Origin of the sequence: uncultured Brevundimonas sp. (assembly GCF_963977465.1) — a bacterium.
Lineage (GTDB): Bacteria > Pseudomonadota > Alphaproteobacteria > Caulobacterales > Caulobacteraceae > Brevundimonas.
Window position 1 is genome coordinate 339,400 of sequence record NZ_CAXBOQ010000002.1, and the last position, 221,224, is coordinate 560,623.

The 221,224-nt window shown below is 66.6% G+C and carries 230 protein-coding genes, 1 tRNA gene, 1 pseudogene and 1 riboswitch (2 of these 233 running past the window's edge); of the genes and pseudogenes, 149 read left to right on the forward strand and 83 right to left on the reverse strand.

Annotated features, from left to right (window positions below; all coding sequences use genetic code 11):
* Window positions 1-671, reverse strand: the 5' portion of a protein-coding gene (locus tag AAC067_RS05580) for a L,D-transpeptidase (protein ID WP_339930389.1). The gene continues 457 nt to the left of window position 1, outside the view; only the first 671 of its 1,128 coding nucleotides appear in the window; its start codon is at window positions 669-671; the stop codon falls past the left edge of the window.
* 508 nt (window positions 672-1,179) lie between these two features.
* On the opposite strand from AAC067_RS05580, the gene AAC067_RS05585 reads away from it, so the two are divergent.
* The 3 genes from AAC067_RS05585 (at window position 1,180) to AAC067_RS05595 (ending at window position 2,578) form a co-directional block, all read left to right on the forward strand.
* Window positions 1,180-1,602 carry a GreA/GreB family elongation factor gene (locus AAC067_RS05585; protein WP_339930391.1) on the forward strand — a complete coding sequence of 141 codons (423 nt, stop codon included), beginning with the start codon at window positions 1,180-1,182 and terminating at the stop codon, window positions 1,600-1,602.
* A complete protein-coding gene (locus AAC067_RS05590) occupies window positions 1,583-2,182 on the forward strand; it encodes a hypothetical protein (RefSeq protein WP_339930393.1) in 600 nt (199 codons plus the stop codon). The genes AAC067_RS05585 and AAC067_RS05590 overlap by 20 nt, the downstream gene beginning before the upstream one ends.
* 174 nt (window positions 2,183-2,356) lie before the next feature.
* The gene (locus tag AAC067_RS05595; protein ID WP_339930395.1) at window positions 2,357-2,578 is read left to right on the forward strand and encodes a hypothetical protein; all 222 of its coding nucleotides are present in this window, start codon (window positions 2,357-2,359) and stop codon (window positions 2,576-2,578) included.
* Here AAC067_RS05595 and AAC067_RS05600 read toward each other — a convergent pair.
* Window positions 2,575-2,742, reverse strand: coding sequence for a hypothetical protein (locus tag AAC067_RS05600; protein WP_339930397.1), 168 nt, complete (start codon window positions 2,740-2,742; stop codon window positions 2,575-2,577). The two genes, AAC067_RS05595 and AAC067_RS05600, sit on opposite strands and share 4 nt — an antisense overlap.
* A 150-nt stretch (window positions 2,743-2,892) precedes the next feature.
* Here AAC067_RS05600 and AAC067_RS05605 point away from each other — a divergent pair, with 150 nt between their 5' ends.
* From AAC067_RS05605 to AAC067_RS05770, 34 genes and pseudogenes are all read left to right on the forward strand, one after another.
* Window positions 2,893-4,026 carry a GNAT family N-acetyltransferase gene (locus AAC067_RS05605; RefSeq protein WP_339930399.1) on the forward strand — a complete coding sequence of 378 codons (1,134 nt, stop codon included), beginning with the start codon at window positions 2,893-2,895 and terminating at the stop codon, window positions 4,024-4,026.
* Window positions 4,027-4,036: 10 nt separating this feature from the next.
* Window positions 4,037-4,942, forward strand: a complete 906-nt coding sequence (locus tag AAC067_RS05610) for a transcriptional regulator (protein ID WP_339930401.1) — start codon at window positions 4,037-4,039, stop codon at window positions 4,940-4,942.
* 98 nt (window positions 4,943-5,040) lie between these two features.
* Window positions 5,041-5,943 carry a DUF2807 domain-containing protein gene (locus AAC067_RS05615; protein ID WP_339930403.1) on the forward strand — a complete coding sequence of 301 codons (903 nt, stop codon included), beginning with the start codon at window positions 5,041-5,043 and terminating at the stop codon, window positions 5,941-5,943.
* A 461-nt stretch (window positions 5,944-6,404) separates the two neighbouring features.
* Window positions 6,405-6,710, forward strand: a complete 306-nt coding sequence (gene rpsJ, locus AAC067_RS05620) for a 30S ribosomal protein S10 (protein ID WP_105563630.1) — start codon at window positions 6,405-6,407, stop codon at window positions 6,708-6,710.
* A 22-nt stretch (window positions 6,711-6,732) separates the two neighbouring features.
* Window positions 6,733-7,491 carry a 50S ribosomal protein L3 gene (gene rplC / locus AAC067_RS05625; RefSeq protein ID WP_339930405.1) on the forward strand — a complete coding sequence of 253 codons (759 nt, stop codon included), beginning with the start codon at window positions 6,733-6,735 and terminating at the stop codon, window positions 7,489-7,491.
* Window positions 7,491-8,168, forward strand: coding sequence for a 50S ribosomal protein L4 (gene rplD / locus AAC067_RS05630; protein ID WP_339930407.1), 678 nt, complete (start codon window positions 7,491-7,493; stop codon window positions 8,166-8,168). Before rplC ends, rplD begins: the two co-directional genes overlap by 1 nt.
* Window positions 8,168-8,473, forward strand: a complete 306-nt coding sequence (locus tag AAC067_RS05635; protein WP_298097836.1) for a 50S ribosomal protein L23 — start codon at window positions 8,168-8,170, stop codon at window positions 8,471-8,473. Before rplD ends, AAC067_RS05635 begins: the two co-directional genes overlap by 1 nt.
* Before the next feature lie 4 nt (window positions 8,474-8,477).
* Entirely contained in the window at window positions 8,478-9,311 is an 834-nt protein-coding gene (gene rplB, locus AAC067_RS05640; protein WP_339930409.1) for a 50S ribosomal protein L2, read from the forward strand.
* A 2-nt stretch (window positions 9,312-9,313) separates the two neighbouring features.
* Window positions 9,314-9,592 carry a 30S ribosomal protein S19 gene (rpsS, locus tag AAC067_RS05645; RefSeq protein ID WP_300446338.1) on the forward strand — a complete coding sequence of 93 codons (279 nt, stop codon included), beginning with the start codon at window positions 9,314-9,316 and terminating at the stop codon, window positions 9,590-9,592.
* 3 nt (window positions 9,593-9,595) lie between these two features.
* The gene (gene rplV / locus AAC067_RS05650) at window positions 9,596-9,976 is read left to right on the forward strand and encodes a 50S ribosomal protein L22 (RefSeq protein ID WP_339930411.1); all 381 of its coding nucleotides are present in this window, start codon (window positions 9,596-9,598) and stop codon (window positions 9,974-9,976) included.
* Window positions 9,976-10,728, forward strand: coding sequence for a 30S ribosomal protein S3 (gene rpsC / locus AAC067_RS05655; protein ID WP_339930413.1), 753 nt, complete (start codon window positions 9,976-9,978; stop codon window positions 10,726-10,728). The genes rplV and rpsC overlap by 1 nt, the downstream gene beginning before the upstream one ends.
* 3 nt (window positions 10,729-10,731) lie before the next feature.
* Window positions 10,732-11,175 (forward strand): 50S ribosomal protein L16, encoded by a 444-nt coding sequence (rplP, locus tag AAC067_RS05660; protein WP_339930416.1) that lies wholly within the window; start codon window positions 10,732-10,734, stop codon window positions 11,173-11,175.
* Window positions 11,172-11,369, forward strand: a complete 198-nt coding sequence (gene rpmC / locus AAC067_RS05665) for a 50S ribosomal protein L29 (RefSeq protein ID WP_300446332.1) — start codon at window positions 11,172-11,174, stop codon at window positions 11,367-11,369. The genes rplP and rpmC overlap by 4 nt, the downstream gene beginning before the upstream one ends.
* Window positions 11,370-11,379: 10 nt before the next feature.
* Window positions 11,380-11,631 carry a 30S ribosomal protein S17 gene (gene rpsQ / locus AAC067_RS05670; RefSeq protein WP_300446330.1) on the forward strand — a complete coding sequence of 84 codons (252 nt, stop codon included), beginning with the start codon at window positions 11,380-11,382 and terminating at the stop codon, window positions 11,629-11,631.
* Window positions 11,632-11,650: 19 nt separating this feature from the next.
* Entirely contained in the window at window positions 11,651-12,019 is a 369-nt protein-coding gene (gene rplN, locus AAC067_RS05675) for a 50S ribosomal protein L14 (RefSeq protein ID WP_021698481.1), read from the forward strand.
* A 2-nt stretch (window positions 12,020-12,021) separates the two neighbouring features.
* Window positions 12,022-12,330, forward strand: a complete 309-nt coding sequence (gene rplX, locus AAC067_RS05680) for a 50S ribosomal protein L24 (RefSeq protein WP_339930418.1) — start codon at window positions 12,022-12,024, stop codon at window positions 12,328-12,330.
* Window positions 12,330-12,887, forward strand: a complete 558-nt coding sequence (rplE, locus tag AAC067_RS05685) for a 50S ribosomal protein L5 (protein WP_339930420.1) — start codon at window positions 12,330-12,332, stop codon at window positions 12,885-12,887. The genes rplX and rplE overlap by 1 nt, the downstream gene beginning before the upstream one ends.
* A gap of 19 nt (window positions 12,888-12,906) precedes the next feature.
* Window positions 12,907-13,212, forward strand: a complete 306-nt coding sequence (gene rpsN / locus AAC067_RS05690) for a 30S ribosomal protein S14 (RefSeq protein ID WP_339930422.1) — start codon at window positions 12,907-12,909, stop codon at window positions 13,210-13,212.
* Window positions 13,213-13,227: 15 nt separating this feature from the next.
* Window positions 13,228-13,626: a 30S ribosomal protein S8 gene (rpsH, locus tag AAC067_RS05695; RefSeq protein WP_339872658.1), complete on the forward strand. Its 399-nt coding sequence runs from the start codon at window positions 13,228-13,230 to the stop codon at window positions 13,624-13,626.
* A 1-nt stretch (window position 13,627) separates the two neighbouring features.
* Entirely contained in the window at window positions 13,628-14,161 is a 534-nt protein-coding gene (gene rplF, locus AAC067_RS05700) for a 50S ribosomal protein L6 (RefSeq protein WP_339930424.1), read from the forward strand.
* Between the two features lie 3 nt (window positions 14,162-14,164).
* On the forward strand, window positions 14,165-14,527 hold the full coding sequence (gene rplR / locus AAC067_RS05705) for a 50S ribosomal protein L18 (protein ID WP_339930426.1): 363 nt from the start codon (window positions 14,165-14,167) through the stop codon (window positions 14,525-14,527).
* Window positions 14,528-14,539: 12 nt separating this feature from the next.
* Window positions 14,540-15,139, forward strand: a complete 600-nt coding sequence (rpsE, locus tag AAC067_RS05710; RefSeq protein ID WP_339930428.1) for a 30S ribosomal protein S5 — start codon at window positions 14,540-14,542, stop codon at window positions 15,137-15,139.
* Window positions 15,140-15,141: 2 nt separating this feature from the next.
* On the forward strand, window positions 15,142-15,336 hold the full coding sequence (gene rpmD, locus AAC067_RS05715; protein WP_339930430.1) for a 50S ribosomal protein L30: 195 nt from the start codon (window positions 15,142-15,144) through the stop codon (window positions 15,334-15,336).
* 141 nt (window positions 15,337-15,477) lie between these two features.
* A pseudogene (gene rplO, locus AAC067_RS05720) lies at window positions 15,478-15,924 on the forward strand (50S ribosomal protein L15); the annotation flags it as partial.
* A gap of 251 nt (window positions 15,925-16,175) precedes the next feature.
* A complete protein-coding gene (gene secY, locus AAC067_RS05725) occupies window positions 16,176-17,570 on the forward strand; it encodes a preprotein translocase subunit SecY (RefSeq protein WP_339930432.1) in 1,395 nt (464 codons plus the stop codon).
* 22 nt (window positions 17,571-17,592) lie between these two features.
* A complete protein-coding gene (locus AAC067_RS05730) occupies window positions 17,593-18,165 on the forward strand; it encodes an adenylate kinase (protein ID WP_339930434.1) in 573 nt (190 codons plus the stop codon).
* A 58-nt stretch (window positions 18,166-18,223) separates the two neighbouring features.
* Window positions 18,224-18,946, forward strand: coding sequence for a TonB family protein (locus tag AAC067_RS05735; RefSeq protein ID WP_339930436.1), 723 nt, complete (start codon window positions 18,224-18,226; stop codon window positions 18,944-18,946).
* A 69-nt stretch (window positions 18,947-19,015) separates the two neighbouring features.
* Window positions 19,016-21,484: a zinc-dependent metalloprotease gene (locus tag AAC067_RS05740; protein ID WP_339930438.1), complete on the forward strand. Its 2,469-nt coding sequence runs from the start codon at window positions 19,016-19,018 to the stop codon at window positions 21,482-21,484.
* 142 nt (window positions 21,485-21,626) lie between these two features.
* Window positions 21,627-21,995 (forward strand): 30S ribosomal protein S13, encoded by a 369-nt coding sequence (gene rpsM, locus AAC067_RS05745; protein WP_339930440.1) that lies wholly within the window; start codon window positions 21,627-21,629, stop codon window positions 21,993-21,995.
* 15 nt (window positions 21,996-22,010) lie between these two features.
* Window positions 22,011-22,400, forward strand: a complete 390-nt coding sequence (gene rpsK / locus AAC067_RS05750) for a 30S ribosomal protein S11 (RefSeq protein ID WP_013268944.1) — start codon at window positions 22,011-22,013, stop codon at window positions 22,398-22,400.
* A gap of 87 nt (window positions 22,401-22,487) precedes the next feature.
* Window positions 22,488-23,507, forward strand: coding sequence for a DNA-directed RNA polymerase subunit alpha (locus AAC067_RS05755; RefSeq protein ID WP_339930442.1), 1,020 nt, complete (start codon window positions 22,488-22,490; stop codon window positions 23,505-23,507).
* 102 nt (window positions 23,508-23,609) lie between these two features.
* Window positions 23,610-24,029: a 50S ribosomal protein L17 gene (gene rplQ, locus AAC067_RS05760; protein WP_339930444.1), complete on the forward strand. Its 420-nt coding sequence runs from the start codon at window positions 23,610-23,612 to the stop codon at window positions 24,027-24,029.
* A 105-nt stretch (window positions 24,030-24,134) separates the two neighbouring features.
* The gene (locus AAC067_RS05765; RefSeq protein ID WP_339930446.1) at window positions 24,135-25,328 is read left to right on the forward strand and encodes a hypothetical protein; all 1,194 of its coding nucleotides are present in this window, start codon (window positions 24,135-24,137) and stop codon (window positions 25,326-25,328) included.
* 6 nt (window positions 25,329-25,334) lie between these two features.
* Window positions 25,335-25,793: a GNAT family N-acetyltransferase gene (locus AAC067_RS05770; protein WP_339930447.1), complete on the forward strand. Its 459-nt coding sequence runs from the start codon at window positions 25,335-25,337 to the stop codon at window positions 25,791-25,793.
* Window positions 25,794-25,796: 3 nt separating this feature from the next.
* On the opposite strand, the gene AAC067_RS05775 is transcribed toward AAC067_RS05770, so the two are convergent.
* Window positions 25,797-26,669: a hypothetical protein gene (locus AAC067_RS05775; protein ID WP_339930449.1), complete on the reverse strand. Its 873-nt coding sequence runs from the start codon at window positions 26,667-26,669 to the stop codon at window positions 25,797-25,799.
* Window positions 26,659-27,579, reverse strand: a complete 921-nt coding sequence (locus tag AAC067_RS05780; protein WP_339930451.1) for an ABC transporter ATP-binding protein — start codon at window positions 27,577-27,579, stop codon at window positions 26,659-26,661. The genes AAC067_RS05775 and AAC067_RS05780 overlap by 11 nt, the downstream gene beginning before the upstream one ends.
* 139 nt (window positions 27,580-27,718) lie before the next feature.
* Between AAC067_RS05780 and AAC067_RS05785 the strand changes: the two genes are divergently transcribed.
* Window positions 27,719-29,110 carry a trypsin-like peptidase domain-containing protein gene (locus tag AAC067_RS05785; protein ID WP_339930453.1) on the forward strand — a complete coding sequence of 464 codons (1,392 nt, stop codon included), beginning with the start codon at window positions 27,719-27,721 and terminating at the stop codon, window positions 29,108-29,110.
* Between the two features lie 2 nt (window positions 29,111-29,112).
* On the opposite strand, the gene AAC067_RS05790 is transcribed toward AAC067_RS05785, so the two are convergent.
* Complete coding sequence (locus AAC067_RS05790) at window positions 29,113-29,532, reverse strand: VOC family protein (RefSeq protein WP_339930455.1); 420 nt, start codon at window positions 29,530-29,532, stop codon at window positions 29,113-29,115.
* 70 nt (window positions 29,533-29,602) lie between these two features.
* Here AAC067_RS05790 and AAC067_RS05795 point away from each other — a divergent pair, with 70 nt between their 5' ends.
* The 9 genes from AAC067_RS05795 to AAC067_RS05835 all read left to right on the forward strand — a co-directional run bounded on the left by AAC067_RS05795 (window position 29,603) and on the right by AAC067_RS05835 (window position 35,498).
* The gene (locus tag AAC067_RS05795; RefSeq protein WP_339930457.1) at window positions 29,603-30,919 is read left to right on the forward strand and encodes a replication-associated recombination protein A; all 1,317 of its coding nucleotides are present in this window, start codon (window positions 29,603-29,605) and stop codon (window positions 30,917-30,919) included.
* Window positions 30,916-31,713 (forward strand): hypothetical protein, encoded by a 798-nt coding sequence (locus AAC067_RS05800; protein WP_339930459.1) that lies wholly within the window; start codon window positions 30,916-30,918, stop codon window positions 31,711-31,713. Before AAC067_RS05795 ends, AAC067_RS05800 begins: the two co-directional genes overlap by 4 nt.
* Window positions 31,710-32,096, forward strand: coding sequence for a VOC family protein (locus AAC067_RS05805; protein ID WP_339930461.1), 387 nt, complete (start codon window positions 31,710-31,712; stop codon window positions 32,094-32,096). Before AAC067_RS05800 ends, AAC067_RS05805 begins: the two co-directional genes overlap by 4 nt.
* Window positions 32,097-32,165: 69 nt before the next feature.
* Complete coding sequence (locus tag AAC067_RS05810; protein ID WP_339930463.1) at window positions 32,166-32,696, forward strand: DUF302 domain-containing protein; 531 nt, start codon at window positions 32,166-32,168, stop codon at window positions 32,694-32,696.
* A 43-nt stretch (window positions 32,697-32,739) separates the two neighbouring features.
* Complete coding sequence (locus tag AAC067_RS05815; protein WP_339930465.1) at window positions 32,740-33,135, forward strand: DUF1622 domain-containing protein; 396 nt, start codon at window positions 32,740-32,742, stop codon at window positions 33,133-33,135.
* Window positions 33,136-33,182: 47 nt separating this feature from the next.
* Window positions 33,183-33,626, forward strand: coding sequence for a hypothetical protein (locus AAC067_RS05820; protein WP_339930466.1), 444 nt, complete (start codon window positions 33,183-33,185; stop codon window positions 33,624-33,626).
* Window positions 33,623-34,054, forward strand: coding sequence for a hypothetical protein (locus AAC067_RS05825; protein WP_339930468.1), 432 nt, complete (start codon window positions 33,623-33,625; stop codon window positions 34,052-34,054). Before AAC067_RS05820 ends, AAC067_RS05825 begins: the two co-directional genes overlap by 4 nt.
* A gap of 39 nt (window positions 34,055-34,093) precedes the next feature.
* Complete coding sequence (locus tag AAC067_RS05830) at window positions 34,094-34,819, forward strand: RluA family pseudouridine synthase (protein ID WP_339930470.1); 726 nt, start codon at window positions 34,094-34,096, stop codon at window positions 34,817-34,819.
* Between the two features lie 184 nt (window positions 34,820-35,003).
* Window positions 35,004-35,498 carry a hypothetical protein gene (locus AAC067_RS05835; protein ID WP_339930472.1) on the forward strand — a complete coding sequence of 165 codons (495 nt, stop codon included), beginning with the start codon at window positions 35,004-35,006 and terminating at the stop codon, window positions 35,496-35,498.
* Between the two features lie 117 nt (window positions 35,499-35,615).
* On the opposite strand, the gene AAC067_RS05840 is transcribed toward AAC067_RS05835, so the two are convergent.
* Window positions 35,616-35,795: a hypothetical protein gene (locus AAC067_RS05840; RefSeq protein WP_339930474.1), complete on the reverse strand. Its 180-nt coding sequence runs from the start codon at window positions 35,793-35,795 to the stop codon at window positions 35,616-35,618.
* Between the two features lie 377 nt (window positions 35,796-36,172).
* Window positions 36,173-37,336, reverse strand: a complete 1,164-nt coding sequence (locus AAC067_RS05845) for a hypothetical protein (protein WP_339930476.1) — start codon at window positions 37,334-37,336, stop codon at window positions 36,173-36,175.
* Between the two features lie 202 nt (window positions 37,337-37,538).
* On the opposite strand from AAC067_RS05845, the gene crcB reads away from it, so the two are divergent.
* Genes crcB through AAC067_RS05865 form a run of 4 tightly spaced genes read left to right on the forward strand, consistent with a single transcriptional unit; the run spans window position 37,539 to window position 41,141 of the window.
* Window positions 37,539-37,937: a fluoride efflux transporter CrcB gene (crcB, locus tag AAC067_RS05850; protein WP_339930478.1), complete on the forward strand. Its 399-nt coding sequence runs from the start codon at window positions 37,539-37,541 to the stop codon at window positions 37,935-37,937.
* 23 nt (window positions 37,938-37,960) lie between these two features.
* On the forward strand, window positions 37,961-38,977 hold the full coding sequence (locus tag AAC067_RS05855) for an RluA family pseudouridine synthase (protein WP_339930901.1): 1,017 nt from the start codon (window positions 37,961-37,963) through the stop codon (window positions 38,975-38,977).
* Entirely contained in the window at window positions 38,974-40,467 is a 1,494-nt protein-coding gene (locus AAC067_RS05860) for a putative 2OG-Fe(II) oxygenase (RefSeq protein WP_339930479.1), read from the forward strand. The genes AAC067_RS05855 and AAC067_RS05860 overlap by 4 nt, the downstream gene beginning before the upstream one ends.
* Window positions 40,464-41,141: an HAD-IA family hydrolase gene (locus AAC067_RS05865; protein WP_339930480.1), complete on the forward strand. Its 678-nt coding sequence runs from the start codon at window positions 40,464-40,466 to the stop codon at window positions 41,139-41,141. Before AAC067_RS05860 ends, AAC067_RS05865 begins: the two co-directional genes overlap by 4 nt.
* Before the next feature lie 6 nt (window positions 41,142-41,147).
* On the opposite strand, the gene AAC067_RS05870 is transcribed toward AAC067_RS05865, so the two are convergent.
* Window positions 41,148-41,525, reverse strand: a complete 378-nt coding sequence (locus tag AAC067_RS05870; protein ID WP_339930481.1) for a DUF202 domain-containing protein — start codon at window positions 41,523-41,525, stop codon at window positions 41,148-41,150.
* Window positions 41,526-41,607: 82 nt separating this feature from the next.
* Between AAC067_RS05870 and AAC067_RS05875 the strand changes: the two genes are divergently transcribed.
* From AAC067_RS05875 to AAC067_RS05885, 3 genes are all read left to right on the forward strand, one after another.
* Window positions 41,608-42,369, forward strand: a complete 762-nt coding sequence (locus AAC067_RS05875; RefSeq protein ID WP_339930483.1) for an ATP12 family protein — start codon at window positions 41,608-41,610, stop codon at window positions 42,367-42,369.
* 51 nt (window positions 42,370-42,420) lie between these two features.
* Window positions 42,421-43,200, forward strand: a complete 780-nt coding sequence (locus AAC067_RS05880; RefSeq protein WP_339930485.1) for a PHB depolymerase family esterase — start codon at window positions 42,421-42,423, stop codon at window positions 43,198-43,200.
* A 77-nt stretch (window positions 43,201-43,277) separates the two neighbouring features.
* Entirely contained in the window at window positions 43,278-44,810 is a 1,533-nt protein-coding gene (locus tag AAC067_RS05885; protein ID WP_339930487.1) for an acyl-CoA carboxylase subunit beta, read from the forward strand.
* An 8-nt stretch (window positions 44,811-44,818) separates the two neighbouring features.
* Here AAC067_RS05885 and AAC067_RS05890 read toward each other — a convergent pair whose 3' ends face one another.
* Complete coding sequence (locus AAC067_RS05890; protein ID WP_339930489.1) at window positions 44,819-45,601, reverse strand: HNH endonuclease signature motif containing protein; 783 nt, start codon at window positions 45,599-45,601, stop codon at window positions 44,819-44,821.
* Between the two features lie 924 nt (window positions 45,602-46,525).
* On the opposite strand from AAC067_RS05890, the gene AAC067_RS05895 reads away from it, so the two are divergent.
* The gene (locus AAC067_RS05895) at window positions 46,526-46,858 is read left to right on the forward strand and encodes a GIY-YIG nuclease family protein (RefSeq protein ID WP_339930491.1); all 333 of its coding nucleotides are present in this window, start codon (window positions 46,526-46,528) and stop codon (window positions 46,856-46,858) included.
* A gap of 29 nt (window positions 46,859-46,887) precedes the next feature.
* Here the strand turns inward: AAC067_RS05895 and AAC067_RS05900 are convergent, their stop codons facing one another.
* Window positions 46,888-47,274 carry a DUF302 domain-containing protein gene (locus AAC067_RS05900; protein ID WP_339930493.1) on the reverse strand — a complete coding sequence of 129 codons (387 nt, stop codon included), beginning with the start codon at window positions 47,272-47,274 and terminating at the stop codon, window positions 46,888-46,890.
* Between the two features lie 967 nt (window positions 47,275-48,241).
* Window positions 48,242-49,015 (reverse strand): pseudouridine synthase, encoded by a 774-nt coding sequence (locus AAC067_RS05905; RefSeq protein WP_339930495.1) that lies wholly within the window; start codon window positions 49,013-49,015, stop codon window positions 48,242-48,244.
* A 318-nt stretch (window positions 49,016-49,333) separates the two neighbouring features.
* Here AAC067_RS05905 and AAC067_RS05910 point away from each other — a divergent pair, with 318 nt between their 5' ends.
* Entirely contained in the window at window positions 49,334-49,837 is a 504-nt protein-coding gene (locus tag AAC067_RS05910) for a hypothetical protein (protein ID WP_339930497.1), read from the forward strand.
* A 4-nt stretch (window positions 49,838-49,841) separates the two neighbouring features.
* On the opposite strand, the gene AAC067_RS05915 is transcribed toward AAC067_RS05910, so the two are convergent.
* A complete protein-coding gene (locus AAC067_RS05915; protein ID WP_339930499.1) occupies window positions 49,842-50,495 on the reverse strand; it encodes a DUF938 domain-containing protein in 654 nt (217 codons plus the stop codon).
* A gap of 205 nt (window positions 50,496-50,700) precedes the next feature.
* Between AAC067_RS05915 and AAC067_RS05920 the strand changes: the two genes are divergently transcribed.
* Together AAC067_RS05920 and AAC067_RS05925 are read left to right on the forward strand one after the other, a co-directional pair.
* Window positions 50,701-52,551, forward strand: coding sequence for a phosphoenolpyruvate carboxykinase (GTP) (locus AAC067_RS05920; RefSeq protein ID WP_339930501.1), 1,851 nt, complete (start codon window positions 50,701-50,703; stop codon window positions 52,549-52,551).
* A gap of 45 nt (window positions 52,552-52,596) precedes the next feature.
* Window positions 52,597-53,619, forward strand: coding sequence for an FAD-dependent oxidoreductase (locus AAC067_RS05925; protein ID WP_339930503.1), 1,023 nt, complete (start codon window positions 52,597-52,599; stop codon window positions 53,617-53,619).
* On the opposite strand, the gene AAC067_RS05930 is transcribed toward AAC067_RS05925, so the two are convergent.
* Window positions 53,616-54,353 (reverse strand): TonB family protein, encoded by a 738-nt coding sequence (locus AAC067_RS05930; protein ID WP_339930505.1) that lies wholly within the window; start codon window positions 54,351-54,353, stop codon window positions 53,616-53,618. The two genes, AAC067_RS05925 and AAC067_RS05930, sit on opposite strands and share 4 nt — an antisense overlap.
* Window positions 54,354-54,481: 128 nt before the next feature.
* Here AAC067_RS05930 and AAC067_RS05935 point away from each other — a divergent pair, with 128 nt between their 5' ends.
* Both AAC067_RS05935 and AAC067_RS05940 read left to right on the forward strand, forming a co-directional pair.
* A complete protein-coding gene (locus AAC067_RS05935) occupies window positions 54,482-55,279 on the forward strand; it encodes a transglycosylase SLT domain-containing protein (RefSeq protein ID WP_339930507.1) in 798 nt (265 codons plus the stop codon).
* A gap of 101 nt (window positions 55,280-55,380) precedes the next feature.
* Complete coding sequence (locus tag AAC067_RS05940) at window positions 55,381-56,517, forward strand: DUF2336 domain-containing protein (protein ID WP_339930509.1); 1,137 nt, start codon at window positions 55,381-55,383, stop codon at window positions 56,515-56,517.
* A 66-nt stretch (window positions 56,518-56,583) separates the two neighbouring features.
* On the opposite strand, the gene AAC067_RS05945 is transcribed toward AAC067_RS05940, so the two are convergent.
* The 3 genes from AAC067_RS05945 to AAC067_RS05955 form a co-directional block, all read right to left on the reverse strand.
* The gene (locus tag AAC067_RS05945; protein ID WP_339930511.1) at window positions 56,584-57,060 is read right to left on the reverse strand and encodes an Hpt domain-containing protein; all 477 of its coding nucleotides are present in this window, start codon (window positions 57,058-57,060) and stop codon (window positions 56,584-56,586) included.
* A 62-nt stretch (window positions 57,061-57,122) separates the two neighbouring features.
* Window positions 57,123-57,908, reverse strand: a complete 786-nt coding sequence (locus AAC067_RS05950) for an NAD kinase (protein WP_339930513.1) — start codon at window positions 57,906-57,908, stop codon at window positions 57,123-57,125.
* 31 nt (window positions 57,909-57,939) lie between these two features.
* On the reverse strand, window positions 57,940-59,076 hold the full coding sequence (locus tag AAC067_RS05955) for a DUF2336 domain-containing protein (protein ID WP_339930515.1): 1,137 nt from the start codon (window positions 59,074-59,076) through the stop codon (window positions 57,940-57,942).
* A 173-nt stretch (window positions 59,077-59,249) separates the two neighbouring features.
* On the opposite strand from AAC067_RS05955, the gene AAC067_RS05960 reads away from it, so the two are divergent.
* The 4 genes from AAC067_RS05960 to AAC067_RS05975 all read left to right on the forward strand — a co-directional run bounded on the left by AAC067_RS05960 (window position 59,250) and on the right by AAC067_RS05975 (window position 65,264).
* Window positions 59,250-60,014 (forward strand): class II aldolase/adducin family protein, encoded by a 765-nt coding sequence (locus AAC067_RS05960; RefSeq protein ID WP_339930517.1) that lies wholly within the window; start codon window positions 59,250-59,252, stop codon window positions 60,012-60,014.
* A 116-nt stretch (window positions 60,015-60,130) separates the two neighbouring features.
* On the forward strand, window positions 60,131-60,769 hold the full coding sequence (locus tag AAC067_RS05965) for a hypothetical protein (RefSeq protein ID WP_339930519.1): 639 nt from the start codon (window positions 60,131-60,133) through the stop codon (window positions 60,767-60,769).
* Between the two features lie 128 nt (window positions 60,770-60,897).
* Complete coding sequence (locus tag AAC067_RS05970; protein WP_339930521.1) at window positions 60,898-62,031, forward strand: efflux RND transporter periplasmic adaptor subunit; 1,134 nt, start codon at window positions 60,898-60,900, stop codon at window positions 62,029-62,031.
* A complete protein-coding gene (locus AAC067_RS05975; RefSeq protein ID WP_339930903.1) occupies window positions 62,031-65,264 on the forward strand; it encodes an efflux RND transporter permease subunit in 3,234 nt (1,077 codons plus the stop codon). The genes AAC067_RS05970 and AAC067_RS05975 overlap by 1 nt, the downstream gene beginning before the upstream one ends.
* On the opposite strand, the gene AAC067_RS05980 is transcribed toward AAC067_RS05975, so the two are convergent.
* Window positions 65,248-65,751, reverse strand: coding sequence for a cytochrome c family protein (locus tag AAC067_RS05980; protein ID WP_339930523.1), 504 nt, complete (start codon window positions 65,749-65,751; stop codon window positions 65,248-65,250). The two genes, AAC067_RS05975 and AAC067_RS05980, sit on opposite strands and share 17 nt — an antisense overlap.
* Before the next feature lie 146 nt (window positions 65,752-65,897).
* Between AAC067_RS05980 and AAC067_RS05985 the strand changes: the two genes are divergently transcribed.
* From AAC067_RS05985 to AAC067_RS06010, 6 genes are all read left to right on the forward strand, one after another.
* Window positions 65,898-66,173 (forward strand): FeoA family protein, encoded by a 276-nt coding sequence (locus AAC067_RS05985; protein WP_339930525.1) that lies wholly within the window; start codon window positions 65,898-65,900, stop codon window positions 66,171-66,173.
* A complete protein-coding gene (locus AAC067_RS05990; RefSeq protein ID WP_339930527.1) occupies window positions 66,173-68,044 on the forward strand; it encodes a ferrous iron transporter B in 1,872 nt (623 codons plus the stop codon). The genes AAC067_RS05985 and AAC067_RS05990 overlap by 1 nt, the downstream gene beginning before the upstream one ends.
* A gap of 143 nt (window positions 68,045-68,187) precedes the next feature.
* Window positions 68,188-68,418, forward strand: a complete 231-nt coding sequence (locus tag AAC067_RS05995) for a hypothetical protein (protein ID WP_339930529.1) — start codon at window positions 68,188-68,190, stop codon at window positions 68,416-68,418.
* A 341-nt stretch (window positions 68,419-68,759) separates the two neighbouring features.
* Window positions 68,760-70,097 (forward strand): site-specific integrase, encoded by a 1,338-nt coding sequence (locus tag AAC067_RS06000; protein WP_339930531.1) that lies wholly within the window; start codon window positions 68,760-68,762, stop codon window positions 70,095-70,097.
* Window positions 70,098-70,416: 319 nt separating this feature from the next.
* Window positions 70,417-71,247: a type IV toxin-antitoxin system AbiEi family antitoxin domain-containing protein gene (locus tag AAC067_RS06005; RefSeq protein ID WP_339930533.1), complete on the forward strand. Its 831-nt coding sequence runs from the start codon at window positions 70,417-70,419 to the stop codon at window positions 71,245-71,247.
* 16 nt (window positions 71,248-71,263) lie between these two features.
* Window positions 71,264-72,157 (forward strand): nucleotidyl transferase AbiEii/AbiGii toxin family protein, encoded by an 894-nt coding sequence (locus AAC067_RS06010; protein WP_339930535.1) that lies wholly within the window; start codon window positions 71,264-71,266, stop codon window positions 72,155-72,157.
* Window positions 72,158-72,178: 21 nt separating this feature from the next.
* Here the strand turns inward: AAC067_RS06010 and AAC067_RS06015 are convergent, their stop codons facing one another.
* From AAC067_RS06015 to AAC067_RS06025, 3 genes are all read right to left on the reverse strand, one after another.
* Complete coding sequence (locus AAC067_RS06015; protein ID WP_339930537.1) at window positions 72,179-72,391, reverse strand: hypothetical protein; 213 nt, start codon at window positions 72,389-72,391, stop codon at window positions 72,179-72,181.
* 479 nt (window positions 72,392-72,870) lie between these two features.
* Window positions 72,871-73,869 carry a histidine kinase dimerization/phosphoacceptor domain -containing protein gene (locus tag AAC067_RS06020; protein ID WP_339930539.1) on the reverse strand — a complete coding sequence of 333 codons (999 nt, stop codon included), beginning with the start codon at window positions 73,867-73,869 and terminating at the stop codon, window positions 72,871-72,873.
* A complete protein-coding gene (locus tag AAC067_RS06025; protein WP_339930541.1) occupies window positions 73,866-74,294 on the reverse strand; it encodes a response regulator in 429 nt (142 codons plus the stop codon). Before AAC067_RS06025 ends, AAC067_RS06020 begins: the two co-directional genes overlap by 4 nt.
* A 358-nt stretch (window positions 74,295-74,652) precedes the next feature.
* Here AAC067_RS06025 and AAC067_RS06030 point away from each other — a divergent pair, with 358 nt between their 5' ends.
* From AAC067_RS06030 to arsB, 4 genes are all read left to right on the forward strand, one after another.
* The gene (locus AAC067_RS06030) at window positions 74,653-76,176 is read left to right on the forward strand and encodes an integrase arm-type DNA-binding domain-containing protein (RefSeq protein ID WP_339930543.1); all 1,524 of its coding nucleotides are present in this window, start codon (window positions 74,653-74,655) and stop codon (window positions 76,174-76,176) included.
* Window positions 76,177-76,471: 295 nt separating this feature from the next.
* Complete coding sequence (locus AAC067_RS06035) at window positions 76,472-76,807, forward strand: metalloregulator ArsR/SmtB family transcription factor (protein WP_339930545.1); 336 nt, start codon at window positions 76,472-76,474, stop codon at window positions 76,805-76,807.
* 8 nt (window positions 76,808-76,815) lie between these two features.
* Window positions 76,816-77,241, forward strand: coding sequence for an arsenate reductase (glutaredoxin) (gene arsC, locus AAC067_RS06040; RefSeq protein ID WP_339930547.1), 426 nt, complete (start codon window positions 76,816-76,818; stop codon window positions 77,239-77,241).
* Window positions 77,238-78,329: an ACR3 family arsenite efflux transporter gene (gene arsB, locus AAC067_RS06045; RefSeq protein WP_339930549.1), complete on the forward strand. Its 1,092-nt coding sequence runs from the start codon at window positions 77,238-77,240 to the stop codon at window positions 78,327-78,329. The genes arsC and arsB overlap by 4 nt, the downstream gene beginning before the upstream one ends.
* Window positions 78,330-78,736: 407 nt before the next feature.
* On the opposite strand, the gene AAC067_RS06050 is transcribed toward arsB, so the two are convergent.
* A complete protein-coding gene (locus AAC067_RS06050) occupies window positions 78,737-79,012 on the reverse strand; it encodes a metal/formaldehyde-sensitive transcriptional repressor (protein ID WP_339930551.1) in 276 nt (91 codons plus the stop codon).
* Window positions 79,013-79,117: 105 nt separating this feature from the next.
* Between AAC067_RS06050 and AAC067_RS06055 the strand changes: the two genes are divergently transcribed.
* Complete coding sequence (locus AAC067_RS06055) at window positions 79,118-80,446, forward strand: MFS transporter (protein WP_339930553.1); 1,329 nt, start codon at window positions 79,118-79,120, stop codon at window positions 80,444-80,446.
* Between the two features lie 12 nt (window positions 80,447-80,458).
* Here AAC067_RS06055 and AAC067_RS06060 read toward each other — a convergent pair whose 3' ends face one another.
* From AAC067_RS06060 to lspA, 11 genes are all read right to left on the reverse strand, one after another.
* Window positions 80,459-81,076: a transmembrane anchor protein gene (locus AAC067_RS06060; RefSeq protein WP_339930555.1), complete on the reverse strand. Its 618-nt coding sequence runs from the start codon at window positions 81,074-81,076 to the stop codon at window positions 80,459-80,461.
* Window positions 81,077-81,089: 13 nt separating this feature from the next.
* Window positions 81,090-81,821 (reverse strand): HupE/UreJ family protein, encoded by a 732-nt coding sequence (locus AAC067_RS06065; protein ID WP_339930557.1) that lies wholly within the window; start codon window positions 81,819-81,821, stop codon window positions 81,090-81,092.
* Window positions 81,822-81,865: 44 nt separating this feature from the next.
* The gene (locus AAC067_RS06070; protein WP_339930559.1) at window positions 81,866-85,054 is read right to left on the reverse strand and encodes a CusA/CzcA family heavy metal efflux RND transporter; all 3,189 of its coding nucleotides are present in this window, start codon (window positions 85,052-85,054) and stop codon (window positions 81,866-81,868) included.
* Window positions 85,055-85,068: 14 nt separating this feature from the next.
* Entirely contained in the window at window positions 85,069-86,325 is a 1,257-nt protein-coding gene (locus AAC067_RS06075) for an HlyD family efflux transporter periplasmic adaptor subunit (RefSeq protein ID WP_339930561.1), read from the reverse strand.
* On the reverse strand, window positions 86,322-87,536 hold the full coding sequence (locus AAC067_RS06080; protein ID WP_339930563.1) for a TolC family protein: 1,215 nt from the start codon (window positions 87,534-87,536) through the stop codon (window positions 86,322-86,324). Before AAC067_RS06080 ends, AAC067_RS06075 begins: the two co-directional genes overlap by 4 nt.
* 149 nt (window positions 87,537-87,685) lie before the next feature.
* Window positions 87,686-88,066: a hypothetical protein gene (locus AAC067_RS06085; RefSeq protein WP_339930565.1), complete on the reverse strand. Its 381-nt coding sequence runs from the start codon at window positions 88,064-88,066 to the stop codon at window positions 87,686-87,688.
* Window positions 88,067-88,272: 206 nt separating this feature from the next.
* Complete coding sequence (locus tag AAC067_RS06090; protein ID WP_339930567.1) at window positions 88,273-89,574, reverse strand: HipA domain-containing protein; 1,302 nt, start codon at window positions 89,572-89,574, stop codon at window positions 88,273-88,275.
* The gene (locus tag AAC067_RS06095) at window positions 89,571-89,924 is read right to left on the reverse strand and encodes a helix-turn-helix transcriptional regulator (protein ID WP_339930569.1); all 354 of its coding nucleotides are present in this window, start codon (window positions 89,922-89,924) and stop codon (window positions 89,571-89,573) included. Before AAC067_RS06095 ends, AAC067_RS06090 begins: the two co-directional genes overlap by 4 nt.
* 217 nt (window positions 89,925-90,141) lie before the next feature.
* Window positions 90,142-92,073, reverse strand: coding sequence for an FTR1 family protein (locus AAC067_RS06100; protein ID WP_339930571.1), 1,932 nt, complete (start codon window positions 92,071-92,073; stop codon window positions 90,142-90,144).
* A 56-nt stretch (window positions 92,074-92,129) separates the two neighbouring features.
* Entirely contained in the window at window positions 92,130-92,564 is a 435-nt protein-coding gene (locus tag AAC067_RS06105; RefSeq protein ID WP_339913067.1) for a helix-turn-helix domain-containing protein, read from the reverse strand.
* Window positions 92,561-93,085: a signal peptidase II gene (gene lspA, locus AAC067_RS06110; RefSeq protein ID WP_339930573.1), complete on the reverse strand. Its 525-nt coding sequence runs from the start codon at window positions 93,083-93,085 to the stop codon at window positions 92,561-92,563. The genes AAC067_RS06105 and lspA overlap by 4 nt, the downstream gene beginning before the upstream one ends.
* Window positions 93,086-93,242: 157 nt before the next feature.
* Between lspA and AAC067_RS06115 the strand changes: the two genes are divergently transcribed.
* From AAC067_RS06115 to AAC067_RS06160, 10 genes are all read left to right on the forward strand, one after another.
* Window positions 93,243-93,893, forward strand: a complete 651-nt coding sequence (locus AAC067_RS06115) for a cation transporter (RefSeq protein ID WP_339930575.1) — start codon at window positions 93,243-93,245, stop codon at window positions 93,891-93,893.
* Window positions 93,890-94,390, forward strand: a complete 501-nt coding sequence (locus AAC067_RS06120; RefSeq protein ID WP_339930577.1) for a hypothetical protein — start codon at window positions 93,890-93,892, stop codon at window positions 94,388-94,390. Before AAC067_RS06115 ends, AAC067_RS06120 begins: the two co-directional genes overlap by 4 nt.
* Window positions 94,391-94,416: 26 nt before the next feature.
* Window positions 94,417-94,800: a hypothetical protein gene (locus AAC067_RS06125; protein ID WP_339930579.1), complete on the forward strand. Its 384-nt coding sequence runs from the start codon at window positions 94,417-94,419 to the stop codon at window positions 94,798-94,800.
* A 54-nt stretch (window positions 94,801-94,854) separates the two neighbouring features.
* Window positions 94,855-96,114 carry a TolC family protein gene (locus tag AAC067_RS06130; RefSeq protein WP_339930581.1) on the forward strand — a complete coding sequence of 420 codons (1,260 nt, stop codon included), beginning with the start codon at window positions 94,855-94,857 and terminating at the stop codon, window positions 96,112-96,114.
* The gene (locus tag AAC067_RS06135) at window positions 96,111-97,271 is read left to right on the forward strand and encodes an efflux RND transporter periplasmic adaptor subunit (protein WP_339930583.1); all 1,161 of its coding nucleotides are present in this window, start codon (window positions 96,111-96,113) and stop codon (window positions 97,269-97,271) included. The genes AAC067_RS06130 and AAC067_RS06135 overlap by 4 nt, the downstream gene beginning before the upstream one ends.
* 3 nt (window positions 97,272-97,274) lie before the next feature.
* The gene (locus AAC067_RS06140; RefSeq protein WP_339930585.1) at window positions 97,275-100,520 is read left to right on the forward strand and encodes a CusA/CzcA family heavy metal efflux RND transporter; all 3,246 of its coding nucleotides are present in this window, start codon (window positions 97,275-97,277) and stop codon (window positions 100,518-100,520) included.
* Between the two features lie 55 nt (window positions 100,521-100,575).
* Entirely contained in the window at window positions 100,576-100,929 is a 354-nt protein-coding gene (locus tag AAC067_RS06145) for a DUF190 domain-containing protein (protein WP_339930587.1), read from the forward strand.
* Window positions 100,926-103,013, forward strand: a complete 2,088-nt coding sequence (locus AAC067_RS06150; protein ID WP_339930589.1) for a heavy metal translocating P-type ATPase — start codon at window positions 100,926-100,928, stop codon at window positions 103,011-103,013. Before AAC067_RS06145 ends, AAC067_RS06150 begins: the two co-directional genes overlap by 4 nt.
* Entirely contained in the window at window positions 103,010-103,453 is a 444-nt protein-coding gene (locus tag AAC067_RS06155) for a DUF305 domain-containing protein (protein ID WP_339930591.1), read from the forward strand. Before AAC067_RS06150 ends, AAC067_RS06155 begins: the two co-directional genes overlap by 4 nt.
* A gap of 115 nt (window positions 103,454-103,568) precedes the next feature.
* Entirely contained in the window at window positions 103,569-103,880 is a 312-nt protein-coding gene (locus AAC067_RS06160; protein WP_339930593.1) for a hypothetical protein, read from the forward strand.
* 170 nt (window positions 103,881-104,050) lie between these two features.
* On the opposite strand, the gene dmeF is transcribed toward AAC067_RS06160, so the two are convergent.
* Together dmeF and AAC067_RS06170 are read right to left on the reverse strand one after the other, a co-directional pair.
* The gene (gene dmeF / locus AAC067_RS06165) at window positions 104,051-105,022 is read right to left on the reverse strand and encodes a CDF family Co(II)/Ni(II) efflux transporter DmeF (RefSeq protein WP_339930595.1); all 972 of its coding nucleotides are present in this window, start codon (window positions 105,020-105,022) and stop codon (window positions 104,051-104,053) included.
* 10 nt (window positions 105,023-105,032) lie between these two features.
* Window positions 105,033-105,308, reverse strand: a complete 276-nt coding sequence (locus AAC067_RS06170; protein WP_339913080.1) for a metal/formaldehyde-sensitive transcriptional repressor — start codon at window positions 105,306-105,308, stop codon at window positions 105,033-105,035.
* A gap of 52 nt (window positions 105,309-105,360) precedes the next feature.
* Window positions 105,361-105,529, forward strand: a riboswitch (yybP-ykoY riboswitch).
* Between the two features lies 1 nt (window position 105,530).
* Between AAC067_RS06170 and AAC067_RS06175 the strand changes: the two genes are divergently transcribed.
* Window positions 105,531-106,103 carry a manganese efflux pump MntP family protein gene (locus tag AAC067_RS06175; RefSeq protein ID WP_339930597.1) on the forward strand — a complete coding sequence of 191 codons (573 nt, stop codon included), beginning with the start codon at window positions 105,531-105,533 and terminating at the stop codon, window positions 106,101-106,103.
* 188 nt (window positions 106,104-106,291) lie between these two features.
* On the opposite strand, the gene AAC067_RS06180 is transcribed toward AAC067_RS06175, so the two are convergent.
* Window positions 106,292-107,422 (reverse strand): acyltransferase, encoded by a 1,131-nt coding sequence (locus tag AAC067_RS06180; RefSeq protein WP_339930599.1) that lies wholly within the window; start codon window positions 107,420-107,422, stop codon window positions 106,292-106,294.
* A 238-nt stretch (window positions 107,423-107,660) separates the two neighbouring features.
* Here AAC067_RS06180 and AAC067_RS06185 point away from each other — a divergent pair, with 238 nt between their 5' ends.
* Both AAC067_RS06185 and AAC067_RS06190 read left to right on the forward strand, forming a co-directional pair.
* Complete coding sequence (locus AAC067_RS06185; protein ID WP_339930601.1) at window positions 107,661-108,401, forward strand: helix-turn-helix domain-containing protein; 741 nt, start codon at window positions 107,661-107,663, stop codon at window positions 108,399-108,401.
* A gap of 46 nt (window positions 108,402-108,447) precedes the next feature.
* Window positions 108,448-109,299, forward strand: coding sequence for a sterol desaturase family protein (locus AAC067_RS06190; RefSeq protein ID WP_339930603.1), 852 nt, complete (start codon window positions 108,448-108,450; stop codon window positions 109,297-109,299).
* Window positions 109,300-109,316: 17 nt separating this feature from the next.
* Here AAC067_RS06190 and AAC067_RS06195 read toward each other — a convergent pair whose 3' ends face one another.
* A complete protein-coding gene (locus tag AAC067_RS06195) occupies window positions 109,317-109,592 on the reverse strand; it encodes a metal-sensitive transcriptional regulator (RefSeq protein ID WP_298747054.1) in 276 nt (91 codons plus the stop codon).
* A 99-nt stretch (window positions 109,593-109,691) separates the two neighbouring features.
* Between AAC067_RS06195 and AAC067_RS06200 the strand changes: the two genes are divergently transcribed.
* The 4 genes from AAC067_RS06200 to AAC067_RS06215 all read left to right on the forward strand — a co-directional run bounded on the left by AAC067_RS06200 (window position 109,692) and on the right by AAC067_RS06215 (window position 116,488).
* A complete protein-coding gene (locus AAC067_RS06200; protein ID WP_339930605.1) occupies window positions 109,692-112,052 on the forward strand; it encodes a heavy metal translocating P-type ATPase in 2,361 nt (786 codons plus the stop codon).
* Window positions 112,053-112,362: 310 nt separating this feature from the next.
* Window positions 112,363-114,147, forward strand: a complete 1,785-nt coding sequence (locus AAC067_RS06205; RefSeq protein WP_339930607.1) for a copper resistance system multicopper oxidase — start codon at window positions 112,363-112,365, stop codon at window positions 114,145-114,147.
* Window positions 114,144-115,670, forward strand: coding sequence for a copper resistance protein B (locus tag AAC067_RS06210; protein WP_339930609.1), 1,527 nt, complete (start codon window positions 114,144-114,146; stop codon window positions 115,668-115,670). The genes AAC067_RS06205 and AAC067_RS06210 overlap by 4 nt, the downstream gene beginning before the upstream one ends.
* 44 nt (window positions 115,671-115,714) lie before the next feature.
* Entirely contained in the window at window positions 115,715-116,488 is a 774-nt protein-coding gene (locus AAC067_RS06215) for an HAD family hydrolase (RefSeq protein ID WP_339930611.1), read from the forward strand.
* A 167-nt stretch (window positions 116,489-116,655) separates the two neighbouring features.
* Here the strand turns inward: AAC067_RS06215 and AAC067_RS06220 are convergent, their stop codons facing one another.
* The 5 genes from AAC067_RS06220 to AAC067_RS06240 form a co-directional block, all read right to left on the reverse strand.
* A complete protein-coding gene (locus tag AAC067_RS06220; protein ID WP_339930613.1) occupies window positions 116,656-117,063 on the reverse strand; it encodes a copper resistance CopC family protein in 408 nt (135 codons plus the stop codon).
* 23 nt (window positions 117,064-117,086) lie between these two features.
* Entirely contained in the window at window positions 117,087-117,413 is a 327-nt protein-coding gene (locus AAC067_RS06225; protein ID WP_339930615.1) for a hypothetical protein, read from the reverse strand.
* Between the two features lie 207 nt (window positions 117,414-117,620).
* Window positions 117,621-118,199, reverse strand: a complete 579-nt coding sequence (locus tag AAC067_RS06230) for an RNA polymerase sigma factor (RefSeq protein ID WP_339930617.1) — start codon at window positions 118,197-118,199, stop codon at window positions 117,621-117,623.
* 8 nt (window positions 118,200-118,207) lie between these two features.
* Window positions 118,208-118,648: a periplasmic heavy metal sensor gene (locus tag AAC067_RS06235; protein WP_339930619.1), complete on the reverse strand. Its 441-nt coding sequence runs from the start codon at window positions 118,646-118,648 to the stop codon at window positions 118,208-118,210.
* Window positions 118,645-118,926 carry a hypothetical protein gene (locus AAC067_RS06240; protein WP_339930621.1) on the reverse strand — a complete coding sequence of 94 codons (282 nt, stop codon included), beginning with the start codon at window positions 118,924-118,926 and terminating at the stop codon, window positions 118,645-118,647. Before AAC067_RS06240 ends, AAC067_RS06235 begins: the two co-directional genes overlap by 4 nt.
* A gap of 105 nt (window positions 118,927-119,031) precedes the next feature.
* On the opposite strand from AAC067_RS06240, the gene AAC067_RS06245 reads away from it, so the two are divergent.
* From AAC067_RS06245 to AAC067_RS06355, 23 genes are all read left to right on the forward strand, one after another.
* Entirely contained in the window at window positions 119,032-119,694 is a 663-nt protein-coding gene (locus tag AAC067_RS06245; RefSeq protein ID WP_339930623.1) for a DUF2231 domain-containing protein, read from the forward strand.
* A 125-nt stretch (window positions 119,695-119,819) separates the two neighbouring features.
* On the forward strand, window positions 119,820-120,290 hold the full coding sequence (locus AAC067_RS06250) for a nuclear transport factor 2 family protein (protein WP_298747087.1): 471 nt from the start codon (window positions 119,820-119,822) through the stop codon (window positions 120,288-120,290).
* Between the two features lie 50 nt (window positions 120,291-120,340).
* Window positions 120,341-120,805, forward strand: a complete 465-nt coding sequence (locus tag AAC067_RS06255; RefSeq protein ID WP_339930626.1) for a DUF411 domain-containing protein — start codon at window positions 120,341-120,343, stop codon at window positions 120,803-120,805.
* A 39-nt stretch (window positions 120,806-120,844) separates the two neighbouring features.
* The gene (locus AAC067_RS06260) at window positions 120,845-121,546 is read left to right on the forward strand and encodes a PepSY domain-containing protein (RefSeq protein WP_339930905.1); all 702 of its coding nucleotides are present in this window, start codon (window positions 120,845-120,847) and stop codon (window positions 121,544-121,546) included.
* Between the two features lie 338 nt (window positions 121,547-121,884).
* On the forward strand, window positions 121,885-122,247 hold the full coding sequence (locus AAC067_RS06265; RefSeq protein ID WP_298747092.1) for a hypothetical protein: 363 nt from the start codon (window positions 121,885-121,887) through the stop codon (window positions 122,245-122,247).
* A 220-nt stretch (window positions 122,248-122,467) separates the two neighbouring features.
* On the forward strand, window positions 122,468-123,727 hold the full coding sequence (locus AAC067_RS06270) for a TolC family protein (RefSeq protein WP_339930630.1): 1,260 nt from the start codon (window positions 122,468-122,470) through the stop codon (window positions 123,725-123,727).
* Window positions 123,724-125,208 (forward strand): efflux RND transporter periplasmic adaptor subunit, encoded by a 1,485-nt coding sequence (locus tag AAC067_RS06275; RefSeq protein ID WP_339930632.1) that lies wholly within the window; start codon window positions 123,724-123,726, stop codon window positions 125,206-125,208. Before AAC067_RS06270 ends, AAC067_RS06275 begins: the two co-directional genes overlap by 4 nt.
* Window positions 125,205-128,354, forward strand: a complete 3,150-nt coding sequence (locus AAC067_RS06280) for an efflux RND transporter permease subunit (RefSeq protein ID WP_339930634.1) — start codon at window positions 125,205-125,207, stop codon at window positions 128,352-128,354. Before AAC067_RS06275 ends, AAC067_RS06280 begins: the two co-directional genes overlap by 4 nt.
* A complete protein-coding gene (locus AAC067_RS06285; protein ID WP_339930636.1) occupies window positions 128,351-128,728 on the forward strand; it encodes a copper-binding protein in 378 nt (125 codons plus the stop codon). Before AAC067_RS06280 ends, AAC067_RS06285 begins: the two co-directional genes overlap by 4 nt.
* A 63-nt stretch (window positions 128,729-128,791) precedes the next feature.
* On the forward strand, window positions 128,792-128,914 hold the full coding sequence (locus AAC067_RS06290) for a hypothetical protein (RefSeq protein WP_339930638.1): 123 nt from the start codon (window positions 128,792-128,794) through the stop codon (window positions 128,912-128,914).
* Window positions 128,914-131,463: an NAD-dependent epimerase/dehydratase family protein gene (locus tag AAC067_RS06295; protein ID WP_339930640.1), complete on the forward strand. Its 2,550-nt coding sequence runs from the start codon at window positions 128,914-128,916 to the stop codon at window positions 131,461-131,463. The genes AAC067_RS06290 and AAC067_RS06295 overlap by 1 nt, the downstream gene beginning before the upstream one ends.
* Window positions 131,464-131,727: 264 nt before the next feature.
* Window positions 131,728-132,432 (forward strand): DNA repair protein RadC, encoded by a 705-nt coding sequence (radC, locus tag AAC067_RS06300; protein ID WP_339930642.1) that lies wholly within the window; start codon window positions 131,728-131,730, stop codon window positions 132,430-132,432.
* Between the two features lie 7 nt (window positions 132,433-132,439).
* Window positions 132,440-133,387 carry a toprim domain-containing protein gene (locus tag AAC067_RS06305; RefSeq protein ID WP_339930644.1) on the forward strand — a complete coding sequence of 316 codons (948 nt, stop codon included), beginning with the start codon at window positions 132,440-132,442 and terminating at the stop codon, window positions 133,385-133,387.
* Window positions 133,384-135,426 (forward strand): chromosome partitioning protein ParB, encoded by a 2,043-nt coding sequence (locus AAC067_RS06310; RefSeq protein WP_339930646.1) that lies wholly within the window; start codon window positions 133,384-133,386, stop codon window positions 135,424-135,426. The genes AAC067_RS06305 and AAC067_RS06310 overlap by 4 nt, the downstream gene beginning before the upstream one ends.
* 158 nt (window positions 135,427-135,584) lie before the next feature.
* A complete protein-coding gene (locus AAC067_RS06315; RefSeq protein ID WP_339930648.1) occupies window positions 135,585-139,838 on the forward strand; it encodes a strawberry notch family protein in 4,254 nt (1,417 codons plus the stop codon).
* Between the two features lie 121 nt (window positions 139,839-139,959).
* Window positions 139,960-140,325: a hypothetical protein gene (locus tag AAC067_RS06320; RefSeq protein ID WP_298747114.1), complete on the forward strand. Its 366-nt coding sequence runs from the start codon at window positions 139,960-139,962 to the stop codon at window positions 140,323-140,325.
* Window positions 140,326-140,374: 49 nt separating this feature from the next.
* On the forward strand, window positions 140,375-140,794 hold the full coding sequence (locus AAC067_RS06325) for a single-stranded DNA-binding protein (RefSeq protein ID WP_339930652.1): 420 nt from the start codon (window positions 140,375-140,377) through the stop codon (window positions 140,792-140,794).
* Between the two features lie 145 nt (window positions 140,795-140,939).
* Window positions 140,940-141,401: a GcrA family cell cycle regulator gene (locus tag AAC067_RS06330; protein WP_339930654.1), complete on the forward strand. Its 462-nt coding sequence runs from the start codon at window positions 140,940-140,942 to the stop codon at window positions 141,399-141,401.
* 453 nt (window positions 141,402-141,854) lie between these two features.
* On the forward strand, window positions 141,855-142,787 hold the full coding sequence (locus AAC067_RS06335) for a DUF2493 domain-containing protein (protein WP_339930656.1): 933 nt from the start codon (window positions 141,855-141,857) through the stop codon (window positions 142,785-142,787).
* 333 nt (window positions 142,788-143,120) lie between these two features.
* The gene (locus tag AAC067_RS06340) at window positions 143,121-144,359 is read left to right on the forward strand and encodes a DUF3363 domain-containing protein (RefSeq protein WP_339930658.1); all 1,239 of its coding nucleotides are present in this window, start codon (window positions 143,121-143,123) and stop codon (window positions 144,357-144,359) included.
* Between the two features lie 234 nt (window positions 144,360-144,593).
* On the forward strand, window positions 144,594-145,040 hold the full coding sequence (locus AAC067_RS06345) for a hypothetical protein (RefSeq protein ID WP_339930660.1): 447 nt from the start codon (window positions 144,594-144,596) through the stop codon (window positions 145,038-145,040).
* Window positions 145,041-145,058: 18 nt separating this feature from the next.
* Window positions 145,059-145,490: a hypothetical protein gene (locus AAC067_RS06350; protein WP_339930664.1), complete on the forward strand. Its 432-nt coding sequence runs from the start codon at window positions 145,059-145,061 to the stop codon at window positions 145,488-145,490.
* 134 nt (window positions 145,491-145,624) lie between these two features.
* Window positions 145,625-146,716 carry a DUF4238 domain-containing protein gene (locus AAC067_RS06355; protein ID WP_339930666.1) on the forward strand — a complete coding sequence of 364 codons (1,092 nt, stop codon included), beginning with the start codon at window positions 145,625-145,627 and terminating at the stop codon, window positions 146,714-146,716.
* A gap of 212 nt (window positions 146,717-146,928) precedes the next feature.
* Here the strand turns inward: AAC067_RS06355 and AAC067_RS06360 are convergent, their stop codons facing one another.
* The 9 genes from AAC067_RS06360 to AAC067_RS06400 all read right to left on the reverse strand — a co-directional run bounded on the left by AAC067_RS06360 (window position 146,929) and on the right by AAC067_RS06400 (window position 157,815).
* On the reverse strand, window positions 146,929-147,315 hold the full coding sequence (locus AAC067_RS06360; protein WP_339930668.1) for a hypothetical protein: 387 nt from the start codon (window positions 147,313-147,315) through the stop codon (window positions 146,929-146,931).
* On the reverse strand, window positions 147,312-148,238 hold the full coding sequence (locus AAC067_RS06365) for a TIR domain-containing protein (protein ID WP_339930670.1): 927 nt from the start codon (window positions 148,236-148,238) through the stop codon (window positions 147,312-147,314). Before AAC067_RS06365 ends, AAC067_RS06360 begins: the two co-directional genes overlap by 4 nt.
* A 13-nt stretch (window positions 148,239-148,251) precedes the next feature.
* Window positions 148,252-148,809, reverse strand: coding sequence for a Mov34/MPN/PAD-1 family protein (locus AAC067_RS06370; RefSeq protein ID WP_339930672.1), 558 nt, complete (start codon window positions 148,807-148,809; stop codon window positions 148,252-148,254).
* Window positions 148,796-150,472 carry a ThiF family adenylyltransferase gene (locus AAC067_RS06375; RefSeq protein WP_339930674.1) on the reverse strand — a complete coding sequence of 559 codons (1,677 nt, stop codon included), beginning with the start codon at window positions 150,470-150,472 and terminating at the stop codon, window positions 148,796-148,798. The genes AAC067_RS06370 and AAC067_RS06375 overlap by 14 nt, the downstream gene beginning before the upstream one ends.
* Window positions 150,473-150,501: 29 nt before the next feature.
* Window positions 150,502-152,169, reverse strand: coding sequence for an adenylate/guanylate cyclase domain-containing protein (locus AAC067_RS06380; protein ID WP_339930676.1), 1,668 nt, complete (start codon window positions 152,167-152,169; stop codon window positions 150,502-150,504).
* A gap of 494 nt (window positions 152,170-152,663) precedes the next feature.
* Complete coding sequence (locus AAC067_RS06385) at window positions 152,664-154,016, reverse strand: hypothetical protein (RefSeq protein WP_339930678.1); 1,353 nt, start codon at window positions 154,014-154,016, stop codon at window positions 152,664-152,666.
* A 165-nt stretch (window positions 154,017-154,181) separates the two neighbouring features.
* Window positions 154,182-156,404, reverse strand: coding sequence for a DUF87 domain-containing protein (locus tag AAC067_RS06390; protein ID WP_339930680.1), 2,223 nt, complete (start codon window positions 156,402-156,404; stop codon window positions 154,182-154,184).
* 381 nt (window positions 156,405-156,785) lie between these two features.
* Window positions 156,786-157,001 carry a hypothetical protein gene (locus AAC067_RS06395; protein ID WP_339930682.1) on the reverse strand — a complete coding sequence of 72 codons (216 nt, stop codon included), beginning with the start codon at window positions 156,999-157,001 and terminating at the stop codon, window positions 156,786-156,788.
* Window positions 157,002-157,020: 19 nt separating this feature from the next.
* Window positions 157,021-157,815 (reverse strand): hypothetical protein, encoded by a 795-nt coding sequence (locus AAC067_RS06400; protein WP_339930684.1) that lies wholly within the window; start codon window positions 157,813-157,815, stop codon window positions 157,021-157,023.
* Window positions 157,816-158,030: 215 nt separating this feature from the next.
* Between AAC067_RS06400 and AAC067_RS06405 the strand changes: the two genes are divergently transcribed.
* Genes AAC067_RS06405 through AAC067_RS06420 form a run of 4 tightly spaced genes read left to right on the forward strand, consistent with a single transcriptional unit; the run spans window position 158,031 to window position 160,302 of the window.
* Complete coding sequence (locus tag AAC067_RS06405; RefSeq protein ID WP_339930686.1) at window positions 158,031-158,966, forward strand: CsgG/HfaB family protein; 936 nt, start codon at window positions 158,031-158,033, stop codon at window positions 158,964-158,966.
* Complete coding sequence (locus AAC067_RS06410; RefSeq protein WP_339930688.1) at window positions 158,967-159,263, forward strand: hypothetical protein; 297 nt, start codon at window positions 158,967-158,969, stop codon at window positions 159,261-159,263.
* Window positions 159,260-159,625 (forward strand): DUF4810 domain-containing protein, encoded by a 366-nt coding sequence (locus AAC067_RS06415; protein ID WP_339930690.1) that lies wholly within the window; start codon window positions 159,260-159,262, stop codon window positions 159,623-159,625. The genes AAC067_RS06410 and AAC067_RS06415 overlap by 4 nt, the downstream gene beginning before the upstream one ends.
* Window positions 159,626-159,630: 5 nt before the next feature.
* Window positions 159,631-160,302: a GNA1162 family protein gene (locus AAC067_RS06420; protein ID WP_339930692.1), complete on the forward strand. Its 672-nt coding sequence runs from the start codon at window positions 159,631-159,633 to the stop codon at window positions 160,300-160,302.
* Window positions 160,303-160,389: 87 nt separating this feature from the next.
* Here the strand turns inward: AAC067_RS06420 and AAC067_RS06425 are convergent, their stop codons facing one another.
* The 9 genes from AAC067_RS06425 to AAC067_RS06465 form a co-directional block, all read right to left on the reverse strand.
* Entirely contained in the window at window positions 160,390-161,163 is a 774-nt protein-coding gene (locus AAC067_RS06425; RefSeq protein WP_339930694.1) for an anti-sigma factor, read from the reverse strand.
* On the reverse strand, window positions 161,160-161,669 hold the full coding sequence (locus AAC067_RS06430; protein WP_339930696.1) for a sigma-70 family RNA polymerase sigma factor: 510 nt from the start codon (window positions 161,667-161,669) through the stop codon (window positions 161,160-161,162). The genes AAC067_RS06425 and AAC067_RS06430 overlap by 4 nt, the downstream gene beginning before the upstream one ends.
* A gap of 18 nt (window positions 161,670-161,687) precedes the next feature.
* Complete coding sequence (locus tag AAC067_RS06435) at window positions 161,688-163,115, reverse strand: hypothetical protein (RefSeq protein WP_339930698.1); 1,428 nt, start codon at window positions 163,113-163,115, stop codon at window positions 161,688-161,690.
* Between the two features lie 3 nt (window positions 163,116-163,118).
* Window positions 163,119-163,574 carry a DUF305 domain-containing protein gene (locus AAC067_RS06440; protein ID WP_339930700.1) on the reverse strand — a complete coding sequence of 152 codons (456 nt, stop codon included), beginning with the start codon at window positions 163,572-163,574 and terminating at the stop codon, window positions 163,119-163,121.
* 153 nt (window positions 163,575-163,727) lie between these two features.
* Window positions 163,728-164,261, reverse strand: a complete 534-nt coding sequence (locus AAC067_RS06445; protein ID WP_339930702.1) for a DUF1353 domain-containing protein — start codon at window positions 164,259-164,261, stop codon at window positions 163,728-163,730.
* A gap of 42 nt (window positions 164,262-164,303) precedes the next feature.
* Window positions 164,304-165,116: a DNA/RNA non-specific endonuclease gene (locus AAC067_RS06450; RefSeq protein ID WP_339930704.1), complete on the reverse strand. Its 813-nt coding sequence runs from the start codon at window positions 165,114-165,116 to the stop codon at window positions 164,304-164,306.
* Window positions 165,113-166,516: a DUF2235 domain-containing protein gene (locus AAC067_RS06455; RefSeq protein ID WP_339930706.1), complete on the reverse strand. Its 1,404-nt coding sequence runs from the start codon at window positions 166,514-166,516 to the stop codon at window positions 165,113-165,115. The genes AAC067_RS06450 and AAC067_RS06455 overlap by 4 nt, the downstream gene beginning before the upstream one ends.
* 439 nt (window positions 166,517-166,955) lie before the next feature.
* Complete coding sequence (gene ygiD, locus AAC067_RS06460) at window positions 166,956-167,825, reverse strand: 4,5-DOPA dioxygenase extradiol (RefSeq protein ID WP_339930708.1); 870 nt, start codon at window positions 167,823-167,825, stop codon at window positions 166,956-166,958.
* Between the two features lie 115 nt (window positions 167,826-167,940).
* On the reverse strand, window positions 167,941-168,513 hold the full coding sequence (locus AAC067_RS06465) for an NADPH-dependent FMN reductase (RefSeq protein WP_339930710.1): 573 nt from the start codon (window positions 168,511-168,513) through the stop codon (window positions 167,941-167,943).
* Between the two features lie 229 nt (window positions 168,514-168,742).
* On the opposite strand from AAC067_RS06465, the gene AAC067_RS06470 reads away from it, so the two are divergent.
* The 3 genes from AAC067_RS06470 (at window position 168,743) to AAC067_RS06480 (ending at window position 170,734) form a co-directional block, all read left to right on the forward strand.
* Window positions 168,743-169,066, forward strand: coding sequence for a DNA-binding protein (locus tag AAC067_RS06470; protein WP_339930712.1), 324 nt, complete (start codon window positions 168,743-168,745; stop codon window positions 169,064-169,066).
* 17 nt (window positions 169,067-169,083) lie between these two features.
* Window positions 169,084-169,731 carry a trimeric intracellular cation channel family protein gene (locus AAC067_RS06475; protein ID WP_339930714.1) on the forward strand — a complete coding sequence of 216 codons (648 nt, stop codon included), beginning with the start codon at window positions 169,084-169,086 and terminating at the stop codon, window positions 169,729-169,731.
* 367 nt (window positions 169,732-170,098) lie between these two features.
* A complete protein-coding gene (locus tag AAC067_RS06480; protein ID WP_339930716.1) occupies window positions 170,099-170,734 on the forward strand; it encodes a hypothetical protein in 636 nt (211 codons plus the stop codon).
* Between the two features lie 18 nt (window positions 170,735-170,752).
* Here the strand turns inward: AAC067_RS06480 and AAC067_RS06485 are convergent, their stop codons facing one another.
* Complete coding sequence (locus AAC067_RS06485) at window positions 170,753-171,610, reverse strand: hypothetical protein (RefSeq protein ID WP_292062181.1); 858 nt, start codon at window positions 171,608-171,610, stop codon at window positions 170,753-170,755.
* Window positions 171,611-171,763: 153 nt separating this feature from the next.
* Here AAC067_RS06485 and AAC067_RS06490 point away from each other — a divergent pair, with 153 nt between their 5' ends.
* Window positions 171,764-172,942 (forward strand): hypothetical protein, encoded by a 1,179-nt coding sequence (locus AAC067_RS06490; protein WP_339930719.1) that lies wholly within the window; start codon window positions 171,764-171,766, stop codon window positions 172,940-172,942.
* Between the two features lie 16 nt (window positions 172,943-172,958).
* On the opposite strand, the gene AAC067_RS06495 is transcribed toward AAC067_RS06490, so the two are convergent.
* Genes AAC067_RS06495 through AAC067_RS06505 form a run of 3 tightly spaced genes read right to left on the reverse strand, consistent with a single transcriptional unit; the run spans window position 172,959 to window position 175,934 of the window.
* Entirely contained in the window at window positions 172,959-174,749 is a 1,791-nt protein-coding gene (locus AAC067_RS06495; RefSeq protein ID WP_339930721.1) for a DUF2326 domain-containing protein, read from the reverse strand.
* Window positions 174,746-174,946 carry an ABC-three component system middle component 8 gene (locus AAC067_RS06500; protein ID WP_292062174.1) on the reverse strand — a complete coding sequence of 67 codons (201 nt, stop codon included), beginning with the start codon at window positions 174,944-174,946 and terminating at the stop codon, window positions 174,746-174,748. Before AAC067_RS06500 ends, AAC067_RS06495 begins: the two co-directional genes overlap by 4 nt.
* 31 nt (window positions 174,947-174,977) lie before the next feature.
* The gene (locus AAC067_RS06505; RefSeq protein ID WP_339930724.1) at window positions 174,978-175,934 is read right to left on the reverse strand and encodes an ABC-three component system protein; all 957 of its coding nucleotides are present in this window, start codon (window positions 175,932-175,934) and stop codon (window positions 174,978-174,980) included.
* Window positions 175,935-176,123: 189 nt separating this feature from the next.
* On the opposite strand from AAC067_RS06505, the gene AAC067_RS06510 reads away from it, so the two are divergent.
* Both AAC067_RS06510 and AAC067_RS06515 read left to right on the forward strand, forming a co-directional pair.
* Entirely contained in the window at window positions 176,124-176,918 is a 795-nt protein-coding gene (locus tag AAC067_RS06510; protein WP_292062170.1) for a hypothetical protein, read from the forward strand.
* Between the two features lie 8 nt (window positions 176,919-176,926).
* Window positions 176,927-177,280: a hypothetical protein gene (locus AAC067_RS06515; RefSeq protein WP_292062169.1), complete on the forward strand. Its 354-nt coding sequence runs from the start codon at window positions 176,927-176,929 to the stop codon at window positions 177,278-177,280.
* 239 nt (window positions 177,281-177,519) lie between these two features.
* Here AAC067_RS06515 and AAC067_RS06520 read toward each other — a convergent pair whose 3' ends face one another.
* From AAC067_RS06520 to AAC067_RS06530, 3 genes are all read right to left on the reverse strand, one after another.
* The gene (locus AAC067_RS06520; protein WP_339930726.1) at window positions 177,520-179,151 is read right to left on the reverse strand and encodes an SH3 domain-containing protein; all 1,632 of its coding nucleotides are present in this window, start codon (window positions 179,149-179,151) and stop codon (window positions 177,520-177,522) included.
* A gap of 218 nt (window positions 179,152-179,369) precedes the next feature.
* Window positions 179,370-179,576 carry a helix-turn-helix transcriptional regulator gene (locus AAC067_RS06525; RefSeq protein ID WP_292062164.1) on the reverse strand — a complete coding sequence of 69 codons (207 nt, stop codon included), beginning with the start codon at window positions 179,574-179,576 and terminating at the stop codon, window positions 179,370-179,372.
* A 111-nt stretch (window positions 179,577-179,687) separates the two neighbouring features.
* On the reverse strand, window positions 179,688-179,912 hold the full coding sequence (locus AAC067_RS06530) for a helix-turn-helix transcriptional regulator (RefSeq protein ID WP_339930727.1): 225 nt from the start codon (window positions 179,910-179,912) through the stop codon (window positions 179,688-179,690).
* 118 nt (window positions 179,913-180,030) lie between these two features.
* Between AAC067_RS06530 and AAC067_RS06535 the strand changes: the two genes are divergently transcribed.
* The 4 genes from AAC067_RS06535 (at window position 180,031) to AAC067_RS06550 (ending at window position 187,056) form a co-directional block, all read left to right on the forward strand.
* Window positions 180,031-180,534, forward strand: a complete 504-nt coding sequence (locus tag AAC067_RS06535) for an RNA polymerase sigma factor (RefSeq protein ID WP_339930728.1) — start codon at window positions 180,031-180,033, stop codon at window positions 180,532-180,534.
* A 14-nt stretch (window positions 180,535-180,548) separates the two neighbouring features.
* Complete coding sequence (locus tag AAC067_RS06540; RefSeq protein ID WP_339930729.1) at window positions 180,549-181,529, forward strand: FecR domain-containing protein; 981 nt, start codon at window positions 180,549-180,551, stop codon at window positions 181,527-181,529.
* 76 nt (window positions 181,530-181,605) lie between these two features.
* Complete coding sequence (locus AAC067_RS06545; RefSeq protein ID WP_339930730.1) at window positions 181,606-184,545, forward strand: TonB-dependent receptor; 2,940 nt, start codon at window positions 181,606-181,608, stop codon at window positions 184,543-184,545.
* A 6-nt stretch (window positions 184,546-184,551) separates the two neighbouring features.
* The gene (locus tag AAC067_RS06550) at window positions 184,552-187,056 is read left to right on the forward strand and encodes a prolyl oligopeptidase family serine peptidase (RefSeq protein ID WP_339930731.1); all 2,505 of its coding nucleotides are present in this window, start codon (window positions 184,552-184,554) and stop codon (window positions 187,054-187,056) included.
* Here the strand turns inward: AAC067_RS06550 and AAC067_RS06555 are convergent.
* The 3 genes from AAC067_RS06555 to AAC067_RS06565 form a co-directional block, all read right to left on the reverse strand.
* A complete protein-coding gene (locus AAC067_RS06555) occupies window positions 186,992-188,632 on the reverse strand; it encodes an asparagine synthase C-terminal domain-containing protein (RefSeq protein WP_339930733.1) in 1,641 nt (546 codons plus the stop codon). The genes AAC067_RS06550 and AAC067_RS06555 overlap by 65 nt on opposite strands.
* 91 nt (window positions 188,633-188,723) lie before the next feature.
* Complete coding sequence (locus AAC067_RS06560) at window positions 188,724-189,365, reverse strand: lasso peptide biosynthesis B2 protein (RefSeq protein ID WP_339930735.1); 642 nt, start codon at window positions 189,363-189,365, stop codon at window positions 188,724-188,726.
* 737 nt (window positions 189,366-190,102) lie between these two features.
* Window positions 190,103-190,588 (reverse strand): helix-turn-helix transcriptional regulator, encoded by a 486-nt coding sequence (locus tag AAC067_RS06565; RefSeq protein WP_292062147.1) that lies wholly within the window; start codon window positions 190,586-190,588, stop codon window positions 190,103-190,105.
* Between the two features lie 232 nt (window positions 190,589-190,820).
* Here AAC067_RS06565 and AAC067_RS06570 point away from each other — a divergent pair, with 232 nt between their 5' ends.
* From AAC067_RS06570 to trbB, 4 genes are read left to right on the forward strand one after another with little or no spacing between them, the layout of a single operon-like run.
* A complete protein-coding gene (locus AAC067_RS06570) occupies window positions 190,821-191,450 on the forward strand; it encodes a hypothetical protein (RefSeq protein WP_339930737.1) in 630 nt (209 codons plus the stop codon).
* The gene (locus tag AAC067_RS06575; RefSeq protein ID WP_339930739.1) at window positions 191,451-193,331 is read left to right on the forward strand and encodes a type IV secretory system conjugative DNA transfer family protein; all 1,881 of its coding nucleotides are present in this window, start codon (window positions 191,451-191,453) and stop codon (window positions 193,329-193,331) included. It abuts the gene before it with no gap.
* Window positions 193,318-193,758: a hypothetical protein gene (locus tag AAC067_RS06580; RefSeq protein ID WP_339930741.1), complete on the forward strand. Its 441-nt coding sequence runs from the start codon at window positions 193,318-193,320 to the stop codon at window positions 193,756-193,758. The genes AAC067_RS06575 and AAC067_RS06580 overlap by 14 nt, the downstream gene beginning before the upstream one ends.
* Window positions 193,758-194,714 carry a P-type conjugative transfer ATPase TrbB gene (gene trbB, locus AAC067_RS06585; protein WP_339930743.1) on the forward strand — a complete coding sequence of 319 codons (957 nt, stop codon included), beginning with the start codon at window positions 193,758-193,760 and terminating at the stop codon, window positions 194,712-194,714. Before AAC067_RS06580 ends, trbB begins: the two co-directional genes overlap by 1 nt.
* A 184-nt stretch (window positions 194,715-194,898) precedes the next feature.
* Here trbB and AAC067_RS06590 read toward each other — a convergent pair whose 3' ends face one another.
* Together AAC067_RS06590 and AAC067_RS06595 are read right to left on the reverse strand one after the other, a co-directional pair.
* A complete protein-coding gene (locus AAC067_RS06590) occupies window positions 194,899-195,816 on the reverse strand; it encodes a nucleotidyl transferase AbiEii/AbiGii toxin family protein (RefSeq protein WP_339930745.1) in 918 nt (305 codons plus the stop codon).
* Entirely contained in the window at window positions 195,803-196,627 is an 825-nt protein-coding gene (locus AAC067_RS06595; protein ID WP_339930747.1) for a type IV toxin-antitoxin system AbiEi family antitoxin domain-containing protein, read from the reverse strand. The genes AAC067_RS06590 and AAC067_RS06595 overlap by 14 nt, the downstream gene beginning before the upstream one ends.
* 456 nt (window positions 196,628-197,083) lie before the next feature.
* On the opposite strand from AAC067_RS06595, the gene AAC067_RS06600 reads away from it, so the two are divergent.
* The 12 genes from AAC067_RS06600 (at window position 197,084) to AAC067_RS06655 (ending at window position 207,154) form a co-directional block, all read left to right on the forward strand.
* Window positions 197,084-197,404, forward strand: coding sequence for a TrbC/VirB2 family protein (locus AAC067_RS06600; protein ID WP_300468155.1), 321 nt, complete (start codon window positions 197,084-197,086; stop codon window positions 197,402-197,404).
* On the forward strand, window positions 197,404-197,667 hold the full coding sequence (locus AAC067_RS06605) for a VirB3 family type IV secretion system protein (protein ID WP_339930751.1): 264 nt from the start codon (window positions 197,404-197,406) through the stop codon (window positions 197,665-197,667). The genes AAC067_RS06600 and AAC067_RS06605 overlap by 1 nt, the downstream gene beginning before the upstream one ends.
* A gap of 7 nt (window positions 197,668-197,674) precedes the next feature.
* Complete coding sequence (gene trbE / locus AAC067_RS06610; protein ID WP_339930753.1) at window positions 197,675-200,113, forward strand: conjugal transfer protein TrbE; 2,439 nt, start codon at window positions 197,675-197,677, stop codon at window positions 200,111-200,113.
* Window positions 200,064-200,810 carry a conjugal transfer protein TrbJ gene (locus AAC067_RS06615; RefSeq protein ID WP_339930755.1) on the forward strand — a complete coding sequence of 249 codons (747 nt, stop codon included), beginning with the start codon at window positions 200,064-200,066 and terminating at the stop codon, window positions 200,808-200,810. The genes trbE and AAC067_RS06615 overlap by 50 nt, the downstream gene beginning before the upstream one ends.
* 12 nt (window positions 200,811-200,822) lie before the next feature.
* The gene (trbL, locus tag AAC067_RS06620) at window positions 200,823-202,241 is read left to right on the forward strand and encodes a P-type conjugative transfer protein TrbL (RefSeq protein ID WP_339930757.1); all 1,419 of its coding nucleotides are present in this window, start codon (window positions 200,823-200,825) and stop codon (window positions 202,239-202,241) included.
* A gap of 1 nt (window position 202,242) precedes the next feature.
* Window positions 202,243-202,926: a conjugal transfer protein TrbF gene (gene trbF, locus AAC067_RS06625; protein WP_339930759.1), complete on the forward strand. Its 684-nt coding sequence runs from the start codon at window positions 202,243-202,245 to the stop codon at window positions 202,924-202,926.
* A 107-nt stretch (window positions 202,927-203,033) separates the two neighbouring features.
* Window positions 203,034-203,990 (forward strand): TrbG/VirB9 family P-type conjugative transfer protein, encoded by a 957-nt coding sequence (locus tag AAC067_RS06630; protein WP_339930761.1) that lies wholly within the window; start codon window positions 203,034-203,036, stop codon window positions 203,988-203,990.
* Window positions 203,987-205,147, forward strand: a complete 1,161-nt coding sequence (locus tag AAC067_RS06635) for a TrbI/VirB10 family protein (protein ID WP_339930763.1) — start codon at window positions 203,987-203,989, stop codon at window positions 205,145-205,147. Before AAC067_RS06630 ends, AAC067_RS06635 begins: the two co-directional genes overlap by 4 nt.
* Entirely contained in the window at window positions 205,144-205,656 is a 513-nt protein-coding gene (locus AAC067_RS06640) for a S26 family signal peptidase (RefSeq protein WP_339930765.1), read from the forward strand. The genes AAC067_RS06635 and AAC067_RS06640 overlap by 4 nt, the downstream gene beginning before the upstream one ends.
* Complete coding sequence (locus tag AAC067_RS06645) at window positions 205,650-206,261, forward strand: lytic transglycosylase domain-containing protein (protein WP_339930767.1); 612 nt, start codon at window positions 205,650-205,652, stop codon at window positions 206,259-206,261. Before AAC067_RS06640 ends, AAC067_RS06645 begins: the two co-directional genes overlap by 7 nt.
* Window positions 206,258-206,539, forward strand: coding sequence for a hypothetical protein (locus AAC067_RS06650; protein WP_339930769.1), 282 nt, complete (start codon window positions 206,258-206,260; stop codon window positions 206,537-206,539). The genes AAC067_RS06645 and AAC067_RS06650 overlap by 4 nt, the downstream gene beginning before the upstream one ends.
* A gap of 189 nt (window positions 206,540-206,728) precedes the next feature.
* Window positions 206,729-207,154: an AlpA family phage regulatory protein gene (locus tag AAC067_RS06655; RefSeq protein WP_339930771.1), complete on the forward strand. Its 426-nt coding sequence runs from the start codon at window positions 206,729-206,731 to the stop codon at window positions 207,152-207,154.
* A 58-nt stretch (window positions 207,155-207,212) separates the two neighbouring features.
* On the opposite strand, the gene AAC067_RS06660 is transcribed toward AAC067_RS06655, so the two are convergent.
* The 6 genes from AAC067_RS06660 to AAC067_RS06685 all read right to left on the reverse strand — a co-directional run bounded on the left by AAC067_RS06660 (window position 207,213) and on the right by AAC067_RS06685 (window position 212,986).
* Window positions 207,213-208,706, reverse strand: coding sequence for a Fic family protein (locus AAC067_RS06660; RefSeq protein ID WP_339930773.1), 1,494 nt, complete (start codon window positions 208,704-208,706; stop codon window positions 207,213-207,215).
* 158 nt (window positions 208,707-208,864) lie between these two features.
* Window positions 208,865-210,349 carry a mercury(II) reductase gene (gene merA, locus AAC067_RS06665; protein WP_339930775.1) on the reverse strand — a complete coding sequence of 495 codons (1,485 nt, stop codon included), beginning with the start codon at window positions 210,347-210,349 and terminating at the stop codon, window positions 208,865-208,867.
* 67 nt (window positions 210,350-210,416) lie between these two features.
* Window positions 210,417-211,772, reverse strand: a complete 1,356-nt coding sequence (locus AAC067_RS06670) for an NAD(P)/FAD-dependent oxidoreductase (RefSeq protein ID WP_339930777.1) — start codon at window positions 211,770-211,772, stop codon at window positions 210,417-210,419.
* A 68-nt stretch (window positions 211,773-211,840) separates the two neighbouring features.
* The gene (gene merF / locus AAC067_RS06675) at window positions 211,841-212,083 is read right to left on the reverse strand and encodes a mercury resistance system transport protein MerF (RefSeq protein ID WP_339930779.1); all 243 of its coding nucleotides are present in this window, start codon (window positions 212,081-212,083) and stop codon (window positions 211,841-211,843) included.
* Window positions 212,084-212,248: 165 nt separating this feature from the next.
* Window positions 212,249-212,578 (reverse strand): cation transporter, encoded by a 330-nt coding sequence (locus AAC067_RS06680; RefSeq protein WP_339913183.1) that lies wholly within the window; start codon window positions 212,576-212,578, stop codon window positions 212,249-212,251.
* Between the two features lie 12 nt (window positions 212,579-212,590).
* A complete protein-coding gene (locus tag AAC067_RS06685; RefSeq protein ID WP_339930781.1) occupies window positions 212,591-212,986 on the reverse strand; it encodes a mercuric transporter MerT family protein in 396 nt (131 codons plus the stop codon).
* A gap of 76 nt (window positions 212,987-213,062) precedes the next feature.
* Between AAC067_RS06685 and AAC067_RS06690 the strand changes: the two genes are divergently transcribed.
* The gene (locus AAC067_RS06690) at window positions 213,063-213,470 is read left to right on the forward strand and encodes a helix-turn-helix domain-containing protein (protein WP_339930783.1); all 408 of its coding nucleotides are present in this window, start codon (window positions 213,063-213,065) and stop codon (window positions 213,468-213,470) included.
* A gap of 641 nt (window positions 213,471-214,111) precedes the next feature.
* Here AAC067_RS06690 and AAC067_RS06695 read toward each other — a convergent pair.
* The 5 genes from AAC067_RS06695 to AAC067_RS06715 form a co-directional block, all read right to left on the reverse strand.
* Complete coding sequence (locus tag AAC067_RS06695) at window positions 214,112-214,300, reverse strand: hypothetical protein (RefSeq protein ID WP_339930785.1); 189 nt, start codon at window positions 214,298-214,300, stop codon at window positions 214,112-214,114.
* Window positions 214,300-215,193 (reverse strand): endonuclease/exonuclease/phosphatase family protein, encoded by an 894-nt coding sequence (locus AAC067_RS06700; protein ID WP_339930787.1) that lies wholly within the window; start codon window positions 215,191-215,193, stop codon window positions 214,300-214,302. Before AAC067_RS06700 ends, AAC067_RS06695 begins: the two co-directional genes overlap by 1 nt.
* Window positions 215,194-215,317: 124 nt before the next feature.
* Window positions 215,318-215,545, reverse strand: coding sequence for a hypothetical protein (locus AAC067_RS06705; RefSeq protein WP_339930789.1), 228 nt, complete (start codon window positions 215,543-215,545; stop codon window positions 215,318-215,320).
* Window positions 215,546-215,817: 272 nt separating this feature from the next.
* Window positions 215,818-215,892 (reverse strand) — tRNA-Val (locus AAC067_RS06710).
* 67 nt (window positions 215,893-215,959) lie between these two features.
* A complete protein-coding gene (locus tag AAC067_RS06715; protein WP_339930791.1) occupies window positions 215,960-216,673 on the reverse strand; it encodes an HAD-IA family hydrolase in 714 nt (237 codons plus the stop codon).
* Between the two features lie 67 nt (window positions 216,674-216,740).
* On the opposite strand from AAC067_RS06715, the gene glmU reads away from it, so the two are divergent.
* Entirely contained in the window at window positions 216,741-218,096 is a 1,356-nt protein-coding gene (glmU, locus tag AAC067_RS06720; RefSeq protein ID WP_339930793.1) for a bifunctional UDP-N-acetylglucosamine diphosphorylase/glucosamine-1-phosphate N-acetyltransferase GlmU, read from the forward strand.
* 186 nt (window positions 218,097-218,282) lie between these two features.
* A complete protein-coding gene (gene rpiA / locus AAC067_RS06725) occupies window positions 218,283-218,969 on the forward strand; it encodes a ribose-5-phosphate isomerase RpiA (RefSeq protein ID WP_339930795.1) in 687 nt (228 codons plus the stop codon).
* 13 nt (window positions 218,970-218,982) lie between these two features.
* Here rpiA and AAC067_RS06730 read toward each other — a convergent pair whose 3' ends face one another.
* Window positions 218,983-219,939, reverse strand: coding sequence for a hypothetical protein (locus tag AAC067_RS06730; protein WP_339930797.1), 957 nt, complete (start codon window positions 219,937-219,939; stop codon window positions 218,983-218,985).
* Window positions 219,940-220,099: 160 nt separating this feature from the next.
* Between AAC067_RS06730 and gor the strand changes: the two genes are divergently transcribed.
* Window positions 220,100-221,224, forward strand: the 5' portion of a protein-coding gene (gene gor / locus AAC067_RS06735; protein ID WP_339930799.1) for a glutathione-disulfide reductase. 276 nt of this gene lie beyond the right edge of the window; only the first 1,125 of its 1,401 coding nucleotides appear in the window; the start codon lies at window positions 220,100-220,102; the stop codon falls past the right edge of the window.

Sequence of the window (221,224 nt, forward strand, 5' to 3'; positions counted from 1 at the left end):
GCGCGGGCGAAGTCCGCTCCCGGGTTCAGGGCATCCAGCAGGGCCTCGGTCATGTGGAATTTCTCGGCCAGCGCCTCGCGCGCGTTTGCGTAACCGACCGTCTCCAGCCGTGACATGGCCTCAATGTCCTCGGGAACGGTGCCGATGAAGGGGCCGGCGGCGTCTTCCGCGGTGATCGTATAGTCGGTCAGCACCTTTCGGCTGTCGCCGGCGGCCAGTCGCTGGAACACGGCCGCGTCCAGTTCGCCGTCGACGGCGAGGTCATTGGCTTCCTCGAAGGCGGCTATGGCCTGGCGCGTGTTCTGGCCGCCCAGGCCATCGACGATTCCGGGGGAAAAGCGCGTCCGGTCCAGCAATATCTGCGCCCGCACCATGGCGGGGTCCGGTCGGGAGTCTTCGGGAAGGGCCGCGCCGGCAACCCCGGACGGATTCGCTGGAGTCGGCGTTTCGCCGGTCTCACCACCGGGCGACGGGCTGGTTGGCTGGGGGGCAGCGGCGGGCGGGCTGTAGGTCGCCGTCTCGATCGATTGTCTCAGCTGCGAGGCTGCGGTCGTACCCGGATCGGTCCGCGCGACGGCGCGCGGCTCCCGGGTTCGATCGCCACAGGCGGTCGCAGCGAGCAGGGGCAGGGCAGCGAGAACGGCAAAACGGACAGGACGGCGAACGGTCATGGGCGGGCTCCAGCGGTCAGGACAAGGTCAACACAGCACCGTGCCGACCGTTCCCGCCCGGCAAGCCGTCCCGCACAACGGTGCGGCCTTATGTCCAGAGGCCCCCGGTCTGCCTCCGTCGTGCCAACGGGGCTCAGGCCCGGCGCGTCCCATGGCCTGGGTCGGCGGCGAACATCGGGATTTCGGCGGGTGGAACGACGTTGACATCGACGCAGGCACTGGCCCATCATCTCGCCTGTAATGTGGAAATGCGCCTTCTCTTCGCGGAATACGCTTCACGTCGGACGTTTCGTCGGATGCGACTAGCCCCAAACTCGTAACGAGCGTCAGCTCAGAGTTTGGGGGACAGTTTCCTGCACGCCAAATAGTGATTCCCCCGGTCTGATTATTCGAGGCTGGTGGCGGTCCGTGTGCGTCAGCGCAATTCGATACTTCAATCATTCCATGCGTCGTGCCGTGGCCAACAGTCAGTTGGCCTCCAACGGTGGCGTGTGAGCGGAACTCCGACATGGCGAAGACAGTCAAGAAATCGGCCAGGAGGCCGCGAATTCTCATCACCGGCCAGGATCTGAAAATTCTGGAATCGATGGTCGGGAATGCCAGTTCCGGAGCCGCGGCCGTCATGCTGCTTGAGGCGGAGCTGGAGCGAGCGGTCGTGGTGAAGGACACCTACAGCGCCCAGCCCTTTTGCCGGATCGGCAGCTGGGTGACCTACCAGGACCTGACCACCGGCCAGGTTCGGAACATCCAGATCGTTCTGCCTGCAGAAGCCGATATCGACCAGCAGAAGGTGTCGATCCTCAGCCTGGTCGGGGCGTCCCTGCTCGGGCTTGCGGTGAACGCCGAGTTTGACTGGTCCAACGACAGCGGCCGACCGCACCGACTCAAGGTGCTGAATGTCGGAGATGAGCGTGATGCGCAGCGCGGATAGTTTTGATGACCGGCTGATCAAGGCCGCGGTTGCCGAAGCGGTCTCGGGCGCGCGCTGGGAACGTATCGATCTTGAGACCCGGCGGCCGGATTGTGCCCATTCCGAGCTGATGCTGGCCAAGGCTGCGGAACTGGCAATGTCGCCGGTCGCCCGGGATCAGCTGATGTCGCTCGCGCTTGAGCGGTTCGGACAGGATCAGCAGGCTGACGGCCCGTTGATCAACGATGCGCGCACCGCCGGTGAACGCGACCGGATCGCCGGCCGGGTCTTTGGCCTGGGACCGCACAAGGCGGCGGATACCGAAGCCCTGGTTCTGGCGGTCGAGGCGCGGCACGCGGCCCGTCTGCGTCAGGACGTCTGTTTCAACCTGCTGGCGCAGTGCCTCGAACAGGATGCCGCCCTGCAGGAAGCGCTGTGGGATCACCCGGACATTCCGGCAGGGGATGCCGTGCGCCTGACGATGCTCTGCTCGATCCCGAGACTGCGCGCCCGTGCCGAGGATCTGTCGTCGTCCGGCATGAGCTGGTGGCAGATGATCCGGGGCTGGTTCACCCCCTCTTCGAGACGAGGCTCGCCATGAGAGAGCGCCACAATATTGTCGGCAGCGAAGTCGATCGACCGCGGCCGCCCGTCTATCTGCGTCTGGCGCCCCGGGCCCGACCCAAACGGTTCGCCGCGATCTGGGCCTGGGCCATCCCAGTGTTGACCGCCCTGGTGTTGATTTTCCTTTTTGTGAAATAGAGGCGCTGAAACCATGCCTGGCTATCTCAATTTCCAGTGGGTTATCGCGCTTGCGATGCTGGGAACCGGCTTCACCCTGATCGTGCTGGGGATGTCGATCGCCGGACTGGGGGGCAAGGGTATTCGCGAGGCCGTCGACGAAATCTTCGACGGATCGTTCGGGTTCACCCCGCCCTCGGGCCACAGGCGCGACCGACCCGAGGGGCGGACTCCGCGGCCGGACCCGGATCGCTAGCGGTTCGGCTTGCCGGTGGCGGGGTCGGTCGCGGTTTCTCCGGAGTTGCTGCTGCCTTCCGCACCGCGCGGCTCGGTGGCCGGGCGGGGGGGCTGACCGTCCTGAGCCGGGGGGCGTTGATCTTCGGTCTCGCTCTGGCGCGGCGGGCGGGGGGTGATGGTCATGGGCAGGGCTCCTGTGCCGTCCCTGAACGCACCGCGCTCCCATCGGCTCCTGCAAGGCTTCGTTCACCATGCCGCTAAACCGTCCTGCAACAGGGAGCGACTAGGGTCGGACGTTAACGGGTCGGCTCTCGGCCCCCGCCAGGATGGATTATGCCCGGATTGAAGGTCGAGATCGTCAAGGCCGACTCCCTGTCGATGGGAGACGTTGACCTGTGGCGGGCGATGGTCGCCGCCAATCCGGAGCTGGCCAGTCCCTATTTCGATCCGGCGTTTACCCGGATCGCTGCCACGGTCTGTCCCGATGCCGCGATCGCGGTGCTGCATCGGCGGGGCGAGATCGTCGGCTTCTTTCCGCACCAGCGTCGCGGTGGCGCGATCCAGCCGCTGGCCGCACCGATGAACGACTACCACGGTGTCATCGCCCGTCCGGAGGCGATGCCGGATCTGGAAACGATCGCCGGCCTGCTGGCGGGCGCACGCCTGAGCGTCAACGCCTGGGTCGGCCCGGCGCAGACGGGTCTGGCGCGCGATACGATGATGACGGTGCTGCCGACCGAGGGCTATGACGCCTGGTATGCCGAACGCCGCGCCACCTTCGGCAAATACTACAAGGACAAGGAGCGCGCCCGGCGCAGCATGGAGGCCGAACTGGGCCCCATCCGTGTCGAACGGGGCCTGCGGGATCCGGCGCTGCTGGACCATCTGATCGATCTGAAACGCGATCAATACCGGCGCACCGCCCGGCACGACATCTTCGCCTGCGGCTGGACCGGTGAGCTGCTGCACGCCCTGATGCGCGGCGGCAGTGACGGCTTCGGCGGCAATATGGCCGCGCTGTGGGCCGGCGACCGGCTGTGCGCGATCGAATATTCGCTGACCGGCGGCGACCAGTGCCATTTCTGGTTCCCGGCCTATGAGCCCGGGCTGGCGCGCTGTTCGCCCGGCATCCTGTTGACGCTGGAAACGATGAAACAGGGCGCGGCCGTCGGTCTGCGCAGCTTCGACTTCGGTTTTGGCGGTGAGAGCTACAAGAAATATTTCTGCAACGCCCGGCGCACCGTGCACGAGGCCGTGGTGCTGAAGCCGGGGCTGGCAGCCAGCCTGAGTCAGGCGGCGGTATCGGTCATGAATGCCGGTGGCGGGGATCGCGGCGAGCGTCTGCGCACCAGTGTCCGCCGTCGCTGGAATGCAATCGAGGCCTGTGAGACCCGGCCGGTCGACCGGTTGCTGGGGGCTGTTTCAGCCGCCCGGGCCGCCGCGGGCAAGGCCCTGGCCGCGACCTGAGGAGCCATCGATGACCCGAACCACCCGCTATCCCGGACCGGTCGCCGAAGCCGGAATTCACGATCATGACCTGCTCGATCAGGGCTTCGGCAGCGACGCGGCCCTGGCCGCGGTGCTGGACCACTATCCGGCCGATCTGATCGACATCAACCTGTATGATTTTGACGAGTCCGGACAGGCGTCGCTCCGTACCGGAACGCGCGGGAGCCTGTCGGGGGCCGAGCTGCTGGCGGCGATCCACCAGGGGCGGCTCTGGGTCAATCTGCGCGGTATCGAGACCGGCTGGCCCGAACTGTGGGACGCGGCCCTGGTCGATTTCCGGCGCATCCAGACCGCCTATCCCGGGATGCGCGCGGTCAGCAACGCGGGGCAGTTGATCCTGTCCTCGCCCAAGGCCCGGGTGCCCTATCATTTCGATGCGGCCGGGGTGGTGCTGTTCCATCTGCGCGGGCGCAAGCGGGTGTTCGTCTATCCCGGCGACGAGACCCATCTGCCCGAGCACTGTATGGAACAGGTCGTCGCTCGCCAGACGACCGAGGAACTGCCCTATGACCGCGCCTTCGAGGCCGACGCCCGGATCCTGGACCTGGTGCCGGGACAGGCGCTGACCTGGCCGGTCTATGCGCCGCACCGGGTCGAGAACCTCGACCGCTTCTGCGTCTCCCTGTCGATGGAGTACCAGACCTGGCCCTCCCGTCTTCGGACCGGGGCCCTCTATACCAATGCCGTGCTGCGCGGCCGTGGCGGCACACCGCGTAGCACCGAGGCCATGGGGATGCCCGAACTGGCGGCCCGGTGGGCGGCTTCCCTCGCCCTGCGCCGGACCGGGGCGCTGAAGAGCCGGCTGGGCGATTTCGAGCGGGATTTCGAGCCCGTCGCCGGCGCGCCCGACGGGGCCCGGTTGCTGCACGCCTGAGGCCCCAGGGTTACAAGCGAGTCATGACCTCGATTTAAAATGACTTCGCCGGCCCCCGCGCGCACCCTTTCTGCATAGACAGAGAGGGAGCACTCTTCATGAAATTCGCCATCGTAACCGCCGTCGCCGCTGTAGCCCTGGCCGGGCCGGCCCTGGCCGCGAGTCCCGAGGTCGAGGTTCGCGACGCCGTCGCCCGGGTCGTGGTCATTGTCGAGGATCGTACCGATGTCGGCGTCGAGATCGAACAGGGCAACTCCGGCCTTCCCGAAGTCACGGTGCGCCGTCGTGGCGACCAGGTCCGCATCGAAGGGGGTCTGGGCCGTGGCCGTGTGGCGGGTCTGCGCCTCGGCGGTGACCGGATCGGCAGCTGCCGGTCGGGCCCGGCCGACGCCCGTCAACCCGGGGAGGGGGCCTCGGTCGAGGTCAGCCGTCTGGGTCGGATCAATGTCAACGACGCCCCCCTGATCGTCATTCGCTCACCCCGCAGCGTCGATCTCAGCGTCCGCGGTGCCGTTTATGGCGCGGTCGGCCGTGGCGCGACCGCGGTCGAGCTCGGCAATGGCGGCTGCGGCGACTGGACCGTCGCCAATACCGGTGACCTCAGCATCTCGATGGCCGGGTCGGGCAGTGTCCGCGCCGGCACCTCGTCGAGCCTCGACGTCTCGGTCGCCGGGTCCGGCGAGGTTCGGGCCGGGGCGACGCTCAATCTGGATGTCAGCATCGCCGGATCGGGTGACGTCTGGGTGGCTGAGGCCAACGGTCCGGTCGACGTCAGCATCGCCGGCTCGGGCGACGTCATCGTCGCCGGCGGTCAGGTCGGTGCCGTGGACGTCAGCATCGCCGGTTCGGGCGATGTCGATATCCGCACCACGGTCGCGTCGGTCGATGCCAGCATCATGGGCTCGGGCGACGTCCACGTCGCTGGCGTGACCGGCAGGGTCGAGCGGGCGGTCATGGGCTCAGGCAGCATCACCATCGGCGAACGCACCTACGAGCGCTGAGTCGCAGACGGGGGCGGCGGTCCCCGTTGACAGAAACCGGCCGGGCCCCGAGGGTGTACACCGTCGGGGCCCTGTCGTGTCCGGACCTGTCCATGGCCGCCAGCCGGGCAGGGGACAGCCTCCGGTCCCGCCCGTCGGCCCGTCCCGGCGGACGCAAGCGACCTCGGGTGCGAAAAGCCCGCCCCGACACAGTTTCGCCGCTTGACGCAGACGGAATCGAACGGCATAAGCCCCCCTCTTGCTGGACCGGCTGTGCATCGCGAGATGCAGACGCGGTTCGCGGAACGACCTGAGACCCTGTTCTTTGCAGCGATCCAGGACTTTAACGGCCTTCGCGGTTCGCTGCGTGGGCCGATCGTTTTTGCGGACGTGCGTACTCTGAGGGCGAAAGCCTGAAGACCTTCGGTCTTTGAAATGGTTCACAGGGACGCAGGTTCGCCTGCTTGGGAATAACGACCGATATGGATCAAAGCATCCGCATCAGGCTCAAGGCCTTCGATCACCGCGTCCTCGATTTTTCGACGCGCGAAATCGTCAATACCGCCAAGCGCACCGGCGCGACCGTTCGCGGTCCGATTCCGCTGCCGACCCTGATCGAAAAATTCACCGTGAACCGCTCGCCGCACGTCGACAAGAAGTCGCGCGAGCAGTTTGAAATCCGCACGCACAAGCGTGTTCTCGATATTATCGACCCCACCCCGCAGACCGTGGACGCGCTGATGAAGCTCGACCTGTCCGCCGGTGTGGATGTCGAAATCAAGATTTAAGAAAGAAGAGGCGGGATCCGACATGCGTACGGGCGTGATCGCCAAGAAACTGGGAATGACGCGCATCTTCGCTGAAGATGGCGCTCATGTTCCGGTCACCATCCTGCAGCTTGACGGCTGCCAGGTGGTGGGTCAGCGCACCAAGGAGCGGGACGGCTACGTCGCCCTGCAACTCGGTGCCGGCACCAAAAAGGCAAAAAACACCAACAAGGCTCAACGGACGACCTTCGCGAAAGCGGAAGTCGAGCCCAAGCGCTACGTCACTGAATTCCGGGTTACGGAAGATGCGATGATCGAGGTCGGCTCCGAGCTGATCGCCGACCATTTCGTCCCTGGCCAGAAGGTGGACGTGCAGGGTCTGACCATCGGCAAGGGCTTTGCCGGTGCCATGAAGCGCTGGAACTTCGGCGGCCTGCGGGCGTCGCACGGTGTATCGGTCTCGCACCGTTCGCACGGTTCGACCGGTCAGCGTCAGGATCCGGGCAAGACCTTCAAGGGCAAGAAGATGGCTGGCCACTATGGTCAGGAAACCGTCACCCAGCAGAACCTCACCGTGTTCCGTGTCGATATCGATCGCGGCCTTATCATGATCAAGGGCGCTGTCCCGGGTCACGACGGCACCTGGCTCAAGGTCAGCGACGCGATCAAGAAGACCGCACCTGCAGAAACCCCGTTCCCGGGTTCCTTCCGCAAGGCCGGTCAGGCCGCCGCCGCTGCGCCTGCCGAGACTCCGGCAGCCGAGGCTCCGGCCGCTGAAACCGCTGAGGGTGGTGAAGCCTGATGAAAGTCTCTGTCATCAAACTCGACGGCAAGGCCGCCGGTGACGTCGAACTGTCGGAAGCCGTTTTCGGCATCGCCGACATCCGCGGCGACATCCTGGCCCGTTACGTCAACTGGCAGCTGGCCAAGCGCCGTGCCGGTACCCACAAGGTCCAGACCCGGAACGAGAACTCGCGTACCGGCAAGAAGATGTACAAGCAGAAGGGAACCGGCGGCGCTCGTCACGGTTCGCGTCGCGCCCCGCAGTTCGTCGGTGGTTCGCGCGCCTTCGGCCCGGTCGTTCGCGACCACGGCTTCTCCCTGCCCAAGAAGGTTCGTGCCCTGGCCCTGCGTCACGCTCTGAGCTCCAAGCTCAAGGCCGGTGAACTGGTTCTGGTCGACAACGTCTCGATCAAGGATGCCAAGACCTCCAAGCTGCGCGAAACCTTCGCCAAGCTGGGCTGGAACCGCACCCTGATCATCGCCGGTCCGGAAGTGGATGCGAACTTCGGTCTCGCTGCCCGCAACATCCCGAACGTCAATGTGCTGCCGAACGCCGGTCTGAATGTCTATGACATCCTGCGGGCCGACAAGCTGGTGCTGACCAAGGCGGCGCTGGAAGCCATCGAAGCCACCTATGCCGACTACAAGCCCTCGCGTAGCGAGATGGCCCGGCAAGCTGAGAAGGAAGCCGCATAATGGCCGGCGCTCAACCTACCGCCAAGCATTACGACACGATCCTGGCCCCGATCATCACCGAGAAGGCCACGATCCTGTCCGAGCAGAACAAGGTCGTCTTCCGGGTTGCCGGAACCTCGACCAAGGATGAGATCGCCGCTGCGGTCGAAAGCCTGTTCAAGGTCAACGTCCTGAAGGTCAACACCCTGGTTCAAAAGGGCAAGACCAAGCGTTTCCGCGGCATTATGGGCCGTCGGGTGGACATCAAGAAAGCGATCGTGACGCTGGCCGAAGGCCAGTCCATCGACGTCACCACGGGGCTCTGAACCGATGGCTCTTAAACATTACAATCCGACATCGCCGGGCCGTCGCGCCCTGGTGCTGATCGATCGCTCCGAGCTGCACAAAGGCCGCCCGGAGAAGTCGCTGACCGAAGGCCTGACCAAGTCGGGCGGTCGTGGTGCCGGTGGCCGTATCGCCGTCCGTTTCCGCGGCGGTGGGGCCAAGCGCCTGTACCGCAAGATCGACTTCAAGCGCCGGAAGTTCGCTGTCGCGACCGTCGAACGTCTGGAATACGATCCGAACCGGACCGCCTTCATCGCTCTCGTCTCGTATGAGGACGGCGAAAAGGCCTACATCATCGCGCCGCAACGCCTGAAGGCGGGTGACACGATCGTGGCCGGCGAAAAGACCGACGTGAAGCCGGGCAATGCGATGCCGCTGCGCTCCATCCCCATCGGCACCATCATCCACTGCGTGGAGATGAAGCCGGGCAAGGGTGCCCAGCTGGCCCGTTCGGCCGGCGCCTATGCCCAGCTGGTCGGCCGCGACGCCGGCTACGCCCAGATCCGTCTCGGCTCGGGTGAGCTGCGGATGGTGCTGGACGGCTGCATGGCCACGGTCGGTGCCGTTTCCAACGCCGATCACATGAACCAGAATCTCGGCAAGGCCGGTCGCGTTCGTCACATGGGCTTCCGCCCGCACGTTCGCGGCGTTGCCATGAACCCGATCGACCACCCGCATGGTGGTGGTGAAGGCCGGACCTCTGGTGGTCGTACCCCGGTTACGCCGTGGGGCAAGGACACCAAGGGCACTCGTACCCGCAAGAACAAGGCTACGGACAAATACATTATCCGTACCCGCCACGTGAAGAAGGCTCGCTAAGAATGGCCCGCTCCTCCTGGAAAGGCCCGTTTGTCGACGGGTATCTGCTGAAAAAGGCCGAGACCGCTCAGGGTTCGGGTCGCAAGGATGTGATCAAGACCTGGTCGCGTCGCTCGACCATCCTGCCGCAGTTCGTCGGTCTGACCTTCGGCGTCCACAACGGTCACAAGCATGTGCCGGTGTCGGTCTCCGAAGAAATGGTCGGGATGAAGTTCGGCGAGTTCTCGCCGACCCGCAGCTTCCCTGGCCACGCGGCCGACAAGAAGGCCAAAAGGAAGTAACCGATGGCCAAGACCAACAATCCCCGTCGCGTCGGCGCGACCGAAGCCCGCGCCAAGCTGGTTAACGTACGCATCAGCCCTCAGAAGCTGAACCTGGTTGCCGCCTCGATCCGCGGCCTGCCGGTGCAGCGTGCGCTGAACGAGCTGGAGTTCAGCCGCAAGCGTATCGCGACTGACGTCCGCAAGGTGCTCTATTCGGCCGTCTCGAACGCCGAGAACAACCACAACCTCGACATCGACAACCTCGTCGTCGCCGAGGCCTTCGTGGGCAAGAACCTGGTGATGAAGCGTTTCGCGAGCCGTGCTCGTGGTCGTTCGTCGCGCATCCTGAAACCGTTCAGCGAGATCACTATCGTGGTCCGTGAAGCCGGCGAGGCCGCCTGATGGGTCACAAAATCAATCCGATCGGGCTCCGGCTCGGCATCAACCGCACCTGGGACAGCCGCTGGTTTGCCCGCGGTCCGGAATATGCGCGTCTGCTGCATCAGGACCTGAAGCTGCGCACGTGGCTCAAGGAACGCCTGAACGCCGCCGGCGTATCGCGCATCATCATCGAGCGTCCGCACAAGAAGTGCCGCGTGACGATCTACGCCGCCCGTCCGGGTGTCGTGATCGGCAAGAAGGGCGCTGACATCGAGAAGCTGCGCAAGGACATCGCGGCCCGTACCGAAGGCGAGGTTCACCTGAACATCGTCGAGGTCCGCAAGCCCGAGACCGACGCCCAGCTGATCGCCGAGAACATCGCGCAGCAGCTCGAGCGCCGTATCGCCTTCCGTCGTGCCATGAAGCGCGCGATGCAGTCGGCCATGCGTCTGGGTGCCAAGGGTGTCCGGATCAACGTTTCGGGTCGCCTCGGCGGCGCTGAAATCGCTCGTATGGAATGGTACCGCGAAGGTCGCGTGCCGCTGCATACCCTGCGCGCTGACATCGACCACGGCTTCATCGAAGCCAAGACGACCTACGGCATCATCGGTGTGAAGGTGTGGGTCTTCAAGGGCGAAGTCCTCGAGCACGATCCGATGGCCCAGGACAAGCGCTGGGCTCTGGAAGCCGCCGGTCCTTCGTCGAACGAAGGCCGTGGTGGCGATCGCGGTGGTCGTAATGACCGCGGCCAACGCAGAGGGCGTGAAGGTTAAGTCATGCTGCAACCGAAAAAAACCAAATACCGTAAGGCTTTCAAAGGCCGCATCCACGGTGCTGCCAAGGGTGGCTTCTCGCTGAACTTCGGGTCGTATGGCCTGAAGACCGTCGAGCCGGAACGCATCACTGCGCGTCAGATCGAGGCGGCCCGCCGCGCGATCACCCGCCAGATGAAGCGTCAGGGCCGTGTCTGGATCCGCATCTTCCCGGACGTGCCGGTCTCGGGCAAGCCGGCCGAAGTCCGCATGGGCAAGGGCAAGGGCGCCGTGGATCACTGGGCGGCACGCTGCCACCCGGGCCGGATCCTGTTTGAAATCGACGGCGTTGCCGACGACGTCGCGCGTGAAGCGCTGCGTCTGGGCGCCGCCAAGCTGCCGATCCGTACCAAGGTGGTTACCCGCCTCGACGCCGGCATCGCGCATGTGGAGCACGTAGGCGCATGACCAAGATCGCCGACCTCCGGTCCCAGACCCCCGATCAGCTGGGTGACCAGCTGCTGTCCCTGAAAAAGGAACAGTTCAACCTGCGTTTCCAGGCGGCCACTGGCCAGATGGAAAAGACCCACCGTGTGGGTGAAGTGCGCAAAGACATCGCCCGCATCTCAACGCTTTTGCGTGAGAAGCGGACGGCTTCGTAAGGAAACACCGATGCCGAAACGTATTCTCGAAGGCGTGGTCGTCTCCGACAAGGGCGACAAGACTGTCGTCGTCGTCGTCCAGCGCACCCTGCTGCACCCGGTCATGAAAAAGATCGTGCGCCTGTCCAAGAAGTATCACGCCCACGATGAAGGCAACGCCTTCAAGGAAGGCGACATCGCTCGCATCCGTGAGTGTGCCCCCAAGTCCAAGCTGAAGCGCTGGGAGGTCCTGTCCAAGGACGCCCCGGCCTCGGCTTCGTAATCAGGAAGGATCGGATCCAATGATCCAGATGCAAACTAACCTGGAGGTAGCCGATAATTCGGGTGCTCGCCGGGTCATGTGCATCAAGGTGTTGGGCGGCTCCAAGCGCCGCTACGCCTCGGTGGGTGACACAATCGTCGCCTCCGTGAAGGAAGCCATTCCTCGCGGACGTGTGAAAAAGGGCGACGTCGTGCGCGCCATCGTCGTTCGCACCGCCAAGGACATCCAACGCAAGGACGGCTCTGTCATCCGTTTCGACAAGTCGGCCGCTGTCATCGTCAACAAGCAGAACGAGCCGGTCGGTACGCGGATCTTCGGCCCGGTTCCCCGTGAACTGCGCGCCAAGAACCACATGAAGATCATCTCGCTGGCACCGGAGGTCCTGTAGTCATGGCCGCCAAGATCAAATCGGGCGACACCGTCGTGGTGCTCGCCGGCAAGGACAAGGGCCGGACCGGCAAGGTCACCAAGGTCCTGCCGACCGACAACCGCGTCCTGGTCCAGGGCGTGAATATGGTCCAGCGCCATACCCGTCCCACCCAGGCCGACCCCCAGGGCGGTATCAAGAACAAGGAAGCGTCGCTTCACCTGTCCAACGTCGCGATCGCCGACGCCAACGGCAAGGCAACCCGGGTCGGGTTCCGCGTCGACGGTGACAAGAAGGTGCGTTTCGCCAAGACGACGGGAGACGTCATCTGATGGCTGACACCAAATACACACCTCGTCTCAAGGACGATTTTCAGGCCCGCATCCGCGCGGTGATGACCGAGAAATTCGGTTACACCAACCCGATGCAGATGCCCCGGCTCGACAAGATCGTGCTGAACATGGGCATCGGCGAAGCGGTCGCTGACTCCAAGAAGGCCAATTCGGCCCTCAAGGATCTGGCCGCCATCGCCGGTCAGAAGCCGGTTGCCACCAAGGCCCGTAACTCCATCGCCGGCTTCAAGCTGCGCGAAGGCATGGTCATCGGCGGCAAGGTCACCCTCCGCGGCGACCAGATGTACGAATTCCTTGACCGCCTGATCACGATCGCGCTGCCGCGCGTGAAGGATTTCCGCGGCCTCAAGGGCACGAGCTTCGACGGTCGCGGCAACTATGCCATGGGCCTCAAGGAACACATCGTGTTCCCGGAGATCAACTACGACCAGATCGATCAGATGTGGGGCATGGACATTATCGTCTGCACCACGGCCAAAACCGACGAGGAAGCCAAGGCTCTCCTCGCCGAGTTCAAGTTCCCGTTCGTGAACTGAGCGGGAAGGGAAACAGACAATGGCTAAGAAGAGCGCCGTAAACCGTAACAACATGGTGAAAGCCCTGGTTGCGAAGTACGCCGACAAGCGAGCAGCCCTCAAGGCGATCGCTACCGACGAATCCCTGCCGCTGGAGGAGCGCTTCGAGGCGCGCCTCAAGCTGGCTGAACTGCCGCGGAACTCCGCGCCGAACCGCATTCGCAATCGCTGCGAAGTGACGGGTCGTCCGCGGGCTTTCTACCGGAAGCTCAAGATGAGCCGGATCGCGCTTCGCGAACTCGGTAACAAGGGGCAAATCCCCGGCCTGACCAAGTCGAGCTGGTAAGGGGAGCGAACAGATATGATGATCAACGATCCCCTGAGCGACATGATCGCTCGCATCCGGAACGCCGCCATGCGGAAGCGTTCGAAGGTGCTTACCCCGGCTTCCCGTCTGCGCCAGCGCGTCCTCGACGTGCTGCAGGACGAAGGCTACATCCGCGGCTATTCGCTGGTTCAGAACCCCGGTGAATTCCCGCAGTTCGAGATCGAGCTCAAGTATTTCGACGGCCAGCCGGTCATCGCCGAGATCGCTCGCGTGTCCAAGCCGGGCCGCCGCGTCTACTCTGCGATCTCCGACCTGAAGCCGATCAAGAACGGCCTGGGCATCTCGATCCTTTCGACTTCGAAGGGCGTCATGTCCGACGCCAGCGCCCGCGACAACAACGTCGGCGGCGAAGTCCTCTGCAGGGTCTACTAAGATGTCCCGTATCGGAAAACGCATCATCGCCGTGCCAAAAGGCGTCACCGTCACCCTCGACGGCCAGACTGTCGTCGTCAAAGGTCCCAAGGGCGAACGCTCCTGGACCGTGGCCGACGAGATCGAAATCACCCAGGGTGATGACGGTCTGACCCTGGCCCCGAAGGCTGACACCCAGCGCGCCCGGGCCATGTGGGGTCTTTCCCGCACCCTGGTCGACAACATGGTCGTCGGTGTCACCGAAGGCTTCGAGAAGTCTCTGGACCTGGTCGGCGTGGGTTATCGCGCCGCGCTCAAGGGCCCGAACCTCTCGCTGCAGCTCGGGTTCTCCCACGAAGTCGACATCGCGCCGCCGGCCGGTGTCACCTTCACGGTGCCCAAGCAGACCGAAATCAAGATCTCCGGTGCTGACAAGCAGGCCGTGGGTCAGATCGCCGCCGTCATCCGCAAGTTGCGTCCGCCGGAGCCCTACAAGGGCAAGGGTGTCCGCTACACGGGCGAAAAGGTCCGGCGCAAGGAAGGCAAGAAGAAGTAAGTCATGGCTCTTTCTCTTCAGCAACAAGCCAAGCGCCGCTCGGAGCGCACCCGCCGCCGTCTCAAGGCCGTCGCCAACGGGCGTCTGCGTCTGTCGGTTCATCGGTCGGACAAGAACATCTCGGCCCAGATCATCGACGACCTCAACGGCGTCACGATCGCTTCTGCCTCTTCGCTGGAAGGCGACAAGGGCAAGAAGGCCAAGGGTTCGGACGTCGATGCCGCAACGCGGATCGGCAAGCTGGTCGCGGAACGTGCACTCGAGAAGGGCGTCACCGACGTCGTCTTCGATCGCGGCGGCTACATCTATCACGGACGGGTGAAGGCGCTGGCTGAGGCCGCGCGTTCAGCCGGCCTGAACTTCTAAGGAACGGGACGCATGGCTCCTCAACCCCAACGTGGCGGCGGCGGTAACGACCGCAACCGTCGTGACCGTAACGCTCCCGAAGGTCCGGACAGCGACATCGTCGAAAAACTGGTCCACATCAACCGTGTGGCCGCGACTGTTAAGGGTGGACGTCGTTTCTCGTTCGCCGCCCTGATGGTTGTCGGAGACGGCAAGGGCCGGGTCGGCTTCGGCCATGGCAAGGCGCGTGAAGTGCCGGAAGCCATCCGCAAGGCGACTGAAGAAGCCAAGAAGACGATGATCCGTGTTCCGCTTCGCGAAAACCGCACCCTGCACCACGACGGCAATGGCCGTTGGGGCGCCGGCAAGATCATGATGCGCGCGGCCCCTCCCGGGACCGGCGTCATCGCGGGTGGCCCGATGCGTGCCGTGCTCGAAACCCTCGGCGTCCAGGACGTCGTCGGCAAGTCGACCGGTTCCTCGAACCCCTACAACATGATCCGCGCGACGTTCGAAGCCCTCAAGGTTCAGTCCTCGCCCCGCCAGATCGCGTCCAAGCGCGGCAAGAAGGTCGCGGATCTGATGGGTCGTCGCAACGACGGCGCATCCGCGCCCGAAGCCATGGAGAGCTGATCATGGCCAAGAAAGAGACACCCACCGTCACGGTTCGCCAGACCGGCAGCCCGATCCGCCGCAAGGCCGATCAGCGCGCCACTCTCTCGGGCCTCGGCCTGAACCGGGTCGGCCGTGAGTCGACCCTGGAAGACACGCCCTCGGTTCGCGGGATGATCGCCAAGGTCGCCCATATGCTTGAGATCGTCGAAAAGTAAGTCGTTCCGCCCTCTCCCGATCCGGGGGAGGGCGTTTCGCATCTTGCGATACTGCACGGGGCCGCATAGAAGCGGCCCTTCGTTTTTATCCGCCGAGTCAGGCCTCTGGTCTGGCGCTAGTACCCGAAAGGATCAGGCCCCATGAAACTCAATGAAATCCGCGACAACGAGGGCGCTCACAAGAAGCGCATGCGTGTCGGCCGTGGCCCGGGTTCGGGCAAGGGCAAGACTGCCGGTCGTGGCGTCAAGGGTCAGAAGTCCCGTTCGGGCGTCGCCATCGGCGGCTTCGAAGGCGGGCAGATGCCGCTGTACATGCGGATGCCCAAGCGCGGCTTCAACAATCCCAACGCCCTGAAGCTGGCCGAAGTGAACCTGTGGCGTCTGCAGGACGCCATCGACGCCAAGAAGCTGGACATCAAGGGCGAGATCAAGGGCGACGCCCTGGTCGCCGCCGGCGTGATCCGTCGCGTCAAGGACGGCGTCCGCATCCTCGGCACCGGCGAGATCAAGGCCAAGCTGAACCTGGTCGTCTGGTCGGCCTCGGCCGGCGCGGTCAAGGCCATCGAGGCTGCCGGCGGCAGCGTGGTCCAGGAGCGTATCGCTGCTGAAGCCAAGGCCGCTGCTCGCGTTGAAAAGCGCAATCTTGCCAAGGGCAAGGCGCCGGCTCCCAAGGCACCGCGTGGCGATGCCAACAAGATCTCGGCTCGCACGACGCGCACCGCCGCGAAATAAGCTTTACGGGCGGCCCTCGCTATGGGGCCGCCCATCGCCTATCTGGGTGAAGGCCCCGGGATACGATTCCGGTCGGCCTCATTCTGACCAGTCGGGGTAGTGACACTATGGCTTCGGCCGCCGAACAACTCGCAGCCAATATGAACATGGGCTCGTTCGCCAAGGCGACCGAGCTGCATAAACGTCTCCTGTTCACGATCGGAGCGTTGCTGGTCTACCGTATCGGCACCTATGTGCCGATCCCGGGGATCAATTCCGAAGCCTTCCTGCAGTTCTTCCAGAACCCGGACGGGCAGCGCGGCATCCTCGACATGTTCAACATGTTCTCCGGCGGTGCCGTGGAGCGGATGGCTGTCTTCGCCCTGAACGTGATGCCCTACATTTCGGCATCGATCATCGTCCAGCTGATGGGCGCGGTCTATCCGCCGTGGGAGAAGCTGAAGAAGGAAGGCGGCGAGAGCGGCCGCAAGCAGCTGAACCAGTACACCCGTTATCTGACGGTCATTCTGGCCCTGCTGCAGTCCACCGGCATCGCCCTGGGCCTGAACGCCCAGGCCGGCCTGATCGACGCCCCCGGACTGTTCTTCATCGCCTCCACGGTCACCACCCTGACCGGCGGCACCATGTTCCTGATGTGGCTCGGCGAGCAGGTTACGGCCCGTGGCGTCGGCAACGGTATTTCGCTGATCATCTTCGCCGGCATCGTCGCCGTCTTGCCGGGCTCGATCGCCCGGATGCTGGGCCTGGCCCAGCAGGGCCAGATGTCGGCCTTTGCCCTGCTGTTCATCGCCGTCATGGCCGTGGGCGTGGTGGTCTTCATCGTCTTCATGGAGCGGGCCCAGCGCCGTCTGCTGATCCAGTATCCGAAGCGTCAGGAAGGCAACCGCATGGCCGGGGGCGAACGCTCGTTCCTGCCGCTGAAGGTCAACACCGCGGGCGTGATTCCGCCGATCTTCGCCTCGTCCCTGCTGATGCTGCCGACCACGGTGGCCCAGCTGACGGCGACTGCGAACCTGCCGCCCTGGATGAGCTGGTTGCCGCTGGTGACAGCGCAGATGCAGCACGGTCAGATCCTGTTCACCATCCTGTACGGTGTGCTGGTGGTGTTCTTCTGCTTCTTCTACACCTCGATCACCTTCAATCCCGAGGACACGGCCGAGAACCTGCGCAAATACGGCGGGTTCCTGCCAGGCATCCGTCCGGGCAAGCGCACAGCGGAATATCTCGACTATGTGCTGACCCGGCTGACGACCATCGGTGCGGCCTACATCACCGCCGTGGTGTTGCTGCCCGAGTTCATCGGGGCCCAGTTCGGCTATGGCATTATCTTTGGCGGCACCTCGATCCTCATCGTTGTGTCGGTGACTATGGATACCGTCGCCCAGATCCAGTCGCAGTTGCTCGCCCACCAGTACGAAGGCCTGATCAAGAAGGCCAAGCTGCGTGGACGGGGTGGCAAGGGCTCGGGCGGTCGGGGTGCTCCGGCACCCGTGCGTCGCTAACAGCCGCCGGGGAGGGCGCGTCTTGAATCTGATCCTGTTCGGACCGCCGGCGGCGGGCAAGGGTACCCAGGCCAAGCGCCTGGTCGCCGACCGCGGCATGGTGCAGCTCTCGACCGGTGACATGCTGCGCGAGGCGATCGCGTCCGGATCCGATCTGGGACGTGAGTGCCAGGCCCTGATGTCGCGCGGCGACCTGGTGTCGGACGCCATCGTCATCGCCTTGATCGAGGCCCGATTGAAAGAGGCAGAAGACGCCGGCGGTGCCATCTTCGACGGCTTCCCGCGCACCGTGGCCCAGGCCGAGGCGCTGGACGCCATGCTGGCCAAACTGGGTCAGAAGATCGACCGGGTGGTCCGCCTGAAGGTCAATGATACCGCCCTGCTGGAACGAGTTGCCCGGCGGTTCGCTGAACAGGGACGGCCGGACGACAACCCCGACAGCTTCAAGGTCCGCCTTGAGGCCTATAACCGCAACACCGCTCCGCTGCTGCCCTACTATGCCGACAAGGGTCTGCTGACCGAGGTCGACGGCATGGTCAGTGTCGAGGCGGTCGCCTCGGCCATCGACGCGGCGCTGGACGGTACCGACTCCTGATCGCGGACCGAGGTCGCGCGGTCGCCGCCTGACGGGCGGTCACAGCAGGACCTTCCCCGTGACCGGGCTACCCCACCGAACGCCGTTTCTGGATCCGGCCCGCAGACGCGGGCTGATCGTCGTCGTCCTCGTGGCCGGCGTTCATGTGGCCCTGTTCGCCGCCATGAGCCCGTCACGGTCGGTGCCGCCGTTCACACCGGCCCGGAGCATCGACGTGGTTCTGTTCCGGCCCGAGCCGCCACCCCCGCCACCACCGGCCGCCCCGGCTGTGTCTGCGGGGGGCGGTGCCCCGTCGGCTCCGTCACGCGTCCATGTGCCACCGGTGACGGTGCCCCGGCCGGTCGAGCTGATCGCCCCGCCGGTTCCGGCCCCCGAACCGGCGCTGACCGTCGGTCTGGCTCCTGAGGTTACCCCGGACCCGGGTACCGGACGGGGCGAGGCGGGGACCGGCACCGGTACCGGTTCGGGGTCCGGTGCGGGCCCCGGGTCGGGCGGCACACCGCCCCGGTTCGTGCGCGGACCGACGCGACAGGAACTGGTCCGGGCCTATCCGCCCGCCGCCCTGGCTGCCCGTCAGTCGGGCCGGGTGCTGTTGCGCTGCCGGATCGGTGCCGACAGCCGGCTGCAGAACTGCCGGGTGATCGAGGAGACTCCTGCGGGGGCAGGCTTCGGCGCTGCGGCCCTCAGGGCGTCGACCTATTTCCGCTTTCGCCCGCCGACCGTGGGTGGCCGCCCGCGCGAGGGATTCGAAATGCCGATCGGCATCGAGTTCACGCCCTGAGGCGTAAAGCGTCGCGTTGACACGCCCGGTCCCATCCCGCCCTAATCGCGATCACGCACGGGGGATGGCATGGCGACGATGGTGTTGAAGACGGCGACGGCGATCGCCCTGATGCTGGCCCTGTCGGCTCCGCCTCTGGCCGCTTCTGCCGCCGCCGACCCCCAGCCGGTCTCATGGGCCGCCACCACCGCCTCGCTGGAGCGTCAGGACGGCCTGCTGACGCTGTTCATCGACCGCGCCGGCGGTCGGGTGCTGGTACAATTGCCGGCGGCAGGCGCGGACGGGGTCATGGCCCGGGTTATCCACCACACCACCCTGCGCACCGGCGTCGGTTCGGCCCAGACCGGTCTGGACCGGGCCCAGACCGGGGCCACGCGCATCCTGGTCTTCCGCCGCATGGGCGACCGGGTGCTGGCCGAGTTCGAAAACCCGGGCTATCGCGCCGACGCCGGATCGGTCGAGGAACAGGCCGCCGCCCGCGACGCCTTTCTCGGTTCGACCGTCTGGTCGGGTCCCGCCGTGGCGACGGGCCCGGACGGGGCGGTGCTGGTCGACATCGCCGGCTTCCTGACGCGCGACGCCCACGGCATTGCCGAGACGCTGAAGGCGGCGGGGCAGGGGACCCTTCGCCCGGTCGCCGACCTCAGCCTGGTCGATCCCGCCGCCGCCCGGGCCTTTCCCGAGAATGTCGAACTGGAGGCCCGGCTGACCTTTGCGGTCGACGGACCGGGGCGCGAGGTCTCGCGTATCGCGCCGGACCCGCGACTGATCACCCTGACCGTGCATCACAGCTTCATCCGTCTGCCGGACGCCGGCTTCGTGCCACGACCGTTCGATCCGCGCACCGGGGCCATCAGCACCGTCATCACCGATTTTTCGGCCCCGCTGGATGCGCCGGTCGTGCGTCGGCTGGTGAACCGCTTCCGCCTGGTCAAGACCGACCCGACGGCGGCGCGGTCGACGGTTGTCGATCCCATCGTCTTCTACGTCGACCGGGCGGCCCCGGAACCGCTCCGCTCGGCCCTTGTCGACGGGGCAAGCTGGTGGGCCGAAGCCTTCGACCGTGCCGGCTTCATCAATGCCTTCCGGGTTGATGTCCTGCCCGAGGGCGTCGACCCGCTGGACGCGCGCTACAACGTCATCAACTGGGTCAACCGGGCGACGCGCAGCTGGTCCTACGGCCAGAGCGTGGTCGATCCGCGCACCGGCGAGATCGTCAAGGGCTCCGTGCTGCTCGGCTCGCTGCGGGTGCGTCAGGACATGCTGATCTTTGAAGGGCTGGTCGGGGCCGATCGCACCGGCACCGGGGCCCAGGACGACCCGCAACGCATCGCCCTGGACCGGGTTCGTCAGCTGTCGGCCCACGAAGTCGGCCACGCTATCGGCCTGATGCACAATTTTGCCGCCAGCACCCAGGGCCGCAGCTCGGTGATGGACTATCCGGTGCCGGTGATCGGCATCACCGACGACGGTCTCGATTTCAGCCAGGCCTACGGCATTGGTCTGGGTGACTGGGACCGGTTCGCCGTCGACTGGAGCTATGGTGACGCCGATGCCGCCACCCTGCAGCGCAAGGCCGAGGCCGGCGCGGCACGGATGCGGTTCGTCGCCGATGCCGACGCCCGGGTCGGCGGCGACGCCCAGCCCTGGGGCAGTCTGTGGGACAACGGCTCCGACCCGGTGGCCGAGCTGACGCACATCATGCGGGTGCGCCGGATCGCCCTGGACCGGTTCGGGCTCGGCAATCTGCCGGCCGGGTCGGCGGTCAACGACCTGCGCCGCCGGCTGGTACCCATCTATCTGTACCACCGCTATCAGGTCGACGCTGCGGCCAAGCTGGTCGGCGGCATCGACTATGGCTATCCGGTCGTCGGCGACGGGCAGGAGGCGTCGCAGCCCGTGCCTGCGGCGACACAGCGGGCGGCGCTGGCGGCGCTGGCGGCCACCCTCGATCCGGCCGAGCTGGATCTGCCCGAGCCGCTGCTGGCCCTGCTGGAAGCCCAGCAGTCGGGTGACGACGACCCCCAGAACGACATTGAGGTGTTTCGCGGTGGCGCGGGGCGGGCCTTCGATCCCGGCGCGGCCGTCGACACCGCTGCCGATGTGACCCTGCAGGCCCTGTTCGATCCGCGCCGCATCAATCGCCTGAGCGATGCTGTGCGCCGCGACCCCGCCGCGCTGGGCACAGGGGAGGTGGTGGATCGCATCGTCGCCGCCGCCTTCGCCCCGGCCTCGGGACGACTGGCCGGCCCGGCCCGGCGGGTTCAGGCCCGCACCGTCCTGACCCTGGCTGGCCTGTTGCGCGATGATGGCCTGTCGGCGACCTCGGCGGCCGTGATAGACGACCGGCTGTCCAGTCTGTCCGCGCGGCTGAAGGCGTCGCGGGCCGCCGATCCGGTGCAGCGCGCCCATGACCATTGGCTCGGCGAACTGCTGTCCGACCGGGAGCGGCTGGACCAGCTGCTTGAGGCGGACAGGCACGAGACGCCGCTGCCGCCGGGCAGCCCGATCGGGGCCGAGGCCTGCTGGCACTGCTGATTGGTGGCAGCGAAAGTCCGACTGGCCATTGACGGAAAGTGAATCGGCTATATAAGGACCGACTTCCGCGAAGGACGCACACGCTCCTGGTCTGTTGACCGGAGCGTTTCCTGCGTCTGTCCACGCGTACCTGGAGAACTACGTGGCCCGTATTGCTGGCGTCAACATCCCGACCAACAAGCGCGTTGAAATCGCGCTGCAGTATATTCATGGCATCGGCTCGCACGCTGCCAAGGACATCACCGAGAAGGTGGGTATCGAGGCTTCGCGCCGCGTGAACCAGCTGACCGATGCTGAAGTTCTGCAGATCCGTGAGACGATCGACCGCGACCACACGGTCGAGGGCGATCTGCGCCGCGAGACCTCGATGAACATCAAGCGTCTGATGGACCTGGCCTGCTACCGCGGCCTGCGTCACCGCAAGGGCCTGCCGGTCCGCGGTCAGCGCACCCATACCAATGCACGGACCCGCAAGGGCCCGGCCAAGCCGATCGCCGGCAAGAAGAAATAAGAGAGAGCCGAACTGATGGCCAAGGAACCGGGTCGCGTAAAGAAGCGCGAACGCAAGAACATCACCTCGGGCGTCGCCCATGTGAATGCGTCTTTCAACAACACCATGATCACGATCACCGACGCCCAGGGCAACGCCATTTCCTGGTCCTCGGCCGGTCACATGGGTTTCAAGGGTTCGCGCAAGTCGACCCCGTACGCTGCGCAGATGGCCGCCGAAGACGCGGGCAAGAAGGCGCAGGAGCACGGCGTCAAGACTCTCGAAGTCAACGTCTCGGGCCCCGGTTCGGGTCGTGAGTCGGCGCTTCGGGCCCTGCAGTCTGTCGGCCTGACCATCACCACCATCCGTGACGTCACGCCGATGCCGCACAACGGCTGCCGTCCGCCCAAGCGTCGTCGCGTCTAAGCTGCCGCCTACCCCCTATTCAACGCCGGTTCCGCTGACTCACATTGCTGGGGCGCGGATCCGGCGAAACCCGTTCGAGGGACACCAATGATCGAAAGAAACTGGCAAGAGCTGATCCGTCCCGAGAAGCCGCAGGTCGAAATCGGTTCGGATCCGCAGCGCAAGGCGCGGCTGGTCGCTGAACCGCTCGAGCGTGGCTTCGGTGTGACGCTCGGCAATGCCCTGCGCCGCGTGCTGCTGTCGTCGCTGCAAGGCGCCGCCGTCACCGCCATCCAGATTGACGGCGTCGTTCACGAATTCTCGTCGCTGGAAGGCGTTCGCGAGGACGTGGTCGACATCGTTCTGAACATCAAGCAACTGGCGCTGCGCATGCACGCCGAGGGCCCCAAGCGCATGACGCTGAAGGCCACCGGCCCCGGTGCCGTGACCGCCGCCCAGATCGAGCTGCCGTCCGACATCGAAGTGCTGAACCCGAACCATGTGATCTGCACCCTCGACGACGGGGCTTCGGTGCGCATGGAACTGACGGTCCAGAACGGCAAGGGCTACGTCGCCGCCGAGCTGAACCGTCCGGAAGACGCCCCGATCGGCCTGATCTCGGTCGACGCCCTGTATTCGCCGGTCAAGCGCGTCGCCTATCGCGTCGAGCCGACCCGCCAGGGTCAGTCGCTCGACTATGACAAGCTGGTGCTGGAAGTCGAAACCAACGGTGCGGTCTCGCCGGTTGACGCGGTGGCCTATGCCTCGCGCATCCTGCAGGACCAACTGCAGATCTTCATCACCTTCGATGAGCCCAAGAAGGTGGTCGAGGTTGCCGACGGCAAGCCCGACCTGCCCTTCAACCCGGCGCTTCTGAAGAAGGTCGACGAACTGGAACTTTCGGTCCGTTCGGCCAACTGCCTGAAGAACGACAACATCGTCTACATCGGCGACCTGATCCAGAAGACCGAGGGCGAAATGCTTCGCACCCCGAACTTCGGACGCAAGTCGCTGAACGAGATCAAGGAAGTTCTCGCGACGATGGGCCTCTCGCTCGGCATGGATGTGCCGAACTGGCCGCCCGAGAACATCGAAGATCTGGCCAAGAAGTTCGACGAACAGATCTAGTTTCAACCCTCCGCCCATTTCCCACTCGGGGATGCGGGGCGGTTAGAATTATACGGCCCTAGGTCCTCAAGAGGATACCGGGGTTGAGTAGGAGAGACCCCGATGCGCCACGGCGCCGCCTATCGCAAGCTCGGCCGTACGGCCAGCCACAGGACTGCTTTGTTCGCCAACATGGCGGCATCGCTGATCAAGCACGAGCAGATCACCACGACCCTGCCCAAGGCCAAGGAACTGCGTCCCTTCGTCGAAAAGCTGGTCACGCTCGCCAAGAAGGGTGACCTGCACGCCCGTCGCCAGGCCATCAGTGCCGTGCGCGACGTGCCGCAGGTCGGCAAGCTGTTCGAAACGATCGGCCCGCGTTACGCCGAGCGTAGCGGTGGCTATATCCGCATCATGAAGGCCGGTTACCGTCACGGTGACAACGCCGCCATGGCTGTGATCGAGTTCGTCGACCGTGACGTCGACGCCAAGGGTCTGGACTCGGGTCCGGTCTACACGGCCGAGAACGACGACGAAGGCTAGGCCTTCATCCCACACCATCTGAAGGGGCGGCCGGAGCGATCCGGCCGCCCTTTTTAGTTGTGTGTTTTGGTTGCGCGCTTCATCCTTTTCGAAGGGGGATTTAGCATGGCGAAATTGACCACCCAGTTCACCTTGGCGCTCTGTTCGCCAACTGGACTCGACACTGATCGGGAAGCGGTCCGTCAGGCTGTTTTTGAGGTAAATCGTTTCCTCTCAGTCGAAGGAAAACAGGTTCAAGTTAAGGGGTGGGATACCGATGTGCGTCCGACGGTCGGGACCGATGCCCAAGACGTTGTGAACAGGGAGATGATCGACACTGCGGACATCGGTCTGGTTATCATCGGTGACACTGTCGGTTCGCCAACGCCAAGATCTCCATCGGGTACCGTTGAGGAAGCACGATCTTTCATTCGACGGCGCAAGGCGGGGGCCGCGATCGATCTGATGCTCTACTTCAAGCTCCTCCCCATTCGGTACGATCGAACCGCCTTGGATCGACTTGCAGCGATCGTTGCTTTTCGCGAGGAAATGCAAAGCGAGGGTGTGTTCTGGCGTGAATACGAAACTGATGCGCAACTTGCCGAGTCTGTGCGAACGTTCCTGCCTGCTGCCATTCGGGGCCTTCAAACTGAAACTTCCTCTAGGCTAAATGATGAGGTGCCGCTCGCCGCTCTAACAGTTTCAGAACGGAAGGAGATCGAGGAAGGCGTCCTCGATCAAGAGATCGCTTTCGCTGACGCGATGGCGATCCTAAGCGACGCTGCCGTAGCGATTGGCGGGCATGCCACTCGAGCAACGGATCGGATGTCGCCGATCGTGGAGGAGATTAGGGCGTCCGGATCCAAACCGCGGGACGCTAAAAAGCTCCGTCGAGTCGTGAACGACCTTGGCTCCGTTTTGGACGCATACGCGGATGCGCTGAGTGCGGAGACAGAGAAGTTTGAGGGATCAGTTGACGCCGCAGTCAACGCTACCATCGCCATGGTGGGATTTGTTGGGAGTGGAGAACTTCCGACTGATGCGGCGGAGCTGGCCGGGCTTGAAATTTCAATAAGTGAAGCACGCGCAGGAATGCTTTCTATGGCCAAAGGGACGCGTGAGAGTGCGGAAGTTGTTCAGGCGCTGCCGAATATGACGAAGGAACTCAATGCGGCGAAACGGCGGGTCACATCGGAATCACAGAGACTCGAAACGACCGTAACTCGCTTCTCTGATCGACTTGCGGAGGTCGGACAGGCTGTTCAAGAACGGCTGGTGGCACTCAATGCAAGCAAGCTATTGCCGGGATTGGGCGGGTAGCCATCGGTGCTTGCAATAGTCTCCTACCGCCCCGCCCACCGCGCCGACTGGCAGGCCCTCAACGAGGCCTGGCTGGCGGCCGGGGGCTTCAGCGTTGAGGCTAGGGATCGCAAGGCGATCGACGATCCCGAGGGCGCGATCCTGGCGATCGGCGGCCATATCTTCATCGCCGAGCGGGACGGGCAGGCGGTCGGCTGCTGCGCCATCCTGCCGATGGCCGACGGCGGCTGGGAGGTGGCCAAGATGACGGTGGCCCCGGCAGCGCGCGGACTGGGTCTGGCGCGACGGCTGCTGGAGGCCCGCGAAGCCACGGCCCGGGCCACCGGCGCACCGCGCCTGTATCTGGAGACCAGCAGCACCCTGGCTCCGGCCCGGGCCCTGTATGACCGGTTCGGCTTCACCCCGCTGCCGCCGACGCCCAGCCCCTATGTCCGCTGCGACGTCTGGATGGAAAAGCGGCTCTGAGCCCTATTCCCGCGACAGGTCCTGTCGCTGGAACCAGGTCAGGGCTCCGGCCAGGGGAACGAGGGTCCACAGTCCCAGACTGATCCAGGCCTTCAGCGCCAGACCGGCGGGCAGGGCGGCGGCGGCGGGGCCACCGGCGATCACCGCCTGGAGGGCGTCCGTGGCTCCGGCCGGGTTCAACAGCATGGCCAGCCAGGCGTCGGGCATGACCCCCATCGGCATCAGGATCTGTGGCGTGAAGAACTGGGCCACGCCGACGACCAGCGGGATGAACAGGGCCGCCAGCAACGAGCGGGTGAACACCGCCGCCAGCAGGCTGATCATGGTGAACTGCACTATCCGTAGCCACGACAGGCCGGTCAGGGCGAAGAACTGGCCGACCTGGTCGCCGCTCAGGGTGAAGGCCAGGGTGCGCTCGAACACGGCGGCCTTGATCAGGCCTTCGATCACACTGCCGACCAGCATGAAGGCCATGGCTGCCAGCGCCAGACCGGTCACAATGCCGAGCTTGGCCAAAATCAGGTTCGACCGGCTGTTGCGGGCGCTGATCAGCCGCCAGGTCTCCCAGCGATAGTCGCCGGCATAGATCGTCGCCGCACCGATCAGCACGAACGACAACACCAGCGGATTGGCCAGACTGCCGGCGGCGGAGACCAGGGCCTCGCCCATGTCCAGGGTTCCGCGGGCGAGCATGTCGGTGAGTTCGGCCGGAACCTTGTCATCCCCGAGAAGTTTGGTCTCGCTGCCCTTCAGCACGAAATTGGTCAGCGCCGCGATGGCCACGCTCAGGATCGGCACGAACAGCGCGCTCCAGAACAGGGCGGTGCGGTTCTTCATCAGGCGGAAGCCCTCGGCGCGAATGGCATCAACCAGCATGGGTCTGCTCCCCCCGGCTGGCTTCGGCGGCCCCGGTCTCGGTCATGAAGATGCTTTCCAGATCGGTACCGATCCAGCGCGCCTCGGTGATGTCGACACCCTGTGCAACCAGGGCGCGGATCACGGCCGGGGCCTCGTCGCGGCCAATCACGGCCATGACCCCGTCACCGTCGCGCGACCCGCGCTCACCCAGCACGGCCAGCGCGGCCTCGATCGGGCTCAGGCTCAGATGCAGACGCTCGCCACCGGCGGCGGTCAGTTCGGACACCGCTCCCTCGAGGATCAGCTTGCCGCGGTTGAGGATGGCGACGCGGTCACACACCTTCTGCACCTCCAGCAGCTGGTGGCTGGCCAGGACGACGGTGACCCCGTCGTTGTCGGCCAGGCTGCGGATCAGGGCCCGCATCTCCTGGATGCCGGGGGGATCCATGCCGCTGGTCGGTTCATCGAGGATGATCAGGTCCGGCCGGCTCATCAGGGCGGCGGCGACGCCCAGCCGCTGCAGCATGCCGACGGAAAAGCCCCGCACCCGGCGATCCGCGGCCTCGGTCAGGCCGACCCGGTCCAACCAGGCCGCAATCTCGGCCGTTTTGCCCACGCCGTGCGACAGGGCCAGCCATTCCAGCACCTGCCGGGCGCTCATATAGGGCGGATAGCGGGGGGTCTCGATCATCGATCCCATGCGGCGCATGGCACCGATATCGCCGATAGCCCCGCCCATCACGCTCGCCGACCCGTCACTGGGACGGACCAGGCCCAGCAGGATGCGGAACAGGGTCGATTTCCCGGCCCCGTTGGGCCCCAGAATGCCATAGACGCCGCCGCGCGGGATCGACAGCGTCAGGTCATCCAGCGCGCGGACCGTACCATAGGTCTTGGTCAGGGCGTGGGTTTCAATCACAGCGTTCATGCCTCGACCGTGACCTGAGTTCGCGGTTCCGGCAAGCTGTCACTCATTAAGATTCGGCAATGCCGCCGACACCCCCGCCGCCATTGAATGGCCTGAAATCCGTAGCCGAATGGATCACCCTCTCCGCAAAGACCGGGACATGATGAAGACCTTCAGCCTCGCCCTCACCGCCGCTCTTCTGCTCGCCGCCTGCGGATCCCCCGACGACTCCAAAGCCCAGGACGGCGTTTTCGCCGAAGCCCCGCGCCAGTTGCCCGGCGACGCCGCATCCATGAAGGCCAGCTTCGCCCCCGTGGTGCGCGAGGCTGCCCCGGCCGTGGTCAACATCTCGGCCCGGGGCGTCCAGACGGTGCGCGATCCCTTCTTCGAGATGTTCGGCGGTGGCCCGCAGCAGCGGGTGACCGGGTCGATCGGCTCGGGCGTGATCGTCCGCGACGACGGGGTGGTGGTCACCAACCGTCACGTGATCCAGAACATGCAGCAGATCCGCGTGACCCTGGCCGACCGGCGCGAGTTCGCGGCCAGCGTGGTGCTGGCGGACGAACGCTCCGACATCGCCGTGCTGCAGCTGGAGGGGGTCAGCGACCGCCTGCCGGTGCTGCGCATCGATGACCGTGAGGAACAGCAGATCGGCGATCTCGTGCTGGCCATCGGCAATCCGTTCGGCGTCGGCCAGACCGTGACCAACGGCATCATTTCGGCCCTGAACCGCACCGACACCGGCATTTCCGACAGCGGCTCCTTCATCCAGACCGACGCGGCCATCAATCCCGGCAATTCCGGCGGGGCCCTGGTCGACATGGACGGCGACCTGATCGGCATCAACACCGCCATCTTCTCGCGCACCGGCTCGTCCACGGGGGTCGGCTTTGCCGTGCCCGCCGCCATGGTGCGTCAGGTGGTCGACAGCGCCGTCGGCGGGGCCAGTGCCGTGATCCGTCCGTGGCTGGGGGTGAAGGGTGATCCCGTCACCGCCGAGGTCGCCCGCAGTCTCGGCCTCGACCGCCCGCAGGGGGTGGTCATCACCACCGTCTATCCCGAAGGGCCCGGGGCCCGGGCCGGTCTGCGCGCGGGTGACATCATCAGCGCCGTCGACGGGACGGAGATCAACGACCAGGGCGGGCTGAATTTCCGTGTCGGCACCCATGAGCCGGACGCCACCGTGGCTGTTTCGGTGCTGCGCGACGGCCGGGCCCGCACGCTCAACGCCCGGGTCCAGAAGCTGCCGGGCAATGCCGATGTCAGCGCGGCGACGGCGATCCAGGCCGGGGCCCTGGGCGGCTCCAGGGTCGTGACCTTGAACCCGGCGCTGGCCGACAGTCTGGGCGGCGACCCGTTCACCACCGGCGTTTTGCTGACGCAGGTGGATCGCGGCAGTCTGGCGGCGCGCACTGGTTTCGTTCGCGGCGATGTGGTGGTCTCGATCAACGGACGCGCCGTGACCTCGGCCACACAGCTGGCCAATCTGCCGCGCGGCACCGAGGTGACCATCGAACGTCAGGGCCGCCGGGTCACCGGGACCACCCGCTGACCTCAGCCCTTGATCGGTCCGCCGATCGACCAGCAGTGGCCGAACGGGTCGCGCACCTTGCCATAGCGGTCGCCCCAGAACTGGTCGGCCATCGGCATCACCGGCACGGCGTCGGCCAGCAGGGCGCGGGCCCACCATTCGTCGGCGTCGTCGACCTGCAGATGCAGGGTGACGCCCCTGGGCTCGATGTTCTGCTCGCCGCTGTATTCGGGGAATTCGTCGTTGATCATGACGCTGGAGCCGTTGATCAGCAGGTGGGCGTGCATCAACCGCTCGCCGTCCTCGGCCATATGGCGATGCAACTCTTTCGCCCCGAAGGCGCGGCTGTAGAAGGCGATGGCCGCCTCGCCGCCGCGACCCGGAATGGTCAGGTGCGGCGTGACGCCCGAGCTCGGGCCCTGGGTCGCGGGATCGTCGGACATGTCGGCTCCTCTGGCTGTGTCGATACTAACGCGTGAAAAGGGTCGTGCGAACGCCTATCTGTGTCCGGGCATGACTGATCTGTTCGAAGCCTCCGGCATCCATCCCCCCGACGCGCCCCTGGCCGACCGGCTGCGCCCTGCCACCCTCGATGAGGTGGTCGGTCAGGATCACCTGCTGGGCGAGGGCGGGCCGATCCGGCGCATGGTCGAGGCGGGGCGTCTGGGCTCGATGATCCTGTGGGGCCCGCCGGGCACCGGCAAGACCACCATCGCCCGGCTGCTGGCCACCGCCGCCGGCTATCAGTTCCAGCAGATCAGCGCCGTCTTCTCGGGCGTGGCCGATCTGAAGAAGGCCTTTGAGGCGGCCCGCATGCGCCGCGCCGCCGGCCAGTCGACCCTGCTGTTCGTCGACGAGATTCACCGCTTCAACCGGGCCCAGCAGGACGGCTTCCTGCCCTTCGTCGAGGAGGGGGTTATCACCCTGGTCGGGGCCACGACCGAGAACCCCAGCTTCGAGCTGAACGGGGCCCTGCTGTCGCGCAGCCAGGTCTATGTGCTGAAGCGGCTGGATGATGCGGCGCTCGATCAACTATTGATTCGAGCGGAGGAACAGGAGGGCAGGACCCTGCCGCTGACGTCCGAGGCGCGTCACGCCCTGACGGCCCTGGCCGACGGCGACGGCCGCTATCTGCTGACCATGAGTGAGGTCCTGTTCGACCTCGCCGAGTCGAGCCCCGAGCCGCTCGATGTCCAGGCCCTGGCCGGCATCCTGCAGAAGCGCGCACCCGCTTACGACAAGAGCCGCGAGGAGCACTACAATCTGATCTCGGCCCTGCACAAATCGGTGCGCGGCTCGGACCCGGACGCGGCCCTCTACTGGCTCGCCCGCATGCTGAACGGCGGCGAGGATCCGCTGTATCTGGCCCGCCGGATCGTGCGTATGGCGGTCGAGGATATCGGCGAGGCCGACCCCCTGTCGCTGCTGGTCGCCAATGCCGCCAAGGACACCTACGACTTCCTCGGCAGTCCCGAGGGCGAGCTGGCCCTGGCTCAGGCCGTGGTCCATCTGGCCACCGCGCCCAAGTCGGTCGGGGTGTACGAAGCCTTCAAGGCGGCCAAGAAGGCGGCGGCCGAGACCGGCTCGCTGACGCCGCCGGCCCACATCCGCAACGCCCCGACCCAGCTGATGAAGTCGCTCGGCTACGGCAAGGGCTATGCCTACGACCCCGACACGCCCGAGGGTTTCTCCGGGGCCAATTTCTTCCCCGACGAGATGGACCGCCGCACCTTCTACAAGCCCAAGGGCGAAGGCCACGAAGAGAAGGTCAAGGTCCGGCTGGAACGCTGGGCCGCGCTGCGGGCGGCCAAGGCGGGGCGGGGGGCGTGAGAACGCCCCGGCACCGTGCCATCGCCCTCGCCGGGTTTGGCGTCGCCGTTCTTCTTCTGGCGGCGGGGGTCGGGCTCGTCGGCCTGGCTGCGATCACGCCGTGGCATACGGATTCGGATGCCTATTTCGCCGGACTGGCCGCGATCCAAAGGGGTCTCTCGGAAGTCGAGGGCGCGAGCTACCAAGTGGCCAGTGCGGCTTTTCACGCCTTGCAGGACCAGTACCGCACCCTGAAATGGGTCTATGCCGACTTCGGCTATTCCGCCCTGGCATGGGGCGTTCTGTTTCTGGGTGGGGCCGCCGCCCGGTGGAGTCACAAGGGCCCCATGTCCAGTCGCAGCGGGATTTTGGTGAGTATGGTGACCCTCGCCGGGCTGGGTCTGCTGTTCACCGGCCTGTTGGCATCCAGCCTCCAACTCTACCATCGTGAGCAGCTTCCACCCTGGGCTGATACCCTTGGCATTCCCCTGTTCGGGGCGGTGGCGACAATAGTCGTCCTCGGGCCGGTCATCGCCGTCCTGACGCTTTCGCCGGTCCTGTTCACGCGTCGTCGCCCCGCGCCCCTGTTTTCCGTGCGTGGGCGCGGATGGCTGACCTCGATCATCGTCAGCCTGATCTATCTGCTACCGCTGGCCGGCGCTGTGGTCCTTCTGCTGTCGGTAGCGGAGACCGGCGGATGGGCCGCCTCCATCGCCGGAGTCCTTCTGGGCTGGGCCCTGCTTAATGCCCGGGCGACCTGGCTGGGGCATCGTCCCGCTGCGATGGCCAAGACGCCGGCGGAGTCGGGAGAGTGAACCTCAATCAGATCACCGTCGACGTCGCCGACATCCCCCGGGCGCGGGCCTTCTATCAGCGGCTGGGGCTGGAGCTGATCGTCTCCAGCGACCACTACGCCCGCTTTCTCTGCCCCGGCGGCACCACCCTGTCGATCCATCGGGCCGACCCGCCGCGCCCGGGCGGTACCGGCCTGTATTTCGAATGCGACGATCTGGACGCGCGCGTGGCGCGGCTCAAGGCGGACGGCATCGTGTTCGACAGCGACCCGGTCGACCAGCGCTGGCTGTGGCGCGAGGCGTGGCTGCGCGATCCGGACGGAAACCGCCTGTGCCTGTATTTCGCCGGTGACAACCGGGTCGACCCGCCGTGGCGGGTGGCCGGCTCCAATGGTACAGCTTGAGCCTGCAAGAGCTCCGGAACGGATCAATCGGACTGTTCAGGGGTTCAGGTACGAACAGGAACCTTTGCCATGACCCGTCCCCCGCTGACCCTGCTCCTTGGCGCGCTGCTCGCCGCCTGCACCCCGGCGGCTGCGCCGGAAGCGCCGCCTGAAGCCGCCACAGCATCCACCACGGTCGCCGCGCCCGCCATCCCCGAGGCGGACGCATGGGTTGAGAAGACCAGCCCCGACCCGGTGGCGGATACGGTGGCCCGCCTGACCGCGGCCATCGAGTCGAGCGGAGCCTCGGTCGTCGCGGTCGTCGATCACCGTGCCAATGCCGCCAAGGCGGGTCTCGACCTGCCCGAGACCACTGTGGTGATGTTCGGCAACCCAGCCGTGGGCACGCCCCTGATGCTGGCCAACCGGCGCGCCGCGCTGGATCTGCCGCTGGAGATTCTGGTGTGGCGGGACGGAGAGACCACCCGGATCGGCTATCTGCCGGCACCCGCCCTGGCCGAGCGTCACGGGATCGCGCCCAGCCATCCGTCGATCGCCGCCATGACGGCCGCGCTCAACAAGTTGACCGACGCCGCCGCCGGTACCGCATCACCCACCTGATCCCGCAACAAGACACGGTGGGAAAGCGGAGCCCCGGCCACTCATGGACATCGCCTTCCTCAAGACCCTGACCATCTGGCTGGCGGCCGGTATCGAGCTGGCGGCTGCGATGGTCATCGCCGTCGCCATGGTGGAGGCGGTGGTCCGCATCGTTGGGGCCTTCCGGGCCGAGCTGCGACCCGGCGGAGAGACTCATGCTGCGCTCGACAGGAAGCAGGAGATTCGCCTGCGCCTGGGGCGCTGGCTGGCCATCGCGCTGGAATTTCTGCTGGCGGCCGACATTCTCAAGACTGCCGTGGCCCCGTCCTGGACCGAGATCGGCCAGCTGGCGGCGATCGCCACCCTGCGGACCGCCCTGAACTATTTCCTGCAGCGTGAGATCGACCAGTCCCGTGTCGGGTCCGACCGGAAGCCGGGCCGGGACGAAGCGTTGCCGTAACGGTGTTACGGGCGTAACTTCCCAAGGTTAACTTTGGGACGGGTAGAATGATTGAAGCGAAAAAGGTCCCGTGGCACCTCTGGGTGGTCGGGGTCGTCAGCCTGCTGTGGAACAGCTACGGCGGCTATGACTTCGTGATGAGCCTGACCCAGGGTGAGGCCTATATGCGCGCCGCCGGCATGAACGACGCGATGATTGCCTATTACAACGCCATGCCGACCTGGATGTACGTGCCGTGGGTATTGGGCGTCTGGGGCGCGGTGGCGGGTTCGATCCTGCTTCTGCTGCGGAGCCGCTTCGCCGTCCACGCCTTCGGCCTGTCGCTGCTCGGGGCGGTCGTCAGTCTTCTGTACGGCCAGTTCATCGACAAGGCCCCGCCACCGCCGCCGGAAATGGCGATCATGGCCTCCATGCCGTACATCATCGTGCTGATCGCCGCCTTCCTGGCCTGGTATGCCTGGACCATGGGCAAGAAGGGCGTGCTGCGTTGACCGCCGCCCGAACCCCCTGGCACCTGTGGGTCGTCGGCGTTGTGGCCGTGCTGTGGAACGCCTTCGGCTGTTTCGACTACACCATGACCCAGCTTCAGGGGGACACCTACCTGACCGGTATGGGAATGACCGAGGCCCAGATCGCCTATTTCCACACCACGCCGGCCTGGGCGCACGGGGTCTGGGCCATCGGCGTCTGGGGCGGTCTTGTAGGCGGGATCCTGCTGCTGCTGCGCCGCAAATGGGCGCTGCCGGTCTTCGTCATATCGTTCCTCGGCTGGGTGGCGGGGATCGTCTATGCCTTTGGCCTGTCGAACGGGCTGGAGCTCATGGGACCCATGTGGCCGATGCAGATCGTCATCGGCGCCGCCTGCGTCTTCTTCATCTGGTACGCGTGGATGATGTCGAAGCGGGGCATTCTGCGCTGACGGGCTGACGGACGGTCGGTTCCCGCGTAAGCACGCGCGGTGACCGACCGCATCCCCGTTTCCCTGTCCGACGAAGACATCGCCGCCGTCCGTTCGTGGGTGATCCACGAGGACGCGTCCGTCATCGCCTTCAACAAGCCCTCGGGTCTGTCCAGCCAGGGCGGGCGCATCAAGGCGCATACGCTGGACGATCTGCTGTGGGCCTTCGCCCGCTCGAACGGCAAGCGGCCCGACCTGATCCACCGGCTGGACCGCGACACCTCGGGCGTCATCCTCGCCGCCAAAACCAAGCCCGCCGCCGGCTTCCTCGGCAAGGCGCTGCAGGCGAAGAAACTCAGCAAGACCTATCTGGCCCTGGTCGCCGCCGCGCCCGAGCCGCGCGAGGGGCTGATCGACGCTGCCCTGCTGCGTCAGGAAATCGGCCGCGAAAGCTATATGCGCGTCGTCGCCCCCGACACGCCGGGTGCCCAGCTGTCGCAGAGTCGCTACCGCACCCTGGCCGCGACGGAGGAGGGGGCGTTGATCGAACTGTCGCCCCTGACCGGGCGGATGCACCAGTTGCGCGTGCACATGGCCCATATCGGTCGCCCGTTGGCCGGGGACCAGCGCTATGGCGGGGCCCTGACCCTGGCCGGCCGCGCTGCCCCGCGGCTGATGCTGCACGCCGCCACCCTGACCTTCCCCCATCCCGACGGCGGCCGTGTCACGGTCGAGGCCCCGCTGCCGGCGGATTTTGTGGCGCTGAAGGCGGCGGCGGGGTTGTAGCCACCCCTCCACCGCTTCGCGGTCCCCCTCCCCATCGCTTCGCGACAGGGAGGAGACAAAGCCGCACCGTCTCCTCCCCATTCCATGGGGAGGGGGACCGCGAAGCGGTGGAGGGGGCGAGGGGCCGAGGGGCGGAACCCAAGCCATCGTCCAACGCTTCCCAAGGGAACCCGGAGAACACCCGATGAAGCGCCTGACCCTGTTGACCCTCGCCGCCTCGGCCCTGGCCCTGACCGCCTGCGCCAGCCTGGCCCCCTATGGCCCGCAGATGGGACCGAACGGGCAGGGCTATGCCGAGCAGCGCATTGAATCCAACCGGTTCCGCGTCACCTATCGCGGCGTCGGCGCGCCCGGCCCGGTCGCCGACATGGCCCTGCTGCGCGCCGCCGACCTGACCGTCCAGAACGGCTTCGACTGGTTTGAGGTCACCCAGCGCTGGACCGACGGCCGCCGCGACAGCGCCGGCGGCCTGCGCCCCAGCGTCTCGATCGGGGCCGGCAGCAGCCGCTACGGCCGCTATTCCACATCCGGTGTCGGCGTCGGTGTCGGCCTCGACCTCAGCGGCCCCCAGCCGACCTCGACCGCCCTTGAAGTGGTGATGGGCTCCGGCCTCCGGCCCGACCGGCCCGGGGCCTATGACGCCCGCGACGTTCAGATGAGCCTGCGCGGGCGGTTCTAGGCCTCCCGCCAACCGTCATCCCCGGGTCGGTCTCGAGGGCTCCGTTCTCTGGCTTGCCAGTGGCCGAAGCCGGGTCGACAGCGATATCCACGGATTGACGCCGATATAATGCCGGTATCAGCGACGCTTTAATCCGCGCCGGCGTACGAACCAGAATGCAGCGAATGCGACGGGTATGAGGAGGATCGCTTGCCAGTCGCTGGTCGAAAAAGCACGCATCAAAATCATGGCCCAGAGCGCAATGAGTGCGAGAAATCCAATCCAGAATATCGCAAGGACCGTTTGTTTTCTGGTCATCCGATTTGTCATGGAAAATGGGCGATGCTTGCCGCACGGCCCACACTCGCAAACCTTCCTTAACCGCAGGTTGCGGCCCCTTCGCGCCAAGGGCAGCTCATCACTGTCCCCCCGCCCCCTCGCGCCCTTGTCATCCCGGACGCCGCCAAGCGGCGATCCGGGACGGAGGGCACCCAAGAAACCAGACCTCCCGGAAATCGCGGCGCGATTGTCCGGGAGACGGGTTCCGCCACGCGGGATCCTGACCTGTCTCCCGGATAGCGGCTGGCGCCGCTTCCGGGAGGATGATGTGGCTGTGCTCAAACGTCCCGGATCGCTGCTGGCGCAGCGTCCGGGATGACAAGGCGTCCGGATAACCGACCGCTGGTGCCGCAGTCCTACCGCCCCCCCCGCGTCAGGGCCCGGTATTCGACCAGACGTTCCTTGTCGCGCCGCACCTGGTCGGCGACGGCGTTGTCGACGTCCAGCGAGGCGTAACGGACCCAGTTCTCGATGCCCAGCTTGTCCTGGATGGCCGAGGTCGGGGTCTGCCACCGGAAATAGGACAGGAAGCTCACCGCCACGCCCAGCACCACGGCCAGCAGCTCGAGGCCGCGGAACACCGTCTCGTGTCCCGGCGGCGGGGCCTGGACCAGAAACACGCCCAGCCAGATCAGCAACAGGATCGGCGTCAGGAACCGGTTGAACCAGCGCATCCAGTAGCGTTCGCGGCGAACGCGCCACAGCTCCATCTGGACGTATTTTTCCAGGTACTCCATGCGCGCGCCCAGCCACATGGTCAGCCGGGTCAGATACAGGGCGCGCTGGCCCCAGGCCTTGCCGTCCTGCTGGTACTGGGTTTCCGCCTGGTCGGCCATGGCGCGGCCGCTGGTGAACAGGTTCTGCAGTTCGCGGGTGCGCTGCACGATGCTGCGCGACAGCTGGTAGGAGTCATTTTCCAGCTTGAACCGGTACTGGACGAACAGGATCGCCTGCGCGCCCCAATAGATACCGAAGGCGGCGACCATGGCGACGGCGGCCAGGATCGGGCCAGTCGTATCGGATCCGGTCCACTGGCTGAACCAGGTCGGGCCGATCAGGGCCAGCACGGCGAAGGTGACCATGGCCAGCACCTGGCTCAGCCGCTTGACGATCACATGGATGCGCAGGGCGTCGAAGATGCCGCGGCCATACTGGTAGATGTCACTGCGCAGATCGGCGTCATTGGGAAACCGCTCCTCGATCTGGCGCGCATACAGCACGTGAAAACGGTCCGGCTTGCTGTCGGTCTCCCAGAACGGAAAGATATCCAGCGGCTGGTTGAAATATTCGTCGATGTGGGCCGACACCAGGTCCAGGGCGACCGGGTCGTGCGAGAAATATTCGCTGTCCTGGATCGGCTGCAGGATACCGTCGGGCGAACGCGGCACACTCGCCCTCGGCTGCGGCGTGGCCGAGGGCGCAACCCGGTCAGCCAGATCCGCGGCTCCCGGTGGCGGGGCCATGTGCGGCGGGGCCTCCTGAACGGGGGGCGTCTCCGGATGGTGATCGTGATCGGACATGGTTGTCGCAACACTCCTGGAACTCGGCCTTCATCCTAGGGCAGGCCGGTCCACCGACCGACGATCTTCCCTCAGGACGCGAACGCCAGCTTCAGCTATCGCCGTTAACCGTACCGCTGGGCAAGTGAAGTTTCGGTCAGGCGGTGGTGCCCGAAAGGCCGTGCCACCTTCGCAAGGCCGCGTTGCGCGCTATAAGCGCCGGATGACACGCTTTCTCATTGTCGCCGCGGGGGGCGCGCTCGGAGCCATGGCGCGCTACGGCGTCGGCATCGCCACCCAGCGGCTGGTGGGACCGGGGTCGAGCTGGCCGTGGGCAACCCTGACGGTCAATGTCGTCGGCGGCCTGGTCATGGGCTTGCTGGTCGGCTGGCTGGCCCTGCGCGCCGGGGCCGGGCAGGAGAGCGTGCGCCTGTTCGCGGCTGTCGGCTTATTGGGCGGGTTCACCACCTTCTCGGCCTTTTCGCTGGAGGCGGTGCTGATGATCGAGCGCCGTCAATTCGCCATGGCCGGGGGCTATGTCGCCCTCTCGGTGGTCCTGTCGATCACCGCCCTGTTTATCGGCCTGATGGTCGCCCGCCGCGCCTTCGGAGCCGCTCTTTGACCTCCCCTGAAACCAATGACCCCATCCAGGACGCTGAACCCGCCGCCAAACGCGAGGTCCAGACCATCTACGTCGCCGAGGCCGAGGACGGCATCCGTCTGGACCGCTGGTTCCGCCGGCGCTGGCCCCACCTGTCCAACATCCAGGTGCAGAAGATGGCCCGCAGCGGTCAGATCCGCGTCGACGGCGGCCGCATCAAGCCCGAGGGTCGGCTGACCGCCGGGGCCGCCGTGCGTGTCCCGCCGATCCCCGACGACACCTCGCGTCAGGCCGGCGACGTCCATACCCTGACCCAGCGCGACATCGATTTCGCCAAATCCCTCGTCATCTACGAGGACGACATGGTCATCGCCATCAACAAGCCGCACGGTCTGGCCGTGCAGGGCGGGACCAAGACCAGCCGCCACGTCGACCGGCTGCTGTCGGCCTGGGGCGAGGGCATGGACCGGCCGCGTCTGGTGCACCGTCTGGACCGCGACACCTCCGGCGTCCTGCTGTTAGGCAAGGGGCCCGAGGCGGCCAAGCGTCTGGCCGGGGCCTTCGCCCGGCGTCAGGCGAAAAAGACCTACTGGGCCATCGTCATCGGCAATCCCAAGCCGTCGGCCGGCCAGATCGACATGCCGCTGAAGAAGACCGGCATCAACGATTTCGAGATGATGCGCCCCGCCGACCGCAAGGACCCGCGCGCTGAGTCGGCCGAGACCGCCTTCGCCACCATTTCCCGCGCTGCCCAACGCGCCAGCTGGATGGCGCTGCGCCCCTTCACCGGCCGCACCCATCAGCTGCGCGCCCACATGGCCGGCATCGGTCATCCGATCCTGGGCGACCGCAAATACGGGGACGACAAGTCGCGCGAACTGAGCGGCATCCTCAAGCTGCAGCTGCATGCCCGCCGCATCGAACTGGACCATCCGTCCGGCGGCATCCTCGACATCACCGCCCCGCTGAGTCCCGAGGTCAAGGCCGGCTTCGCCCATTTCGGTTTCGACGAACATGAGGGCGATGACGATCCGTTCGAGGGAGTGCGTCGGCAGAGATGAGCATCGAGCTGAACCGGACCGCGAACCAGCTGATCGGCCAGGGCCGGGCCGCCGAGGCCCTGCGCCTGACCGAACCGGCTGTGGCCGGGGATACGGTGGCGACCACTGCGCTCAATGCCCACGCCGCCGTGCTCAAGGCGCTGGACCGTCACGCGGAGGCGGCGGAGTTCAATCGCCGCGCCGTAAAACAGGACCCGAAGGACCGGATCGGCTGGCACAATCTGGCGGCTACCCTGTGTGATCTGTCCGACTATGCCGGGGCCCGCAAGGCCGCCGAGCGCGCCTTCCGTCTGGGGCTGGACGCGCCCGAGACCTTCCTGGTGTTCGGTCGGGCCCTGCAGGGGCTGGCCATGTTCGACGGGGCCGAGCGCGCCTTCCGCGATGCGCTGAAGCGTCGTCCCGACTATGTCGACGGCCATCGCGACCTGGCCCAGCTGATCTGGATGCGCACCGCCGATCCGGACCTGGCCATGGCCGGGCTGGAGGCCGCCGTGACCGCCCATCCGTCCCCGGCGCTGGCGGCCCTGCAGGCCATGGTGCTGGAGCGGGTCGGACGCCCGCGGGACGGCTATGATGTCCTGCGGCAGGCCCTCGGGCGCTGGCCAAGCGACGCCCGGCTGCAGGTCGCCGCCGCCGAGGCCGCCGCCGATCTGGGCGAGACGGAGGAGGCCGTGCGTCTGGCCGAGGCTGCCTGGGCCCAGGCCCCCGGCCATCCGGCCCTGCTGGAAGTGGCCTGTACCGCCTGGCTGGCCGCCGGCCGTCCGCGCGCCGCCTTCGAGGCCCTTGGGGCGCGGCTGGACATCGCCCCGTACGACCAGATCTTTCTGGCCTTCCGCGCCACCGCGGCCCGGATGCTGGGCCATCCCGACTATGAGCGGCTGTATGACTATGAGACCTTCGTGCGCCCGGCGGTGGTCGAGGCACCCAAGGGCTGGGCCAGTCGCGAGGCCTGGCTGACCGACCTGTCGGCGGCCCTGCACCGACTGCACAAGCTCAAGAGCCATCCGCTGGAGAATTCCCTGCGCCACGGCAGCCAGACGGCCCAGAGCCTGCGCCAGTCTGACGATCCGGCGATCAAGGGCTTCTTTCAGGCCATCGACGCCCCGATCCGCGCCTATATGGACGCGATCGGCACCGGCTCCGACCCGCTGCGGGCGCGCAATACCGGGGCCTATGACATCCGCGGGGCCTGGTCGGTCCGGCTCAAGCCCGGCGGCTGGCACGTCGACCACATCCATCCGCAGGGCTGGCTGTCGTCAGCCTTCTATGTCGAGACCCCGACCGCCGCCCTCGACACGCCACAGCGCGAGGGCTGGATCCGCTTCGGCCAGCCCCGCCACCGCACCACCCCGGCGCTGGAGGCCGGTCGCCACGTCCGTCCCGAGCCGGGGACGCTGGTGCTGTTCCCGTCCTATATGTGGCACGGCACCGTGCCCTTCACCTCCGACGAGTCACGCATGACCATCGCCTTCGATGTGGTGCCCGCATGAGCCGGCCGCTGGCCGTGTTCGACATCGACGGCACCCTGGTCGACAGCCGCGCCTCGATCTTCCGAGCCGCGACCGAGGCGGCCCGTGATCTGGGCCTGCCCGAGCCCGAATACGACCGCGTGCGCCAGATCGTCGGCCTGTCACTGCCCAGGGCCCTGCATGTGCTGGAACCGGCCCTGACCGACGCCGAACTGGCTGATTTCGTCGCCGCCTTCCAGCGCAGCTTTCAGCGCATGCATGCCGAACAGGTGGTCGAGCCGGTCTATGCCGGGGCCATGGACACCCTGCGCCGGCTCAAGCGCGACGGCTGGCGTCTGGCCCTGGCCACCGGCCAGAACCGGCGCGGCGTGACCCGCAACCTGGCCCGTGAGGGCTGGGCCGAGCTGTTCGTGTCCAGCCACTGCGCCGGGGACGGCCCGGGTAAGCCCGATCCGGCCATGCTGTTCGCCGCCATGGCCGCCAGTGGGGCCGATGCCGCCTCGACCACGATGATCGGCGACACCAGCCACGACATCAGCATGGCGCTGGGGGCCGGGGCCCATCCGCTGGGCGTGGCCTGGGGCTTTCACACCCGCGACGAGCAACTGGCCGCCGGGGCGCATCACGTCGCCGACGATTTCACCGATCTGGAAGCCGCTCTGGACCGGTTCGCCCGCGCCAGCACCGCCGCCTGATTCGCCTCAGACCAGCAGCCACAGCCCGGCCAGCAACGCCGCCCCGCCGATGCCGATACCGATGGCGATGATCCGCAGATTCATCTGCGGCAGGGGATTGATAGAATGGGTGTTCAGCCGCTCGGCCATGGCACAGGCCCGGCGCTCGGCCATGATCACCAGAAAGATGCCCAACCCGATGAAGACCGTGGCGATGGCCTTGGCCGCCCAGGTCGGCTCCATCGCCTTGAACAGGGCGTTGAAGGCCAGGCCGATGCCGATCGCCGCCATCGCCGTCCGCGCCCAGCCGGCAAAGGTCCGCTCATTGGCCAGGGCCGTGCGATCCTCGGCCAGATCGGTCCGGTCCTCGGCCAGTTCGGTGCGGTCGGGTCTGTCGGCGTTCATGGCAGGATAATCGGCTCGCAGCCCCGATCGTTCCGCCACCCCGGGGCTGCGAACCCCGCCGGACCGGTCTATAGAGCGCCGCATGAGCCATATTCCGCCCCTCGATCCCAATGTCGCTGCCCGCAAGGGCTTCCGTGAGTCCGAGGAACGGCTCAAGCGGTTCTGGACGGCCGTCGACGTCGCGGCCGAGGGTGACGGCTGGGCGGTGCGGCTGGACGGGCGCGTGCCCAAGACCCCCGCCCATGCCCGCCTGATCCTGCCGACCGAAGCCGCCGCCCACCTGGTCGCCGCCGAATGGGCCGGGCAGGGCGAGTTTCTCGATCCCGGTACCATGCCCGCCACCCGCCTCGCCTCGACTGCCATCGACCGGGTCAGTCAGGTGCGCGAGGCCGTGGCCGACGAGATCGCCGCCTTCGCCGGCTCCGACTGCCTCTGCTACCTGGCCGAGGCCCCGGCCTCGCTGGTCGCCGAACAGGCCCTGGCGTGGGAGCCGTGGCGTGACTGGGCCGCCCGCACCCACGGCATCCGCCTGCAGGTCGCCGAAGGCATCATCCACCGCACCCAGGACCCCGAGGCCATCACCCGCACCCGCGCCTTGGCCCTGGCGCTCGACGATTTCGCCCTGACCGGCCTGGCCACGGCCACGCCCTTGCTGGGTTCGGCCGTGCTGGCCCTGGCCCTGCAGCAGGGCGCGCTGGGCGGCGAGGCGGCGTTCGAACTGTCGCGCATCGACGAGGCCTTCCAGGAACGCCAGTGGGGCATCGATGCCGAGGCCGCCGAACGCACCGCCGCCCGCCGCGCCGAGGCCGTGCTGCTGGAGCAGTGGTTTCGCGCCCTGGGGTGAGGCCCACCGCCGATGGTGCTAGCCTCCTGGTCTGAGCCGAGGAGCGCCGCCATGATCCTGTCCCGCTTCAGCCGCCGCGCCCTGCTGGCGACCGGCCTGTCGGCCATGGCCCTGCCAGCCTTTGCCCAGTCCGCGCTCGGCGAGCCGACCCGCTACGCCGCCGGCCGGCTGCGGGCCCGGATCGATCCCGCCCACATCCCGCCCGAGCCCGCACGCCTGACCCGGCCGCTGGGGCTGGATGCGCGCGACGCCTTTCTGTTCATTCCCGCCGACCTCGACCTGTCACAGCCGGTGCCGCTGGTGCTGGCCCTGCACGGGGCCGGGCAGGCGGCCGCCGACCTGCTGGGCCAGATCGATCGTGAGGCCGCCCGCGCCGGGGTCGTGGTCGTGTCCGTCAGTTCGCGCGCCTCGACCTGGGACCTCGAGGGTGGGCCGATCGGGGCCGATGCCGCCTTCATCGACCGGGCCCTGCAGGCCGTGTTCGACCGGGTCCGCATCGACCCGGCGCGCATCGCCGTGCTCGGCATGTCGGACGGCGGCTCGTATGCGCTGTCGACCGGCATGGTCAACGGCGACCTGTTCTCCGACGTCATCGCCTTCGCCCCGATGCAGTTCGTGGCCCCGTCGTCGCTGGGCCGACCGCGCTTCTATCTGTCGTCCGGCCGCCGCGACAGGATCAGCGCCTACGGCAATCAGCGCGCCATGGCCCGCCAGCTTGAGGGCTTTGGCTACACCGTCCACATCCACCCGCACCAGCAGGGCCATGTCATCGACCGCGACGGTCTGCGCGAGAGCCTGACCCGATTTGTCGCCGGTGGTGTCGCCCCCTGACGGTCGGCGATTGGCCGGACGTTCTTGCCAGCCCGGCCCGGGCCTCCTAATCCGGGGGCTCGATCAAGGGACCGACCATGCAAGACATCCTCGACCAGCTCGAAGCCCGCCGCGCCGGCGCCAAACTCGGTGGTGGCGAAAAGCGCATCGCCGCCCAGCACGCCAAGGGCAAGCTGACGGCGCGCGAGCGCATCGAGGTGCTGCTGGACGAGGGCAGTTTCGAAGAGACCGACATGTTCGTCGAGCACCGCTCGCACGACTTCGGCATGCAGGACCAGCGCATCCCCGGTGACGGCGTGGTCACCGGCCGCGGCACCATCGGCGGCCGTCTGGTCTATGTCTTCTCCAAGGATTTCACCGTCTTCGGCGGCTCGCTGTCAGGGGCGCACGCGTCCAAGATCGTCAAGCTGCAGACCATGGCCCTGACCAATGGCGCGCCGATCATCGGCCTGTTCGACGCCGGCGGCGCGCGTATCCAGGAAGGCGTGGAATCCCTCGCCGGCTATGCCGACATCTTCCTGCAGAACACCCTGGCCAGCGGCGTCATCCCCCAGATCAGCGTGATCATGGGCCCCTGCGCCGGCGGCGACGTCTATTCCCCGGCCATCACCGACTTCATCTTCATGGTGAAGGACACCTCCTACATGTACGTCACCGGCCCCGACGTGGTCCGCACCGTCACCAATGAGGTCGTCACCCATGAGGATCTGGGCGGGGCCCGCGTCCATTCGCAGAAGTCCGGCGTCGCCGACGGGGCCTTCGAGAACGATCTGGAGGCCCTCAGCGAGGTCCGCCGCCTGATCGGCTTCCTGCCCCTGTCGAACCGTGAAAAACCGCCGGTGCGCGACTCCTATGACGACCCCGACCGCGACGAGGCCAGTCTCGACACCCTGACCCCGGCCAATCCGAACCAGCCCTATGACATGCACGAGCTGATCCTCAAGGTCGTGGATGAGGCCGAGTTCTTCGAGATCGGCCCGGACTTCGCCAAGAACATCATCACCGGCTTCGGCCGCCTCGACGGCCAGACCGTCGGCATCGTCGCCAACCAGCCCCAGGTCCTGGCCGGGGTTCTCGACATCGACTCCAGCCGCAAGGCCGCCCGCTTCGTGCGCTTCTGCGACGCCTTCGACATCGCCTTGGTCACCTTCGTCGATGTGCCCGGCTTCATGCCCGGCACCCGCCAGGAATACGGCGGCCTGATCAAACACGGGGCCAAGCTGCTGTTCGCCTATGCCGAGGCCACCGTGCCCAAGCTGACCGTCATCACCCGCAAGGCCTATGGCGGCGCCTATGACGTGATGAGCTCCAAACACCTGCGCGGCGACGTCAACTACGCCTGGCCCAGCGCCGAGATCGCGGTGATGGGGGCCAAGGGCGCGGTCGAGATCATCTTCCGCAAGGAGGCCGGCGACCCCGAGGCCCTCGCGGCCCGCGAAGCCGAATACAAGGAGCGGTTCGCCAACCCGTTCGTGGCGGCGTCCCGTGGCTATATCGACGACGTGATCATGCCGCACGGGACGCGGAGAAGGCTGATCCGGGCGCTACGGACGCTGAAGAACAAGGTTCTGGACAACCCTTGGAAGAAGCATGACAACATCCCGCTATGAGGTTCCAATCATAGTCGATTGGATTTCCGTAGATTGCACGGCTCGCACAGAAGCTGGATGTTTCTTATCGAGTTGCTGCCGCCTCGCGAGAACGGGACGATGTGGTCGAAACAAAGTAACTGTCGACTTTGACACTCCACGCACATCCCTCCGTCACGTTGCCAGACCTCGCGTTGGACAGCCCGAGGGATTGCCTCCCTCCGGGGTTTGAGTGGCGATGCTGCTGGCATCGCGGCAACATCGACCGGCGTTGGAAGAGGATCATCGCCGCGTTCGGTTGAAGGGTGACTATCGAGCTTTTGGGCCTTGACCAGTGGAAGCGGCGCGCTTGCTGACAGGGCACGAGCGTAAGATATGATGTCGGAAACCTCAGCTTCCGAGCGAATAATCAGCTTCAGTGCTGGTTGGCCTTTTTCTAGACCTCGGGAGGCATAGGTTCCGCTGTGCCGGCCAGCCTCGGCTGCATATTCCAGCGCCATCTCTGGGACTGCTTCGCCGTCCGCAGGATAAGGAAGCCAAACGAACGCAGCGTCCTCCCGATTAGGCTGGTCCTTCTGGAGAACGATTTCGATTGTTTCGCCGATTGGCCACGAGATCACTTTGATGGGATCCCGTCTAGGTACCCCAAACTCTGCGGCGAACCGTGCCGCTATTTTTTCACGCAACATTCCAAGTCCGATTCTATCCAATAAGCGGACATGATACCGGCTGTCTGCATCTGACCAACCTCCTCTTCCTCTGCTCCCGCAACCGCCTCCGCTCCCCCACGGCCGAACAGGTGTTCGCGGCATACCCCGGCGTCGACACCGCGTCCGCCGGCCTGGCCCCCGATGCGGAGGAACACTGCTCCGCCGAACGGGTCGAATAGGCCGACCTGATCTTCGTCATGGAGCGCGCCCACCGCGCCCGGCTGCAACGTCGCTTCAAACCCCAGCTGAAACGCGCCCGCGTCATCTGCCTCGACATCCCCGACGACTACGCCTTCATGCAGCCCGAACTGGTGGCGTTGCTGAAAAAGAAGGTGGGGCCGTTTCTGCGGTCCACGGGCGGCAACTTAGGGCCCACCTTGTCATCCCGGCCGAAGCGAAGCGGAGAGCCGGGACGGGACGGGACCCCACATCACCCCTCCCGGAAACCGCGCAGCGGTTGTCCGGGAGACAGGTGGGATCGACCCCGGTAGGCGGAACACGCCCCGGCAGGTTGCGACGGCCGCCCGTCTCCCGGCTCAGCCCTGCGGGCTGTCCGGGAGGATTTCATAGGTTTCCCGTCCCGTCCCGTCCCGGATGGCGCCTGCGGCGCTTCCGGGATGACAAGGTGCGATGCCTGGGGCACCGGCGGGGGACAAGAATGCAGTGTTCCTGCACCGCCGGCGGTTGAGCAAGACCCCCCTTGTCATCCCGGCCGAAGCGAAGCGGAGAGCCGGGACGGGACGGGACCCCACATCACCCCTCCCGGAAACCGCGCAGCGGTTGTCCGGGAGACAGGTGGGATCGACCCCGGTGATGGGAACGCGCCCCGGCAGGGTGCGGCGTCCACCTGTCTCCCGGCTCAGCCCTGACGGGCTGTCCGGGAGGATTTCATAGGTTTCCCGTCCCGTCCCGGATAGCGCCTGCGGCGCTTCCGGGATGACAAGGGGAGGGGGCAGAGGGGCTTCCGGGATGACAACGCACACACAATCTTGACGATAGCAAAGCCACACGCATAAGCTGTCCGCCATGCCCGCAACCGGCCACAGCTACTGGGTCTATATCGTCGCCAGCGGTCCGTGCGGCTGGCTCTATGTCGGTATGACCAACGACCTGATCCGGCGCATCGACGAACACCGGCACGGCCAGATCGACGGTTACAGCCGCGAGCGCGGCACCGACCGGCTGGTCTGGTACGAGCGTCACCGCTACGTCGATCAGGCCATCCTGCGGGAAAAGCGTATCAAACGCTGGCAGCGTGCGTGGAAATTCGCCCTGATCGAGGCGGCGAACCCGCACTGGACCGATCTCTATCCGGGTCTGGTCGCGTCCCGGCTCTCCGCTTCGCTACGGCCGGGATGACAAGAGGGCCTTCACCGACCGTCTGAAAATCAAACCGCCTCCACCGCCCGCTTCAGGCTCTCACCGATCTCTTCGGCCTTGGCCTTCAGGCCGGGGTTGTCGATGGCGGTCATCGAGGCGACGGGGTCGATGGCGGCGACCTCGCAGCCACCGGTCGGGATCACCTGGACGATGACATTGCACGGCAGCATCAGCCCGACCTTGTCCTCGAACCCCAGCGCCTCGTGCGCGGCCTTGGGGTTGCACGCCCCGAGGATGATGTAGGGGCGGAAATCGACGTCGATCTTCTTTTTGAACGTGGCGGCAATATCGACCTCGGTGATGATGCCGAAGCCCTCGGCCTGCAGCGTCTCGCGCGTCCGGGCCACGGCTTCGTCGAACGGCAGGGTGGTGGTCTTGGCGTGATAATAGGTCATGGGAGGTCTCCTTCACCGGCATCAACGGTCGGCGAGCAGGGCGGTTGCCCCTGCAAGCCCCTCTCCCGTGGGGAGAGGGGTTGGGGAGAGGGGTGCGGTGGCCCCCGTTCGCACCGTAACCCCTCACCCATTCGCCTGACCGTTCGCTGCGCTCCCGGAGGCTCAAGCCCTCTCCCGCCGGGAGAGGGACGCGATGCGACATGTTTGCGTAAAATCCCCCTATCGACGCTACCCAAACCCCTTCCTATTCAACCCCTTCCGCTTTTCCACCCGCAGATTTCCCGCCCCGGTTCCGACCTGCCCCATACTTCCCCTGTCCCGTCGCACGGGGGCTCGCTCGGCCGGCGATCCGCAGCGGCGGCGGGAGCGGATGGAGCGGGCGCAACCCGGAGCCAGACCCTGCGGGGTCGCTTGCCGAGGGGATGCGAGGTCGAGCCGGGTGGAAGGCCGGACGGCCGAGGGGGCGGGGAGGATACCCGCACCGGTCCAGGAGATGGTCGCTGCCATCCCTGCCCGCCGTGTGCAGAAGGACCCCTCGTCAACAGCGAGGCCCACGGTCCGCGCATGTGGAAGCCCGTCCGCGCGGAGCGTCTGACGTTCGCCGAAACGGTATTTCTAGTCTTGTTCCGGGCGAAGGTCCGGCGCTCCGCCAACGCCCCTCACCGACGCCGCACCGGCGCGCGGGGTTTCCGCGTGCGAGACCTTCTCCCCTTGCGGGAGAAGGTGGCATGCGAAGCATGACGGATGAGGGGTTTCCCTGCCCGCGAGAGTCAGCGAGCGACCGTGGACGGCTCATCGGTCCCGCCGGTTTGACCCCTCATCCGACCTCGCTGCGCTCGGCCACCTTCTCCCGCAAGGGGAGAAGGACGTGGGAGCGGGTCCGTGCCTGAATAGACCGCGCTGGCGCGCGCCGCCGGGTCCGCCGCTCGCTGAGCGCCGAAGGATGACGACAATGAGAAAGCTAGCTCTACCCCTGACCCACCAGCGCCGCCCGCTCTTCCGCGGTCAGCACCCGCCAATGCCCCTCGGGCAGGTTGTCGAGCCGGATCGGGCCGACGCGCACCCGGATCAGGTCGATGACCTCGAGGTCGACCATCTCGCACATGCGGCGGATCTGGCGGTTGCGGCCTTCGCGCAGAATGAATTTCAGCCGGAACGACTCCATCCGGCTGACGTGGGCCCGCTTCAGCTGGCGACCGTCCAGCATCAGGCCGTAGCGCAGCATGGTCAGCTTCTTCTCGGTCACGTCGCCGGCGATCCGGACCAGATATTCCTTGTCGATGGTCGACTGCGGCCCGATCACCGCCTTGGCCACCACGCCGTCGTTCGACAGCAGCAGCAGGCCGCGCGAATCCTCGTCCAGCCGGCCGATCGGGGGCAGGGAGGCGTCCTCGGCCGGTTCCTCGCCCTCGAACGGCCAGGGGCCGACGCGGTTGGGTTCGATCACCAGCTGGATGGCCGGCACCTTGTCCGGTTCGGGCTGGCCCGAGACGAAGTCGAGGGGCTTGTGCAGCATGATGGTGACGCCCGAGGCCAGTTCGGCCTCGGCGCTGTCCGACAGAGTCAGGGTTTGCCCCGGCTCGATCTTGCGGCCCGGGTCGGTGACCGTCTCGCCGTCGATCGAGACCATGCCGGCCACGATCAGCCCCTCGGCCTCGCGTCGCGAGCAGACGCCGCTCTGGCCCAGCCATTTGTTCAGGCGCTGCGGTTCGTCGCCGTCATAGGTGCGGGTGAAGGCCATGGGGCTCCGGGGGTCAGGGTCTGCGTCTGTGTAGAGCCGGTCGCGGCACGGGGGAAGGCGCGACGGTGCGCGACGCGGCCGTTGCGACCGGTCGACGATCAACATCGCCACAGATGTGCACCTGCAGCAAAATTGCCGGAAAATGTTGACGAAACGGAGGATTCACTATAGGGTCGGACTATTCCAAGATCACGATGTGTCTCCGGGTTCTGGCCTTGCGCCGTTCCCGTGAAGACCCATTTCAATATACTGATCGTATCGACTGAGGGCTGTATTTCACGGCCTGAATAGTCGACCCCATCTCTGAAGGAGAACTCTTTGTCCGCACAACGCGCCGGTTCCTATTCTGCCCGTCCCCGTAACGACTTTCGTCGTGCCCCGACCCGCGCCCGCGTCGGTCTGGCCATGCGCCGGTCGATGGATTTCGGGCCGCTGGGTGACGTCGAGCCGCTGATCCAGAATCAGGGTCTGTCGCTGGCTCCGATGTCGACCGGCGACGCCAGCCTGTCCGTCGCGGGGGTCACCGTCCTGGCCACGGCGCGTGGTGCCGACATCGCCAGTGGTGCGCTCAAGGGGCTGGTCGTGCCGGGCGGCATGACCGACGACGCCTCGATGGCCGCCGTCAAGCTTCTGCTGGACGCCGCCGGTGCCAAGGGCGTGCCGATCCTCGCCTTCGGTGAAGGTATCGAACAGGCGGTGCTCGCCGCCGGTGGCGATCCCGCCGCCTTCGTCGATGCCCCGGCCGTGCTGATCCACGGCACGAAGATCACCTCGCTCGCCGACCGCGACGCCGTCGCGAACGCTGCCGCTGCTATCGGCTAGCGATCTAGACCCGCCGGAACAGCAGGCACAGATTGTTGGCCGGCATCGCCGTCCGCAGGGTCAGGGCCAGTCCGGCGGCTCGCGCCACAGCCACCACGTCCTCGAGGGCGCGCAGACCCCAGTCCGGGTCGCGCGCCCTCAGTGATTCGTCGAAGGCCGCATTGGACGGGGCCAGGGGCTGATCCGCCTCGCGATAGGGGCCGTACAGCACCAGCAGCCCGCCCGGATTGCGCAGCATCCGCGCCGCGCCGGCCATCAGCCCCTCGGTCGCCGCCCACGGGCTGATGTGGACCATGTTGATGCAGACCACCGCCTCGAACGGCGGCCCATTGCTCGCCCCGTCCGGCGGCCAGCTCAGCGGATCGGCGGCATCCAGCGCCAGCGGCGCGGTCAGATTGGGCAGGGCGGCGGCGTCGCGCCAGGCCGTGATACTGGCCCTGGCCTCGGGGCTGGGATCGCTGGGCGTCCACTGCAGATTGGGCAGGTCGCGGGCAAAGGCCACCGCGTGTTCGCCCGATCCGGCCGCGATCTCCAGCACCCGTCCGCGCGCCGGGAGATGCGCCTTCAACACCGCCAGGATCGGCACGGTATTGCGCGCCACGGCGGGGGAGGTGAGGCCACCGCTCGGGGCGGGGCTGACGGGATCAAGGCTTTGCACGGGCGATCGATACCGCTCCCGACCGGCAGAGGCGACCGGAAAATGCGGAGTGGTCACGGAGGTCGCGCGCTCAGGGGTGGAATATTGCCACGGTTGACGCCGGGTTCCCGGCGGTGTTCCTGCCCCCTGTAACAGAGCGTGATAGCCACGCTCGAGCGTCTCGACGGCGAAGATCGTCAGGCGGACAGGCTCAGGAGCGTTTCGCGTGACCCAGGTTCAAGCCATCCCCGGACTTCATCCCGCCCCGACCCGCCACGCCCGGCTGGTCGCCTGGGTCGAGCGCATCGCCGCCATGACCCGGCCCGACCGGGTCCACTGGTGCGACGGCTCGGAAGCCGAGAAGGCCGCCATCGTCGCCGACCTGATCGGCAAGGGCACGTTGCGCGAACTGGACCAGACCAAGCGCCCCGGCTGCTACTACGCCGCCTCGGACCCCAAGGACGTGGCCCGGGTCGAAAGCCGCACCTTCATCTGCTCGAAGGACGCCGCCGACGCCGGCCCGACCAACAACTGGTCCGACCCCGCCGAAATGCGCGACCGCCTCGACGGCCTGTTCGACGGCTGCATGGCCGGCCGCACGATGTACGTCGTGCCGTTCTCGATGGGCCCGATCGGCTCGGAGCTCAGCGCCCTCGGCGTCGAGATCACCGACAGCGGCTATGTCGCCGTCTCCATGGGCATTATGACCCGGATGGGCAGCGCCGCCCTGGAAGCCATGGGCGAGGACGGCCCGTTCGTGCCCGCCGTCCACACGCTGGGCGCGCCGCTGGCCGCCGGCCAGGCCGATGTGCCGTGGCCCTGCAATGCCGAGAAATGGATCGTCCACTTCCCCGAAACGCGTGAAATCTGGTCCTACGGCTCGGGTTATGGCGGCAACGCCCTGCTGGGCAAGAAATGCTACGCCCTGCGCATCGCCTCGGTCATGGCCCGCGACGAAGGCTGGCTGGCCGAGCATATGCTGATCCTCAAGCTGACCAGCCCCGAGGGTCGCGCCAAATACATCGCCGCCGCCTTCCCCTCGGCCTGCGGCAAGACCAACCTGGCCATGCTCCAGCCCAGCCTGTCCGGCTGGAAGGCCGAGACCATCGGCGACGACATCGCCTGGATGCGCTTTGGCGACGACGGCCGACTGTATGCGGTAAACCCCGAGGCCGGATTCTTCGGCGTCGCGCCCGGCACCAGCCGCAACACCAACGGCAATGCCCTGGCCACCCTGGCCACCAACACCGTGTTCACCAACACCGCCCTGACCGCCGACGGCGACGTCTGGTGGGAAGGTCTGACGAAAGAGGCTCCTGAGGGGCTGACCAACTGGAAGGGTCAGCCGCACGACCCGACTTCCGGCGAACCCGCGGCCCATCCGAACGCCCGCTTCGCCACCCCGGCCGGCCAGTGTCCGGCGATCGCTCCTGAATGGGAAGACCCGAAGGGTGTGCCGATCGACGCCATCCTGTTCGGTGGCCGCCGCGCCTCGGCCGTACCGCTGGTGACCGAGGCCTTTGACTGGGAGCACGGCGTGTTCATGGGCTCGACCGTGGCTTCCGAAGGCACGGCCGCGGCCGAGACCGCCATCGGCGAGCTGCGTCGCGATCCCTTCGCCATGCTGCCGTTCTGCGGCTACAACATGGGCGACTATTTCGCCCACTGGCTGTCGATGGCCGGCAAGACTGACGCCGCCAGACTGCCGCGCATCTATTTCGTCAACTGGTTCCGCAAGGGCGCGGACGGCAAATTCGTCTGGCCCGGCTTCGGCGATAATTCGCGCGTGCTGAAATGGATCGCCGAACGTCTGGACGGCACCGCCGGAGCTGTCGACACGCCGGTCGGCCGCACCCCGGAGCGGGCCTCTCTGGATCTGTCGGGCCTGGACCTGTCCGACAGCGACCTGTCGACCCTGCTGGACGTCGATGCCGAGGTCTGGACCGAGGAAGCCGCTCTGATCCCGGCCTTCTACGAGAAGTTCGGCGAGCGCCTGCCGCCCGCCCTGTGGGCCCAGCATGGGGCCCTGGTGGAGCGGCTGTCGGCCGAGCGCGCCGCCGCCATGGCTGCCGAATAGACAGCACGGCTTGAAATCAGGGCGCGGGCAGTCGAAGGACAGCCGGTGTCCTCCTCAACTGAAGTCCTGGTCATCGGTGCCGGCGTTCTGGGCCTGTCCACGGCCGCGGAACTGCTTCGGCGCGGCCATGAAGTGACCGTGGTCGATCCCGGCACCGTCAACGCCTCGGCCGTGGCCGCCGGTATGATTGCGCCCGCCTTTGAAGCCTTGGCCGACTGGCGCGGATCGGACGGCCAGCTCGATCGCAGCGACCTGTTCCGCGCCGCCCGCGCCCAGTGGAGCGACTTCGCCACCGCCTTCGACCTGCCGCTGCACCGCGAAGGCGCCGAATGGCGCGGGCCGGATCTGGAGGTCGTCGCGTCCCAACTGCGCTGGCTGGGCTTTCCCGCCGAACGTACGGGCGACGCCGTTGTGACCCCGGCCGATTGGCGAACAGAGCCAGCCGCGGCCCTGACCCGTCTGCGATCACTGCCGGGACTGACGGTGATGCCCGGTCGGGTCAGCAGCCTCACGACCGACGGTACCCGCTGGACGGCGAGGCTGGAGGATGGCTCCGGGCTGGCCGCAAGGTCGGTGGTGCTGGCCACGGGTGCGGTGAACGGGCTGGACTTGCCGGAACCCGTCGCCCGTCTGGTTGCCCAGCTGCAACCGATCCGAGGCCAGATCGCCGTCACCGCCCGGCATTTGGTCGAGCGCACCGTGCGGGGGCCGGCCGGCTATATCGCGCCGGGTCCCGGCGGCTCGGTGATCGGCGCGAGTATGGAGCCTGACCGCACCGATCTGCAGCCAGACCTTGAGCGGGGTAGCGCCATGGTGCGCGCCTGTCTGGCCCAGATCGGCGTAAAGGAGAGCCCGGCGGTTACCTGGCGGGTCGGGGTGCGCGGCGCGACCCGGGATGGCCTGCCCATGGTGGGTGCCGCCGGACCGGTCGGCCTGCATCTGGCCCTGGCCCCGCGCCGCAACGGCTGGCTGTTGGGCCCGCTGGTAGCGCGCACCGTGGTCGACGGTCTCGAGGGCCGGGCGGCCGAGCCGTTCGCCCTGGCCCTCGATCCGCGACGTCTTGCCTAGCTGTCGGGCAGGGTGAAGCGCAGGTTGATATTGACCCGTGCTCCGTCCACCGCCTGGCCGTCCACCGTGCGCGGACTGATACGGAACTCCCGCGACAGTGCCTGGGCCGCCCGTCCGAAGCCGTAGCCGCCGGGCGTTTCGGCGGTGACGACGCAGCCGCTGACCGCGCCGCTGGTCTGGACCACGCAGGTCAGGGAGGCAGTCCCGGCCACCTCGGCCCTGAGGGCACGCTGCGGATAGGCCCGCATCAACTGCTCTCCGCTGGGCTGACGGATCCAGTGGGGATGGCTGATGACCGACGGCGGCGTTGGGGCCACAGTCGGAACGGTGCCCGTCCCGATCGGCGAGGATTCCGGTACTGAACGGCCGAGGTTGATGACGTTGTTGAAGTCCACCGCCGGCTTGTCCGAGGCCGCGGCGGCTATCGTGTCGGTCGGGCTGGTTGCGGGGCTGGTCGGGTGGAGCGGGGCGTTGGGGGCCGGCGGCTCTGGTGTGACCACCGGATCGGGGGTCCGGGGCTTGAACATAATGACTTCGATCGGCGGCGTATCCGTAGGCGTCACGCTGGCTGGCGGCAGTTCGAACCGTTGATAGTAGAGCGCCGCCCCGACACCGACGTGGGCCAGCGCGACGACGCCGATCGCTGCCCAGCTTGCGGGGGTAAGGGGGTTGCGGCGGTCGCCGAATTCGAGGGGGCTCACCAGTCCGGGGGTACCGGCGGTTCTGGTCATCATGGTCGTCACTCCCTGTCGTTAGCCGTCCCCACAGCGTCCCGACTCACAGTTGAGCGCTTCCCTTGAGGCAAGTTTTGGGCGAACCCCGTTAGGGTTTCGTTAACCACGATCGCGCAGCGTCCGGCACTATGACCATCGGAGCGATTCCATCATCGGGCGGCGTGGAGGCGGCCATTCGGCGCGCATCCAGCGCCACCGGCGTGGATTTCGACTTCCTGATGAAGACCGCGCGGCGGGAAAGCGCGATGAATCCTTCGGCCCGGGCTCCGACCTCGTCGGCTGCGGGCCTGTTCCAGTTTATCGAGCAGACGTGGCTGGCCACCGTCAAACAGTACGGGGCCGAGCACGGCTACGGCCAGTATGCGGATCTGATCCATCGCGGCGGCGACGGCAGATGGCGGGTCGAGGGCTCTGCGCGCAATGTGGTGCTGGACCTCCGGTTCGATCCCCAGGCCGCCTCGGCCATGGCCGCGGAACTGACGGCCTCGAACGCCGCCTATCTGCGCGGGCGGACGGGCCGCGAGCCGGGGGCCGGTGACCTTTACGCCGCCCATTTCCTTGGCCCCAACGGCGCGGCCAAGTTGATGGAGGCCATGGTGACCCGTCCCGGGACCAGTGCCGCCGCCCTGTTTCCGCAGGCGGCGTCGGCCAATCGGTCGATCTTCTATCGAGACGGGCGTTCGGCGACCGTGGCCGAGGTGCATGCCAATCTGAATCGTTCGGCCGGCGACGGCGCACCGGCGGCGAGCGTCGGTACCAAGGGGGCACCCGATCTGGGCGAACGCGACCGCTTGCTGGCGGCACGACTGGATCGACTGAAGCAGGATCAGGGGTTGTTGGCCCTGCTTCTGGGGCAGAACGGTGACGGCAAGGCCGGCGGTTTCGGTGGGGCCTTCGGGCCGGAGCCGGCGCGCGAAACGAGCTGATCCACAGCCGTTGGTAAACCGGGCGTTAACGATCCGGGTTCACCCTGCATCTTCAGCTAGACTCCGATTCTCCGCAGCGTTTGAAACCCCGAGCGTCCCCAATGACCGCCTTACGTGCGAGCCTGACAGAGTTCGATATCCGTCGTCTCATCAAGGCGACTGATGCGGATGATCGAGCGGCCGCGGCGCACAAGCTGTGCCGGAGCATGGAGCGGGCTCCGTTGACGGCCGAGGATCGCGAAGCGGCCCAGAAGATCCTGAGAGTTATGGCGACGGATGCCGCCGAGATGGTGCGTCGGGCGATGGCTGTGACGCTGAAGGCCTCTGACCTCATTCCGCATGACGTGGCACGCCGTCTGGCCTCTGATGTCGACAGCGTGGCTCTGCCGATTATCGGCTTTTCGCCCGTATTTACTGACGATGACCTGATCGAGATTGTCCGCGCCGGTTCCGCCGTGCGCCAGGTTGCGATCGCCGCCCGTCCGAAAGTCTCTCGTGACCTGGCCTCGGTGCTCGCCTCTGACGGCTGTGAGGCTGCGGTCCGGACCCTGGCCTCCAATGACAATGCCGATCTGTCGGAAACGGCCATGGGTGTGGCGGTCGACCGGTTCGGCGACTCGGCCGAGGTGGTCGCAGCGCTCGCCTACCGTCAGGTGCTACCGCTGTCCGTGACCGAACGATTGGTCGAACTGGCCAGCGAGGCGGTGCGTGAGCATCTGGTTACCCGCCACGCCGTCGCCCCCGAGACAGCGATCCGGCTGGCGCGGTTTGCCCGCGAGCGGGCCACGGTCGATCTGGTCGATGAGGCGGCGTCCTACGCCGACCTCCCGGCCTTTGTCGCTCAGTTGAACGCTCGCAAGGTTCTGAGCCCGTCATTGATGCTGCGCGCCTTGGCACGGGGCCAGATGGCGCTGTTCGAACACGGACTGGCTGAACTGGCTCAGACTCCGCATCACCGGACCTGGCTGATGGTGCACGACGCCGGACCGCTCGGTCTGAAGGCGATCTATGATCGTGCGGGCCTGCCGCCTCGACTGTTCCATGCGATCCGCGCCGGCGTTGATACCTGGCGCGCACTCCAGGCTGAGGGCATCGACACCTCGGGTGATGAGTTCCGGCAGAAGATGCTGGAGCGGTTCCTGACCCAGAGGCCCAACGCCCCGCGCGATGATCTGGCCTATCTGATGGAACGGCTGGATCACGCACCGGTATCCGTTGCGGCCCGGTCTGCGGCCTAGATCACAAGCCAAACGCAGAACGCCCGCCGGATCTGGCGGGCGTCTGACAAGAAATCAGCCGGTTATTCAAGCCAGGTGGGCGGTGACCCGGGATTCCAGTGTTTCAGCGAGGATGCGGCCGGTCGGGTGTTCGTCCGTCTGGATCTGGTCGCGAACGACGGCGCGGATCGCATCAATATGGGCGTCCAGCAGCACCGGAGGTGCCGCCATTCGTTTCTGCTGATCGTCCAGCAATTTGCAGAGTGATGCCGCCAGACGGGTGACGATCGGATATTGGTAGGTGCTGCCCAGCCCTTTGAGGTCATGAGCGCGAAAATAGAGCGCTTCCGCGGTTTCCGGCGTGTAGCCGTTGTCGCGAATGCCTGCCTGAGCCTGTTCCAGCTTGACGATTTCGTCCTGCAGCCACTGGCCGAATTGTGAAGACATGGCCTTGAGGGCTTCCTCGGCCTTGGCAATCGCATTGGCGTCGATGCCGCCGAATCCCCCGCCGACTTTCATGCGGAGGGTATTGGGCGGTCGAATTACCTGGGCCGAATTGCTCACGTCAGAACTCCCGTGGTTGACGAGCCATCATGGAGGAGACGCTGTTAAGAACCCGTGACTGCTCAGTTATTGAACTGCTCCGCCAGCACCCGTTCCTCGAATGAACGGCTGGCGTCGAACAACATGGTCAGAGCGAGGTCGCGCCGTTCACGAACATCGACGCGGGTGACGCGGCGAACTTCGAAACTGTCAGCCGTTGCGCTGACCGGGCGCTTTACGGGTTCGAGAACGTCGAAACGCACGCGGGCTTCATGCGACAGCAGGGCACCGCGCCACTGACGGGGGCGGAAGGCGCTGATCGGGGTCAAGGCGAGGATACGGGCGTCCAGTGGAATGATCGGCCCGTGCGCTGACAGGTTGTAGGCTGTCGATCCTGCGGCAGTAGCGACCATGCAGCCATCGCAGATCAGTTCCTCCAACCGGACCGTATCGTCGATCCAGATGCGCAATTTAGCACTCTGGCAGGTCTGGCGTAGCAAGGAGACCTCATTGATTGCCAGGCCGCTGTGGGCCTCGCCGTCCGCATCCCAGGCATCCATCTGCAGCGGATGGATCACGGTGTGGCCCGCGACCGCGAGCCGCTCAAGAAGATGATCTTCCTCGAAATCATTCATCAGAAAGCCGACAGAGCCGCGGTTCATGCCGAAGACCGGGGTTCGCCGCTCCAGGTTGTCGTGCAGTGTCTCCAGCATGAATCCGTCGCCACCGAGCGCAACGATGACGTCGGCGGCAGCGGGAGAAACCGAGCCGTACCGGGCCGTGAGGCGCAGTCGTGCCTGTTCGGCCTCAGGGCGTTCGCTTGCGACGAAGGCGATCTTCAGTGGGGGGCGGGGGGATGGGGCGCTCACCGGTGCACGCAAGCCGAGCGGGGCGTCGAAGTCAAACGGTAGCAGGCTGGCCGTCGTGCGCCAGGGCGCGGAAGGCCCGTGCCGCGGAGGCTGCGGAAATAGAGCCACGCAGCCAGACCTGGGCTCCGTAGGTGCCCGGTGCTCCGTCGTTGAGCAGGCGGATTTCGTTGATCATGGCGACGAAGACGGCTCTGTCGATACCAACAGCGGAGCAGGCATAGTAGATCGCTTCCGGGGAGCCGGCATTGAGGGCTCCGCGGATCTCCGCGACAGAAAATCCTCCGAGAGCGGCGAGTCCATGGACAAACAGGTTCAGCCGCTTTTCCCGAACTGCCCGAACGAGATAGCTGGGCCGAAGCTGGTCGGCGGCGCGTAATTTGTCGATCAGTCGGCGCTCTGATTCTTCGAATTCATCGTTTTCCGCGACCACGACCGGCACGACACTGTCGCGGAAGGCTTTGTCCACCGCTTGCTGCACGGAAACGTTCAGGTCGTCTTCATTGATCTGGAAGCGGGCACCGATCGCCTGACGCAGCGCCGTGCCGACCCACTGGTAGAGTTGTTCGGCGAGGACGTCTGTCAGCCTGGGGTGCCGGGTCAGGGGCGCGCGCAGGGCGGCGATCCGCCGCGATTGCTCAACCAGCCGCCGGACGCCGTCCGGGCTGATTTCCGCTGTCCGGTTGGATGCCAGCGCGGTCAGGGTCGCGGGTTCGGCGCGATCGATAATCGCGTCGGCGACCCGACCGCTGAGTGCCGGACGTCGGGCGACTTCGATCTGATGTTCAATGGTGGCCTGGACCAGGATAGCGATCAGGTCGTCGTCCTGAAGCATCGGGCTGGAAGCCAGAACCGGACGCGCGATCTCGATCTCGTCCAGCGCCAGCATGTTGACGAGGGCGCGGGGAGCCCAGTCGGCCTTGGCCAGCCGTTCGGCCAGAATCCGACGCACGTCCCGTTCGACCTGATGCGCGAGCATGAGCAGGACTTCGCCCAGGACATCCGAGATTTCCTCGGCGGGCGGATTGGCGTCGCAAAGGGCGGTAATGGCGAGAAGTAGTCTCTGGCGATCGTCACCGGTTCGGCTGCGCGCAAGGGCGAGAAGTTCGCCCAGTGACGTAGCTTCGGATTCGGGTGACGACGACGGGGTGAGCTGGACGAGAACGGTCACGACTGGCTCCGATTTCAGGCCCAGCTGGCATGAGGCAGTGCGTTAACTGTGTCGTTTGACGGTGAAGACTTGGTTAAGATTGACGCCGGATACACCTTCCCGGCCTTGACCTGTGCGCCGGTCGGGACGAGCGTGACGGGATCGATGCAGGCGACGATGCGGGAGTGATGAACATGGCGGACGGAACGGTTCAGCCCCTTAAATCCCGGGTGTCAGCCGAGGAATGGCAGGTCCGGGTCGACCTGGCGGCCCTTTACCGGCTGGTCGCCCTGCATGGGTGGGACGACATGATCTTCACCCACATATCGGCCCGTGTACCCGGACCCGAGCATCATTTCCTGATCAATCCCTATGGCTATTATTTTGAGGAGATGACGGCGTCGTCGCTGGTGAAAGTCGACCTCGAGGGGACCGTCGTCCAGGAGACGACGAATTTCATTAATCCCGCCGGTTTCACCATCCATTCGGCGATTCACGCGGCGCGCGAGGACGCCCGGTTTGTGATCCACCTGCACACCGAGGCCGGCGTCGGTGTCGCGGCCCAGAGTCATGGTCTGCTGCCTATCAGCCAGAACGCCTGCCTGCTGCAGCACCAGGTCGCCTATCACGGCTATGAGGGCGTCGCGCTGAACCATGACGAACGACAGCGGATCGTTGCGGATCTCGGTGACAAGACGCTGATGCTGTTGCGCAACCACGGCACACTGGCGGTAGGACCGACGGCGGCAGCCGCCTGGGTCGGGATGTTCTTTCTCGAGCGCGCCTGTGCCCAGCAGGTGGCGGCCCTGTCGGGCGGAAGAGACCATGTGCTGATCGCGCCGGATGCGGCCCAGGCAGAGACCCGGGAACAGGGGGGCGGGATCGGCATGGTTGCTTCCCTGGCCTGGCCGGGGGCCCTGCGCCAGCTGGACCGGAAGTCTCCGGGTTACGACATTTGAGGGCCGCTGCGGCGGGGCTGGCTTGCCTCACCGCAGCTTTCGCGGCCGATGTCGCGCGGGCAGGTCCCTGGACCCAGCCTGCAGGCCAGGGGCAGATAATTTTCAAATACGAGGATATGGCCGCAGACAGTGGCTTTGATCCGGAGGGCCGTCTGACCGATCTGCCCGGGGAACGCCGGGACCGTTCCTTTGGTGTGTTCGCCGAATATGGGCTGTCCGATCGGCTGACCTTGCAGCTCAAGGGGGATTGGCAGCAAGGCGAAGACGCTTTCGTCGACTATGATGGTCGCGGACCGCTGGAAATTGGCCTGACCTGGCAGGTGTGGCGCGACGACACCACTGCGATCAGCCTGTATGGCGGCTACGCCGATGGCGGCGAAGGCCGCAACGCCGGCTATGCGGCCCCCGGTATCGGAGATCATGACTGGGAGGCGCGGCTTTCCGTCGGCCGATCCGTGGCTAACGGTCGCGGCTTTGTCGATCTCCAGGCCGCCCGCCGAATGCGCGATGGCTTGCCGGACGAGGCTCGGGTTGATGCGACGGTCGGCGTTCACCTGGGCGACAACTGGATGGTTCTGGGTCAAATGTTCGGTGGTGTGGCTGACGACTCGGGACCGCGCTGGCTGAATGTCGAGACCTCGCTGGTCCGCCGGCTGGGGCCCTGGAGCGTTCAGGCGGGCTGGCGACAGACGGTGACCGGGCGTGAGACTCCCGCGGCCGGCGGCGTGGTTCTGGCGCTGTGGCGGCGCTTCTGACGAATTTTTCTGGCGTCGCGACGAATTGCGGCGACGGAATCAGGCACTGCATCCGTTACAGGAACGCCAGTTGCGTCGATCGCGGAAGCGGTTAAGTCACCAATCGCTGTCAGGAAACCATAACCCGCGTGATCAAACGCCATTTCTTCCTCGTTGCTGCGGCCGTACTTTTGGGCCTGATGGTCCTTGCCGTCGTTCTGAAATTCGCCCTTGCCAATGATGGCGGCGGCGATGGTTCCCAGGGGCGCGGCGGTCGTGGTGGCGGTCAGGTCGTATCCCAGACTGTTGTTAGCCAACGCACCTTCTCCGACGAAATCCGTGTGCTGGGTGCGGCGCGCGGTCGCCGCTCGGTCAACATCACTTCATCGACCACAGAGCTGATTACCCGGGTCATGTTCGCCGACGGCCAGCGGGTCGCCGCCGGCGCGCCGCTGGTCGAGCTGCAGGCGCGGGAAGAGGACGCCGGAATCATCCAGGCCCGGGCCCAGGTGGCCCAGGCCCGTCGCGAATATGAGCGGTTCCAGGCCCTGGCCGACCGCGGCATTGCCCCGCGCGTGACCGCCGAACAGACGGAGACGGCGCTGGAAACGGCCCAGGCCAATCTGTCCGCGGCTGAGGCGCGGCGCGGCGACCGCGTCATCCGCGCGCCTTTCGCCGGAGTTCTGGGCCTGACCAGCGTCACCGCCGGAACCCTGATCAATCCGGGAGCGGTGATCACCACCCTGGACGACACCAGCGTGATCCGCATCGATTTCCCCGTGCCCGAGCGCTATGTCGGCATGCTGCGCCAGGGCGCGCCCATCGTTGCGTCCGCTGACTCCCTGCCGCAGGAAACCTTCTCCGGGCGCATCGCCCTCGTCGACACCCGCGTCAATGAACAGACGCGCGCCGTGACGGTCCGGGCCGAAATCCCCAATCCGGGCGGCCGCATTCGTCCCGGCATGCTGATGCGGGTGGCCGTCAGCCATGGCGAGCGTCAGGGGGCGGCGGTCCCGGAAGCGGCCGTGCAATACGAGGGCGACGGCGCATTCGTCTACCGTATCGCCCGCGGCGAGCGCGGCCTGAGCGCCCAGCGGGTCGAGGTCGGCACCGGCGCGGTCGAAGGCGGCTTTGTCGAAATCGTGTCGGGCCTGAATCCCGGTGACCGTATCGTCGGTTCCGGCCTGAACCGCATCCAGCCCGGGGCACCGATCACCGTGGAGGGCGAGGCGTCTCCGCCGACGGCCGCGGGTGCGTCCGCCGCCAAGGGCGCGACGCGATGATGCTGTCTGACGTCGCGGTCCGCCGCCCGGTCTTCGCGGCCGTCGCGGCCATCGTCCTGTGCGTGATCGGCATCGCCGCCTTCTTCTTCCTGCCGGTCCGCGAACTTCCCGACGTGGATCCGCCGATCGTCTCGGTCAGCACCACATATGCCGGGGCTTCAGCCGAGGTGATCGAAAACCGGATCACCGAGCCGATCGAGCAACAGATCGCCGGTATCCAGGGCGTCGAGCGGATCAACTCGACCAGCCGCGACGGCCGCTCCAGCGTCAGTATTGAGTTCTCGCTCGATCGCGACATCGACAGCGCCGCCAACGATGTGCGCGATCGGATATCGCGGGTGGTCGGTCGTCTACCCGACCAGGCCAATCCGCCGGAGGTGGCCAAGGCTGACACGGACAGCCAACCCATCATAATCCTGTTCCTGCGTTCCAGCGCCATGAACCGGCTTGAGCTGACCGACTATGCCGACCGCTATCTGATCGACCGTCTGGCCACGGTGCCCGGCGTGGCCCTGGTCCAGATCTACGGCGAGCAGCGCTATGCAATGCGAATCTGGCTGGACGCGGCGGCGCTGAGCGCGCGTGGCCTGACGGTAACCGACGTCGAAACCGCCCTGAACAGCCAGAATGTCGAGCTGCCGGCCGGGGCCCTGGAGACCGGCGAAAAGAATTATACCGTCCGGGTCGCGCGCACCTACGCCCGGGCCGAGGACTTCCGTGAGCTGCCGATCGGCACCCGGGGGTCCGCGGCTGTGGTGGCGACGAGTGGTTCGGCCGCCACGGCCGGCGTGTCCAGTGGCGCGACTGGTGCCCTGCAGGCGCAGACCGGCTATGTCACCCGGCTCGGTGATATCGCGCGTGTCGAGGAGGGAGCCGAAGAGGACCGGCGACTGTTCCGCGGCAACAGTCTCGATCAGATCGGTCTGGCTGTGACCCGGCAGGCCCAATCCAACGACCTCGCGATTTCTGACGGTGTCCGCACCCTGCTGGAGCAGGTTCAGACCTCTTTGCCTGAGGGCACGGAGCTGGTGGTGGGCGTCGATAATTCCGTCTTCACCTCGCACGCCATCGACGAGGTCTGGATCACCATCGGCATCTCCCTGGTGTTGGTCGCCCTGGTCAATTTCGTCTTCCTCGGCAGCATCCGGGCGGCCTTCATTCCGACGGTTGTCGCCCCGATCTGTCTGCTGTCGACCTTCATCATCTTGGCCCCTCTGGGCTTTTCCCTGAACCTGCTGACCCTGCTGGCGCTGGTCCTGTCGATCGGACTGGTGGTCGACGATGCCATCGTGGTGACCGAGAACATCCAGCGCCGGCTCGATCTTGGCGAGCCGCCGCTGGTCGCCGCCGAACGGGGCACACGTCAAGTGTTCTTCGCTGTCGTGGCCACGACGATCGTGCTGCTGTCGGTGTTCGCGCCGCTGCTGTTCCTGCCGGGCTATGTTGGCCGGCTGTTCGTTGAGCTGGCGGCGGCCATTGCCGGTGCCGTAGCCTTCTCGGCCTTCCTTGCCCTGAGCCTGTCGCCGATGCTGGCCTCGAAGATCCTGAAGCCGGCCAAGACTTCCGGCTGGCTGGCGCGCAACGTCGACCGGGCCATGGACGGGTTAAGGCGGTCGTATCGTAATTCTCTGGAGGCCCTGCTGGGTCGCCGCATTGCGGTGGCCGGAGTCGGCGGCCTGATCGTGCTGATCGGACTGGGCGCGGGCGCGATGTTCCTGACCCTGCCGAATGAACTGGTGCCGCCGGAGGACCGCGGCCGGGTGTCGATCCGCGTCAATGGGCCCGAGGGGGCAGGTTTCGACTATACGCGCCGCATCATGCTGGGGCTGGAGCCGATCCTGGCCGAGTACAAGGAGGCCGGTGAAGCTGACAGCTATCTGATTTCGGCACCGGGCTTTGGCGGCAGCGGTTTCAACTCCGGCAATGCCGTGATGATTCTCTCGGACTGGTCCGCGCGCACGCGTTCGGCGGATGAAATCGCCCAGGAGATGAACGGCAAATTGCGGGCCCAGACTGATGCCCAGGTCAATGCGAGCGTCCCCGGGGCCTTCCAGCGCGGCAGCAGCAATTCCAACTCCATCGAGATGGTGGTGACCGGCTCTGAATATGATGAGCTGTACCAGTGGATCCAGCCGGTCCTGGCGCAGGCCCAGGCCAATCCGGGCTTCTCGCGACCGCGCCTGAATTATGAGCCCAATGCGCCGCGTCTGCTGGTCAATGTCGATCCGCAGAAGGCGGCGGCCCTCGGCGTGTCGTCGCAGCAGATCGGGCGGACGCTGGAGACGATGTTCGGCTCGCGGCGGGCCACGACCTATATCCGCGGCGGGCAGGAGTATGACGTCATCCTGCAGACCGAACGCGAGAATCGCCGCTCGGTCGGGGATCTTGAGGCCCTGTATGTGGCGACGGGTGGCGGCCAGCTGGTGCCGCTGGCCTCGGTGGTCACGACCCGGACGTCGGGCGATACGCCCGACCGGCGGCGGCTGGATCGTCAGCGCGCCATCACGCTGAGCGCGGACCTGAATCCGGGCATGACCATCGCCGATGCGATCACCTTCCTGGGTGATGTCGCCGCTGAGCAGCCACAGGGCGTGGCCACTGTTCAGTGGGGCGGGGCGGCGCGTGACCAGCAGGAGGCGGGCGGCGCGGTTGCGGCCGCGTTCGGTCTGGCCCTGTTGCTGGTCTTCCTGGTGTTGGCAGCCCAGTTCGAGAGCTGGATCACCCCGGCGGTGATCATGCTGACCGTGCCGCTGGCGGCGGCGGGCGGTCTGTTTGGTCTGGTCATGGCCGGATCCAGTTTGAACATCTACAGCCAGATCGGCCTGATCATTCTGATCGGGGTGGCGGCCAAGAACGGCATCCTGATCGTGGAATTCGCCAACCAGCTGCGTGACCAGGGGCGGACCATCCATGAGGCCATCGTCGAATCCGCGACCCTGCGCCTGCGGCCGATCATCATGACCTCGATCGCCACCGCCTTCGGGGCCCTGCCGCTGGTGCTGTGGCAGGGGGCGGGGGCCGGGAGCCGCCAGACCATCGGGGTGGTGATCTTCTCCGGTGCGATGTTCGCGACCCTGCTGACCCTGTTCGTGGTGCCGGTGATCTATGGTGCGCTGGCGCGGTTCACCCGCTCACCTGAATACACCGCCCGCAAGATCGAGGAGTGGGAGGCGCAGGAAGTGACCAGCGAGGCCACGCCCCCGCCGGGCGACCCGGTCAGGGCTCCGGCGTAGTCGGGGTAGCCGGGACGAATCCGGTCTCGACCTTGAGCCAGGCGATCACGTCGCGACGATCAGTGGCGTCTTGCAGACCGGGGAAGGTCATCTTGTTGCCGGGCAGGAAGGTGCGCGGGTTCTGCAGCCAGTGGTCGAGACGGTCAGCGTCCCAGGCGAAGCCGGCGTTCTTTACAGCGGGCGTATAGTTGTAGCCGGCATGGGTGCCCGCGGTTCGGCCGAAGATTCCCCACAGGTTGGGGCCGGTCATATTGGGGCCACCCTCGTTGATCGTGTGGCACGATCGGCAGCGAGCGAAGGCGCGGCGTCCGTTGTCGAGGTCTCCCGCATTGTAGGGGGCCGGCAGAGCCGCAAGCAGGGCAGCCTTCTCCGCGGCGGTCGGTTCCGGTCGCGGCGGGGCAGGCGGTCCCGAGTTGGCGGATCCAGGCTGGCCACAGCTCGCGAGCCCCAGACCCAGCACAGACAGCAGGATGAGGGGGCGGGTCATGGCGTACTCCTGTTTCCGGGGCCCTTTGATACCGCATACGCCGGATGCGGCAACGGGTGCGACGATGGAATGCTGGACGGCATACCGTCGCACCTGATAATCAGTGTCAGATGCAAAGGTGCGGATTTGAACCGCCAGTGAGCTTCATGACAGACACCATCCAACTGAACTTTGCCCGCTGCGGTGACCGGGGCATTATCGTCAAGGTCGGCGACCATTGTCATCACGACGACCACGCGATCGAGCTGGAACGCCGGCTGCTGGAACTGGGCTTCGTCGAGGGCGCGCGGGTCGAGATGCTGCATGAGGGCCTGTTCGGGCGCGACCCGATCGCCATGAAGGTCGACGACATGCGGGTCGCCCTGCGCCGGCATGAGGCGGCCAGGCTCAGTGTCCGTCTCGAGAGTGTGATCGCCGCCTGATGGACATGGCCACGCGTCTGACCCGGGTCGCCCTGGTCGGGAATCCCAACAGCGGCAAGACGGCGCTGTTCAACGCCCTGACCGGTGCCCACCAGAAGGTGGCCAACTACGCCGGGGTCACCGTCGAGCGCAAGGAAGGCCTGATCCGCTCGGCCAGTGGCCGAAGCCTGTCGGTGCTGGACCTTCCGGGCACCTATTCGTTGCGGGCGCGCAGCCCGGACGAGGAAGTCACCCGCGACGCGGTGCTGGGCAAATTGGCGGGCGAGACGCCGCCGGACGTGATCGTCTGCGTCGCCGACGCCACCAATCTGCGGCTGGTGCTGCGGCTGGTGCTGGAGTTGAAGCAGGTCGGCCGGCCGATGCTGCTGGCACTGAACATGTATGACATCGCCCAGCGCCAGGGGCTGCGTATCGACCTCGAGGCGCTGGAAGCCGAGCTGGGCGTACCGATCGTGACCACGGTGGCGACGCGCAAGCGCGGCATCGATGATCTGATCGCCGCCGTTGAAGCCCGCATCGATGAAGGTCTGCCCGTCGGCGACAGTGCCTGGCAGGCTCCGGACGCCGCCGGCCTGCGGACCGCCGCGCGCGAGGCCGAACGGATCATGAAGGCCTGTGTGAAGCCGCCGCTGCGGCCCGATACGCTGACGGGGCGGATCGATTCGGTGCTGCTGCATCCGGTCGGAGGGCTGATCATTCTGTTTGCCCTGCTGTTCGTCATGTTTCAGGCCGTGTTCAGCTGGGCGACACCGGCGATGGACGCGATCGAGGCCGGGTTCGGCCTGCTGGGGGCGGGTGTCGCCACGGTCGTTCCGGACGGCCTGATCCAGAGTCTGCTGATCGACGGCATCATTTCGGGGGTCGGCAGTGTGCTGGTCTTCCTGCCGCAGATCGTCATCCTGTTTGCCTTCATCATCATGCTGGAGGACTTCGGCTATATGGCCCGGGCGGCCTTCCTGATGGACCGCATCATGGGCGGGGCCGGCCTGCACGGGCGGGCCTTCATCCCCCTGTTGTCCAGTTTTGCCTGCGCCATTCCCGGGATCATGGCGACCCGGACCATCGACAGCCGCCGCGACCGGCTGACGACCATTCTGGTTGCGCCGCTGATGACCTGTTCGGCGCGGATTCCGGTCTACACCCTGATCATCGCCGCCTTCATTCCGCAGCAGCTGGTCTGGGGCTTCGCCAATCTGCAGGGACTGGTGATGTTCGGCCTCTATGCGGCGGGCATCACCAGCGCTCTGTTGGTGTCGTTCGTGATCCGGCGCATCTTCTGGCGCGGCGCGGTCGAGCCGTTCATGATGGAGCTGCCCTCGTACAAGCTGCCGGACCTCAAGTCGGTGCTGATGAACCTGTGGATCCGGGCCCGGATCTTCCTGGAGCGGGCGGGGCGCATCATCCTGCCGCTGATGGTGGTGATCTGGGTGCTGTCGACCTTCCCGTATCCGCCCGAGGGCGCGACGGGACCGGCCATCGACTACAGTTTCGCCGGGATCATCGGCCACTGGCTGGAGCCGATCTTCCGCCCGATTGGCTTCAACTGGGAAATGGTCATCGCCCTCGTGCCCGGCATGGCGGCGCGTGAGGTGGCGGTGGCCGCCCTGGGCACCGTCTATGCCATCGCCGACGCCGAGAGTAACACCGGGGCCCTCTCGAGCGTCCTGGCCGCCCATTGGTCGCTGGCCACGGGCCTGTCCTTCCTGGCCTGGTACGTGTTCGCGCCGCAGTGCGTGGCGACGCTGGGCGTGGTCAAGCGCGAGACCAACAGCTGGAAATGGATGTGGATCATGGTCGGCTATATGACGGCCCTGGCCTATCTGGCGTCGCTGGTCACCTATCAGGTGGCTGTGGCTATGGGGGCCGGCTGATCGGCCAACGCCGGGTGGCCGGTAGCGAACAGAAGCGTTGCCGGAGACCACGACGCGGGGTTGTATTTTTTCGGAACCCATCGCCGGGACGAGCATTCTTGTCGGACCGCGTCCCCAACGCATCACGTTCACAGGAGCCCCCCATGAAGAAGATTGTAGCGGCCGTTTCGGCCGGTGTTCTGCTTATCGCCAGCCAGGCCGTCGCCGCCGGCGCAACCACGGATGCCCGTGTCGCCGACCGCGTCGGTGCCCGCGCCGGTGACAGTGCCGAGTTTGCCGGGATGGATGTCCCGACCGTGGTCATCGTCGCCGGTGCCTGGGCGCTGACCGGTATCATCATTGCGTCGGTAAAGGACGATTCCGACAGCAACTGACCAATATTGAAAGAGGCCCCGGGTTCCCCGGTGTTGTGGGAATGCGGGGCTTTTTGCTGTCCGCTGCCGGGCCTCGCCGGTTCGGGCATCAGCCGGGGACATGGTGCCGGTTGCAGGATTCGAACCCGCGACATCCAGTTTACAAAAAATTCCTCGTGACCTTTTTCAGGACTTTTCAGGACAGCTCTTCGTGCCCAGGAAACCCAATGGTGGCGGGCATATAGCCGTTTCTTGACGTCTCATTATGTGGCATGGTGTTTCCCTGATTTGTGCCCCCGGTGTGCCCCCGGCTGACGTTTTGTGCCCCCGGTGTGCCCCCAAATTGAGCGAAAAATCGGGTTATGCCGAAGCTGGTTTTGACGGACAGGGCGGTGGCTTCCGCGAAGGCGGAGGAGGGGGCACGTCTCGAACTTTGGGATCTTCGGACACCCGGGCTTTGCCTGAGAGTCACCGATCGCGGTGTTCGGACGTGGATTTTCCGATACCGCACACCCGACGGTCGACAGCCCCGGTTCACAATCGGGAAGATGCCGGCCGTCAGTCTGAAAGACGCGCGTGATCGCGCCTTGACCCTGAACCGCGATGTCGCTCTTGGCGGGGATCCTGCTGCGGACCGTCGACATGCCCGGGTCGAGGTTCAGGATGCCGCTCGAACGCTTGACGAACTTGCTGACGTCTATTTCGACGCCTGCGCGTGCGGGGAATGGAAGCCGAAAGGCAAGCGGAAGCGGGCGCATGTAATTGCCGGCGAAAAGCATCGCTTCCGGCTTCATGTAAAACCCGATCTGGGTGAACGACCATTTACCTCGGTGACCCGGGTGGACGTGAAAGCGCTGCTGCGTGGGATGATCGGCAACGGGATTGGCGCTCAGACGAATCTTACCCAGGCTATCATTCGTCAGATCTATAATTTCGCGATCAGCGAGGACCTGGTCGTTGTCAATCCGGCGACAGGGTTCGCTCCGTTCGCAGATAGCGCGCCCCGTTCCCGCATATGGTCGGATGCCGAACTGGTTGCGCTTTGGGCTGCGCTGGACGATCCATCCGGACTCGTAGACGAGAATGGAAAGACGATCCATGTCAGCGAGGCCATGCGGATCGCGATAAAACTTCTGGCAATGCTGGGACAACGGCGCGCGGAAGTTATCGGAATGGAGCACCGTGAGCTCGATTTCGCAGCCAAGACCTGGCTTATCGACGCGCAGCGAATGAAAGGCAGCAAAGCTCATATGGTCCCGCTACCGGAAGCGGCCATACCGCTTATCAAGCGTGCCATCCAACTGGCTGATGCGGATCGCGCGACGCCGTCCGACTACGTGTTCCCGACAGACCGGAAGGAAGACCGGGCGGTTCATCCGGCCAGTGTCACCCACGCCCTGACCCGGATGAAGGTGGGCCTGGGGATCAAGGGGCCAACGGTTCATGACCTTCGGCGAACCATGAGCACGAACATGACCAGTGAGCGGTGCGGCGTTACACCGTTTATCCGCTCCAAGGTATTGGGGCATATCGACGGTGGCGGGGGCGCGCTCGTGTCTTCGATCCACTACGATTCCAACACCTATATCGTCGAGAAGCGTCGGGCGCTTCGCGTGTGGGTGGCGACGCTTGAGAAGATTGTCGCCGGGGAGGAAACTTGGGCGGTTGAAGGCAACGATGAGGAAGTCTGCACCGACTGACCGGTGCGCTCGCGCAGAGAGGAACCCGCAACCGGACGTTTGATCTCCAGATTGTCTGACAGATGACGAGCGGGTCGCTGTCCGGCACCTGGCCACGCACAATCCGAAGTGCCTGGGTGCCCTTTTCAATTGCAACCGTCGTGTCCAACGGGTCGAGGAACGTGAGTGCCGACCTGTGTAATCACCAAAGCCCAGGCTGGTGATCGTGGTGGAGGTTTATAATAGTTCGGAAACGCGTAGGTTCGCTAGGCGTTCGGATGAAAATATAAACTGGACAAAGGTTCACAATTCTGGCGAAATCCTAAGCGTGACTAAGGATATGATCAGCAAGCTAAACCGATTGCAACGGGAGCTACCCGAGGGGTTTCTCGTTGACGCCGCATGGCTGGAGGCGAGGGACTACTCCTCCTCGCTGCGAAGTCAGTACGTCAAGGCAGGCTGGCTCGATCAGCCCGCCCGGCGCGTCTACCGCCGCACACGCGGGCCACTCACCTGGCAACAGGTCGTTATCTCGCTGCAAATCCTCCTCGACCATCCGCTGACGGTCGGAGGGCGTAGTGCTCTCGAAGCTCAGGGTTACGCTCACTATTTGGCCGGCTCGGTGCGCGAGGTTCACCTCTACGGACCGACCCGACCGCCGACCTGGCTGGGGGACTTGCCACTCGACGTCACTTTTCGCTGGCACAACAGCCTGCGGCTGTTTCCTGATGGTCCGGTTCCCGAACGAAACATAGACCGGCCCCTGCCATTCGGAGGCGGCGACCTGCCACCGGCTCCGCCAGGCGGCTTCATGCTGCAAAGCGGTGGTCGCGTCAGCTGGGCTGTTCGCTATTCGAGCAAGGAGAGGGCAGTCCTTGAACTGCTCGACGAACTGCCTGACCGGGAGAGCTTCCACCAGGTCGATGTTTTGATGGAGGGCTTAAGCGACCTGAGCCCTCGCAGGCTGCAAGAGCTCCTCGAGGCTTGCGTCAGCATCAAGGTAAAACGACTCTTCCTCTTCTTTGCTGATCGCCATCGACACCCGTGGCGCGCCAGGCTCGAAACGTCACGTATCGGTTTGGGCACCGGCAAACGCGCCCTGGTCCCCGGCGGAAAACTGGACGGCCATTATCAGATCACAGTGCCGGCGGATCTACATGGTGCTGTCTGATGTCTACAGAGGCTAGGTGGCGCTGCTCATCCGAGCATTGCCGTTCGTCGCCGAAGAGCCCGTATTCGCCCTCAAGGGCGGTACGGCCATCAACCTGTTTATGCGCGACCTGCCGCGTCTCTCCGTCGATATCGACCTGACCTACCTGCCAGTGGAAGACCGCACGACATCGCTTGCGGCCATTGATGCGGCGATGCTCCGCATCCAGGCACGGATCGAGCAGGGCTTGCGCGGCGTGCGTGTGACGCCTTCACGTATGCAGGGCGACAACATCGTTACCAAGCTTGTCGTCCGGCTGGATGGAGTTCAGATCAAGGTAGAAGTGACACCTGTGCTGCGTGGCACGGTCTATGAACCCACCCTCATGTCTGTAACTCCGGCCGTGGAAGAGGCTTTTGGTTTCGCCGAAATCAGTGTCGTCTCTTTCGCCGATCTCTATGCGGGTAAGATCACCGCCGCCCTGGACCGCCAACATCCCCGTGACCTCTTCGATGTTCGAGATCTGCTGGCCAATGAAGGGGTGAGTGACGATCTGCGTAGCGCTTTCCTGATCTACGTCGTCAGTCATCCGCGTCCGATGGCAGAAATCTTGGCCCCGACCCGCAAGAATATTGACAATGAGTACAGTCACGGCTTCGACGGTATGACCAAAACCTCCGTCAGTGTCGAAGATCTGACGAAAGTCCGCGAAGACATAATCCGCATCATGGTCACGGAGATGCCGGAGAGCCACCGTCGGTTTCTCGTCAGTTTCAAGTGCGGTGTACCCGATTGGGCTCTTCTGAGCATCCCCGAAGCCCAGAACCTCCCGGCGGTTCGCTGGAAACAGCAGAATCTGGATCGTTTGGATGCCGACCGCCGTGCAGCGCTCGCCAGCAAGCTGGAGGGGATCCTTTTTCCGGCAACCTGAAAAATCTCCTGACGACAGATATCAGGCACAGCTCATGTTGGCGGATCCAAAGTGGCCAGAGCCCATAATTCTCGTTTCAACGTCGGCCAGCAGATCCGCAATTTCGTCCTGGGCCCGTCCGCCGGGCTCATATTCCATGACGCTCTTGCCGCGCGCTATTGCGTGTTGGTAGACGGCGCGTGCCTGAAGAGCCGTGGAGCACACATCCAGCCTTCCGGCACGCAGGCTGTCCATGATGGCAGACACCATCGATGAGGTGCAGCAGACGTTGGCACGCGTCAGCCCTCGGGTTTCGTGCAAGAAGTAAAAGCTCGCTGAGCGGCGGAGCGACGTAGACATCTCGGTCTGCGGGCGCATGGTGGGGGAGGGCCAAGGTCGTCTCCGGCGAACCGGCTTTCAGCCAGTACGGTCGAGGTTAGGTCGAGCTCACTAAGGCGCAGTTGATCCAGGGCGAAGCCGGTCTGGCTATCGCTTTGCCAGCGCGCGCAGCGCTTCGGTGACGGGCTCCGCCGGGCCCAGGTCGCCCGGATCGTGACCCCGACATCCTTGGATCGTGGCCGGCCCGCTCCAGTCAGGGAATTGCAGGCAGGCTGGATAGCGCATATCTCCGCTTGGGGTGTTTGTTAGCCCCTCGTCAGCCCTGTACAACAACGCGCCACCTCAGGTTCCTGGTTCTGATCAAGCGTTGCGCAGTTCAGGTGTCCGACGGCTGGTCATCCGTTAAGCCGGTCTGCAGGAACGGTGAGGCGCACGCTGGCACCGTCGCTGTTGAAACGCTCCAGTCCGATGCCCGACCGTTTTGCCAGGGCGTCAGTCAAGCCCAGACCCCGATGGGGCGGGTGGGCGGAGTTCGCGAGGGTGTCCCCGCTGAAGCCTGGTCCGCCGCCGGCGATCAGAATCTCGGCGTTGCCCGAAGGCAGCAAACCCACGGAAAGCCGCAACGGGCTTGAAGCGCCGTGTTTGATGGCGTTGGTCATCAGTTCATGAACGATCAGGCCGAGGTTCGACGCCAGTTCGAACGAAGCGGGCACCGGTCGGACGTCCATGGAGATTGAACCGCCCGGGGCTTCGGACGTCATCACGGCTTTGGCCAGGGTCGAGAGATATTCAGCAAGGTCGACCTCGCCGCCAGTACTCTTGTGTAGGTAGGTCTGGATGATACCGATACCCTGGATCCGGCTGATCGCAGCGGCAAGAACGCCTTTGGTTTCCTCTGCCACAGCCTGCATTCGGGCAAGCTGAAGAAATGAGATGACCAGTTGAAGATTGTTCTTCACACGGTGGTTCAGCTCAGCCAGCAAGACGCGCTGATGTTTCTGGAGCTCACGCAGCTCGGAAATGTCGATGCAACTTCCGAAATACCCTGAAAAGACGCCGTCTCGGTAGAAGGGGGCTCCGTTATCCAGCAGCCAACGATACTCACCGTCGTGCCGTTTCAGACGGTAGGGCATGGTGAAGGTCTCACGGGCATCGAAGGCGGCCTCGTAGATTCCTACGCATCGCTCCAGATCGTCCGGGTGGACGTCGTCTGCCCATCCATATCCGAACAGTTCGTCGACAGTTTTACCCGCGAATTCCTGCCACGGCTTGTTGAACCAGTCGCAGAGTTTGTCAGGGCGGGCGCGCCAGATCATCACGGGGGCGTTGTCGGCAAGTTCCTTGAACTCCTTTTCGCCCATCTCGGTCAGCGAAGGCATTTCGTGCGCGCTCAAGTGCGGCTGCTTTCTTTTCCGATGGCCACAAAGATTTCGAGTGCCGGGGGAAGCCCAAGAGGGCAGTTGCCGGCGAGAAGCGCTTCAGCCACGCGGGCTGTTGCGACAAGATCTTCTGCTGCGAAAGGCTTGTTCAGGATTCCCAGTGCGACGTCCATATTGGCACGCGCCACGGCAGGCTGCCCACTCACGAAGAGCGTCGGGATCCCGAATTTGTCGCGCAGTTCACGCGCCAGGCCGATGCCCTCATCATTTCCCGCCAGATTGATATCAACGAGCGCCAGATCAGACCGCGTGTTGGCCGCAACCTCCAGGGCCCCTGCGACATCAAAAGCCGGGCCGGATATCACGTGTCCCGTGTCTTCAAGAACGGCTGTTGTGGCGAGGCCGAGAATGGCGTCGTCCTCTACAACAAGAATCCGCATGCTGTTCGCCTGGGAAAAGGACTGGAAGGGGAGCGATTGTAACGCGACTGCGTCGCCTCAACGCATGACCCCGATTTTAGTGCCGTGGTTTCCGGCATTTGCGATACGCGCGGGCATAGGTCGGGCGGGGCCACGGCTTAAATGTAAAGGGGTCTTTACTGTGAAGCGCCTCAAAGGCAATTTCAGCGCATTTCAGAGCTGTGTATAACTCGATAAGTTACAGAAAAAAGGTGATTTAAGTTTTCGGTGGTTTTCTTGCTTTTTCGCGAAATTCTGCGTCCGGCGCCCCACTGGTGCCCCAGAAAATGCTAGTCTGGGTGGTGTTTGATTTGCAGCGCAGGCGCGAGGAGAGCGCGCGGTGGCTCGCCTTCAGCTTGGCACCGACCGCCAGATCGCGGGCCTGAAACCCGCTGACAAGGTCTATGAGATGTCCATCGGCGACAGTCGTGGGCTCGGGGTTCGTGTCTTCCCTACCGGGCTGAAGCAGTTCGAATTCCGCTATGTCGCCACGAACGGCACGAGGCGGCGTCTCTGCCTCGGGGCCTATCCGGATCTGTCGCTCGCCAAGGCCCGATCCAAAGTCGCCGCATTGCGGATCGCGGTGGTGGACGGTGGCGATCCCGTCGCGGAGATGACCGCGGCCCGCGAGCGGGCGCGAACAGGCGAAACCCTTGATGAACTGGCCGAGGCCTATCGGCAGGCGGCGACGGTGGGGCTTCACGGGGGACGCCGCCGGCCCAAGCGAGACGTCACCCTCACCAACGAACGCCAGACCTGGCGCAACCATATTCAACCGCGGCTGGGGACACGACCGTTCACGGAGATCCGCCGCGCGGACGTCAAGGTATTCATGCGGACCCTGGTGACCGAGACCGGCATGGCGGCCGCGAGCGTGGCGTCCATCGGCTCCCTGCTCCACGCGGTTCTGGGCTTCGCGGTGCTCGAGGAGCGGATCGAAGCCAATCCCGCGCTCGGCCTGGCCCGACCGCTGGCGCTGACGCCGCGTGAACGCATGTTTGACGACGCGGCCCTCAGAACCCTCTGGGACGCGGCGTCGGAGGCCTCGGTGCCACGCGCTCCGGGAGAAAAGACGGCCGGAGTCCATGCTCGCCTGGAACCGGTCATGGGACTCGCGATCCAGCTGTTGATGCTGACGCTGACCCGCCGCACCGAGGTCGCCGGAGCCCTCAAGACCGAGTTCGACCGCGCCGCGAAAATTTGGACGATCCCGTCCGAGCGGGCCAAGGCCAGACACCAGCATGTCGTACCCCTCGGGGCCGATGCACTCGAGATCCTGGAGGTGGCTTGGGCGCTTGATCCGGGCAGTCCCTACCTCTTCCCGTCCGAGAGATCTCCGGGACAACATCTGGATCCGCACGCCATCACCCGCGCGTTCGCGCGGACCTGCACACGCAGAAAACTGGCGGTGGGCTCTCCCCACGACGTCAGACGGTCCGGCGCGACGACGCTTACCGGACGCTACGGCGTCAGCCGCTTCGTGGTCGGGCTGGTGCTCGGACATACGCCCAATGAAGGGGCAGCGGTCACCAGCGTGTATGATCGCCACACCTATGTGCCGGAAAAGCGGGCGGCGCTGGAGTTGTGGGCCAACCACCTCGTCGGGCCCGGGAAAGCCGTCGTGCCCACCACCGAGGCTTCGACGGGCGGGGTCAATACGCATGTCGGCGAAGCCAAGGCGAGGGCATTGGCCCTGTGTCAGAAGGGGCAGCTCCACGAGGCGGTGTTGTCGATCTGCATGGATTTGTCTCGCCATCCGAACACGGCGAGTTCGCACCTCACGATCCTGGGCAAGGTTGGACTTGAGCGCGCGGCGGCAGGGGCGACCGCGGAGGTGGAGGAGTGGATCAGCGGGTTCCGTTAGACTGTCAGGAAATCGGCGGACCGAAATCGCGCATCTGGAGTTTGCACGGACATTTGCGGCGTTGGAACGCTGTGCGCCGCCGTTGACTGGTGGTTCCGGCTTTTCCGAGCACCGATATCGACCCTCTCACGACGGGGGAAGCGTTCTGCCTCGGGTTTACGCCGTGTAATTTCCCGAGCGGATGGGTCGTATTCGAGGGCCGTACGCCGCTGACAGGGCGGGGCGGAAACCTGAGCCTAATCCCACACGGCCATGACCGGATTGTATATATCCATAATTCGGCTAATACGGAAATATGGAAACCGAATCTGCGATTCTGACACTGGCCGCCTTGGCGCAATCGACCCGGCTGGAGGCGTTCCGTCTCCTCGTTCACCACGAACCGGCCGGCCTTCCGGCAGGGGAAATCGCGAACGCACTGGCGATCCCGGCCAACACCCTGTCCGCCCATCTGGGGGTGCTCTCCAGGGCGGATTTGATCACCGCCGAGCGTCGCAGCCGGTCAATCATCTATCGCGCCGACCTGGGCCGCTTGCGGGGTCTGGTTCTGTTCCTGCTCAAGGACTGCTGCGATGGCCGGGCTGACCTGTGCGAACCCCTGCTCGCCGAGCTGGCACCCGGCTGCGCCTGAGGAATTCCATGGACGTCATCATCTATCACAACCCCTCCTGCGGAACCTCCCGCAACGCGCTCAAGCTGATCCGGCACGTCGGCGTCGAGCCCCACGTCATCGAGTATCTGAAGTCTCCGCCGTCGCGCGCCATGGTCGCCTGGCTCGTCCAACGCACCGGCGCGCCCTTGCGAGACCTGATGCGTGAGAAGGGCACACCCTTCGCCGAACTGGGCCTCGAGTCTCCCGGCTTGACGGACGACAAGTTGCTCGACGCGATGGAGGCCCATCCGATCCTGCTCAATCGCCCACTCGTCGTGAGCCCCTTGGGCGTTCGCCTTTGCCGGCCGTCGGAAGTCGTGCTGGACCTCCTGCCGGCCGGCGATCTCAAGCCCTTCATCAAGGAGGACGGCGAGGTCGTCATCGACGCCGCCGGGCGGCGGGTGACCCGATGATCGACACGCCCGTCACGGCTGTGGAGCCGCCGCGCCGCCTGTCCTTCCTCGACCGCTGGCTGACGGCGTGGATATTCGCGGCTATGGCCCTGGGCGTCGCGCTCGGGACCATCGCGCCGGGCCTGGCCGACTGGGTCGACAGCCTTTCGGTCGGGACGACCAACATCCCGATCGCCATCGGGCTGATCCTGATGATGTACCCGCCGCTGGCCAAGGTCCGGTACGAGGATCTACCGCGCGTCTTCGCCGACAAGCGGGTGCTGGCCCTGTCCTTGTTCCAGAACTGGGTGCTGGGGCCCGTGCTCATGTTCGTTCTGGCGGCGATCTTCCTGCGCGATCAGCCTGAATACATGACCGGCGTGATCCTGATCGGTCTGGCCCGCTGCATCGCCATGGTGCTGGTCTGGAACCAGCTGGCGCGGGGCGACAACCAATATGTGGCCGGTCTCGTCGCCTTCAACTCCATCTTCCAGATTCTGTTCTTCAGCCTCTACGCCTGGGTCTTCCTGACTGTCCTGCCGCCCCTGTTCGGGCTGCAGGGCAGCGTGGTGGACGTCAGTATCTGGACCATCGCCGGCGCCGTCGTTGTCTATCTCGGCCTTCCCTTCCTGGCCGGCTTCCTGACCCGCCGCAGTTTGATCGCCCGTCGCGGCGCGGACTGGTATGAGCGCCGCTTCCTCCCGCGCATCGGGCCGATCACCCTGGTCGCGCTGCTGTTCACCATCGTCGTCATGTTCAGCCTCAAGGGCGGGGAGGTGGTAGCTCTGCCACTGGACGCCCTGCGCATCGCCATCCCCCTGACGATCTATTTCCTCGTCATGTTCGTCGTCAGCTTCCTCATGGGTCGGCTGATCGAGGCCGACTATCCGCGTACGACCGCCCTGGCCTTCACCGCCGCCTCGAACAATTTCGAACTGGCGATCGCGGTGGCCATTGCCGCGTTTGGTCTGGCCTCGCCGGTCGCGTTCGCCGCCGTCATCGGTCCGCTGGTCGAAGTGCCGGTACTGATCCTGCTGGTTTCCGTTTCTCTGTGGCTGGGGCGCCGATATTTTCCGGAGACCGCGCCTCCTAAAGAAGCTTGTTTATGAGGCTACTGCGCGTGCTACGCGATCCGTATCGGCAACGTCTATGGAAGCGGCCCGGGGTGGTCACTGATCCTGCAGCCGTCGTAGGCGTCGGGTAAGGTCCCTGAGGATGAGCTGACGGGTACGCGGCGGCATCTTTCGCCAGGATCGGACTTCGGGGACCGAACGACCGCAGCCCACGCACCAGCCGGTGCAACCATCGAAGCGGCAGACGTCGGTGCAGGGAGAATCGGAACTCACGGCCTCGTCTCCGGGCGCCGGTCGCTGATCCCGGCCGAGCCGGGCTCACGCGGCCCGGCTTCCGCGAGTGGGGGCCGGTTCGTATCCAGGGTCGAACCGATACCGGATCCTGCATCCCGGTTTGCCCGCCAGCCGGTATCCTCGGAGCGTGTTCTGCTCATGCGCCTGGCCTAGCTGGAATAGCGGCGGACAAGGGCGATCAGCTCGTCGGTGCCGATCCGGCGGTCATGCTCGCTCAGATCGGGATGGGCGACGTGGTGTCTCAGATGGTCCTCGATCAGTTCATTGAGTAGCCCGCCCATCGCCCCGCGCGCCGCCGCGACCTGCTGGAGAACCTGCGAGCAATCCGTTTCGGTTTCCATGGCTCTCTCGATCGCAGCCAACTGCCCGGCGATGCGTCGGATGCGCGCCACGAGTTTTTTCTTGCCGGTGACCGTATGTCCCATCGTTACTCCCCTAGAGTATAATGCGACCGTATGCGAGACTCGACGATGGGGGAGCCGCCCTCCGGGATCGCCCGGGATTTCCGTGGTGCCCCAGGTGACCCTTTGATGTTTTCTCCCCTGCGTCACTCCGCCTACCGGCACCTCTTCATGGCCCAGGTTTCGGCCCTGCTGGGGACGGGAATGGCGACCGTCGCGCTCGGGCTGCTGGCCCACGATCTGGCGGGGGCGAGCGCCGGGGAAATCCTCGGCGCGGCCCTGTCGATCAAGATGGTCGCCTACATCGGGGTGGCACCATTCGCGAGCGCCCTGGCGGCGAGACTGCCCAGAAAAATCCTGCTGGTTTCGCTCGACATCGTTCGAGCCGGTGTCGCGGTCAGCCTGCCGTTCGTCGGCGAAGCCTGGCAGATCTATGGCCTGATGACCGTGCTCTATGTCGCTTCGGCCGCCTTTACCCCGGCCTTCCAGGCCATGATCCCCGACCTGCTCCCGGACGAGGCCGAATACACCAGGGCGCTGTCGCTCTCGCGGCTGGCGGCCGATCTGGAGAGCGTGGCCAGTCCGGTGCTGGCGGCCTTGCTGCTGGCGGTGATGAGCTACAACAATCTGTTCGCGGGCACGGCGGTCGGTTTTGTCGTTTCCGCGTTGTTCGTCGTCAGCGCCGTCTTGCCGGCGCTGAGCACCGCCCAGCCCCGGCCATTCCTGCAACGCCTGACCGGGGGCATACGTTTGTTCGCGCTGACCCCGCGCCTTCGGGGTTTGCTGGCGATCAGTCTGGCGACGGCGGCGGGCGGCGCGATGGTGTTCGTCAATACCGTGGTGCTGGTGCAGTCGCGCTTCGCCTTGTCGGAACAGGCGACGGCCTGGGCGCTGGCGGCGTTCGGCGGCGGATCGATGACGGCGGCGGTGATCCTGCCGCGTCTTCTGGTTCGGCTTTCGGACCGGTCCGCCATGGTGCTGGGGGCCGCCCTGATGACGCTGGTGCTGCTGGCGGGTCCGTGGGTCGCGGTCAGTTACCCGGCCTTGCTGGCGCTGTGGGTGACCATGGGCTTCGGCTATTCGCTGACGATTACACCGGCCGGTCGGGCGCTGCGGCGGTCATCCAACGCCGCTGACCGGCCCTCGCTGTTCGCGGCCCAGTTCGCCCTGTCGCACGGCTGCTGGCTGATCGCCTATCCAGTGGCAGGTCTGGTCAGTGCGGCGGTTGATCCCGGTGCAGCCTTTCTGGTCCTGGCGGGCCTGTGCGCCTCAGGCACGATCCTGGGTCTGCTGATCTGGCCGACGCATGATCCGGACAGCGTGCCGCACAGTCATGACGACCTCGACCCCGATGATCCGCACCTGCTGGAAGGTCACGCGCTGGACGGCGAAGCGGGCCACGCCCACCCCTACGTCATCGACGAACGGCATAGCCGCTGGCCGACGACGAGGGGATAGGAGCCGCCCGGGTCAGACCACGCGTTTGACCTCTGTGTAGGTGCCTGTGGTCTGCAGGGTGATCGTTACCGTCTCACCGGTGCGGTTGCGCCAGAACCAGCCGTGACTGCCGGTGAAGGCGGCGGTGAGGTCGCCTTCCTCGCGCTGGGACGATCCCTTGCTGTAGCCATGATAGGATGTCCCGGGCCGGTCGGCGTGGACGTCGAAATTGATCCGCCCGCCGCTGCTTGACCAGACGTAGCGGACGCGAGCGCCTTCCTCCATCACCAGCTTGATCTCGGCGCCCTGGTCGGGGGCGAGGGTGAGAACGGTCTCGTCGGTTCGGACCCCGAGCGCAGTCGCCGCGGGCGTGACTGCGGCGGTCGGCGCCGCAGCGACGGCGGGAGGCGTGGCGGCCGGCTGGAGGCCCGCCTCTTCGGCCTTGGCTTCAGCAGCGAGTTGCACCTTGATGCGGCCCATTTCCGTCAGGCCGAGCAGCGATCCGACCCGGGTAGGATCGGTGCCGTATTCGGCGGGCAGAACGATCGTGACGAGCAGACCGGCAGCGACCACGACGGCCACCGCCGTGGACTTCAACAGTTTGGCGGTCGAGGGCAGTTCGGAGGGGTCGGGCTTGTTGGCATTTTGCATGAGAGGTCTCCGATCAGGTGACGAAGAAGCCGACGAGCTGATAGCCCGCCAGGATGAAACCGAGGGTCATGAGGACGACATTGGCGGCATAGGCATGACGCCAGAAGCCGGTCGTCCTCCGCCAGAAACCCATGACGATGAGGATGGCGCCCAGGGCCAGAAGCTGACCGGCCTCGACCCCGATGTTGAAGGCGATCAGGTTGCCGATCAGTCCATCGGATGACAGCTGGAAATCCTGCAGCTTGGTCGCCAGGCCGAAGCCGTGGAACAGGCCGAAGATCAGGGTTGCGGCCCTGGTCGAGGGCTGGAAGCCGAACCAGCGCTGATAGGCACCGAGGTTGTCGAGCGCCTTGTAGACGACGGACAGACCGATGATCGCGTCCACCAGATAGCTGGACACGCTGATGTCGGTCAGCACGCCCAGCAGCAGGGTGGATGAGTGGCCGATGGCGAACAGCGTCACATAGATGCTGATGTCCTTCATCCGGTAGAGGAAGAAGATCACGCCGAACAGGAACAGCAGGTGGTCGTAGCCGGTGACCATGTGCTTGGCCCCGAGATAGACGAACGGCCAGAACAGGAAGCCGGATGTCTCCTGGATATAGCCCTTGTCGCCCTCGGCCACGCCATGGGCCAGGGCCTGGCCCAGGGCTCCGTCGATGAGAAAGAAGAGCAGGATGGCGGCCAGCGCCATTGCGGGTGATTTGAGCCAGGACCAGGGGTCCCGGCGATAGGCAACGGTCATGAGAACCTTTCCGGAATTCGGGGAGGGCGTGGAGCGGCAGGCGGTCAGAACCGCCTCCGCTTGACGCGGAACGGCAGGTGGTCGAGCCAGGCGGGACGGGGACGATCCTCGGTCCGGTCGCGACCGTGGACCAGGCTATAGAGCGCCGGGAGCACGAGCAGGGTCAGCAGGGTCGATGAGATGATCCCGCCGATGACCACCGTGGCCAGCGGACGCTGGACCTCGGCCCCGGTCCCGACGTTGAGCGCCATGGGCACGAAGCCCAGACTGGCGACCAGGGCGGTCATCAGCACAGGCCTTAGACGGGTCAGTGCGCCTTCGCGGATAGCCGTGGGGATCGGCTTGCCCTCCTCGATCAGGCCCCGGATGAAGCTGACCATGACCACGCCGTTGAGCACAGCGACCCCGGACAGGGCGATGAAGCCAACGCCCGCCGAGATCGACAGCGGCAGATCGCGCATCATCAGGGCGGCCACCCCGCCGGTGAGCGCCAGGGGCACGCCGGAGAAGACGATGGCCGAGTCCTTCCAGGAGCGGAACAGGGCGAACAGCAGGCCGAAGATCAGCAGCAGCACCGCCGGGACCACGACCTGAAGCCGTTTCGCCGCCGAGATGAGCTGTTCGAACGTGCCGCCATAGGTGACCCAGTAGCCGGCGGGGATCGTCACCTCGGTTTCGACCCGCTCCTGCACTTCCCCGATGAAGGAGCCCAGGTCGCGATCGCGCACGTTGGAGGTGACCACGATCCGTCGCTTGCCGTTCTCGCGACTGATCTGGTTGGGACCGACCGTAAGCTCGATCGTCGCCACCTCGGCCAGGGGCACGAACTGGCGCGCCTGTCCCTCGCTCGCCGGCAGGGGTATCTGCAGGCGACCGATGGCATCGGTGTTGGATCGCAGCGCCTCGGGCAGGCGGACGACGACGTCGAAACGCCGGTCACCCTCGAAAATCTGCCCCGCCGTGGTGCCGCCCATCGAGGTGGAGATGACCGACTGGACGTCGTTGACGCTCAACCCCAGTCGCGCCATGGCAGCCCGGTTGGGTGTGATCTGGAGCACCGGCAGACCCGTGACCTGTTCGGTCTGGGGATCGGCCGCGCCACCCACGCCGGCGACGATGCCTTCGATCTCGGCACCGAGCCTCAGCAGTTCGTTCAGATCGTCGCCGAACACCTTGATGGCGACGTCGGCGCGCACGCCCGAGAGCAGTTCGTTGAACCGCATCTGGATGGGCTGGGTGAACTCGTATTTGCTGCCGGGAATCTCGTTCACGGCGGCTTCCATCTCCTCAACAAGCTGACCGCGCGGCTTTCTCGGATCGGGCCAGTCGGAGCGGTCCTTCAGCAGGATGAAGGTGTCGGCGACCGAAGGCGGCACCGGATCGGTGGCGACTTCGGCAGTGCCGATCTTGGCCACGACCCGCTCGACCTCCGGGAAGGCCGCGATGCGGGCTTCAAGCGCGGTCTGCATCTGGATGGCCTGGCTCAGGCTGGTGCCGGGGATGCGCAGCGCGTGCATGGCGATGTCGCCTTCGTCGAGATTGGGCACGAACTCCGAACCCATTCGCGACGCGCCGAAGCCCGCCAGCAGTACAAGCGCCACGGCGATGCCGATCATCAGACCCCGGGTCTTCAGCGCGAAGTCCAGCGCCGGCTGATAGCCGACCCGGGCCCAGCGCATCACGAAGCTGTCCTTTTCCTCCACCTTGCCGGTGACGAACATCGCGACCGCGGCAGGCACAAAGGACAGCGACAGAACCAGGGCAGCGGTCAGGGCGATGACGACGGTGATCGCCATCGGGTGGAACATCTTTCCTTCAACCCCCGTCAGGCCGAAAATCGGCACATAGACGAGGGTGATGATCAGGATCCCGAACAGCGATGGCCGGATCACCTCGCTGGAGGCCGAGGCCGCCAGATCAAAACGTTCTTCCCGGGTCAGGATGCGGCCCAGGCGGTGCTGGGCCTCGCCGAAGCGGCGCAGGCAGTTCTCAACAATGATGACGGCGCCGTCGACGATCAGGCCGAAGTCGAGCGCGCCGAGGCTCATCAGATTGCCCGAGGTGCCGGTCCGCACCATGCCGGTGATGGTCATCAGCATGGTGATCGGGATGACCGCCGCCGTGATCAGGGCGGCGCGGATGTTTCCGAGCAGCAGGAACAGCACGACGACGACCAGCAGGGCCCCTTCCAGCAGATTCTTCTCGACTGTGTGGATGGCGCGATCGACCAGGTCCGTCCGGTCATAGACCGGCGATGCGGTCACCCCGTCGGGTAGCGCGCGCGCCGCCTCTTTCAGGCTGACGGCGGCGGCCCGGGCCACCACGCGGCTGTTTTCGCCCGCCAGCATCAAGACCGTGGCGAGCACGGTCTCCTTGCCGTCTTCGGTCGCGGCTCCGGTACGCAATTCTTCGCCCATGCCCACGTCCGCGACATCGGCGATCCGGATCGGAACACCGCCCCGGGTGGCGATGACGACACTGCCGAGATCCTCGGTCGTCGAAGCCTGGCCAGGCACGCGGATCAGATACTGCTCACCGTAGCGCTCGACATAGCCGGCCCCGACGTTGGCGTTGTTGTTGTTCAGCGCATCGACGACTTCGGCCATGGTCACGCCATAGGCCGACAGCCGCTCGGGCTGCGGCGTCACATGATACTGGCGCTCGTAACCGCCGATCGTATTGACCTCGGTGACGCCCCTGGTGTTGCGCAACTGGGGCCGGATCACCCAGTCCTGCAGGGTTCTCAAATCCTCGGTCGTATAGGGCTGGCCGTCCGGACGACGGGCGCCCGGCGCGGCGTCGATCGTATACATGAAGATCTCGCCGAGGCCCGTGGCGATCGGGCCGAGTTCGGGCGTAATGCCGGGGGGAAGCTGGCTGAGCGCGTTCTGCAGCCGCTCGTTGACCAGTTGGCGCGCGAAATAGATGTCGGTGCCGTCATCGAAGATGACGGTGACCTGGCTCAGCCCGTAGCGTGAGACCGAGCGCGTATATTGCAGGCCGGGCACGCCCGCCACCGCCGTCTCGACGGGGAAGGTGATGCGTTGCTCGGCCTCCAGGGGCGAATAGCCGGGCGCTTCGGTGTTGATCTGGATCTGGACGTTGGTGATGTCCGGCGTGGCGTCGATGGGCAGGCGCTGGAAGCTCCAGACGCCGACCGCGCAGGCCAGAAGGACGAGCGCCATGACGACCCAGCGGAACCGGATCGACAGCGCGATGATGCGTTCAAGCATGATGGTCGCGCCCCCTAGTGGTCATGGCTCGCGCCGGACTTGTCGATGTCCGCGCGAATGAGGAAGGCACCGTCGACGACGTATTCGGTTCCGGGTTCAAGCCCGCCGAGGACCTCGGTCCATTCGTCGGTTCGACGCCCCAGTTCGAGCATCCGCACCTCATAGGTGGTGCCGACCCTGGCGTAGACGACCTGGAAATCCCGGAACGGCTGGATGGCCTTGGTCTGGACCGCCAGCGGCACCTCGCCCTGACCGACCTGGACCGTCCCGCTGACCCCCAGACCCGGCCGCCAGACGCCGCCCTGGTAGGGCAGGGCGACGTGGGCGACCAGTGTCTGGCTCATGGGGTCACTGGACGGCAGCACGGCCTCGATGACGCCGAGCGCGCGGTGATCCCCGGCCAGGCTGGTGACCTCCACGCGTTGCCCGACCCGGACGCGCTCGGCGTCGCGCGGATAGAGGAAGAACTCGGCGTGCAGACGGGTCGGATCGCCAATGGTCAACATCGGCTCGCCATTGCCTGTAATGGCGCCGGGGTTGGCATTCTTGGCCGTGATCATCCCTGAAATCGGGGCCGTGACGGAATAGGTCTGCAGGCTTTCGCTTGATTCGACCCGGGCGAGGACCTGTCCACGCCGGACGCGATCGCCGAGCTGGACCGACATGGCCATGACGCGACCGGGATAGCGGGCATGGACCTCGCTCTGGCCCTCCGGCGTGATCTCGACCCGGCCGCTCAGCGGCAGGCTCTCGCCCAGGACTGCTCCGGCGGCTCTCTGGGTGGTTACGCCGCCCGCCCGGGCGGCATCGGCGGTGATGGTGGTGCGCCCTTCATAGGACTCATAGCTCCAGCGGTGCTGGCGTCCGGCATGGGCGGCGGCAACCGTCACATCGAAGGAGTGGGGCTCGAAGACCACGCCCGGGGCCGCGAGGTAGTCGTTCTCGGCGGTGAAGACGAACCGGTCGGTCTTGGGACCCAGTCGACCCAGGGTGATGCTGGCCTGGACCTGGCGCGGATCGAGGGGCTTGTCCTTGAGATAGGGATAGAGCCGGAACAGTGGCTCCGGACCATCCTCATAGATGGTGACCTCCAGTGCGAAATCACCGTCTCGCAGCATCCGTCCGCGATGGGGGCCACGCTCATAGTCGCCCGCTGCAACCTCGCCTTCGGCTTTTTCCGGGGATCCGCCCTGACCGCAGGCCGAGACCGCGATTGCAAGGGCGAACAGGGTGGCGGCGATAGCGCGCCGCGATGGGCTGTGACGGATCATGTGCGGGTCTCCAGGCCGAGCAGGTCGGCATGCGCGCCGGTCAGCCGATCAAGGCGGGCGCGATCAATGTGAAACTGTTTGAGAACGGCGACGCGCCGAGCCCGGGTCGCGAGCAGCGCGGTCTGGGCGGAGATCACGTCGTTGTAGGTGAAGCCGCCGCGCGCGAAGCCCTGACGAACGAGTGTGACCGCGCGTTCGGCCTGGGGCAGGGTTTCTTCGGCAATGCGACGCGCTTCGAGCGCCCGCGACGCGAGGAGCACCTGAAGCCGTGCTATCTCGCGTTCCCCTTCCTGCCGGAGCGCCGCCATATCGGCCTCTGCGGCAACACCTTCGAACCTGGCCCGCGCGATAGCCCCCTCGTTGCGGTCATACCGTCCGAGGGGAATGGACCCACCGACCACCAGTCCAAGGTCCTGTCCCTCCCAAAAATGGCGGATGCCGACACTGACTGTGGCGTCCGGGGTGGCGCGCGCCTGTTCCACCCGGACTCTGGCCCGGGAAACGTCGCGCTGTGCGGACAGAACCGCGAGATCGATTTCAGAGACCGGACCGGCGACTTCACGTGCGGCGCTGGTGTCCTCGAAATCGACAGGGTCGAGCGAGAAGTCGGGGGCTCCGATCCAGAAGCGACCCAGTGTTGCCCGAGCAAGGCGCGCCTGGATCCCGGCCTGGTCAAAATCGATCTGGGCCTGTGCGAGTTCGGCCTCGGCGCGGGCCCCTGCGAACAGCGGATCACGCGCCATATTCACGCGCCGCTGCACCTCTGTCTGGAAGCGTTCAGCCAGATCGAGGCGTTCGCGGGCGATTTCAAGTTCGGCCTGGGCAGCAAGGGCGTCAGCCCATGCGCGCTGCACCTGCTCAAGCCGGTCCAGTCTCCGGATGGCGTCTTCAGCCTGAACCACGGTCGCTTCGCCCCGGGCAAGGGCGACCCGCGCCGGTCGGTCGCCGCCGCGCTCGAACCGCTGCTCGTAGGACAGGGTCGTCTCGGTCCGGTCGATGATGTTGCCCCCGCCGAGCGTCGGCAGGTTTTCAACCATCAGCCCCAGCGTTGGATTGGGTCGAACATCGGCCTGGCGCACGGCTGCGTCGCCGGCGCGAGCGCGAGCTTCGCCGCCGGGTAGGGCGGGATCCACCTCGGCAGCACGGGCCAGCGCCCGTTCCAGGGACAGTGTGGACGTGTCCGGCGCGACGCTTGCGGACTGCTGCGCCATGGCCGGGTTGGACGGCAGAGCCGCCAGTGAGAGCGCCAGCGCCGAAACGGTCGCCATACGCGCCCACGATCCGGCAGAGCCGGCATTCGGGGTTTTCAAGGGTATCTCCGGGAAACAGATTGCGCGCGCAGCCGGAAGGCTGCGCAGGTTCAGACGACCGTGCGCAACTGTTTCGGAGGGTATTCGGGGCCGTCGCCGTCGTGGTTCGGCCGCGACGGGTCGCCGGCGGACCAACGCTGACCCGTGGCCGATCGAAGGATCGCCTTCACACCGTGGCCAGTTTCCGGGACGGCGTTCGGGCTGTCGCCGGTCGCGGCGTGGTGATGACCCGTGGGTCGGGTCTCGCCGGTTTCCGGATCTTCGGCCGCGCCCGTGTCGGTCCCGGTCGCGGGTTCGGGCGCGACATGGACATGAAGCGGGTCGTGGTCCGCATCGAACCCGCTGCCGGGGGAGGCGATCGGCGGCCAGTCAGAGGCATGGGCGATGCGATGTCCGGTCTGTGACGCGCCATACAGGCTCGTCACCGCCATCAAGGCGGCGCAAAAGCTCACGCAGAGGGTGCGAAACAATCGGGACAATCGGGGCTCCTGCTTCCGGCCATAAAGTGCGTCGCCGGGTGTGGCAAGGGCCAAGATGACGCGGCCTGGCCGTTGCCCGGGGTGCTGGGCGGTCGGGGGCCCGATCCAGGGGCCCCGATCTTCCGCTCGTCGCCACCGCCGCCCAGGGCGCCGCGGGTCTAGAGGACCGTCCGGAGTGAGGGATCGATGGATTTGCGCCAGTCCTCGCCAACCCGGGCGGCGTCGGCGAATTCGGGCCAGCGAGCCACGGCGTCGCGAACTTGCTGTACGATCGCGCGCGCCCGGCGGGCGTTGATCGACGCGACGCGGGCGCTGGCGTCGAAGTCGTCCAGGGTGAAGCCGTCGCGTTTGCCGTTCATCGACATCTGGTGGCGCGCCGTCCAATCGCCCGCCGGATTGTAGCTCCAGGTGATGTCGAAGGCCGGCGACAGGCTCCAGGTGCCGGCCCTGTCCATCAGGAAGGCGATGTTCTTGACGTGATCGTCCTGGTTGCGGGCGACGATGTTGAAGACCATGCGCCGAAACTGCTCTTCGAGCGCCTCCATCGACAGCCCGAGACGACGCATGACGAACAGCGCCTGTTCGTACGAATAGGCGTTCTGGTCGTTGAAATCGAAGTGGGCGAGGGCGGCCAGGGACTGCATGTGCAGCTTGCCGCCGCCGGGAAGGCGGTCGAACCGCCTGGTCATGAAATGCCGCCGGCTGCCTTCTTCGAGCAAACGGCATTCGGCCACCTGGACCCCGGCTGCGGCGGCCATCCGGGAATAGGCGTATTCGACCGCCCCATAGCCTTGCGGATCGGTCAGCTCCTTGTCCTTGTTGCCCCTCACGCCATCGAATTTCAGCAGCCAGTAGTCGAAGCCGTCGCCGGCCTCGACCTGGCCTGAGCGGACTTCATTGGTTTCGGCGTTCCAGGCAATGACCGCCTTGGCGCGGGCGCCGCCGGCTGAGGTGCCGACCCGCAGGATGTCGCGCAGAGCCTCGGCCTTCGTCTCATCGGCGAATGAGGAGCGCAGGTCGTTGCGATGGGTCAGGACTTCCGACGCCAGCTCGACCAGGGCGTCGAGCTTGATCCGGGTCGCAGCCTTGCGGCGCGGGCCCTTGGCCGGGGCGAACTCCAGGGCGCCCATGCCGCGCTCGCCGGTGTAGCAAAGCCGTTCGACCGCGTTAAAGCTCTCGGGCGTCCGGCCCTGGGTCGCGAGCCAGGCGTCGATCAGCGTGTTGCCGTACTTGTCGGGCAGGGCGTCGGCCAGCATCCCCGGCAGGCCGTGGAAGCTGCGCGGGTTGAGGTCCGGGAAGCTATGGATCTCGGGGCCCAGGGGCATCATCAGCGGCGCCGGCTGGATGCCACTGGTGATGAAGGCGGGCGCATAGGCGAAGGCGGCGACGTCGGCGCCGTCTTCCAGGGACACGGCGCCGATGCGTCTTCCCCACAGACGGACCTCGGCGATGGTCGTCATTGTTCGTCGCCCCAGGTCCAGGGCCTCCCGGTTCCAGCGCCTTCGTCGGGGTCCGGCCGGGCGCGCTGCCGGGTCTTGCCGTGGCGTTCCAGCAGATCGATCGGATTGGGCGGGCTCTGAGGCAGGAGCCGGTCGAGACCGTCCAGCTTGTTCAGGGCCCTAAGGCAGCGCACCAGATTGGCGGACTGGGTCGAGGCCCCGCCCTCGAGGCGCTCGACCGTTCGCTTGGACACTCCTGCGGCTTGAGCGAACTGGGCCTGGGTCATCTGTCGCGCGAGTCGCGCTTCAGCGATCCTGCGGCCAAGCTCCGCGAGGGCTGCGTCATCAGTGGTCAGGCTCGATATCTTCATAATTCGCCACTTTCGGCGAGTAAGATATCGACGCGAAGTTAATTCGTCAATAATGGCGATTTGTGAAAATCCAAATCGCACGACATAATTCGCCTGTTATGACGACTTATATGATGTTTTCTGCTCTAATCGCCAAAAATGACGACTTGCAGGACCGTGGCGCGCAACGGTCTGGCGCTCAGGCCGTAGCCTGAGGACCGCAAACCAGGGGCCGCCTTCAGTGGGGCGGTCGAGCCGTCCTGGGTGACGACGTCCGGGCGAAGCCGATCACAAGGACGGCGATGGTCAGAAGCTGAACGGCCAAGCCCTCGACCGTCGGATAGAGGCCGAGGATCTCGATCCGCGGGATCCAGGCGAGCGGGTGAATATCGAGCCAGCCCGCCTCCTGCAGCGCCGCCACTCCCTTGCCGATGAGAACGACCGACAGGACGGCCATGAGGATCGAGCTCCACGAGAAGAACCGGCCGATCGGCAGACGTTTGCTGTAGGCCAGCAGCGCCCAGGCGATCACCGCCAGGATCGCCACGGCGGTCAGGGCGCCGGCCAGCATGCCGACATGGCCGCCCTGGCTCCAGATCGCCGCATAGAACAGGATGGTCTCGAACACCTCCCGGTAGACCACGACGAAGGCGAGCAGGAACAGGAACCAGGCCGACCGCCTCGAGAGGGCCTTGGACAGCTTGTCGCGGATATAGGTCTGCCAGGCGTCGGCATGCGACTTGCCGTGCATCCAGATACCAACAGAGACGAGCACGACAGCGGCCAGAAGTGAGCCGAACCCTTCGGTGAGCTCCCGGCTGGTGCCGCTGACGGAGATGAAGAAGGTCGCGGCCGCCCAGGTCGCGCCGCCGGCGACCAGCGCGGCCACCCAGCCGCCGTGGACGTAGGGCAGCACCTCGGGCCGATCGGCCTTCCTGAGGAAGGCGATCATCGCCACCACGATGAGCAGAGCTTCCAGTCCCTCACGCAGCAGAATGGTCAAGGTGCCGAGGAAGCTGGCGAGATTGTTCGCCTCCTGAGGCGCGAGCGCCCGCTCGGCCGTGTCAAACAGGGCGTTCAGACGGGCGACCCTCTCCGCGACTTCCTCGGCGGGCGCGCCCTGGCTGATCGAGGCGCGCAACGCGGTCATGGCCGTCTCGATCCGGCGCAGCAGCGCCCCGTCACGGGCACCGAGCGCGGGCTCCACCGGTTCGAAGCCGTCGAGATAGGCCGACAGCGCCAGGTCCGTGGCGGCCTTGCGGTCGCCGCGATGATAGGCCGCCTCGCTTTCCGCGAGGCGCGTTCGCGCCAGGGTCAGGGTCGCCCCCTCGGGACGCGCCGTCGCCTCGGGGTGACGGCGAAGATAGGCCGTCACCGCACGTGCCTTCGTCTCGCCGATCCGGCTCGCCAGATCCGCCGGCGTGGCCGTGGCGACGGCGGCCAGATCGGGGTAGGCGACGCGGAGCGCCGGGTCGGCCTTCCAGAGGCGCTCGCCTTCGGCGGCTTCGGCGTCAGTGAAGGCGAAGCGGCTGACATAGAAGGCCAGGGCCCAGCGATCCTCTGCCGGCAAATGGGCGAAGCTGGCCATCGCCGTCCCGTCGAGCCCCTGGTCGATCACCTGGTAGAGACCGAACACGCTGCGTTGGCGGGCGCGTTCCACGTCGGCGAAGGCGATCGGAGGCGGATCGAGTCCTTCCGCGCCCGCGCCGTCGGCGCGGCCAGTCGCGCCATGACAGACTGCGCACTGTTCGGCATAGATCGTCGCCCCCTTCGTCAGATCGGGCGGAAATGAGGGTGCCAGCGGGCTCGGATAGGCCGTCAAGACGGCGCCGGCCAGGGTTCTGGCCTGATCTCCCACGACCTGCGGGTCGGCCTTGTCGCGGATCGCCGCCTGCAGGGCGACCGCGTCGCGCACCAGGCCGGCCTTGGCCGGATGGGGCGGCAAAGCGTCAAGATGCGTCCGGATCTGGCTGCCAAACTCGACCATCTCGCCGTATTCGGCCGGATTGATCACCTGGCCGTTCGCCACAGCGCCGGCGTAGTCGACCGAGACGTAGTCGAGCAGCCGCCAGGCGACCTGGGCCTCCGAGGCGGTGGGGAGCTGAGCGAGAGCGGGTGTGGTCAGCCCCAGCGCGAATAGCAGGGCGAGCAGACGGAATAGGGGTTGCATGGGTATGGCCAGTTAGGAATGGCTCGCATTAGCATTTGGCGGAGGGGCTGTCGCGCTCAAAGCGACGTCGTGTGGTCGTGAAGGGCTTCGATCACCTTGCAGGCGGAGACCTGGCCGCCGGCGCATTCCGCCGTCATCCGGGAGAGCTCGCGCTGCAGTGCCTTGAGCTGCGCGATCTTCTGTTTCACCTCCGCGAGATGACGCTCGGCGATGGCGTTCGCCTGGGCGCACGGGCGATCCGGATGATCGGACAGATCGAGCAAGGAACGGATCGCGTTCAGATCGAATCCCAACTGACGTGCATGCCTGATGAATGACAGGCGGCGTTCCGCCCCATCATCATACATCCTCCGATCGCTTGCGGTCCGGGGCGGCGCGGGGAGCAGTCCGATCTCCTCATAGAAGCGAATAGTCGGGACCTTGACGCCTGTGGCGGCGGCGAGCTTGCCGATCGGACGCAGTCCGGACGCAGCGGGAGAGGGCAGGGTCATCGCGCGGCGCGCCTCATGGTCGAGGGGGCGGTCTGGACGGTCGCCCCTCTGACCGGCAGCAGAAGCAGTCCCACGCCGCAGACAATGGCTGCATCCGCCAGATTGAACGTCGGCCAGTGGGCGGCACCCCAATGCAGGTCGATAAAGTCAGTCACCGCGCCGAAGCGCAGACGGTCAAGCAGGTTTCCCGCCGCCCCGCCGACCAGAAGGCTCCCGGCCACCGCCGTCATGGCGGTTCGCGTCCGCCAGATCCAGACCAGCAGCGCGCCGATGATCAGTGCCGTCACGCCGCTGAGCGTCCAGCGTCCCGCCGCGCCTGAGTCCGCGAACAGGCCGAACGTGACGCCTGGATTGAACCCCAGACGCAGCGATAGAAAGGGTGTGAGTTCCATCGCGGTATCGAGCCGGACGCGGGCCAGCGCCTTGGCCGCCTGGTCGAGGGTCGTGATCAGCGCCGCCAGTCCGAAGGCCATCGCCTGCAGGCGACCGGGGCCGCGCCGTGTCGAGGGTACTGTGATCATGAGGTCTCCTGTAAGTCCCGGCCTCTTGTGCGTCCTCTAGCTACTAGAGGATCAAGCCCGTTTTCGTCACGGCGGCCGTCCAGGGGACCGCGATGCATTTTTGTCTTGATCCTCCAGCGACTGGAGCATGCATCCTTGGGGTAACAGGTGGTGCTCCATGAATGAACGACCCTCATCTTCTGAACTGGCAGCCTCGGGCTGCGACTGCGGCGAGACCGTCAAGTTCGACGGCTCCACCCCGGTCTACCGCCGCATCCTGATGGCGGTGATCGCCATCAACGGGGCCGCCTTCGTCGCCATAGCCGGTGGTGCGGCCTTGCAGGGCTCAGCGTCCCTGGGCGCCAACGCCCTCGACTTCCTGGCCGACGCCGCCACCTACAGCATCAGCCTGGCCGTGATCGGTCGCTCGGTCGCTGTGCGGTCCGGTGCCGCCCTGATCAAAGGTGCCAGCCTCGCAGCCCTCGCGCTGTTCATCCTCGGCTACGCGATCTGGCGCGCCACCTCCGGAGCGCCGCCCGAAGGGTTTGTCATCACCGGCCTTGGCGTCCTGGGCTTCTTCGCCAACGCGCTGGCCGCACTCCTGCTGGTCCGCCACCGCGAGGGCGACGCCAACGTCCGCTCGGTCTGGCTTTGCACGCGCAACGATCTGACCCAGAGCCTGGTGGTGGCCGCGACGGGTCTGGCCGTCTGGCTCACCGCCTCCCGCTGGCCCGATCTCATCGCCGGCGCGATCCTGGCGGTGGTCTTTCTGCAGTCGGCCTGGTCGATCCTGAAACAGTCCCGCGCAGAGCTGAGGGCCGCGGCGTGACGGCACCCTTCACCCCCGCCCTCGGCCATGCCGCCATGAGCGGTCTCTGCGTTCGCGCCATCGTCCTGCTGACACGGATGCAGTTCTGGCGGTCGCGGCTTGTCGATCAAGTCGCCCCGGGGGCGGGCGGGACGGTCATCGATCCCGGATGCGGCACCGGATCCTTCGCCGTGACCATGGCGCAGCGCGCGCCCGGCGGGCGCCGCGTCAGTCTCGCCCCTGACCGTGCCATCCTGTGGCGGGCGAAAGCCGGGGCCGACGCCGGCGAGGGTATCGGTCTTGTCGAGCGCTATGCACGCGATGTGGCCGCGCTCCTGGGCGACGGGATCGCCGACACGGTCGTGTCCGGGCGGCTCCTTCATGGGTTTGCCATGGGAAAGAAGAGGCAGGACTCGTCGGCGGGCCGGCAGATGCTCAAGCCCGGCGAGCCGCTCCACACCTTGACCGGTTCGTTCTCTACCTGTCGCGCGGATCGTCCGCAGGCGGTCGCGGCATGAGCGGCGGTGCGACGATTGGAAGATTGATGTCGCGGCGCACCGTGTTATGGAGCGCCATGGGATTGTCCTCGGCCAGGCACGGTTGGATGACGGCGCTGCTTGCGTCGTTCCTGGCCCTGTTTGTCCTGATCTCCGCCGCAGAGGCCGCCACCTGCGCACCCGAGGCGGCGACCGCCCATGCCTCGGAGAGGCTCGCCGACTCCTCGGTCGATCCTGATTCGGACGACAATGACCGGCCCGATCAGCACGCGATCTGCGCGCATGGCCACTGCCATCACAGTTCCTCGGCGACCAGCCAGACACCTGAAGCCCTGACTCCGACGACGAACGGTCAAGATCCCGCGTTGCCGTCGACCGATCGGCTTGCGTCTCGCAAACCCACCGGACCGGACCGCCCTCCCAGGGGCTGACGGGTTCGCGCGCTCACGCGCGCCTTCCACGTCAACCATCCGGGAAACAGGACCATGCTATCCACAAATTGCCGTCTGCCGCGCACCGCGGCCGGCGGAGCCGCGATCACATTCGCGGCGACCCTGGCCATACTGGCTCCAGGGTCAGCCCTTGCCGAACCCGTCACCCTGGCCGATGCGCTGGCGCGCACCGCGGCCTCTTCGCCCACTCTGGCGGCCGCTGAAGCCGACGTTGCCGTCGCCCTCGGTCGAGCCCGGCAGGCCGGTTTCAGGCCGAACCCGGAGCTTGACCTCTCCGTCGAGAATTTTTCCGGCACCGGCGCGCTTTCCGGATTGAACGAAGCCGAGAGCACGCTGAGCGTCGGACAGAGATTTGAACTCGGCGGAAAGCGGCCTGCGCGCGAGCGCGCCGCCCGGGCCGAGGTGGACGTCGCGCGGCTGCGTCTCGGGGTCGCTCGCGCCGATCTGCAGCAACAGGTGCGTGACGCCTATGCTGAAGCCTGGGCCGACAGTCGACGGGTCGAACTCGCCCGTGACCAGTTCGTGCGGGCCGACAATCTGCAGACCATCGCCACTGAACTGGTCGACGCGGGCCGCGAGCCGCCGCTTCGTGCCCTGCGGGCGCGCACGGCGGCTCTTGAAGCCGTGGGCCGGGTCCGGGCCGCCGAGGCCGAATATGCGCAAGCCCAGCGGGCGCTCGCCGCGCTCTGGGGCGGGAGCGAGGATCTGCCCGATCCGACGGGTCCGGAAACGGCGTCGGCCTCGGCCGCCGTTATCGATCCGGTCGACGCGCTCGACGTACGCCTCGCCGAGGCGGAGGTCGCCACCTCGATCGCCGTCATTGATCGCGAACGCACCCTGTCGCGACCGGATGTGACGGTGAGCGTCGGCGCCCGCCAGTTCCGCGGAACGGACGATACCGCCCTGGTATTCGGCGCGTCGATGCCGCTGGGTCTGTTCGACCGCAACCAGGGCAATATTGCCGCGGCCAACGCCGAGCGGACCGGGGCCGAAGCCCGCCGCAACGCCGCCCTCGCCGCCGCAATCCGGCGGACGCGTGACGCCCAGGCCGCGCTTCGCACGGCTGAGGCGCAACTCGCCTTCCTTGAAAACCAGGCCGAACCCGAGGCGATCGAAGCCGTACGCATCGCTCGCGAAGGCTTCTCGGCCGGCCGCTTCACCCTGCTGGACGTGCTGGACGCCGAAGAGGCGCTCAACACCGTTCAGGCCGCCATGATCACCGCCGAGCTGGAGCGGGCGCAAGCCGTCGCCGCCCTGACCCGCGCCTCCGAAACCGAAGGATCCGCCCGATGAAGAGATTGACCAACAAGCAACGCCTCCTGGCGGGAGCGGCCGCGACGGTCCTGGTTCTGGGCGGCGGTTACGCGGTCTGGAGCATGGCCCGCGGTGCGGATGCCGCACCGGAAACCGCCGCCGGGGCGGAAGAAAGCCATGGCGCCGGCGAGGCTCTGGAAATGGACGCCGCCCGCATTCAGGCGGCCGGCATCGTTCTGGCGCCCGTCGGCAGCGGTTCGCTCAGCGCCGAGATCGTGGCCCAGGGCACCGTCGTGGGGACGCCCAGGGGCGAGGCCGTTCTGGCGGCCCGCGCCGACGGGGTGATCACCGGCGTCTCGCTTCGCCTCGGCGACAGCGTCCGCGCGGGCCAGACCGTCGCGCTTATCGAGAGCCGCGAAGCCTCCGCGATCGCCGCCGAACGGGCGACGGCCCAGGCCCGGCTGACCGCGGCCCGGCAGGCTCTGGCCCGTGAGCAGCGCCTGTTCGACGCCCAGATTACCGCCCGGCAGGATCTGGAAGCGGCCCAGACCGTCCTGGCGGAAGCCGAGGCGGAGGCGCGGCGCACCTCATCCGCCGCCGCCGCCGCGCGGGTCTCCCGAGACGGCCGCAGCACCGGCGTCGTCAGCCCGATCAGTGGCCGGGTGACTGTCTCAAACGCGACCTTGGGCGCCTTCGTGAGCGCCGGCACCGAACTGTTCCGCGTGGCCAACTCCAGCGAGATCCAGATCCAGGCAGCGGTCTCCGCCGATGACGCCAACCGGATTGCGCCGGGTGACCGGGCCTCCATCACCCTGCCCGAAGGGGAGGTACAGGCCACGGTGCGATCGATCACGCCGGGCGTGGATGCGCAAAGCCGCGCCGCCACCGTTCTGCTCAATGTGTCAGGGGTCGGGGGCTTGCGTCCCGGTCAGGCGATCGCCGTAAGAATCTTCACACGCGACGCCCGGACGACCGACGGCGTCTCGGTGCCCGAGGAAGCCATCCAGACCGTCGAGGGCCAGGAGGTGGTGTTCGTGCGGTCCGCCTCCGGCTTTACGGCCGTGCCGGTCATTGTCGGCCAGCGTAGCGCCGGACGGGCCCAGATCACATCCGGGCTCCGGGCCGGTCAGACGGTGGCGACCCGCAACGCCTTCCTGCTGAAGGCCGCGCTGGGCGCCGGCGAAGTGGAGCACTAGATCATGATCGCCAACCTCATGGCCCTGTCGGTACGGGCGCGATGGATCATCATCGCCCTCGTGCTGGTCGTCTCCACCTACGGCGCCTGGCAGTTGACCCAACTGCCGATCGACGCCGTGCCCGACATCACCAACAACCAGGTGCAGATCAACACCTCCGACGCCTCGCTCTCGCCCGTCGAGATCGAGAAACGCGTCACCTTCCCGGTCGAGACCGCCATGGCCGGTATTCCCGGCCTGCAATCGACCCGATCCCTGTCGCGCAACGGCTTCTCCCAGGTCACCGTGATCTTCGACGAGAATGTCGACCTGTATTTCGCGCGCCAGCAGGTCAGCGAACGCCTCGTCCAGGCCCAGGAAAGCTTGCCGGCCGGAGTCCAGCCCCAGATCGGACCCGTGACCACGGGTCTGGGCGAAGTCTTTATGTACGCCATCGACTATGAGAACCCGGGCGGTCGCGGCGCGACTGTGCGCAACGGTCAGCCGGGTTGGCAATCCGATGGGTCGTTCCTGACGCCCGAGGGCGACCGGCTGGCCGACGACGTCTCCCGCGCGGCCTATCTGAGGACCGTGCAGGACTGGATCATCGCGCCGCAGCTGCGGACGGTGAACGGCGTCGCCGGGGTGGATTCCATCGGCGGGTTTGAAAAACAGTATGTCGTCGAGCCCGACGCGACCCGTCTGGCCCAGTACGGGGTCTCCTACAGCGAACTGGCGGAAGGGCTGGAAGCCGCGAACCTTTCGGTTGGCGCCAATTTCGTCGAGCGCGGGGGAGAGGCCTATCTGGTGCGCGCCGACGCGCGCATCCGCAGCCTCAGTCAGATCGAGGAGGCCATCGTCGCCACGCGCGGCGGCGTTCCCGTCGCCGTGCGCGATATCGCCACGGTGCGTCTCGGCGGCGATCTGCGGACCGGCGGAGCGACCATGAACGGCCACGAGGTCGTCATCGGCACCACCCTGATGTTGATCGGGGAGAACAGCCGTACCGTCGCGCGCTCGGTCGGCGAACAGCTGGAAGCGACCGTTCGATCCCTGCCGCCGGGGATCAAGGTCACCCCGGTTCTGGACCGCTCCAAGCTCGTCAACGCCACGATCGCTACCGTTCAGCGCAACCTGATCGAGGGCGCCATCCTGGTCGCCATCGCCCTGTTCCTGCTGCTCGGCAATGTCCGCGCCGCCCTGATCGCGGTGGCGATCATCCCGATCTCGTTCTTCATGACCGCCATCGGCATGAACTACCTCGGGGTGTCGGGAAACCTGATGAGTCTCGGGGCGCTCGATTTCGGCCTCATCGTCGACGGCTCGGTGATCATCATCGAGAACTGCCTGAGACGACTGTCCGAACGCCAGCATCACGAAGGCCGTTTGCTCAGCCTGCGTGAACGGCTCGAGGAAACCACCATCGCCACCCAGGAGATGATCAAGCCCACGGTCTACGGCCAGGCCATCATCCTGCTGGTCTTCGCGCCGCTGCTGACCTTCCAGGGCGTCGAGGGCAAGACCTTCTCGCCCATGGCCATCACCTTGATGCTCGCGCTCGTCGCCGCCTTCATCCTGTCCATCACCTTCATTCCGGCCATGGTCGCCCTGGTGATGCGCAACAAGGTTTCCGAGAAGGACGTGTTCGTCATTCGCTGGATCAAGGCGAAATACGAACCCGTGTTGCACCGGGCCGTGGCCCGCCCCTGGCCGTTTGTCGGCGGCGGTCTGGCCCTGTTCGCCGTGGCGGGGGTGATCTTCACCATGCTCGGCCAGGAGTTCATCCCGACGCTTGATGAACGCAATCTGGCGATGGCTTCCCAGCGCGTGCCTTCGACGGCGGTTGAGCAGTCCATCCGGATGCAGCTCGGTGTCGAGAGGGCTGTAACCGCCTTGCCCGAGGTCGAGGTCATGTTCTCCAAGACCGGCACCGCCGAGGTCGCCACCGATCCCATGCCGCCAAACATCTCTGACGGCTTCATCATCCTGAAGCCCCAGGATCAATGGCCGGAGGGCGTCGACAACAAGGAAGACGTGATCGAACGGGTGGAGGCCGCGGCCAACGCCCAGGTGGGGCAAGGCTATGAGCTCAGCCAGCCGATCGAACTTCGGTTCAACGAACTGATCGCCGGCGTGCGTGGCGACGTGGCCATCAAGATCTATGGCGACGATCTCGACAAGCTGACCGCCACCGCCAACCAGATCGCGGCGCAGTTGAACGCCACGCCGGGCGCGGCCGACGTCAAGGTCGAACAGACCGACGGCGCGCCGTCGCTGGATGTGACCTTCGACCGACCCGCCATCGCGCGCTTCGGTCTGACCGTGGAGGAGGTGGCCGATACGGTCGCCGCCGCCATGGGCGGTCGCGAGGCCGGGCAGCTGTTCGAAGGCGATCGCCGCTTCGATGTGGTGGTCAGGGTGCCCGGCGCCAGTCGCAATGATCTCGACGCCATCGGCGCGATCCCGGTCATGCTGCCTGAACAGGAAGGTCGAACCCGCAGCTCCGTTCCCTTGCGTCAGGTGGCGTCGTTCAACTTCACGGAGGGTTTGAACCAGATCAGCCGTGAGAACGGCAAGCGCCGTGTTGTGGTCCAGGCCAATGTGCGCAGCCGGGACGTGGGATCGTTCGTCAGGGAAGCCATGCCCAGGGTCGAGGCCGTCGCTCTGCCGGCCGGCTCCTGGATCGAATGGGGTGGCCAGTTCCAGAACCTCAAGGCGGCCTCCGACCGTCTGTCGCTGGTGGTGCCGATCTGCTTCCTGGCCATCTTCGCGGTGCTGTTCCTCGCGGTCGGCACATTCGGGCGCGCGGTGGCGGTCTTCCTGACCGTGCCTCTGGGTCTCGCCGGCGGGGTCTTCGCCCTGGCCCTGACCGGCATCTCCTTCTCGGTATCGGCGGCGGTGGGCTTCATCTGCCTGGCCGGGGTGGCGGTGTTGAACGGCCTGGTGGTCATGTCGTCGATCCGGCAACGGCTCGATGACGGCATGGAGCTGTCCCGCTCCATCATCGAGGGCTGCATGGAACGGGTGCGACCGGTCATCATGACCGGTCTGGTGCCCGCCATCGGCTTCGTGCCCATGGCCCTGGCTCACGGCACGGGCGCCGAGGTGCAGAAACCCCTGGCCATGGTGGTCATCGGCGGACTGGTCACCGCGACCCTGCTGACCTTGCTGGTCCTGCCGGCCATGAGCCGGCTGGTCCTGGGCCTCACCGAGGGGCGACGTCCCAAACCCACCGACATGCCGGCCATCGAGCCGGTCCCGGCGGAATAGTCCCGATCCCCGCCGTCGTATCGGCGGCGGGGATCCCCCATCCAAGGAGGCGATCATGCCCGACCCGATCAAACTGATGCGACTCTACACCGATGAGGCCGCCTATTTCGGCGACCGCAAGGTCTTCGAAATCGTGACCGAACGCGCCCAGGCGGCCAGCCTGGCGGGCGCGACGGTCCTGCGAGCCCTCGTGGGTTTCGGCCACACGCCCCACCTTCATCGCCGCCATCTGCTCGACGACGACCAGTCCCTGATCGTCGAACTGCTCGACCGCGAATCCAGGCTCAGGGCGTTTCTGGAAACCCTGTCCGATCTCGAACACCTCGGCCCCGTCACTCTTGAGGCCGTGGAGGTCCTGCGCTGGCCGGAACCCACGCCGGCAGACGCCCGTCAGGAGACCGTCGAATGACGTCCGAGGATATCGCGCGGCCGAAGAGCGAAGCCCATGCCGAAGGGGCGGGTGGCGGCCACGAACATGGCCACGGGGGCGTTCTGGGTCCCAACACCGAGGTGATTTTCGCCCTGGCTTCCGGCGGTGCCCTGGGCCTGGGCTTCGCCCTCGAAAAACTGGCGGCGGGCGTTCCGGACTGGGGCCCGCTCGCGCTCTACCTCATCGCCTACGGCTTCGGCGGTCTCTTCACCGTCCGTGAAGCGTTCGAGAACCTCCGGCAGAAGCGGTTCGAGATCGACACCCTCATGCTCGTCGCCGCGGCGGGCGCGGCGGCGCTCGGCGCGTGGGCGGAGGGAGCCCTTCTGTTGTTCCTGTTCAGCATCGGCCATGCCCTTGAAAACTACGCCATGGGGCGGGCCAGGCGTGCGATCGAGGCCCTGGCTGAACTGGCGCCCCGAACCGCCCATGTCCGGCGTGACGGACAGGTCGTCGAACTTCCGGTCGAGGATCTGCGGGTCGGCGACACCGTGGTGGTTCGTCCGAACGAACGGCTTCCGGCGGACGGCTTCATCGTGGAAGGAACGACGAGCATCAATCAGGCGCCGGTCACCGGCGAGAGCATGCCGGTCGACAAGCAGCCGGTCGCGGACGCGGCCGCCGCCCGCGCCCGGCCGGCCCAGGTTGGACCGGCGTCTCTGGTCTTCGCGGGCACAATCAACGGCGCCGGCGCCATCGAGATCGAGACGACCCGCAAATCGAGCGACACCACCCTGGCCAAGGTGGTGCGGATGGTGAGTGAGGCCGAGACGCAGAAGTCGCCGACGCAGCGCTTCACGGACCGGTTCGAGCGCATCTTCGTGCCGCTGGTGCTGGCGCTGGCCTTCGTGCTGCTGTTCGCCTGGGTGGTGGTCGACGAGCCGTTCCGCGACAGCTTCTACCGGGCCATGGCGGTGCTGGTCGCGGCCAGCCCCTGCGCGCTTGCCATCGCCACTCCCAGCGCCGTCCTGTCCGGTGTGGCGCGCGCGGCGCGCGCCGGTGTTCTGATCAAGGGCGGCGCACCGCTGGAGAATCTCGGCTCGCTCAATGCGATCGCGTTCGACAAGACGGGCACCCTGACGGAGGGCAGGCCTCGCATCACCGAGGTCATGCCGGTGCGTGGGACCCGGGAAGCCGACCTTCTGGCCACCGCCGTCGCCGTCGAGCGGCTCAGCGACCACCCGCTGGCGGAGGCGATTGTGCGCGACGGCGCCGAACGACTGGGCGACACGGGTCTTGCGGCCGCGACCGACCTCAAGAGCCTCACGGGAAAGGGCGTGACCGCTGAACTGGGCGGTGAGACGATCTGGATCGGAAAGCCGGAGATGTTCGGGGCGGACGGCGTGGCCGCCCTCGGCGATGAGGCGACGGCCGTCGTCGCCCAGCTCCGCCTGCAGGGTCGGACCCTTATGGTGGTGCGGAGGGGCGCGCGAGACCTCGGGGTGATCGGCCTGCTCGATACGCCCCGCGCCGCGGCGCGGACGACGCTCACCGCGCTCCGGGCCCTGGGCGTTCAGCGCATGATCATGATCTCGGGCGATCACCAGAAGGCGGCCCAGGCCATCGCCGGTCAGGTCGGGCTGACCGAGGCATGGGGCGATCTGATGCCCGAGGACAAGGTCGACGCCATCAAACGCCTGCGCGCGGACGGCAAGATCGCCATGGTCGGCGACGGGGTGAACGATGCGCCGGCGATGGCCACGGCCACGGTCGGTATCGCCATGGGCGCGGCCGGTTCGGATGTCGCGCTCGAGACCGCTGACGTCGCCCTGATGTCGGACGACCTGTCTCAACTGCCGTTCACCATCGGCCTGAGCCGACGGACCCGCGGCATTATTCGCCAGAACCTCTACGTCAGCCTCGGCGTTGTCGCCTTCCTCGTGCCCGCGACCATCCTCGGACTGGGCATTGGTCCGGCCGTGGCGCTTCACGAGGGATCAACCCTGCTGGTGGTGATCAACGCCCTGAGGCTGCTCGGCTACCGTGACCCGGCAGGGGACCGGACCCCCAATGAAATACCGGTGGCTCGCCAGGGGGCACCGGCAGATTTGAGGATACCGTCATGAAACGGATCGGATGGGCTTCGGCCATCGCCCTCTTTCTCGCGCTCTCCGCCTTCGCCTTCGGCCTGCTCTCCCGGCAGCCTTCCGGTGTGATCGACGAGCGTCCTCCCATGGACGCACGCCCGATCGACACCGAGGCCAGCCATGGCGGGATCCCCGCTGACAGCCCGTCGACCCGCGCCTTTCGCGAGGCGAACGCGCAAATGCATCGCGACATGAGCGTCGACTACACGGGCGACGCCGATATCGATTTCCTGCGCGCCATGATCGCCAATCAGGAGGGGGCCCTCGCCATGGCGCGGATCGCCGTTGAGCATGGCGAAGCGCCGGAGGTCCGCAGTCTCGCCGAAGAGATCATTGCGGGCCGGGATGTCGAGATCGTGCGCATGAAGGTCATGCTCGCGCGCCACGAGGATGCTCCGGTCACGGCCGGAAAGCGCTGACGCCGTGGCAGGCAAGCGTTCCGCTATCCGAAGCCGCGAGCTCCGTTGGCGTGAAGGTCGCTATGGCAAGCGGCGGCGCGTTCGTCCTCAGAGGCGGCCCGCGGAGCCGCGGCCCGTGCGTGACGCCGTGGTGGCCGTCGCCGCTGGTCTGGTGGCCGCCGGCGTTGCCCTGTCTATCGCGTTCGGCCTGTTGGGGGCGTACCGGATGCCGCTCCATTACGGCTACGGTCTGGTCCTTGGAATCATCATCGTCGGCGGTGCGTTGGCGGGGCCTCGCGATCGCACCGGCTGGATGATCACGGGGGCGATCGCTCTCGCCTGGCTGCTGGGGACCGGTTACCTCTATTCCGTGCGCGACCAGATCCACCTCCGCCCCGAAGGGCATCATGGAAGGACCACCGTCGTCTTCGAACCGGGACCGGGCTGAGCGCCGGGCGAGGTCAACATCGGCGGGCATTCCGGGGCCTGGCCGGTTTCAGCGCAGGCGGCCGGCGCGAGCCGTCTGGCGCGGCCCGACGCAAGGGCGGATCGTTACACACGAGCATCCGGGTGTGCTGACGGTCACTCGCGAGGGCTTCGTCGGGCGGCCGAACCGGGTCAGCGGCACTCCACGGTGAGATGTCCGAGTTCGTGGACCGGCCGCAGCCGGGTCCGTATGGTTTCGCTGTCAACCGCTCCGGTGACGCTGACGATAGCGGCGTGAGCCTCTGGTCCGACCCGCCAGACGTGCAGGTCGGTGATCCGGGCATCGCCCGGTCCCTCCACGCAATCGCGCACCTCGGCCTCGAGGGCGCTGTCCGTCGTGTCGAGCAGGACCGCAGCGGTGTCGCGCATCAGCGACCATGACCAGCGCGCGATGACGATGGCGCCGACGACGCCCATCAATGGATCCAGCCAGACCCAGCCGAGATAGCGGCCCGCCACCAGGGCGACGATGGCCAGCACCGACGTCAGGGCGTCGGCCAGGACGTGGAAATAGGCTGAGCGCAGGTTGTTGTCGCGATGGGCGCCGTGCCCGGGGTGATGATCATCATGTTGATCGACGTCCTGGTCATGGTCATGACCATGGTGGTCGTGGTCGTGATGGCCATGATGATGATGATGATGATGACCGCCCCCGGCCAGCAGCAGGGCGCTGACCAGGTTGACCCCCAGACCGAGAACGGCGACGAGCGTGGCCTGACCGAAGGCGACCGAGCGCGGATCGAACAGGCGCGCGATGGACTCTCCGGCGATCCCGAGCGCGACGATGCCCAGCACCAAGGCCGAGGCGAAGCCGGCGAGGTCGCCCACCTTGCCGGTCCCGAAGCTGAAGCGCCGGTTGGCCGAATGGCGCTTGGCATAGGCATAGGCCCCGGCCGCCACGGCCAGGGCACCGGCATGGGTGGCCATGTGGAAACCGTCGGCCAGCAGGGCCATCGAGCCATAGACCATGCCGGCGATGATCTCCCCGACCATCATGACGGCGGTCAGGCCGACGACCCACAACGTCCGCCGCGCACTCTCATCGTGCGACCGGCTGAGGAAACGGTGGTCGTGGGTCAGATAGTCGGACCCGGTGGCGGTCATGACGCGGGCTTCATCTGGAATAGCGGCGGATGAGGAGGCTCAGTTCGTCAGCGCCGCTTTGGCGATCCGCCTCGCTCAGACCGGGATCGGCGACGTGGTGACGAAGGTGATCTTCGATCAACTCTTCCAGCAATCCGCTCATGGCGCCGCGGGCGGCGGCGGCCTGCTGCAGGATTTGCGAACAGCCGGCCTCCGCCTCGATCGCGCGCTCGATCGCCCCGAGCTGGCCGGCGATGCGGCGGACGCGGGCGACGAGCTTCTTCTTGTTGGTGGAGGTGTGGGCCATAGGTACTCCCCTATAGTATCTTGCCGGAACGCGCGAGGGTGGTTAGAAGGCGCTTCCTGTTGGGGAGTAGCTTCCGGCATCTGATCGCCGGGGTCGGGTCAACACACTCGCGTTTCGACGCGTGGTCCGACCAGCGGAACCACCGCCTAGCGAGACCAGCGCGTCCCACCGCCGCACCGGCCGGGGAGGGAAGCGCTGTTCGTCGCCCGGTGGATACCCTTCATGACTCCCCTTGCCATCGCCGTCCTGTCACTCAGCATGTCCACCGATGCTTTCGCAGCGGCTCTCGGTCGCGGCGCGTCGCACCGTCCGACCCTGCCCGGCGCGGTCAAGGCGGGTCTGGTCTTCGGTGTCATCGAAGCCATCACGCCTTTGATAGGCTGGGGGCTCGGCATGGTCGCCGCGGGTCTGGTCGAGAAGATCGATCACTGGATCGCCTTCGGCCTGCTGGCCGCCGTGGGCGGCAGGATGATCTGGGAAGCGACCCGTTTCCGACCAGGGGATGCGTGCGACGAGCCGCGCCGTTCCGGACCCTGGGGGCTGATCGCGACGGCGGTCGGGACCAGTATCGACGCCGCTGCCGTCGGGGTCGGCCTGGCCTTCATCGGGGCCAATATCTGGATCATCGCCGCCTCGATCGGGCTCACGACCTTCCTGCTCGCGACCATCGGCATGGTGATCGGTCGTATGGTCGGCCGGTGCTTTGGCAAGGCGGTTGAGCTGTTAGGGGGTCTCGCCCTCGTCGCGCTCGGCCTGACCATCCTGCTCGAGCACCTGGGCGTCCTCGGTGCCTAGACGGCCTCCGGGCCCGGCTTCAGGCCCGAGCTGAGCCGGAGTTCGCGCGGGAATGGGTCTGGCGCGGATGTCGTCGGGCAACAGCGCGTCCATCACATAGAAGCCGTACCCCGCAAGTTCCCTGGCGACGCGGGCGATCTCATCCTGTCGATGCCTGGCGACATCGGACTCGATTTCCGTCGGCTCGATCACCCCGGCTCTCCGGCACGGGCATCGGGAAGGCGGCCCTCGAAGCGTCGCCGAATCCAGCGGCGTCCAGGTTTTTCCACACCCAGATGCAGCGCGGCGGCAGCGGCGACGGTGACCACGAACAGGCCCGCCAGTTCCAGGGGAGACATGTAGAAGCCGCTGTCGATCCCGCGAAGTTCCGATGCGATACCCTTGTAGGCCACCAGAAGCGGCAGGTGGACCAGGTAGAGGGCGAAGGAGGCCTCGCCGGAGAAGACGGCCAAGGGTGCGGACAAGGGGCCTTCTCCGGTAGCCTTGGCGAGCATGGACCAGGTCAGGATAACCGGCGCAGCCAGAGCGACCACCAACCGGTCGTCGAGACTGAACTGCATGGCCAGCAGAAGACCCAGGGAGGCGATCACGCAGGCAGCGATGGCGATGGGGCGGGGCCAGTGCCATTGATGGCCCAGCCCATAGAGCGCCATTCCGATCAGGAACTCCGGAAGGATGCGCAGGATGCCCATGTTGTCCTCGGCACGCGGCAGCACCTTGCCGAACATCTGGCCATAGACGGCGTCGATCACGACGAAGCCGAGCGCGCCCAGAAAGAGCAGGGCCCAGGGTCGGGTCTTCAACTTCATCGCGATCAGCGCATAGGCAGGGAAGAGCAGATAGGCGAACCACTCGGCAGACAGGGACCAGGACGGGCCGCTCCAGTTGTAGCCGAGCAGGTTCGGGAACCAGGCCTGGACGAGCAGCAAGGTTTTGACGAACCCCTCGAGGGTGTAGGTCGCCGGATCGTACTGGACCCCGGCGGCGCGGGCGACGATCACCATGACCAGGACTCCGCCCAGCACCGCCAGGTGCAGGGGGTAGAGCCGGGCGATGCGGGCGACGATGAAGCGCCGGTAGCTGAAGGTTCCGGCTGCGAAGGACGGGCCGTAGACGTGCGCCAGGATGAACCCCGACAGCATGAAGAAGGCATCCACCGCCAGCCGGGACCGCTCGATGATCGGGCTGAAACCCAGGGCGGGGTCCCACTGAAGCTGGTAGTGGAACAGGACCACGCCCACCGCCAAAAAGGCCCGCAGGCTGGTCAGGGCTCTCAGATCAGCGGGATAGCCGTCGCGCGTGGGCGTTACGGACGTCATGCGCGAAGGCCCCCAGGATCAGACGGGACACGAACGTCCGCCTAATTGATCTACGCATCGGTCGCGGAAAGCCCTCATGCCGGCGAGACTTTAGGACTCGTGCAGTATTCCTTGCCGTTGCGGACGCCCGCCCCCGGTTCCGGTCAGTCGATGTCAGGATCCTTGCGGGTTTCCCTCCTAGGGGCGATGAAGCCTGTCGTCAGTGCCGGTGATCGGCTGACGGGAACCCCGCGAGCGTATGGCCTGGCCTTCATCGAGCACGGATCTGGCCTTGGGTGATGGCTGGGCCGCCTACACAGGGCCGCACGCGGATCACCTCGCCCATGCTCATGTCGCAACCCAGCTGGCCGTGGCGCGCTCAGGCTCTGTTCGGGTGGTTCTGGGCGAAAGTCGCGCCCTGAGCGGGCCGGCGCTCATCGTCGGGCCCGGTGTGCAGCACCGGATGACGGACGAGGGCGGGGCGGTCCTGCTGCTGTATCTTGAGACCCACACACCGCTTGCCTCCAGACTTCTGGAACTGATCGCCCCGGCGGATGCGGCCGTCGCGCCTCCCTCCGTTTCAGCGTTGCTGAGCCTTGAGGCCCCGCCGGAAAGGGTGGTCGCGGCCCTCAGGGAGGGGCTCGGGGTAGAAGAAGCGAGGCTGGATCCACGCCTTGAAGCGGCCTTGTTGAAGGCGTCCGAGGACCCGACGCCCGGCGCGATCGCCCGGGCCGCCGGCGCCGTCGGCCTGTCGCCTGCCCGCCTCAGGGTTCTGGCCCGGGCACAAATGCAGGTCCCGCTCTCGCAATGGCTGCTTTGGCGAAAGCTGCAGAGGGCCGGTCAGGAGATGGCACGCGGGGCCGGGCTGGCCCAGGCGGCTGTCGCCGGCGGCTTCGCCGATCAGGCGCACCTCAGCCGTGTGACACGGCGCATGTTCGGTGTGACGCCCTTGCAGGCGTCGGGCGCGGTACGGTCCGAGGGCAATCGGTTCGTTCAATAGATCCCCGTCAAGGCGGTGCAGGGTTGAGGCTCAATGGAGCCTTCCGATGCCTCTGATCAGGATCCTCATCCGTGTCGCCTATGCGCCCGTGTTCTTCGTGGGCTTTCTGTGGTCCGCCGTGATCCTCGGCGACAGTGGCGCGCCGCTGTGGGGCCTGCCGATCCTGCTGGGCATGGCGCTGGCCGTCTCCTTCGTGGTCGAGAGGGTGGTTCCCTATGAGCGGGCCTGGAACCGTTCGCACGGCGACGATGGACGCGACCTGCTGCACGCGGTGGTCAATGAAACATCGATCTTCCTGTCGGTGCTGGCCGTGCCGCTCGTTGCCGGTCTGATTCCGGATTCCGGTGCCTGGCCGGACGACTGGCCGCTGTTGTGGCAACTGGGAGCCGCGATCCTGGTGGCGGATCTGGGTATCACCCTGGCCCACTACGCCAGTCACCGCATCGCGGCCCTGTGGCGGCTGCACGCCGTGCATCACGCCGTCAAGCGCATGTATGGATTCAACGGCTTGCTGAAGCATCCCCTCCATCAAGCGATCGAGCTGACAGCGGGTGTTGCGCCTCTGGTGCTCATGGGGATGCCCCAGAACATCGCCTGGCTGCTGGCCTTCGCCGTGGCGATCCAACTCATCCTGCAGCATTCCAACGTCGACATGAAGATCGGACCGTTGGTCTACATCTGGGCCGTGGCACCCGCTCACCGCCACCACCATCTGGCGTCACAGACTGACGGTGACGTCAATTTCGGACTGTTCACCAGCCTGTGGGATCATCTGCTGGGCACATTCCGATCCGGCGCGGACACGCCCCGGGCCGGCGAAATTGGCGTGTTCGGTCGACCGGACTATCCGAAGGGATATCTCCTCCAGCTCATGGAGCCGTTCCGGCGACGTGCCTGACCCGACTTCTCTCGGCGCTAACGGCTGGCGCGGCCGAGCAGGTCGATCAACTCCGCGGCCTTGGCCTTGCGGTCGACCGGGTCCTCGCCGGTCATTGCCCCCATGACGCAGTGGTCGAGATGGTCTTTCAACACCTCGCTCTCGACGCGCGAAAGGGCCGCACGCACGGCCTGGAGCTGGGTCAGGACGTCGACGCAGTAGCGGTCGTCCTCGACCATCCGGCCGATGCCGCGCACCTGGCCTTCGATCCGGTTCAGGCGGTTGATGACCTTGGGTTTCGTCGCGGCTTGCATTCCGTTCCTCGCGCTGCGGACTTGATATACCCCAAGACGGTATCTTGCGGTATACCCCCATAGGGTATAAATACGCTTCAGGAGACAAGGAGCGAGATCATGTCCACGACGCCGCAGTCCGAACCCCAGGCCGCCGGCCACGGCTGTTGTTCCAGCAAGGCCGATGGCGGCGGTGCCAAGGCGATCGATCCCGTATGCGGCATGACGGTGGATATGGCTTCCGCCTCCCATCAAGCGCGCCACCACGGCGAGGACTATTTCTTCTGTTCCGCCGGCTGCCAGACCAAATTCGTGGCCGAGCCGGATAAATACCTTGGCGACCGGCCTGACCCCGAACCCGTCGTTCCCGGGGCGATCTACACCTGTCCCATGCATCCGCAGATCCGTCAGGAGGGCCCCGGGTCGTGCCCGATCTGCGGCATGGCGCTGGAACCCGAGACGGTCACGGCCGAAGCCCCGGTCAACCACGAGCTGATCGACTTCACCCGACGTTTCTGGGTCGGCCTGGTGCTGACCCTGCCGGTCTTCGCTCTCGAGATGGGCGGGCATCTGACGGGTCTGATGATGCGGATCCCGGGGCAGACCTCGAACTGGATCCAGTTCGCCCTGGCCACGCCGGTGGTGCTGTGGGCCGGCTGGCCCTTTTTCGAGCGCGGCTGGGCGTCGCTGCGCAACCGCAGCCTCAACATGTTCACCCTGATTGCCATCGGCGTGGGCGCGGCCTGGATCTACAGCGTGGTCGCCGTCCTGGCACCGGGACTGTTTCCCGAGGCGGTGCGGCGCATGGACGGCAGCGCACCGGTCTATTTCGAGGCGGCGGCGGTCATCACCGTCCTGGTGCTGATCGGCCAGGTCCTCGAACTGCGGGCGCGTGAACAGACCTCCGGCGCGATCCGGGCCTTGCTGGACCTGACCCCCAAGACCGCGCGGCGCGTCCGCGACGACGGGACGGATGAGGACGTCACCCTGGACCTCGTCGCCGTCGGCGACCGCCTGCGGGTGCGACCGGGCGAACAGGTGCCCGTCGACGGCGAGATTCTCGACGGCCGGGTATCGATCGATGAATCCATGGTCACCGGGGAATCCATGCCCGTGACCAAGGAGCCGGGGGCCAGCGTCGTCGGCGGGTCGCTGAACAGGACCGGCTCATTCGTGATGCGGGCCGACAAGGTCGGGGCCGACACCCTGTTGTCGCGGATCGTCCAGATGGTGGCCCAGGCCCAGCGCAGTCGTGCGCCGATCCAGAGGCTGGCCGACACGGTCTCGGGCTGGTTTGTGCCGATGGTGATCGCCACAGCCGTCCTGGCGGGTATCGTCTGGGGTGTATTCGGGCCCGAGCCGCGCCTGACCTATGCCCTGATCGCGGGCGTGTCGGTGCTGATCATCGCCTGTCCCTGTGCCCTCGGCCTGGCCACGCCGATCTCGATCATGGTCGGGGTGGGGCGCGGGGCCCACGCCGGGGTGCTGATCAAGAACGCCGAGGCGCTGGAGCGTTTCGAGAAGGTCGACACCCTGGTGCTCGACAAGACCGGCACCCTGACCGAAGGGCGGCCATCGGTCACGGCGATCCGGCCCGCCGCCGGCTTCGACGAGGCGGAACTGCTGCGGCTGTCCGCCAGTCTGGAGCGGGGCAGCGAACACCCCCTGGCCGACGCCGTCGTCCGCGCGGCGACCGATCGCAACCTCGTGCTTTCGGAGGCGTCGGAGTTCGACAGCCCGGTCGGGCGTGGCGTCACCGGTGTCGTCGACGGCCGCCGTGTGGCGTTGGGCAACGGCCGCTATCTCCAGGAGATCGGCGTCGATGTCGGCTCCATGGAGGCTGAGGCCGAAGGTCTGCGCCAGGACGGGGCCACCGCCATCTTCGTCACCGTGGATGGCCGGGCGGCGGGCGTGCTGGGCATCGCCGATCCGGTCAAGGCCACGACCGCCGACGCCATCCGTGATCTGAAGGCGGCGGGGCTGCGCCTGGTGATGATGACCGGCGACAACCGGACCACGGCCGAGGCCGTGGCGGCGCGGCTCGGCATTGACGATGTCCAGGCCGAGGTCCTGCCCCAGGACAAGGCGGCCGTGGTTGAGCGACTGCGCGCCGAGGGGCGGGTCGTGGCCATGGCCGGCGACGGGGTCAACGATGCGCCGGCGCTGGCGGCGGCCGACGTCGGCGTGGCCATGGGCGCGGGCTCGGACGTGGCCATCGAGAGCGCGGGCGTCACCCTGTTGGGCGGCGACCTTCAGGGCATCGTGCGGGCCCGACGCCTGTCGAAGGCGGTGATGGCCAACATCCGCCAGAACCTGGTGTTTGCCTTTGGTTACAATACGCTGGGCATTCCGGTCGCCGCCGGGCTGTTGTACCCGACCTTCGGCCTGCTGCTGTCGCCGGCCATCGCAGCCCTGGCCATGTCGCTGTCCTCGGTCAGCGTCATCGGCAATGCACTGCGGCTGCGGGCAGTGAAGCTCTGAAGGTCCGGCCCCGGGGATGGCGTGATGTCAGCGTCTGTGGTCCCCCCAATACGCGCGGGATGGGCGTTCCCCTCGTCCGCACGCCGCTTGCGTCGGTATATTTGATCGAGGCGGAACCCGGGCCACGGGTCTGGATTAAGTGTGGCGCCGCTCTCCGACGCGCTGGTTAGCGACCGTCCGCGACTGACCAATGTCTCAAGTCCGTGCCATGCGTCAGCCTGTCGCGAGGGCAGGGGCCGCGGCATGCGTAAACACCTAGAGGCCGTCGCTCGGTCCCGCGAGCCGGCCGCATGAAATTCAGGAGTACCCCATGAAGCTCGATCGTCGAGGATTGCTGCGCGGCGCGGTCGCCGGGGGCGGCCTTCTGGGCCTTCAGGGACTGATGCCCGCCTGGGCCCAGACCGGGTCTCAGGGGCTGCGCGCTGACCTGCCGACCCTGACCGGTCCGAACATCGATCTGACGATCGGTCAGTCGCCCTTCACCGTAAACGGACGGACCGCGACCGCGACAACGATCAACGGCACGCTCCCCGCGCCTCTTCTGCGCCTGCGTGAGGGACAGAACGTCCGGCTGGCGGTACACAACCAGCTCGACGAGGACACCTCGATCCACTGGCACGGCATCCTGTTGCCGTTCCAGATGGACGGCGTGCCCGGCATCAGCTTCCCCGGCATCAAACCGCGCGAGACCTTCGTCTACGAGTTCCCGGTCCGGCAGTCGGGCACCTTCTGGTACCACAGCCATTCAGGCCTGCAGGAAGCGCTGGGTCACTACGGCCCCCTCGTTATCGACCCGGCCGGTGCCGATCCGGTCGGCTATGACCGCGAGCATGTGCTGGTCCTGTCGGACTGGAGCTTCATGCATCCGCACGAAATTCTCGAAAAGCTGAAGAAGAGCCCCGGCTATTTCAACCGCCAGCGCACCACGCTGGCCGGACTGCTGGACGGCAGCGACCGGATGAGTCTGGAAGAGCGCCGCATGTGGGGCGGAATGCGGATGGACCCGCGCGACGTGCTCGACGTCAACGGCACCACCTATACCTATCTGATCAACGGCCACGGCCCGCAGGAGAACTGGACCGGCCTGTTCCGGCCCGGCGAGCGGGTGCGGCTGCGCGTGATCAACGCCTCGGCCATGTCGATCTTCAACGTCCGCATTCCCGGCCTGGCCATGACCGTGGTCCAGGCCGACGGCGAGAATGTGCGCCCGGTCGAGACCGACGAGTTCCAGATCTCGGTGGCCGAAACCTATGACGTCATCGTGCGTCCGACCGAGGACCGCGCCTACACCATCGTCTCCGAAGCCATCGATCGCTCCGGCATGGGCCGCGCCACCCTGGCCCCGCGGATGGGCATGACGGCCGAGGTGCCGCCGCTGCGCGAGGTGCCGAACCTGACCATGGCCGACATGGGCATGGGCGGGATGGATCATGGATCCGCCGGGTCAGGATCGATGGCCGGCATGGACCACGGCGCCATGAGCGGCATGGAGGCCGGCGGCGACGCCATGGGCAGCATGTCGATGAGCGGCATGAACATGCGCGACCCCGAGAACGCCCCGCCCGACATGGCGGTCGGCGTCGGCGTTGACATGGTCAATATGTCGCCGAAGAACCGGCTTGGCGAGCGCCCGACCGGCCTGGCCGACGTCGATCACCGTGTGCTGGTCTATACCGACCTTGTCTCCCTGAGCCCCAACCGCGACCAGCGCCCACCCAGCCGCACCATGGAAATCCACCTGACCGGCAATATGGAGCGGTTCATGTGGGGCTTCGACGGACGCAAATTCAGCGAACTGGTCGAGCCGATCCGCTTCGAACGCGACGAGCGCGTCCGGGTCACCCTGGTCAATGACACGATGATGGCCCACCCCATCCACCTGCACGGCCATTTCTTCGAACTGGTCACCGGCGGGCCCGAGGGGCATCAGCCGCTGAAACACACGGTCAATGTCGCCCCGGGCGGCAAGGTCACCTTCGACCTGACCGCCGACGCGCCCGGCGACTGGGCCTTCCACTGCCATCTGCTGATGCACATGCACGCCGGGATGTTCAACGTCGTCACCGTTCGTCCCATGGAAGGAGCTGCATCATGATCCGCACCTCCGTCGCCCTGCTGCCGCTGATGCTCGTCGCCGCACCGGCTTTCGCCCAGTCCCATACCGGTCAGTCCCACGCCGGCCATACGCCGGCGGTCCAGGCGCAATCTGCCCCGCTACCGTCCGGCTGTGTCCGTCGTGGAGCGCCGGATGCGGACGCCTCTCGAGCCGGATCCTCCGGGGCCCCCGTCTGTCCGGCGGGCGCGGTTCCTGCCCGGCTGCAGGCATCCGCGCCCGATCCGCACGCGGGACACGATATGTCAGGCATGACCATGGACCCGTCTCCGGCGATGCCGGCGGGCCATGACATGCCCGGTATGGTCACGGGTCAGACACCGGCCGACCCGCATGCGGGCCACGACATGTCCGGCATGGCCATGGGGCAGACGCCGGCGACCGCTCCCGCCGATCCACACGCCGGCCACGATATGACCACCACGGGCCAGACATCACCTGCGTCGGCGATGCCTGCGGGTCATGACATGTCGACGATGGGCCAGAGCCAGACTCCGGCGAACCCGCATGCGGGTCACGACATGTCCGGCATGGCCATGGGGCAGACGCCGGCGACCGCTCCCGCCGATCCACACGCCGGCCACGATATGACCACCACGGGCCAGACATCACCTGCGTCGGCGATGCCTGCGGGTCATGACATGTCGACGATGGGCCAGAGCCAGACTCCGGCGAACCCGCATGCGGGTCACGACATGTCCGGCATGGCGGCCATGCCGCCGGACATTCAGACCAGTGCGAACAACCCGGGACGCCCTCCTGAAGCGCCCCCTCCGGCCTTGGCATCCAGTGGGCCGACGCACGCCGCGGACCTGTTGTTCGATCCGGCGGAAATGGCGGCGGCCCGCGAACAACTGCGCGTCGAAAACGGAGACATCCGCACCACGGCCGTCATCATTGATCGGCTGGAAGCCAACTTCGTGGACGGAGAGCAGGGCTACACCTGGGATGCCCAGGGCTGGATCGGCGGCGACATCAATCGCTTCTGGTGGAAGTCGGAAGGCGAGGGTGCGTTTGGCGACGGGGTTGAGGACGCCGAAGTCCAGGCTCTCTACAGTCGGGCTTTCCGACCCTTCTGGGACGTTCAGACGGGTCTGCGCCAGACCTACCGGCCCGAAGGGGACCGGACCGATCTCGTGGTCGGAATACAGGGTCTGGCCCCGTACTGGTTCGAGGTCGATGCCGCCGCCTTTCTGTCCAACAAGGGCGAACTGACCGCCCGCGCCGAGGTGGAATACGATCAACGGATCACCAACCGCTGGATTCTGCAGCCGCGGGCGGAGATCAACCTCTCCGCCGAGGACATTCCCGAGCTGAGGATCGGCTCAGGCCTGACCTCGCTGCAAATCGGGGGGCGCCTGCGCTACGAAGTGCGCAAGGAGTTCGCCCCCTACGTTGGTGTCGAATGGACGAGGAGCTTCGGCAATACGGCTGACTTTCTGGAAGCAGACGGTCGGAGCGCGGAAGACACCCGGTTCGTCGTCGGCGTTCGGGCCTGGTTCTAGCGACGGTCGGACGGATCGCGACGGGTCGCGGAGCAGGGTTCGGGATGGAGGTGTTCAGAGACATCCGGGCTGTCGTGATGGATCTCGACGACACCCTGATCTCGGCCTACCGCCGTCCGGACCTGCTATGGGAAACCGTCTGTCGGTGCTTTCAAGCTCAACTGGGCGCGCTTGATCAGGAGGAGGCGGTGCGTGCGCTGACGCGGGCCGGACAGGCGTTCTGGGGCGATCCGAAACGGCATGCCCTTGGTCGGCTGAATCCCTCCGAGGCTCGGCGCATCATTGTCGCCGACGCGTTCGAGGCGTTACAGGGAAGCGGCTGGCAACCACCGTCTCGGGAGGTCGCCGAGCGGATGGCTGACGCCTTCAGCCTTCAACGCGACCGTGACATGCGGCTCGAGCCGGGTGCGGACGCCCTGTTGGCTCATCTGGGCAGGGCAGGATACCGGCTGGCGCTTCTCACCAACGGAACCGGTCCGCTGCAGCGCGCCAAGATCGAGCGGTTCGGCCTGACATCGCGTTTCCACCATATCCAGATCGAGGGGGAGGTCGGCGTCGGCAAGCCGGATCCCGCTGCGCTCAGACAGGCGTTCGAGGCCCTGGCCGTCGACCCGGCGACCGTCTGTGTGATCGGCGACAGTCTGGAATGGGATATTCGCCCGGCCAGGGCCTTGGGCTGTCGCACGGTCTTGTTCGATCCGGACAGGTCACCTGGAGACGCAAGTCATCGTTGTGAAACGGATATCCATGTGCGGACCTTCGAAAGCCTCGCCGTCTGCCTCCCCGGTCCCCGGGGTTGGTCCCTGGAGGAGGTCTGAGCCGCGCGGCGGCGAGTCCGGCAAGGCCATCCATGTCGTTGACGTTTGGCGGGGCGCGGCCAGATCGGCGAGATGACTCCGGACGGAACGAAAAGCGCCGCGCAGTAGACTGCGCGACGCTCTTTCAAATCAGGTTCCGACCTTTCAGGAGGTGGGTGGCCGGCCCTTCAGTGAACCATGAAGCGGACGACGCCATTCATATGGTGGCCGTCGGCCCCCATCGCGGCCCAGGCGGCGGAATAGGATCCGGGTGCCAAGGCGGGCAGGGACGCAATGACCGTGGGCGCGGGCGACGCGTCCGCGGGCACGGCCACGTCTGTGGCCTGCCCGGCGGGGCCTGTCAGCCTGAGCGATGTCAGGGTCATCGCGTGCGGAAACGTCACCGAAAACGCGGTCGGCGCGGCGGCCAGCATGGCATTGTCCGCAGGCGCGGTCGTGACGTCGCTGGCCGGGGCCTGCATGGCGGCGTGATCCTGCATCGACATGCCCGCGTGGGAATGGGTCTGGGCCTGGGCGAGCGAGATAGGGGCGAGCGCCGCGAGACTGGCCAGGCCGGCGAGAACTGAATGTTTCATGGGAGAACTCCTGCCTATGCGGCTTATTGGCTGGGCGGCATGGTCATGCCGTCCATCTTGGACATGTCATGACCGGCCATCGGATCAGCGGGCGGTGGCGTGGGGGCGGGGGCGGGCACCGGGGCCGGGCGAGCCGGCCGGGTCACTGAGGCCTTGGGCGCCGCCGTCGGCCCGGACACCGGGGCCGGGGCCGCTGGCACCGGCTCCGGCATGGTCGTCGGGGCGGCGTCCAGCGGGGCTGCCGTTGAAGCGGCCGGGGCCGCTTCGGCGTCGATCGGCTGAGGCTCGGCCGCAGGCTGGCAAGCGGCCAGGGCGGCCGCAGCCGCGGCGAAAACGACCAGAACTCTCATGGAATATACTCCGAAACAAAGGGCGAGGGTCGGGGTCGGTTTTCGCGACGCCGACGATCTACCGGTTGGGCCTCAGACGCCGTTCGAATGGATGGGCGACGCCTTCATATGGGTCTACGCGCGCCCGTACCGCATCCCTCGCCGGGATTCTGCGATTTCTCGCCGGTCGGCGTGAGTGTGAGATCCGGCAACAGGTCGTGCAGCTCATCATTCCGCCAGGGAATTCGAGGCCGCTGGATCGCGCAGGGCATCCGAAAGCATTCGGCGCGCGCGCGCCACGCGGGTTTCCACGGCCTTGACGGAAATCCCGAGAATCCCGGCCGCGTCCGACTGACTCCGGCCCTCGAGCGCCGTCAGCAGAAGCGGAGCCTTGAGGTGGGGCGGGAGGCGGCTCATCTCTTCATTCAGCCGGGACATTCGGCCGGCGGTCTCCATCCGGTCATGCGCTGACTCGGCTCCGTCCGGCACCGCCAGGGCTTCGGGCGAGGACAGGTCAGGACCGCCGCGAATCAACCGCCGGACAAGGCGGCGACGGCTCCAGTCGCGGCATTTGTTCAACGCGATCGTTCGAAGCCAGGCCTCGAAAGGTCGCGCCGGATCGTAGCGGCCGATGTTGAGCCAGGCCGCCGCATAGGTGTCCTGCAGCAGATCCCATGCCTCCTGCTCGTCGCCCACATAGCGCCGAATGACCCGGAACAGCGCGGCCCTGGTCTGCCGCATCAGCTCGCTGAAAGCCCCGCGGTCACCGCCTGCGGCGAGGACGGAAAGATCGTCCGGATACTCCACCCGAACGGCTAGCGCTCGTCGGGCGCGAGGGCCGAGACGATTCGGTCGTCGAAGACCTTTGCCTGGTCGGGCGTGAGCACGGAACGCATCTCGAAGACATGGGTGATGGTCTCCTTCTGCAAGGTGCCCATCGCGTCATGAATGTGGTCGACGGCGGCCTGGACCTGGGGGCCGTCCCCGGCACCCTGCTCAATCGCCCGGGCGAGTTCCAGGTTCGCTGCCCTGACATTCGCTTCGAGCACTGGTCGCCGCGCCGCGAACCTGACCTCGATCGCTTCAATCCGGCTGTGTTGCTCGGGCGAAAGCGTCAGATCGTCGTGAACGATGTCGTGAAGCGAGGGCGGCGCGCGGTTGCCCAGGACCCAACTGGCGCTGATCCATGTCCCGGCGCCGCCGGCCAGGGCAGCCAGCAAGGCAGTGACGACAATGGCCCGCCAGCCGCGCATCATCGAACCACATCCAGTCTCGCCAAGGGCACCAGACTGGTATCGGCCGTGAAGATCGTCAGATCTCCCGCGGGTCTGGGTGCTGCGATCGCGCCGAACCCGCCCGCCGTCAAGCCGGTCGCCAGGGCCATGGCGACGGCACCCAGACGTAGCTGTGACACAAGCCGTTCGCCCCGAAGGATGTCGACCCGGCGCCAGACCAGAGGCTCGAGCCCCTCAAGCGCCGTATCGACGGGCGCGGCCGCCAGTCCTGTCAGAAGGTCATCCAGATTATGCGTCATCGAAACTCTCCTTCGTGGCCCCTGATAACTGTTACGCGGGACCGCGCCGAATCCCTCGGACGAGGGGGGCGGCCCCGCGATGCGTAGTTAGCAGAAGAGACGGGAATGGAGACGACCATGGGATTGCGGAAATTGATGTCGGCGCTGGCCGTGCTTGTGGTGCTGGCAGTCACCGTACCGGCCTTCGCCCACGAGGACCACAAGGGCCCGGCCACGGCATCCGTCGCGGTCGCGCCGATGGCAGACGGGCATGGATCGGCCATGGCGGCGATGCCGGGGATGACGGCGGAGATGGACCACGGCGGCATGGTGGCCGACGCTGCGCCCCGGACCATACCCCAAAGGCTGGTCCGCTGGCTTGGTGCCATGCATCCCGCGGCCGTGCACTTTCCGATCGCGCTGTTTCTCGTGGCGGCGGTGCTCGAGATCGCCGCGCTGACCTTGCGGCGACCCGTCCTTACCCAGGGCACGCGGGTAATCATCGCCCTGGCCGCGATTTCAGCGATCGGAGCGGTGGTGCTCGGCTGGTTCGCCATGGGCCTGCCCGGCAATGACGATGTCACCCACACCTACCACCGCTGGCTCGGCACATCGATCGCGGGTCTGGGCCTGGCGACCTGGTGGGCCAAGGAACATTGGACCCGCAGGCCGGGCCGGGGCCGCGAACTCATTTATATCGGTTTGCTGAGCGTCACGGCGGCGGCCATCCTCGTCAACGCCCTGCTGGGCGGGATGCTGACCCATGGCGTGCGTCATCTGATGTTCTGATCGAGGAGGGGCGGGCTTGAACCGCCCTTCCGCCCTCAATCCACCGGCCGGCACCGCTGCGCGGACCGGCTTCCACCCGCCGGACCTGGTCGCCATTGCGGCCGCGCCCAACAGGAGGACCGACCATGATCCTTCGTTCCGCCCTCGCCGGGGTCGCCCTGGCCGCCGTCCTGGCGACGTCTGTCCATGCCCAGTCCGCTGAGGAGCAGCAGGTCCGCGCGGTCGTGACGGCCTACCGGGACGCCATCACCGGCATGGACGTTTCCCGGACGCCGTCGCTGTTCTGGCCCGACTCCGAGATCTTCGAGAACGGCGGGGTGGAGGGCAGTTTCGCCTATTATCTCGAGCACCACCTGGGGCCGGAGTTCGACGATCTGGCGGGGTTTGAATTTCGAAATCACCAGATGACGGTGGAGGTCGACGGCGACACGGCCTTCGTCAGCGAAACCTATACCTATCACATCACCTTCAAGGACGCCGGGCGGGCCCCGATCGAGCGACGCGGCGTCGCCACGAGCGTGTTGCGGAAACGCGATGACCAATGGCGTTTCGATGTCTATCACTCCTCGGCCCGACCCATTCGTCCGGCGGCCTGAGCGCAGGCTACCGGGCTCATCTTGCTCTTGATCAGTAAAGGAATGAGACGATGACGGAGCCGCTTTCCCGGCGGGCCCTTTTGATCGTTGGGGTCAGCGCCGCGGCCACCGCGGCCTGTGCGCAGACCACGCGGCCCTCGTCGGATCTCGCCGTCTACAAATCGCCCACCTGCGGCTGTTGTTCCGCATGGGTCGAGCACATGACGACGGCAGGGTTCCAGGTGCAGACGACCGAGGTGGCCGATCCCGGCGTTGTGCGCCGCGCCAGGGGCGTCCCCGACTCCCTGGCCGCCTGTCATACCGCCGTGATCGGCGGATATGTGCTGGAGGGACATGTGCCTGCCGAAGATGTACGCAGACTGCTCGCGGAACGCCCCGACGCCCTCGGGCTCGCGGTGCCGGCGATGCCGTTGGGCTCGCCGGGGATGGAAATGCCGGACGGTCGCCGGGAGGCCTATGAAACCCTGCTGCTACTTAATGGCGGCGGCACCCGCGTGTTCGCGCGTCATGCCTGACCGGAGACCGTCCTGAAAATCCTCAAGCTCTCTACCCAACTGCACAAATGGATCGCGCTGGTCGTCGGTCTCCAGGTCCTGTTCTGGGTCGGCGGCGGCCTGGTGATGGTGGCCCTTCCCATAGAGACGGTCCGCAGCGAGCACCGAGTCGCCGAACAGGCCGCCGTCCCGCTGGCGCTGGCCGGCCTGCCGTCGCTCGACGAGATTGCTCGGCAAGCCGGCGTAGCGCCCACTCAGGCGGACCTGCACACCACGCCGCGTGGTCCGGCCTGGACCCTGAAACCGGTGAGCGGCGAGCCGGTGATCGTTTCGGCGGTGACGGGGCGGCCGTTCGCGCCCATGTCGCGGGATGAGGTCTCGGCCTTCGCGAAAGGGGCCTATCGCGGCGAGGCCGAGGTGACCGACGTGGCGTATCTGGCGACCGCGCCCGAGGAGACGGGCAAGACCGGGCCGCTGTGGCGGGTGGATTTCGCGGATGGCGAAAAGACCTCCTTCTATGTGTCGCCGTCCACCGGTGAGGTGGTGTCGCGCCGCTCGGGGGTCTGGCGTCTGTTCGACTTCTTCTGGCGTCTGCACGTCATGGACTGGGACGACGGCGAGGACTTCAACCACCCGCTGATCATCATCACCACGGCCCTGACGCTCAGCATTGTCGTCTCGGGATTCATTCTGTTGTGGATCCGGATCGCCCGGGATCTGAAAGGATGGCGCGCCTCGAAACGGTCGACCAGGGACGATTGAGCCCTTCGCCTGGTTCACGCTGAAGGTCGTTCCACCGCTTCGGGCGGGGCAAAGGGCACCGGGGTTGTCCAGCGGCCCATCCTCGTGGACTCTCATGGACCCCGGTTGAGTTCGCCCGTCTTGCTGGTCGGCGTCGAGCGGGCGTTTCGCAGCCAGGGCGCTGCGGGTGTCGTCTACTCAGCCGTCCGGGGGTCCCCGGGGAGCGATGCGATCATGGCGGAGTGGTCCACCGATGTGCGCCGCGGGTCCCGGCGCGATACGTCCATGCCGCGTCATGTCCAGGCCCAGAACCGGCCTTCGCTTGACTCGGCGCCGTCACGGGCGTGCAATAAGGAGGCATGTGGAACCTGGTTCGCACCCTTCTGTTCGCCCTCGCGATGGCCGGCTTTGTCGGCCAGTCGTCGGCGCATGCCACGCCGTTTGAGGCTTTCGAGGCAACCGGCGTCATGGCGGAGATGGACTGCGCCGAGATGATGGTGATGACGGACGATACGGCGGGGAAGGGGATGGCTCCCTGCAGCGAGATGACACCCGACTGTATCGCCAAGATGGGATGCGCCGCTGTCGCGGCCCCCGTTCCGCCGGCACCGGCCCTGTCTCGTCCTATGGCGCCGAACGCGATGAAGTTCGCCACCGCGAACGTCGTCCGGAAGGGGGCTGGGCCGCTCCCTCTCAAGGATCCGCCGAAACCGCTGGCGTAGACCGCTTTCGCTGATTGGAAGACCGTGCGCGCCGCTCCGCGGCCGCAGTGTTCCCTGATCCATTGAGCTCTACGCCTGTGTCTCGACCCGCGAGTCGACCGGGCGGATTCCGAGGAATTCCATGACTATTCGTTTGAGGCCGGCGCTACGCATCCCTGCGTACCCGACGCCGCCCGACGCCCTGCCGTCCATCGCCCTCGGGCGAGCCACGGCTCCGGACATGCAAATAGACGTCGCAGCGGCTTCCCGCTGGGCATTTCTGGCCGTGTCCGTCCTGATCCTGGCCGCCGGCACCGGGCCGGCCCGGGCCGAGCCACAGACGTTCGAAGAGGCCTTGGCGCGCGCCGCCGCTGATGCGCCCGGCCTGAGAGCCGGGGCGCTTGGCGTGGAGGCGGCGCAAGCCTCAGCTGAAGCCGCCGGGCGGCTGCCGGACCCACGTCTGAAATTCGGCCTTAACGGCTTCCCCGTCACGGGCCCCTCAGCGGGGCGCTTCGACGAGGTCATGATGACCAATGTCCAGGTCGGACTACAGCAGGACGTGCCCAGTCGTGCGCGGCGTCGCGCCGAACGCGGCATCGCCCGGGCGGACATCAACGTGGCCCGGGCCCGTGAGGACATCAGCCTTTGGCAGGTCCGGGCCGCGACGGGCCAGGCCTGGATCGACCTCCACTATGCCGAACGACGCCTGGACGTGCTGGACGACCTGCTCGCCTCGCTTGAACCCCTGTGGGAGACCGCGCCCTCGGGCGTCGCCTCAGGGGCCAGTCGACCGGCTCAAATTCTGGGGCCCGTCGAACTGCGCGCCGCCCTCGACGATCGGCGCGATGGGTTGCGCGCGGATCTGGCGCGGGCGCGGGCGGAACTGTCCCGGTGGACCGGCGATCCGGTTCCGAGCGCCAGTGGTCCGCCTCCCGCCATCGATCTTGAGCCTGGAGTCTTCGATGTCGATCTCAACGGACTGCCGGCGATACGCGCTTACGCCGCCTTTAGTGACCGGGCCGAGGCGGATCTCGATCTGGCCCGCGCCGGCCGCCGCCCCGACTGGTCGTTCGAAGCCAGCTACGCCCGCAGGGATCCGATGTTCGGCGATCTGGTCTCTGTCGGGGCGAGCGTGCGGCTTCCGCTGTTCCAGTCCAGCCGGCAGGAGCCGCTGATCGCGGCGCGCGCCGCCGACGCCCGGCGTGTCGATGCCGAACAGGAGGCCGCTGAGCGGCAATGGACGGCGATGCTGCGGGGTGACCTCGCCGACTATGAGGTCGCGCGAACCCGGTGGGTCCGGGCACGGGACGTGGTTCTGCCCAATCTGCGCAACCGCGCCGATCTCGAAACCGCCAGCTACGGCGCGGGCCGGGCCGGGATCATGGATGTGCTCGACGCCTTCACCGCCCTGGCCAACGCCCGGCTGGACGCCCTCGACAAGGAGGCTGACGTGGCGCGCCGCGCCGTCGGCTTCACCCTGACCTACAGGAGCGACCAATGATCCGGTTTGAGCGCAAAAACCTTCGCCTTGCCGCCGCCGCGGCCGGACTGGTGCTCCTCGGCGGTGTCGCCGCTCTGGGGCTGACGCGGCTGGGAGGAGGGGGCGACGCGTCCGTTCCCGCCGCGGGCGAGCGTGAGGTGCTCTACTGGTACGACCCGATGGTCCCTGCCCAGAAGTTCGACAAGCCCGGCAAGTCGCCGTTCATGGATATGCAGCTGGTGCCGCGCTATGCCGATGACGCGGCAGGCGCGGCGGCGGGGGTTCGCATTGACCCGGCCCTGACCCAAAACCTCGGCGTCCGCTTCGCCACGGTCCGATCGGGAACCCTCGACGGCGATCTGACCGCCAGCGCGGTGGTAGATTACAACGAGCGCGACGTCGCCGTGGTGCAATCGCGCGCCAGCGGCTTTGTTCAAAGGGTCTACGGACGCGCGCCCGGCGACGTCATCTCCAGCGGTGCCCCCCTGGCCGACCTTCTGGTCCCCGACTGGGGAGGAGCCCAGCTCGAATACCTCGCGGTCCGGCGCACCGATGACGCCGCCCTGATCCAGGCGGCGCGGCAACGGTTGCTGCTGCTCGGCATGCCGGAGTCCCTGATCGCGGCGGTCGAGCGCTCGGGCCGTCCGCGCACCACGGTGACCGTCACCAGTCCGATCGGCGGGGTCATTCGCACCCTCGGCGTGCGTGCGGGCATGACGGTGCCGGCGGGTCTGACCCTGGCCGAAGTCAACGGCCTGTCGACCGTCTGGCTCAACGCCGCTGTACCCGAGACCCTCGGCGGCCAGCTACGGGTCGGGCGTGCGGTCGAAGTGACCCTCGCGGCCTTCCCCGGGGAGCGCATGACCGGTCGTCTGATCGCCCTGCTGCCCGAGGTGGCGAGCGACAGCCGGACCCTGACCGCGCGGATCGAATTGCGAAACCCGGGCGGTCGTCTTCGTCCCGGCATGTACGGACAGATCACCTTCGGCGGCTCCACAACACCGGCCCTGTTGGTGCCGTCGGAAGCGGTGATCCGAACGGGTCAGCGCAATCTTGTGATGCTGGCGGCGGAGGGCGGACGCTATCAGCCGGCCGAGGTCCGGGTTGGGCGCGAGGGCGGGGGGCAGACCGAGATTCTCGCCGGTCTGCGCGAGGGCGAGCGGGTCGTCGCCTCGGGCCAGTTCCTGTTCGATTCCGAGGCCAGCCTGTCGGGCGTCACGGCACGGCCCATTGCCCCGGCCGGTGAGACGGCAGCGACCGTCTCGGCACCCGCGACCTACCGCACCAGCGGCCGGGTGCAGTCGATCGCGGGGCGTTCGATCACCCTGGCTCATGGGGCGGTGCCGGCGCTTCAGTGGCCGGCGATGACCATGACCTTCGCCCTCGCCGAGCCGGTCAGGCTTGAAGGGGTCGCGGTCGGCAGTCAGGTCGAGTTCGCCTTCGACATGGTCGGGGGCAAACCCACCATCCGAAGCCTGACCCGCCGTGAGGCGGGCCAGTGATCGCCGCCATCATTCGCGCCTCGGTCAAGGCGCGCTTCCTCGTCCTGCTGGCCGCCTTTGCCCTGGTCGCCGCCGGCCTCTGGGCCGTGCGCAACACGCCGGTGGACGCCCTGCCGGACCTGTCCGACGTGCAGGTGATTATCCGTACCTCCTACCCCGGCCAGGCCCCGCAGATCGTCGAAAACCAGGTCACCTATCCGCTGGCGACCACCATGCTGTCGGTGCCCGGCGCCCGAACGGTGCGGGGCTATTCCTTCTTCGGCGACAGCTATGTCTATGTGCTGTTCGAGGACGGCACCGACCTGTACTGGGCCCGCTCGCGGGTGCTGGAATATCTCAGCCAGGTCCAGGCGCGCCTGCCCGACACCGCCCGCCCCGCGTTGGGGCCGGACGCCACCGGCGTCGGCTGGGTCTATGAATACGCCCTCGTCGACCGCACGGGTCAGCATGATCTGTCGCAGCTGCGCAGCCTGCAGGACTGGTTCCTCCGCTACGAACTCAAGACCGTGCCCGGCGTGGCCGAGGTCGCCAGCATCGGCGGCATGGTGCGCCAGTATCAGGTCGTGCTCGATCCGGCCAAGCTGGCCGGCTACGGTGTGACCCACCAGCAGGTCGTCGCGGCGATCCGGCAGGGCAATGGCGAGGCCGGCGGCTCCGTTCTGGAACTGGCCGAGACGGAATACATCGTCCGTGCCAACGGTTATCTGACCACATTGGATGACTTCCGCGCGGTGCCGATCCGCACGGCTGCCGGCGGGGTGCCGGTTCAGCTGGGCGATGTGGCCACGGTCCAGATCGGACCGGAGATGCGACGCGGCATCGCCGAGCTCAACGGCGAGGGCGAGGTGGCCGGCGGCGTGGTGATCCTGCGCTCGGGCGGAAATGCGCGGGAAACGATCACCGCGGTGCGCGAGCGGCTGGAAACCCTCAAGGCCGGCCTTCCAGCCGGGGTCGAGGTGGTGACGGTCTACGACCGTTCGCAGCTGATCGATCGCGCGATCGAAAACCTCAGCACCAAGCTGCTCGAGGAGTTCTTCGTCGTCGCCCTGGTTTGCGGCCTGTTCCTTTGGCACGCGCGCTCGGCCCTGGTCGCCATTATCACCCTGCCGCTGGGGGTGCTGGCGGCCTTCATCCTGATGCATCTGCAAGGCGTCAACGCCAACATCATGTCGCTGGGCGGCATCGCCATTGCCGTCGGGGCCATGGTCGATGCGGCCGTGGTCATGATCGAGAACGCCCACAAACATATCGAGCGATGGGAACACGATCATCCCGATGAACGGCTGGCCGGCGAGGCCCGCTGGCGGGTCATCACCGAGGCGGCGGCCGAGGTCGGGCCGGCCTTGTTCCTCAGTCTGGTGATCATCACCCTGTCGTTCATTCCGGTCTTCACCCTGCAGGCCCAGGAGGGCCGACTGTTCGCGCCGCTGGCCTTCACCAAGAGCTATGCCATGGCGGCGGCGGCGATCCTGTCGATCACCCTCGTGCCGGTGCTGATGGGCTATCTGATCCGTGGGCGGATTCCGGCCGAGCAGAGCAATCCGATCAACCGCTGGCTGACCTACATCTACCGGCGGCCGCTCGACTGGGTGCTGCACCGTCCCCGCGCCACCCTGCTGATCGCGCTGGCGGTGTTCGCCACCTCGGCCTGGCCGATCAGCCAGCTGGGCGGCGAGTTCATGCCGCCGATGGACGAGGGCGATCTGCTCTACATGCCGACCGCCCTTCCGGGACTGTCAGCGGCGAAGGCCTCCGAACTGCTGCAACAGACCGACCGGATGATCCGCACCGTGCCGGAGGTGGAGACCGTGTTCGGCAAGGCCGGGCGGGCCGATACGGCGACCGATCCGGCCCCGCTGGTGATGTTCGAGACCACGATCCGCTTCAAGCCACGTGACCAGTGGCGACCCGGAATGACGCCGGAGAAGCTGGTCGAGGCACTGGATCAGGCCGTGCGCGTCCCCGGCCTGGCCAACATCTGGGTGCCGCCGATCCGCAACCGCATCGACATGCTGGCCACCGGGATCAAGAGTCCGGTCGGGGTCAAGGTGTCGGGCGCTGATCTTCAGGCCATCGACCGCATCGCGGCCGAGGTCGAGGCGGCGGCCAAGACCGTGCCGGGCGTCAGTTCGGCCCTGGCCGAACGGCTGACCGGCGGGCGCTATATCGACATCGACATCGATCGACAGGCGGCCGGCCGCTATGGCCTCAATATCGCGGACGTGCAGAGCATCGTCGCCGGGGCCGTCGGAGGCGAGACCATCGGCCAGACGGTCGAGGGGCTGGCCCGCTATCCGATCAGCGTCCGCTATCCGCGCGAGATCCGCGACAGCCTGTCCGAACTTCGCGCCCTGCCGGTGCTGACGCCCTCGGGCCAGCAGATCACCCTGGGCACGGTCGCTGACCTTCAGGTCACGGACGGTCCGCCGATGCTGAAGTCGGAGAACGGTCGACCCACCACCTGGGTCTATATCGATGTCCGCGGCCGCGACCTGGCCTCGGTGGTCGGCGATCTGCAGACGGCGGTGGCGAACAAGGTGACGCTGACCCCGGGCGTGAGCATCGCCTACTCCGGGCAGTTCGAATATCTGACCCGGGCGGCCGAGCGGCTGAAGATCGTGGTGCCGGCCACCCTGCTGATCATCTTCGTGCTGCTGTATCTGACCTTCGGGCGGTTCGACGAGGCGGCCCTGATCATGGCCACCCTGCCGTTCGCCCTGACCGGCGGTGTCTGGCTGCTGTATCTGCTGGGCTACCACCAGTCGGTCGCCACCGGGGTCGGCTTCATCGCCCTGGCCGGGCTGTCGGCCGAGTTCGGGGTGGTGATGCTGATCTATCTGAAGACCGCGCTCAACGACCGGGGCCCCAATCCGGGGCCCGTTGAGGTCGAGAACGCCGTCCGTGACGGTGCGCTGCTGCGGGTCCGACCCAAGGCCATGACCGTGGCGGTGATCCTGGCCGGTCTCTTCCCGATCCTGATCGGCCACGGCGCCGGTTCGGAGGTGATGAGCCGCATCGCCGCCCCGGTCATCGGCGGCATGCTGACGGCACCATTGCTGTCCATGCTCGTTATTCCCGCAGGCTATCTGCTGCTGAGACGTCGCAGGTCTCGTTCGAACACATCAGCCCAAGGAGAATCACCATGAATCGCGCCCTGATCCTGTCGGCCGCCGCCGCCCTCGGCTTGAGCGCCTGCGGTCAATCCGAGACCGCGCCGCCTGCCGAGCCGGCACCCGCTGCTGAAATGCCGATGGCGTCGGACATGCCCGGCATGCCGATGGCGGGAGGGCAGGCCGCCATGACCGGTGCCGGCACAGGCACGATCACGGCTGTCGATGCCTCGGCCGGCACGGTCACCATCGATCATGGCGCGATCCCGGGTGTGGGCTGGCCGGCCATGGCCATGACCTTCACGGCGCCGGCCGCTGTGCTGGCGGACGCCAGGGTTGGAGACCGGGTCGCCTTCGACGTCTCGGTGCATGACGGGGTCAATGAGGTCACCGCCCTGCGCGCGCAGTAGTCGGACGCCTGGCCCCGGGCGGAATGTCCGTCGCAGGACGGGCCTGAACGAAGAAGAAGAGCGATGATGGATGGAAATGGAATGGGCTGGATGATGGGCGGCATGGGGCTGGTCAGCCTCCTGGTGATCGTTGGTCTGGTGCTGGCGATCGCGGCCCTGATCAAATATCTGCGAGGGCGCGGCTGATGGCGACGCCGGCCAGCGACCGGCCGGTCGTCATCGTCACCGGCTCCAGCGGGTTCATCGGCTCGGCCCTGGTCAAACGTCTGGCCAAACGGTTCCGGGTGATCGGTTTCGACCGCGACCTGCCGCCCCATCCGCCCGCTGACGCCGAATGCGTCTGCATCGACCTGGCGGATGACGCGAGCGTCGAGGCGGCGTTCGACCGGGTGCGGACGGGATACGGTCGCAAGATCGCTTCGGTCATCCATCTGGCGGCCTTCTTCGATCTCAGTGGCAAACCCGATCCGCGCTACGAGGCGGTGACAGTGCGCGGAACCGGCCGCCTCCTGGACGCTCTCCAGGCCTTCGACGTCGAGCAGTTCGTCTTCTCCAGCACCATGCTGGTGCACCAGCCGACGGAGCCGGGCCGGCCGATCGACGAAACCGCGCCTCTCGACGCGAGTCTGCCCTATCGCGAATCCAAGGTTCTCACCGAGGCCTTGATCCGCGAAAAACGCGGCAAAATTTCCGCCGTCTTCCTGCGGCCGGCCGGGATCTATGACGACGGCGGTCACTCTGCCTTCCTGGCCCAGCAAATCGCCCGCATCTACGAGAAACGGGCCAGCGCGCGGGTCTATCCGGGCAATCTGGCTACCGGCCAGCCCTCCCTGCACCTCGATGATCTGATGACCGCCATCGCTCGGGTGATCGATCGACGCGAGGATCTTCCAGAGGTCTTCCCGGTCCTGCTCGGCGAGACCGATGTCATGACCTATGACGAAATCCAGCGCGATCTGGGTCGGCTGATCCATGACGAGGCATGGGAGACCCTCTCCATTCCCAAGGCCGCCGCCAAGGCGGGGGCCTGGGCTGAAACCGCAGTCTTCGACGAGGACGGTTTCATCCGGCCCTGGATGGTCGACATCTCCGGAGACCACTATGAGCTCGACCTGACCGCAGCGCGATCCCATCTGGGCTGGTCTCCAAAACATTCACTTCGCAAGAGCCTGCCGGCCATCGTCGCCGGGCTGAAGGCCGACCCATTCGCCTGGTACCAGGCCAACCGGCTCAACGCGGCCCGGGTCGCCGATGACAAGGTCGAGGCGGCGGCGTCGCGGGCTCACGCCATGAAGCCGGCGGAACACAGCCGGATGCTCGCAGACCACGACCGGTCCATGCGCGGCATGCATTTCAACATGCTGTGGGTGCATTGGCTGACCATGGGGCTGGGCCTGTGGCTGGCGACGGTTCCCTTGATCTTCGGCGTCTTCACCCAGACCGAATTCTCGACCGCCATCCTGGCGGTCACCGAGGACCGGAACCTGTGGGCGCCCGCCCTTCGCAATGCCCTGAGCGGCTGGAACGACGTGATCTGCGGCGTGCTGATCATGGTCTTCGCCGGATTGTCCATGTCGCCCAGGGGCGGTTGGGCTCAATGGGCCAATGCCGTGATCGGTATCTGGCTGCTCGGCGCCTCCATCCTGTTCTGGACGCCGAGCGCGGCCATATACAGCAACGATATGCTGGTCGGCGCCCTGGTGGTGGCCCTGACCATCCTGATCCCGATGATGCCCGGGATGAGCATGGAAGGGATGATGGACGAGACCGACACTCCGCCGGGCTGGAGCTACTGTCCCTCGACCTACCTCCAGCGCGTGCCGATCATCGCTCTTGGCCTGATCGGTCTCGTGCTGTCACGGATACTCACCGCCTATCAGCTGGGCCACATCGACGCGGTCTGGGAGCCGTTCTTCAATGTTCCCGGACCGCTCAACGGAACCGAGCACATCATCACCTCCGACATGTCCAAGGCCTGGCCGGTGGCAGACGGCGGAGTCGGGACCATCACCTATATGATCGAGATCCTGATGGGGGCCATGGGCGGCCGGGCGCGCTGGCGCACCATGCCCTGGATGGTGCTGTTGTTCGGCATCGTCGTGGTGCCGCTCGGCGTGGTCAGCATCTATTTCATCATCGCCCAGCCGATTGTCATCGGGACATATTGCACCCTGTGCATCGCGGCGGGCGTCGCCATGCTGGTCATGATTCCCTATTCGCTCGACGAACTGGTGGCCATGGGACAGTTCATGGTGCTGAACACCCGCCGGGGACGGCCCTTCTGGCGCGCCTTCTTCCGCGGCGATGCCCTGCCCGGAGGGACGATCGATCGCCGCCCCGGCTTCGCGCACAGCCTCCCGGCCGCCGCCGCCTCGGCGCTGCGCGGCGTCAACGCGCCATGGACCCTGGTGGTTTGTGCCGGACTTGGGGTCTGGTTGATGTTCTCACGACTGGTCTTCGGCGCGGCCCCACCCCTGGCTGACACGGACCATCTGATCGGAGCCCTGATCATTACCGTGTCGGTGATCGCCATGGCCGAGGTGGCGCGCCCCCTCCGTTTCCTCAATCTCGTGCTCGCGGCCGGGCTGGTCGTCACGCCCTGGGTCCTGGGGGGCGGAACGGTCGCCGGTGGTCTGTCCGATACGCTCGTGGGCCTGGTCGTCGCGGGGCTCAGCCTGCCGCGTGGACGTCGTAGCCAGGAGCATTACGGGTCCTGGGATCGCTTCATCATCTAGAGACGTCTCCTCAGACCCGCCCTGGACTTGCCGCGATACCCGAGGCCTTGCGTCGCCACGTTCGGGTTGGATTCGCACAGCCTGCGTGGCGCTCTCGGCGGCTCACTCACCGGTATCGGCGTCGCGTCGGGCGGCCGCCCGGAACGTGGCCCGGAGCTCAGGGTCCGGAGGGACGGCCGTTCGCCTGATCCAGGTCCGGCCAGGGAGAGAAAGGAAGGCCGGACGGCGGGTGCTCCGTGGTGGAGCGGAGAAGGAGAGACCGCCATGAGACCGAACCCGACGCGGGCCTGGGGCCCGGACGCCCAAGACCGTCCGCCCGCGCCACCGGCCCTGGTTCACGCGGCGCTGGATGATCAGGCCCTGTTGGGCTTGATGTTGCGGCGGGCGGTTCAGGGTCCGCACGGGGATCCCGGCAAGAACACGCATCGGCTTGCCGGAGCCCTGCTGGAGCGGTTTTCGGGACTGGGCGCCGTCGTCGCCGCCGAGCCCGGTGAACTGGCGCGCGCGCCCGGACTTGACCCGGTCGCCCTGTCCGATCTCAAGTTGCTGCGGGAATTGGCGATCCGCCTGGCGCGCGATGAAACCTGCCGACGCCCCGTGATCACCTCCTGGACGGCGCTCGTGGCCTATGTCCGGGCGGCGCTCGCGCATGAGCCCCGCGAACAGTTCCGGACCCTGTTTCTGGACCGGCGCAACAACCTGCTCCGTGATGAGCTGGTCGCGCACGGCACAGTGGATCACGCGCCTGTTTACCCACGCGAAGTCGTTCGCCGGGCCCTCGAGCTTTCGGCCTCCGCCCTGATCCTGGTCCACAACCATCCCTCCGGCGATCCGACGCCGTCGCAGGCCGATATCCAGATGACGCGCCAGGTCATCGAGGCGGCGCGGGTCTTCAATCTTCAGGTCCACGACCATCTCGTCGTCGGCCGGGAAGGGACGGCGAGTTTCAAGGCCCTCGGCCTGATCTGAGGCTGTCATGACCCTGCACCGCATCGTCGCCGCCCTGGGCGGCGAACTCTATTGCGAGGGGCGGCGGGCCAATATCCCCGCGCCCGGCCACAGCGCCCGGGATCGTTCGGTCTCGCTTCTGCTGACCGATGACCGGGTCGTCATCCACGGGTTCGGCGGCGCCGACTGGCGGGTCGTCCGCGATCATCTGCGCGACGTGGGACTGATCGATCACACCGGCCGACTTATCGGCGGGGCACGACCGGGTCTGTGGGGCCCCAGGGCCGATCCGCACATTCGCCTTCAGGTCGCCGCCGAACTCTGGACGGGTTGTCGCTCCATCCGCTCCGGCGACGTGGCGGATCGCTATCTGCGTCATCGGGGTGTCGACGTCGCCTTGAACCTTGGATTCCATCCCCGGGCGCCGATCGCGGTCTACCAACCGTGCGGGCGAGGCCGTCCGGCCCTTGTCGCGCGGATCAGCGACACGGAGGACCGGTTGACCGGGGTCGAACTGACCTATCTGGACCCGAACGGGCGTCGCGCTGCGGGTCTTCGCCTGACACGCAAGACGGTCGGCCGGGTCCCGCCCGGCGCCGCTGTTCGTCTGGCTCCGGGCGCCCCGGAGATGCTCGTCGGGGAGGGGGTGGTGACGACCCTGTCCGCCATGGATCGCTTCCAGCTACCGGGTTGGGCCCTGATGGCGGCCAACAATCTCGCCGCCTGGACGCCACCGCCGCCGGTGCGCCGGCTGCTGATCGCCGCCGACCGGGGAGTCGCGGGCGAGCGCGCCGCGGAACGCCTCCGGCGACGCCTGACGACCGTCGGTCTGGAGGTTCGCATCCGGCTGCCGGACCCCTCGTTCGGGGACTGGAACGATGTGGCGGTGGACGCGCCAAAGCGGAGGAGCGAGGGCGCTGACGGGCGCCGGAGCGGCGGGGATGGGCCCCGTGGCCCGGCCGGAGAACCCTCATGACCGACCTTGTCTCCCACCCCGTCCCGGCCGCAGCCGTCGAGCGCGACGAGCGCACCGTCCGCCTCGGCGACATCGGCATCGCTCGCGAGAATCTGCGGTTCAACGAGCCGCCGGATGACGACATTCCGACCCTGGCCGCCACGTTGAAGGCCGCCGGCCAGCTGCAGCGCCTCACCGTCCGGCCCGGGCGGGGCAGGAAGGAGCAGCCCTGGATGGCGCTGGACGGACGTCGCCGCCGCCTCGCCCTGGGTCTGTTGCTGGACGCCGGCGAGATCGACGCGGACTATCCCGTCACCGTCTGTGTCGAGACCGATCCGGCCCGTCAGGCGGCCGCCGTCCTGCTCACCAACACCGCCGTGCCCGTCCATGTCGCCGACATCATCGCCGCCATCGGCCGGATGCTGAAATCGAAGCTGACCGTGCCTGTGATCGCCCGGGCCCTCGGCTACGCCGAGATCGACATCAAGCGGCTGGCCGCCCTGGCCGGACTGCCTGCGGCGGCCCTTGTGGCCCTGAAGGCCGGGCGGATGACCCTCAAACAGGCCAGGCTGTTGGCCCGGCTGCCCGACAAGGCCGAACAGGCCGAACTCGCCGAGGCGGCGCTTGACGGGCATGGGTTTCAGGACTGGCGCATCACTGAGCGGCTCGACGAGGGGCGTGTCACCAGCCGGGATCGACGCTGTGCTCTCGTCGATGCGGACAGCTACGGCGAGGCGGGTGGGCGCACCGAGGCGGATTTGTTCGGGGAACTCGCGCCCGTATTGCTCGATCCGGAGATCCTGACGGACCTGTGGATGGGTCGGGCGCGCGCCATCGCCGCCGTGTTCGAGGCCGAGGGAATCGCCGTGCATGTCACCGCCGGACCCGAACCGGACCTCCCGGACGACCTTGAGGCGCTGGGCTATGTCTACGGCGGTCAGCTCCCGGCCGACGACATGGCGCGCTACCGCGCCGAACGGGAGGCGTTCAACGCACGGGCGGACGCGGTCCGGCAGGCCCTGGCCGAGGCCTGTGATTCCGAGGCCGTTGACGCCGCGATTGTCGCCATGATCCGCGCCCGGGTGCAGGCCGACCAGACGGGGTGCGGCGGGCGGGTGGTGACGACCATGGTCATGTGGCCCGCCGCCGGCACGGGCGTCGATGTGCGCTGCTACACGCCCGAGGAGCCTGAAATCGAGGACGCCGGATCGCTCGACAGTGATCCGGCGGACCGGGCGTCGGCTCCGCCGGTCTATGTCGCTCCGGAGGTGCCGGCGCCCGAGCCTGACACCGACGGCGTCAACCACGCCCTGCATGGCGTACGCACCGAGGTGGCCACGCGCGGACTGATCCGGGCCCTGGCCGACGATCCGGGCGCGGCGCTGACGGCCCTGATCGCGCGCCTGTTCACCGTCCTGGTTCTCCGCACCCATGTGGCGCGGTCGGAGTCAGCCCTGGCCATTCTCGCCACCGGGTTCGATCCGGTGGACGGACGGGTAATTGAGACCCTGGACGGCGAGGTGCGCCAGCGGCTCGACGACCGTCGGGCGGCCTGGCAGGCGTCGGGTGAGACGGTCATCGCCTGGGTCCATGCCCTGCCGCACGGGGAGAAGATGGGGCTGCTGGCGGAACTGACCGCGATCAGTCTCGATGTCCGCGAAACCCGCACCACCCTGATCCGGCGCAGCGCCCGAACGGAGGCGGCCGAGCTGGCCGCCCTGTGCGGGGCGGACATCACGCTCCACTGGACGCCGGACGCGCCCTTCCTGCAGGCCCATTCCAAGGGACTGCTGCTGGGAATGCTGGAGAGCATGGGCGCGGAAGACGAGCGGGCGCGATCCTTGAGGAAGACTGAACTGGTCGACTGGGTCGCCGAACAGGCGGCGTCCCGGAGCTGGGCACCGGCCGGCCTCTCCTGGGCGGGTCCGCTGCCGGACGAGGAACCGGTGACGACCGAAGAGGACGTTGGTGCTGACGTGTCCACCCACGACGACGACGGGATCGGGGCATTCACCGTCACCCCGGCGGGCGAGGCCGCCCTGGGGCCCGCCGCCGCCTGACGACGATCCGCCTCGAGCACGCCGCCCCGGTTCGCGCCGGGGCGGCGTTGTCGTGTCCGGATGCTGGTCCGGGGAAAGGCGAGGGAAGGGCGGGCGAGGACGAGCCTGCAGGACCGAGAGGGAGGCGCCCTCCGCTTCAGGCCACCGGAGCTGATCCCATGTCCTCGACCCTGTCGCTGTTCGCCGACCCCAGCGGAGATACGTCCGCCAACATCCTTGCCGCCGCCCGGGCGCTGGCGGCCCATCTGGCGCGATCCCGACCGCTCGACCGTCGGCTTGTGGCCGCCGTCATGACCACCGCATTCGGCGCGTCCGACGCCGAGGGAGCCTGGGCCTGGCGCGACGCCTATGACGCGATCGAGGCGGCGACGGTCCTGCAGATCCGGCGTCTGGCGCCACAGGTCAGTCGTCTGGAAGATGCGCCGACGGAGATCGCCGCCCTGCTGGCGGCTGTCTCGGCCCTGGGCCTGACCCAGACCCGGCGCAGTGAGGCGCAGGTCGCGCTGGACCAGTTCTCCACCCCGCCCCACCTGGCCGCGCTTGCGGTCCTGGCCGCCCGGGTGCGCCCCGGAGACCGCGTCCTGGAGCCATCGGCCGGCACGGGTCTGCTGGCCGCGGTCGGCGGGGCCTGCGGCGGAACGCTGAGCCTGAATGAAGTCGCGCCGGGGCGCGCCGCTCTGCTCGACGGTCTGTTCCCCGACGCCGATCGGACCCGTCATGACGGACGCCATATCCATGACCTGTGCGCGGACGCAGGCGGGTTCGACGTGGTGCTGTGCAATCCGCCGTTCTCGGATCTCGGCGAGCATCTGTCAGCGGCCTTCAAGGCCCTGGCCGACCATGGCCGGTTGGCCGCGATCGTCCCGCTGACCGCCTTGACGGACGCAAGCCTGCTTCGACGCTTCGGTGAGGCGCGACGTGTCGTGGGGCGGATCGCCTTTCCACCCCATGCCTTCGCCAAACACGGGACCGCCGTGGAGACGGGTCTGCTGGTGATCGATCGGGCCGGAGGTGCCGCGGAGGCCGCGCCTGTCCAGACCACCGACGATCTGCAGGACGCGGCGCGGAAGGTTGGGGCGCTTGCGCCACGGGTCGGCGCCAGGCCGCGGACGCGCCTGCCCGTGACGACCGACGCCCTGTTGGGACCGCGCGCGCGAGGCCTGGCCCTGCCTTCGGGCCGCCTGGCCTTCCTCGCGGGTGCGGCGCCCCTGGCCTATGAAGTGCAGGCCTGGACCGGGGAGGGGCGCGATGTCGGGCTCTACCAGGCCCATGCCATGGGGCGGGTCGTCCTGGCCGCGCCGCGTCCGCATCCGTCGCCCCTGGTCGAGTCCGGACCCATGGCGTCAGTGGCCCTGCCGCCACCGACCTATCGGCCGGTCCTGCCGCCGGCCATCCGCGATGAGGGGCGGATCTCGGACGCCCAGACCGAGATGGTGATCCATGCCGGGGAGGCGCACGCCGCGCACCTGCCCGGATGGTGGCGGACGGATCAGGCGCCGCACCAGATGGTGCTGGTCTCCGAGGAGCAGGAGGAGGCCGTCCAGCTACGACGCGGCTTCTTCCTCGGCGACGGCACGGGGTGCGGCAAGGGCCGCCAGATCGCCGCCGTCATCGCCGACAACATGAGCCAGGGACGGGTCCGGGCGCTGTGGCTGTCCCGAAACGACGCCTTGCTCGAGGACGCGCGGCGCGACTGGGCCGCGATCGGCGGGGGCGCCTACGACATCGTGCCGCTATCGAGCTGGAAACAGGGGGATGCCATCCGGCTCGACCGGGGTGTCCTGTTCACGACCTATGCGACGCTGCGCCAGCCGGCCCGGGGTGACCGTCAATCCCGCCTCGACCAGATCATCACCTGGCTCGGCGCGGAATTCGACGGCGTCATCGCCTTCGACGAGGCCCATGCGATGGCCAACGCGGCCGGCGGCGGCAAGGGCGCGCGGGGTGCGAAGAAGGCGTCGCTTCAGGGCATGGCCGGCCTGGCGCTGCAGAACCGGTTGCCCGACGCGCGGGTCCTCTATGTCTCGGCGACCGGCGCCACCACGGCCGAGAACCTGGCCTATGCCGCGCGCCTCGGCCTGTGGGGCGGACCGGAGGCGCCCTTCATGACCCGGGCGGATTTTCTGGAGGCCATGGATCGGGGCGGCGTGGCGGCGATGGAGCTGGTGGCGCGCGAGCTCAAGGCGCTTGGGCTCTATGTGGCGCGCAGTCTGTCGTTCGAGGGGGTCGAATATGAACCGCTCGTCCATCCCCTGACCTCGGACGACATCGCGATCTGGGACGCCTGGGCCGACGCCTTCCAGCTGATCCACGCCAATCTCGCCGAGGCCCTGAAGGCCACGGGCCTGAACGACGAGGACGGCAAGCCGAAGAGTGGCCAGGCGGCGTCCGCCGTATATTCGGCCTTTGAGAGCGCCAAACTGCGCTTCTTCGGTCATCTTCTCGCCGGCCTGAAGACGCCGAGCCTGATCGGATCGATCCGGGAGGATCTGGTCCAGGATCGCTCGGCCGTGGTCCAGATCGTCTCGACCAATGAGGCGGTCATGGAGAGAAGGCTCTCTTCCATCCCGCCGGAGGAGTGGAACAACCTCTCCATCGACCTGACCCCGCGCGAATACGTTCTCGACTATCTGCGCGAGGCCTTCCCCGTCCATCTGATGGAGGCGATCGAGGACGGGGACGGCAATGTGACCATGGTCCCGGTCATGGACGACGGTCGCCCGGCCGTCAGTCAGGAGGCGCTGGTGCGTCGCCAGGCCCTGATCGAACGGATGGCGTGCCTGCCCGCCGTACCGGGCGTGCTCGACGCCCTGCTGGAAGCCTTCGGCACGGACGCCGTCGCCGAGATCACGGGCCGGTCGCGGCGGGTGGTGGTGCGTGATGGACGGCGCATCGTCGAACGGCGCGGCGCCGCGGCGGCCCGCGCCGAGACCGATGCCTTCATGAGCGGTCGCAAGCGGGTGCTGATCTTCTCCGACGCCGGAGGCACCGGACGCAGCTATCATTCGGACCTGTCGGCGGCGAACCGGCAACGCCGGGTCCATTATCTGGTCGAGCCGGGGTGGCGCGCGGACGCCGCCATCCAGGGCCTGGGCCGCAGCCACCGCACCCACCAGGCCTCGGCCCCGCTGTTCCGTCCGGTCACGACCGACATCCAGGGCGAGAAGCGCTTCACCTCGACCATAGCGCGGCGGCTGGACACGCTCGGCGCCCTGACGCGCGGCGAGCGCCGGACGGCCGGCGCGGGTCTGTTCCGGGCCGAGGACAATCTGGAGAGCCCCTGGGCGCGCAGGGCCCTTCTGGTCTTCTACGGCGCCATGGCCTTCGGTGAACTCGCCTCGATGACGCTCGAGACCTTCATGAACAAGACAGGTCTCAAACTGCTCGACGCCGACGGCGGTCTCAAACCCTCCGACGACCTGCCGCCGATCCACACCTTCCTGAACCGGCTGCTGGCGCTGCGGATCGCCGACCAGAACGCCCTGTTCGAGGATTTTGACCGGATTCTCTCCGGCATCATCGAGCGCGCGGCCGCGTCGGGTGATCTGGACCGGGGCCTTGAGGATATCGAGGCCGGGGAACTGGAGGTTCTGGGCCAGGAAACCATACGGACCGACGTCTCAACGGGCGCCGAAACCGCCCTGGTGACCTTCTCGCTGAGGGTCCGTCGGGACATCCTCAATCCGGACGACGCGCTGGCCCGGGTCGCCGACATCGCCCATCAGCTCGTCGTGAACGCAAAGTCCGGCCGGGCGGCGATCGCCGAGCTGGGCCTGACCACCGCCACGGACGAGGACCGGCTCGTCGCTGCCGTCCGTCTAATCCGGCCGGATGGACGCCAGACCCTGTCGGAGAAGACGTTCGGGGAATCCGCCTGGAAGCCGGCGGCGATCGGCGACTGGCGCCGGGTCTGGGATGAGGAGGTCGCGGGAACCGATCCCTGGCTGAGGCGTGAGCTCACGCTGGCGACCGGCCTGCTGCTGCCGATCTGGGGCCGGTTACCGGCGCGCGGGTGTTCGGTGCGTCGGGTTCGGGCACCCGACGGCCGACGCTGGCTGGGTCGGGTCCTGGACGAGACCCAGGCTCGGGCCCTCAAGGCGAGCCTGGGCCTGGGCGACATCGGCGACGCCTGGGCCGACGGCGCCAGGACCGCCGCCAGCCTCCTCGACCGCAGCGTCCAGCTCTGCCTGGACGGCGGTCTGTGGCTGAAACGGGCGCGGGTGATGGATCGCTGGCGGATCGAGGTGGTCGGGGGCCGGACCGATCGCGACGCCCTGGTCGCGCTCGGGTGCTTCGTGGAGATCATCGCCTTCACGCCCAGGGTCTTCATCCCGGTCGACCGGCCCCGGATCCTGGAAGCCGTGTTGCGTCGTCACCCGGTGCAGTCGGTCCTCGACGGCGCGGCGGCCTGAGATCGGCCGGACGAGGCGAAGGCCTCGTCCGGTCAGGAGGGGACGGGAGGAAGGGAGGATGAGGGTGAAGCGGGATCGGGGAGATCGGCTCCCCGGCGCTTCGGATCAACAGGAGACTGACATGCAGACCATGGTGTTCACCGGCCGATTGGCGGCCGACCCCCAGATCAGCCCGGACTTCGCCAAGGCGGTGTTCCGGCTGCTCGAGAAACGCGGCGTTGACGCCGCCGGCAAGGACCGGCTCGTCGGGGTCAATTGCGTGAGCTGGTCGAAGGGCCTGAACGAGAAGGTCATCGCCCGCGGTCTGGCCCAGGGCTGCGAAGCCGTCGTCGTCGGCGCCTTCATCGACACGGCCTATGCGGCCAAGGACGGGACCGAACGCACCGCCAAGGAACTGGTGGTGAACCGGCTGACCGTCCTCGACTGGGCCGAGGACCGCGACGCCGCGGGGCTCGGGGCGTCCGAAGACGGCCGCGTCGCCGCCTGACCTCGCGACCCTTCATTTCCTGCGACCTTCATTTCCAAGGAGACTGATCATGCAAACCCTCACTCTCGAAGGCTATCTGGCCGCCGACCCGTCCATCCTGTCGGCCCAGGGCTCGGGCAAGAAGCGCGCGAGTTTTCGCGTGCTGGAGACCACCCGCTTCCGCAAGGCCGACGGCACGCCCGGCGAGCGCACCACCGGCTTCAACTGCATCTGCTTCAACGAGGCGACGGCCGAGAAATACATCGAGGCCTTCGCCCGCAAAGGCAGCCGCGTCGTCATCCAGGGCCATGTCGAGAATGACACCTGGACCGGCAAGGACGGGGTCGAACACTACGACCTGCGCCTGATCGTCGGCGATATCCGGCTGAAGAACCGGCGTGCCCGGCCTTCTACGGATGACGGTCCCGCCGACAGACAGGTGCAGGAGCCGGCGAGCGGCTATGATCTGAACGACGACATCCCGTTCTGATCCGACGGCGAGAGAGACGGAACGGCCCGGCGCGCGAGCGCCGGGCCGTTTTCCTGTGTGGGGGCGGGAGGGGAAGGCGAGGGGAGAAGAAGGCGAGGGCGGGCGCGGGCGAGCCGTTGGGGCTCGCTGGCACCGGAGTTTCGCCATGACCGCCTCCGCCTGGACCGAAGACCGTATTGAGCGTCTGAGGACCCTCTGGCTTGAAGGCCGCAGCGCTGCGCAGATCGCGCGTGATCTTGGTGAGGGTCTCACCCGCAGCGCCGTCCTCGGCAAGGTTCACAGGATGGGCCTGTCCGCGGGTCGCCCGCGACCCCGGGGTCCGTCTGTCGTCGTCGTGTCGCCGCCCAGGGACCGCCGCCCGCCGCCCACGATCGTGGGTGAGGCCATTGCGGGGCCGGAACCCGTCCCCGACCAGGGGCGGACGACCCTGCTGTCCGTGCGGCGCTGCGAATGCCGCTGGCCTTATGGCGACCCCGGGGCTGAGGGCTTCAGCCTGTGTGGACGCCCGGTCGCGCGCGGCGCCTTCTGCGGGCCGCACGCGGCTGTCGCCTATCGCCCTGTGCGGCAGTCGCCTGAGAGCCTGGAGGCGCTCGCGGGGCTGCATTGAGGCGCGGGTTTCTGGCCGGTTTCGCGGTGAAGAAATCAGTGACTGTTTCGACGGCGGCCTCGATGAGGTCGCCGTTTTGTCTTCGGCTTGGGTCGAAGGTTCCAGGACCGGCGGTCGAGGGGCTTGAGGTCCTGCCGGTGTCGGCATCGATGGACGCCCAGGCGTGCGGCGCCGGCGGCTCGCCGCCGACGAGGCCGGCGAAGATCGATGTCCGATCGTCCGTATCGGCGCGACGGCGCCGAAAGGTGTCCTCGCCCGAAGGCGGGCGAGGACTTGCCCCCACACAACGCCCTCCGATTTTGTCACATCACCCCGGAAGTCAACGGCTGCGCCGTTCCCCTTCACGGACAGCCAAGGGGCTATCCGCTCCGGTGACTGCCGGGGACCCCGATGTGGCCAAAACCGGGGTCGTTGCGCATGGGGCGCTTCGACATCTTTTACAGGATGTTCCCGATGCAAGCCTTTCCCTCACCCTTCTTCGCCAAATCAGACTCCGCCTTCGACGACCTGACCGCCTCGCTCGGCGATCCGCGTCCGCATCCCACAGAGGAGGCCCTGATCCAGCTCGGGCGCGCGCTCATGACCGAGCTTGTGGACGTGATCTCCGACACAGCCCTGGAGGACTTCCAGACGATCCTGGGAGAAGCCCTGATCGGCGCCTTCCATTCGGCGGCCGGACGGATCGAGCGCAACGCGGACCGGGCGCGCGACGCGATGCGCAGCCTCGACCGCGACTTCGACGGATCCGAGGCGGTCGACACCGAGCTTCAGGAAGCGACGGCCAAAGCACGGGCCGGGGATACGGCCACCCGGGCGACGGAGTTGATCCGGGACGCCGCCGCCGAAACCTGGACCATCGCGACCGGCGAGGTCTGGACGGCCTGGCGCGGCAGCCGGCGGGGCACGCATCTGACGGCGGCCCAGCTGGAAGCCAAACAGGCCATCCGCGCGATCAGGAACCGCAGGGCGGGGGACGCCGATCCGGGCGGTCCGGTGGTCGCCTTCCGGGGCGCGCCGACGGCCGACACCTCGGATGACGCCGGGCGGATCTTCGACGCCCTGAACTGGGCTTTGAAGGAGTGGCCTGACATGGCGCTCGCGACGACCGGGGCGAAGGGGTCGGAGAAGCTGGCGATCAAATGGTCCCGGCAGAAGGGGGTGAAGCTGATCCTCGCCCGGGCCGATTTCGACACCCACGGCAAGGCCGCTCCGTTCAGGGCGAACGACGAGCTGATCGCGCTCGAGCCTGAGGTCTGCCTCACCCTGGTGCATTCGGTGGATCGGGCGCGGGCGGACCAGCGGCCGTTCGGACCGGCGCTCAACCTTGGACAGAAGGCGATGGAGTCCGGGCTGCGGCATGTCCCCATCCGGGCGCGCGCGGCCTGATCGATCGACACTGACACCAACGACCCGCTCGGCTTCGGCCGGGCGGGTTTTTGTTTGTCGTCCGGGGCATTCGAGCGATCGAAGACGGCGCCCCAGGGACGACCAGGCGACGGACCGGGGATGCGATGATGAGGTTTGGTCCGATGTGCGGATGTATGACGGGAGTGTCTGGAAAACTGGGAAAAGGGCTTGAGGGCAAGATAAAAGAGGGTGTTTGGCGGTTCGGGTTTTTCGTATCCTGTCCGCAGGTTAGCGGCGCATCCGAGGGTGTTGGACGACTTGCGGTGAGTTGTCGTCTTCGGACGATGCCGGCGGCCTGGTCGGAGGCGTCGAATGCTGATCCGTGAAGCCATCCAGTCCCGTCTTTCGGCGGGGGGCGGTCAGGAGCCGGAGGCGGTCCAGGTCCGTCTTCCGCTGTCCCTCAAACCAGACCGGGTCAACGTCCGAACCGGCCTGATGCGACGGTTGGCCAGCTCGCGCGCCTTCGCCCTGGGTGACCGGTCAGGCGTTCTCAGGGCGGCGCAGGGACGCTCGGGCAGGGCCTTCCGGCTGGACGTTCGCCAGCGGGTGATCGTCAAGGCGCTGGTGTCCCGGCACATCGGCAAGGGCGCCGAGCGGGCGGCGGCCCTGGCGGCGCATGTGAGCTATCTCGGACGCTCGGGAGCCGGGGTCGAAGGCGCGCGGCCGGAGTTCTTCGACCGGGAGACGGACGATGTTCGGCCGGTGGTCGAGACCGGGGGCTGGAGCGAGGACCGGCACCATTTCCGCTTCATCATCTCGCCGGAGCACGGCGACCGGATCGGGGATCTGAAGGGCTATGCCCGCGAGGTCATGGGGCGGGTGTCGGCGGACCTGGGGGAGCCGAATCTGAAATGGGTGGCGACCTGCCATTACGACACCGACCAGCCGCACGCCCATGTGTTGGTGCGGGGTCGGCGAGGCGACGGGCGGGACCTGGTCATCCCGCGCGACTACATCGGCTACGGCTTCCGGGCGCGGGCGCAGGAGGTGGCGCAGGAGCGGCTCGGCGACCTGTCCCGGGTGGAGGCGGAACGGCGTATCTGGAAGGAGACCGGGGCGGACCGGTTCACCGGCTTCGACCGGCGGCTGCTGGCGGCGGCGGATGCGAACGGGACGGTCGAGGATGGCGTGGGCGTCAATGACGCCTGGGCGGCGCTGACCCGGGGGCGGCTGCGCCATCTGGAGGGGCTGGGTTTCGCGGTGAGGACGGGACGGCGTTACCAGCTCGACGGAGAGATGGAGACGAAGCTGCGGACGCTACAGGCGCGGCGCGACATTATCCGGACGCTGAACCAGCGACGGCTGGAGGGGGCGAGGGAGGTGCGGCCGCTCGGGACGGAGCGAGTGCGCGGGGTGGTGGTGAAGAGCGGGTTTCACGACGAGGCGGGTGCGGCGCCGTTCGTGGTGGTGAAGGATGCGGGCGGGGTCGAGCACTATGCGCGGGTGAGGGCGGGAGACGCCGCGAGGATGGGGAGCAGGATCGCGCTGAAGCCGATGGCAAACGGGTTGGCGCAGGTCGTGGCGGGGCGGGGAGCGGACCTGGGTCGTTAGGGCGCTTTTTGACTCATCTGCGACCTTCGGAACGGCTGCTTCCATGCTTACGACCCCAACTGAGGGTGGCCGGAAGCGTCCTAGCGCGCGCGATCTTGCTCGTTAGGACCGCTTCTGAGTAAGCGGGGCGTACGGGTCATCCGTTTCGAGGCTGCTTCGCGCGTCATTCGGCGAACATACCGGTGGCGACGCAGCCGACGTTCCCTATATCGGAGCGAACAGCGGAGCTTTCTTATGAACGATGATCTCAGTGCAGGGGTGGAGATCGCGCAGTCCGGTTCCCCCGCAAATTATATGCTTTATGCCGAACTGACATCGGATCGTGGCCTCGCGGAGATTCCCCTCACGACGGCTCGGTTTCCAAAGTCTGGGATGACATTGGCTGCGATCACCGACAGCCTACGGGTACAAGCTAGGTCCGACCTGACCCGTCTTGGCTACGAACCGCAGGAGGTCGAGGCGGCGCGGTTCGTTCTTGGAACGCTGCCGGAAGATGTGATCGAGGTGCTTGAGGCCGAGGTTCGGAAGATGCAGGCCAGCGGGGCCGATTTGGTGTTGTTCGATGTTCTGTACTGGGAGGCGGCAAAGCAGGCCCTCTGCCAGACGCCGAGAATCGTTGGCAGGGATGATGAAGAACTGACCTACAAGGGGTTGCGGATCCGCCGCAGCGCTGTCGATTGACAGCCGCAGCGAGGGTCGATGTCTGCGCGCCATGCGGTCAAAAAAATGGAGCTGGACCGGTCAGCGGCGCGGCTGCTGGCGTTCCTAGAGCGGAATCGCCGAGAGCGGATTTTCGACTATCCCTTCGGCTATTCGTATCCGCAGAATTGTTGTGAGAGCGTTTCGCTTATCCTGACCTACCTGCTCGAGGAAAAGTATCAGCTTAAGAACGTCCGCGTCGTCCGGGGGTCCAAGCCGTGCGGCTACGAACACCATTTCTGGGTCATGGCCGGCGACTGGACCTATGATCTTACCGCCCACCAGTTCGAGGGCTACAAGCCGATCATCGGTGTTCTGGCTCACGCGCTTTTTCTCGACACCTTTCCGGACTGGCTCTTGGTCTGCGATCGGAGTTTCGTGGATCGGGACGAGGTCGTCGCCTTGTTTCGAAGCGGCGTAATCCCCTTCTAGTTTCGGGATCTCCCTAGCGTTGAGTCCCGGAAGGGAGAGGACCGAAGGTTTGTAAAGTCATCTGCGCGGTCGGTTCTCAATCGAGACGCCGCAGGAGCAGCGCCATTCCGAAACAGGCTTGGGATTGGGGGAATGTGCCGGACGACGCTGACGTTCGGGCCGCCTCCCGCTTACTGGGGAAAGCAAGCGACAAGGCCCCGAAGCGGAAGCGCCACCATTACATCGCCCAAACTTACATGGACGGCTTTAGCGGGCCTGAGGGTCGCCTGTGGGCCTATTACCTCGACAACCCATCAAATCCGAGGTCGAGCCGACCCGAAGCGATCGCCTATTCGAATTACTACTACTCCCAAATCCGACCGGACGGGACGCGCGACGACGATAGCTTCGAGGATCTGTGGGGCGCGATCGAGACAGTCTGGCCAGAGACCATGCGCGCGGTCGCTGGAGGCCGCGTTTCGCTCGCGACGTCTTTCAACGTCCTCGGAATGGTCGCGATCACCAGTGTGCGGGTTCCCGCCGCGCGTCAGCGCAATGAACTCCTCCTCGCGGCGGACTTGCGCGCCAAGGCCATGGGTCTTGAGCGTTTCGGAGCCTTGCCCGACGACCTGCAGCGCTATGCGGGTGAACTGGACACGATTCCGGTCGGCATCAATCCGCAACAGTCCATCCCGCTGATGATGGAGAACCTGCGCCAGTTCGGCGATCTTTGCTTCAAGATGGGCTTCGAGATCCTCCACAACGAAACCGACCTGCCCTTCATCACATCGGACAATCCTGTCTGTCTTTACGACCCCAGGACGCCGGCGGCGCGTCGGCGGCCGTATGAGTACGATGGCCAAGCGGAGCTGATCTGTCCGCTCAACACCAAGATGGTGTTGCGAGGGAGCAGTCGGCTGCGTCCGGTCGATCAGATTGTCCGGCACGGGCGGATTTCGGACCGGGGTGCGGTTACGAGGATCAACAACACCATTGCGCGGTTCGCTTACGGGCTCGCCTTGGCCCAGGACCGCACGAGCGATGGCACGATCGCGCTGCATGCGGCCGCCTGTCCGACCGTCTCGATCAAAATCGTCGAAAAGCCGAAGGGAGCCGACATCGTCTGGCGCCACAAGTTTGGGCCAAGGCCAAAACTGGCTGCTTATATAGATACGCCGGCCAAGGCGGCGCGGCTTGAGGCGGAGTTGGCTGCGGCGAAGCCGAAGCCAGACCTTGACGATGTATGAGGGACGGCGGCTCTAAACCGACCGCGAGATTGCCGCGGCGATGCGCCTGCGTCCGGACGGCGAACCGCGCGCCCCACCTCTACAGCCTGGGATCGAGCCAGTTTCGCTCGCCCGCAACGCCAACAACGTCAGCCAAAAGGTATTGCGCCGCCGGTCAGCGGAAATGCGGAACGGGACCGCTTGAACTTTTTGTCCAGGATCTGGGCGTTGCGTCAGACTTGGCACAAGGCGACGTCCGCCCGGTCCGCAGATGAAGCCGCACGGATGCGGTGGCAGAAATCCGTCGCGCTGATCCGGGCGATGTCGGCAAAATACAGCAGCGAGGTTCTCGGGTTGGTCAGGTGCGGATAGAAGGCTGCGTACAGATTGGCCATGCTGAAGCCGAGCAGGGCAAGGGCGGCCAAGCCGATGAACCCGGCGGGTGAACCAGGGGTCTTCAGCGGAATCGCCACGGCCGAAGATCCGAGCAGGGCCAGATTGACGGCGAACGGGAAGGAGGCCTTGCCTTCGACCCGCCCGAAAAAGGCCTGCATGCGGTCCAGTTGGCCGAGCGCTGCCGTGGCGAGCTCGCCGTCGGACGATTGCTCGGGGCCGTTCATTTCGCCTCCGCCAGCGAGGCGCGAACCCCAAGTTCGGTGAGAACGGCGCTGATCCTGTCAATGACAGGACCCAGGGCGATGGCGCGTTCCTTCGGCGTGTCCGCTGTGCGGTAGGGCAGCGGCGTAAGGCCCTTGAAGTCCGACGGGAGACGGACGTTCTCCGCTTGGGGCACCAGTAGCAGCGTTCGGTGTCGTCCGAGACGCGACATGAAGAATCCCAGTTCGAAGATCACATTGTCCCGGGGGGTCGTCGACAGACGATCCCGGGACAGCACCAGGTCGTCAGGCTCAGCCAGGGCGATGCCGAAATCCGCCAGTCCGACCTGCTCCTCCAAGGCTTCGATCGGGTAGGAGCCCGGGGCGAAGATCATATCGTCGCTCCAGATGACCACCTCCGCGTCGTGTTCGAGTCCCACGCGCAGGGCCTTGCCGATCGCGAGCGCCTCTGCGGAGCAGATCAGGAAGATTCGTGGGCGGGCGTTCACGCGATTCACGAACTGGTTTCGCTGCTCCAACCGTTCGGCCAACTCCTGGGCGATCCGGCGCCAGAGGGACGGATGCTGGCCGCCGATCTCAGCCAGCCGGGAGTGACTGACCCTCCAGGTCACGACTGTTTCGGCGGCCTCAACGGTGGCGGCGCGGCTGATGTGCGGCGTGATCGCCGACATCTCCCCAACCGTGATGCCCTTCTCGCGGTAATACAATCGCATCTGGTTGACGATGATCTGCACCTTGCCGGCCAGCAGGAAATGCAGGTCGCGGTCAGCGCCGCCCTGTTCGATGATCGTGCGTCCCGGCGCGTACTCGAGCAGCTCGCCCTGATCCGCCAGAGCGGATGCGACCTCGCGGTCCGGTACGATGCGCTGCATCGCCAGGGCATCGGTCAGATCATCCCGATTTTCGAAACGCGCCTTGAGCGTCATGGGGAAACTCCAGTCAAATGAGGCGACGGACAGGGTTGACCGTCGGCGGGCCGAACAAGCGCGACAACCATCCGCCGTCTGTCACAGGCGGATCGCCGTCGGGGCGGGCCTGGACGCGGAGACGGACCGACGCGGCGGTTCCGTCGTCGTGAAAAGCGGTCGCGCTCAGCATCACGCGACGGTCAGCGCCGAGGCGGACGATCAGCAGGACCGCGAAAGGCGGTGCATCCGGGCCATCGGTGACGATTTTCAGCATCTGCAGGCAGTCGGTCCCGCTCGGGTCGAGCGAGAACGACGGATGCGAATGCCATTCGCCGAGGTAGTTGCAGCGCATGTAGTCGTCGCCCGTCCGCGCGAAGAACGCGTCCAGGAAGCGCTTATGGTGCGCCGGCTGCCGGACGAAGCAGGCGGCGTCGCCCCCATGTCGCTGGACCGACAGATCGACGATGCGAAAGCTGTTGCGCCCGCGATGCTCGCCCACCAACACGCCGCCGATCTCGCGCTGGCGCGCCCGGATCAGCTCCCGCTCGAGCTTGACGACAAGATCGGGCGGAATTTCAAGATTGAGCATGGTAGTCCGCTAGCATCTCGGCCAGCAGGCCGACGCCCCTTGCGCCCTGGTCAGAGGACGCAGGCGTCGGTTCGGGCGCGCCCAGATCGATCCGATGGGTGTGGAACGGCTGGGCGAAGATCCACTCCTCGCGCAGGCCGATCATATAGGCGGAGGCGGGGAAGGCCGAGGGCGCCGCGCCCGTCAACAGGTCCAGCGCCATGCGCGCGGCGTGAGCGGCGATGACCGTGACGTCGGCATCGTCCGCGACCAAGGGCGTGGCCTCGCTTTCCGCCTCATAGGACCGCAGAACGCGTGGGGGGGCGACCCCTTGGTCATCGCACCAGGCCTTGATACGCGCCCGCGCCACCTGCGGGCTGGGGTCGAGCCCGGGCCGGGATCGGGCGACGAGTCCGCCGATGCCTCCGGCGTAGATTTCCAGCCAGATGAGCGGCCGTCGTCCGGAAGCGGCGACGCCGGCGAGGAGATTGAACACATTCGGGTCCGCTGTGGCGTCGATGATGAGGTCGCAACCCTGCAGTTTCTGCAACACGCTGTCGGCGACGCTGCTCGCCTCCTGCCCAGCCAAGCGCTTCATTTCCAGCTCGACCTTCACACCGGGCGACACCAGATCGGCGCGACGTGCGACGCCGCGCACCTTGTGTTCGCCGACCGCGCTCCAGTCGAGATCGTTTCGGACCAGGTTGTCCGGCAAGAGCAGGTCGTCATCAACCAGCACCAGTCGCCCAACGCCGGCCCTCGCCAGGGCGGTCGCGATCTTGCTGCCGGCCGAACCGCAGCCGACCAGACCCACCGATCGATCCGCCAGCACCTGATAAGGCTCCGGCAATCGCCCGCCGCCCTGGGCTTCGACCACGGAGAAATCCACCACCCCGTCCTCCTTTCCGAACCAGACCAGCCGTCGATCCGCGTCAGACCAGAGCACCCGAATGTCAGGTCGCGTCTCCTCTTCGCCCATCCGATCGTAGCCGAGCGCAACCAGCGCTGCGTCGAGGTCCGACGCCTTGCCGGATCGGGGCGAAGCCTGATCGCCGGGGACGCGGAAGACCCGGGCAGGATAAAGGGTAGCGTCGTCCCACAGGCTCTTCGGCAGTGAGGGGTCGGTCCACACGACCCCACCGACATCCTCCAGGTGGACGGGCGTCAGGGTGTGCTGTTCGTCGAGCGTCCGCCACAACAGCTTGGCCTTCAGCGTGCGCCCCGGCGCCATCGCGTCCATGTGGGCGGCATAGGCCTCCGTCACCACGAACCGGAGCGCCTGGCTGCGCAGGGTCTGGCCCAGGGTGAGGGCGTGACGGCTTGGGGCCGGCGGCGGGTTGATCCCATCGACGGGGGCCTCGCTCCTCAGAAGGCGTTCGGCGCTCTCCACCATGTCCGCGCCAGTCAGGTTCGGCGTCCAGTTGTCCGGACCGAACTCCAGACAGAGTTCGCCGCCCGTCCCGTACTGGTGACCGGACCACAGTTCGCGGTCGGCCGGCATCACGGACGGCGGCGAATGGGGGAAGGTCGCGGGGTAGCGCAAATCCGCCCTGTAGGTGCGGCCCGCGACCGCCAGATCGACGGCGAAGCAGACCCGGCTACGGTCATCCAGGCGTGGGCGGCTCACGGTAAGCCACGACGCCCGGCCCGCCAGAGCGAGCAGGGCGTCGTGTTCCGCAGCCATTCGGCCCGGGTCCTTCAGGAACCAGAAGCTCACGCGAAGCCTGCCGGTTTAGTCGGTTCGGTGCGACGGTCGGCGAAGGCGTAGTCTCGCGCCGGGGCCGGGCTCGACTGCAGTAGTCCGCCGGCCGCAGCCGCCTTGGCCACAGCCTTGGCGGCTGCGGCGGTCGCGTCGGCCTTGTCGGCCAGTTCGTCCACCGCGGTGTCGTAAACGAGGCCCGACCGTTTGCGGTTCGATCCGAACATGGCCTGCACGGCCGGGCTGCCGGCGTCATAGGCGCTCTGGCCGATCGCCGTCTCTTCCCCGGCGCAGCGCCGTTGCTGGTCCTCGGATTCCAACACGCTCCGACCCACGGCGCAGCGGATCATCGCCCCCTTCACGCCGAGGCGCGTCAGGGCGATGGGGCCGAGGTCGAAGCCGATGGCCAGACCGAGGCCATGCCCGTCGTCCAACGTGCCGTCGTCCTCAAGCGCGGCGATGGCCTGCTCGAAGCTGCTGCGGACGCCCGCCGCGCACAGGATGGCGGTGCTGACGCTCGCCTCATGATCGGTAGTCTGGGCCGTGCCTTCACCCAAAACGCCATGCACGCAGTCGCCGATGAAGCGCACCTTGCGGCCGCCGAAGTCCGTGTGCAGCGCCGCATCCATTTCGCCGCGCAGGACATGGAGGGTGCGCACGACGTTCTTGGCCGATTCGTCATCACAGACACCAGCCGCCACAAAGTCAGTGAAACCATCGATGTCCGCATAGAGCGAGATCGCGTCCTGACGACGCGAATTCGCCGGCGACAGCACTTCCATGTCGAGGTTGCTGAACGGCGGCGTGTGGCCGGCGAACGAGAACTTGCCGATCGGACTGGCCTCTAGGTCCGACCGCCACGCCTTCACGACCTGATCGGCCGTGATCGACAGCGCGGCTTCTTCTTGGCTCGCGGTCACCTCCTTGATCGTGAGCGGGGTCTTGTCCTCGACGACGTTGTCAGCGAGCCCGAGGATGCTGCGCGCGGTGTTGGTCAGATAGGTGCCGACCTCAGTCCCGCCACCCGCCCGTTTGGCGGCCAGGTTGGCAGGTTCGCCGAGGAAGAGCGGCTCCGCGTGGCCGCGACGACCGTTGCAAACCGCCAGCGCAACGCCGCTGTCGATGCCGACGCGGACCTCGGCGGACGGGATCTTCTCGTCGCCGTCCTCGCCGGTCTGCTTCAGCACATCGATGATCAGCTGGGCGATAGCGACGGCACGATGGATACGGCCAGCCTCGTCTCCGTAGGGCTTGGTCACGACCGCATGGAGACGCTGGTTGTGGAAGTCCACCTCGATCGCATCGACCGCGGTGAGGATGCGATGCACCGCCCGGTAATGCAGATTCAAGAAGCGCAGCGTGCGCTTGTGACAGGTCTCGCCCTCGACCTGGGTGGAGGCCAACATGTCGGCGAGATTCTGGACGTCTACATAGATATGGACGCCGTTGACCCGATAGGCCTTGTTACGGGGCAGGGCGGTGAGGTCGGTGTCGCGGACATAGTCCTTGATCTCGACCGTGGTGACTTCTTTTTGACGCGCCGCGATCCGCTTGGCGGCGCGCGCGCTGTTCCAGGTATGGGCCGCCATCGGCGAGAGCCCTTTCATGCTTGGGATAGGAGGCGGGCCGCCTGTCGGAGACGGCACGGCGGGGGGCATCGCCGAGAGGGCGACGTTGATCAAAAAAGGGTCTAGCTCGGTGTCATGTCTTCGCTCCAACCTCGGAATGAAGACTCGTTCGAGCAGAAACAGCCGCCGCGACCGATTGCGGTGTTGTCCCTTCCGGGCGCCCCGTCCTAGGATCAGGTCGCCGCACTCCAACGAGTCGGACCTGGAAGGAGGCGGCTCGCCTGCACCGGCAAAGTCAGCCTGCCGTCTCCTTCCAACCTCGACGGCTCCAGCCGTCCTGCTTCCAGCCTCCATTCGCCGGTTGACGTCGCCCAACGCGACGGCCTGACCGCACGAAAAACTTCTCAGCCTGACGGGAAGGGGAACAGCCCAATCTCAGCCCAGTACGACTCTCTGAACCGAGTCGCGCCGGTCTGGAAGACGTTATTGCACGTCCTGTTAACCCATCTGCTTCTCTGCCCCGATTCGAACCATCTGTCGACGCCTGCGTCAAGATGTTGTGGTCGGATTGGAGAAAACCGCAGGATCGTGCGTCGAGCGACGTTTGGTCAGACTGCAGGGCCAGTCGCTGAATCCCCCGGCGAACTGCCAGGCCGGGGAGGAAAAGCGGCTTGGCGGACGGATCCGCCGTACACGAGGTATTGCCCCTGATATCCCAGAGCGACGAACACGAAGCGGACCACAATCTCGCGCATCAGTCGGACATGGTCCCACAGGTCGCGGCTCTCGGGCGTGTCGTTGGCGGGCTCGTAGTACCAGCCGCGATGGACGATGACATTGCGGGCCCGGATGGCCCGAGGAAGGCCGTCGCCTTGGAGAAGATCGGCGAGCGGCACGCCCCAGCGTTCGCCGAGAAGGAGGATCTTGTCCGCCAACGATCGACGATTGAGATCCTCCATCCGACCCGGTAGGGCTTTGATGAAGTCGGCGGCGTTCTCGGCGTCCACGGACGCTGCCCGCGCGGCGTCGCGCATGGCCTTGGCGATCACTTCGAACCGCTTCCTCGGCAGCATGCGGGTCTCGGCCGGAGACAGGTTTAAGTCCGCCAGATTCTCAAGGGCCGTCATCGCGTGCAGCAGGCGCAGTTCGGTGTAGCCCGCGTCCATGGCGAACCATTCGATCGCATAGGACAGGTTTTTAGCCCCGACCGGCGGTTGGCTGTGGGCGCGGACGGCGCAGTCGAAGAACGACTGGCGCATCATGGGGTGAACGACCGGCTGGCCCGTCCCGCGCCGATCCGTGTTGGCGTAGAAGGTTTCCTCCATCGTGCCGCCATCCCAGGTTTCCTGAACCAAGCCCTTCAAATTGCGGGATGCCGCCAGGCTCATGCAGGACAGCAGGTGCAACGCCAGCGCCTCCGCCTGCGAGCGCCAGGTGTTGAAGTCGGCCGGCGTCGATGTCGCCACGACCTGCAACAGGCCTGAAAGGCGGGTGCCGCGCGGGGCCGGATAGGCGCCGGCCATCGTCACATCGCCGAGCGGACTTTGGGCGTGGAGGTGGGGAAATGCCTCGAAGCCGCGCAACGACAGGCGAATGAATGGCCGAGCCTGACCCTCCGCCTGCCGGGTCAGCGTCGCCTTTGACGTCCTGAAACGGAGCAGCAAATGAGAGGTGCGCGGCGTGGATCTATGGCCGTGATAGCGGACCGTCATATGGTCGGACTGAAAACGGGCACCGTCCGGGGTTTCGCCGAAGAGTTTGAAGAACGCGGCGCCTTTGCCGAGGCCATCCAGCGCGCGGCTCAGGGCGGCGGTCTCCGCCGTGTAGGGGATGGGCGGCACCAGAAATCGCAAGACGCCGGAGGCGTCCTGCGCGACCTTAAACCGAAACGGCCAAGTCTCCTCGCCTACGGTGAGGCGACCCACATAGGCCTTGAACGGGAAAGGGCGCGATTTGGTCACGCTGGTTCCTGATGGTGAATAGCGACCGGGCCACACCGCAACGCTCGTACGCCATCAACCCCCGTCGAACAAAGTGCTCTGGCTCCGATCCCGCCACGGGAAGGCCAGCCTAAGAGCCGAGACAACTATACCGGCTGACGGCTGAGAAATCGGTGCGTAGGATGGTCAGCTGTCATGCGCTTCCGCGCTTCCGTTCTTTTCCGGCAGCGACTCAGCGCCGGCTGGAGCGGCCGTCGCGTTGAGCGCCTGGCTCGCTGATAGCTTCGACTCGTCAAACGGTCGACGCACCAGCAAGGGCCTCTCGCTTCGGACAGCCTTGCCGTAGGCTATGAACTCCAGGAAACGGAGGTTCGGGATAACCTTCACATGATCCTGGCCGTAAACGTTCCCAAGGTAGCCGAGGCTTGTCTGATCGATGAGCGAGTGGGTGAAGTAAGTATTGCACTGGCTGAGGATGGTCTTGCTTACCAGCGCCGTGCGCTGGGAGACGACCAACAGGCCCACGCCGTATTTCCGCCCCTGGAGGGCGATCTGACCGATCCGGCCGACCACCCATTGGGTGTCATAGTCGAAGCCCGATCCGGCCGTCTCCGGAATGATCGTGTGGGCCTCCTCCAGGACGATCATGATCCGCCGTTGCTTGCGGTGGACCCGGGCCCAGCTCATGATCTCGGAGAGGAAGAGTTCCGTCGTCCTCAGGGTCGCGCGTGTGTTCGTGACTTCGGCGAGTTCGAACAGTCCCAGCCATTCGGTGTCGCTTTCGAGGAAATCCGCGACGTGCGTGGTCACGCGGGTTTTGACGGTGTCGATAAAGGTCTTGAGGGCCTTCTTTTCGTCCTTGGCCCCGTAGTTTCCGGTCTCAACGTCGAACAGCAGCGCATCCAGGCTGGCGGTTTCCGTCCGTGTGAGGCCCATCGCCTTCGGCGCCAGGTCGCCCAATCGCTGGCGGTATTCTCCGGTCAGATCCACACAGAATACCTTGGTCTTCTGCGCCACGGCTTCACGGATCACATCAAGCGCCAGCTCGGTTTTCCCGGTGCCGGTGACGCCCAGGATCGCACAGTGGTACTCCACAAGATCGGGCAGATGCGCCTTCAGGGCGATGTCCGTGGAGGGGATCGTCCCAATGACGAATTCGCCCGAGGCGAGCTGGACCGAGGCGTTGAGCGCTCCCGTCAGCCTGAAGACGGGCGTGTTCATTGAAGGAAGCCACGGGAACTTCCTGAAACCCGCCAGCGGATCGACCGTGCCAAGTTGGGCGGCGTGAACGATATGGGTTCCACGGGGATTCTGTCTGAAACTCTCCTCTGCGGTCTGGGCGTCGAGGATTTGGTAGAAGACTCGGCCGGTCGGCAGATTGCAGAAAACCACCGTGCCTTCCTCGAGGCCGTCTTCGCCCGCAGCTTCGAAACGGATCGAGGAGATGCTTGAGCCCTCGACCACGAAGCCCACCATCTCGACGGCTTCCTCTCCGCCGACCAATTCACCGATGAGGCGGGGGAGGGCGTCCTTGTCCGTGCATTCGTACACCTCGCCAGTCTCGGTTTGATCGATTTCCAGGGAGGCGTCCCCGAAACAGATGCCGGTGGCGACTAGTTCGTTCTCCTGCACCTGAGTGGACAGCGGCAGCACATAGGTCACCCGTCCGCCGGGCAGGGTTGCGACATGCGCCCGATCCTCGGCCCAAGGCGTCTGTCCCGTAAGAGTCACCCTCACGATGTTGGGGTGATCGACACGCTGGACGAGGCCGACGAGCGGCAGCACGGATTTGCGTCGCAGGAAACTGGTGAGCCTCATGACGATCTGAAGCAGCACCTCGACCGGCTTCAGGAGCGCGAACCCGAACCACAGGGCCAGTAACAAGGCGACGTCGCTGGTGTCTTGGTAGAATCCAAAAATGCTGGTGAAGGCCACGGCACCGAACAATAATTCGCCGCGCGCCAACAGATTGGCGAGGCTGAAGAACAGGGCCCGCCAATGCTCCCCGCGGCCTCCCCTCTCGAGGGCCGCCGCTAGCCCCGCCACCGCGGCGGAGAGCGCGGCGTAGGCCATCACGATCGATACCGCCGGAACGACCACGTGCCGAAGGTTTGTCACGGTTGAGAGGTCGAGAGTGAACAGCAAGACCAGAACAGCTACTGCAGCGCTGAGGGCATCGCGCGGTGGGCGGTACCAAGGCGCCGAGATGAGGCTCACTCCCCAGAAGCCGAGGGCTGAAAGGAGCCAAAGCGATTCTCCGCCGCCGCTCGGACGCCACTGCCCGGTCACCCAGACGTAGACGCCGTAGAAGATCGCGCTGTTGATCGCGAATGCAGCAAAGCGCCACTTCTGACGTAGAAATCCTGATGTCGACGACACAGCCATCCTCCCCGGATAGGCATCGTGCACCAGAGTGGACGGTCAAGGCCAGAACAACCGGATATTGGATCCGGTGCCGTCCCGATCGCCGAAGGGCGCGCCTCGCTATGGCAAAGGTAGGCGAAGGCGCACCGGCGTCGACGATGTGATTTCCGGTCGCCGGCATCAAGATCATGGACCATTTTGGCCTTGGACGAAGCCAAATAGAGGGTCCATCGGTCCAAGGGTAATGGAAGGTCCGCTTGGTGCCACTGCACCAATGTCTGCACTTGGCGCGGAGATGACCTTAGGCCGCCGGATGGATCCGCAGGTCGGCCCCTCAGACCGTCAGGACGACGGTCCAGCCAACCTTCGAGATCGCATCGCCGGCGGCCGTCGCAATGTGGGCGGCGACGGGGAGTTCTCCGCGGCTCAGCAACACCGGTATTGCCGGTCAGGTGAGTCCGTATAGCCGTCATCGGACCCACTCTCCCGGATACAGGTGACGACCAGAGCGCAAACACCGGCGATGATGAGGATGGTCCAAAAGGTTCTCAGCCCCTTATCCAGAAAGCGTTCCGGAATTTTGTGAGCGAAGACAAACAAGCCGACCATCGAGATCAGGAGAAGGGCGGCGAGAATTTCCATGACCGGTGCAGCCCGCCCGCTATTTGAAGATCACCGCAGCCGCGATGGCTGCCAAGAGGAAGGCGATGAGGTTGAACGACCCTCGAACCTTCTCAAACTCGCTCGCCAACATCGTCCGGACAGGAACCGGGCGGCGGGCGCGCTTCTCTTCATCCTCAGCCAATCTCGCCAGTTCCGCATCCACATCGAAGCGAGGGCGCCGACGATCTGAAACCGTCACCGATACCCCATGCACCTTATGGGGATAGGGGTCGGTGAGGGACCAGTCGGTCGGTGCATAGTAGAGGTGATCGGTGTGTTCGGCCTCGTTGTATTTGATCTCCGTCTCTTCCTGATAGAGGTCCGCGATGACCTCGACGCTAACCTCCGCATCGGGACGATCTCCAATGTCTGTCCATAGCCGGTCGATGACATCACTCTCGACATAACAGGTGATCTCGACGCACGGGACGGGACCGAGCCTCTCATCCTCCGAATAGAAGACATTTCCGGTCGCGTCCGGGTTATGGCGTAGGACCACCTCCGTCGGGTTCGACACAAACTGAAACGCCTTCGCGGGCATCGCCCGAAGCGGCGTTTTGGGGTCTTCCTGAACCCTCAGCCGGATCACCCGCTGGCTGTTTGGTCCGTGGAGTTTTTCGTCGCGCGGCGTGATCCCGCCGCCGAAAGCCCATATCGGGGCCTCCTCATAGTGGTCCCGCAACACCTCCAAGGCCGTCGCTCTGTAGCTGCAAACGACCTTCCGATAGCGAAGGGCGACCCCGCCGTCATCGTCGCGAGCTACGTAATCCTCACCGTCTTTTTCGTAGCTCATGGTCGCCTCCCAGCGCTCAAGCTACACCACGCGAACGATTGCGACAGCTTAGGGTTTGGAGCCGTTCGGATGATCGTTGTGGCGCACCTCCGACCGGTACTCGGGCTGGAGCTCTATTCCCTACGCGGGGCTGCCTGTTCGATGCGTTCGAACGCAGGTTGTCATGTGAGGCGAAATCGTGGCATTCACCGGAAATACCGCCGGGGGATGGCTAAATGCGTCTATGTACCAGAGCAAGTGCGCTGTTTGGCGCGCTGCTCGTCGCCGCCCCTGTCGGGGCCTGGCCCGAACTGTCTCTTGCACAAGACGCCGAGGTTTCGGCCCCGTCAGTTCGCGTGGGGCTGAAACGACGGGTGGCGGTCGGCCGTTTCAGCAACAGCACCCCTTATGGCCGGTTGTTGCTGTCGCCGGGGGAGGCCGATCCGGTGGCGACCCAGGCTAGCGACATGCTCACCAACGCGCTTGTCGGATCTGGCCATTTCTTCGTCTTCGAGCGCGGGGATTTGCAGGCGTTGAGCGCGGAGCGGGTTCTGTCGGATGCAGAGGCGCAACGGCTTGTCGGCGTCGATACGCTGTTGCTCGGATCGATCACCCAGCTGGGCCGGCGCAATGAAGGCAAGCAGGGTTTCCTGAACTCCCAGCGCCGGCAGGCTGTGAACGCCACCGTCGAGATTCGTCTGGTCGACGTCCGAACGGGACGCGTGTTCTTCACCGCATCCGGATCGGGTGAAGCGACGACGGAGACCGGAGAGGTCGCCGGCTTCGGCACGCGCGCGGGCTACGACTCCACGCTGAACGACCAGGCCATCAATGCGGCGATCGCCGACACCATGACGCAAGTGATCAACCAGCTTCAGCAACGCGCCTGGTACACCGACATTCTGCGCGTGTCGGGCGACAATGTGTTCGTCTCCGGCGGTCCGAGCCAAGGACTGAGTTCGGGCGACCGTTTCCGGGTCGAGAGCCCCGGTGAAGTGATCACCAGCGCTCAATCAGGCCTTCCGATCACCTTGCCGGGAACACAGGTGGCCGAGATCGAGCTGGTCAGCTTCTTTGGCGAAACTCCGGAGACCGAAGGCGCCGTTGCGCGCGTGGTGCAAGGCGAACTGCCCGACAACATTGCCGGCCTTCGGGTCACGGAGATCAGATAGATGCTGAAAAGAGTGACTGTCGCCGCGCTGGCCTGTGTGGCCCTGACCGGCTGCGTGACGAACTACGCCGATCGCGAAGTCGCACAAGGTTCCGAGCCGGCCTCGCTGATTGTCGTCAACGCTCCCACAGGGGCCAGCATCAGGGTCGATGGCCGCCCTTACGGATTGGCCGGGGCCGCGGGCGGGCCACTGACGCCGGGCCGTCATGAGGTTGTCGTCGAATCCGGCGGTCGCGTCATCCACTCCCAGTCCATCTTTGTGGCCGCTGGAGCCCGCGCCGAGGTTCGCATCCCATGATCCGCCGTCTGTTTACACTCGCCGCCGTGACCGCGGCCGTGGCCGCCTCGGCCTGCGCGCCGACGTCACTGTTCGAATGGGGCAACTACGAGCCGGCGCTTTACGCCTATTCGCAGAACCCGGAGAACCGGGGCGTCTACAAAGACGCGCTGGAGAAGGCGATCGAGAAGGGTCGGGCGCGGGACGCCGTGGCGCCGGGTCTGCTGGCCGAGTTGGGCTATCTGCATCTCGAAGACGGAAACACCACCGAAGCGTTGCGCTACTTCCAGGAAGAGCGCGCCCGCTTTCCGGAATCGGCTGGATTGATGGATCGGGTGATCGCCCGGCTGAACGGCGGCGCGGCCGTCTCGGGAGGCAACTGATGCATATGGCTCGTACCCTTGCCGTGGCGGCTCTCGCATTCGGCGGACTTGCGCTGGGCGCGTGCGTGACCGGTCCGGCGCCCAAGAGCTACGCGGCGATGCGGGCGGAGAACCCGCGAGGCATTCTTGTCGTGCCGGCGCTGAACACGACCGTGAGCGTCGACGCTGCGGACTACTTCGTCTCGACGATTTCGCGACCGATCGCCGAGCGCGGCTATTACGTCTTCCCCGCTCACATGGTGAAGCGTCTGCTCGACGACGAAGGTCTGTCCGACGCGGGGCTGGTTCACCAGGCAGACGCATCGCGCTTTGCGCCCTTGTTCGGGTGTGACGCGGTGATGTTCGTGGAGATCGACCGGTGGGATTCGCAGTACGTCGTGATCTCCACCTCGACCAATGTGGAGTTCAAGTACACTCTGAAGAGCTGTGACACCGGGGCGACGCTCTGGAGCGACACTCAGGCCATGTCCTATAGCCCGAGCGCGTCAAACTCGGGTAATCCGCTGGCCGATCTTCTCGCGCAGGCGGTGATGGCCGCGCTCGAAAAAGCGAAGCCAAACTATATCCCGCTCACGCAGCAGGCCAACCTGCTGGCGACGCATACCATCGGGCAAGGGTTGCCGGCCGGTCCCTATGCGCCGCAGTACAATCAGGATCAGGCGCAGTTCCCCAACTAGCCAGGGTGACGCGGCCATGGCTCGCACGCCGGTCGCGCACCGCTAGGGCCTGGATTTCCGCCGACGGCCAATGACCGCTCCCTGGCGCTACGCAGACGCCGTCTGTCGCTGGACTTCTGCTGCGACGGGAGCCAGACGGCCGGACGCACGCGGGGCCACGACGCTGAAGCCGAGGCCGTCTCGTGACCAGGTGACGCCCTGGAGGGCGCCGAAGGCCCGTTCGGACATCGCCCTGTTCTTGTCGATGGTCATTGGTCGGGCCATCACCGCCAGACGGTCGGCGGCCGGGCCCTCGTAGATGAACATCGCTGCGGGCCCGTTCGGGGTGGTCACCAGGCGCCCGCCCAGGAAACGGTAGCCGGCGGCCCGCAGGTCCGGCGGTTCCACCGGCGCGCCCAGACGCTCGGAGACCCAATACGCCAGAGCGGCTGTCTGATCGGATGGCAGTTCCACCGGCCGGCGCAGGTCGGCGGCGTAGACCTCGTAGTTGTCGACGGCCTCCTGGGCCAGGGCGTGAACGCCGTGAGAGGGGAGCGTAAGCGCCTGATGGCCGAACCAGCCGGTCATGCCGCCGAGGCACAGGATGCCGATCGCGGCGGCGATCTGGCGATGTCGTGCGAACCGTCTCCGGCGCCGTTCGACCAAGGGCCTCAAGGCGAACTCCGGCGGCGTCGGTTGGTCGGCGATCGGCGCAAGCGCGGCCCGCAGCGCGTCGCCCTGCGTCCGATAGGTGGCGATCCTTGCGGCGGCCTGGGGATGGGTGTCGAGATAGCGTTCGACGGCGTCACGGCGAGCCGGATCGAGCATGCCGTCCAGGAAGGCATGAAGGTCGTCCTCGCTGATCGGGCGGTCTCCCGTCATTTGATCCTCCTCAGATGCGGGGCGACAGGCGCTTCGTCGGCCATGGCGCCGGCCAACCGGGCGCGGCCTCGCGAAAGCCGCGACATCACCGTGCCGACCGGGACGCCCAGAACGCGGGCGGCGTCTGCGTAGGACAGCTCCTCGACCGTCACCAGCAGGATGACGGCCCGGTATTCCTCCGGCAACCGGTCGAGCGCCCGCAGGATATCGGAGTGGGCGATGCCCTGCTCCTGATCGGGCGGCGCGGAAAGAAGGGCGGGATCCACGGTCTCGATCGGCGTCGTAGGGCCGCGCCGGCGCAGGGTGCGCCAACGGCTGACAGCCAGATTGTGGAGGATGGAATAGAGCCAGCTTCGCGTATCGCCGTCCGCGCGATGCTGCCCCCAGCGGGCGACCGCGCGCTCCAGACAATCCTGGACCAGGTCGTCCGCCTCGGCCGCATTGCGGACCAGGGCGTTGGCGTATCGCCGCAGCCCCGGGATGGCCGGCTCGATCAGCTGGATCATGTCCTCCACCGGGCTTGCCTATGGATCCTGGATCTGGACCGGCGCGCCCGGAGCGGCGGCCGTGCCCGGGGCGACGACAAGATAACGTCGCGCCGCGCCCTGTTCCGCCCGGACCTGCTGGCGGATAGGGCCCAGTGCATTGACGATGGCGCCGCCGGCCGGGTTGGTCGTGAAGGCGGCGATCGGCTCCAGCGGTCCGGCGCCGTCCGGTGACCCCGCCAGGGCCAGGACATAGGGCGTCCGCGGCGACAGACCCGCGACCGAAGCCTGAAGGACCTGGATCAGGCCCTGATCGAACAGGCTGATAGTCGTGCCGGTGGCGCCGCCGGTGCGGTCGCGCATGCGGAGCACTATCGAGCCGGTGTCGGATCGCGGCTGCAGGTTCTGATCCCCCTGGCCCGACGGAACGGCCCCCGGCGCATAGATCAGCGCCTGCGGAGCCTGACCGACAGGGATGGTGGCGACCACGGTGTTGGAAGTGGTGTCGATCACCGCCAGCTCCCCGGCGTTCTCCAGCCCGACATACAGCCGCGAGCCGCCGGGCGACGGCCAGAGGCCGTGGGGCAGGGCGCCCACGGGGATGGTCGTGACCAGGCTGAAGTCATCCGTCCGGAACACCTTGATCGCGTTGAGCCCGCCCACCGTCACATAGGCGAACTGGCCCTCATGGGTGCGGCCGAAATTGACGTGGTTGGTGATCGGGCCGGTATCCAGTTCAGCCAGCACATCGAAGGGCGGGCGGGCGTTGAACGCCACCGTCTTGCCGATGTCCTTCAGGGTGAACCAGACCTGGGCGCCGTCCGGCGACGCGGCGATGTTCGGGCAGAAGGCGCTGGGCTGGACGACTTCGCCGACGATCTCGTGGGTGGCCGTTTCGACCACGACGGTTCGGGGATTGAAGGATGAGCAGATATAGCCGTAGCGCCCGTCCGGGGAGAAGACGGTCATGCCCGGACCGGCCGGCGTCGCAATGCGCCCGGTCTCCTGGAAGCTGACGGGATCGATCACCGAGATGTAATCCTCGCCGCGCACCGTGACCCAGAGCTCCCTGCCGTCCGGGGTGAAGAAGGCCTCATGCGGCGACCGGCCGATGTAGGTGGTGTGTTTCACCGCATTGGTCGAGGTGTCGATGAAGGTCACCGAGTTGGAGCCGATCGAGACCACGGCGAGCGTCTTGCCGTCCGGAGAGACGCCCAGACCGTGGACCAGGAGCTGGCCGCGGTAGAGCGGGCTCAGGTTGGCCGGAGTTGGGTCGCCGAGGCGGATCAGACCAACAAGCGTGTTGCTGGACGGATCGGTGACCGAAACCGTGTTGGAGAACTGCTCGGCCGCATAGACGCGGTCGCTGCTGTGAATCGGGCCGGATGGACCCGCCTGGGCGTGGGCGCCGCCGGCGGCGAGGAGCGCCGCCAGACCGATTGCAAGCTGGGTGGTCGGGCGGTGCATCTGTCAGCCTCCGTGATGCGGGTGGAAGGACTCGCCGCCCGGAACGACGCGCTCCGGGTTGGTCGGCGCGGGCGCGGAGGGGGGCAGGGGCTCGCCGACCGCGAGACGAAGAGCGGCGATCTCCTGCTGCTGTTCGACGATGATCTCCTGGGCCAGGCGGCGGACCTGTGCGTTGCGGCTGTGACGCAGGACCGCCACGGCCATGTCGATCCCGCCCTGATGGTGGGGGATCATCATGGCCACGAAATCCCTGTCGATATCGCCGCTGGGCCGGATGGTCATGGCCGCGTGCATCCGGATCATGGCCGCATCATTTTCCGCCATGAAGGCGTCGGAGGGCGTGCTGGCCCCCAGCGGGGTGGCGAGGCCGAGCGCCCCGAGAAGGGCGAGACGCAGCGCCGATCTGCGCAGGGGGCGCGTCGGCGATGGGGCGGAGTTCGCATTTGGCTGAGCGTTCATGCAGGAGAGACGCCGCCGGACGGTCCGATATTCCCGGACGGCGAAAATAATTGTGGGGCTTCCGGCCGGGCCTTTGCTTTGCGGACCGCCGACCCGCGTGATGCAGGGGCCTTGAATCAGTCGTGCAGCGACCGGCTCCGGCGCACCGGCGGGCTACTCGATGGCCGTGCTCACGTCGGCGGCCAGCCGCCGCTGGATCTGGTCTTCCTGACCCCATCCCCGCGCGCCGCCCAACCGCACGGCGAGGTAGATGATGGCGCGGCGGAGAAACGGGACGCCGCGGTTGGCCATCGCCTCGCGCAGGATCCGGTCGGCCTCCAGCCGACTGTAGGGCGCCGATCGGCTTATGCCGCGCGGCCCGTCCTTCCAGACGCCGGATCCGCTGGTGGCGTAGAGATAGTCATGGATGATGGCCGCCTTCACCCACGGTCCGTCGGGCGGAAGGATGATCCAGGCCCAGCGCGGAATGGACGCCAGATCGGTCGGAAACCCGGGACGCACCGTGATGCTGTCGGTGCGGTCGCCCGGACGATAGGTCAGCGGATCGTGGAGCGCCCAGAGACTTCGCCCGCCCTTGAGCGAGGGCGCTCGCTTGTTGTCCAAGAGGACGAGCACCAGCTTGCCGTCGAACCTGTCGAACCACTCGTCAGATGGGTCAGTGACGGCGGGTTCGGGGTCCTGGGTCATGGCGGTTCTCTCGTGATGTGGCGCCTGCCGCCGTTAAATCGGTCAGCCGGGGTCTGGTGGCGCGGGCAGGGGGGCGCAGCCCAGGTACGGGCCGAGGTCGGCGAACTCCCGGTTCGCGAGCCGCGGGAACAGTTCCAGATCGGCCCGGATCTCCACCTCCTCCAGCGTTGTCCTCATGACGCAGTAGTCCGCCGACCGCGGCGTATCCTGGTCGAAGATGAAGGCCGCCATCCGGCCATCGGACGTCGCTAGCACCTTCCAGTAGGCGGATGGCAGACGGTGCCGCTCATGGCCGTTGGGCATGGGCATGGACGGCATCATCCGCTCGTACAGCGGACCGGTGAGGACGTAGAGCTCGCTCGGCGGGTCGGCCGGAGCGGCCCGCGCCACCAGCCGCCGCTCCTGCGCTTCCAGATACTGCCATGAGGCCTGGTTGAGCGCGGAACGCTGCGGCGTAATGTTGGAGAGGATGTTGGTGTCGCTGGCGAAGGGCGTGGCCGAGAAGGCCGCCAGCGGCGCCTGGTGTCCCCGGTCGATCTGGAGGGCGTCCGGCGCGTCGTCGTAGTCGTCGGGCTCCAGGGTCTCGGCATCGGACAGCCAGGGGTCGGCCTGCCAGCGGCGGCTCCCGGAGGGCCCCACCGTGTCGCTGGTGACGCGGTAGGCCACCCAGTCGGCGAACTTGCGCCGGTCATTGGACGACAGGGTGTAGATCTCGCGCACGATCACGTCGTTGGTGGCCGAGGCCCCGGTCGGACAGCCGTGCAGGCAGTGGAAGGTGTGCAGTTCGGCGCGATCCTGCGAGAACGCCGGAAATGCCATCGCCGAAAGCGCCAGGGCGAGGATTATCCGCCTCATGCCTTCGTCCCCTTGGTGGCGGGTTTCGGAGCGACCTCGATCCAGGGTTCATCGGGGATCTTCAGGATCCAGCCGGGATAGATGCGATCCGGGTCCTCGATCTGGGGATTGGCGCGGTAGAGGCTCGGCCACTGCTGGGCGTCGCCGTAGAACCGCTTCGCCAGTTTGCCGAGGCTGTCGCGGGCCTTGACCTCGTAGAGGCTGTAGAGGCCGTCATAGGGCGCTCCCAGGCCGACCGCTTCGGGATCGAGCGCATCCAGATCCGCGACGACAGCCTTGAGGGCGCCCGGACGATAGGCGCAACGCTCCGGCAGGGCCTCCGCCGCTTCAAGATAGCGCCGGCGGGCGCTGAGGCTGACCTCGTGCAGCGCCCGCGGACCTGTGCGATCCGAGGGGAACAGGCCCATGATCCAGCCCATGAAAGAAAACCCGGCCGGGACATTGTCCACCGGCGCCAGATGCGACGGGTTCAGGCTGTAGATCCGCGAGCTTGTCGTGGAGTCGAGCTTCAGCCCCAGCCTGCGGGCGCCCGACAGCACCCAGTCGAGGGCCTGGTCCGAGAGGCCCCGCTCCGGGCCGCCGCCCCCGACGGAGCCGTGCGTGCCGGGGAACCACTTCTGTTGATAGGGCGCGAGCTCGTCCGCCGGATCGACGCCCGCCGCCTGGTTGAGCGCGTCCGCGCTGTTCCACAGCGTCGGTTGGAAGTCGCGCCGGCGTTCGTCCAGGGCGACGGCGTGGCGGGCGCTCGCGACGAATTCGGTGATGCGCGTGTCGTGGAAGGCGTGGCGGCGATTGGCGGGGTCGAACCACCAGCGATAGCGGAAGGGGACGCCGAGCGACCCCACCGTATCCCAGACGCCCAGATAGGTGATCTTCAGAAGGGGGACATCGTCGATCTGCGGCGCGGGTCCGTGCTGGCGACGCCAGGCCAGTTCGTCCCCGGAGACGACCACCTGAGGCGAATGCTCCAGCCGCCAGCGCCGCATGGCGTCCGAGTCCGCATGCGTGGCGTCCTGGCGCGATCTGTAGAGGCCGATGGCCTCGGACACGCGGTCGGCCCGGGCTCTCGGCAGAACGCCGCAGGTCCGCAGCAGGCCGACGAACGATCGCGCCGTATAGGCGCCGCGGGAGAAGCCGAAGACGTAGATCTCGTCGCCCGGACTGTAGTTGAAGATCAGGAAGCGATAGGCCTGCGCCAGGTTGGTCACCAGGCCGAGGCCGAAGATCCCGCCGGCGAGGCTCTGGAGGAAACTCGTGCCCACCCCTTCATCGTAATAGATGAGCTGGGCGCGATCGCCGTCGAGCGGATCCACGCTCTGGGCGGTGATCACCACATTGGTGTGGAAGGGCGCTTCGAGGCGATTCCACGTGCCGTCGAAACAGAACACCAGCCTTTTCATGTGTCGCCCTCCTCGTCATCGAACGACGCGATCATAGAGCGGCCCTACGTCATTTCCGGACGTATGGTCCGGGAGTGCGCATCCGCGGGTTCGAGAGCGGTTGTACCATGAAGGCCGGGACCAGCTTCACCATATTCGCGAGGGGGATGAGGTCGGGTCCGCGCCAGTCCATAGCTTCGGGTGGAGCGGGGTGGCGCAATCCGGGCGACGTTCGGAGCGCGCAGGGGCGGGTGAGGGGGAGCCTGATTTCGGTACGTCCGCGGCTGACTCAAAGCCGCCGCTCGGAACGTCCGCTGCTGGGAGACAAGGGGTCTCGAAGAAGAAATCGGCCCCGAACAAGCCCATCGCGTGTGAAGCTCAACCCCGGCCGCTGATGCGTGGTGAAGGCGCCGGTCTGGATTATACTGATCCGTCGAGCGGGCCTGCCATCGAGCGAATGTCAAATGTTGCTCTGATCTGCAGGCACATCGGACGGGATCGTGGCTGCGCCCAAGGACAGGTCAGGGCAGTCAGCGGCGACCCCGACGCCGTAGCAGGTCATCGACAGGGACCCCATCGCATAGCCGCGCACCAGAGGTTCGGCCCTGCCTTCGCCGATCGCCAGGCCGGCCGTATAAAGCAAGGGGATGAAATGATCCGGGGTCGGAACCGCCTCGGCGTAGTCCGTATGGTCCATCGTGCGCAGGATCGCCGACGGATCGTCGGCAAGCTGGGCCCGGACCGCCTCGTCGAACCTTTCGTTCCACACAAAGGCGGCGTCGGGCTTGTCCCATTGGACGCGGCGGAGATTGTGGACGACGTTGCCGCTCGAAATCACCATCACGCCGCGGTCCCTCAGCGCCGCGAGCCGGGTTCCGAGGTCCACGTGATACTCCATCGGCTTGAGCGCATTGATCGAAAGCTGGACCACCGGGATGTCGGCCTCCGGATAGAGGTGGGCGAGAACGCTCCACGTCCCGTGGTCGAGACCCCACTGGTCATTGTCCAGGCCGACCCAGGTCGGCTTGACGATCTCGGCTAACTCTCCGGCCAGGTCCGGCGCGCCCATGGCGGGATACTGGAATTCGTTCAGTTCCTTTGGAAAGCCGTAGAAGTCGTGGATGGTGCGGGGCCGGGCCATGGCGGTGACGGCGGTCGCCCCGATAAACCAGTGCGCCGAAACGACCACCACGGCCCGGGGGCGCGGCAGCACTCGCCCAAGGCTGGCCCAGGCGCGCGTGAAGTCATTGTCATCCAGCGTGTTCATCGGGCTGCCATGGCCGATGAACACGGCCGGCATCCGCCCGGTGGGATCAGGGTCCGTAATCATCTCGTCTCCAGGCCGAACCTGCTGTGGGTGATGCATCAATAGAACCCCGGCGCCATGCCCCTCTCGCTAGGCCAAGGCTGTGCAGCACCCTTCGCATGTCCGGCGAGCGGGGTCCTTAGTCTTCGCGCGGGAGCACGGTCAGCACCCGCGTCACATGGGCATGGAACTCGGCCATATAGCCGCGCAGGAAGGTCTCCGTAGCCTCCACGGTGACTTCCCCCTCGTCCGTGATCAGGCCGGGTGTGAACTGGATGTAGCCCTCGACGGTGTTCATCTGCGGCGCATTCAGGAAACCCAGGATGCTGCGCAGATGCTGTTGGCCGACCGCCGTGCCGATGGCGCCGGGCGAGGTCCCGATGACCGCCGTCGGCTTGCGGGCGAACGAGTTGGTTCCCCAGGGCCGGCTGCCCCAATCGATCGCATTTTTCAGGGCGCCGGGGATCGACCGGTTGTATTCCGGGGTGACGATCAGCAGGGCGTCGGAACCCTTGATGGCCGCCTTGAAGGCCGTGCCTTCCGGCGGATAGTCGGCGTCGTGGTCGTAGTTATAAAGCGGAAGGTCGGCAAAGCCGATCTCATGGAAGCTCATGCCGTCCGGCGCGAGCCGGGTCAGCGCCTTGGCCAGTTTTCGATTGATCGAGGCTTTGGACAGGCTGCCGACCAGGTAGCCGACTTTGAAGGTCGTCATGTGAGGTCTCCCGGGATCGGTGCTGGTCCCGGGAGGCTAACGCCACAGGGCCGGATTCTATCCGGTGCAGGGCACGGTTTTGACTTTGGCGAGAGTTTCCGGGACTACGGGTCCGATGGCCTCCGTGCGCCTTCTGAAGCTTCGGCGGTGTCGGGTTCAAGACGAGCCAGCCGAGCGAATAGTCGGCGGACGTGCCCGGGCTGCGCCGTCCTGGAATGGGAGACCGTCGATGACCGGAAATACTCGTATCAGCGGCCGCCTGATCACCGCTGCGCGAGGCCTGGCGGGAGTCAGTGCGACAGATTTCGCCAATGCCGCCGGTCTATCGCTGGACTCTCTGGATTTGGCTGAGAGAGGTGGCAGCGCGTTTATCCAGTCACAGTCGGATGCCGCAGCCCTCAAGCGGGGCCTCGAGCATTTCGGCATAGTGATCATCGAGGAAGGGGACGGCTTCGGCGCAGGCGTTCGCCTGAAATTCACCCGCCAGGACGTGCGCCAAATCGTCAGACTGGAGGGGGAGGGCGGAAAGGTGGGATCCGACGACGCCCCGTAACATGAAGCGCCAACATCATGATTGAGCCCGACGGGACGGATGAATTCCTGCGCACACTCGTGCTCGTGCTGGATCTCTGCGGGACATTCGCCTTCGCCCTTAGCGGCGCCATGGCGGGTGTGCGGCGGCGGCTCGACCTGTTTGGCGTTCTCGTGCTGTCCTTTGCGGCCGCCACGTTCGGGGGCATAGCCAGGGACCTGCTGATTGGCGCGGCGCCTCCTGCGGCCTTGCAGGACTGGCGGTATCTGGCGGTTTCCCTGACCGCCGGCGCCATCGTCTTCTTCTGGTCGTCCTTGATCGAAAAGCTGCGCAATCCGGTCCGCATGCTCGATGCGATGGGCCTGGCGCTGTTCGCGGTCGCAGGCACCGAAAAGGCCCTCGTCTTTGGCATGAGCCCGGCTATGGCCGCCCTGCTGGGAATGCTGACGGGCATCGGGGGAGGTGTCGCGCGCGACGTCCTGCTGGCGGAAATTCCGGCGGTGCTTCGGTCGGACCTGTATGCGGTGGCCGCGCTGGTCGGCGCGGCGATCGTGGCCGGAGGCAGTCTGCTACATCTGCCCGTGCTCATCACGACAACGGCCGGGGGGCTGGCATGTTTCGGCCTGCGGGTCGTCGCAATCCGGCGGGGGTGGAGACTGCCTGTCGCGGCCGCCGGGGGCGGCTAGATCGCTTTGGCCCCACGCCACGCGCTGCATGACCGGCGGAAACCTGATTCAGCTGGGGAGATCGATAGGGGGCGACGCGGATCAGAGTCGTTAACTGCAAAGGTTCCCGAAAACTCGGAAGTCTTCATTGTGGAGCGCAACCACAGTCCGCTTCTGGCGCTTCCGAGACCTTGAGGCTCCGCTTCCGTTCGTGACTCGAAGCTGAACTTGGGAGGATCCGCTTCGCGCAGTGGCGCGCTAGGGAACTCCTTCGTTGGATGAACGCCGAGGCGCGCAGCGTCTCCGCGTCCATCAACATTCTGCGAGAACATTGCGCGAACTGTAGGTTTGGAGGGATGATGGCTTGGAACGATCACAAGAGGGTCCCATGCGTCCGACTGTTTGGTACGGCACCGCCGAATTGATCGCCGATGACTTTCGGGCCGGCACCGCCGATCGTGAGCGAGACGCCCTTTGGTGGGCGGCGGAGGGCGAGCCGTTCTCCGAGGTGCTCGACCGGGCGGGGCGGGCCCGCATGGCGAATGGAAAGCGACACCCCCATCAAAGGCGACTCACGCGCCGGGCCATCGATGCCTGCGTTGATGCGCTGTCCGCCATCTCAGGCGATCTGGAGAAGGCGACCAGATTCCACGAGGTGTTCGACCTAGTACAGAAGGCGTTCAAGCCCATACGTGGAGCCGGCGAGCTGGCTGTCTGTGACGCTGCAGACCGAATCTGCGAGCGACTGGGCCATGTCTCAGAGCATGTGATCTATCTGCACGCGGGAGCGCGCGTGGGCGCCCGCCGCCTGTTGGGCGGCCGGCTTCCGAACGGTGATGCGTGGGGCATCATGTATCATCAGGTCCCCGACAGCTTTCGGGTGTTCTCGACCCACGAGATCGAGGACATCCTGTGCCGTTACAAGGATGATTTCTCTCTGGAGCCCGAGGCTCTTCGCGCGAAGTGGACAGCCGCGTCGACCGCAATGTGCGGGTCGGGAAAAGGCGTCCAACCGTCCTGCTAGACCTGCGCGTGGAGTGATTCAGTGCGACGTCGGCGTTATGGGCTTCGGGGTTCCCTGAACGAACGAGTGAGCGTCCGGGGATCGTAGAAGCGCATACAGCAGCTGCCGGGAAATGGGCTTGAGGCCGTCCGGTCCGGCCCCCTTTGGTTCGCCGTCTTCGACGAACCCAGCGAAGAAGAAGTACGAGCCCCAGTCGTCGCGGGGGTCGAGATACATCAAGCCGCCGACACGATCATTGGGACGTCGCCGGAAGATCCAGCAGGCTTTCACGAAGGGGACGCCGAGGGGTTCTGGCAACGGCAGGCCATCTCGCGCGAAAAGGTCTGCGATCCGCGCGGCCTTCGGTTCAGACTTCAGCACCTGGGCGATCGTGTCCTGGCAATCGGTGATCAGGACATAGAACGGAGCCAGGGCAGACGAGTATCCGACGAGGTCTGCCTTTGAGGTGGCGAACGCCTCGACGACCGCATCGATCTCGTTGGTGAGGGGAGAGGTTATCGCTCCGGATACCCGTTCCATCGGTGCAACGGGCAGGCCGAAGAAGGCCATCAGGACAGCGGCGTCCACACCTGATGCGAAGTCGAACGCGTCGTAGACTTCGCCGCTCTCGCCGACGAGACGCTGGACGGCGTCGCTCAGATCGGATCGGAAAATGCCGTCGAGCACCCGGCTCAGCATCGCGAGATCGACACCGGGCACGTGGACCGCGGTTTCCATCACGGCCTCGCGGTAAAGCTGCTCCTGGATATCCGGGGACACCGCCGCCAGGTCGGTCAAACCTCGGGCCGAAAGTCTGCGGCCAAGGGCCTCACCCGCCCGCTTCAACATCTCCTCGCCGGCCATCACAGCGAAGGCGTCGAAATCGGATTGGTCCATGCACGCTCCACAGGTTCTGCGATGTATCGATCGGTGCCCTAGTGACACCGATCCTGGTGGTTGAAACAAGTCGGACATCGAACTCAGGGGCGAACCGTCCACCGGTATCGTCGGCGCCGAGGCCGATTCCGCGAGGGACGGGAGGCGAGAGGCATGGGAGAGATCGCGATGGATGTCAGCGCTGAGCTCTTGGCGGCGATCTTACAGGCGCTTGAGACGCCCGCGCGAACGCGGTCGCCGTCAGCGGCCTCGTCACTCCTCGCAAGGGTGGTGAAGGAGGGATTTTTCGCGACCTGGCAGTTCGAGGACTACCTGCTCCTGACCGATCCGAGGCTGGCCGAGAACCTCGACACCACCCATCTCGAAGCGCTCTCGGCGGTCGCGGGGGCGCCGTTGCGCGACACCGTTCATCGGCCGAACGCTCGCAGCCTCGGCGTCGTTTACACACCTGCGTGGGCAGCGGATGACGCCGCCAGCCTGCTGATCCTCCTGGAAAGCCTCGGGTTTGAGATCGACCCCTCGCCCCTCGTCGAGCTTCTCCTTCCGCGGTTGCCCAGGCGCGGTCTGATCACGTCCTCTCAACTGGACATCTTCTGGTACGCCCGGACCCGGCGGAAAGCGAAGGTCAGCCTTTCGGCGGAGCCCAGACTGGCGCACTGCGACGTCCGCGAATGGGTCTTGCGCAATGGGCACAAGGTGGAGACTTGGGTCACGAAGGACGGTGCGCCAACCCATTGCGAGGTGACGGGGCCCGGCTTTCGCAACCGCAAGTCCCCGGTGAAGACGGTTTGCAGCGACTGCGGCCTGACTTGGTATCGCGGCGATCCTGACTCCAGCGCCTCACACCGAAAAGAACATCGGAAGCGGATGGTCTATCTGGACCCGGCGCCGGATCCGAACATGGTCGCCGCCATGGCTGCGGAAGCGGATCCCGAGCGAGTGACGTCACGATCGCCGCGGTGGAAGCAGGATGCGCTTGATGAGCGAGCTCTGCTCTTCAGGCTGGAGACCCACTACAGCTTCGTGGGTTGGGGCGCTCAGTACGAGAAGGACCATAGCGCGCGCGGCTTCCTGATGACCCGCGCCGACGGTGCCATTGTCGGCTGTGTCGTGTTCCGGTGGCGGGAGTATTCGAACGCCCCGGCGGCCTGGGCGCTGCAGTGGGTCTGGGTCTGCCCGGCTGGCCGTCGGACGGGTGTCCTCAGATCGCGCTGGGCTGCGTTTCGCGCCGAGTTCGGAGATTTCCGTGTCGAAGGCCCGGTCTCTCCAGACATGCTGGCCTTCTTGGCCGCAGTAGAGCCCGATCGACACGCGATGGAGGCCGACGACTAAAGGAGACTTCCGGGCCTCACCACGAAGGCATGCGGAAGAGCCGTCCTTGCTCGCCCTCGTCGTGCAGCCGGACAATGATCTCGGCGTCGTCAAACACGGGCTCATCTTCGGTCCGCTTGGGCAGGTCGGAATCGATCAAGGTGATGATCGACTGAAGACCTCTGGCCGCGTAAGCCCGGAGCACCGTCAGAAGGAGCTCCTTCTTCCGGTCATCAAGCGATTCCAGAACGCCATCGTGATAGGCGAAGCGCGGGAAGCGGTCGCTCAGGTGCACGCGGAGAACGGCCAGGTCGAAGGCCACGCAGAGCAGCTTGCGATAGGTGAAGCCCATGTCGGCGCTGGTCGCGTTCCCGCCTTCGTCGAGGATCTCCGCGCGGAACTCCAAGTGCCCTTTGGTGTTGGGAAACACGTTCAGGAGAGCCTTGCGATCGAGCACCTCTTCAATGATCTCATTGAAGAAGAGCCTGATCTGCGAGAAGCGGGACGTCGGCTGACGGTTCTGGGCCTCGACGTCCTGTTCGATGAGTTCCTGGAGCGCGCCATGCTCGGCGACCAGGGTTCGGATGTCGTGCCGCAGTTCCTGGAGGCGGCGCAAATGTCCGCGCTGACGCTCCAGGGACGTAATGTCGGCGCGCAACGTCACCGTCTCGGCGGACATTCGCTTGTAGCGGAGGAAGGCATCCGTATCGCTCAAGGCCCGCAAGGTCTCTGACCGCCGTTTGCCAAGCGCGGTGAGCTCGGTGTTCACCGACTTGAGCTCGACGTCGATCTCACCGCGCTCTTCCTCAAGATAGCCTTGTCGCTCCTCGGTGATCGCGCGGTTGAAGCTGAGGAGCTGATCGAAATCCCGCTTGATCTGGCCTTCGAACAGCACGCCGGCCTGGGCGAACATCTCTCGCGCTTCGTCCGGGCTGAAGAGGATCTGATCCTCCTTCAGCGATTGATCGATCTTCTTGCGGTTGGCCTGCAGTGTGTAGCGTCGACCGTTGAGATGCGCGATGCGCTGATCGACTTCGTCAACGAGCGCTCGGGTCTGCGCCTTGTCGTCGGTGCGGAAATCAAAGGCGTCGAGCAGCTCCTGCTTTCGGTCGAGATCCTGCTGCTTCAACAGGAGCATGCCCTCAATCTTGCTGACATCGACGACCGTTCCGCCGAGTTCGTTCTGAATCGTCTGTTCGATCCGCACCTTTTCGGCGAGTTCGTCTTCCTTGGCATAGTGCTGGGTGACCAGATCACCGTCGAAGCCGAGAAGATGCGCGAGGAAGGGCTTCCAGTCGGCGTGGGCGTTGGCGAACCGCTTGAGCTGGAACACGTCGCGGAAATCGTCCTGGGAGCGCAGGAAATAGCCGAGGCCCTTGCGGTATCCCCACGGCTTCAACGCGCGCCAGTCTAGCAGACTGTCGAGCAAATCCTTGGCGCGGTCGAAAGGGACGTCCCAGTGATCCCAGTTTCTCTCGCCCAGCGCCGAGAAATCCTGCTGACCGACGACGGCCTTCTTGAACGCGATCCGGGTGGCGTCCGCCACGCTGCGCCGAACCGTCAGATAGCTGCCGTCCTCAAGTTCGACCTCAAGGAAGAAGACGAAGGCGCTGAACTGGGGATAGCGGAACAGGAAGAATTTGGGATCCTTTCCGGCGAGGAAGCCGAAATCCAGGAGGCGGCCGAGTGTCGATTTGCCCAGGTTGTGGGTGTCGCGCTGCTGGTTCTCGGGCAGGCAGATTTCTGCCAGCACGACATTCAGCCCGGCGACGAAATCGATCGGGGAGAAGATTTCAGGCTGATCGCTATAGAATCGGGAAAGCCTCATTGCGGCCCCAGATACTCGATCGCGTCGGTCTTGGGTCGGTACTCGACCAGACCAAGGAGGAAAAGGAAGTTCAGGGACGGTAGGAAGAGGGTGTCGCCGCCCGCCACCGCCTTCTTGGCGAATGCGCGCAGTTCGCTGTAACCCTCCAGCCGGCGCGACCGCAGCCGCGCCAAAAGCAGGATGGCGACGTTGATCACCGTTCGATCCGGGTGAGCGTGTTTGCTCGGTCTAAGCATCCGCTTCCCTGCCTATGTCGCAGTTCCAGTACATGTAGAACAGCACTGCACGGGTCAATCGCTTGTGAGGTCGCTGGCGCAGGATGGGATCCCGCCCGAACAGGAGGGCGAGCAGATGCTCCATCACCTCGTCAAAAGTTTGGTGGCCCTTGCGCTTGGCGATAATAGCCAGCTCGAACTCTTCCACCACGCTTTCATAGGCCCTCAAAATCTCCTCGTTCTCGGGCGCCGCCAGAAAGGATCGGATCTGGGCGGTGTCCTTCAGATAGCGCTTACGCAGGGCTTTGGCGTATTCGTCCGTGAGATTGTTGACGGCGTTCTTGGCCTCGTAGCTAACGCGTGGAACGGGCGGGGTGTCCACGGCGTCGCTGAAGTGATCCTTGTTGTTCGCCAGTGCGGTGACGACCTCGGCAAGCTCGTCGGGGCTCACGATGAGGGGCGAATCCACCGGGTCCAGGTTGGCTAGGTCCGCGACCCCGGGATTGGCCTTGAGGAAGAGGTCGAGGTCGTCGATGCCGAACAGCGCGATGGACGACACTGGCAGATCGCAGGCGCTGGAAAGGTGGGCGCGGATCTTGGCGGCGGCGTCCGCCGGCAGTCGGCGATTGGCGAACAGCATATAGAAGTCGAGCTCCCCGGCGGCCCGAAGCGCGATGATCCTCGGCGTCTCTTCCGCAATGACCGTGTTGGCGCCCGTGGGGGTGAAGAAATCCGACTCGCCGAAGCTCTTGTTGTAGCCGATCGTGTGCTTGGCCTGGGCGATCACCGGCCCACTCCAAGGCGAGGCCGTGCTGGGATAGAGCTGGGCCGTGCCCACGAATTTCGCATCCCGCCCACCATCCGGCCCCTTCGCGAAGCCTTGCACGCCAGCGCCCAGCAAGACCTTGCAGATCAGGACCACGAGCATTTCGAACTGTTCGGGGCTGAGATCCTCGTAGGCGTATTTCATTCGGTGTCCGCGGGAATCGCTCTCGCTTCGTCAGAAGCCTCTGCAGCATGGTCGCTGTTGGGCTCCCGCTAGTCAAAGTTGTTCTGTCTGGCCCCGACGTGGTCGGACGTTGCACGCTCCGCTGTGTCTCGTAAGTTCTGCGAACGCCGATCGGGGTCGCCGGGCGACGCTATGCGGGGACGAGGCGCGATGACCGAGCTGGCGAAGGCGGCCTCAACCGAAACGAACGTGGACGCCTTCTTTGAAGTGTTCCAGGTTTTGCGGCTGGCCGCCCAGAAGGCGCGAGAGTGGATCAGGGCTCATGAGCCCCTGCTGACCTCGCTCGTTGAAACCTGGGCCCGCTATCATGCCCTCGATCAGAGCGGCTGGCTTCCTCATCACACCACACCTTTCCATCTTCTGGACCCCTCGGAACCGGACCCTGCTGTCGCGGGACGGTTGGTCGGCGACTACTATGATGCGGAATGGCCGATGGTTGAGGCGGCTTTTCGGTTACGTATCGAGACCTACGCTTTCGATGCGGAGACGCTCGCGACGTTCGACGAGGCTCTTGTCGCCCACCGCAACCGCTTGTTCCGTGCAACGCCGCGGACCCTGTTTCCAGACATTGAGCGCAAGGCGCGAGAAACTCTGAACGGGGCCGGTGTGACGTCGCAGGCCAGTCTTCGCGATCTGCGGAATTCGGTGGGAGCGCTGGGAACGTCGAACCTGACCCGCACGGGCGTCCTGAGCTTCAAGCTATACCGTATGTTCGCCGACCATCTGTACTCCAACGTAAAGACGCCGGAGCGGCTGGCGCAGGTCGCGGCCGATCCCGTGCCCAATCGACATGCAACGCTTCACGGGCTGGTGGTCTATGCCAGCTCGCAGTCCAGCCTGAATGCCCTGATCATGGCGGAATACGCTCACCTCTCCATTCTGGCGGTCGCTCAGACGCTGGCGGACCGTGCTGATCCGCAAACACACCGGCTCCCCGCCGCCTGAAGGTTCAAATGACTACGCTGACGCTAGATGATCTCCGGACGGCAACTGAGGCGCTGCAATCCGCGCTTGAACGCCAGGACGCCTATGACGGCAACAATCCCAACAAACATCAGACCGCAGTGCGTCTGGCCCGCGAGCGTCTCGATGAAGTGACGCAATCCCTTAAGGCTGTCGGGCTTTTGGTTCGAACAGAGCACGAGACACTCGAGGCGAAACTCGATCTGGCGTTTCCCAACACCGTCAGCAAGACAGCCGTCGAATACGAGGGTGCCCGATATGAGCGTTGGTATAGCCCCGCAACCCGATCGCTTTCGGGGCACCCTATGACGTGGGCCAAGGGCTGGACGCGGCTGGAGCCGTAGGTGACGAACGCGCAAACGTGTCCGCTGAATGTCAACTTGCGGACTACCAGCCAACGACCGCTTCTGGCGCGTCCCGGATATTATCGGTACGAGCAGGAAGACCTAGTCAGGGCAATCGGAATCCCGCTCGTCTCTGGCGTGTCACGAGCATTGCGGTACGCTTAGCCGGGTGCGTTCCGCGATGCGAAAGCAGCTTTTCTGCTAGGGTGCCCCCCTTGCGAGATTGTGACCGGGGAACTTCAGCCCTCCCGGTGGACGATATATTTACGAGGCGTCCAGCCGGTGATCACGGCGTCCTGGCCGTACTGGTAGACTTCCACCTTGACCCAGTCGCCGCGCTCGTCTGTGACCCGGATCAGTTCGTCGGGGTAGACGGTCGTGATCGCCGGAGCATCACGGTCGGGAGCCGTCCTGGCCGTGCACGGCTCAGTGACGCGGCGCAGGCTGCGGGCGTCGTTCTGAAGAGCGTCCCGCGTCTTTTGTTGCTCCTCGCGCAGGACCGCATCGGAATCCTTCATCACCGTTTCAAGCTGGGCGGCCGTTGGACCCGACATGGCGATTTGAACGGCCATACCGGTCCCGACAACACCGGCCAGGCCTAGCGCGCAGGCGACCACCGCAACGAGACCGGCATTGCGGAGCTCCTCGGTCAGGCCTTCTCTCAGGGCAAGGAACTGGTCCCAGATGGTTTCTACGACTGCGACAAGTTCCTCTGGTGTCGTCTCTTGCGACCCTTCCGATGCATCGATCTGGTGAGCGATGGCGACGGCTGCGACGAGCAGTTCGTTCTCCAGGTCCTCCGCCTCGTCGTAGGTCGCCAGCACAGCGCGGGCGGCGGGCCGGGCGTCGTCGTGCGCCATGCCGATCGCGGCCGTGGCCTGCCAGCCGGGCCGCATGAAGGCGCTCAGCTCCGGCGGATGGTTCAGCGGCGAAGCCTGTATGGACGCCGCGGCGGCGAGTATCTGGGCCGTCAATCCAAGTCCGAGAACGGCGTTGATATCTTTCAGCCAGTCCGCCGGCCTCGGGATCGAGGCGAGGGCACCGGAAGCCGACAAATCCCGTAACGCGCCGCCGAGCAGTTGGTTATAGACGCCGCCCTGGGCGAGACCGAGCATCCCCTTCTGGGGTGCGGCCAGCAGGCCGGCGCTTCTGAGGATGCTTTCCTTCTGTTGCAGTGCGCCGAGCGCGCCACTCCGAAGATAGGCCGGGATCACGTCAGACCGGATGCCTGTCAGAAGTCCGGGACGCTGGACGAGCGCACCGATACCACTCGTCTGGCTGATCAGGCCCTTCAGCCGGTTGGACGGGAGATCCGCGATCATGTTGTTCAACTGGCCAAGACTCGTTAGGCCGCTGAGGCTCCGTGCCTGGGCGAGGATCGAGGGTGTCAAACCAACGCGTGCGGCTTTGGAGACCTCAGCTGCAGCCTTGGCGGTCCGGTTTCGGCGGCCCAGCCTGGCGTCTTCGGCCGCCAAGGCGAGAACCCGGGCGAGCCGCTGGAGTTCGTCTTCGTCAGGTCCGGCCGTGATGTCCGCGACTTCGGCCGCGGTTCGTTCGCGGACCCCGCCGGGGTTTGACGGGGCCGGGTCCCGAATCCAGCGCGGCCTAAGGTGCGGTTCTGCAGCGGCGAGGAAGGCCGAGGCGCCCTCATGGACGGCCGTCATTCCGAGCCCGGCGACTACCTCCGGATCGAGTGGAGTGTTTTCTCCGGCGCGGCGGCCATGGTCGCGCAGCATCGACCGAAAGACCCCGGCACCGTCGGTGACGGTCAGACCGGAGAACCAGTCCGCAAAGCGCGTCGACCATAGTTCGATCTCGACATCGCCGACGGTGGGAACGTTGAAGAGGACGGAAGAGGAGGGCAGGGTCATGGCCTCGTCGTTATCGGCTGACGCGAGCGCGGGGAAGCCGGGTTTGGTCCCGGTCCACTTCCGACGGCGGTATCCTTGCGCGCATCACGTCATTCAGGCGCTGGCGACAGGGCTGGTGTCTGGTTTGAGGCTCAGGGAACGTCTGATTTGCAGGCGGCCGCCAATGTCTGCTCATGGCGCATATGAGCCGCGAGCCGAGCCCGGCATGCCATAGGTGCCTAGGGAGCGAGGAGTTTCAGAGGATCCACACCTAACGCAATCGCGATGCGTTCCACCACTTTGAGGGTTGGGTTACGGCGACCGCGTTCCAGTTCCCCAACGTAGCTGTACGACAGCCCAACATCGTGAGCGAAAGCTTCCAGGGTGATCCCGGCGGCCTGCCGTCGCTCACGCACATTCCGTCCGAAATCTGCCGCTAGACCCATCCCGGCTAACACAGCCAGATCGGCAATTTGGGCCAGTTACTATAGTAACTTCGCTCGCGAACGTGGTGTGGGAAGGGAAGACACCGCACATGTGCGATGTGCCCGATAGCCTTATTGGGCCTCCAATGGCCGCAGAAGCAGATGCGGCTCCACCGCCAAGCTAACCGCGAGTCTTTCGATGACTGCCAAGGTTGGGTTTCTCAGCCCTCGCTCGATCTCGCCGAGGTAACTGTAAGACAGGCCAGCGTCCTCGGCCAATGCTTCGATCGTGATCTCTCGCCAGAGCCGAGCTCGCCGAACGTTCTGACCAAATTGAGCCCGCAACTCCATCGCCATAGGCGCACGGATTTGAGCGCATCGGGCCAGTCACTATAGTAACCATTCTGGCTGTCCGCTAGATTCTCGAACGGCCAGTTGAAGTGACTCGCCGATACGCTGTTAGGCGGAGACATCCGTGTCCCACGGCTCTGATCGACTAGGTGATCCCGGACGGGGGGGCATATCGGCCTTTTACGATCGTTACGCCGCTTGGCTGAAGGCTCGGCTGGTAAGGCGATACGGCGTTCAGGATGCGGAGGATTTGTTTCAGGAAACTTGGTTGCGGGTCGGCCCGTATCAAGTCGCTCAGGGCGTCCGGCATCCCAAAGCGCTCTTGCTGCGCATCGCTTCAAATCTGGCGGCGGACCTTTATGCCGGACGAGATCGTCGGGCTCGTTGCGCCCGTGAAGTCGGTCAACTGGACGGGTGGGGCGTTGAGATGCCCGCTCAGACGGACGAGGTACTGGCGAAACAGCTTGTCCTCAGCTTGCCTGTGCCCCTACGCGATGTCTTTGTGCTATCCCGGTTCGGCGGTCTGACGAACGCTCAGATCGGAGAGCAGCTCGGGATTTCTCCCAAAACCGTTGAGTGGCGCATGACCAAGGCCCTGGCTCACTGCGCAGCCCAGCTTCGGCGCTAGAGATGGGGCGCACCATGACCGGCCCGACGATCCGGGTTGAAACCGCGGAGACAGAGGCGGCCGCCTGGCACGCCCGTCTGGGCGCGCGTAACGTCAGCACCGGCACGATTGAGGAATTCTTCGCCTGGCGCGCGGTGCCGGCGAACGCCGAGGCCTATCGCCGCGTCGAGAAGGTCTGGGCCGATACGGGCAAGCTGGCGGACGACCCCGCCATCCTGGAGGCCCTTGATGCGGCGATGTCGCGCAAGGCCGGCACGGGTCGGTCCGGTGCTGTCCCGCGGGGCCTTTTGGGACTGGCTGCGGTCGGCGCGGCGGCGGCACTGGCGATGGGCGGTTGGGCGTGGATGCAGAGCAGGACGGTCTTCGTCACAGGCGTGGGCGAGCAGCGCGTCGTGCAGTTGGCCGACGGGTCGTCGATCCGGCTGGATACGGGCTCGCGGGTCAGGGTTCGGTTCGCGGGCGACCAGCGCCTCGTGGATCTTGAGCGCGGACAGGCGCTATTTACTGTGGCCCACGACCGGGCGAGACCGTTCGTCGTCCAGGCCGGTGGGACACAGGTGACGGCGGTCGGCACAGTGTTCGATGTTCGCCGTGACGCCGCCGCCGTCAGCGTGACCCTGGTGTCCGGCGTCGTCGATGTGGCGCCGGCGGGGGAGGGCAGGGCGGTGCAGCGGATGGTGGCTGGCCAACATACCCGCGTCACCGCCAGAGAGGTCGCCGTCCGTTCAGTCGATGTGCAGGCCGAGACCAGCTGGACGGACGGGCGGATCGTCTTCCGCGACACACCTCTGCGGTTGGCCGTGGCCGAAGTGAACCGGTATCTGACGGCGAAGATCGAACTGGAGGCTACCTCACTGGACGCCGTGCCGGTCAACGGGGTGTTCAGGACAGGAGACCGGGAGGCCTTCGTCTCCACGGCCTCGCAGGTATTCGAACTTGAAGTCACTCCGGGGCCGGATGGAACCGTCCGCCTCTCGGAGCGAAAAAATAATTGAGAAACCTCTCCGGGGTTACCCGGGGTCTGAACCGTCTCTTCTCTGACGCCATGTGGCGGGGAGGGGAGCCATGAATATGAGTCGCTCGAGTTTTTTGTCCTGCAGTGCGCTGTTCGCCTGTGTTCTCGCCGTCAGCACGACGGCCTGCGCCCAGGAGGCGCGCGACTTCAACATCCCGGCCGGGTCGCTGGGAGACGCGCTGAATCTGTTCGCGACCCAGTCGGACCAGCAGATATTTTTCACCGGGGATCTGGTCGCCGGTTTGCGGACACCGGGACTGAGAGGGCGCCATGCGCCGCCGGAGGCATTGAACACTCTCTTGCGAGGGTCGGGCCTGTCCTGGTCCCAGACGCGTCCGGGGGTCATTTTCCTGCGCCGAAGCGGGCCGTCCGAGGCGGCGGAAGGCCCCGTCCTGCTGGACGAGGTCATCGTCACGGGCACCCTGCTGAAGACGTCTGGCGAACTCGCCTCGCCCGTCGTCGTCCTGAATCGTGACGATCTGGATCGCCGTGGGCCCGCCACGGTGGCCGAGATCCTGAAGGACTTGCCCCAGAACTACGCCGGCTCGGCCAATCCCACGGCGACCCTGGCCGGGGTCGATGGAGCCGGGTCCAACTCGGTGTTCGCCACCGGTGTGAACCTGCGCGGTCTCGGGCCCGACGCCACCCTGGTCCTGGTCAATGGCCGCCGGCTCGCGGGCACGGGTTACCGGGGCGAGTTCGCCGACGTATCGGCCCTGCCATCCGCCGCGGTCGAACGTATTGATATCCTGCTCGACGGGGCCTCCGCCCTCTACGGCGCCGATGCGGTGGCCGGCGTGGTCAATGTGATCATGCGCCGGGCCTTCAATGGCCAGGAATCCCGGCTTCGGCTTGGCGCCGCCGACGGCGGGGCCGAGGACCTGATGGTATCGCATCTCGCCGGAACCTCCTGGGAGACCGGGTCGGCCCTGCTGTCGTACGAATACCAGCAGGTGAACGCCTTCAGTTCTCTGGACCGGCCCTGGACCGCGGACGGGGACCTCAGACCTTTCGGCGGTACGGATCACCGGACGCCGTTCGCCTCGCCCGGCAACATCGTCGCCTTCGACCCGGTGGCCAGGGGCTACGTCTCCCGCTGGGCGATACGGCCCGGTCCCTCGGGCGCCGCCACGACCCCGGCTGATTTCGCGGCAGGGGAGGCCAACCTGCAGGCGACGGCCCAGGGGCAGGATCTCTCCCCCGAAACCGAACGCAGCAGCGTCTACGGCCGTATCCGGCAGAGCCTCGGCGAGCGCCTGGAACTCACGGCCGACCTGCGCTTCAGCCAAAGGGACTACAGCATCGCAGGGGCGACGACGCCGGCCGTGTTCAACGTCACGAGCGCCAATCCCTGGTTCGTGTCGCCGTCCGGGGCGGCGTCCCACACGATCGGTTATTCGTTCTACCGGGACCTGGGACCGCCGCACCGGTTCGGTTCCTCGCGAAGTCTCGGCGTCACCGCCGGCGGTGCTCTGGATCTCGGCCGGGACTGGTCGCTGGAGGCCTATCTGGCACATGCAGAGGAACGGGGCTCGTCCGGGACGGAAGGGCGGGTCAACTCGCGATTCCTGAACGAGGCGCTCGGCAATATTCCGGATGATCCGGCGACGCCCTATCGGGCAGCAGTGGACGGCTATTTCAACCCGTTCGGAGAAGGGACCGCGAACGGTCGTGCGGTACTGGACTTCATCAGCAGCGGCTACACCCGGGCCCACGATCGGAGCCGGGCCAGTTCGGCCAACCTGCTGCTCACCGGACCGTTCTTCAATCTTCCCGCAGGGCCGGTACAGGCGGCGGTCGGTCTGCAGTTCCGGCGCGAGGGCTTCAATACTCAGGTTGAGAGTCTCGGCTCGACCGTTGCGCCGGTGCTGACAATCACGCCCGAGCAGGATCGCAAGATCAGCGCCATCTTCGGTGAGGTGCGCGTGCCGCTGGTGGGGGAGGGGAATGCCCGAGCCGGGGTCCGGCGTCTGGAGCTTTCGCTCGCGGGGCGGTTGGAGGAGTACGACGACTTCGGCTCCACGGCGAATCCGAAACTGGGCGTGATCTGGTCGCCGCTCGAGACCGTGTCGGTCCGGGCCTCGTGGGGCACATCGTTCAGGGCGCCCGGCCTGCCACAGCTCCATGACGCCTCGGCCATCTCGGTGACCTCCGTGCCGCGGGCGGGCGCGAACGTCCTTTCCCTGTATCTCTATGGCGGCAATCCGGACCTCGAGCCGGAGACCGCGGAGACCTTTACATTCGGCTTTGATTACCGACCGGTCGGCGGCGGCGCTCTGAGCGCGAGCCTGTTCAGCACCGAGTTCAGCGACCGCATCGCCCAGCCTGTGGCCGCCAACATCGCCCGCGCGTTGACCGACCCGTCGCTCCAGCCCTTCGTGACGCTCGTCGATCCTGCCAACAACCCGGCCGACCTTGCTCTGGTCAACAGCTACTTGAACCGTCCGGACTTCGCCGGCGGGACCCTGTTCCCGCCGACAGCCTACGGGGCCATCCTCGACGGGCGTTGGGTCAATACCGGCACCGTGTCGGTTCGGGGTCTGGATCTGTCGGCGCGCTACCCGCTGCTGACGGGGAGCCATACTCTCTCGCTTGACGCCTCCGCCTCCTGGTTGATCGACTATGACATCCAGCCCACGCCGACCGCCGATGTACGCGACGTCCTGGGCCTTGTCGGATATCCGGCCCGCCTTCGTTCCCGCGCCGGCGCTGTCTGGTCGTACGAAAGCTGGGGGTTCGACGCTCACTGGAACCACGTGGCGGCCTATGAGGGCCTGGCCGGGCAGGAGATCGCGGCCTGGAACACGATTGACGTCCGCGCGTCGTGGTCGGCGGAGTCGGGGCCATTCGCCGGTCTGCAGCTGGCGCTTTCTGTCCAGAATCTGACGGACGAGGATCCGCCCTTCTACGACTCGCCGGCGGGGTACGGGTTCGACGCCGCCCAGGCCAGCGTCCTGGGGCGCACCGTCGCCCTGCAGATGATCAAGCGCTGGTAGTGCGCCATGATCATCGTCCTCCTGCGTCGCCTCGCGGCGGTCGCGCTGACGCTTGCCTGCCTGTCGTCCGCCGCCCACGCCCAGGGTCGTCCCATGACGATCCGGGATGTCGTCTCAATGTCGTCTTTCGGCGCGGCTTCACTGGATCCGGGCGGGCGATGGGCCGTCTATGAACGACGCGCGGCATACGACGCCGCCCCGGCCTTCGACCTCGATCACCGGTCGGTATGGACCCTCAGCGAACTCTGGATCGCGGAGACCGGCGGCGGGAGGTCGCCGGAGCGTCTCTTGCCGGCTTCGGAGGGCCCCGGCCTGCTCCTCGGGGACTGGTCGCCGTCAGGGCGGCGGCTGCTGATCTACAGGCTCAGAGACGATCGGTTCGAGGCGGGCGTGGTCGAGATGTCCGATCGGTCTGTCTGGTGGACCGGCTTGACGCCGGATGCACCGTTTACGGGTTCAACCGCCGCCTGGCTTGATGATGACCGGCTTGGACTGACGGTGCTTCAGGACGCGCGGCTGCCATGGCTCTTTCGCTATGCAGGGGGAGCCCAGGCCGAGATCGCGCGCCAGTGGTCGGCCCAGGCCCGGGGGCGCGAACCGAGCCGGACCGTGGTCGACACGCTCGGCGGCGCGGCCACGGCGCAAACGCCCGCGCGCGACCGGTCGCTGGTCCTGCTTGATATCGCTCGCCGGGAGGTCCGCCCCCTGACGTCCGGTCTGATTCGGGATTGGGCCGTCTCCCCGGATGGTGGTGCCATCGCGGTGCTGCGCGCCGGTTCTCCGGTGCCGATCAGTCCCGACGGCGTGCGTCAGTTCGGCAACCCCGAGCGGGGGCGGCTGGAATTGATCGAGGTGGCAAGCGGACGGGCGACCTCGCTGCCCGCCGGTCTGGATGTGGCGCCGCACCTGCTGCGGTGGACATCCACCTCCGACGCCTTGCTGGTCTGGGTCCGGCGAGATGGAGAACCCTGGGCTGGCGGCGATCTGGCGCGCGTGGAGCGAGACGGCGCGCTCGTCCGTATTGATCGGCACGGCCTCGACCCGTTCCCGCCGGGCGGCGACATCGACCAGCTCGCCGGCGTGCGCGCGGACTGGATCGGCCAGACGCCTGTTCTCTACGCCCGGCGGCGAGAGGCCTCCCGGTTTGATTGGCAGGCCCTGGCTCCTGGAGAACCGCCACGCGCGCTGACGGCGGACCTGAGCCAGGCGCCGGGCCGACTATCGGCCATTGGCGACGAAACGGCGCTCCTCTTTGCGGGCGGCGGCCTGTGGGAGATCGGGGCAGGCGGGGTGGCGCGCCGTAGCGCCGCTGAGGCCGCTTGGTCCGATGCCCGGACCGCGGATCGGATGAAGCCCGTCAGGCTGCGCGTCAACGCGCCGCCCCGTCAGGATTGGGCGCTGGCGATCGACGGCGCCGGAGGCATGGCTGTCTTGCAGGCTGAAGCACGCCCGGTTCCGCTGGGGGTGCCGGATCCCTCCGGTGAAACAATGGTGCTGTCCGCCACGGCTGGAGCGGCGCTCGTGATCACCCGCGATCGCGGAATGGAGACCCTCAGGCTGGCGGTCCCGGGCGAGGACCGCAAACTGGACCGGGTCAATGCGGGGTTTGCGGACCTCTCCCTGTCCCGGCCTGTGCCCGTGCCGCACCTGGACGCCTCGGGGCGGCCGACGACAAGCTGGCTCTTCCTGCCGCCGGGTCGGCCGCCGGAAGAGGCCAGGGGCGTGGTGGTTCTCGCCTATCCCGGGGCGGTCGATGACGGGCGCTTCCTGAGCCCGCCGAACCTGCTCTACGGGCCGCGGGCCGCCCTGCTCGCCTCGGAGGGCTATGCCGTCCTCTCGCCCTCGATTCCGGTCGCCGCATCAGGGAGCGGAAGTATCGCGAGCTTCCTGACCGATACGGATCTGGCGGTCGACGCCCTGTGGGCGGCCTGGCCCAGGCTCCCGCGAGACCGGACAGCCTTTCTGGGGCACAGCTTCGGCGGATATCTCGCAGTTGCCGCGGCGGGCCGATCGACGCGGTACCAGACCTACATCGCCTGGGCTCCGGCCACCGACCTGCTGGGCCTCTGGGGTGAGTTCACCCCGGCCAGCCGCGCCATGCCGGAAGAAGGCCTCACCCTGCGACAGCAGACGGGTTGGGTCGAGGCCAACCAGGGCGGAATGCCGGGGCCGCCGTGGACGGCGAGCGAGCGCTACCTTGAAGCCAGCCCTTATCTGACAGCGAACCGGATCACGGCGCCCATCCTGCTGATCACCGCGGATCGGGACTATGTGCCGATGTCCCAGGCGGAGCGGGTGTTCAGCGTGATCAATCGCCAGGGTGGCCGGGCCCGCCTCATCACCTATTGGGGCGAGGGACACGTCAACATCAGCCCGGCCAATATCCTCGATGTCTATGACCAGATGCTTCGTTGGCTGGAGGAGACCCTCGGCGACGTCCCGGTCGCTACCGTGAGCTCAGACGCCGACTCCACGCTCGTACCCACCCCTCAACCGCCGCGGCCGTCATGATTTCCCCATAGGTTCCGCGCCAGATCAGATTGTCTCGCGAGAGCATGGTTTCCGCGGCCGCCCGATTGATCAGGCCGGCCTCCGCCAGCCGACCTTCCAGAAGCCACGGCCGCAGGAAGTCGAGGTTTTCGGCGACCATGCGGCCATAGATGGCGGACATCTCGCCCTTGGTCCGGCGCTCGGTGATGATCGGGGGCAGTCGATCGCGAAACGCCGAGCGCGCCAGTCCCCGGTCACGCTGACCGAGGACGAGCTGTGTGGCGGGCAGGGCCAGGCAGGTCTCGACGACCGGCTGCGATAGCAGGGGTGTCAGCACATTGACGACCCGGCTCTGCAGGGAGGGAGACTGGCGGCCGATCCCGTCGATCAGGCCGGCGATCTGCAGGATCTTCGCAGGCCCGAGATCGGCGCAATCGCCAAGCCAGTGGGGAATCGTCGTGTGCCCGATTGGTGTGATCATCTCGTTGCGTCGCGCAGGGCGGGCTTCGGTCGGTCTTCGCGCGCCTGCGATCAGGGACCAGATCGATCGATCATTGAGCCTGGCGAGCCCGGGGAGGGCGGGGGAGGTCAGCGCTCTCCGGCCGCGGGCGCGCCAGAGATCCGTGAACACGTCAGCCGTCGCACCCTGCAGCAGGATGGAATCCCCACCCCGGCCGGTCATGATCGCCGTCGCACCCGCGGCATGGAGGCGACCGGCCCAATCGCGGTCGTGGTGCATGTCGATCCCGGCGAGTCCCGGACGGACGCCATGGGAAATGGCTTCGAAATCGGCCTCGTTCAACGGCCCGCTGGCATGGGGCACACTGACGATATCGATACCGAGCGCGGCGCCGAGGGCGGTGGCATACGGACGTTCATCGGACTGGGCCTCCGCTCCATAGAGATTGATCCATGGGGCTACGTCCTTGCGCGCGCGGATGAGGCTGGCGGCCACGAGGCTGGAATCAAGGCCACCCGACACCTCCGCGGCAAGCGGGCCGGCGTCGAGGGCCAGGGCCCGCACGGCGTCGTCGAGCGCCAGGGTCAGCGCCGCAGCGGCTTCGGCGTCGCTGACGGGCTGCGTCGCGCCGCGCCGGACGATGGCTGCAGGCGTCCAAAGCGCGGTCGGAAGGGTCTTCAGGGGGGCCGGTTGGACGGTTCCGGGAAGGATGGCGACCGGACCGTCGAGCAGCAGGTCCTCCCACACGAGCAAAGGGTCATCCAGCGCCTGGGCGACGCGATCGAATGCGATGCTCCAGGACCGCGGAACCGGCAGCCAGGCCGGCACCTCGGATGCAACGATCGTCAGACCGTCATCCTCCCATGCGATGCAGTCCAGGCCGCCGCAAGGATCACGCAGGATCTCCGCCACCTCGCCTTCGCCCGATATCCGAACGCCCACGAACCGGCCCCAGAAGCGCGCCAGCAGCTTGCGTTCGTAGCTCCAGGGCTCCTGGTCCGTGTCTGGCCTTACGATCCGATGCTCCCGGTGAAAGACCTGGCCAATCAAACGCCAGGCGCCCACGAGCAGGGTGGCGGGAGGTGATGGTCCCTCGACCGCCAGCCAGGCACGGTCGCTCAGGTCAGAAACAGTCATGCCGGCGGTGATCGCCTGGGATCGCAAGGTGTCGGCGCGTGCGCTCGCCGCCGACGCCGGTCCCCTGGACACGATCAGATAGTCGCCCACCTCAGAAAACGGCGATGGGGGTGAAGGAGCGGACGCGGTCGAACCGGTCGCCGATCACGAGGTCGTCGATCTGGAGCCAGCAGTGAGCGAAGAAGGGCCAGGTCTTGACCCCGAAGACCCAGTCCACGCGCTGGCCGTCGGATGCGAGGACGCGCCGCAGCTGATAGGCGCGTTGAAGACAGAGTCCCTCGAACGGGATGAAGGGCAGGACGGTGCGATAGGCGGACACCCGGGCCGAAATCCGCCGACAGTCGAACGGCGTCGGCCGGCTGCCCCGGGGCTCTGCGGCGTCGACCAGTTGCGCCAGTGATTGACCCCGGAACGCCGCGGTCGCCGCCAGAGTCCGGATTGCCGTGTCCAGGCACGCGATCCGCCCCGGGTATTCATCGGCGGTCAGTTCGCCTCGCGGCGTCACCGGCGTGCGGCAGGTCGGCGGTCCTGGATCGGGGGCGATGAGGCCGGCTGACTGAAGTTCTTGCAGGACGTCGTCGTCTGCGGAGACCGCCCCTGATCCGACGGGCGTGAGCTGATTTCCGCCGCCGACGAGACATGAATACCGGTCGGCGCCGACGTCGAGAATGACCACGTCGTCACGGATCCGAACCATATGCAGACCGGCTGCAAGGGTCACCTGGCGTGCCATGGGGTCCTCCTGATGACGGGCCTCGGGGCGGTCGCCACAAGGACGACCGCCCTTTCGTTCAGGCCGGGGTGCGGCTCTGGACGATCAGCAGTTCGAAGTACGGTCCGATTTCGCCGTCCTGGGTGAGCGCCTTGGCGCTGCCGAAGCTGACGAGGCGGAGTTTGGGCGTGGTCATCACAGTCTCCTTGGGTTGATCGCCACGGGTGTGGCAGCCCCAGTGAGCGCGCTGTGTGGCCAGCAGAAAAGCTATATCTGGAGTATATTCAACGGCTCACTCCCGACCGCGCATATTCGGATTTTGGTTGTGAGTGACCTGCACACCGCCAAGCCGCCAGCCGGCTGGACGCGGCGCTTTGGATGGCCAGCGGGCTGGGTAGAGTGAACTCGTTTCGCGATTTCGGATGGGCCGCAAGGAGCGTCGACGGATAGTCTCGGACGCGAGGGCTTCCGGGCAGGGATGGCCTTCATGAGGCTTCAGTCTTGGCCTCCGTGGCCGCCCCTTTTGGGGGCGACCACTCAACCGTCAGGCCGGCGTGCGGCTCTTCACGAACATCAGTTCGAGGTACGGTCCTTCCTCGCCATCCCGGGTAAGCGCCTTGGCGCTCCCGAGGCTGACAAGGCGCAGTTTGGACGTGGTCATCACGGTCTCTCCTTGGGTTGGTCGCCACGGATGTGGCGCAAGGAGTGAGCGCGCGGCTCGACCGTCTGAAAAGCTATATCTGGAGTATATTGAGAGGTCAGCGCCCCGGTTTGGGGCGTTTGGAGAGCAACTCGGCCGCGCCCGTCTGTAACCAGGCCTGGGCCTGCTCGCTCGTCTCGTCGCCGTCCAGCAGGGTGTCGAACATGCCGGTGATCGCGGTGATCAGGGTGCGGGCGTCCAGGTCCATGAGACGATCCTGGATGGCCTGGTCGAACCGCTGGATCGCCACGGTGAGGATGGTCGCCATCTTGTTGTCGGCGCAGCGCCGGGCCAGCTCGGACGAGCCGATCACGACCGAGAGAATGAGGGCATAGGGATCGCTGTTGGTCGCCGCGGCGAACCGGTGGATATGGTCGAGGTTCAGGCGGGTGGCACCCGACTCGAAGCGTTCATAGGTTCTGAGCGCCATGTTCATGGCGCTGGCGACCTCGGCCGTGGTCATGCCGCGATGTTTGCGGACCGCCTTGACCGCCGCGGAAAGCAACTCGCCGTCGCGGGGCAGTTCAGGCGGCACTCCACTCATCGGCGAAACCTCTCAAACACGGGATGGTGCGACGGGACGCTTCAGTGGGCAACGCTCATCCTTTCGTTTCCGTACACAACCGGTGCTCCTCCGCCACAAAGCGGCGGATGAACCGACGGCGCACGGCGGATATCTCGACGTTTTATGGCGTTTTTGGCCATTCGGGGTTGCAACTCATTGGCGAGCCGGTCGATCCGCGCCAGAAACCCTGGCTCCCTTCCTGGAGACGACCGTGACCCGAAAGCGCGATCCCTTCCTCCTTGCCCTGGAGAGCATTCGCCATCTGTCCGAGCAGGGGGCCTATGCGCCCGGGACGCCGATCGTGATCATCGAGGAGGCCCGGCGCCTGCGGCTGTCGACCACGCCGGTGCGCGAAGCTCTCGCCTGGCTGTGCGGCGAGGGCTTGATCGAACGGGCGCCCTTCGGCGGCTATCTGGCCTCGCGGATCGACGCGGCCCTGGTTCGGGACAGGTTCGCCTTCCGGCTCCATTGCCTGACGACAAGTCTGAACCTGGCCGAGGCCGTGCAGGACCGTGATGAACCCGTTCCGTCGTCCGCCGCACCGGAAAAGCGGCTGGCCGAACGTCTCGACCGCATCGTCCGGGGCGCGGGCAACCAGGTCCTCGCCGAAGCCTTTGAACGGGTGGGCCGCCAGCTCCTGCCGCTGGCCCAGGCGGAACAGCGGATCCTGCATGATCGTGAAGCCGAGGCCGTCTCTATCCTTCAACCGGCCGACTCCGGCACGATCCCGGCGCTCCGGCAGGCCCTGGTCGCCTATCACCAGCGCCGGATGGACGCCGCGCCGCTGCTGGTCCTCGACGTCTCCGGAGAGCGGCGGGATCCTCCTGGTGAGGCGGTCTAGGTGCCGGTGCGGCTGGCGTGCCTCGGTCTGGGCCTGCTGCTGGGATTGCAGGCGGCAACGCAGTTGTTCGCCTGGACCTATCACTGGGCCGCGGCGCTTGGCCCGGCGATGCGGGTTCATCCTGACCTGGCGCTCTATCCGCCCTGGGCGATCCTGGCCTGGCGCGGGGAGTTCGGCGACGAGGCCCGGACAGCGGTCTCACGCAGCGCGCCGCTGATCCTGTTGGGTGCGGCGAGCGGCCTGGGCCTGGGATCGATTGTCAGTGGAGATCGAACGGCGCGTCGGATCCGGGGATGGGGCGGCTGGGCCGAGGCTCGCCGCGCGGGCCTGCTCAGTCCGGCCGGCGCGGTCCTGGGCGTATTCAGGGGGCGGCTGCTGGCGACGGCCGATCTTCGGCCGACCCTGGTGACCGGCGGGACCCGCAGCGGCAAGGGGCGGGGCCATGTGACCCCGACCCTGTTGTCGTGGACCCCGAGCGTCCTGGTGCATGATCCAAAGCGCGAACTGTGGCGGATCACGGCCGGCTGGCGTTCGCGGTTCTCGCATACCTTCTATTTCGCGCCGCGGGATCCGGCGTCCGCGCGCTGGAATCCGCTGGCGGAGATCCAGCCGGGACCCGGCGAACTGGCGCAGGTCCAGCGTCTGGTGGCCATACTGTCCGATCCCGGGGGCGCACGGGACGATGAGGCGATTTGGGACAAGGCCGCTTCGGAAATCCTCGAAGCCGTGATCCTGCATGTCCTCTACACCGCCGAGGACGCCGACAAGACCCTGCTCAAGGTGCGCGAGCTTCTGGCCGATCTCGACGATGCGGCCGACGGGATGATGAAGACCCTTCACCGGTCGGGGGCGGGCGGCAAGTCCGAGACCCATCCGTTCATCCGCACGGCGGTGAAGGGCTATGCCGCCATGCATGACCGGTTCCGGACCTCGGTGCAGGGAACGGCGCGGTCCTATCTGAAATGGCTGGCCGGCGAGGATGTGGAGCGGGCGCTGTCGGCGTCCGACTTCGCCATGGGCGATCTGATGTGCGCCGAGGCTCCGGTGTCGCTCTATGTCCAGGTGGCCCCGGCGGACGCCGCCGCGCTGCGGCCGCTCGTGCGATTGATGTTCTATTCCGCCGCCCAGGCCCTGACGGCGGAGGAGACAAGGGACGCGACCGGCCGGGAGAAACACCACAAGCTTCTGATGGTCATGGACGAGTTTCCGCTCCTGGGGCGGCTGGCCTTCTTCGAGAAGTCGCTGCGCCTGATGAGTGGTTACGGGGTCAAGGCGATGTTCGTGGCCCAGTCGCTCAATGACATCGTCGAGACCTACGGCCAACACAACACCATCCTCGACAACTGCGCGGTCTACACCGCCTTTTCGGCGCTCGATCCGCTGACCCAGGACAAGGTCTCCAGGCTGACGGGCTCGGTGACGGAAACGCGCACCAGCCGCAGTGGCCCCGCAGGCCTGGGGACGGGCCGCAGTTCGGTGTCCCGCGCGGAGATCGAACGGCCCTTGCTGGAGCCGGGCGAGATTCGGTCGCTGCCGGACGATCAGCAGCTGGTGTTCGTGGCGGGACATCGGCCGCTGCGAACCGAAAAGCTGCTCTATGACCGGCGCGAACCTTTCCGGAGCCGCGCGGGGGAAACCCCGCCCGATCAGGGCCGGCAGCTCGACGTTCCGCCCCGCGCCCCTCATCCGTGGGCGGGGCGCCGCAGCCTCGGGGAGGACGCCGAGGCCAGTCTGCCGCTGTTCAAGGAGGTGGCGGCGGCCATGGACGACAAGAAGGTCGCCGCCAGGGCGGCCGATATCTACGGGCGGGTGGCGCAGGAGATGGCCGCACAACAGGCGGTCCTCGATCAGTTGCAAGGACCAGGAAATGCCCAGGACTAACCCCCAGACCGCCCGCGTGCAGGTCTATCTCACCGATCCCAAGCTCGCGACGGCGCTTAATCGCGAGGCGCGGGCAGGCCGGATGCCGCTCAGCCAGGCCGCCGGGCGGGCGATCTCGCGGGGGCTGCAGAAATCACCCCATGCCGATCCCGAGGACCGGCTGCTGCAGCTCGAACGCTCGCTGAGGGACCACATGCGGTCGACGGCGCGGGACATGCAGATCGTCCAGGAGCTTCTGATCGAGGTGGCGCGGGCCTTCTTCCTGCGGCTGCCGGACGCCGTGGTCGATCAGGATCCGACCGTCCAGGCGGCCGTGGACCGGCGGATCGAACGGCTGCTCGACGCCACGGCCGCACGGATCGTCGCGGGCCGAACCGCGACCGACACGGTCGCCGGGGAACCCCGCTCCTTTGACCCTCAGCCCTGATGGCGGTCCATCCGATCGTCGCGGAACGCAAGCTGGAGGCCCTACGGCACGCGCTCGGACCGACGGTTCTCGCCGCCCTGGAAGAGCCCGCTGTCGTGGAGATCCTCGCCAACCCGGACGGACGGCTGGTGCTCGACCGGAGCGGGGAGGGGCGACGTGACACCGGCCAGACCCTGTCGCCGGAGGCGCGCGAGCGCGCCATCAAACTCATCGCCGACTATGTCGGGGAGACGGTGGCGCGCGAGGACCCGCGTCTGTCCGGCGTCCTGCCCGGGACGGGCGAACGGTTCCAGGGACTGCTGCCCCCGATCGTCGCGGCGCCGGCCTTCTCGATCCGCAAACGCCCCGCGGTGATCTGGGGGCTGGCCGACTATGTTCGCGGCGGCGTGATGACGGAGGCCCAGGCGGACGCGCTGCGACAGGCGGCCGCCGAGCGCCGCAACATCCTCATCTCCGGCGGGACCGGCTCGGGCAAGACCACCCTGGCCAATGCGGTGCTGGCCGAACCCGCCTTCGCCGGGGACCGGGTCTTCCTGATCGAGGATACGCCGGAGCTGCAATGCTCGGCCTGGGACGTGGTCGCGGTGCTGACCCGGCGCGCGCCGGTCGTCATCGGGGTGGTCGATCTGGTGAGGGACGCGCTGCGGATGCGCCCGGACCGGATCGTGGTCGGCGAAATGCGCGACGGGGCCGCCGCGCTTGAGACCTTGAAGAGCTGGAACACCGGGCATCCCGGTGGTCTGTCGACGATCCACGCCAACTCCGCCGAAGACGTGCTGCGTCGCGTCGAGGATCTGATCATCGAAGTGGTCGCCCGGCCGCCCCGGCGCGCGATCGCCCAGGCGGTCGACCGGATCGTCCATATCCGGCGCACGGTCGAGGGCCGACGGGTGGAGGCCGTGCTCGCCGTCGAAGGGCTTGAGGCGGATCGTTACCTTCTGACGCCGCTCGCGTGAGGACAGAGCGCGCCGGCGCTATGCGGCTTCCTGGTGGATCGCTGACATCGCGATGCCTGGAGAAGCGCTTCGCCGCCGCGGCCTGTTGATGTGGGCTCGGCCGGCGGCGCCGCCATGCGCAGGTCCGGTCAGTCCGGTCAGGAAGGCGATGTCCGGGCGCGGTCGTTCCGGTTACGGCGCCGCTTTACGACGGCCAGACGGCGCGCAGCCCTTCCACCAGCAGGTCCCGCCGGCCGGGCGCGAGCTGGTCCAGATTCCGTTGCTTCCAGCGGACCGCCGGCAGATCGGCGATGCCCGGCAGGCCTATGAGGGACCAATCCGGTTCGCCGCTTTTGAAGCCGATCAGGAATTCGCGATGCGCGGTCGGCATATCATCGACGATGATCGTGATGAGGGCTTCGCGCGCGGCGATCAGTTCGTCGAGGCTGACCGGCTCCAGCGTCATGCCGACGAAGCCTCGCTGAAACTCCCCGGCGATATCCTTGCGGCGCGGGCGCAGCACTTCGGCCATCGGGCGAGGGTGGCTGATCAGATAGGCGATGAAGGCCTGCCGCAGTTGATCGTCCACGCCTTCATTGGCCAGGAGGTCGCGCACGTCGAACAGATCGCGCGGGTGCTGGCGGTCCAGGGCGGCGGTGATCTTTCCGGCATAGAGGTCAGGGAGCGAGACCATCCGGGCTTCGGCGAAGCCGAACCGGTCCTCCACAGCCGGCGCGACGTCCCGCAGTTCTGCGGCGAACACCGTGCCGCGCAATACGGGCGTGACCTCGATCTTGATCTGGACTCCGTCCGCGGCGACGAGAAGTTTGTCGATCGTGCCTTCGGGCCGCGCCTGGCCAGGCGTCACCACGACGCGGGGCAGTCGTTCGGCCATGGAGGCCGCGATCCGCCTCAGGCCGGCGTCGATCGCGGCCAGGGACTCGGCCCGTTCGTGGACGGGCAGATAGGTCAGATCGATATCGACCGAAAGGCGCGGGAGATTGCGGACGAACAGATTGATGGCCGTGCCGCCCTTCAGGGCGAATTCGGTCTCGGCCAGAACGAACGGCAGAGTGCGGATCAACAGCCGGACCTGGCGCTCGTAGAGATCACCGAACGGCATTGAAATCCTCCGGCACGGTGATGCGGTAGGTCGGGTCAAGCCGGCCCCCCTTGGCCAGCATGCGGTTGCCGCTGCCGAGGTTGATCGAGGTTCGGTCCAGCCGCTTCAGCCACCCGTGGCCGTGTCGATCGGCGAAGAAGAAGAACAGGCGTTTGACCTTGATGCTCCGGCAGTCGTCGAGGAGCAGTTGCAGGCGACGCGGGCTGAGATTGGCCAGGCCCTCGACCAGGGCGTCGACCTGATCGAACGTCTCGCGGTCGGGGAGTTCGTCGAGCAGTTCAAGCAGGGCGCGTTCGGGCGTCGAGACGAGCATCGGCCATTTCCAGTGCCCTATGGGCATTTCGGCCACGCCTGCCTCGCCCCAGGCAAAGGGATCCGCCGGCCCGGAAGGCTCCTCGCCCCGGGGTCCGAACCAGGCGGCGTGGCCAAACAGCCTGGCCGGATTGTGATAGAGGAAGGCGACGCCGAGCTTGAGGTCGTTCAGCCAGGTCGGCGGCCGGGTCAGGCCGTACAGATGAACCTCCTGGACCTCACGGCTCAAATAGTGGCCGAACCCCTGGAGTTCGAGCGCGGTGCGGCCGCCGACGACAAGTTGGTGGTCGAGCAGCGTTTGCAGCGACAGGACGACAAGTTGCCAGTCAAGCGTGCCGCGCGGGCGGCGATAGACGCGGCGGGCGGGTTGCTCGAGCCAGCCGGCGGCGACGTATTTGGCGCGGAGCGAATTGTAGTAGCCGTGCTCGTTGAGCCATGCGGAGTCCACCACCAGACCCTCCGGCAACAGCCGCTCCAGCTTGTTTAGCTTACCTGACATTTGAGCACTTATGGTGCTCAAAGTGAAGAAATGTCAAATGTTGGATCATCCGGACGCTCTGTTTGAGCACCCGCAGTGATCAAACTCTCGTACTATCAAACGGCTAATCATGGACTCCTGGCCGGGTCCGGGGAGAAGGGCGAAGGCGAAAGCCCGGTCGTTCTAGTGCAAGGCGGGCATCGCCACCAGCAGCCTGCGGCTGCCCACCCCGCGAGTGACCGAGAGCGCTGCGTCACGAGGAGACCGACCGCCAGTCGTCGCAACTCATCCGGCGAGTTGGGAATGGGTCGTCGGGACCGACGTAGTCCAAGTTGTTTTCAGAGTTGATGCAAGTCGTCAACAAGTCGTCGGCAAGTCACTGAATTTACTTACATAAAATGATTGACAGTCCGCGGAAATCTTTGCTTGCAATGGGTCGCCGCGCGGTGACCTGCGCTGAAACAAAGGAAGTAAATCATGCAACGGAGACTGGGGCGCCGCCTGTTCGGCGCAGCGATGACGTGTGGCCTGATGCTGGCCGGACCGGCCCTGGCCGGAGGCTCGGGCATGCCCTGGGAAGGGCCGCTGCAGCAGGTGGTGCAGTCGATCACGGGACCGGTTGTTCAGGCCGCCGCGGTCGTGGCCGTGGTCGTCTTTGGAGCCGGCATCGCCATGAGCGAGAACGGCTCCTCGATGCGCCGGGGTCTGGGCATCATGTTCGGACTGTCGATCGCCTTCGCCGCCTCGACCTTTTTCCTCGACTTCTTCGGCTTCGCCGGCGGCGCGGAGATCGGGTGATGGACCCGCGGCCGGACGGATGGGAGCTGCCGGTGGCCCAGGCCCTGGCCGAGCCGGTGCTGATGGCCGGCATGCCGCGCGGCTATGCCATCGCCATGGGCACGATCGCCCTGGTGCTGGGCCTGGCGCTGCGGATCTGGTGGCTGGGCCTGCTCTGGTGGGCGGTCGCCCATGCGATCGGCCTGTGGACCGCCCGGTCCGACCGGCGCTTCTTCGATGTGCTGCGCCGTCATCTGGCGCTGCCCGGCCATCTGGACGGGTGAGGGCGCGATGCGGTTCCTCGACGAGCATCGCAGACGTCCGGCCGCCCTGGCCGATCATCTGCCCTGGGCCGCCCTGGTCGCGCCCGGCGTGGTCCTCAACAAGGACGGCTCGTTCATGGCGGGGTTCCGGTTTCGGGGACCCGATCTGGAATCCTCGACCGAGGACGAACTGATGGCGGTGCGGGCCCGGCTCAATAACGCGCTGAAACGGCTCGGGTCCGGCTGGTGCCTGCATATGGAGGCGCGCCGCCGTCCGGCCACGGCCTATCCGGAGAGCGCCTTTGAACTCGATGTCGCCTGGCTGCTGGATTCCGAACGCCGCATCCGCTTCGAGGATGCTGACCCGGCCTTCGAGACGGATTTTCGCCTGGCCCTGACCTGGCTGCCGCCGGCCGACGAGACCCGCCGAATGGAGCGATGGTTGTTCGACGGTCTGGCCAAGGGCGGCCACGACTGGCGTCTGTCATTGGCCACCTTCGGCCGCGAGGCGGATACGACGCTCGACCTGTTGGCCGACGCCCTGCCGGAGATCGCGCGGCTCGACGACGCGGACCTCCTGACCTGGCTGCACGACAGCGTCTCGCCCAAACCCTTCGCGGTGCGCCCCCCCGAGACGCCGATGTTCCTCGACGCCTGGCTCGCCGACGCCGGCCTGACCGGCGGGGTGGCGCCCCGGCTGGGCGACCGCTGGCTCAAGGTGGTCTCGGTGCGGGGCCTGCCGTCGATGACCCGGCCCGGGCTGCTCGACGCGCTCGGGGCCCTGCCGTTCGAATACCGCTGGACGGCGCGCTGGATCGGCTTGGACAAGCCCGAGGCCGAGCAGGAGATCGTCAAGCTGAGGAAGCGCTGGTTCGCCAAGCGCAAGGGCGTCGGCGTCCTGCTGCGTGAGGCCATCACCAAGGAGGAGGTGCCGCTCCTCGATACGGATGCGGCATCCAAGACGGAAGAATGCGACGGGGCCCTGGCCGCCCTGGGGGCCGAAAGCTGCGCCTTCGGCTACCTGACCGTGACCGTCACCGTGCTGGACGCCAGCGAGGTGGGGGCCGCGGCCAAGGCCAGAGCGATCGAGGCGGCGCTCAATGCCCAGGGGCTGGTGGCGCGGATCGAGGATCTCAATGCGGTCGAAGCCTGGCTAGGCTCGTTGCCCGGCGAACCCTATGCCGATGTGCGCCGGCCTCTGGTCTCGACCCTGAACCTGGCCGATCTGCTGCCGGTCTCCGCCGTCTGGGCGGGGCCGGCGGAGGACGCCAACCTGCAGGGGCCGCCGCTGGCGACCGCGCGCACGACCGGCGCGACGCCGTTCCGGCTGGTGCTACATGTGGGCGACGTCGGCCACGCCATGGTCGTGGGCCCGACCGGATCGGGCAAGAGCGCCCTGCTGTCCTTCCTGGCCCTGCAGTGGTTCCGTTATCCGCAGGCCAGGGTCGTGTTCTTCGACAAGGGCCGGTCGGCGCGGGCCGCGACGCTCGCGGCCGGAGGGCGATGGCAGGCGCTGGAGCCGGGAGCCAGGGTCTCGCTCCAGCCCCTGGCCGGAATCGACCGGGAGGACGAGCGAGCCTGGGCGTCGGAATGGATCGCCGAGACCGTGCGGCTGGCCGGGCTGGAGCCGGCTCCGAGAGTGCGGGAGGAGATCTGGCTGGCCTTGTCCGCCCTGTCCGAGGCGCCGGTATCGCAGCGGACGCTGACGGTGTTCTGCGCCCTGGTCCAGGACAAGGCAGTCGCCGCCGCCCTGGAGCCGCTGACCCTGAAGGGGCCACACGGCGCGCTGCTCGACGGGGAGGGGGAAGCCCTGACGCCGACCCGGTTCGACACCTTTGAACTGGAGAGTTTGATGGGGACGCCGTCGGCGGTGGCCCCGGTGCTCTCGGCCCTGTTTCATCATCTCGAACAGAGTTTCGACGGCCGGCCCACCCTGCTGGTGCTGGACGAGGCCTGGCTATTCCTGGGCGAGACCGCCTTCGCCGCCCGGATCCGGGAATGGCTCAAGACCCTGCGCAAGAAGCGGGTCTGCGTGGTCTTCGCCACCCAGAGTCTCGACGATGTGGCGGCTTCCCCGATCGCCGCCAGCCTGATCGAGAGCTGCCCGACCCAGGTCTTTCTACCCAATCCCCGCGCCCTCGAGCCGGCCTCCGCCGAGCTCTACCGCGGCTTTGGCCTGAACCGGCGCCAGCTGGAGCTGATCGCCTTCGCCACCCCCAAGCGGGCCTACTATTGGCGCCAGCCACGTGGGCGACGGCTGTTCGACCTGAGACTGACCGGCGTGGCGCTCGCCCTGTGCGGCTCGAGCGCGCCGGAAGACCAGACCTTGATCGACGACATTCTGGAGCGATCCGGATCTGACGACCACCGACCGGGCGGCTTCGTCCGTGAATTCCTCAAAGCCAAGGGAGTGCAAAATGTGGATTCCGTTCTCGACGCCTTCGCCGGCCCGCTCGCGGCCGAATAGGCTCGCCTCGATCCTGGGGACCGGCCTCGCGGCGGTCAGTCTGCTGGCCTCGTCGCCGGCCCCGGCCCAACAGGTCGTGTTCGACCCGCGCAATCACATCGAGAACGCGCTGCAGGCAGCGCGTCAGCTGGAGAGTCTGGCCAATGAGGCGCGCAGCCTGGCCGCCTCGCCCTACAGCCATCTAACCCAGTCGAGCCAGTCGCTCCAGGAGATGGCCGAGCTGGCGCGGACCGCCCGCGGAATCGCCGGTTCGGTCAGCGGCCTGGAGCAGCAATTCCGCAACCTCTATCCCGAGGACCTGTCGGGCTCCGACATGCTGGGCCTGCTGGAGCAGGGTCGGGCGAGGACGGCCAACGCCCGGCGCACGGCCGAGGATGTGGCCCGCACGGCCGCAGAGCTGGAGCGACTGGGGCAGGGGCGGTCGCAACGCCTCGCCGGTGCGCTGTCGGCCAGTCAGGCGGCGAGCGGCCAGACGGCGGCGGTGCAATCGTCCAACCAGCTTCTGGCGGTTCTCGCCGAGGACCTGGCGGCGCTGCGCACCATCATGCTGGCCCAGTCCCGACTGCTTGCCGAGGCCACGGCACGGGACGCGGCGGACCGGGCCTCCGGCGACGCCGCCCGACGCCAACGCTGGGGCCGTCAGGCCGGGACGCCGACGGCGCCGCGGTTCGATCCCCTGTCCCACGCCGGGGACTGAGGGAGGCTGGTGATGACCGTCGGAGTGGAAACGCCCAATGAGCTGATGGTGGTGTTCTCCAACACCATCTCGGCCGGGTTCGACGCCCTGCAGGGCTCGGTCAACGGGGTGTTCGGCCTGCTGATCGTCCTCGTCGTCGCCCTGACCGGCATTCAGTGGGCCCTGTCCCCGAACCGGGAGGTCCTGGCATCCGGCTTCGGCAAGGTGTTGCTGATCGGCGCCTTCGCCTGGCTGATCAACGACTGGCAGCAGCTGTCCGAGACCGTCTACGCCGGCTTTCTGGAGCTGGGGCTGACGGCCGGTGGCGGCTCGCTGAGCCGCGAGGAATTCCTCAACCCCGGGGCCATCTTGGCCCAGGGCTGGGAGATCGTGAAGGCGCTCGGCGAGACGCCGGCGCCCGTCGACAATCCCCTCGATATCGTCGGCAACATGGCCGACGCCCTGACCCTGGGCCTGGCCATGATCGGCATCATGCTGGCCTTCGCCGTGCTGGCGCTACAGATCATCGTCTCCCTGCTGGAGTTCAAGATCGTCACCCTGGGCGGCTTCGTGCTCCTGCCCTTCGGGATCTGGAACAAGTCCGCCTTCCTGGCCGAGCGACCGCTCGGCTATGTCGTCTCGTCCGGGCTGAAGGTGCTGGCCCTGGCCATCGTGGTCTCGGGCGCGCGGACGATCTTCGACCAGCTCCAGCCCTCGGCCAATCCCGACATCTACGAGGCCCTGACCATCCTGGTCGCGGCCATCCTGCTGGCCATGCTGGCCCTGTTCATCCCCAACCTGGCTTCGGCCCTGGTGACGGGCGGCCCGGCGCTGGGCGCGGGTGCGGCCTTGACCGGCGCCCTGGCCGTCGGCGGCGCGGGAGCCCTGGCAGGCGCGGGGATCGCCGGCGCCGGCGCCATGGCGGCCGGCGGCGCGGCCCGACTGGCCGGGCCGGCGCGCGCGGCGGCGGGCGCGAGTTCGGGACGACCGCCCCTGCCGCCGAACCCGCCGGGCCCCTCATCGACGCCACCGCCCTCGAACGACAATCCGTCGCCGTCGGGTCCTCGTCGTCCCTCGGGCGGAGCCACGACCCCGCCCGGGCCGTCAGGCGCCAGCGGCGTCAATGAGCCTGCCGCGGCTTGGCGGCCGCAGGCCGAGCCCACAGGCGGCGGGGCGGGTGAACCCGCGGCGGAGGCGACCCCGTGGTCCGGCGCGGAGGGACCATCCGGCGGCGGCGGGCGCTCGCCCGGAGCGATCGCGGCCGAGGCCCGGACCGCAAAAGCCGACTTTCATCGCGCCGCGTCCCGACCGGCCGCGCCCGCCGGAGCAAACCCGCCGGGACGGTCCGCGGCCCTACAGGCCTTTTTCGTCGCCAATGCCGGGCGCGGGCTGCTCCCGTCCGGCGAGACCAGCGGCGTCCTGTCTCCCAACCTGAAGACCGAGGAATCCTGAGATGCACCCCTTTTTCCGGCCCAGACGGGCCCTGGCCTCCGCGCCTGACCAGACCCCCTACCAGCGGGCTGGCCAGGTCTGGGACGACCGCATGGGCCTGTCCCTGGCCCATGCCCGCAACTGGCGGCGTATCGCCCTGGCCAATCTGGTTCTGGCCGGCTTCCTCGGCGCCGGCTGGTGGGTGCAGGCGGACCGGGCGGTGGTGAAGCCCTTCGTGGTCGAGGTCTCCGATTGGGGCGAGACCCAACGCATCACCGCCATCGGCGGGCGCTACGAGCCCAACGAGGCCCAGGTCGGTCATGCGCTCGCGGGATGGGTCCGCGACGTCCGTTCCAAGTCGATCGACCCCATCGTCATCCGCCAGAACTGGCTCCGGGCCTATGACCTGATGACGCCCAGGGCGGCGGCCTTCCTGAACGCCTGGGCCCAGGCCCATGATCCGTTCGCCGAGGTCGGGCGAGAGGCGGTCAATGTCGAGATCCTGAACGTGGTGCGTCGCACGGACCGGACGTTCGACCTGCAGTGGCGCGAGACCCGTTTCGTCAACGGCCAGTCGGCGGGGAGCGAACGCTGGCGGGCCCTGATCACCACGACCGTCCAGCCGCCCCGAACGGAGGCCGAGCTGATGAAGAACCCCCTTGGACTGAAAATCGAGGATGTATCATGGACCCCCGACGCCTCCTGATCCTGACTGCTCTCGGCCTGTCGCTGTCAGGCTGCGCGGTTTTCCGCCACGACCCGGCGCCCGCGGCGCCCTGGGCGGGCCAAACGGCCGCCACTGTTCCCATGGAGGTGTCGACATCGATATCGACGTCGACATCGACCGACAGTGCCGAACCGGTCGTCGAGGGCCCGCATGCGCCCCCGCCGACGGAACAATCCTATGAGGCGGCGCCGGCTCGCGCGACGACCGTCACGTCGTCGGTGCCGCCGCGGGCCGGGGACACACCGACCGCAGACGCGCCGGCCGGCGCAACCGGGCGGCGGGCCATCGCCGCGGCCAATGCGACGGCGCGGGCCCCGTCGCGGGAGGACGCCTTCGTCGGCGGGGTCCAGGTCTTCACCTGGTCGCCGGGCCGGGTGTTCGAGGTATGGACCGCCCCGCTTCGGGTGACCACCCTGACCCTGGCCCCGGGCGAAACCCTGGTGGCCAAGGCGGCGGGCGACACTGTGCGCTGGCAGATCGGCGAGGCGGTGTCCGGCGAAGGTGCGGGCCAGAGGACCCATGTGCTGCTCAAACCGCTGGAACGGGGGCTGGAGACAAACCTCGTCCTGACGACGAACAGACGGATTTATCTCATTGATCTGAAAAGCGGCGGGGTCGACGCCTTCAACGCCGCCGTGGCCTGGGACGCGGATTCTGTCCTGGCTGTTGGCGCGCCGGTGGACGCCGGTGCGGCTGCGCCGGGGGCTGCGCCGGCGGCTGTCCGCGAGCCTGTCGTGATGCCCCAGGGGGAACTCGATGCCCGTTACCGGATCGAGCCCCGGGGCCGGCATCCTCGCTGGACCCCGACCTCGGTGTTCAATGACGGCCGGCGGACCTTCATCACCTTCGACGCGGACCTCCAGGTCGACGAGGCACCGGTCCTGTTCGTCATCGCCCCGGACGGGGAGGCCCAGATGGTCAACTACCGGCAGGTGGGCGGCCTTTACGTCGTCGACCGGGTGTTCGACCGGGCCGAACTGCGCCTGGGCGACCGGCGGCCCCAGGTCGTCCGTATCCGTCGTCTTACAGGAGCCCGGTCATGACCGATGTCGATCCCCTTCAGTCTCCCCGACAGCCTGTCCCGCCCAAGGAGCCGGCACCGGGCCTGACCGCCCGGGCGGCACCGCCTCATGCCGTTCGCCTGCGCAAGTCCGTGGTCCAGGTTCTGGTCATCGGCGGCGCCGTCCTGGTCTCCGGCTCCCTGGCCTGGGCCTTTGTGGTCCAGCCGGAGCTGCGCGATAGCGCCCGGGCACGGCAGGCCGAAGCGCGCGAGGAGCAGACGCGCGGCGTCGTCCGGCCCACCGAAGCGGTCACCGACCAACCGGCCAGTTACGATCGTCTGCCGGAACCGCGCATCGCGGACCGGCAGACGGAACCGGCCGGTGCGGACAGCCCGGCCGCGCCGACCGCAGGGGTCTATCAGCACGCCTATCGGCCTGCGGAGGCTCCGCGCGATCGAGGACCCAGCCCGCGGGAACAGGCGGCGCGCTCCGGCCTGTTCTTCGCGGATACCGGTTCCCGGCCAACCAGCCCAGGGGTGGAGCGGGCCTCCGGCAGGGCCGGACCGTCCGCCGTCAGTCCGGATCATGAGGCGATGTACAATGGCCATGCGCTGGTGTCGCCGCTGTCGCCGTTCGAGCTGAAGGCCGGGGCCATCGTCCCCGCGGCGCTTCTGACGGCCGTAGACACCTCACGCGCGGGGCCGGTGATCGCGACGGTCACCCAGAATGTCTATGACTCCGTGAGCGGTCGCCATCTGCTGTTGCCGCAGGGCACGCGGCTGATCGGGTCGTCGGAGGGACGGAGCGCCTATGGCGACCGCCGGGCCTTCCTGACCTGGGAACGGCTGATCCTGCCCAATGGCAAGAGTCTGATCCTGACCAGCGAGCCGGGCGTGGACGCGCAGGGCGCGGTCGGCGTCCGCGGCCAGGTGGATCGCCGCCTCTGGCCCCTGCTTGTGGGGACGCTGTTCGCCGGCGCCATCACCACCCTGGGACAGATCGCCCGGGATGACGACGGCGGTGGATCCGGTGGCCTGTTGGGCGACGCCGGGGACGCGGCGGCGATCGAGGGGTCCCAGGTTGGCGGGCGACTGGTGGACCGCGAACTGGAGGTGCGGCCTTCGATCCGGCTCCGGGCCGGGGCGCCGGTCCGGGTCATGATCACCCGGGACCTGATCCTGGAGCCCTATCGGCCATGACCGCCTCCCGGATCCACGGCAAGCACTGGATCGCGCCGGGGTTGGCGTTGGCCGCCCTGGCCGGCCTGGCTCTGGTGGCGGATCAAACGCCATCGCCGGTGCTGATCAATGAAAGCGCCAGTCTGCCGCGCGGCATCTACGTCCGCCTGCCCGGGGCCAGTCCCGCGCGTGATGCGGTCGTCGCCGTCCCGCAGCCGTCAGCCGTCCGGGCCTATTTGGGAGAGCTCGGCATGCCCGGCGACCTGCTGCTGATCAAACGGGTTGCCGCAATCGGCGGCGACACCGTCTGCCGGCGGGACGACCAGCTGGTCACGCCTGGGCGCACACTGGTCGTGCAGGACCGGGACCGGCGCGGGGCCGCCCTGCCGGTCTGGCGCGGCTGCCGTCGGCTTGGCGAGGAAGAACTGTTTCTGCTGGGCGACACGCCGTCGAGCTTCGACAGCCGCTATTTTGGTCCGGTCGCTCGCTCCCGGGTGACCGGCGTCTATCGGGAGATACTGACATGGTGAGAAGGATCTGGATCGCGACGGCCGCCCTGGTGATCGCAGCCCCGGCCTCGGCTACGGCCCAGCAGGTGGACTGGGCCGGGGCCGGAGGAAGTCTGTTCGGGACGCCGGCGGTTGAGCCGGCCGTCACGGACGCCTTGGACAGTCTGGAGGTTCCCCGGCTGGCGGTTCTGGACCAACCCTTTCGGGACGCCATCGAGGCCGCCGCCCTGGCGCACGGTCTGGATCCCAAGCTGCTTCACGCCCTGGTGATCACGGAAAGTGGCTACAGGGTGGATGCGCGCTCCCCCGTCGGGGCGGGCGGCCTGACCCAGCTGATGCCGGACACAGCCCGGGAGCTGGGCGTGGTCGACCGGTTCGACCCCGTCGAAAACCTCAGGGGAGGGGCCGACTATCTGGCGCGACAGATCCTGCGCTTCGGCGATCTGAGGCTGGCGCTGGCGGCGTACAACGCCGGCCCTGCGCGCGTGGCTCGGCTCGGCCGTGTTCCGGATATAGCCGAGACCCGGTCGTATGTGGCGACTGTCGTTGACTGTTACCTGGCGCTGACCGCAGGCCAGGGCGTCGTCAGCGCCCGGCAATGCCGCCCTCGCGGAGCCGGTCAATGATCGGGGAGGCGGAGGATGCGGTGGAGATCGTTCCAGCGATCGACGAGCTGTTGCTGACGCGGGCGGAGGCCTCGGCCTTCCTGGTCTCGTTCGGGATTCGACTGAAACCGGCCACCCTGGCGCGGCTGTGGTCCACGGGCGGCAATGGTCCCCCGTGCCGCCACATCCGGTCCAGGCCCTTCTATCCGCAAGACCTGTTGCGGGATTGGGCCCAGTCGCAGATTTCGGACATCCGCACCGCCGCACCGCCTGCGGCGAGGGGACGACGTCGTGGCTGACCGGTTGAGCCGGGATGCCGCGGTGGCCCCGACGATTGAGGCTCTGTTGGCGGACCCCGCCGCCAGTTTCGCGGTCAAGGCGGTGGCCCGGCGATGGGCGAGGCGCGATTGCGTCGATGCCGCGGTCGACGCCCGAACGCTTTGCACCGTCTTCGAAGCGGTTGCTGACCAGATGTTTGGAGGCGTGTCATGACGTTTGAACCCGAAGGCGAACCGATCGAGACGGGCGGGCCGGAGGACCGGCTGTTGCCGTGGGATCGGGTCCGGGACGTCACCGGCCTCAGCCGGTCGACCGCATGGCGCCTGCAGCAGGTCGGGGATTTTCCCGAACCCGTGCGCATCTCCCCCAACCGGGTGGGCTGGTGGGAAAGCGAGCTGACGGCGTGGAAGGCGACCCGGACGGTCCGGGGCCTGCCGCATCCCAAGCCGTTGGCCCGACCCCGGGAGCCGAAGTTGATCCAGACCACGCGGTCGCCGCGCCGCAAGTCCGACAAGGAGACGGTCGTCGCGACAGGCGCGGTCTCGCCGGCGCCTGCAGGGCCCGCCGCGCCGGCGGTGCCGCCCCGACGGCGGAAGCGACCGGCATCCGCCGATCAGATTGATTTCGGTTTCTAGCGTCGCATGGCCAGGTGCGACGGCGCGGAGCCAGGCCGGGTAGGTCGACAATCCCCGTCTAGAAGGTCTGGGGAAGGCGTAGTCTTATGCCGCGTTCGTCGGCCTCGGCCGGGTCCATGAAGGCGTTGCAGCTGTCCAGGACGCCTTGCGTTGCACTGATATCGGTCCAGGGGACCGCCGCCACCCATTTCTGCGCGAAATCCAGGCTGCGGATCAGGGTGTTTGGATTGTCGCTGTTTGAAAGCACTTTCAGTCCTGTCAGGTAGTTGCTGCGGAAGATGGTCGGAATGATGATGCGCTCTTCGTCGGCGGCGACGAGTTCGGCGTTCATCATGATCCGGCCGATCCGGCCATTCCCGTCAGTGAAGGGGTGAACCTCTGACACCAGGAACATCATGTAGACGGCCCGGGCGAAGGGTGTTTCCAGACTGTGATAGAGTTCAAGCCCGCGCGTCAGCGTGCCTTCGACGTGAGCAGGGTCCACGAAAGTCGTCTGTCCGGCCCGATTGGCCTCCTGCTTGAAGGCCCCCGGATTCTTGTCCGGCCGGCCGGCCATAAGCGCGGCATGCCGACGTTTGAGAATATCGAAGAACTCGGGAGCGTCGCGCGGCGTCCTGGCCATTTCGACAGGATCTGAAACCAGCCTCCAGGTGCCGAGGATGTCGTGAGCGTCGGAAGGACGGTCACGGGGGATGACGTTGCGAAACACGATGTCGGCGGCTTCGCTGACCTCGAACTCCGTGCCTTCGATGAAGTTGGAAAAATAGGCCTCAAAAAAGGACAGGCTTGACCGTCCTTCCGCCGGACGTTCGGCGGCGGGGCGGATGACGGGCGCCGTTGCTCTCAGTTCCCGATGCAGAAGTTCGAAACGCGCGAGCCGTTCAGGATCGAAGGGAAAGCCGGAACGGCGCGCCTGGGCTCCGTCCGTGACCAGGGGCTCATCGCGTGTGCCGAGAAGGGCCCCAATCAGTCTTTCCAGGGTTTCGCACTCCACTTCGCGCCCGATCATGGGCGCGATCCGGCGCGCCTCGTCCCTGAGCCTGTTGGCCGCTTCATCGCCCCCGCGACGAATGAGGGTGTCGAGATGGGTTTCGATCTCACTGCGCGTCAGGGTGCGCGGTACGTCTCCACCGCGCCGACGGGAGGGGGCCATGTTGTCGAGATAGGCCCTCGCCGTCGAGGAGAGGAAGAGATTACCGACGAACGGAAGGTCCGTGGGCTGAGGGGGCGCCCCCCGGCGGGTTCGGATCGTCACGCCCGGCAGTTCGATGTCGCGTTTGCGATCGGAAACGACGAAGACCGAGCCATCGGCCGCCGGCTTGTTCTCGATCGCGGTTCGGTCGGCGATCAGCGCGCCCGGGATATAGGCACCGACAAGCGTCCATAGATGCCGCCCGACAATTTGCTCGGGCGGGTCCACGAGATTGCGGGTATACAGCTTGGACCCGATCTGCCGGAGCTCGCCCTGGCTGACCGCGCGCGACACTGCGGTCGCCGTCTCACTGGTGGAGACGAAGATTTCCGGAAAGTCTTGCACGGGGGATTTGGGCATTAATCGGCTCCTCCGTCCCTGTTTAGCAAGAAAATGGGACTTAGGCGCGCAATTTTGAAAGCTTTCGGGGTTTAAGCTCTGTGTCTTGGCGAGAGCGAGCAGGTCTGCGGGCTCTCGGCGGTCCCTGCCATTGACTCAGCCGGTGGCCACGGCTGGCTTCACCCCGCACAGCAGGAGAGCTTCGAGACATCCATGTCGAAGGTTTGGGCCGCCAGTTTCAGGCCTTCGACCGTGGTCAGATAGGGGAAGATCGTCGCCCCCAGCTCGGTGGCCGTCATGCCGTGTTTGATCGCCAGCACCATCGTCTGGATCGCGTCCGCGCCTTCGGGGGCCATGATCTGCCCGCCGAGAAGGCGGTCCGTCGCCTTGTCCGCGACCAGTTTGATCAGCCCGCGCGTGTCGCGCGCCGCCAGTGCCCGCGGCACCTGATCGAGCGGGAGCAGGGACGTCTTGATGTCCATCCCCTGCGCCCTTGCCGCCGTTTCGGTCAGACCGACGCTCGCGACCTGCGGATCGGTGAACACCACAGCCGGCATGGTGCTGTTGTCGTAGCGATGGTCATTGCCGCCGACAGCATTGCGCGCCGCCAGCTTCGCGCCATAGGCCGCCATATATACAAACTGGTCACGCCCGGTGACGTCCCCGGCCGCGTAGACGCCAGCCACGGTGGTCTCGAGATAGTCGTCGATGACAATGCCGCCGTTGCGCGAAAGCTCGATGCCCTGTGCCTCCAGTCCCATGCCGTCACTGTTCGGCTGGCGGCCCGTCGCGATCAGCACCTGCTCCGCGGCGATGACCTCGACCGCCGCATCGCCGTCGCGCGCCGCGCCCTTGCCGGCCGGACGGTCGCAGGTGAGTTCGATCCCGTGGTCGGTTTGCACAATCCGCTGGTAGCCGACCCCGGTGCACACCCTGATGCCCTCCGCCTTCAGATAGGTCTGCAAGGCGGCGCTGAACTCCGGGTCCATGTCGGGCAACAGGCGGCTGCGGCAACAGATCGTGACCGCCACGCCAAGCCGGGCGAACATCTGTCCCAGTTCAACACCGATCACCCCACCGCCGATCACCAGCAACGACCGGGGCAACCGTTCAAGCGCCAGCGCGGACGTGCTGGATAGCCAGGGCACGTCTTCCAACCCCGGAATGGGCGGAACGGCGGCGCGCGCGCCCATCGCCAGAATGATCTTGCCCACCGGCATCGGCGCATCGTCGACGAGCAGCTTGCCGTCGACAAAGCGCGCCCGGCCTTCGACATAGGTCACGCTGGGATAGGCCGGCAGCAGGTCGACATATTTCTTCTGCCGCAGCCCCGCGACCAGCTCATCCTTCGAGGCCGCAAGCGCAGCCCAGTCTTCCAGCTTGAGGCTGCCCCCCAGACCGGGAAACCGACGGGAAGCCTGGCCGGCATGAACCGCTTCAGCGGCGCGGATCAGCGTCTTGGACGGGACGCAGCCGACGTTGACGCAGGTGCCGCCGATCGTCCCATGGCCGACCAGCGCCACCCTGGCACCCAAATCGGCTGCGGTGATCGCAGCGGAGAAACCCGCCGACCCCGCGCCGATGACGGCGACATCGAAACCCCTATGGCCGGAGTCTTCCGCAGCACCCGAACAGCAGTCGAGGTCCTTTACGGGCTTGTTCATCGTGCAGTCCGTTCTGTTGGGTGGGTCGGTGGTGTCATGGGTTCAGCCGACGCGCGCGTGAGCGGCGTCAGACCATCGATCCGATGTCCGAGGCGAAGCTGGGGTAGGCAAAAATCATGGCCTTGATCTGGTTGGCGGTGAGCCCCGCGCCCATGGCCATGGCGAACAGATTGATCTGTTCCTCGGCCCCCGGCCCGATCAGATGCGCGCCGAGGATCAAGCCGGTTTTCTGTTCCACCAGTACCTTGAATCCGCTCGTGGTCGCCCCGACCCGCATCGACGAATACCAGCCGGAGGTCTTCTCGAAATGCGTATCGAACTCCAGACCCTTTTCCGTCGCCGCCGTCTCGGACAGCCCCACGGTCGCGACCGGCGGCAGGGTGAAGACCACGCTGGGTATCGGCGGGTAGGACACGAGCCGTGCGTCCTTCCCGGCCAGAAGATTCTTGCCCGCGATCCGCCCTTCATAGGCCGAGACCGGGGTCAGGTTCAGCCCGCTGTCGGCACAATCCCCGGCGGCGAAGATGGTGGGGTTGGTGGTGCGCATGGCGGCGTCGACCTTGATGCCGCGCTTGCCGGCTTCGACCCCGGCAGCAGGCAGGTTCAGAGAGTCGATGTTAGGGACGCGGCCGGTCGCATGAACCACCAGATCGCAGGTCAGCACCTGGATGCCGGACGGCGTTTCATAGGACACGGCAAACGCGCCGCCCTGCTTTTCGACCTTCAGGACTTTCGCCTCGGTCTGCACCTCGATACCCAGTTCGGTCGAGGCCTCCACCAGCATCGCCACCAGATCGGCGTCGAACGGTCCGAGCGGCCGCCCGGCCATTTCCAGAACCGTGACGGCGCTGGCTCCGGCGCGTTGGGCGATATGGGCGAACTCCATGGCGATGAACCCGCCACCGACAAAGGTGATCCTGTCGGGGCGCTCGGACAATTCCAGAAATTCCGTGCTGGTCGTCAGCAGGTCCTCGCCGGGAATGTTCAGCGTCATCGGCCGTGCGCCGGTGGCGATGTGGAAATGCTTCGCGCGCAGGGTCTCGCCGTTCAGCGTGATCGTATCGCGCCCGGTAAACCGCGCTTCGCCATGCAGCGCCGTGATCCCGGCCTTGCGGAAGCCCGCTTCGATGCGCGACGGCATGGTGTCGGTGAAGGTGCGCTTGAACGCCATCATCTCGGGCCAACTGACCGAGGGTCGCGCCTCCAGGCCCTTGCCGGCCATGTTGTGGGCCCAGTCCACGCCTTCGGTGACGGCGATCAACATCTTCTTGGGGTCGCAGCCTCGCAGCGCACAGGTGCCGCCATAGGGCAGGCTGTCGACGCTGGCGACCTTCCACCCCGCTGCCGCCGTCTTCCGGGCGACGCCGTTGCCGCCGGTCCCGGCCCCGATCACGATCAGGTCGTAGTCATATGTGTCGGTCATGTCAGTCTTCTCCGTTACGAGGGGGGGCTGCAGCCTCTGACGATCGGCGCGGCCCGGTGGGCCGTCGATCAGGCGGTCTTCATCCGCCGCCGACGCCGCCAGACGGCATAGACCGTCAGCGCGACGAACACGGCCAGCGCGGGCAGCAGCACAACATCGAGCCAGCCCGTCAGGGCGGAAAACCCGACGACGCCCAGCAGCACCACCAGCACCGGGGTAAAGCAGCACAGCGCCACAATGACGGTGCCGATCACACCCATCCGCAGCAACAGGCTGTCGGTCCCGTCCGTCTTCTCGACCTTGTCAGCCATGATGCCGTTTTCTTCCGTTTTGATCCTGACGAAGCGCAGCCTTCCCCGGCTGCAGCTCGAGGTCGGGATGCACGCGATGCCAGCGCGCTGGCGGCCTGGTCCCACCCCCTCCGGGGGGGGCGGGAGATGCGACGCGGGTGAAGGCCGTCTTGCTGCCTGCGGTGCCTAGTTTTGTACGACGCGGGCGGGATAGCCGGCATTGGTCGAGGCGGCCGCGATCTGCGCGGCCGTGGCGCGCGCCGGATCATAGGTGGCGCGGGCCGTCTTTGCGGCGAAGTCCACCTGCACCGCGCTGACGCCCGGCACGCCTTCCATCGCCCTGCGCACCGTGATCGGACAGGTGGCGCAGGTCATGTGCTCAATAGCAAAAGTGGTCTGCTGCTGGGCAGCGGCGGTCGCCGCCGGGCGGTTCTGTGCCGGTCCATCAAACGCGACGGCGGCACCGACGCCGGCCACGGCCACAACGGCCAGGCCGATCAAGAATGTCTTCTTCATGGGTCTTTCCTCTCAGTAAAAATACGGAGCCCACCAGTTGAGCGTGAGCGCGATGATGACGACGGCCAGGCCGAGCCAGAGGGCAATTTTCGTGGTCCGCGCCGATTGCGGGCGGGCGCAGTAGGACCCGTCCTCGCAGGGCGGCTTCGGCTTGAAATAGACGTGCCAGAACCCGTAGCCGAGCAGGGCCAGGGTGGCGGCGGCGACATAGGGTTTGTACGGCTCAAGCGCTGTCAGGTTGGCGATCCACGCCCCTGAAATGCCAAGCATGACCAGCACCAGCGGAACGATGCAGCAGGCCGACGCCAGCACCGCGCCGATCAGCGCGCCGCCCGCGATCCATCGGCCCTGCTTCGCGCCCTCGTCCGGCGTTGATGCCGGTGGCTCCGGCTCCGGTGCTGAAGACATCGATAAGTTCTCTCCATTTCTTTCTGACTGATTTCAGCGTAATCCCTGTAGTTGCTACAGACACAAGGGCTTTTTTATGGTGCTTCAGACGGGCTTGTTGCGGGCCCAATTGGCGAAGCTGACCGGGTGCAACCTCGAAACCATCCGCTATTACGAGACGGTCGGATTGCTGCCGCCGCCGCCGCGGGCAGCCAACGGCTACCGGGTCTATTCGCCGGATCTGACGCAGCGGCTGCGGTTCATCCTGCGGGCGCGGGATATCGGCTTCTCGATGGAGGAGACCCGCTCGCTGTTGGCTCTGACGGACTCCGGGACCCAGACCTGCGCCGAGGTCAAACACAAGACCGAGGTGCATCTGGAGGATGTGCGCGCCAAGATTGCCGATCTGCGGCGGATGGAACGGATCCTCGCCAACGCCGCCGCCCGGTGCTCGGGCGGGGAAGTGCCGGAATGTCCGGTCCTGGAGGCGCTTGCGGCGGGTTGAGCGTGTGCGACTGAAAGGGCTCTCGGCCCAACCAGTGGGACGGAACCATCATACACGGTCGTAGATGCCCACGCGGAAGCGCAGGATCCCCACGGCCGGACCGCTCGGCCGCGCCGACCACCCGGGTTGGCTTGTCCGCATGGCATGTCCAGATCCGGCTCACTAAGGGAGCCCGACGGACATAGGGGCTGGTTAGGAGAGCGCTACGGACATTTCCTTCCCAGCTGGCTCCCTGGCGAGATCGCCTTCCGACGGTTTCAGGCAAGGTCACCGGTCTGCGCTCCCATGGAGGAACCGGTCGTCCATTTTCGTAATGTCACCCGAATTCCGCCAACGGGTGAGCGCCGCCTGTTCGGAGGAGACACCGGACATTGCCGTCATGACCTGGACGCGCGTCCAGCCCTTCTGTGAGAGCCAGCGCCACTTCCGGCTGAAGATGCCGAAATGGGCCCTGAACATCGAGACGCTCAACGAAACGCCGGCTCCCAACTGACTGGCCGACGCTCCGGCACGATCACAGCGCTCTGACGCCGATCTGATCGGGGCTGCCTTGACCGGAGCTCTGACGCGCCGCTGTCCCTCGATTAGATCGCGTCCGGAGAAGGTGAGGTGACGGCCGGGCCGGACGCTCGCGACGCGGTCTAGATTGACCCCATGGCGCTGCAGGTCGCCAGCCCGGTCAGGACCATGACCACCAGCAGCGCTCCGATCAACACCGTTTCCTTGAGGTCGGGTCCATGCGCCCATTCCTCGCGGGGCTTTCCATCATTGCGTGACCACGCCGTTCGCAACCGGGACCACCCTCGCTGCAAGGGACCCGGATCGACCATCAGCGAAGGCTCAGGGTGGCCGAAATCGCGCAATGATCGCTCAGAGCCTGGCCACCGAACGTCCGTTCCTCAAAGCTACTCAGGTTGGCGGTTGCCCGCCGATCAAGGACGATGAAGTCGATAAAGTCCCGGTAGCGAGGATTGCATCCTGCGGACTCGTCGCCCGACGCAAGGGCGAGGTCCGAGTTCGGCGGAGATGAATCGTCCCATTCGGCCCAGACGGCGTCATTGGCCATGCCCATGCGCCGGTTGAAATCCCCCAGCACTGCGAAACGCACCCCCTCCACGGCTCTGTCATCGATCCAGCGTTCCATGGCCGGAACCTGCTCGAACAGGACCGGACAGGCGTCGTTCCGGTCTCCGGACGAACACCCCGACTTCAGATGTACCGAAAGCACCCGGATAGGCGCACCGCCCCGGGGCCGAACCATAAGGTCGACGCCTGAGCGAAGGTCGGGATTGCCCACCTGAATGTTGGTGACGTCGGGATGTCGTTCGAATGCCAGACCGTTGCGAACCGCGAACCCGGTGCGCTGGGCATTGATCGTCAGCCCGTCGCGTCCTCGACACGCTCCGCCGCGATCCGTGCCGATCCGGTCCTCCATCACGACGGTATAGATCGCAGGGTTGAACACCCGTTCTGCGGCGGCTTTCGTCTCGACCTCCTGAATGGCAATGACGTCGGCGCCGAGGTCGTCCACATAGGCCCGCATCGCCGCATAATCGGCGTCGGTGCGAGGGCGGCATCCGGAGTTATTCCGCTCCGCGAGATGCTCCATATTCCAACTGGCCAGCTTGATGACCGGACCGGAATGGGGGCTGTTGCTCGAGCCGGTCGCCGTGCAGGCGGCGGCAAACAGCGCCAGGGCGACGAAGATGGTTGCGGGCTTCATGCGGCGAATAGAGCAGAAGGCGTTGGCGATGCCTATCGCCCGCCACAGCCATACCCCCGACACCGGTTTGGGTGATGCTGAACGGCCCCCCTTTGGGTGCGGCGCCCAAGGGCGTGGCGTTCCCTTACGAGATGACGCCGTCCGCGTCGGAGACGCCGGCGAGTTCGTTAAAGCGAGCGCGCGCCCTGGCTTCGTCGTAGAGAATTTCGCTCTGACGCGGCGGTGCGACCACATAGTACATCGTCACGGGAGCCAGTTCCCGGCGCTCGCGGCGCCACAGGGCGAACCCCTCGCGGCCTTCCAGGCGCGTCCAAGCTCCAGCATCGTTGGGGTGGTCCGGAATGGACGCCATCGGGTTTCCTTAAAGTGAGCGATCGCGACGGATCCGGAGAGGTCGGGCCTACCCCGATGAAACGCCCTGCAAAAAGCTGGCGCGGCGGTGAGGTCGAATCAGGCCGCAAACAGGCCCGCATCAACGCATTTCAGGGGATGTTGTCACGTCCCGCGCAAGGATCTTACGCATCGACTGCCCCACTACTGCCCCACAAACGCGAATATTCACGAAAAACCCTCCGTGGACGGAGGGAGCGGGTCTGGTAAGTTGCTGTTTTTAAATGGTAAAAATGGTGGATGCGACAGGGATTGAACCTGTGACCCCCTCGGTGTGAACGAGGTGCTCTCCCGCTGAGCTACGCATCCATCAATCGGGCCCCGTCAGGACGGGGGAGGCGGCGACATAGCCCGGGCGTCCCGTGCTGGCAAGATGTCAGATGCTCCGGCGCGCGCGAACCTCGGCGATCAGCCCGTCGATGGCGGCCTCGACCTGATCGAAATGATCGACCAGCACGTCCCCGCCCAGATCCTTGGCCGGGATGGGGGTATAGCCGAAGCTGACGACCACGCTGGGCACGCCCGCGCTTTTCGCCGCCTGCACGTCGGGCGCGCCGTCACCGACCATGATGGCCCGCGCCGGGTCCCCGCCCGACATCGACACCGCCTCGCGGATGTGGGCCCCGTCGGGCTTGCGCGCCGAGACAAGGTCGGGGCCGCAGATGACGGCGAAATGATGCGTCATATCCAGCGCTTCGATCAGGGCGACCGACAAGTCGGTGCGTTTGTTGGTGGCCACACACAGGATCGCGCCGCGCGCCGCCAGCCGCTCCAGCGTCGCGATCACCCCGTCGTAGGGGCGGCTGAAGTCGGCGATGTGCTCGATATAGTCGGCGAGAAATTCCTCAAGCAGCGCCTGCGCCTCGCTCTCGCGCCACGGCGCGCCCGCTTCCTGAAAGCCATGACGCAGCAGGGCCAGCGCCCCGTGCCCGACCAGATGCTGGGCCGCCTCGACCGGCATCTGCGGGATATCGCGCGCCGCCAGCATGCGGTTCAGGGTGCCGATCAGGTCCGGCGCGGTCTCGACCAGGGTGCCGTCCAGATCGAAGGCGATGGTCCAGCCGGTCAGGTCGCGCGCCGGATCGTTCATGCCGCCATCTCCCGTTCGTCCGCCCGATGGGCTAGACCCGGCTGACGACTAACGACCGGACCGATTCATGACCAGAGCACACCGGCCCCGGGCCGCCATCATCCTCGCCGCCGGCCAGGGCACGCGCATGAAGTCGCCCCTGCCCAAGGTGCTGCACCCGGTCGGGGGCCGGGCCATGCTGGATCACGCCATCGACGCGGCCGAGGCGCTGGGCTGCGAGCGGATCGTGGTGGTGGTCGGTGACCATTCCCCGTCGGTGCGCGCCCATGTGGTCGAACGGCTGGGCGAGGCGGCCATCGCCGTTCAGGACCCGCCGATCGGCACCGGCCATGCGGTGCGCGCGGCCGAGGCGGCGCTCAAGGACTTCACCGGCGATGTCGTCGTTACCTATGGCGACGTGCCCCTGCTGACCGCCGCCGATATCGAACCGGTGTTCAGCGGCGAGAACTGTGTCACCGTGATCGGCTTCGAAGCCCGCGACCCCGGGGCCTATGGCCGTCTGGTCATGGAGGGCGAGACTCTGGCCGCCATCACCGAGGCGAAAGAAGCCTCGGCCGAGGTGCTGGCCCTGACCCTGTGCAACTCCGGCGTCATGGCCGCCCCCGCCGCCCTGCTGTTCGCCCTGCTGGCCGAGGTCCGCAACGACAATGCCAAGGGCGAATACTATCTGACCGATGTGGTCGAACTGGCCCGCAAGCGTGGGGCCGCGACCCGGGTGGTCCATGCGCCCGAGGACGCGGTCATGGGCGTCAACGCCCAGGCCGAGCTGGCCACGGCCGAGGCCCTGTTCCAGTCGGTGCAGCGCGACAATTTCCTCGCCGCCGGGGTGACGATGAGCGCGCCCGACACCGTGCATTTCTCGTACGACACGGAAATCGGTGGCGGCACCACGATCGAGCCTTACGTCGTGTTCGGCCCGGGAGCGAAAATCGCCGGCGGGGCCCGCATCCGCGCCTTCAGCCATATCGAGGGGGCGACCGTCGCCGCCGGGGCCGAGGTCGGTCCCTATGCCCGGCTGCGCCCCGGCGCGGATCTGGGCGAGGGGGCCAAGGTCGGCAATTTCGTCGAGGTCAAGAATGTGACGATGGGGCCCGGGGCCAAGGCCAATCACCTGGCCTATCTGGGCGACGGCGACGTCGGGGCCGGGGCCAATATCGGGGCCGGCACCATCTTCTGTAACTACGACGGCTTCTTCAAACACCGCACCATGGTGGGCGAGGGGGCCTTCATCGGCTCCAACAGTGCCCTTGTCGCCCCGGTAACCATCGGGGCCGGGGCCATGGTCGGCTCGGGCTCGGTCATCACGAAGAACGTCGACGCCGGTGATCTGGCGCTGGGCCGGGGCGAACAGACGGCCAAGCCGGGCTGGGCTCGCCGGTTCATGGACTCCATGCGGGCCAAGAAGGCGGGGATGAGGAAATGAGCGGCCCTTCTTCTCCCTTCCCCCTTGATGGGGGAAGGGCCGGGGATGGGGGTGACAGTCTGTCCGGTCGGATACCGCCGCGGAAATCCGCGCGGTCCCGCGACCGTACCCACATGTCCAACACCTTCACCCCCATCCCAACCCTTCCCCCATCGAGGGGGAAGGGCTCTGTTTGCGAGCCGAACCATGTCCGCTGACACCCAGAAGAAATCTGCCGGTGAAGCCGCCGCCGCCCATGTCGAGCCCGGCATGGTCGTCGGCCTCGGCACCGGTTCCACCGCCGCCTGGTTCGTCAAGGCGCTGGCTGCGCGCAAGCTGGGCGGACTGCGCTGCGTGCCGACGTCCGAGGCCACCGCCGATCTGGCGCGCGAGCTGGGCCTGCCCCTGTCGACGCTGGAAGACACGCCGCGCCTCGACCTGACCGTCGACGGGGCCGATGAGGTCGGGCCGGGTCTGGCCCTGATCAAGGGTGGCGGCGCGGCCCTGCTGCGCGAGAAACTGGTGTGGGAGGCCTCGAGCCGTTGCCTGGTCATCGCCGACGCGGCCAAGGTGGTGAAGACGCTGGGCAAGTTCGCCCTGCCGATCGAGGTGGTCGCCTTTGGTCACAAGACCACGGCCAACCGTATCGCCGACGTCCTCGCCGACCACGACATCGCCATGCCGGCCCGCCTGCGTCAGGCCGAGCGCGGCGTCGTCCGCACCGACGGCGGCAATGTCATCTATGACGCCGCCTGCGGGGCCATCCACGACCCGGCCCGTCTGGCCTCGGACCTGAAGCTGATCACCGGCGTGGTCGAGCACGGCCTGTTCCTCGACCTCGCCGATCTGGCCATCATCGGCGGCGACGGCGGGGTGGAGACGCTGACGCCTTGACTCGCTTGCGGGGTCAGTCCGGTGCGTTGGCGCTCTCACGCGCCTGTATGCGGCGGATCGAGTCAGAGAGCTCAGGGAGACCGGAGCCGATGTTCCGCGTGCGGTGGGCCCGGTACAGGCCGCGGAGATAGGTCTGGTCCCACTCGGTCAGGCCGTCCACCGAGGCCGGGCTTTCGAACACATTCAGAACCGACTGAAAGCCGTGGGTGTCCGCTTCAGGGTCGATCTGCGCCAGGGTGACCATGGCGAGATAGTCCGCGAGTTGCTGGACGGTGACGCCGCGGGCCTGTTCTAGATCCACGATGATCACGGTGCGGATCAGGCTGTCGACAATCGGACTGCTCAGACGCGTGCTGGTGGGCAGCCGGACCTTCGGTCCGAAATCCGCCCCCCCGGTGCAGGACCCGCCACATTCGGACGGAAGCCGGATGGCGGCCGCGCCGGTCTGACTGTCGATCGGCATGCTGATCTGCCACCAGCGCACGGGCCGGTCCGAGCTGGCGAAGGCGTTCAGGGCGGCGCGGCCCTGGTCCATGCCCGAGCCACCCATGATCAGGGCGTTCAGCCGCTCGTTGACCAGTTCCTCGGCCACACGGTCCGGAGCGTCCGAGGCAATGACGATGACATTGGCTTCGCAGCCGGGTTCGCCCGGAGTCAGGCCGATGTCCAGGGCGACAGCCGACATCCGGTCGACGATATACTGGGCCGCCGCGCCGCGCAGGTTCGCGACCCCGATGCAGACATCCTTCTCCCAGCGGGCGATGCCCCGGTTGCGGTTGGGGGCCGCGACCTCATTCACAAACTCGCGGACCGTGTCGCCCCGCGGGCGGGCTATAATCTCGACGTCCCCGATGGTGACCGTCGCGCCGTCTTCCGGCTGCTGCCGGGTAGCGTCGGCCGGAGGCGCGGCGGCGGGCACGGACTGGGGCAGCGAGGACCCGAGCAGGGCGGCAACAACGAATGCGAGCATGTTCGGTAACCTCAGGGTTGTCGGCGATGCTATTCACCGCGCCGTCTGACCGTCAATCGATATTTGCCGGGCGACCGGGACGGGGGCGAAGGTGCGATTGATGGTAGCGGGAACGGCGAGGAAACCCCAAGTTCCTGATCCGGAACCCGCAGGAGACACCATGGCTGACTATGACTACGACCTCTTCGTCATCGGTGCCGGTTCCGGCGGCGTCCGCGCCGCGCGGCTGACCGCCCTGGGCGGCAAGAAGGTGGCCGTCGCCGAGGAGCATCGGGTCGGCGGCACCTGTGTGATCCGCGGCTGCGTGCCCAAGAAATTCATGGTCATGGCGTCGGAGGTCAGCCACGCGCTGGAAATCGCCGAGGGCTATGGCTGGACCATCGACAAGGCGACCTTCGACTGGCCTAAATTCCTCCAGACCAAGGATGTCGAGATCGCCCGGTTGTCGGGCATCTATGTCGCCAACCTCGGTAAGGCCGGGGTCGATCTGGTCCATGGCCGCGCCGTGCTCAAGGACGCCCACACCGTCGCCATTCTCGGCAAGGGCGAGGGCGGAGAGGATCTGATCGTCACCGCCGAACGCATCCTGGTCGCCACCGGTGGACGGCCGTGGAAGCCCGCCGACCTGCCGGGCATCGACCACGCCATCACCTCGGAAGAGGCCTTCCACCTGCCGGTGCTGCCCAAACGTATCCTGATCGCCGGCGGCGGCTATATCGCGGTCGAGTTCGCCGGCATCTTCGCCGGGCTCGGGGTCGAGACGACCCTGATCTATCGCGGCCCCAACATATTGCGCGGCTTCGACGATGACGTGCGCTCGCACCTGGCGGGCGAGATCGAGAAGCGCGGCATCAAGGTCGTCCTGGGCTGCCAGCACACGGCGATCGAGGAGACCGCCACTGGCCTGCTCAACAAATTCGAGGACGGCCATGAGATCGAGACCGATGTGGTGATGTTCGCCACCGGCCGGGTGCCGCACGTCACCGATCTGGGACTGGCGACCGCCGGGGTCGAGCTCAATGACAGGGGCGCGATCAAGGTCGATGAATACTCGAAGACCTCGGCCGACAACATCTGGGCCGTCGGCGACGTCACCGACCGGATCAATCTGACGCCGGTGGCCATCCGTGAGGCCGTGGCCTTCCATGAGACCGTTTTCCTCGACAATCCGCAGGGCTTTGACCACGACAACATCGCCAGCGCCGTGTTCAGCCAGCCCCCGGTCGGCGTGGTCGGCCTGACCGAGCACGATGCCCGCCAGACCCTTGATGGCGAGATCGACGTC

Bases quoted from the DNA above. Each gene is read 5' to 3' on its own strand.
- AAC067_RS05880 (WP_339930485.1), top strand. From the start codon at position 42,421: ATGATCCTGTCCCGCTTCAGCCGCCGCGCCCTGCTGGCGACCGGCCTG.
- AAC067_RS06325 (WP_339930652.1), top strand. From the start codon at position 140,375: ATGCAAACCCTCACTCTCGAAGGCTATCTGGCCGCCGACCCGTCCATC.
- AAC067_RS06395 (WP_339930682.1), bottom strand. From the start codon at position 157,001: ATGGAAATTCTCGCCGCCCTTCTCCTGATCTCGATGGTCGGCTTGTTT.
- rplN (WP_021698481.1), top strand. From the start codon at position 11,651: ATGATCCAGATGCAAACTAACCTGGAGGTAGCCGATAATTCGGGTGCT.
- AAC067_RS06415 (WP_339930690.1), top strand. From the start codon at position 159,260: ATGATCCGCCGTCTGTTTACACTCGCCGCCGTGACCGCGGCCGTGGCC.
- AAC067_RS05600 (WP_339930397.1), bottom strand. From the start codon at position 2,742: ATGACCATCACCCCCCGCCCGCCGCGCCAGAGCGAGACCGAAGATCAA.
- AAC067_RS06350 (WP_339930664.1), top strand. From the start codon at position 145,059: ATGTCTGCGCGCCATGCGGTCAAAAAAATGGAGCTGGACCGGTCAGCG.
- AAC067_RS06245 (WP_339930623.1), top strand. From the start codon at position 119,032: ATGGAGACGACCATGGGATTGCGGAAATTGATGTCGGCGCTGGCCGTG.
- AAC067_RS06105 (WP_339913067.1), bottom strand. From the start codon at position 92,564: ATGACCCTGCCCTCTCCCGCTGCGTCCGGACTGCGTCCGATCGGCAAG.
- AAC067_RS06600 (WP_300468155.1), top strand. From the start codon at position 197,084: ATGCAACGGAGACTGGGGCGCCGCCTGTTCGGCGCAGCGATGACGTGT.
- AAC067_RS06405 (WP_339930686.1), top strand. From the start codon at position 158,031: ATGCGTCTATGTACCAGAGCAAGTGCGCTGTTTGGCGCGCTGCTCGTC.
- AAC067_RS05835 (WP_339930472.1), top strand. From the start codon at position 35,004: ATGAAGCGCCTGACCCTGTTGACCCTCGCCGCCTCGGCCCTGGCCCTG.
- AAC067_RS06220 (WP_339930613.1), bottom strand. From the start codon at position 117,063: ATGAAACATTCAGTTCTCGCCGGCCTGGCCAGTCTCGCGGCGCTCGCC.
- AAC067_RS06265 (WP_298747092.1), top strand. From the start codon at position 121,885: ATGTGGAACCTGGTTCGCACCCTTCTGTTCGCCCTCGCGATGGCCGGC.
- rplX (WP_339930418.1), top strand. From the start codon at position 12,022: ATGGCCGCCAAGATCAAATCGGGCGACACCGTCGTGGTGCTCGCCGGC.
- AAC067_RS06290 (WP_339930638.1), top strand. From the start codon at position 128,792: ATGATGGATGGAAATGGAATGGGCTGGATGATGGGCGGCATGGGGCTG.
- AAC067_RS05610 (WP_339930401.1), top strand. From the start codon at position 4,037: ATGACCCGAACCACCCGCTATCCCGGACCGGTCGCCGAAGCCGGAATT.
- rpsN (WP_339930422.1), top strand. From the start codon at position 12,907: ATGGCTAAGAAGAGCGCCGTAAACCGTAACAACATGGTGAAAGCCCTG.
- AAC067_RS05875 (WP_339930483.1), top strand. From the start codon at position 41,608: ATGAGCCATATTCCGCCCCTCGATCCCAATGTCGCTGCCCGCAAGGGC.
- merA (WP_339930775.1), bottom strand. From the start codon at position 210,349: ATGAACAAGCCCGTAAAGGACCTCGACTGCTGTTCGGGTGCTGCGGAA.
- AAC067_RS06410 (WP_339930688.1), top strand. From the start codon at position 158,967: ATGCTGAAAAGAGTGACTGTCGCCGCGCTGGCCTGTGTGGCCCTGACC.
- AAC067_RS05905 (WP_339930495.1), bottom strand. From the start codon at position 49,015: ATGGCCTTCACCCGCACCTATGACGGCGACGAACCGCAGCGCCTGAAC.
- AAC067_RS06055 (WP_339930553.1), top strand. From the start codon at position 79,118: ATGTTTTCTCCCCTGCGTCACTCCGCCTACCGGCACCTCTTCATGGCC.
- AAC067_RS06435 (WP_339930698.1), bottom strand. From the start codon at position 163,115: ATGCACCGCCCGACCACCCAGCTTGCAATCGGTCTGGCGGCGCTCCTC.
- rplD (WP_339930407.1), top strand. From the start codon at position 7,491: ATGAAAGTCTCTGTCATCAAACTCGACGGCAAGGCCGCCGGTGACGTC.
- AAC067_RS05960 (WP_339930517.1), top strand. From the start codon at position 59,250: ATGGCGGACGGAACGGTTCAGCCCCTTAAATCCCGGGTGTCAGCCGAG.
- AAC067_RS06565 (WP_292062147.1), bottom strand. From the start codon at position 190,588: ATGAGTGGAGTGCCGCCTGAACTGCCCCGCGACGGCGAGTTGCTTTCC.
- AAC067_RS06320 (WP_298747114.1), top strand. From the start codon at position 139,960: ATGCAGACCATGGTGTTCACCGGCCGATTGGCGGCCGACCCCCAGATC.
- AAC067_RS05615 (WP_339930403.1), top strand. From the start codon at position 5,041: ATGAAATTCGCCATCGTAACCGCCGTCGCCGCTGTAGCCCTGGCCGGG.
- rpmC (WP_300446332.1), top strand. From the start codon at position 11,172: ATGACCAAGATCGCCGACCTCCGGTCCCAGACCCCCGATCAGCTGGGT.
- AAC067_RS06540 (WP_339930729.1), top strand. From the start codon at position 180,549: ATGACCGGCCCGACGATCCGGGTTGAAACCGCGGAGACAGAGGCGGCC.
- AAC067_RS06655 (WP_339930771.1), top strand. From the start codon at position 206,729: ATGACGTTTGAACCCGAAGGCGAACCGATCGAGACGGGCGGGCCGGAG.
- dmeF (WP_339930595.1), bottom strand. From the start codon at position 105,022: ATGACCGCCACCGGGTCCGACTATCTGACCCACGACCACCGTTTCCTC.
- AAC067_RS06715 (WP_339930791.1), bottom strand. From the start codon at position 216,673: ATGAACGATCCGGCGCGCGACCTGACCGGCTGGACCATCGCCTTCGAT.
- AAC067_RS06520 (WP_339930726.1), bottom strand. From the start codon at position 179,151: ATGACCCTGCCCTCCTCTTCCGTCCTCTTCAACGTTCCCACCGTCGGC.
- AAC067_RS06645 (WP_339930767.1), top strand. From the start codon at position 205,650: ATGGTGAGAAGGATCTGGATCGCGACGGCCGCCCTGGTGATCGCAGCC.
- AAC067_RS06035 (WP_339930545.1), top strand. From the start codon at position 76,472: ATGGAAACCGAATCTGCGATTCTGACACTGGCCGCCTTGGCGCAATCG.
- rplR (WP_339930426.1), top strand. From the start codon at position 14,165: ATGGCTCTTTCTCTTCAGCAACAAGCCAAGCGCCGCTCGGAGCGCACC.
- AAC067_RS05780 (WP_339930451.1), bottom strand. From the start codon at position 27,579: ATGAACGCTGTGATTGAAACCCACGCCCTGACCAAGACCTATGGTACG.
- AAC067_RS06530 (WP_339930727.1), bottom strand. From the start codon at position 179,912: ATGGCGATGGAGTTGCGGGCTCAATTTGGTCAGAACGTTCGGCGAGCT.
- rpsK (WP_013268944.1), top strand. From the start codon at position 22,011: ATGGCCAAGGAACCGGGTCGCGTAAAGAAGCGCGAACGCAAGAACATC.
- AAC067_RS05795 (WP_339930457.1), top strand. From the start codon at position 29,603: ATGACTGATCTGTTCGAAGCCTCCGGCATCCATCCCCCCGACGCGCCC.
- AAC067_RS06590 (WP_339930745.1), bottom strand. From the start codon at position 195,816: ATGCCGTTCGGTGATCTCTACGAGCGCCAGGTCCGGCTGTTGATCCGC.
- rpsC (WP_339930413.1), top strand. From the start codon at position 9,976: ATGGGTCACAAAATCAATCCGATCGGGCTCCGGCTCGGCATCAACCGC.
- AAC067_RS06690 (WP_339930783.1), top strand. From the start codon at position 213,063: ATGGTGCTTCAGACGGGCTTGTTGCGGGCCCAATTGGCGAAGCTGACC.
- arsB (WP_339930549.1), top strand. From the start codon at position 77,238: ATGATCGACACGCCCGTCACGGCTGTGGAGCCGCCGCGCCGCCTGTCC.
- AAC067_RS06340 (WP_339930658.1), top strand. From the start codon at position 143,121: ATGCTGATCCGTGAAGCCATCCAGTCCCGTCTTTCGGCGGGGGGCGGT.
- merF (WP_339930779.1), bottom strand. From the start codon at position 212,083: ATGGCTGACAAGGTCGAGAAGACGGACGGGACCGACAGCCTGTTGCTG.
- AAC067_RS05980 (WP_339930523.1), bottom strand. From the start codon at position 65,751: ATGACCCGCCCCCTCATCCTGCTGTCTGTGCTGGGTCTGGGGCTCGCG.
- AAC067_RS06065 (WP_339930557.1), bottom strand. From the start codon at position 81,821: ATGACCGTTGCCTATCGCCGGGACCCCTGGTCCTGGCTCAAATCACCC.
- AAC067_RS06100 (WP_339930571.1), bottom strand. From the start codon at position 92,073: ATGCAACCCCTATTCCGTCTGCTCGCCCTGCTATTCGCGCTGGGGCTG.
- AAC067_RS05935 (WP_339930507.1), top strand. From the start codon at position 54,482: ATGACCATCGGAGCGATTCCATCATCGGGCGGCGTGGAGGCGGCCATT.
- AAC067_RS06510 (WP_292062170.1), top strand. From the start codon at position 176,124: ATGACCGAGCTGGCGAAGGCGGCCTCAACCGAAACGAACGTGGACGCC.
- AAC067_RS06170 (WP_339913080.1), bottom strand. From the start codon at position 105,308: ATGGCCCACACCTCCACCAACAAGAAGAAGCTCGTCGCCCGCGTCCGC.
- AAC067_RS06495 (WP_339930721.1), bottom strand. From the start codon at position 174,749: ATGAGGCTTTCCCGATTCTATAGCGATCAGCCTGAAATCTTCTCCCCG.
- rplP (WP_339930416.1), top strand. From the start codon at position 10,732: ATGCTGCAACCGAAAAAAACCAAATACCGTAAGGCTTTCAAAGGCCGC.
- AAC067_RS06445 (WP_339930702.1), bottom strand. From the start codon at position 164,261: ATGACCCAGGACCCCGAACCCGCCGTCACTGACCCATCTGACGAGTGG.
- AAC067_RS06015 (WP_339930537.1), bottom strand. From the start codon at position 72,391: ATGGACAGCCTGCGTGCCGGAAGGCTGGATGTGTGCTCCACGGCTCTT.
- AAC067_RS06695 (WP_339930785.1), bottom strand. From the start codon at position 214,300: ATGGTCGATCCGGGTCCCTTGCAGCGAGGGTGGTCCCGGTTGCGAACG.
- AAC067_RS05930 (WP_339930505.1), bottom strand. From the start codon at position 54,353: ATGATGACCAGAACCGCCGGTACCCCCGGACTGGTGAGCCCCCTCGAA.
- crcB (WP_339930478.1), top strand. From the start codon at position 37,539: ATGACACGCTTTCTCATTGTCGCCGCGGGGGGCGCGCTCGGAGCCATG.
- AAC067_RS06550 (WP_339930731.1), top strand. From the start codon at position 184,552: ATGATCATCGTCCTCCTGCGTCGCCTCGCGGCGGTCGCGCTGACGCTT.
- AAC067_RS05840 (WP_339930474.1), bottom strand. From the start codon at position 35,795: ATGACCAGAAAACAAACGGTCCTTGCGATATTCTGGATTGGATTTCTC.
- trbF (WP_339930759.1), top strand. From the start codon at position 202,243: ATGCACCCCTTTTTCCGGCCCAGACGGGCCCTGGCCTCCGCGCCTGAC.
- AAC067_RS05820 (WP_339930466.1), top strand. From the start codon at position 33,183: ATGATTGAAGCGAAAAAGGTCCCGTGGCACCTCTGGGTGGTCGGGGTC.
- lspA (WP_339930573.1), bottom strand. From the start codon at position 93,085: ATGATCACAGTACCCTCGACACGGCGCGGCCCCGGTCGCCTGCAGGCG.
- AAC067_RS06080 (WP_339930563.1), bottom strand. From the start codon at position 87,536: ATGGCGCAGCAGTCCGCAAGCGTCGCGCCGGACACGTCCACACTGTCC.
- AAC067_RS06430 (WP_339930696.1), bottom strand. From the start codon at position 161,669: ATGATCCAGCTGATCGAGCCGGCCATCCCGGGGCTGCGGCGATACGCC.
- secY (WP_339930432.1), top strand. From the start codon at position 16,176: ATGGCTTCGGCCGCCGAACAACTCGCAGCCAATATGAACATGGGCTCG.
- AAC067_RS05845 (WP_339930476.1), bottom strand. From the start codon at position 37,336: ATGTCCGATCACGATCACCATCCGGAGACGCCCCCCGTTCAGGAGGCC.
- AAC067_RS05865 (WP_339930480.1), top strand. From the start codon at position 40,464: ATGAGCCGGCCGCTGGCCGTGTTCGACATCGACGGCACCCTGGTCGAC.
- AAC067_RS06060 (WP_339930555.1), bottom strand. From the start codon at position 81,076: ATGCAAAATGCCAACAAGCCCGACCCCTCCGAACTGCCCTCGACCGCC.
- rplE (WP_339930420.1), top strand. From the start codon at position 12,330: ATGGCTGACACCAAATACACACCTCGTCTCAAGGACGATTTTCAGGCC.
- AAC067_RS06375 (WP_339930674.1), bottom strand. From the start codon at position 150,472: ATGGCTGCGGAACACGACGCCCTGCTCGCTCTGGCGGGCCGGGCGTCG.
- AAC067_RS06210 (WP_339930609.1), top strand. From the start codon at position 114,144: ATGATCCGCACCTCCGTCGCCCTGCTGCCGCTGATGCTCGTCGCCGCA.
- trbL (WP_339930757.1), top strand. From the start codon at position 200,823: ATGACCGTCGGAGTGGAAACGCCCAATGAGCTGATGGTGGTGTTCTCC.
- AAC067_RS06250 (WP_298747087.1), top strand. From the start codon at position 119,820: ATGATCCTTCGTTCCGCCCTCGCCGGGGTCGCCCTGGCCGCCGTCCTG.
- AAC067_RS06195 (WP_298747054.1), bottom strand. From the start codon at position 109,592: ATGCAAGCCGCGACGAAACCCAAGGTCATCAACCGCCTGAACCGGATC.
- AAC067_RS06075 (WP_339930561.1), bottom strand. From the start codon at position 86,325: ATGATCCGTCACAGCCCATCGCGGCGCGCTATCGCCGCCACCCTGTTC.
- ygiD (WP_339930708.1), bottom strand. From the start codon at position 167,825: ATGATTACGGACCCTGATCCCACCGGGCGGATGCCGGCCGTGTTCATC.
- AAC067_RS06090 (WP_339930567.1), bottom strand. From the start codon at position 89,574: ATGACGACCATCGCCGAGGTCCGTCTGTGGGGAAGACGCATCGGCGCC.
- AAC067_RS05585 (WP_339930391.1), top strand. From the start codon at position 1,180: ATGGCGAAGACAGTCAAGAAATCGGCCAGGAGGCCGCGAATTCTCATC.
- AAC067_RS05595 (WP_339930395.1), top strand. From the start codon at position 2,357: ATGCCTGGCTATCTCAATTTCCAGTGGGTTATCGCGCTTGCGATGCTG.
- AAC067_RS06235 (WP_339930619.1), bottom strand. From the start codon at position 118,648: ATGATGCGCGGCTGGCGGGCCATTGTCGTCACTGCCTTGCTGGCTGCC.
- AAC067_RS06125 (WP_339930579.1), top strand. From the start codon at position 94,417: ATGTCGCGGCGCACCGTGTTATGGAGCGCCATGGGATTGTCCTCGGCC.
- rplF (WP_339930424.1), top strand. From the start codon at position 13,628: ATGTCCCGTATCGGAAAACGCATCATCGCCGTGCCAAAAGGCGTCACC.
- AAC067_RS05635 (WP_298097836.1), top strand. From the start codon at position 8,168: ATGGCCGGCGCTCAACCTACCGCCAAGCATTACGACACGATCCTGGCC.
- AAC067_RS06360 (WP_339930668.1), bottom strand. From the start codon at position 147,315: ATGAACGGCCCCGAGCAATCGTCCGACGGCGAGCTCGCCACGGCAGCG.
- AAC067_RS05975 (WP_339930903.1), top strand. From the start codon at position 62,031: ATGCTGTCTGACGTCGCGGTCCGCCGCCCGGTCTTCGCGGCCGTCGCG.
- AAC067_RS05940 (WP_339930509.1), top strand. From the start codon at position 55,381: ATGACCGCCTTACGTGCGAGCCTGACAGAGTTCGATATCCGTCGTCTC.
- AAC067_RS05775 (WP_339930449.1), bottom strand. From the start codon at position 26,669: ATGCTGGTTGATGCCATTCGCGCCGAGGGCTTCCGCCTGATGAAGAAC.
- rpmD (WP_339930430.1), top strand. From the start codon at position 15,142: ATGGCCAAGAAAGAGACACCCACCGTCACGGTTCGCCAGACCGGCAGC.
- AAC067_RS06420 (WP_339930692.1), top strand. From the start codon at position 159,631: ATGGCTCGTACCCTTGCCGTGGCGGCTCTCGCATTCGGCGGACTTGCG.
- AAC067_RS06200 (WP_339930605.1), top strand. From the start codon at position 109,692: ATGTCCACGACGCCGCAGTCCGAACCCCAGGCCGCCGGCCACGGCTGT.
- rpsS (WP_300446338.1), top strand. From the start codon at position 9,314: ATGGCCCGCTCCTCCTGGAAAGGCCCGTTTGTCGACGGGTATCTGCTG.
- rpsH (WP_339872658.1), top strand. From the start codon at position 13,228: ATGATGATCAACGATCCCCTGAGCGACATGATCGCTCGCATCCGGAAC.
- AAC067_RS06130 (WP_339930581.1), top strand. From the start codon at position 94,855: ATGCTATCCACAAATTGCCGTCTGCCGCGCACCGCGGCCGGCGGAGCC.
- AAC067_RS05885 (WP_339930487.1), top strand. From the start codon at position 43,278: ATGCAAGACATCCTCGACCAGCTCGAAGCCCGCCGCGCCGGCGCCAAA.
- AAC067_RS06070 (WP_339930559.1), bottom strand. From the start codon at position 85,054: ATGCTTGAACGCATCATCGCGCTGTCGATCCGGTTCCGCTGGGTCGTC.
- AAC067_RS06050 (WP_339930551.1), bottom strand. From the start codon at position 79,012: ATGGGACATACGGTCACCGGCAAGAAAAAACTCGTGGCGCGCATCCGA.
- AAC067_RS06330 (WP_339930654.1), top strand. From the start codon at position 140,940: ATGACCGCCTCCGCCTGGACCGAAGACCGTATTGAGCGTCTGAGGACC.
- trbB (WP_339930743.1), top strand. From the start codon at position 193,758: ATGGCGGTCCATCCGATCGTCGCGGAACGCAAGCTGGAGGCCCTACGG.
- rplB (WP_339930409.1), top strand. From the start codon at position 8,478: ATGGCTCTTAAACATTACAATCCGACATCGCCGGGCCGTCGCGCCCTG.
- AAC067_RS05815 (WP_339930465.1), top strand. From the start codon at position 32,740: ATGGACATCGCCTTCCTCAAGACCCTGACCATCTGGCTGGCGGCCGGT.
- AAC067_RS06085 (WP_339930565.1), bottom strand. From the start codon at position 88,066: ATGGCGGTGACGAGCCTGTATGGCGCGTCACAGACCGGACATCGCATC.
- AAC067_RS05740 (WP_339930438.1), top strand. From the start codon at position 19,016: ATGGCGACGATGGTGTTGAAGACGGCGACGGCGATCGCCCTGATGCTG.
- AAC067_RS06000 (WP_339930531.1), top strand. From the start codon at position 68,760: ATGCCGAAGCTGGTTTTGACGGACAGGGCGGTGGCTTCCGCGAAGGCG.
- AAC067_RS06370 (WP_339930672.1), bottom strand. From the start codon at position 148,809: ATGCTCAATCTTGAAATTCCGCCCGATCTTGTCGTCAAGCTCGAGCGG.
- AAC067_RS06140 (WP_339930585.1), top strand. From the start codon at position 97,275: ATGATCGCCAACCTCATGGCCCTGTCGGTACGGGCGCGATGGATCATC.
- AAC067_RS06455 (WP_339930706.1), bottom strand. From the start codon at position 166,516: ATGAAAAGGCTGGTGTTCTGTTTCGACGGCACGTGGAATCGCCTCGAA.
- AAC067_RS06270 (WP_339930630.1), top strand. From the start codon at position 122,468: ATGCAAATAGACGTCGCAGCGGCTTCCCGCTGGGCATTTCTGGCCGTG.
- AAC067_RS06480 (WP_339930716.1), top strand. From the start codon at position 170,099: ATGCGTCCGACTGTTTGGTACGGCACCGCCGAATTGATCGCCGATGAC.
- AAC067_RS05870 (WP_339930481.1), bottom strand. From the start codon at position 41,525: ATGAACGCCGACAGACCCGACCGCACCGAACTGGCCGAGGACCGGACC.
- AAC067_RS06505 (WP_339930724.1), bottom strand. From the start codon at position 175,934: ATGAAATACGCCTACGAGGATCTCAGCCCCGAACAGTTCGAAATGCTC.
- AAC067_RS06115 (WP_339930575.1), top strand. From the start codon at position 93,243: ATGAATGAACGACCCTCATCTTCTGAACTGGCAGCCTCGGGCTGCGAC.
- AAC067_RS05605 (WP_339930399.1), top strand. From the start codon at position 2,893: ATGCCCGGATTGAAGGTCGAGATCGTCAAGGCCGACTCCCTGTCGATG.
- AAC067_RS05965 (WP_339930519.1), top strand. From the start codon at position 60,131: ATGGCCGCAGACAGTGGCTTTGATCCGGAGGGCCGTCTGACCGATCTG.
- AAC067_RS05785 (WP_339930453.1), top strand. From the start codon at position 27,719: ATGATGAAGACCTTCAGCCTCGCCCTCACCGCCGCTCTTCTGCTCGCC.
- AAC067_RS06335 (WP_339930656.1), top strand. From the start codon at position 141,855: ATGCAAGCCTTTCCCTCACCCTTCTTCGCCAAATCAGACTCCGCCTTC.
- AAC067_RS06005 (WP_339930533.1), top strand. From the start codon at position 70,417: ATGATCAGCAAGCTAAACCGATTGCAACGGGAGCTACCCGAGGGGTTT.
- AAC067_RS06545 (WP_339930730.1), top strand. From the start codon at position 181,606: ATGAGTCGCTCGAGTTTTTTGTCCTGCAGTGCGCTGTTCGCCTGTGTT.
- glmU (WP_339930793.1), top strand. From the start codon at position 216,741: ATGACCAGAGCACACCGGCCCCGGGCCGCCATCATCCTCGCCGCCGGC.
- AAC067_RS06175 (WP_339930597.1), top strand. From the start codon at position 105,531: ATGACTCCCCTTGCCATCGCCGTCCTGTCACTCAGCATGTCCACCGAT.
- AAC067_RS05755 (WP_339930442.1), top strand. From the start codon at position 22,488: ATGATCGAAAGAAACTGGCAAGAGCTGATCCGTCCCGAGAAGCCGCAG.
- AAC067_RS06275 (WP_339930632.1), top strand. From the start codon at position 123,724: ATGATCCGGTTTGAGCGCAAAAACCTTCGCCTTGCCGCCGCCGCGGCC.
- rpsQ (WP_300446330.1), top strand. From the start codon at position 11,380: ATGCCGAAACGTATTCTCGAAGGCGTGGTCGTCTCCGACAAGGGCGAC.
- AAC067_RS06685 (WP_339930781.1), bottom strand. From the start codon at position 212,986: ATGTCTTCAGCACCGGAGCCGGAGCCACCGGCATCAACGCCGGACGAG.
- AAC067_RS06560 (WP_339930735.1), bottom strand. From the start codon at position 189,365: ATGGCACGCCAGGTGACCCTTGCAGCCGGTCTGCATATGGTTCGGATC.
- AAC067_RS06640 (WP_339930765.1), top strand. From the start codon at position 205,144: ATGACCGCCTCCCGGATCCACGGCAAGCACTGGATCGCGCCGGGGTTG.
- AAC067_RS06185 (WP_339930601.1), top strand. From the start codon at position 107,661: ATGGCCTGGCCTTCATCGAGCACGGATCTGGCCTTGGGTGATGGCTGG.
- rpiA (WP_339930795.1), top strand. From the start codon at position 218,283: ATGTCCGCTGACACCCAGAAGAAATCTGCCGGTGAAGCCGCCGCCGCC.
- AAC067_RS06315 (WP_339930648.1), top strand. From the start codon at position 135,585: ATGTCCTCGACCCTGTCGCTGTTCGCCGACCCCAGCGGAGATACGTCC.
- rpsJ (WP_105563630.1), top strand. From the start codon at position 6,405: ATGGATCAAAGCATCCGCATCAGGCTCAAGGCCTTCGATCACCGCGTC.
- AAC067_RS06515 (WP_292062169.1), top strand. From the start codon at position 176,927: ATGACTACGCTGACGCTAGATGATCTCCGGACGGCAACTGAGGCGCTG.
- AAC067_RS06150 (WP_339930589.1), top strand. From the start codon at position 100,926: ATGACGTCCGAGGATATCGCGCGGCCGAAGAGCGAAGCCCATGCCGAA.
- AAC067_RS06680 (WP_339913183.1), bottom strand. From the start codon at position 212,578: ATGAAGAAGACATTCTTGATCGGCCTGGCCGTTGTGGCCGTGGCCGGC.
- AAC067_RS06485 (WP_292062181.1), bottom strand. From the start codon at position 171,610: ATGGACCAATCCGATTTCGACGCCTTCGCTGTGATGGCCGGCGAGGAG.
- AAC067_RS06135 (WP_339930583.1), top strand. From the start codon at position 96,111: ATGAAGAGATTGACCAACAAGCAACGCCTCCTGGCGGGAGCGGCCGCG.
- AAC067_RS06580 (WP_339930741.1), top strand. From the start codon at position 193,318: ATGCCCAGGACTAACCCCCAGACCGCCCGCGTGCAGGTCTATCTCACC.
- AAC067_RS06025 (WP_339930541.1), bottom strand. From the start codon at position 74,294: ATGCGGATTCTTGTTGTAGAGGACGACGCCATTCTCGGCCTCGCCACA.
- AAC067_RS06225 (WP_339930615.1), bottom strand. From the start codon at position 117,413: ATGAGAGTTCTGGTCGTTTTCGCCGCGGCTGCGGCCGCCCTGGCCGCT.
- AAC067_RS06310 (WP_339930646.1), top strand. From the start codon at position 133,384: ATGACCGACCTTGTCTCCCACCCCGTCCCGGCCGCAGCCGTCGAGCGC.
- AAC067_RS06450 (WP_339930704.1), bottom strand. From the start codon at position 165,116: ATGAGGCGGATAATCCTCGCCCTGGCGCTTTCGGCGATGGCATTTCCG.
- AAC067_RS06255 (WP_339930626.1), top strand. From the start codon at position 120,341: ATGACGGAGCCGCTTTCCCGGCGGGCCCTTTTGATCGTTGGGGTCAGC.
- AAC067_RS06465 (WP_339930710.1), bottom strand. From the start codon at position 168,513: ATGACGACCTTCAAAGTCGGCTACCTGGTCGGCAGCCTGTCCAAAGCC.
- AAC067_RS06345 (WP_339930660.1), top strand. From the start codon at position 144,594: ATGAACGATGATCTCAGTGCAGGGGTGGAGATCGCGCAGTCCGGTTCC.
- rplC (WP_339930405.1), top strand. From the start codon at position 6,733: ATGCGTACGGGCGTGATCGCCAAGAAACTGGGAATGACGCGCATCTTC.
- AAC067_RS06700 (WP_339930787.1), bottom strand. From the start codon at position 215,193: ATGAAGCCCGCAACCATCTTCGTCGCCCTGGCGCTGTTTGCCGCCGCC.
- AAC067_RS06730 (WP_339930797.1), bottom strand. From the start codon at position 219,939: ATGCTCGCATTCGTTGTTGCCGCCCTGCTCGGGTCCTCGCTGCCCCAG.
- AAC067_RS06205 (WP_339930607.1), top strand. From the start codon at position 112,363: ATGAAGCTCGATCGTCGAGGATTGCTGCGCGGCGCGGTCGCCGGGGGC.
- AAC067_RS06400 (WP_339930684.1), bottom strand. From the start codon at position 157,815: ATGAGCTACGAAAAAGACGGTGAGGATTACGTAGCTCGCGACGATGAC.
- AAC067_RS06650 (WP_339930769.1), top strand. From the start codon at position 206,258: ATGATCGGGGAGGCGGAGGATGCGGTGGAGATCGTTCCAGCGATCGAC.
- AAC067_RS05765 (WP_339930446.1), top strand. From the start codon at position 24,135: ATGGCGAAATTGACCACCCAGTTCACCTTGGCGCTCTGTTCGCCAACT.
- AAC067_RS06615 (WP_339930755.1), top strand. From the start codon at position 200,064: ATGTGGATTCCGTTCTCGACGCCTTCGCCGGCCCGCTCGCGGCCGAAT.
- arsC (WP_339930547.1), top strand. From the start codon at position 76,816: ATGGACGTCATCATCTATCACAACCCCTCCTGCGGAACCTCCCGCAAC.
- AAC067_RS06660 (WP_339930773.1), bottom strand. From the start codon at position 208,706: ATGCCCAAATCCCCCGTGCAAGACTTTCCGGAAATCTTCGTCTCCACC.
- AAC067_RS06095 (WP_339930569.1), bottom strand. From the start codon at position 89,924: ATGAAGATATCGAGCCTGACCACTGATGACGCAGCCCTCGCGGAGCTT.
- rplQ (WP_339930444.1), top strand. From the start codon at position 23,610: ATGCGCCACGGCGCCGCCTATCGCAAGCTCGGCCGTACGGCCAGCCAC.
- AAC067_RS06440 (WP_339930700.1), bottom strand. From the start codon at position 163,574: ATGAACGCTCAGCCAAATGCGAACTCCGCCCCATCGCCGACGCGCCCC.
- radC (WP_339930642.1), top strand. From the start codon at position 131,728: ATGAGACCGAACCCGACGCGGGCCTGGGGCCCGGACGCCCAAGACCGT.
- AAC067_RS06490 (WP_339930719.1), top strand. From the start codon at position 171,764: ATGGGAGAGATCGCGATGGATGTCAGCGCTGAGCTCTTGGCGGCGATC.
- AAC067_RS06295 (WP_339930640.1), top strand. From the start codon at position 128,914: ATGGCGACGCCGGCCAGCGACCGGCCGGTCGTCATCGTCACCGGCTCC.
- AAC067_RS06285 (WP_339930636.1), top strand. From the start codon at position 128,351: ATGAATCGCGCCCTGATCCTGTCGGCCGCCGCCGCCCTCGGCTTGAGC.
- AAC067_RS06605 (WP_339930751.1), top strand. From the start codon at position 197,404: ATGGACCCGCGGCCGGACGGATGGGAGCTGCCGGTGGCCCAGGCCCTG.
- AAC067_RS06470 (WP_339930712.1), top strand. From the start codon at position 168,743: ATGACCGGAAATACTCGTATCAGCGGCCGCCTGATCACCGCTGCGCGA.
- trbE (WP_339930753.1), top strand. From the start codon at position 197,675: ATGCGGTTCCTCGACGAGCATCGCAGACGTCCGGCCGCCCTGGCCGAT.
- AAC067_RS06155 (WP_339930591.1), top strand. From the start codon at position 103,010: ATGAAACGGATCGGATGGGCTTCGGCCATCGCCCTCTTTCTCGCGCTC.
- AAC067_RS05995 (WP_339930529.1), top strand. From the start codon at position 68,188: ATGAAGAAGATTGTAGCGGCCGTTTCGGCCGGTGTTCTGCTTATCGCC.
- AAC067_RS05810 (WP_339930463.1), top strand. From the start codon at position 32,166: ATGACCCGTCCCCCGCTGACCCTGCTCCTTGGCGCGCTGCTCGCCGCC.
- AAC067_RS05900 (WP_339930493.1), bottom strand. From the start codon at position 47,274: ATGACCTATTATCACGCCAAGACCACCACCCTGCCGTTCGACGAAGCC.
- AAC067_RS05790 (WP_339930455.1), bottom strand. From the start codon at position 29,532: ATGTCCGACGATCCCGCGACCCAGGGCCCGAGCTCGGGCGTCACGCCG.
- AAC067_RS06365 (WP_339930670.1), bottom strand. From the start codon at position 148,238: ATGACGCTCAAGGCGCGTTTCGAAAATCGGGATGATCTGACCGATGCC.
- AAC067_RS06240 (WP_339930621.1), bottom strand. From the start codon at position 118,926: ATGACGCATAATCTGGATGACCTTCTGACAGGACTGGCGGCCGCGCCC.
- AAC067_RS06595 (WP_339930747.1), bottom strand. From the start codon at position 196,627: ATGTCAGGTAAGCTAAACAAGCTGGAGCGGCTGTTGCCGGAGGGTCTG.
- AAC067_RS06705 (WP_339930789.1), bottom strand. From the start codon at position 215,545: ATGGCGTCCATTCCGGACCACCCCAACGATGCTGGAGCTTGGACGCGC.
- rplV (WP_339930411.1), top strand. From the start codon at position 9,596: ATGGCCAAGACCAACAATCCCCGTCGCGTCGGCGCGACCGAAGCCCGC.
- AAC067_RS06145 (WP_339930587.1), top strand. From the start codon at position 100,576: ATGCCCGACCCGATCAAACTGATGCGACTCTACACCGATGAGGCCGCC.
- AAC067_RS06670 (WP_339930777.1), bottom strand. From the start codon at position 211,772: ATGACCGACACATATGACTACGACCTGATCGTGATCGGGGCCGGGACC.
- AAC067_RS06635 (WP_339930763.1), top strand. From the start codon at position 203,987: ATGACCGATGTCGATCCCCTTCAGTCTCCCCGACAGCCTGTCCCGCCC.
- AAC067_RS06215 (WP_339930611.1), top strand. From the start codon at position 115,715: ATGGAGGTGTTCAGAGACATCCGGGCTGTCGTGATGGATCTCGACGAC.
- AAC067_RS06475 (WP_339930714.1), top strand. From the start codon at position 169,084: ATGATTGAGCCCGACGGGACGGATGAATTCCTGCGCACACTCGTGCTC.
- rpsE (WP_339930428.1), top strand. From the start codon at position 14,540: ATGGCTCCTCAACCCCAACGTGGCGGCGGCGGTAACGACCGCAACCGT.
- AAC067_RS06190 (WP_339930603.1), top strand. From the start codon at position 108,448: ATGCCTCTGATCAGGATCCTCATCCGTGTCGCCTATGCGCCCGTGTTC.
- AAC067_RS05860 (WP_339930479.1), top strand. From the start codon at position 38,974: ATGAGCATCGAGCTGAACCGGACCGCGAACCAGCTGATCGGCCAGGGC.
- AAC067_RS05890 (WP_339930489.1), bottom strand. From the start codon at position 45,601: ATGCCGCGAACACCTGTTCGGCCGTGGGGGAGCGGAGGCGGTTGCGGG.
- AAC067_RS05990 (WP_339930527.1), top strand. From the start codon at position 66,173: ATGGACATGGCCACGCGTCTGACCCGGGTCGCCCTGGTCGGGAATCCC.
- AAC067_RS06555 (WP_339930733.1), bottom strand. From the start codon at position 188,632: ATGACTGTTTCTGACCTGAGCGACCGTGCCTGGCTGGCGGTCGAGGGA.
- AAC067_RS05895 (WP_339930491.1), top strand. From the start codon at position 46,526: ATGCCCGCAACCGGCCACAGCTACTGGGTCTATATCGTCGCCAGCGGT.
- AAC067_RS06180 (WP_339930599.1), bottom strand. From the start codon at position 107,422: ATGACGTCCGTAACGCCCACGCGCGACGGCTATCCCGCTGATCTGAGA.
- AAC067_RS05985 (WP_339930525.1), top strand. From the start codon at position 65,898: ATGACAGACACCATCCAACTGAACTTTGCCCGCTGCGGTGACCGGGGC.
- AAC067_RS06525 (WP_292062164.1), bottom strand. From the start codon at position 179,576: ATGGGTCTAGCGGCAGATTTCGGACGGAATGTGCGTGAGCGACGGCAG.
- AAC067_RS06305 (WP_339930644.1), top strand. From the start codon at position 132,440: ATGACCCTGCACCGCATCGTCGCCGCCCTGGGCGGCGAACTCTATTGC.
- AAC067_RS06425 (WP_339930694.1), bottom strand. From the start codon at position 161,163: ATGACGGGAGACCGCCCGATCAGCGAGGACGACCTTCATGCCTTCCTG.